Genomic DNA, 162,585 nt, shown 5'->3' with positions numbered 1-162,585 from the left:
ACGTCCCTGCGGCTCCCAGTTTGTATTGGCTCTTCTGTACGCCGCTTCCACTATCCGTTCCTGACGTTAGGGTTGCGGTTACATTCGTACTGGACCAAGCCGTTGTGCTCACGGCTATAGCGGGAAGGGTAGGTATTGTTTTATCCACCTTAGCCACGGCACTCGCTACAGCACTGATATTCCCCACATTGTCCATTGTCCTGGCGTACACAGTTGTCTGACCTTCAGCGCTTATCGCAATAGGAGCGGAGTAATCTGTCCACGTCCCTGCGGCTTCCAGTTTGTATTGGCTCTTCTGTACGCCACTTCCGCTATCCGTTCCTGACGTTAGGGTTGCGGTTACATTCGTACTGGACCAAGCCGTTGTGCTTAAAGCTATCGCGGGAGCAGTAGGTGTTGTTGTATCTACCTTAGCCACCGCACTCGCTTCAGCACTGATATTCCCTTGATTATCCAATGTTCTAGCATATACAGTTGTCTCTCCATTAACACTAACACTTACTGGATATGCATAATCCATCCACGTTCCTGAGGCTCCAAATTTGTATTGACTCTTCCGCACTCCACTGCCATTGTCAATTCCAGGAATAACAGTCATTAATTGATATTGAGACCAGGTGTCTGAGCTCAAATATATTGTAGGCGATGTCGGCGGAAGTGTATCATTTATGGCAGAGTTAATAGGTGTAGTTGAAAAATAGAGTGTTCCCTCTGCTATTTGCCCACTAGTGTTATCCCCCCACGCTTCGGCCGTACCATCTTGTTTAATGGCTAGTGAATGGTTATCTCCTGCAGAAACTGTAATAACATTGGTTAATCCACTTATTTGTATAGGAGTTGCGCTACCATATGATGGTACCCCATTACCCAATTGCCCAAAGTCATTGTTTCCCCACGCCCATACCGTACCATCTTGTTTAACAGCAAGAGAATGGGAATTTCCGGAAGCAACGGTGACAACATTAGTTAATCCACTCACTTGCACAGGAGTTTGTTTATAACCTGTTTTCGTCTCTCCCCATTCCCAGACCGTCCCATCTCCTTTGAGGGCAATAGGATGGTAACTCCTTGCGGCTATGGCTACTACATTGGTTAATCCATTCACTTGTACAGGAGTTATTCTCCGAATCGTTGTTCCGTCTCCCAGTTGTCCAAATCCATTATCCCCCCACGACCAGACTGTTCCGTCTTGTTTTAAGGCTATGGAATATACAGTGCCTGTTGCGACGGTGACGACATCACTTATTCCATTCACCTGTACAGGCGTTTTTCTCTGAATCGTTGTTCCGTCTCCCAATTGTCCATACCCATTGTTCCCCCACGACCAGACTGTTCCGTCTTGCTTTACGGCAAGAGAATGGAGATATCCTGCATTGGCATCGACGACATTGGTTATTCCACTCACTTGTATAGGCGTTGTTCTCTGAATCGTTGTTCCGTCTCCTAATTGTCCAGATCCATTATACCCCCACGACCAGACTGTTCCGTCTTGCTTTACGGCAAGAGAATGGAGAATTCCTGCATTGGCAGCGACGACATTGGTTATTCCACTCACTTGTACAGGCGTTGTTTTCTTAATCGTTGTTCCGTCTCCTAATTGTCCAAATCCGTTATCCCCCCACGCCAAAACTGATCCGTCTTGCTTAACAGCTACAGAAAAGAGCTGTCCACCAGTAATGTTAACAACATTTGCTACTCCAACCAACTGGACAGGAGTATATCTTTTTCCAGGTCTTCCGCCTCCCAATTCCCCATATCCATTACTTCCCCATGCCATGACCGTCCCATCCTCCTTAAAGGCTAAAGAATGGTTATCGCCAACGGCTATGGCTACAACATTGGTTATTTCACTCACTTGTACAGGAGTTTTTCTCTGAATTGTTGTTCCGTCTCCCAGTTGTCCACTATCATTACTCCCCCACGACCAGACTGTTCCCTCCTGTTTTAAGCCTAGAGAATGGTAATATCCTGCGGCAACGGCGACAACATTATTTAAGCCACTTACTTGTACAGGAATTGTTCTCTGATTAGTTGTTCCGTCTCCCAGTTGTCCTCTTTCATTATACCCCCATGACCAGACTGTTCCATCTTGTTTAACGGCTAGAGAATGGAGATATCCTGAATTGATGGTTACGACATTGGTTAATCCACTCACTTGTACAGGCGTTGTTTTCTTAATCGTTGTTCCGTCTCCCAATTGTCCAACTACATTATACCCCCACGACCAGACTGTTCCGTCTTGTTTTAAGCCTAGTGAATGGTCTCTTCCTGCAACGACGGTGACGATATTGGTTAATCCACTCACTTGTACGGGAGTTGTTTTTGGAATCGTTGTACTGTCTCCCAGTTGTCCATTCGAATTCCCCCCCCATGCCCAAACCGTCCCATCTTGTTTAAGGGCTAAAGAATAGTAACCTCCTGCGGCAACGGAGACAACATTGGTTAATCCACTTACTTGTACAGGAATTGTTCTCTGATAAGTTGTTCCATCTCCCAGTTCACCATTTGAATTATTCCCCCAGGACCAGACTGTCCCGTCTTGTTTTACAGCTAGGGAATGGAAATTTCCTGCGGAAACATTGACAACATTAGTTAATCCACTCACTTGAATTGGGACGCTACTAGGTGTATATGTACCAATGCCTAATTGCCCCCACGAGTTATCTCCCCATGCCCACACTGTTCCATTACTTCTTAACTCCAACGAGTGTCTAGATCCACCACCTAGGACAGGCAAGCTGGTTGTTGGGTCGATCACGATCGGGTATTGCAATCCCTTGTCATCCAAGGTCAACTCCAAGAACGTTTTCCCTTTCTTCTGAGTGAGGTCAACTTTCAACTTATCAAACCGTTCCTCATTGCTCGATGAATCTTTGACCCAAGGTCGGGGCATTTGGAAGGCCAAATTGCCATTCTCATTGAAAAAATCAATAGAACCATCTGGATTCACTCTGTGTTCCACATTATCCATGACCATCTCAAATAAAAAGGTTTTAGGAGCCTGTCTATTAGCTAGATGCAACTCCATTTTCAACAAATCATTTTGCACCTGATAAAGGAGATCCGTACTGTGCCAGGCATTAATGTATTTTATCGTGTCTTCACTGACAACCCCTGTTACATTATTCATATTCTGTGCGCGATAAGAAATGGACTGGTCATCGACGAAGAACTTGACATCCTGACTCCTCCCTTTATCGTTCAGCCGTACCTTGAAGTTATTTTTTAACATGCTGTGTGTATAACTGGAATTCGTTCTGTCTGAATCAATTTTGGTGTTAATTTCTTGCCATGCCTGTCCATCGAAATAGTTAAGCGAATGCTCAGAAGTATGGGTTGTCAGGCTTCCGTCGCTATTCACGTAAGTGCTGCTGTTACGACTGCGTTTATCAATTATTTCTCTTATTATTTGTCCTGTATTCTTATCCAATGTTTCAATTACTCTGTCCTTGTTTGTCAAAGCTGTAGTTTGTTCCAACGAATCCAATTGTTTATCTCCGTAAGCCTGTGCTTCTGAAGCACCTGCGAGGGGGAGAAAAACAACTACTAAGATTAACAAACCTATGCTTATCAGAAGCCTTAAAGTAATCTTTAAATATAAATCCATGGATGATCTCCTTTCACAACTCTCATGTAACACCTTGTTTACCAAGGAACTCTTTCACACAAATATGTTATACTTACATCGTGCAGGAAGTGGCCTAACTCCGATCTCGCCAAAGTCCGGGGGTTTTGTGTCGCTTTCTGCTCTATTCATGTCACGCCATTGAGATAGTTCACGATACGTCCAAACAGGTTCGTGAGCGCAGTTCGGAACAGGACGAGTGTCGCGATGATAATAACCGCCACCACTCCAATAATGATGGCATACTCGCTTAATGCCTGCCCACGTTGATCTCTTTTCAATCGCTCTCCCAAATTGCCTAAAGCCAAATATAAACTAACCACATACTTCATTGCCGTTCACCCCCCTTCACGGTTTTTTCATTATGCTTAATCATTGGACTGACAGCTTGTCGGTTCTCTTCAATGTCACTGCTGTCTTGCGGAGAATACCTAACTCTTTATCCCATTCAAATAGTGACTGTGTCTCAATCTCCCCCTCACGAATTCCTATTATTTCACTGATCTCCACTACCTTTCTCTTACCGTCGTGCATTTTATTGAGATGTATGATGATATCGACTGCTGAAGCTATCTGCTGGCGGACGGCTTGAATGGGAAGCTCCAATCCAGCCATTAGCACCATCGTTTCTAACCGAATCAGCATGTCCTTGGCCGAATTGGCATGCCCAGTGCTGAGCGAGCCGTCGTGGCCTGTATTCATAGCCTGCAGCATATCTAGCGCTTCTCCACCTCTGACCTCGCCTACTATGATTCGATCTGGTCTCATCCGAAGAGCGGTTCTCAGCAGCTCACGCATTTTTATTTCGCCTTTTCCCTCGATATTAGGGGGACGTGTTTCCAGTCGAATCAAATTCTCAGCATGTATTAGCTTCAGCTCAGCAGCATCTTCTATTGTAACCAGTCGGGAATCTGCAGGAATGAACATACTCAGAGCATTAAGGAAGGTAGTTTTGCCCGATCCGGTTCCACCTGACACAATAATGTTGTACTTAGCTCGAACCAAACGCTCTAACAAATCCATTGTTTCTTCTGAAACCGTCCCGTAATCCTTTAATTGCTTCATGGTGTAGGGCTTATCTGGAAACTTACGTATCGTGATAGCCGCGCCGTCGAGTGAGATTGGATCGAGGACTACATTGACTCGAAATCCTTGAGGCAATCTGGCATCTACGATGGGATCGCTTTCGTTAATCTTCCGATTAATAGGGGACACAATTTTGTCAATCACATGAAGCAGTTCTTCACTTCTACTAAATTTCAATGGCACGCCCTTACGATCCTTGGCTAACTGCATTTGACCGTCTCTCTCGATAAATATCTTACTTAGTCCGTTCACCATAATTTCCGTTATTGAGGGATCATGTATTAATGGCTCCAGTATGCCGAAACCAAACATCGTGTGCATAATCTGCTCTAGAATCTCGGCTCTCTCATAAGAACTCAATATCCAGCCAGCCCGATTGCTCTGCAGCTCGTCCTCAATAATTTTCCATATATGGTTACGTATGAACTGCTTGTCCTGTTGGTTAATGGTTGCAAACAAATCTCTATTCTCCGATATTCGCTGTCTCACTACTTGATAGACTTGACTCTTGTCATCCGTCCTGTGGGCAGTCTGTTCCGTCCCGGCCGCGATTTCGAGCAGTGCCTGCTGACGCTGCTTAATAATCTCCTCAATGCTCAAGCTTCAGCCCCTCCTTCCTGGAGAGAAGCTCTGCCAGCTGTCGAAAAGGTGCAGCCGCTTTGCGATTCCCGCAATTCTCAAAAGGAATGCCGGAATTAATGAATTTCCTAAGCTTGGGCGACAATTCCGGGATTTCGTACAGGATGGAGTAGCCAATCTCGGTTTCCAGCTCCTTATTATAGAACCCGGAATGCTTAGAGCAGCGATTCACAACAAGCCCCACCTTTTCTTTGGACACACCGAGATTATCGAGAATTTCCTTGAAAAGAATGACTTTCCATCCAGAGGTCACATCTTGCAGAGTAGGCACAATGATGAAATCGGAATGCTCAAAACATGCCAGATTGCGCTCCGATAATTCTGAAGAAGTATCCAATATAATTACATGCTGATGATCGGCTTGAGCTATACGCAGCAAATATTCCGTATTCCTTATCGAAAGCTTCTCCATCTTTAGCGGAGAAGCGCCTAACATAAGATGAAGCATCCTATAATCTTTGTGGGTATATACGGACTCCTGAAATCTCGGAACGAATGAATCCGTCTGGGGGAGCTCCTCTTGCTGCTCAAGCGCAGTTAACAAGCCCGACATTCCAGTTCCGCGAATCGGAATTCTCAGCATCGAAGGCAGACTTCCATAACCAGCAAAATCCATAAGCAGCACCTTCACATTTTGCTTTGCCAGATGGAGCGCCAGATTAACGGCAATGGTCGATTTGCCAGATCCGCCTTGAGGAGAGGCTACAGTAATCGTAATGGTTTGTTTTTTCATATGAGTAGCCTGCTTTCTGTCATCATTTCTTCGGAACCTCCGTGTAAGTTGGCTGTGATACTCGTAATGGACCCGATTTCGAATTGACGGGATTGAGAGACAGATCAATTTTCCCCTTACGTTTGGCTAGAGTGAGATCTTGAGCTTCTTGCGGTGATACTAGTAGAGTCACATTTTGCTGAGAGGTGCTGCCAACGTTATCTTTAGTTACTACTTCCTCTACATCGAATACTTCTATTTGCTGCAAAAGTGTAGTTGCATAGGCACCTCCTGTATCACTACTTATCGATGTGAATATTACATCCACTCTATCGCTTCTCTTCAGATTGAACGCGAGACTACCTTCTGCATCTACCCTTACGGTAATCGCCCGTTTATCTGTTGGTATAAAAAAGGATCTCCCGATCTCACCTTGAACACGAATATTAGAGGTACCCGTTCTCCCGTCTATCAAAAACAACTTGGGGTCATCCTCCATGACTTCACCTGCTTTAAATCCGTTCATGGTAATCAAGCCTACTACATCCCTTGTGGAACTAAACGCATTAGGTGACAGTTGCTTCTGACTCGAAGCGTTCACTCGAATCACTTTGAGCATATCCTCTACGATCGTGGTTTGCTCAGGAATATCTCTGGTAGTTACAACAACTTCAACCTCTTGTTTTAGTGATTTCAGGTAACCATTCACAGAAAGGGCAACTATGGCTGAAAGCATTAAACCAGCAATCGTACGAATCCAAACATACTTTGTCATATTTTGTTCCACCTCTGTTGCATCATTTAAATACGTATGTCGACTATTTTTCGACTAATAAAGTAATTGATTATTATGAATACAAATCCTATGAATAAAAGGCATTTACCCCAAAACGATTCATACATGGGTTGCATATACTCAGGGGATAATAAAGAAAGACATAGAACAATCATAATGGGCATCATAGACAAGATCTTAGCTTCCATTTGCTTGCCTGCTGTCAAGACTTGGATTTCACTGTATATTTCAATTTTCTCAGAGATCGTTTGTGAAATTCGATTCAGGATTTCTGTTAAATCCCCACCTCGTTTCCGAGCAATAAGTGTTGCATTAACGAAATCTGTTACATCTTCTAAATTCACTCTGTCACGGAATGCTGACAGAGTTTCATCGATAGAATACCCCATTCGTAATTCCTCTGCCATACGGTTAAATTCAATGACTATTGGTGCATCTTTTACGGAATGGAAAATACGCTGCAAGTCTCCTACCGAGCGTTCTACAGCGGATTGAAGAGAAGAACCAGCCTTTAATGAAGAAACAATCGAGAACATAGCATCCTTTAATTGATAGTTTAAGAGGGTCCTTCGTTTCTTGATCAGGCTAAGTATAATAAAGCGGGGATACAATAAACCTATTAAACATATTGCTAATGCAAAGCTCCAACTCCTAAAGAAAAAAACCATAAATAAAAAGATCCCCAGACAAACAGGCAGAACAATAGCAAAATACTTCCTTGTATTCAATGCATAGGATCGTTGTTCTTTGTTTAAAAGTAGGATCTTCTCGGCAAACGACCGTTTCTCCACCTCTAATCCCTTAATGTCATTGTAGTATTTGGTAAGGAACTGGTTGTCGTTCTTCCTGCCGAATATAAAGTTCATTAAGGTAACATAACACAAGAAAAACAAAATTCCTGCGCAAATACTGCCTAACTGCAACATTATGATTGTCACATCCGTTCTTTATTTAGGAGCGCCTTCCTAGTATAAGAGAAACTTCAATATTGAGAAGATAGCAGGCGTTATTAAGAAGATCATGAGCGCTGGTAGTACCAGTGAAATGAGAGGTAGAAACAATTTTATGGATGCTTTGCCTGCGAGCTCACGAGCCCTGCTTTTTCGTCTGCCCCACGCGGTGTTGGCTTGATCTCGAAGCATAACGGTTATACCGGCAGAACCTTTCTCCATAGTCTGAAGGAGCACCGACACAAAGACGGTTACCTCTTCTACCCTTATTCGATCCGCCATGTTCTGAAAGGCTTCTTTTTGTGGAATACCAACAGCTATTTCTTGAAGTACCCTGCGAATATGCGCAGTTAAGGGGCCTTCTCTCCGACTGCAAACTTCTTCCATTGCTTGGAGCAAACTGAGCCCAGCATCTGTTGTTACCGCCAATGATAGAAGGATGGGAGGAACTTCTCGCTCTATTTCGGCTCGACGATGCTTCAGCTTAATTTCTAGCAATTGATCGGGGATGAAGTATCCAATCAGGCTAGCAACTGCACCGAGTAATAAAAAAGTAAGTGAGAACTGGGCAGTCATGATGATTATGAAGTAGAGAGCAATGGCTAGTGAACAAAGCTGTTTTAAAGCTACAAACTGGCGAACGGTTACAAATCCGCGTTCATCTGTGGTGCTCATTTTAAGCCGATACCGATTCCAACGAATCGATGTTCCTTCAATATTCATCACATTAGCGTATTGATCAGCCAACCGGGTCAGGATTCGATATAACGCAGTGCCCGCTATTGAATGATGTACAACCTTCTTTGACAGAATAACGTGGGTGCTTTGGCGTAAATACCTGGTCCTCCTAAGTGACGCCCAATCGATAGAAAATAGGGTACATAAAAAGAATACTCCTGCTGAAATAAATATAATCAATTCGTTCACCCTTTAATTATTTGTACTCGGATCATAGCCTCTAGCACTTGCGTTTGCCTTAATGGTGTAAGTATCAACTCCGAATATTCTCATAAAGAATGTGTTCGTTGTGACTTCCGTCTCAATATTGCATTGTTCTCTCGCGGTCGGAGGAATTTCAAATTTCGTTAACCTGGCTGTTGACATATTCCGCTGTAACAACTCCGTAACTACACCATGTGCTCTAGTGGGATCGAGAACTATCCGCCTCTCATTTGCCCAGATCGAAAGATCCAATGAATGAATGGCGCCCCTTGCTGCAACATCCGTAGACATGTCGAGCTTCATTTTATTAAATACATAAAAGGACCCATCGATACAAATGCCAAGAAACCCAATGATAACGGGAAGCATGGCTGCCATGAAGGTTGTCGTAAATCCCCGCTCATTCTTTATTAATCCTCTGATCAGTCGAATATGGAACACACAGCTTTTAGTAGTTAGGCGGGGCATATCTATATATCACCTCGGATTTTAAGGGGATAGAGCTCCTGCCCGTTATTTCTTTTACGAATGGCAGGTTCAGAGAGAAATTATATGTAACCCGGATATGCGCTAGTCCTGTTGCCTCATCCTTTACAATTTGTACATTCGGTGGCTGACCTTCACTTGACAAAGATGAAAGCGTTGTCAAAATCGCATTTCTAACATATTGGTTTTTCTGTTCTTCTGTATTCACTGAATCCGTACGAAAATTTAACGCTTCTCGTCCTCCTTGATGTGCGGCTAACAATACCATACTTTTATTAAAAATAAACACACCTAAAAAAACCATTATCATAATAATTAACAACAAGACAGGCATGATAATGGCGGCTTCAATAACTGACTGACCTCGTTGATCACGGGTCATTTTTTTAAATAATCTCAAATCATCTCCTGCCTTTCCGTAAGTCTCATACCCTAACGCGAATCAACCCAAAGTCCTAAAATATACCGAAATTAGTAATAAAGTAGTATATTTAGCATTTATTTGTGTAGTTAATTGTGTCATAATGTGTATTATATAGGGACATATACCCAATTGTACATACAAAAATATCCATATTATTTTATAATTTATCTTATATTTACTTTTATGTGTTATTTTTCAGGAATCTATTAGATAAATATCTAGATAGAGGGTCAACGATGGTTCAAGAATTAATGATAGGATTGTTCTTTATGATATTTCTTGCAGCAGTCACCATACATGATATTCGCACAAAAACTATTTCGAATCATTTATTAATGATTGCATGCATAGTTGGTCTCATTCTTAGAATCTTACATCCTATTGATAAGTTCCAAACTTCTGTCTATGGCATGCTAACAGGGTTCTTGATCATGTTAATCTTGTATCTACTAAGTAGAGGTGGATTGGGAGCAGGTGATGTGAAATTCGTTGCCGTATGTGGAGTTTATCTAGGAGTAGAGTCCGTACTGATAGCCGTTGTTGTTGCTTCAATCCTTGGTGGAATTTCAGCATCAGTATTATTAATTACTAAAAAGGTTCGAAGAGATCAGTCTATCGCTTACGGTCCATATTTGTCTTTCGGCTCTATGATTGCTTATTTATATTTGGTAGGGTGGAATTAGTTCAAATGCGACTATTATGCAAAGAAAGTATCTATTTGAAGATTTACTTAAATGATAATAAAGTACCCCTATCCGATACTGCTTACTTGGCAAATAATATTGCTAGCCGATTAACGGGGTGGTTGGGTAAACGATGTGTAACGGATAAAGAAGCATTGTTGATCGACCCTTGTAATTCCATTCATACCTTCGGTATGAAGTTTATTATTGATGTATTGTTTCTTGATAAAGAAGGGAGAATTGTTCATCTTATTCCGGATATGAAACCAAATCGATTAAGTACTAAAATACGGAGTGCAGTAAAGGTGGTTGAATTAAGGCAGGGGACCATCGAATTAAATAAGATACAATTATTAGATAAGATAACCATTTGCTGCTGAATCCTAATGAAGACCAAATTCAGATAACAGTTACTGCGCACTTTTTAGATGCTGTTGCGTAATATTCTGGAATGTTGCCCCCTCAGATAAACGTTACAAATTAAAAAAGCAGCCTGCCGACTGACAGACTGCTCGGTTATTCCCTCACCGCTTCACCTTATAAAACTCATGGTACAGCTTCATTAGTGCTCGTTTCTCGATCCGCGACACGTAAGAGCGGCTGATCCCAAGCTCCTTGGCAATCTCCCGCTGCGTCCGCTCCTCCCCGCCATGCTCCAGGCCAAAACGGCCGATGACCACTTCTTTTTCCCGCTCGTCCAGTATATCCAGGTTTTTGTATATTTTCGACTTCTCTATCTTCAGCTGTACCTTGTCGACGACATCGTCGGCTTCCGTGCCGAGGATATCGATTAAAGTAATTTCATTACCTTCCTTGTCCGTTCCGATTGGATCATGCAGTGAAACATCCTTACGCGTCTTTTTCAGCGAACGCAAGTGCATAAGAATCTCGTTCTCAATACAGCGTGCCGCGAATGTGGCCAACTTCGTTCCTTTGTCCGGTGAAAAGGACTCGATCGCTTTAATTAACCCGATCGTTCCAATCGAGATCAGGTCTTCCAAGTCCTCTCCAGTATTGTCAAACTTCTTGACGATGTGCGCCACAAGTCGCAAATTATGCTCGATCAGCAGGTTGCGGGATTTCTGGTCGCCTTCTGCCATTCGACGCAGATGCTTCTCTTCGTCTTCTTCTGCTAATGGTTGAGGAAACGCATTGTTTTTCACATAGGAAACGAGCAGCATTAATTCTTTGATAAAAAAAGCAAATGCAGTAAAGAAACCAGGCACTCCATCATCACCCCATGCGACAGTATTATTAGAGTGTATGTGGGCATTAGCGGATGCGTGCCTGTACGGGTAAATAATCCCTTGTTCATAACAGTGACATTGGTTAAAGGGATCAGTTCGATAGAGGTTCCAAATAAGGTTTATGTCACTTGCATTCCAATTACAAGTCTGTTTGTTATTTGATTATAAGACAATCGATATCTTCTTCCATTGTTCAATTTAAATTTTGCCGCATTATTTGCTGTTAGTTGAAAGGAAATTTCCGGAGTCTCTACTCCACTTTTCAATATTCTAAATGTTTTGCATACTGCACCACGGACGACGATTATCGTTTTTCTGGTACTGAAAATCCCTAAATCATCAATAAATGGACCAACTAGGGTTATGGTATTTTCGTGGAGTCTATTCCGATCAAGAACGAACTGAGCCGTGTCACGGGTCACAGGTGCTCTAAACATTCTCATTACTTTCGTTTTCTCATTGAAGACGAGCAAAAAACGTTGTTCCTCTTTAACTCTGAACAGCCGAGCTGTATTCGTATTTAATGCAGCGGTATGGAAATCGCATTCCGAGGCATCTCCCTTAACAACACGAACCCTTTTCTTAATAGTTCCCCTCTGGAGAATAACAATAGAACCATCTGGAATTCTAAACAAACTGGCCGCGGGTCCTCCCCCGCATTCGTTAATAAAAATAGTATTTGGGTCCAGATCTGACGAGATGTTAATGTCAACAAGGCCTCTCAAAATCATTTTCATCCCACCTAAATATATTGATTATCCACAATATATTTAGAATTAAAATAATTTCTTGTACACTTCAATCATTTTCTCCGCAAAGCTAAAATTAACATCTGTTTGCAGTCATTCGGCGCAAGTTCAAGACCCGCGCGCCTTCCGAATAGACGCAAGTCCGAGCAGCAGTAAAGGATATGCCACACATGCGATTAGTGAGAATGGGACCCAAAACGTAATGGTTGCGTACTGATCATAGACACTGTTCGGATACCCAATGATTGCAAGCGGGACAAGTATAAGTCCGATCGGCATTACCAAGGGACGGTAGTCTTTCAGATTAAAGATTTGACTTAACGCGGTTACGATGACATAAAAGTACAGGGACAATCTGAAGTAGAGCGATATAATCCACAAAAAAGCCATAAATACCTCTATACGTTGAAGAAAGTCCCCAATATTAATCTTCTTGGCTAAGGCATAACTCGGAAATGTATTTCTGATCGTAAGATCCTGTCCCAATACAAATATACTTAGAGTGATTATAGTAAGCAGTACAAGCCCCCCCATAAGATTTCCGATCAAAAGTGCCTTTCGCACCTTATTCTTTTGAATAATTTGAGACGGGCTAATCATCAAGAGCAAAACAATCGGGAAGGTAACATTACCCAGGAACATTAGAGCACCAGTCAGGTTCGGCTTAATACCATACTCAAGAGTAGGGTATAAGTTTTCCACCTCAATCTGAGGCAAGATGAACAGAACCTGAAATATAAATAAGAATAAGAACAACGCAAACAAGATTTCTGCTGTTCGCGCTATAGTTTCCAATCCCAGACGCACTCCCATCACCACAATGATCATAAAAAGAATGTTTATGGATTGCACCGGGGTATCCGGCACGATTTGAGACGTCATAAAATTCCCGATATAAAACACATTAGAGACCGGTGCCGATATAAAAAAAATGCCAAAAAACAGAAAAGCAACCGTTTTGCCTAGCCATTTTCCAAACAATTTTTCATTTAATTGAACCAGGTTCAGAGAGGGAAAGGTGTTGCCCACCTTATAATATAACCAGACTACTCCCAGTCCTATAGCGATCCCAATAATGGTCGACAACCAGGCATCTTGCTTGGCGTAAAACGTTATTGTTGACGGGATAATCAGGATGGCGCTCCCTATTGAGAATAGAGCCACCAGTATCGTAAATTGACGTGCGGAGATCTTCTCTTGTGCCACCATGTCTAAGTCCTTTCTTCATTCCAACATTCCAAATATAATATCGCTTACCGGTTTGAAAATATAACTTAATCCATCTAAAGGGTTCGGAATGGGCAAATGCAAGCTGGCCCCAATGCTTAAGCCTGCTCCAATCAAGATGAGGACTGAGAATAGACCAAGCTCCTTTTTCTGCCCTTTTTTCCTCATAGGAGGGACCTCAATCATAATAATCGCAAGACATACTGCAAGTACTCCAACGACTTCCAGCATGTTTCACTACTCCTTCGTCTTGTTCAAAATGGGATCTCCAATAGTACCTAGACGCCTTATATGTGCGTTTACTTTAATATCAACAGTCATCTCAGCAAAATGACGATTCCATTCTTCCTTCACTTTGCTCCAATAAGCAGGCTCTGCCCTGTGGATCGCTTCTCCAAAGCTGAATATATCCGTTTTAAGCAGCTTCGCTTTTTTGACGGAAGCTTCCCCGTGTCTTTTTATTTCTTTTTCGATTTCCTGTTCCAAAAAAGAGAGCGTCTCTCCCTTGGCCAGATCGATCTTGCATTGCACATCCGATACATTAGCCTCGGTTCTCATCGATACGTCCACTTTTGGTTTTCCATTGACAACCAGTCCTTTGACTTTTGTCTTCGACCTAATGATATCCACCGCTAGATAACCACCCTTTGGACACGCTATATTTAAGACCGACCGTTTTAACTTGTTAGTTAAATCCGAGAAGCCTTTACTTTCCTCTTCATTGAGCCACCCGACCATTCGATCTCCATTGAATACCGCTAACCCCCAAGGTTGCAGAACACCTAATGGTTTAATAGATTCAATGTTCTTTTTTGTTTGACTTGCCTCTAAATCCCCAATAAGACGGATACCGGTCAAGACAGGATTGTTCCCTTTGCTTACAACACTTTTGATAAGATCATCCAATTGGACTGTTGTTACGGGCGACCATTCCTTCTCAGCTATGGCCAAAGCATTATATATTTTATTACTCGGAATTTTCTCCATAGCCGTTACGATAGACAGCATTTCTTGGGCTGACATTCCCCGTGAGATGGCAAAATAGAAATCCGTCCGAAATTCATGATTTCTAGATAAATAATCTAACGCTTCACTTATGCCCTCCCTGGCTAAAGATTCAGACATGATCACCATTCGGACATGGGAAAAATAAGATTCTCTAGGAGTGACGGACGTTAATTTCCGGATTGCCTCTGCAACAGTTTTTCCTTTTGAGCTATACTCCGTGACTGGAGATCGATCACTTCCCCCCCCTCTTTTTGAACTGGAGACTTCCCCCGGGTTAACAATTTGTATGGATACCTCGTACTGTTTGTCGGATTTATCGATCCCAACACCTACTACGATTCCGAGTGAATTTAACTCGCGGCGGCTCCAACAACCGGTTAATAACATAACGAGAACGAGAATGCTGAGGAAAAGAAGCGTTTTTTGTTTCACAGTCAAATTCCTTTCCCGTGTATTTGTTGCCACTCTAGATTGGAGGCGGATTTTTCTTTTCACGGGTTGTGTTTTTTCGGTTCAATAATTTAGGACGTAATACCATTGCCCACCACGGTGCCCGAATAAACACATCCTTTTGATCCGGGAGGTTAAATGGGGCAATTGGACTCATATATGGAATACCGAAGGTGCGCAAACTACATAAATGCAGTAATAAAGCAATGACTCCAACAATAATTCCATATAACCCAAAGGAGGCTGCAAGTCCCATTAAAGGGAAACGAAGAATTCGGAATGAATTCGCTAAACTGTAAGCTGGAAACGAAAAACTGCTGATTGCCGTAATCGCAACCACAATAACCATTGCGGGGGACACAATTCCTGCCTCAACCGCTGCTTGTCCGATAACCAAGGTACCGACTACGGATACCGCTGGTCCAATCGTTTTGGGCATTCGAATACCAGCTTCACGTAGTATTTCGAAAGCCAGTTCCATTAAAAGCGCCTCGATAAAAGCCGGAAAAGGAACACCCTCCCGTTGAGCAGCCAGGCTGATCAGCAGATTCGTATGCAGCATTTCTTGGTGAAACGTGGTCACCGCTATGTATAAGGATGGAGCAACAAAAGAAATGATCATCCCGATATAGCGAAGAATCCGAATCAGACTGCTGATATCCGCTCGGTGGTAATAATCCTCAGGTGCATGCAGAAAGGACACGAAAAAGGCAGGAACCACAAGTACAAACGGGGTCCCATCCACAAGAATAGCTATCTTTCCCTCTAATAGCTCAGCCGCAATAACATCCGGTCGTTCAGAATTGTAGATGGTCGGAAAAGGGGTGTAAGTCTCATCCTGAATCAATTCTTCTATATATCCGCTTTCCAGAATCCCGTCAATGTCAATCCGGTCAAGGCGTCTATGGACCTCCTGTACGATAGCTTCTTCCGCAATCCCTTTTATGTACATAACCGCAACCTGGGTTTGGGTTTCCCGTCCGATTTGCTTCGTCTCCATCCATAGATTGGAGCTTTTTATTTTGCGTCGGATCAAGGCTGTGTTCGTACGGATCGTCTCGGTGAACGCTTCCCGCGGACCGCGGATGACAGACTCGATTGAAGGCTCCGAGACATTGCGGTCCTTAAATCCTTGCGCATTTGCTGCGATCCCTTGAGCATTCCCATCCAGCAAGATTACTGAAAATCCTGATGATAAGGAGCTATACAGGTTATCAAAATCAGTAACATCCTTGACGGTTCTTACCGATAAAACAAAATCTCTCAAGGATTGAAAAAGCATTGGGTTATCGGTATTTCTCTCCTTGCCCGACATTTGGGTATCGAACGTCATGGAATCTTTAATCAAATCGGTAATCGTTTTCTCATCAACCATTCCATCAAGGAAAATAACAGCTATCTGGACACAACCTTCAGGACCAATGCGAAGCTCCTTGATCATAAGATCTGTGCTGCTTCCGAATGCCGTTTGGATCTCTTGGATGTTTTCCTTGAGAGTTGTGTATAAAGGTTTTGATGCAGGATTCATCAGTTGTTGAGTTTGTTGCTGAATCCTTTCTGCTAACCGATTCGTTTTGGTAGATTTCATAATCATTTTACGAGGGATTCGCATCATCATTCCTCTTTCAATATGGACTCTAAGATGCCAATTATACAAACAAGTATTGCCTTTCCGATCGGCATATAAACAACACAAAAAAAATCCCCCGATCTCGAAGAAAGGAGGATTAAAAGGTAAACTTTCCGTTTGTTAGGGTCTAACTAAAGCCATTTGTAAAGGGAAATTAGCATACGCCGCCCAGAACTCCACGAGTAACGATAACCAAAAGGATGAATAGTACCAAGACTACAGCGGTAGATGTTCCTATGCCACCGAAACCTCCAACTAATCCACTCATATTTTTTTCCTCCTCCCCTATACGCTTATATACTATGGGGATCTATGTGATGTTGATTAAACTATACCCCATAAGCAAAAAAATCGTCTCCAGCCTAATTTTTAGAGATCAATCATTGAATTTGGGCGTTTTTTCAGGGCTGATGTCCAATCTAAGTGACAGTAGACTACATATTCTGAACAATCTAGATTTGAAAGGAGGATGCTAATGAGTGCCGGTGGAGCCTTCACATCTGTAGGAGTTATCTTAGTCCTTTATATTCTGTTAGTTATTGTTACTGAGTCTACTTGGTTCTAATCTCACAACTGTCCGAGCATCCTAATGTTATAAGCCTTAATATCCACGGACACCCCGCATCCTATAGTTAATAGGTACGGGGTGTTTGCAATCTTGCTGAAATGGTGAGAACACAAGCCCATATTAAAAATACACTTGTACGACTAAACCATAAGCCTGTTACAATGTATTTAAGAAGCCATTAAACCTACATACTTTTCTAAGGAGGAAGAACCCTTGGATCAACTTACACTTTCCTTGAGTAAAACACCGCTGAAACTAATTGACGATCGTGTATGGCGCACGTATGCGGGTGGAGCAAGTCTGGATAGATGGAAACAGAATCCCGAACCGCAAGACAGTGATTTTCCTGAGCTCTGGGTCGCTTCGACGGTCAAGGCTGTCAATGTTGGCCGTGAGCATCTTCCTGTAGAAGGCTTGAGCAAGGTTGACTTACCTGACAGGCAAGGCGTTACTTTAAAAGAGTTGATCGAGTCGGCCCCGGCTCTGTTCCTAGGCGTACAGCATGCGGAAAAGTATCAAGTCAGTCCAGGCATCCTCGTTAAGCTGCTGGACTCAAGCGAACGCCTAACGATTCAGGTACATCCGGATCGACAATTTGCCCTTAGCGAATTCAACTCCCGCTTTGGGAAAACAGAAGCCTGGTACATATTGGAGGGGAGAACGATCGACGGCGAGGATCCTTATGTATTGTTAGGATTCAAGCCTGAGGTGACACCAGAATCATGGCGTCGAATGTTCGAAGAACAGGATATACCTGGAATGATTAATGCCTTGCACAAAGTGTATGTACAACCGGGAGATGTATTTCTTATTCAGGGAGGACTTCCTCATGCGATCGGCAGCGGGTGTTTCCTCATTGAGATCCAAGAGCCGACTGATCTTACACTGCGCACCGAAAGAACGACTCCAAGGGGAGTACAGCTTAAGGATCAGGCTTGCCATCAGGGGATTGGATTCGATCGAATGCTGCAATGCTTCCACTATGAGGCTACGGATCTTGATGGTGCTTTACGCCGATCTATGGTAGAGCCTGAGCTTGTGCAAGAGAAACAAGGGGGCAAGGAAACAAGTCTCATCCAAGCCAAACATACCGATCGCTTCCGCTTGAGTAGATTAAACATTACAGGAGAATATCCGTTTGAGAAGCAGGATGAATTCGCAGCAGCCATTATTGTAGCTGGTGCGGGTCAGTTGTTATACGGGGATCATTGTGAAGTAGAGTTGAAACAAGGGGAAACATTGTTTTTGCCAGCCGGGTTGGGTAGTATGACTTGGAAAAAGAACATCGCGGAACAAGAACTGGTCATCGTACTTTGTTTTCCCCCATTATAGGAGAGGGACATGGCCTGGGTTATTCGGACTAGTTGTCAGGTCTTTTTACGACCCCCGAAACTAGTCCCTGCTGTTTGCGATACATGCCCGGTGTCATCCCCACGAATCCTTGCATGCTGGACAAAAGAAAATAAAATAATTGCAAAAAAGCAACTAATTCCCGCAACAAGACCACCTAGTCATCTGATTGCCCTCATTTTCAAATTTTATTGCTTTTCCGCAACTAATTTGACCCCCATAACCCGGAACACTCGATTTAATTGCTTTTCTGCAACTAAATCGCCCACGGGTGATTATCATTAAAGGAATCAGAAGTCGTTCTATTCGAGATCCACGTGCTGTCTCCAATATTAGGATTGCCATCTGCACTATCGATCCGCTATATAGACGCGTACAGCTTCAAGAAAAGGTGAGCCGTATTTGATTAACTTAGCTTGGCCTACACCTTTGACAGCCAGCATCTGCACATCTGTCTCGGGAAGCAACTCCGTGATCTCGCGCAGCGTGCTATCGGAGAACACTACATATGGCGGTACTCCATCACGGTCAGCCAACTGCTTGCGAAGCGTTCGCAGACGGTCGAACAGCTCGCCTCCCGCTGCCTGCTTTTGCCGCTTAACCTCTCGCACCTTACGTGTGACCCGCTTCTCCCCGCGCAGAACATCCGCAGCTGGAGCTAACAAGCGCAGCACGGGATACTGACTTTCTGTCAGCCCTACATAACCATCCGCGATCAGCAGTTGAATCATATCTATGATTGTCTTTTCCGGATACTGCCTCATCAGTCCATATGTGGGCAGTTTATCGAACCTGAATTCCATCACTCGTTTATTAGAAGAACCTTTTAATACTTGAGCCACCAAGGTAACCCCGAATCGCTCATTCATCCGGCGAATACAGGAACAAATCTGCTGCGCTTCTACGGTCATATCGACGATCTCACTGTCATCGTTGCAGCTCCCGCAGTTTCCGCAAGTAGTGTCTGCTTGCTGCCAATCTCCAAAATAGTTCAGAATATAAGCTCTTAGACAATTTTGTGTATGGCAATAATCGATCATTAGCTGCAGCTTGCGGTACTCCTGCTGCTTGCGTTCTGGTGAAGAGACAGACTGTTCAATAAGGAACTTCTGCAGCAGAATATCCTGCGGTTGGAACAATAGTATACATTCACCAGGTTCTCCGTCACGTCCTGCACGGCCAGCCTCCTGATAATACGATTCCATGTTCTTAGGCATACTCCAGTGCAGCACATACCTTACGTTAGACTTGTCGATTCCCATTCCGAACGCGTTCGTGGCCACCATGACTCGGACATCATCGCGCAGGAACCGATTCTGCATCTCCTGACGCTCGTTGTCTGTCATTCCAGCATGATACTTCCCGACGGGAATACCTTTACGGGTTAGCTGCTGATGTACCTGATCGACCTCTTTACGTGTCGCAGCATAAATAATACCCGCTTGATCCTCATGCTTGGTTACATACTCTTGGCAATAGTCTTCTCTATTCACACCCTTGAGTACGGAGAAAGATAAGTTCCCTCGATCAAAACCGGTTACATGAACCTTCGCGTTCTTCAGTGCAAGCAATCGTACAATGTCTGTACGAACATTCTCAGTAGCCGTTGCAGTGAATGCAGCGATTCTCGGTCTGCGATCGAACTGACGCAGGAATGGGGCGACAGATAAATAACTCGTACGGAAGTCATGGCCCCATTGGGACACACAGTGCGCTTCATCGATAGCCACGAAAGGAATTTCGATTCGCTGCGCTAACGATAGGAACATATCCGTTTCAAGCCGCTCAGGCGCCACGTAAATCAGCTTATACTCCCCTGAAGCAGCCCCTCTAAGCCTACGGTTCGTTTCCGTTCCCGTTAAGGAGCTGTTAATATAAGTAGCGGGTATGCCTAACCCGTCCAGTGCATCTACTTGATCCTTCATTAACGAGATAAGCGGGGATACAACAATTGTGGTACCAGGCAGAAGCAGGGCTGGAATCTGATAGCAGATCGATTTACCGCCTCCAGTGGGCATGATCCCCAAAGTATCCTCCTGATTCAAAATATCTCTTATGATCGCCTTCTGCCCTTCACGGAAATCCGGGTATCCATAAATGCGTTGCAATACCCTTCTTGCCTGATCCAAGGTGAGCGTTTGTTCATTCATCATTGCATCCATTACCTTCCAATCCTAGACTGCGAATTCCTGTTCTTCTCATAATCGTATAACGGATAGCTGCGGATAGCAACAACAAAAGCCTGCATGCGGTATGCATGCAGGCTCTAATGAGGTACTTCCAGCCTTATATTTGAACTGGCTGTCCGAGCTTAACAGATTGGTAACCGGCAAGAGCAACTTCTGCCGAGCGAAGACCATCCACACCGCTAATGGGTACAGGCACTCCGTTAAGTACGGAATCTACAAAGCTTTTGACCAAATGCTCATCCATTCCATCGCCCCAGAACATATACGTTCCTTTTCCAGTATCATCCGCATATAACTCGTTCTTCTGAGCGAAGGAATCTACAGAGATGACTCCGTTCGTGCCGATAATTTCCATCGTTACATCGCCCCATGTCGGGAAAGATTTGGGACGGGACCAGCTTGTATCAATCACACCGAATACTCCGTTGTCGAACTTCACATGGATCATTCCGGCATCATCTACTTCGACACCTTCGTTGAATAGAGTAGCGGCATATGCATACACTTCTTTTACTCTGGAGCCGCTAAGGAACCAATTCATCAAATCCATCACATGAACGGTATGATCAAATAACGCTCCACCGCCCGACAGCTTCGGATCAAGGAACCATCCGCTTGGAATCGTTCCGCGATTCGTCCCCTTGATGGCCACAATTTCACCAATTTCTCCTTGGTCTACTGCTTTCTTGGCTTGAACTACTGCAGTAATATATCGGCATGGGAATGCGGTCATCAATTGCACCCCATTGGACTCGCAAGCAGCAATCATTTGTTCCATTTCCGTGACAGAAACGCCAAGCGGCTTCTCGCATAATACATGTTTCTTGGCATTTGCCGCATCAATCGTCTGCTGGGCATGATTGGCATTCTCCGAGCAAATGACCACAGCATCGATGTCGCTTTTCAACAATTCACGGTAATCCTCATAATAAGGAATGCCCGACTGCTCCACTACTGCTTCTACTCGACTTTTATCTTCATGAGCAATTCCTGTCACTTCAACATCAGGATTCGCACGCAGAGCGTTCAAGTAGGAGAAAGCATGTCCATGCGCGAAACTGATCATGCCTACCTTTAGTTTGTTTGTCATGATATCTATCCTCCCGAAGAGATCGTATTAGAACAGGACGGCTTTGCCGGTCGTTGCAGATTCCCGTGCTGCGTTAGCGATTTGCAGCGCTTTTAAAGCATCTTGAGGGGTTACAATCGACTCTTTATTCTCCCGAATACAAGTGATGAAATGTTCGAGTTCGATGGAATACGGATCTCGAAGCGACGGGCTCCTAGGAACCTCGGCGAAGCGGGCGCCTTCCGTATTTGTGTTAACCTTGCGGACCTGCAGAGACTTGGCATTGTCACTGTCTCCGCGAATCACACCTTTGGAGCCTGCGAATTCGGCTGCCGTCCGGAATGCGCCCGGATAACCCCAGTACCCTTCCAGATTGGCGACAGCACCGTTCTCGAATAAAAGGGTAACGAGTGCATAATCGTATTCATTTTCATGGCGTCTCATGCAGTATACCGACTTCACTTCCCCAAGCGTCCAGCGCACGAAATCAATATCATGAACCATCAAGTCCACGATCACGCCGCCGCTTTTCTCTTCATCCTTGAACCAAGGACGTGCATCGCCCGGGTGGGAGCCTACACGCTTCAAATGAGCTGTCCCGACTCGGCCAATACGGCCAGCGTCAATCGTTTGCTTCATTTGTACATAATCCGGGAAGAATCGAACAACATGACCGATGAAAAGTCTTACTCCATGCTCCTTGCACGTATCGATAACCGCTTGAGCATCTTCGACTGTAAGTGAAATAGGCTTCTCGCAAATGACATGTATGCCTAAACGGGCCGTCTTTTGCGCGTATTCCTTATGCAAATGACTTGGGAGCGTCAAACTGACTGCATCCGGCTTCACAGCAGCCATCATCTCTTCGAAAGAGGCGAAAGCTTGAGTATTCGTACGCTCCGCAAGCTCTTGTGCAAGCTTAAAATCAATATCACATACTCCGACAAGTTCGACACCGGGCATTTCTACGTAGGCGGATGCATGAATCCGTCCCATTCCCCCGGAACCTACGATGGCAACTTTCATCTACACTTCTCTCCTTCATTCATTGTAGAAAGCGATGTATAATAGTACTAGAGTCAAGATACAATGATTTGATCAAAATAACTATGCCGTCTTTTGTCCCGTTTGTATCCAAATTTGTTCTATCAAGAAAGCGCGGTGCAGCTCCCAGTGGAAGTGTTTAAAGAACCCATTCATTATCAGAACCCGCAGCTCTGCATTAAAGTCCTGCAATATTCGAACACCGAGAAGGAGCGGAAGGAGCTGCCGAGATGGCACTATCACAAGGAAATAGAGTTCGTGTTAGTGCAAAAAGGGATACATGAAATTCATACCGTCAATCATAATTACCGCTTGCTCCCTGGAGATCTGGTCGTAGTCGGTTCTTCTCAGCTGCATCGCGGGCATAAAATCGGTGATGCGATGATGGAATGCATTGTCCTGCATTTTGATCTTCAGCCTTATTTTGATCCTGCTATGATGATGTATTATCGCCATTTCTCTGAGATTCATCTCCCTCTGGAGGAGTTAAACTATATATTTCAGGAGAACCCAATCGTCAAGAAAGACGTTGCTCGGATCATTGTAGACATCAAACAAGAAATAACTAGTCAGACCAAGGGGTATGAAATTGCAGCAAGCATGCACATCAAGCATCTATTGCTGACCTTGCTGAGAGCGGATCGAAGAGGGTTGCTGCAAGCGCATGAATGGGTTGATGCTGAGGTGATGAAGCGAATTATCGAATTCGTGGACGAGCACATGGCCGGCAAAATCAATATGGAGCAAGTTAGCAAGCTAGCCGGAATGAGTTATTCTTACTTTTCGAAATTTTTCAAAAAAGCGATGGGCAGCTCCTTCACCGATTACGTGAACCTTCGCCGCATCCGGAATGCCGAGCGTCTCCTGGTTACGAGTGACAAGAGTGTCACGACCATCGCAGCAGCAGTCGGGATCGAGAACATGGCTCATTTCTATGAGCTGTTCAAGCGCTACAACAGCTGCACGCCGAAGGAATATTTGCGCAGATTGAGTGTGGATCAGACATAGAGGGAGGGAACGAAACCGCACAACCGAAAATTACCTTTTTCAGGTAATAGCCGGCATGTGTGGTTTCGTTGTTGCAACACAGTTTATTATCTATAATGCATTACATACCTGGACTAATCGGAGCCCGTTTCCTTCTCTGTAACAGCAGCATCACACCATTTCTCACAAGGACTATGACTCCGCGAATGACTCTGTCTGCCCCGTATGCAACGACGATCGCAATAAAAGGGATGCTGGGCGCCTTGTATCTGTACATGCCGTCTATAAAGAAAACGATGCAAAAAAGGAATACGGCGAGCACGATCAACCATACAATGGAAGCCTTTCGAAACAACCCGTTCACGAATGCGACAACGGTTCCTATTGCAAACAGAACAGTAGGCAGCATGTGATCGGCGAACTTGACCATGCCTCTTACACTTGTTAAATCCGTCTGCCACACCCATCTGCCGAGAAAGGCAACCATTCGTTTGACGTAAATAATGGAAATGTGATCCCAATTATTGACGATAAAGCTGGCAATTAAGCTATTCATGATATTGATACTGTAATCAGGCTTAAAAAAATGGTCGGCAGCTGATGCCATGTCGTAGACCCTGCCTTTGGCATAAATATTATACAATACCATTTTGGCGTTAAACTGCATGGATGCGATCAAGGGATCCAGCTTGCCGCTTGCTATGAAGTAAATAAAAGCAACGGAAGCAGAGGCCAGAATGCTGCCAAGGACAAGCTTGTGCCGTTTGATGAATAGAACTAACGTTTTTCTATGAATGTTGAGTACGATATACAGCATGATAAAGCTCAGGGTGATGACGCCGGTCGGTCTGAATACAAGCAGGTATATGGCTGAAGCAGCAAACAGAATCTTGTATACTTTTTGTCCGGGTCCGGCTTCCATGCCTTTGAGGAGGAAATATACGCATAACAGCAGCAAACTGATAAAGAAGCTGTCGGAAAGAATATAAACGGACCATAGCGTAATGGGCCAAGTATGATAGCAATACAAGTATGAAGCAATGATGGCGGTTGTTCTGTTAAACAGCATACGCGCGATTATATATACAAGGATGACCGACAGCCCCGCCATTACCGCTTGTATAAAAAGAATGGCAACAGGGCTTTTAAATACGGCGAGCAGCAAAGTAAGCAGGAAGTTGTATCCCAAATACATGATATCGTCCATATGCGTGCCGATTCGATTGCCGGCCAGCAAGGAGCGGGCATAGTTGAGGTACCATTCGGAGTCGGCAGACTTGGGAAAGCTCTGTCCGGGGGACTTCAGGAAGAAGAAAAACTGCAATCTGACCTTCAACGACAGCAGAACAAAAGGAATGAGGATAATAAAGTCCCAATATTTAAATCGGCGAACTTGCTGATATACGGAACGACTGTACTTTTCATATACTCGGAACACTCAGGCCCACCCCGGATCGATTCGCTGTGATAACGTTTTCAATCATTATATACAGCGAAGAACACGGGGCAAATACACAAATCGCAGTTGTTTATGGACGAATAGATGAATTCCATCCCTATCGATGCCGGGAATGTACATACTCTGAAGGGGATTGTCCGGTGAGCTTCTTGAATACTCGGCTAAAGTAAAGCTGATCTGAATACCCCACCTCGCCTGCCACTTGTTTCAGCAGCATTTGGGGCTGTCCGTCCATGATACGCTTAGCCTCTTTGATCCGAAACTCCATCAAGTATTCAATGGGCGTAATTCCTTTTTCCCTTTTAAACAGAACGCTCAGATAATTGGGCACGAGCCCGAACTCCTGAGATAAGTTCTGCAGCGTAATGGACTCACGGAAGTTTCTCTTCAAAAATTGTTCGACTTGTCCGACGATCGTATTTAGCGGGGCCAATTTGTCATCCGTATGCAATATCGACTCAAACAGGTCATGAAATAAAGCCGTTAATCGATCCTTAAGTTCCTTGTAGGCAAGCGAGTTGGAAATTGACATTTCCAAGTCGGACTGTCGCTCAAGACCGCGCTCTCCAAACTCAGCCAGTATGCGAAAAAGGGACTGCTGAATCACATACTGCGTTGCACAATGGCTTTCCCAGCTCGATATTAGAGCACTCAGCTCCTCATCAAACCGTTCAAACCGTTTCTGCCCGACAGCCTCAATCACCTTTGCTGTTTCCGCTGTAAACTTTCGTTCGGCGGCCGTCTTCTTTGCGCCGGAGTCTTTGTGTTGCAGGATGTTCGATTTTGCAAAAACAAGCGAATGCATAAGTTCTCTCCGGAGCTGTTTACAGGTTGCGTACAGCTGATGGAGTGACAGTTCCGATTCCATGACCAATGTCACGGGTATTTGTTGATTCCGAACATTTTGCATGAAACTATCCAAAGCGAATCGCATTCGCGCTTCTGCATCGCCATCATTCGACGCTAAAAGGACAAAACGCTCATTCGGCCTTTCACCGTTTAATATCCACTGCCGAATGCCTAGCTCCTTGCAGCGTGCCGAGTATTCACTAAAGAGCGAAGATTGCCACAATACTTCTCCTGGGCACATATCCATTACTCCGTTGAAATAGGGGCCGGCACATAGGAGCAGCAGCTCGTAATGGGAATATTGCAGCAAAGCAGGGCAGTTGGATAAGGATCCACCCTGCAGAAGCAGTCCCAGAGCCCCCTGCTCCCTGCTCATCATGAGCTGCTCATATTTCAGCTTCAGCTTCTGCAGCAGCTCCTGAATATCCATTACCGTCGCAGGCTTGAGCAAATAGTCGTCCGACTCATGCGTCAATATGGCCTCCCGAATATAATCATAATCGGAATAAGCGCTGATTACGGCTGTCAAGAGCTCCGGTTTACGCTTTTTCGCTTCGCGAAGCAGCTGCAAGCCGTCCATTCTCGGCATTCTCACATCCGTGAGAAGTACATCAGGATTGAACTCATCCATCATGTCAAGAGCTTCTACGCCATCATAGGCCTCCGCAACAAGAAAGCATTCAGGATCAACCTTTGAAATGAGCTTTTTCATACCGCGGCAAATCGCCACTTCATCATCAACCAGCAATATTTTCAACATATACGTCATCTCCTGAATTCACAGCCCATCTTACAGAGGCGCCTCCCGCCTCATTGTTTGAAAGTTCAAATTGCAGGGCGTCCCCGAATGTATGTAACAGTCTGCTGCACGTATTCCGCATTCCCATGCCGCCGCCCTTTGAGAACAGACCGAGCCGTTCGAGTTGATCGCGTTTGCTTGCAAATTCCTGCAAATACGCGGTGCTGAATCCGTCCCCGTCATCATTAATTTGAATGTTCCAGCCTTTGCTCGAAACCGATACACGGAGTTCAATACGCCAAGGATACTTTTTCACGGCAAAGGCGTGCTTCACGCAATTTTCCACAAAGGGCTGCACCGACAGCTTCGGCACGCGAACCGCGGACAAATCCCCTTCCATACGAGCATCAATCACAAGATGCTCCCGGTAACGCGTCTTCATGATGTCGAGATAACGAAGCGTATGATCGACTTCTTCCTTTAAAGTCACGAGCTCTCCGCTGTCATAAGTAATGTATCTCAGCATATGAACAAGTTCGCTTGTAATTTTTGGAATCTCTTCGTTTCCATCCTCCATACCCAGCATGCCGATCAAGGTAAGCGTATTGTAAAGAAAATGAGGATTCATTTGGGCCTGCAGGGCAATAAACTGTGCCTGGAGCTCGCGAGAATGCGCTTCTACGGCATAACGCTTGGATTCCTCCATCCGTCCCAGCATGCTCTTGAAGGAATGATACAAATGAACGATTTCGTTGTGCGTCCCATGGGTATCCATGCCGGCGAACAACCGCTCCAATTGATCTTTCGTACGCGCATCTCCAGGGACCTGAGCCATAGTGTGGCTGAGCTGAGCGAGCGGTCTGGTCGTTCTGGATATGAAGAAAAACGCCATGATCAGTGAAACCAGCGACAAACCCCCGGCGATCGCAGCCATCCAATATCCTGTTTTCCGAACAGACATTAGCATAAGGTCCATGGGCTGAGTCACAACTACCCGCCAGCCGGAGTGGGAAAGCTCGTACTCTGCAGTTACTTCTTTGCCTGAGGGCAACTGCAACTGATCGGTCGGATAAATAACCTGATTATTGTCGCCGTACAGGATGACTTGTTTGCCATTCGCAGCAAAATCCCCTTTTGATAGCTTCGCTTCCAAATAGGAGTAAGGAATCTGAACCTCAATAACCGTCCCAGGTACGGAGCTGCGAATGACGGAAACAACCATTTTTCCCTTTGAGTCCCAGTCGTCCCGATGCGGGGGAAGCACAAGAAGTGGCTTCTGCTTTAGATCGCTGAACCATGACAGTCCGGAAATATTTTTCCGCGCTTGCTCTTTGTTGTAGGAGGACCCAAATGTTAAAAAGGTGCCGGTATCTTTAATAATGGAAATCCGATTCAAGCTGTCCGGATCAATATCCAGGTCCAATCGCATTTTATTGAACACATTAATAACCTTGCTATTGGAATTGGCGTCGGGCGTCTCCTTCATCCAGTTCTCGATCGAAGGATTGGTAAGCGTGTTCACGGCTAGACCGTCCGCCGACACGATGGCATTGTCAAGCTGCTCGGCCAAGGTCGTTACTTCCCAACGAAACGATTCGGAGAGCGTTTGATAAGCCATCGATTTGTAATATTTATAAAAAACTACATACGAAAGTGGAATGACCAAGAACACAATCAGCGAATAAATCGCAAACAAACGGGTCAGCAGGCTCCACTTCTTCAGCATGGCGGCGGCTCCTTCTAGGCAACTAAAGTTAGTTCCATATTATCATCGGCGAGCCGAATCTGTAAATCAGCTCAACACCTCACAAAAAGCCCAGCGTAAAACCGCCAGGCTTCTATGCGAGCATTTACATATCTTTATCTGAACGATTCCAAAGACACGCCAACCGGCATCGGTTGCGGTTTCTCACATACGCTTTCCATAATGTAGTGCTTCCCTTGATCAGAGGAATCATGGAAGGCATGCATCGCTTCCAGTACATGGTACGACAGCTCGCCTGATGCGCGATGAGGCCGATCTTCCTGGATTCCTCGCACCATATCCAATACGCCTAGACCTCGAGCGCCCTCGGCAAAGCCATGCGTTAGAGGAAGCTCTGTCCATTCCTTGGCATCCTTCCTGCGGATGAGAATTGGTCCACCGAAAGTATTCGGATCCGGAACATTCAAAGTCCCTTCACTGCCGTAGATTTCAATACGCGGCAGACTGTTTCCTCCGAAAGCATCGAAGCTCGTAATGATCGTTCCAATTACACCGCTGTGGAAATCCATGACTCCTGAAACGTGAGTAGCTACATCTACTTGGATGTTCTGACCGAACTTAGGCTGGCTTAAGATAGTCCGCTCAGGATAGGAAGTTTTAACGGATCCAGTGATCCGAACAATCGGCCCCAGCATGGAGACCAATGCTGTCAAGTAATACGGTCCCATATCGAACATCGGCCCGCCGCCGGCTTTGTAATAAAACTCCGGATCCGGATGCCAGTGCTCATGACCGCGTCCAATCATGAAAGCGGAAGCCCCAATCGGCTGGCCGATCCAGCCGTCCTCGATCAGCTTGATACAGGTCTGAATGCCTCCGCCGAGGAAAGTATCCGGTGCGCTGCCTACACGAAATCTGGTTGCTGCAGCAGCCTCCAGAAGCTCCTTGCCCTCTTCTCTCGTTACGGCTAATGGTTTCTCCGAGTACACATGCTTACCGGCACGCAGAGCAGCCAGCCCGATAGGAGCATGTGCTTGCGGAATGGTAAGATTAATGACCAGATCAATGTTAGAGTCCATCATGAGTTCATCTACGGTGTAGGCATGAGCGAGTCCGTACTCCGTTGCTTTTGCTTGAGCCCGCGTAATATCCAGGTCGGCGCTAGCCGTTACCTCTAATGATGAGTACTTTTGACATGTTTTGAAGTAAGCATCACTTATTTTACCGCAACCGACAATTCCTACATTCAGCTTTTTCGCCCCGCTCATTTACGTTCATCCCTTCTACTCCCAAATATGCGTTCACGTTCATCGTTACTCATACCGTGCGAGGCTATCTTGTCGCCCAGATCATACCGCGTTTCATTAAGGCTAGTACGGGCGGCATGGCAACAATATTGGCTTGATGACCTAATGAATTGTAATATACTTTCCCTTTGCCGTACTTTTTGGTCCACACTACAGGCATCTGGATATCACGGCCCTGGGGACCGTATCCCTCGAAGGTCGTTGTCGCGAATACATCGATCGCAGGATCGACATGCATATAATATTTCTCCGAGGATACCTCGAAGTCTTCTATGCCCTGGACCAATTCGTGTTCATTCTGTTGGAGATTAACGGTGTACCGCACGCCGTCATTCCCAGGATGGGCTACCCATTGGCCGCCAACCATGAACTGATATTCCACTTCCGTGCGAAACGAATCCGCCATACCGCCGTGACAGCCTGCAATTCCTGTTCCATTTTCTTTGACGGCATGCAAAAGCGGTTTGAGCTGCTCCTTCTCAATCTTCCCCATCGTCCACACAGGTACAATAAGATCGATGGAAGCCAGCTTCTCTTCATCCTTATAGCTGTCCAGCGAATTGGATAATTCCACATCGTAAGCTTCATCCCGCAGCAGTCCTGCGAGGATTTCCGACACCGCTTGAGGCTGATGGCCGTCCCAACCGCCCCAAACGATCAGTGCTTTTTTCACAGACATACAGGACACGTTCCTCTCTTGATTGCCATTCCAACAAACCCGTTCTACAATTCACTCACATGAACCCAACGGCGTTCAGCAATTGACCGATCGACTGCCTCCAACACCTGCTGGCACTTCACACCATCCTGGAAATTCGGGACAGGCTGCCGATCTTCACGAATCGCTTCCATCAACTCCAGAACCTCATGGATAAACGTGTGCTCGTAGCCGATTGTATGACCCGGCGGCCACCAGGCTTCGGAGTAAGCGTGAGCAGGATCTGTTGCGAGAACGCGTCTGAATCCTTGTACGTCCGCATCATCATCGGTGAAATAGACTTGCAGCTCGTTCATCCGTTCGAAGTCAAATTTCACGCTGCCCTTGCTGCCATTGATCTCAAATGAGTTCGTGCTGCGGTGGCCGGGAGCGAAACGTGTTGCTTCAAAACTCCCTAATGCGCCGCACTCGAATTTACTTAAGAACAACGTCGCATCGTCAACGGTAACCGGTCCGCGCGGACTATCCTTACTTCCTTTGGCACTAAGGCCTGTCATGGTGTCCGGCATCGGCCGTTCCTTGATGAACGTATCATTCATCCCGACCACTTCCGTCATATCCCCGACGAGATAATGCGCCAGGTCGATCAGATGCGCACCTAGATCACCATGAGAACCTGATCCGGCCACTTCTTTCTGCAGCCGCCACACCAGTGGAAACTCCGGATCGACGATCCAGTCCTGAAGAAACCAGGAGCGGAAATGATAGATTCGTCCCAGACGGCCATCCTCTACAAGCTTCTTAGCCAATTGTACAGCGGGTGCGAATCGATAGTTGAACCCAACCATATGCTTAACTCCGGCTTTCTGAGCGGCCTGCAGCATCTCTCTGGCACCGGCTAATGTAATGGCTAACGGCTTCTCGCAAAACAGATGTTTCCCTGCTTCCGCAGCGGCTATGGCAATCTCATGATGGGCATTACTTGGAGCGTTTATATCGATTATATCGATATCATCCCGATTGACCAGGTCACGCCAGTCTGTAACGTACTCATTCCAACCGAACTGATCAGCAGCTTGCTGCACGCCTGCTTCATTCCGACCGCAAATGACCTGCATAACAGGGCGAAGAGTGTCTGGGAAGAACATCTGTAAATCCCTATAAGCATGGCTATGCGCCTTACCCATAAACTTGTAACCGATCATCCCTATACGAACTTTCTTTGTCATGGAAACCCCTCCTCAAGAGTTATTTCGTAAGCGTAATCTCAACCATTTGCAGAACAAATGAACGTCGAGTCGGCTCGAGAAAGTATCCTATTACTTAACCTTAGTCAGTCCCGATCGAAACGGAACCAGCCTCTCATTCAGTTCCCGAGTCTGTTCGTAGACGCATCGGTACACTTGAAAAAGCGCCTCATAAGTATGTACGGCTTCCTCTTTGGGAGTGTAGATTGCCGACTTCTTCAAGAATGCGTCTGCGCATGCTTCCAGAGTCTCAAACCAACCGCAGCCAACAGCTGCCAGCATCGCAGCACCCATTCCAGGCCCTTGTTCGCTTCCAAGCTTCACAATCTCAGCCCCGAATATATCGGCTTGCATCTGCAGCCAAGCTGGATTCTTGGCCCCGCCGCCGATCGAGATTAGCCGATCGATACGCTTACCTGTGCCGCGCAGAATGTCTACAGATTCTCTTAGCGAGAATGTGATGCCTTCTAATACAGCGCGGGCCATATGCGGAAGCCGGTGTGAAGCGTCGAGCCCAATAAAGCTGGCCCGGATCGAGGCGTCAGCATGCGGAGTGCGTTCCCCTACAACATAAGGGGTGAACAATAGCCCACCCGAGCCTGCCGCAACCCCGGCTGCAGAGGACAACAATTCGTCGAAGCTGTTATGCGGCGCGACGGATTCCTTGAACCACTGCAAGCTGTAGCCAGCCGCAAGGGTCACACCCATTGCGTAGTAAGCGTCCGGCTTGCCGTGGTTGAACAAGTGCAGCTGGCCGCGATAGTCGGCTCGGCCATCCGGCTCGTACGCGAGTACGACGCCGGATGTGCCGATGCTGACGAGCGTCTCGCCAGCGGACAAGATGCCTGCGCCGATCGCGCCGCAGGCATTGTCCGCGCCGCCCGCGAACACGCGTGTGCGCGGCGAGAGCCCGGCCTGCTGCGCCGCGGCCGGCAGCAGAGCACCGCTCTCCGCCGTAGGCGCGACGAGCGGCGGACACAGCGCCGGGTCGACGCCGACCGCGGCGCAGATGCGCTCGCTCCAACGCTGGCTCGCGACATCGAGCAGCAGCGTCCCCGCTGCGTCAGACAGGTCAAGGGCCAGCTCCCCCGTCAGCCGGTAGCGCAAATAATCCTTAGGCAGCAAGAACACCGCTGCCCGCTTATAAAGCTCAGGCTCGTGCTGCTTCACCCACAGCAGCTTCGGCAGGGTGAAGCCTTCGAGCGCACGATTCTTCGCGATGGCCAGCAGCTCATCGCCAAGCGCCTCCTCAATCTCTCGGCACTGCGCAGTTGTGCGGGTATCGTTCCATAGTATGGCATTACGCAGCACTTGATGGTCGGCGTCCAGCAGCACGAGACCGTGCATCTGCCCCGAGAAGCTCAGGCCTTGCACCGCATCAGCGGGAATCCCGCTCTCCTCCATCAGCCGGCGAAGGGCAGCTAAAGTACCCTTCACCCAATGCTCAGGGTCCTGCTCACTATACCCATGTTGCGGCTGCAGCAGCGGATAACTCTCCGTCGCTTCGGCGCGTACCGTTCCTGCTTCATCTACCAATAGCACTTTAACAGAGCTTGTGCCCAAATCTACCCCAATTACATACCGCATCTTTTCACCTCTTTACCCTTATCCCACAAGTAACCTATATGAAGTCGAATCCCTATTACTCCGTTTCCAGCAAATATTGATTAAGCACAGCCTTCAACCGTTCTTGACGACCCGAAATATTAACAATTGGCTTATTCTGCAGCGCGTACTGCTCCAAGCTTGCAAGCGAAGCACGGCCTTCCACAATTTCCTTCCCGATCCCATCGTGGAAAGTTGCGTAACGGCGATCAACAGCATCCTCGAACACTTTGTCTTCGATTAGCCTGGCCGCTACCTTAAGTCCTTTTGCGTAAGCATCCATTCCGGCAATATGCGCATAGAACAAATCCTCAGGCTCGAATGACGCACGGCGCACCTTCGCATCGAAGTTAATGCCGCCTTTCCCTAGCCCTCCATTCTTAAGCACCTCATACATCGTTAACGTAGTGGCATATAGATCAGTCGGGAATTCATCCGTATCCCAGCCGAGGAGCAAGTCACCCTGATTGGCATCCAGCGATCCCAGCATGCCTTGAATACGCGCTACTCGCAGCTCATGCTCGAACGTATGCCCTGCTAGAGTAGCATGATTGGCTTCCAAGTTAAGCTTGAAATAATCTGTCAGACCATAGGTCTGCAAGAATGAGATCGTTGTAGCGGCGTCGTAGTCATATTGATGCTTGGTGGGCTCTTTGGGCTTCGGTTCAATCAGGAATTGTGCTCCAAAGCCAATCTCATGTGCATACGATACAGCCATTTGGTACAACCGTGCCAAATTGTCCAATTCCAGCTTCAGATCCGTGTTCAGAAGAGTTTCATAGCCTTCACGGCCACCCCAGAACACATAGTTCTCTGCACCAAGCCGCTTGCCGATCTCCAGACTTTTCTTCAGTTGGGCAGCAGAGTAAGCGTATACATCCGCATTACTGGTCGTTCCCGCCCCATGAACGAAACGCGGATGAGTGAACAGACAGGCCGTATTCCACAGCAGCTTAGCTCCGCTTGATTGCATATGTTGTTCAATCATTTCTACTATAACATCCAGATTGCGATTCGTTTCTTGCAAAGTATCGCCTTCCGGTGCAATATCCCGATCATGAAAAGCAAAGTACCGAATACCAAGCTTATCCATCATTTCGAATGCTGCTTCCACTCGTGCCTTGGCCAAATCCATCCCTGTGAACCGATCCCATGGACGAATCGCAGTTGCGCTGCCGAATGGATCAGACCCGCCCCCTGTCAACGAATGCCAATACGCTAAGGAGAACCGCAGGTGCTCCTCCATCTTCTTGCCTGCTACAAGCTGCTCCGGATTATAATGTTGAAATGCAAGCGGAGACGTTGTGCGACTGCCTTCATACAAGATGCGGCCAACCGAACTGAAATATGACATATCGTTCCTCCTCTAGTCTTTACGAAGTTAAATCACTTCGTAAGCACAATGTATCTCGATGAGTTCATAATATCAAAAGGACACCTACTTTGTACATCCATTAAACTAAGTTTATTGCAATAAGAATTGAACTTTGTATAAAACTAATCTAAACTAACGTTATTAAGTTATTGGATGGAATAAGTTGAGGAATGAGGAGAATATGAAGTGCGCACAACTGGTGATCAGTTTCTGGTCAAAAAAATCAATAAATCTATCGTGCTCGAAACGATACGCAAGGAAAGTCCCTTGTCCCGTGTCCAAGTATCCGAGATGACAGGACTGAATAAAGGAACGGTCTCCTCCCTTGTGAACGAACTGATCCAGGATAACCTTGTATATGAGATCGGTCTTGGACAATCTAGCGGCGGACGCAAGCCCATGATGCTTCATTTCAATAAAACGGCCGGGTTTGCTGTGGGCATCGATCTGGGAGTAACCTATATGATTACTGTCTTGACCGATTTGGAAGGTCATATCATCGCGGAGCAGCAAATTCCAATTGAACATCCGTCTCCTGATTCCGTCGTGAATCAGCTTGTGATGCAGGTAAGCACCCTTATAGATCGAGCACCGGCAAGTCCATACGGCATCATAGGGATTGGAATTGGTGTTCCAGGTATCGTGAATGCGAATGGAACGATATTGCTTGCACCCAATCTGCACTGGGAGCAATTTCCTCTTCGGGAGCGGCTGATGAGCGAGTTTGGACTGCCTGTGACGATTGATAATGAGGCGAATGCCGGCGCATTGGGAGAGAAGCAATATGGGGCGGGCCGAGTCCGGGATAATCTGATCTACTTGAGTGTCGGGACTGGAATTGGTTCAGGCATTATTATAGAGGGGCAATTATTCCGTGGGGCGTCCGGGTTCTCTGGCGAGGTAGGCCATACTTCGATCGAATCCAATGGTAAAAGATGCAGCTGCGGTAATCGCGGGTGTCTGGAGTTGTACGCTTCCGAGGGCGCATTGACTGAACAGGGTCGCGGGATAGGGGCTGCTAACTTTGATGAATTGATTGAAATGGCGGAAGCTGGCAGGCCCGAGGCGCTGCAGTTATTTCATCAGACCGGAGAGTATTTGGCCATCGGCATCACGAATATGATCCATATGTTCAATCCACAGCTCATTATTATTGGGAACCAGATGGTCCGCGCCGAAGCATGGGTACGCAATACTATACAGCGCGTCGTGAAACAGCGTTCCTTGCCTTTTCATCGCGAAGCCGTGGAGATCCGCTTTGCTGCCCTCCGGACTCATTCCACTGTGCTTGGCGCCTCCCATTATGCAATCTCTGCGTTTCTCACCAAAGACCGCGTTACCCTCTAGATGCCCGGTATTCAGTAGGGGTAACTCCTGTGTTTTGCTTGAACATACGCGAGTAGTGATGGGTATTCTTGAATCCTGTCCGTTCCGCGATCTCCCCGATACTAAGGCCTGTGCTGCTTAATAGATCTTTGCTTCTGTCCAATCGAACTTTCCACAAATGCTTGATCGGCGAAATATATTCATATAATTGGAACAGGCGAATCAAATGTTCTTTGGTAACATAGGCTTCGACAGCGAGCTCGCCAAGGGTTAGCGACTCCATATAGCGATTACTGATCACCCCTTTGGTTATCGTAACCGCACGGTGCACCCGCTTCCGCTCTGCTTCAAGATGCGTCTCTGCCTCATAAAGATGAAGGGCAGACAATCCGATCGATTTCAAGGCATCCAACGTACCGGAAGAAGTTTGACTGACGCTAATTGCAACGTCTATCAGTTTGTTCATAGATTCTGTCAATCGAATTACGGGCGGAAGGAGCCTGAGTTGCTCCAGCATCCCGGCCGGATAATCTCCTTGAGGACTCAACGTCAACCAACGATGCCAGGAATCCTCCGTTCTGGAAAAGGCGAAGAATTCACTATGACCAGGTAAAAGAAGCACCGTATTGCCCGGTGCCACGTTAACTATTCGCTCGTCGATATGAAGCTCAAGCGAACCGCTATGAAGGGTTACCAGCTGCAGGGCGGCTTGATGGCGGGGGCCGTATGTGCCGCACGGCGGATATACAATCGAACCTGTATGCACATGTCTGATGTGTAGGATCGTCCAACCCGATATTCCGTCTTGTCCCATCTTACCCCCATCCCGCCAGGCCGCAATCTGTCCTGCACACTCAATAGAGCGGAGTTTTCTGCTTCAAATCCTTGCGGTACGTGATCTCTGTATCATGCCTTACATAGTGACATACATAAGAACGCCGCCAACGGTTCAATGAACGATTCTTGGTAGAAGAATGGATCAGCAGCTCATGAAACAACAGGATATCGCCCTTCTCCATGATGACCGGAATTTCCTTCTCGAGCTCGGCTCCCTCGGTCTCATCCGTCCACTCTTCGTGCTCTTCATGATTCCGAACCGCTCCATGCGGCAAAAGCCCAAGCTTATGGCTGCCGGGAATGACCCACAGACATCCATTCTCTTCATCAATGCGATCATGCGCTATATATCCGGCTATCATGCTGCGGGGCTCGTTATTGATATAGTAGTAGTCTTGATGGGCGGCCTGCCCCTTCGAGCCTGGCTCCTTGTAGAAATACATGCTTTGAACGCCGCATGCCTCGTCGCCCATAAGCTGTGCCAACGCGCCTCTCATGATAGGGAGCTTCATCATTTGCAGAGCAAATCCATCATGCTTGTGCGGATTAAACAGTCGGAGTGAGAACCTGTTTTGGTCCGTAAGCTCAACATCTTTTCTCTGCGGCAGTGCCCAATCCGGTATTTGAGCTCCTGATCGGATCGTATGGATATGAGAATTAAAGGCATCAATCAGATCCTCGCTGCATCCTTTGGATATCGTTACAAATCCATTCTCATGATAGAACTCGACCTGCTCCTGCGTAAGCGGAGTCAATATTGCCTGTTGATTCGTCAGGTTCATACTATGCCCTCCAGCACTAGTGTACGAGACATAGAGCATCCCTTATGTCCGCTGCTATCAGCATATTACGTTTGTTAATCTCTAACAATGTCCGGCAATGATCACCTTGTATCTATCATTGATATTTGTTATATTGCGTCTTCCTCTGACGAACACAATCTGCCACTTCCACAGACTGCAGAGCCGTCTCCAGGGAGCCAGCAGCGAGTTTGGCCTCATTGTTCTTAATCAGATCCACTACAAAGGAAGCATTCTCATTATACATCCCGAAGGTCTCGAACCACTCCGTTCCGTCGCCCTCCTCCTTACCGAACCATTGACCAACAAGCTGTCCCTTCACATAATGCAGCAGAGTGCCGCCGTGCTCATCTTGCCCGGACATAGGGATGCGCAGCTCGAACATCTCATTGTGAGCATGAACCGTTATACTCTCAACTAGCTTCCCGGATACCGGGTTAAAATGCAGCAAAGCCTTTATCCCATTCTCGAAGTCAGCATCGAGTCGGAAATGGGCTACATTCACACCAAGATGAGGAAGCTCGTTGTAGTCGAATAGAACCTTCTCATAGTCCGCTCCCGCCAAATACTGTGTCATATCAATCGCATGAATAGCCGTTGTCGAGAAGTCCTCATCCAATCGATTTACGCGGAACATATCATAACAAATACTGTGTATCCCTCCCTCGGAAGAAAGGTTGCTAAGCATCCCCTTCAACCTGCGGCTAAGCGGGGCATAACGGCGATTGAAGGCGACGCGATTGGGCACACCTAGACGTCTCGCTGCCTGAACGAGCCGTATCGTTTCCTCGCGTGTCTTCCCCGGCGGTTTCTCCATAATGATCGGATAGCCTTGCTCCATGACCTGTAGGGCCAAGCCCATTGTTAGATCTACAGGCGCAACCAGACTGACGGCATCAGGACGCTCGGCATCCAGCATCGTATTGATATGTGTATAATAGCGTCTGTATCCGAACTTATCGCGATAATGAATGGCCGTTTGCTCATTCAGGTCACAGCAGGCTGCAAGGACTACATGGTCATTCTCCCGTTGCACCTTGCTCCACGATGGTCCATGAACGGATTCTGCGTGTCTTCCGCATCCAATTGAAACGACTTTGAAGCTCATCGGTCTACATTCTCCTTTAACTTCTAGGATGGTTTGATTCTGTCGTATGCTCCATATGAATCCCCACGATTGCATCGCCCAAGTGGTTCTTCATTTTATGGATGTTAAAGGGCTTGAAACCAAGCTTATGGTAGAATAGTAAAGCGGCTGTATTGGTATGGTGACACACCAGCAGCACCTTCGGAAGGCTAAGCTCCTCTCCGGCTATGCGAAGCATCTCTTCGATAAGCGCCGATGCCGCCCCTTTGCCGCGATAGTCAGCAGCTACGATCACATTGCCTAACCAACCGTGCTTAGCCTCCTCCACTCCGTACATGTTCGCATACCCGACAACCTGATCTCCGTCAAGCACTACAGTCGGCTTCCAACGGGACTCCGCCTTGGCCTGCAGCGCTTCAGGCTGAAGAGGAAAATCCCCTCCCGGGAAACCCATGGAGAATAATTCTTCCGCATTTTGAGGAAACGTGCTTATAATCGCATAATCTTCCTTCACAGAGCCGCGAAACGTATACATCCTATCTCCCCCTATAATTGCGGAACGTCTACTACCTTTTTCTCTGTCATCGCTTGATTGGCTGCAAATCCAATCAAATGGCCATAGATGGAATCTTCAAGTGTGGTTGAGGACAAGGATGGAGCTTCTCCCCTTATGACACGAACGAAATCTTCGACAAGCCGCAAATCTCCGCCCCCGTGCATATCCATCGATACGTTCAGCTCTACTTTCTCTTCCTTATACTCGTGTCCGGCCCTCGGATCCGGATGACGCACAATGAAGTAACCGTCTTCCATAAAACCTTCTATCTCACCTAACGTTCCCAAGAGATGTATTCGCCGCCCTGGCTTGGAGGATCCCCCCATCAAATTATGAGTAGCTGTAGAGCCATCACTGAACTCAACAACAACAGATTGATGGTCCACGACATCATTATCACTATGCCAGACACACTTCCCGTAGGGGTTATCGGTTCGAAGCGACTCGATCTGTTCCTCTTCAGTAGGCACCACTCCAAGATGGTGATGGACCCATACATAAGGTCCCCACAGCTTTTGCTCCAGATAGTGTTTCTTGGCTGAATATGTACAGCTCTCCTCGATTTTGCAATCCAGCAAACAGCGTGTTCCTGCTCCTTCAGGCGCGCGCTCAGGACGGAAGTAGGATAAGCCGCCGAAGCTGCTTACACTAACAGGCGTAGAGCCGCTTTTCATCCAGGTTAGGATATCCAGGTCATGACAACATTTGGACATCAGCATCGGAGACTTGCACTTCTCTACACTATTCCATTTGCCTCTAACGAAGCCCATCGCCATATGGTGATAGCTTACATTCTCCGCCGTCTGAACATTCAAGATGTCCCCAATCTCTCCGGCTTGTACACGCTTGCGAATCTCAGCGTAAAAAGGCGCATATCGAAGCACATGGCAGATCATTACTTTGCGGCCGTGTAGCTTTGCTTGCTCCAGGAGTCCTAATACTTCATCCTGCGAAGTGCCTATTGGTTTCTCTAGCAATACGTCATATCCGGCAGCCAGAAGGGGTAATGTAGTCTCTACATGCTGAGCATCCATCGTACCGTTAATTATCGTGTCTGCTATTTTTCCATGTGAAACAAGCTGCTGTACCGTTTCGAATCGGTGCTCCCGTGATACTCCGAATTTCTCCGCAGTACGATCCCTTCTAATAGGATCCGGATCCACCACACCAACTATTTGTAGTTCATCCGGATGAACCTCCGCGTAAGAGGCATAGATCAGACTGCGATGGCCTGCACCTACGATAATGGCTGTAACAGGACCGGTTCCCATGCTTGTAAGTTGAGCCGTTTCCATTTGAGTTGTATTCACGATAATTCCCCTCCTAAAGCATATGTTCTTCTCAATGAAGCTCCTACCTTAGTGCTTCCTTTTTCCACCTTACTATAACAGAAAACGCGTTCATTTTGGCTCCAGCATCGAGAAATAGACAATTAAAAGACATGTATCTACATATTTAACTCCTACACTGGAAATACTTTCTGAATGGCTGCCTGCATTAGCAATGCAGATAAACGACGAGGGGGGAAGGATCATGATGAGACATTCCATTGGAATGCTGCAAATGACTATGATCATTATGTCTTCCGTTGGTTTGATTAATCATGTGCTTATCATCCCCGTGCTGCTCGATAATGCCGGACGCGACGCATGGATTTCTGTATTGTTCATGACCATTCCCTTTCTGGCATGGACCTGGCTCATTTTCTTCATTATGAAACGCAGCGGGCAGCGGCATCTGATCGATTGGATTCAAGATCGATGCGGGACCATTATTGCTGCAGGCATTGCAATCCTAGCAAGTGCTTATTTATTGTTCTCGGCAGCGATTACCGCCCGTGATACGGCTACTTGGGCCGTTACCTCCTACTTGCCGTACACCCCAAGGGTCATCCTGCTATTCTTGCTTATCCTGCTCTGTTACCTTACAGTAATCCAAGGCTTTCGCGTTATAGCTATCATGGCCGGAATTTTGTTGCCTGGCATCGTTGTGCTTGGATTTTTCGTGATGGGCTCTAACATTCCGAACAAAGATTACTCCCGCTTGTTTCCCGTCCTTGAGCACGGCATGATCCCCGTCTGGAAAGGCATGCTTGTGTGCGGCTCAGGTTTAGTAGAGTTAACGCTTATTTTGTTTATGCAGCAATACTTGACACACAAGATTCGCTTCTGGCAAATTGGTGCGGTCGCCATTATTCTAATAGGCTTGACACTGGGTCCTGTTACCGGGGGGATCGCAGAATTCGGTCCTACTGAATTGACTAAGCTGCGTTATCCGGCATTCGAGGAATGGAAGCTGATCGTTATCTTGAAAAACGTGGAACGGTTAGACTTCTTGTCCATCTATCAGTGGCTGTCAGGCGCTTATTTGCGCATTTGTACGGCAATGCTTCTTATTTGTGAATTGTTGAACCGCTCCTATAAATATTCGGTAGCCAAGTTTATGCTCCCATTCTTTCTTGGGCTATTCGTGGTCACCTTAATTCCGTTCTCCGATGTTGATTTGTACCATTTGATCGGTTTGGTCTACTTGCCTAGCTCCTTGATTGTGTTAGGGATTTTGACGGCTTTCTTTACAATTCTAGCATGGATAAGCAAGCAAAGGAGTCGATCACATGCACGCTAACCATCGTTTTAGAGAGTTGTTCGCTTCCAGTCACGATGTTATGGTCAAAGACATTGGCGAACTTACACTTATATACAGTGAAGGATTATGTGATACCACACAGATCCATCTGGCTTTGTTGCCTGCCATTGCGGAGCTTGGACTCGATGCGTTCAAACAAAATTCCGTTGGGGGATTCATCCTGGATCTTCTTCCAAAGGATTCTAGTGAACAAGCTATTATTAGCGCGGTATTTGCAGGCATCCTTGTGATCCATAATCGTTCGGATGATGCTTTATATGCAGCAGATTTCGCCAATCAGCCTCAACGCAGCACTGAAGATTCCAACTCGGAAACTGGTAATCTGGGACCGCGTGATTCCTTTACAGAGAGCATAGTAACCAATGTAGCCTTAATCCGCAAACGGCTCCGAACGAATAGCTTACACAATGAACAGTTTATTGTTGGCCGCCGAACTCAGACTCGGGTCTCCCTTTTATACATGGATGATATTATTTCGAAGGAATATGTCCACGAAGTACGTGAGCGATTGAATTCTATTGATATTGATGCTCTTTATAGCGCTGAGCAGTTGAAAAGGCTTATCTCGCAATCAACCCTTGCTCTAGTACCAACTTATGGAGTAACCACTCGCCCTGATATGATTCTGGAGAGCTTATTAGCAGGCAGATTCGCTCTCTTTATCGATGGGGTTCCCGTTGCCATTGTGGCACCTGTTAATCTCTCTTATTTACTGATGGCTGCTGAAGATGTGCATACGCCACAGCATCATGTTGCCTTCATCAGTTTGATCCGATTTGCTGCATTGTTTATTACTTACTTTCTTCCAGGGTTCTGGATTTCACTTGTCACTTACCATCAGGATCAAATCCCATTTGGTCTGTTAGCTACCATATCGGTAGCGAGCGATGGAACACCGTTCAGCGAAGCCTTTGAGCTGTTCATTGTTTTATTGATGTTCCAATTGTTCATGGAAGCAGGCAATCGCCTGCCATCATCGATAGGGAGTATGTTGTCTGTTGTGGGAGGATTAATTATCGGGGATGCAGCCATACGCTCGGGTATCAGCTCACCTGCCACCTTATTGATCGCAGGAATATCCAGCACATCTGCCTTCGTCCTTATGCCCAACACATTAGGTCTAGGTTCAGTAATCGTGCGACTGTATGTACTGGTTGTTGCATCTTTTTTGGGGTTGTTCGGGTTCTTCCTCTCCTTCTTCTCCGTTATTTTATATGCGGCAAGTATACGATCCTATGGAGTTCCATTTCTGGTACCGTTCTCTCCCTTACGGTTTCCGGATATTCTCTATACCATCTTCTACTTGCCCTGGAAAAAGCGAAAACAAAGGCCGAAGTTCCTGAATGTTCAGGATAAAGGAAAACAACCTCAAGGAGATGACGCCAAGTGACTCTCTGGATTCGACTTATTCGGTTAACCACTATGTCTTTTCTTGTATTGTTACCTGTTGGAGGCTGCTGGGATGCAGATAGTATAGAACAATTGGATTACGTCAGAGCGCTCGGAATCGATTATATAGATGGACAATACGTGGCTTATCTGCAATTACCTAATCTCGCTAATGTAGCCAAGAAAGAAGCTCCTCCCCAAGAAATACCGTACAAATCCTGGTTAGCCACAGGGAAGGGGAAATCCATTAATCTTGCCGTTAGGGAAATCTTCCAGACATCCTCCAAGAAAATCATAATGGGTCAAACGACTGTTCTCGTGCTAGGAGAACATATTCTTCAGAGAGAAGAGCTGCAGGATATCTTCGAAGATCTCAATCGGTTTCGCGAGCTCCGTTATACGATGTGGGTGTATGGCACAAAGGCAAGCATACCCGAATTGTTCGATGTATCCCCCACATTCTACCAATCACGAAGCTACACCATTCTTCAGAACCCAACGGATAATTACAAGAAGCTTTCACTCATTAGACCAATTCGCTTGCATGATTTCATGAACGATTACCAGGATAAGGCCTGTTACGCCCTGTTACCCTCTCTCGGACTATCCACCAATAATTGGTCAGCAGGAGATAAGCCTTTGGATATGCAACTGTTTGATGGTACATATGTTTTCCATCAAGGCGCTTACACCAGCTTCCTTTCTTTAGAGAAAATAAAAGGACTTCGATTGGTGGACCGACACACCGTTAGTACGGCTATTAATCTTGAACAAGATGGCAAGTCAGTCGCAACATTGGGGTTGCAGCATCCTCGTGCCAAATTTAAGTATGACATTCAAGGGGAGCAAGTGACCTTTACGATTGACGTGAAAATTTCCGCTACCTTGATTGAGCTGCACTCCGCATTTGATTTGGAGCAGTTGGAGCAGCTTGCCAAGAAGCAGATCGAAGAAGAGATACGCTCCACTTATTTGAATGGCGTGAAGAATCAGATTGATATTTATGAACTGGGAGATCGCATCTACAGTAAAGACCCAGCCCTCTTCAATAAGCTAAGTAAGGAGGGAACCCAATTATTCTTGAAGCCGGAATCGCTGGGTGAGATCAAGATCAAGGTCGTACTTGATTATCTCGGAAAGTATAAATTTATTGAATAATAGAAGTCGATTGTGCCTTTAGGCCTTTGACAGCGTCAAGACAGGCCATTCTCCGCATATGGTAGAACAAAAAACGTGAGCAGGTGAACAAGGGATGGCTTCCCCCGTTAGAATCGGCTTAATGACGAATTCAGTTGCATCCGCTGAACGGTTCGGGCGGTATGCTCGAGCCGCTCTGGCTGAAGGGTTCGATGAGGTTGTGCTGTTCGCTCCTAATGAAGTTAACTTGGTGCAGCGTCACATTCATGGATGTGTTTATCGTAGGGACGGAACCTGGCGGAGACAAGTCTCCCCTTTTCCTAACATCAATATAGATATTGGGTACTATACCTCACCTCGGAACGTCCGAAATGCTATTCGTGTCAAAAACATGCGCTCTATGCCATTCACTGGTTACGGCTTGGGAAACAAATGGAAAATCCAGCAGCATCTAATGGAATCGCTGGAGTTGGCGCCTCATCTGCTGCCAACTGCACCTATGAAGGCTATGCCCGATATCCTTGCATTCCTGGAACAGCATAAGGTGATAATGTTAAAGCCCATTAACGGTAAGGGAGGTCAAGGGATCATCCGGCTATCTGCTTCATTGTCTCCCGCGGATGGGAAGCCGGGTAAAGTTGGGTATCATGTAAAGAACAACGATTCGAAGCTGACCTTCTCCACAAGAAATGCCGTTGCAGTATACTTGCGCAGGATTATGATGCGGGGACCGCATCTGATGCAGCAATGGATCGATATTCGCAATACACAAGGTCAAGTGTATGATATTCGAGCGTTGGTACAGAAGGACGGAAAGGGAATTTGGCAGTTGGCCGGGTTGGCGGTCCGTGAGGGCCAACGGAACAAGATCACGTCCAACCTGAAGACCGGAGGTCAAGCTTATGAAGCTTGCGCCTACTTGAAGAGCCAGTTCGGCGAGGAGCGCGGTTCATTCTTGACGGAATCTGCCCGAGCTCTAGCTGCTCACATTCCGCTTCATCTGGAAGCCTCATACGGAATCCGCTTATCAGAGCTCGGTATTGACTTGGCGGTTGACCGCGATGGCCGCCTCTGGCTGTTGGAGGTTAATATCAAACCTGGGAGACAGGTCATCCATCGGGTATATGGCCCCAAAGCTTATCAACAATGCTTCAAAACTCCATTCCTCTATGCGCGATACTTGCTTCGCAGTCGAGATGGTGAAACAGCAAGACCTGGTTAACTGGCCAAATCCATTTGTGAAGAAACAAAGAGGAACCGTCCAAGTGTGGGCGGTTCCTCTTTGTATTGCTTCAATGCGGCCTTGTGTTCACCTCGAAGATCCAGATCATCCCGCTATGATCGATTCCATAATCGAACCCGAACTGTCCAACACCAGGAAACGTACGTTCCAGCATGGCAATGCAGAGCCGGGTCAGATTACGCATCTCCCGCTTCTTGCCTTTAACCGATGAAGCGGACAAGGAAAGGCGTATTCCTTGCGCAGATGTCAGCAATGTCCCCCCTTTACACAAGTTAGTTACGAATAACCCTGGTCTAGCCAACCGTCCTACCATGGCTGTGGTAACCCAGCCTTTCTTCTCACGCACCATCTTTACCCGATAATCGATTGGTCGGCCATTAATGGTTGCAAGTGAAATCCCGCGTTGGATCAAGTATCTGCGTTTGCCTTTAATTCGACGCAGCGCGGCAACCAGCGCATCGAACTTCACAAACCTGCGAATCAATTGGCGATATCGCATTACGTAATGACCCTCGTTCCTGGTGATCATGATCAAACCAGAGCCGCCCGTTCCAACGACAGGCTTCAGCACCACTTTGTTATAAGCGGACAGCATCGAAGACAGGTCGCCAGAACTATATATTCGTGTATCGGGAATATGCCGAGCGACCCGCGGATCTTGACGAAGCACAGAAGTCTTTAGCCATTTACTTGCCACATGACGAGAGATCGTGGCTTGTAATTGGGGATTCAAATTCAAGATAACTGGTTCGCTCAGGGAGCTCAAGGATACCTCTGCTGTATATTCGGTTGGAATGATATCCGTTTCTTGAACAACCGTTTCCATTGACGCAACAGCATCTGTATTTGTTGGCATAGATACTGCAGCGGATGACTCTGCAGTAGAATCATGCGTAGCGATGACACTGTTCGTGCCTTCCTCCATAAGTTCCCCTCCTTGAACATTTGCTAAGCAGTCCTAATGTGCATACACCTTGCTATAGCATATTCGCGGAAAAGGCGCTTTTCTTGTTTGTTTGTCCCGAGACATTCGCTTATATTGGACGTTCTGCCAAAGCATCCATAACATCACGGAACACGGTTACCGCCTTCCCGCCTTCTAGTTCAGTGGCACCCGCAACTACAACGGCTATTGCATATTTGGGCTGCTCCGTCGGACCATATCCGATGAACCATTGATTCACGGCTGCCTTACCTTCGACAGTTACTTCCGCAGTACCTGATTTGCCTGCCAGATTCCACTTGGCTTGCTTCAGCGCTTGACCCGTTCCTTCTTCAACAACGTCTTGCATCCATGCTGTTATTCGCTTAGCGGTACCCGTTGATATTCCATCTTTGCGTGATACTAGCACCTGCTCGGGAAAAGTCCGGGCAGTGGAGCCGTTGTGAAATTGAATGCTCTGTACCGCACGCGGGCTATATACCTCTCCGCTATTAAGCAAGGTGACAACCATATTTGCCGCTTGTAACGGGGAAACCAAGACATCCCTCTGCCCTATGGCCGTCTGCACTCGCACACCCTCGTCCTCAGACGGGATACGTCCAGCGAAGATTTGTCCCCTTTCTTCTGAGTCGAACTGAGTGAATATCGCTTTTCCCCGCTTATCGTCACTCCATCCGATCAGGCGGTCAAAACCGAGCTTATCCGCATAATTCTGCATTTGGCTTCCTGTTAATCGCTCTGCTAAACGAGCAAATGCAACATTGCAGGATACCGCGAAGGCTTCCTGCAGTGTTATGCTCCCATGACCCGTCCTTAGCCAGCAATGGAAGCCGTATTTGCCAAGCGAGCCGTTACACAGAAAATGCTCATGCAGATCAACCACCCCTTCCTCCAAGGCAGCGGCTGCGATTACGGTTTTGAAGATAGAGCCAGGTGCGAATGCTTTCAACGCCAGATTCCCCCAATTTCCTTCAGCCGGATTCACTTGATTGGGGTTATAATCCGGTCTGCTTGCCATTGCCAACACATCGGCATTAGACGTATCCAGTACAACAACTGCTCCTTCACGAACTTGGTGTTTGGCTAGAAGGCGCTCAATCTCTTGCTGCAAAGGCAGATCCAGTGTCGTGATAACCTGCAAGGGATAATATGGGTTGTTCGGAGTAACTTGCCTCGTTTCTAGTCCTGAGAGCGGCCGATTAGCGGCATCGGTGAACTGACTGATGGATGTATGACCAATACCCTGCAGATAGGATTCCAGCGTCTTCTCGAGACCCGCCACCCCGATTTTACTATTCATGGACAGCCGACCTGTCTGAAGCTCTCTGGCATACAATTGCTCCATACGCTCTGGATTCTCACCAACATAGCCAATCAAATGTTTGGCTGATGCATTCGCCGGGTAACGGCGCACGGTGTGTAATACTTTGATACCAGGTAAGGCTAGCTCTGTAATTTTCTTAGTCTGTTCGACGGTCAATGCCTTAGGTTGACCCGATAATCCATCTAACCATATTTGGGGCTGCAGAAGCCCGTTATAGAACACTTGCCAAGCCTCTTCCGTGGACCCCAGCCATTGGATAAGCCTGCGTATATCGCCTTCCCGCCCTGCAAGCTGAGCTTTCATAGGAAAGGCAACGAGCGCCTGGATCGTCTCCCCTGTTATTGAAGCGCCATGGCGATCATAGAATTGCCCACGCCCGCTGTCCAGCTCAACCCCGGTTTCCCTTTGTGCTACTGAATTCTTCACCAGATCTACGTCACGTTCGGAATAACTCGCCGTATCAAGCACTTGAATATGGAATAGCTTCCAAGCTAGAATCGCCATTAATGATACAAGAAACAGTAAGCCAATGAACACTCGTCGTTTTAACAGGGTCTCGGGCTGCATGCTTTTCATTTACGTCTGACCTCCACTTGTACAATACCGTATAGCGTTCAGTATGAACCTAAGGAAGCGAAGACAAACCAACCGTTCCCTGCTAAAATAACAATATATTGAAGCTACCGAAAGTTGGAGGTGGACTGCTGCTGATGCGATCGATTTTTGATGCCAATGAACCTAATTCCTTTCAGGCTTTTTCGACCTCACATTGGATAGCTTTATTAATATTTGTCATTGGGGTCCTATTGTTGTATTTATTGCGGAATTGGTTAAAAGGGGAAAGCAGGAGCAAGGTTGTCCGTTATGGGTTGGCGCTTGTCCTGGTGCTGTCTGAAGTGTCCCTGAACGTATGGTATGTGGCGGAGGGTGTGTATAGGGTCAAGGATACACTGCCGCTTGAGCTATGCAGCATTTCCTTATATTTATGTGTGTTTATGCTGCTTTTCCGCAGCCGATCTCTGTTTCAAATTGTTTATTTCACGGGAATTGGCGGGGCCCTGCAGGCACTGTTGACTCCTGTACTTGGCTATCCTTTTCCTCATTATAGGTTCATTGAATTTTTCATAGCGCATATTACGATTATTATTGCCGTGTTATTCATGGTATGGGTGGAGGGGTATCGTCCGACGCTCAAATCCGTAGCTATTACAATGGGGTTCCTGAATGTAATGTTGGTGATTATCGTAGGGGTGAACTACTTAACGGGCGGGAACTACATGTTTCTCGCACGCAAACCGGATACGGCCTCTCTGCTGGACGTTCTGGGACCGTATCCGTGGTATTTGTTATCGCTAGAAGCTGTTGCGCTTGTACTATTTTTGCTTTTATATGCTCCGTTCTCATGGAGTCGTCGATCCGGCGCTGCTAGTCCTTCCAGAAACAATTAAAGAGTTCTGCTTGCCAAACGGAACGGGTACACATTCTCAAGCGTTAAATGTTCCGGCGGTTTTCAAACGAGCAGCCTCCTGCTCGAGCTCTTCACGAGTCAATGGGGAGAGGAAAGAAATGTCCTTTTCAAGCGCTTGGTTGATTTGTTCCACAGCCGCTTCGTGTTCCCCTCGATCGTTCAGAGTCAGTGCATAGTAATAATAGGGCTCCGCATACCGCGGAGATTTGGGGATCAGCTTCTGATAAATTTCATGCGCCTTGTCAATCTCACCCAACAAATAATAGTTCAAAGCCAAGTTGTCCATAATCGTAATATCATCGGGATTATACGAATAGGCTTCCTGATTAATAGTCAAAGCTTCGTTCAGATCGCCATGCAATATTTTGAGAAAACCCAGATTCCCATAAACCAACGTATTCTTGTATTGTTCGAATACTTCTTCGAGCAAAGCTACCGCTTCGTCTTTTTTCCCTTGCAGCCAATAACATGTAGCTAGATTGCATTTGGCTTGCATGAGGGTCTCTCGGTTGCTAGATTGTTGTAACAGCTTACTGAATACTTCTTCGGCTTGCGAACGCTCACCTGACCTCATCAGCAAATAACCGAAAGCAATTTTGTGCTTGTCCGGACACGGCTTGCATCTGGTCGCTTTTTGGTACCACTGGAGTGCTTGTTCCGTCTCTTTATTCATGAATGCTCTATTGCCGCGAAAGGCATAAATATTAGAGCGGGAGGTGTACAAAGCAAAACCGATTAAAAGCAGGATCACACCCACTCCGAGCAAGACATGGACCCGAAATAAAGTATAAATCACGATAAACAGAATCAAAACAATCAACAGAGGCTTCCAAAGTGCTTTCAACAAAGGTATCATTCGTTCCTCCTAAGCAAATCGATAATAAATCAATACAAATGTAGACAATACGAACAAAAAGTTAAGCGATACAAAGATGATCTGATCCCGCTTCTTGTCATGCATCTCAACAGGAGGTCTGTAAAAGCTTACGCCCTCGATAATGAAAATTAGCAGAATGACATGAATCATGAAGTGACCGACCAGCTCCGTCATTCCGAACAACATCGTAGTAGATACGAATATTCCTGTTAAAACAAAGGACAGCAGTCTATTAAGAATACCCACTACCAGAAGATAACCAACTACGAATTCGATAAAAGCAGCCATCACAACAAAAGCTTCCGGGGCGAAACCAAATGTCGGTACACCATGGTTTTCAATAATATCAAGCGCCATCGAGGGGTATACCCATTTCTCGACCGCAACCCAACATAGTGAAAGTCCAGTGCTTAAATACAAGATCGGAAAACCCCAGCGCTCCACCTTCGTTTTGTCGAGCAGCAATACACAAACGATCCCCAAGTAGAAGCCATAATCCAGCATGTGGAATACGCCCGCCATTGTCGTCAGATTCACCAATAGCCATAACGTAACAAGTGCTGCAGCCTTGGTCGCAATATGATGCGGAATGAGGAGCAGTACAATCGATGCCCATAACAAGGTTTTATCCAGCGCAGTGACTAATTCGAATTCAGGTACGAAGAGAGAGCCTGTGAAAAATTGAATGAGCAATGCAGCAACCATGCCGTATTTTAATAAGTATACCGAATATTTACGCAGCTCATCCAGCTTATGGTCCACCTTCTGAGAGAAATTCCATTTTGATAGAATCGGTAGGATCTGAGTTAATAAAGCGAGCAGTATGGCTGTAAAAATAGCTAGTCCAATAAATAAAGGGGAGATGATCGCTGTAATCGTTTCTTTCTCCGGCTCGAGTTCCGTAAACCATTTCACATGCGCCTCAGCCACCGATTCCGATAATAGGAATCCAATCAGACTCATCAAGAGGAGGGCAAATCCTTTTCTCATAGTAGGTTCCTTTCTGTATCTATTTCTATATCAATTCCACAATAGGCATGAAAACCCTTTTCATCTCAGGTGTGCACTCCCTGTCATGAATGAAAATGTAATCTGTGAAACTAATAATCAAGAAAACTAGTAATCAACGAAACTATAAGTCAATGAAACTAATAATCAAGAAAACTGTAATCAAATTGAAATGTTGTTTTCATCTCTCTATAACATTAATGGTCTATACTAGACCTTGACCCCCTTTTTAATATAGTTTCACCTTAAGACCCATGGCCCGTTGCTGTGGGTCTCTTTGTTTCTGTCGAGAGTCAGACCGGGTCTAGCTGGACCGCTGCTTGTTTCCCGCTAAGTTGGATGCCGGTTTTTCTGCGTCCGAATTGGGACAGGTCCTTAAGTAACGCTTCCAGCAGTTCTTTGGCTCTCGCCCCTTCCTTACCTTGAATTCGCACCACGAATAATACAGCATCGCCGGATTTAAGGATTCGCTCCGCTTGCTGTCTCTTCGTCTCATAATCATGATCTTCAATATTCGGGGTGAGTCGAATTTCTTTCAGTTTAGGCTCGCTTTGTTTCTTTCGCTCTTGCTGAGCTTCCTGCTTGGCGGCGCTTGCTCCGATTAATCGGCATGGCGGAGGGCTGCTCATGAGTGATGTACAGACCAGGTCCACCTTGAGTTTTCGGGCCATAGCAAGAGCTTCGGATGTCGCTACAATCCCTAAGGCTTCACCTTTTAGACCCGTGAGTAGAACCTCGGCTGCCTTGATCTGCTCGTTCTTAATCATTGTAGAACCCCCTATTGTTTCGCTATAATGAACCCATATTACCGCCAATGAGGAGATTATTCAATGAACCGTAAAGAAATCGAAGAACAAGTTATCCGTAATTTTCAGCGAGATGAGCAAATGATGATCATGGTGTTCGCCCAATGGTGTGTCAATCATGGACTCGATCCCGCTCTGATCTATGCCCGCGCTTATCCGCAACAGAACGCTAATGCCGCCCTACAGCAAGCGATTGAGCTGACTGTACCGCCTGAGGAGGCGGGTGAAATAACCGTAGAAACTTTGCTCGGCGTACTGTCGCTCTATGATAATGAGGAGTTAGCTTCTATTGTTACGGAGGAATTAAGAGCTCAATTGAAGGACAAGAAGGCGTGAGCGGGCTTGGGTGAGCGAAGTATGGAAAACAATTGGGTATGGAAATGGGTGTGAATATGGATTTGGAGTCGGATGTGAGGGCGAAGGCGGGGGCCGAGGTGAAGACCGATGCGAAGGCGAAGGCTGAGGCGGAGGTGAAGGCTGAGGCGGAGGTGAAGGCGGGGGCGAAGGCTGATGCGAAGGCGAAGGCTGAGGTGAAGGCTGAGGCGGAGGCGAAGGCTGAGGTGAAGGCGGAGGCGAAGGCGGAGGCGAAGGCGGAGGCGAAGGCTGAGGCGGAGGCGAAGGCTGAGGTGAAGGCTGAGGCGAAGGCTGAGGTGAAGGCTGAGGTGAAGGCGGGGGCGAAGGCGGAGGCGAAGGCGGAGGCGGAGGCGAAGGCCGAGGTGAAGGCTGAGGTGAAGGCTGAGGCTGAGGCGGAGGCGAAGGCTGAGGTGAAGGCTGAGGTGAAGGCTGAGGTGAAGGCAGAGGCGAAGGCTGAGGCGGAGGCGAAGGCTGAGGTGAAGGCTGAGGTGAAGGCGGAGGCGAAGGCAGAGGTGAAGGCGGGGGCGAAGGCGGAGGCGAAGGCGGAGGCGAAGGCGGAGGCGGAGGCGAAGGCGGAGGCGAAGGCGGAGGCGAAGGCGGAGGCGAAGGCGGAGGCGAAGGCGGAGGCGAAGGCGGAGGCGAAGGCTGAGGCGGAGGCGAAGGCTGAGGTGAAGGCTGAGGTGAAGGGCGATGACAATAACAGCCCTGCTGTGTTAAGCCGCAGGGAGCTGAATCGGGCATTGCTTGCGCGACAGCTATTGCTGCGCCGCGCTAAGGTGACCGCCCACGATGCGATCCAGCATCTGGTCGGTCTGCAGGCGCAAGCGCCCAACCCGCCCTATATTGGGTTATGGGCGAGGCTTAAGGACTTTCATCACGAGGAGTTGTCCGAGATGATTCGGGATCGTCGAGCGGTGCGCATCGCGCTGCAGCGTTCGACGATTCATTTGGTGACCGCGCGCGACTGTCTCGCGCTGCGTCCCGTGCTGCAGGCGGTTCATGACCGCAGCCTGCAGAGCAGCTATGGTCGACAACTCGCAGGAGTCGACCTGGAGGCGCTCGGAGCAGCGGGACGAGCGTTGGTTGAGGCGCAGCCGCGAACGTTCAGTGAGCTTGGCAAGCTGCTTGGCGAGCGGTGGCCGGGCCGCGACCCGCAAACGCTGTGCAATGCCGTGCGAAGCCTGGTGCCGCTCGTGCAGGTACCGCCGCGCGGCATCTGGGGCGCCAGCGGGCAAGCGGCGCACACTTCTGCCGAGCACTGGCTCGGCCTGCCGCTCTCCTCCTCCGCCGATACGGAGGAGCTGCTCTTGCGTTACTTGGCCGCGTTCGGGCCGGCCACGGTCAAAGATATGCAGGTGTGGTCAGGACTGACCCGCCTGCGTGATGTTGTTGATCGGCTGCGCCCGCAGCTGCGGACTTTTCGCGATGAGCAGGGCAACGAGCTGTACGATGTGTTTGATGCCCCGCTGGCGAGCAGTGACACTCCTGTGCCGCCGCTTTTTATCAGTGAGTTCGATAATATGCTGCTGTCTTACGATGACCGTACCCGCATCATAGCAGACGAACATCGTCCTCTCGTTTTTACGGAAAACGGCATAATTCGCGCTGCCATTTTGTTGGACGGCTTTGTTAGCGGCATTTGGAAAATTGAAATTAAGCGGGGAACAGCTACACTGAACATTCAACCGTTTGAAACTATTAAAGGGCTAGATCGTGAAGCCTTGATCGAGGAAGGCCATCGTCTTCTGGCTTTCGCCGCGGATAAATCAAAATCGCACGAAATTATTTTTAGTGACACAAATCTTTAATTCAGTTCTTTGCACTGTCAGCAACTAATATGCTCTTTTCCATTTGTGTGGATCTCAAGGTACCGTGCCGCACTTTAACGGATGGCCACTCCACTGCTAAAATGCTGTAGACATATGCATCTTGATATAACCGTCACTTAATATCCGATTTCCCTAACAACCCAACTTAACTAAATTTGGTCACTTGACGGAATTTAACACGGTTTTTCCTTGTTATTTCGCGAGATTGGCCTCATGGACGGAATTTAACACGGTTTTTCCTTGTTAATTTGTAAGTTTGGCCTCATGGATGGAATTTAGCACGGTTTTTCCTTGTTATTTCGCAAGGCTGGCCTCGACGGCTAATTTTAACACGGGTTTCCCGTGTTATTGTGAATGTCTGGCCCAAGTGTTCCGTTGTTCAAGTGTTCGGTTGTTCGGTTGATCGGTTGTTCGGTTGTTCGGTTGTTCCGTTGTTCAAGTGATCGGTTGTTCGGTTGTTCGGTTGTTTGGTTGTTTGGTTGGACGTAGCCCCATAATGGGGCTGCATAAAAAGAAGCGGCTGCAAAGTATAACCTTCGCAACCGCTTCATGTACCTCTATTCGAACTTCACCAGGTAGTAGTTCTTCTTCCCGCGGCGAAGCACGATGTACTTCCCGTGGAGTCGATGTTCTTTGCGAAGCACAGTGTCTATGCCGGTCTGCTTCTCCCCGTTCACATGAACAGCACCGCTCTCGATGTCCTGCCTCGCCTGCCGGCGAGAAGGAGCAGCCTGTGCAGCGAGAAGCAGATCAATCAGACCTGTTTCTTCCGCGTTGTCGAGCACGGTTGTTGGCATATCCTGTAACGCTTCGATCAACTCACCTTCGCTAAGCTGCGTTACATCTCCAGAGAACAAGGCTTGCGTAATTTTCTCCGCACTCTCCACCGCCTCAGGTCCATGCACTAACCGAGTCACCTCTCGTGCAAGCTCCCGTTGAGCGGCGCGCTTCTCTGGACTTTCCTTCAGCTCTACCTCTAACGCTTCGATCTCCGCACGAGTCAAGAACGTGAAGTACTTGAGGAATTTCACTACATCTGCATCATCGGTGTTGATCCAGAACTGGTAGAACTGGTATGCCGACGTCTTGTTGCGATCCAACCAGACAGCTCCCGCTTCGGACTTACCGAACTTCTTCCCATCGCTCTTCGTAACCAGAGGCATTGTCATCCCGTAAGCGTCACCGCCGCCAAGCTTTCCAATCAAATCAAGTCCTGCTGTAATGTTCCCCCATTGATCGCTGCCTCCTACCTGCAAGGAACAGCCATGATCTACATGAAGCTTGTAGAAATCGTAAGCCTGCAGAATCATGTAACTGAATTCCGTGAATGAGATACCGTTCGCAAGCCTGGAATCGACTGAATCTTTACCTAACATGTAATTCACGGTAAAATTCTTGCCCACATCACGCAGGAAGGAAATCGCATCAAGCGGCGCCAGCCACTCGTAATTGCTTACCAGCTTCGCTGGATTATCGTTCGAATCGAAATCAAGGAATCGGGAAAGCTGACCTTTCAGGCTTTCCGTCCATTGAGCCACAGTCTCATCCGTGTTGAGTGAACGTTCCGTTGAGCGGCCGCTTGGGTCCCCTATCAGCCCGGTACCCCCGCCGACCAGAGCAATCGCGGAATGTCCTGCCAGCTGGAAACGGCGCAAACAGAGGATCGGCAGTAAATGGCCGATATGCAAGCTATCCGCTGTCGGATCGAAGCCGCTATACAACACAACACGTTCATTTTGCAGCTTGTGATTAAGCCCATCGCGATTGGTCATCTGATAGACGAATCCACGGTATTCCAAATCCTCCAATAGTTCAGTAGTGGTCGGATTCACAACAGGTTCTGTCATCTCCATCTTCTCCTCCAAATAAGTTATACTTTCTACGCAAAAAAGACCCGCCCCTGTCATTAGACAGGGACGAGTCATCGCGGTACCACCCTAATTGAACATGCGTGCACATAGACATTGTGCGAGCATCTTCCACTCGTATCGGATAACGGCCGATGACCGTCTTGCCCTTCCGCAGCAGCTGCGGTTTCGGAACAACAGGCTCCAGGATGTATTTCGCCTTCGCTCTAGTATCGGCTTGCACCACCGCCGACTCGCTGGGACTTAGATAACGAGTGCTACTTGTTCCCTTCAACGCGTCTTGAAATTTCAATTGCTTTGTTAAACGTTATACCACGTTCAAGGCTTTGTGTCAATTTCTTATGACATGTCTGACGTGTCTGACATGTCAGAGGTGTCTTCCCAGAAGAATTAGGCTATTGCTTATATCTTAGCACTGGCAAGCTTTACACAGAGACATAAAATTTCGATTGCTGTCTTCAATTCGCCAAGAGAAGGCAGCGTAGGCGCAATACGTATGTTACGATCCCGCGGATCGTTCCCGTGCGGATAGGTCGCACCTGCGGATGTCAGCGTCACTCCCGCTTCCGCAGCTAAGCGAACGACCTCCTTAGCACAACCATCAAGCGTATTCAGGCTAATGAAATACCCGCCGTTCGGTTTATTCCATGTGGCCAGCCCACTGCTGCCAAGCTCCGATTCAAGAATCCCCAATACCAGCTCAAACTTGGGATTAATAATGGCAGCATGCTTTTCCATATGCGTCTTCAACACTTCCATATCCTTGAAAAACCGCACATGCCGAAGTTGATTGATTTTATCAGGGCCAATCGTCTGATTCGACAATTGTTTCCGAATAACTGCCAAATTATTCTCACTAGCTGCCATCATAGCAATACCAGAGCCGGGGAAGCTGATTTTCGAAGTGGAACCATAAATAAACACGCGATCCGTATGATCTACTGCTTTGCACGCATCGAGCATATTTTTCAAATGATCTTGATTAGCAGTCAAATGGTGCACCGTGTAAGCGTCATCCCAGAACACTCGGAAATCACTGGCGGCGGTCCGCATACTGGCAAGACGATCCACAACATCATCCGAATACGTGATCCCATCCGGATTGCTGTATTTGGGAACACACCAGATTCCTTTGATCGAATCATCCCCAGCTACTAGCTTTTCAATGGTATCCATATCTGGACCGTTCGTCGTCATGTCCACCGTGATCATCTCAATACCGAATAGCTCACAAATTGCAAAGTGGCGATCATATCCAGGACTCGGACAAATGAACTTGACCGTTGGCAGCTTGCCCCAAGGAATGGTGCTTCCATAAACTCCATGCAGCATAGCTCTTGCAATGGTGTCGTGCATCATGTTCAGGCTTGAATTGCCGCCAATCAGCACTTCTTTTGTACTAACTCCGAATAACTCTGCAGCGAATTTCTTCGCTTCGGGTATCCCGTCTAATCCACCATAGTTGCGAATATCTGTCCCATCCAGCGCCTTCATACTATCCCCTGATTGCACAATATCCAACATCCCCAGGGAAAGGTCCAATTGTTCCTCACAGGGCTTGCCGCGAGACATATCCAGCTTTAATTTTTGACTTTTATACGCATCGTATTGTTCTTGTAATGGATTGTAAGTCATACTCATGATGAAGCCCTCCCTAATAATGGTTGCAGTACAAGTATTCTTCAACTAATCTCTGTTTCCTTCACATTGCAACAATTTAAGCAAGCGAACGCAAAAACAAGCCAACATCTCGAAGGATGCCAGCTTGTTTCTGTTAGACATATTTAGTAACTCAAAGCAAGTATCTATCGACTACTTCTTCTGCCAACTACCAGATTGTAGACCAGTGCAATTAAAGCTATTACTAGCAAAATGTGAATCAAATTCCCAGCGATGTCAAAGGAAAGCCCCAACACCCAGAATAGAAGTAGTATCGCAAATACAGCCCATAACATACAAACACGCCCTTTCTGAATGTAATAATTATTTCATAGTTGTTTGTACCCCATTCCCGATAATCTTAAACATTTGCTAGTTTAGCCTCGCTCAAATCTAACGTCCTGCCCTCCTTCCACAATCGTACCGATGATGTATGATTCGCACCCTCGCTCTGCAAGATGCTCTCTTATCTCCGGAATACGATCTGGCTCCGCGACTAGTGTAATGCCGACTCCCATATTGAAAGTTCGCAACATATCTTCATCAGGGACATTCCCGTAGCGTTGGATAATGGCAAACACTTCTGGAACTATTAATTTACTTAAATTCACAGAAGCAGCAGTGCCCGGAGGCAGGATCCGGTTCAAATTTCCTTCTATTCCTCCCCCCGTAATATGAGCAAGTCCATGCAGACCAGGAAGACGGAATAAATCCTTAAGCGCTTGATAATAGCACTTATGTGGTCGAAGGATGACATCAAGGAATGGTTCACCCTCTACATCTAGCTCCAATAGGTCTGGATATTCCTCTAAAAACCTGCGAACAAGGGAGTATCCATTCGTGTGAAGTCCATTTGAAGCAATGGCCAGAACGGAGTCTCCAACTTGAATCTTGCTCCCGTCAATAATAAATTCATGATCTACAACCCCCAGGATACTTGCATTCAACAGGTAGCTTCCTTCTGGCAGCACCTTAGGCTGCTCTGATGTTTCCCCGCCGACCAGACTGCAATCTTGCTCCCGACATGCTTCAGCCAGATGTCCAACTATCGAGACAACCTTGTCCTTCTCGATTCGCCCGCATACAATAATATCCAACACCGCTTCAGGCTTCGCACCCATCACAGCAATGTCGTTAACAAGGTGATGAATAAGGTCGAAGCATATATTACGTTCCCGATTGTATTGGAAAGCGAGTTGTTGTTTGGAGCCGGGCTCTTCTGCTTTCAATACCAATACAGGTTTTGTATATCCTTGAAAATCAGCAGCAAACAAGGCAGCAAATGCCCCAGGCTTGTTCAGAACACGGTTGTCTGCTGTACTTAACCGTTGTGTCATTTCAAACTTCGCTTGATCCGCGTTAGCAATATTGACGCCAGCGTCTTCATAAGTCATTCTCTTCTTCTTATTCAATATAATCCACCCCTTCACAACAGATATAGTACTGATTATAAAGAGGATTTGTCATTATTGAATGCACAGAATATGATAGATCTTAATGACAGATGAAGGAGGATTTCTCTGTGTTGATTCCGCCATCTTTGCGTGAGCATTCAAGTGAACCGATTTATATGCAAATTTATCATTTTTACAAGAAAGGCTTGCTTAGCGGTCAAATCAAGCCGCATTCCAAGCTCCCCTCGATCCGGCAACTTGCCCAGCATCTGAATACAAGTCGGAATCCCGTAGAAACTGCCTACGCCCAACTAGTTGCTGAAGGGTTCATCGGCGGAAGGCCGAAGAGCGGTTACTATGCTATGGAGTTAGAGCTGTTGCAGCCCCTCGATGCACAAGCAACAACGGATGATTTTCCTATCTCGAAAGATGAAGCTCCCCTAAACGATAAGTGCCCAGTTCCAACCCTTATCGGATTCGATTATGATCAAACCGCAGTTGAATATTTTCCTCTAGCCAAATGGAGAAAGTATACGATGATGACATTACAGCCATCAGACTACAGCTTATTGGAATATGGGGATCGCAAGGGCGAGCCGCGATTGCGAGCGCTTATAGCTCAATACGTACGTCTGAATCGAGGAGTAGCATGCGAGCCGGAGCAAGTTCTAGTAACTGCCGGCACCCAACAGTCCGCTTCCTTACTATGTTCTCTGCTTCAGAAGGACTATCGTGTTATAGGCGTGGAGCAGGCCATGCATCCTGGAGTACTGCAGGTATTCCAACTGCATTTGAACCCAACTCCCCTTACTCTTGAACAGGATGGACTTTGTGTAGATCAGCTGTGCCAGAACAGATCCATTCGTGCCGTTTATGTCACTCCCTCTCACCAATTTCCATACGGGATGACGATGTCTGCTGCCAAACGATTGAAATTGCTGCATTGGGCGAAGCAAACGAACGGAATTATTATCGAGGACGATTATGATTGCGATTTCCTGTATGAAGGTAGACCCATCCCCGCGCTGCAAGCCTTGGATACTGCTGGTTCTGTTATTTACCTTGGCACCTTTTCAAAAGCGCTAGCCCCTGCCCTGCGACTAAGCTATATCATCCTTCCTCCTGGTTTATTGAAAAGATTTGAACATGAATTCCCTTATTACGATCAGCCCGTATCCCGTTTGACTCAGAAGACGATGGAGTTGTTTATGGAGCAAGGCCATTTTGACAAACATGTTCGAAAAATGCGCAAAGTATACAAACACAAAAGGGAAACGTTACTGGATGTTATTCATTCCAATTTGGGTGATCGTGTCGAGCTTTCTGGAACCGCATCCGGATTGCATGTAATAGTTAAGATAAGGAGTGAACGATCCACAGTGGAGTTAATTCGACTTGCCGCTCAATCCGGCGTCCGTGTGCATGCTGTTTCTGACTATGAAGCACGTCTGCATGGAGATCAACTTGAGTCGATTAAGCAAGACGAAGTACACAGCTTCTTACTGGGATTCGGGGGGCTATCATCCGCTCAAATCAAAGAAGGTATCTCCAGAATTGCTATAGCATGGGAGATACATTCCACGCAAGAACGAAACTGACTCACATACTTCCTCCACCCCATATAAAAAGCAAAAAGCACTTTCCCCTTGTACAAGGTGAAAGTTGCTTTCCGTTGTTTCTTACGATTTGAATTTTTTCCAATCAATGCTGCTATTATTGAGCAAATGCTCAAAATCATTCTCAAGCCGTTTCAACTCAGCCTTACGGGCATCTTCTGCTGCTTTTCGGATGTCTTCCTTGCGCTTAACTTCCTCCGCCTTCATCCCATCGGAATGCGCCTTCAGCTTGCTTACCACCTCTGGGCTTAACAGATCCTTCAACGTGGCAGGCTTGTCCTCCTGAGCGTCTTTTCTGTTACTGACAGGGGCTGTTGATTTTCTTTTTTTCATGACTTGCGTAAAGGACACTCGTGACTTCAGTCGCGAGAGGAATTTACGTGCATTTCTGCTCGCATGTTCATATCACGATCCTTTACTGCCTCCCTTTGTATTATTTTCTACAAAAACGATTTTCACCGACTTCCAATACGAACAGATGTTGGTATGATGGAGTCATAAGAACTTTTGCACGCCTTGTTTCCACTATCCTTATTCTAGCGAATCGTGGTGAACCAGTGGATGGAGAAGGTGACAGTTACATGTACCGCCAAAGTGAAACTTAATCCAACTGCCGAGCAGATGGAGCGAATGCTACAGACCTTATGGGCGTATCGGCAGGCATGCAACTCTATCTCTCAGCTTGTGGTTAAGACGAAGATGCTTTCATTGGTATCCCTGCACAAGCAGGTCTATTGTGAATTGCGTGCTGTTTTTAACCTGCGCTCTCAGATGGCTCAGTCCGTCTTGAAGACCGTTACGGCAAGGTACAAAACCTTAATCAGTAACAAGCACCCTTGGACACGTATTGTCTTCAAGAAACCGGAGTACGATCTTGTCTGGCACCGTGATTATTCGCTGAGCAAGCAGATGCTCTCCATCAACACCTTAGAGGGTCGTATCAAGGTGCCCTTTGAAATGAAAGGGATGGAAGCTTACTTTGATGGGTCTTGGACCTTCGGCACGGCGAAACTGATCACCAAACGCGGGAAGTGGTTCCTGCATATTCCGATGACGAAAGAAATTGAAAAAACTCCGCTGCAGTCGATCGATCAAATTGTCGGGATTGATCTGGGCATCAATTTTATCGTAACAAGCTATGATACAGCAGGTAAGACAACGTTCTATCCAGGTAGAAAAGTCAAGGACAAGCGTTCAAGGTATAAGGATTTGCGCAAGCAACTGCAACAAGCGCGTACCCCTTCTGCTCGCAGAAAGCTCAAACGGATCGGAGAACGAGAAAACCGCTGGATGACGGATGTGAATCACCGCATCGCGAAGGCACTCGTAATCCAGTATGATCTAACGACGCTATTTGTTGTAGAAGATTTAACAGGTGTTCGCACAGTCACAGAACGTGTTCGAGTCAGGGATCGCTATGAGACGGTATCATGGTCTTTCTATCAATTGCGAAAGATGATCGAGTACAAAGCCGCCCTCCGAGGAGCAAGAGTGATAGCGGTTGATCCTCGGTACACGTCCCAGGCCTGCCCCAAATGTGAGCATACGGCGAAAGCGAATCGGAATAGGAAGAAACACAGCTTCTGTTGCAGGGAATGCGGCTACCGATCGAATGATGATCGGATTGCAGCCATGAATCTTCAGCTCAAGAGAATGAAGTACCTCGCTGAAGGGATTGTGTAGGTACACCTATACAGTTGGGCAGTTGTCAGCCTGCCTCATGTAACGCCACCCTAAGGAAGGAGGCCTCAGCGCCGTATGCACTTCCGGGCAGTTACAAGCTCGTGACTTCAGTCATGAGTTGTTGACTGTGTACAAGTCACCTCGGTTCCCCTCCATTATAGCATGGCAAGAGTCAGTCAACGCAGCAGTTGATAAAAAAGGACATTTTTTCCCAGTCTGATTTTGATATGATGGAATTGAGAGCACCCACAATAACAGGAAAGCAGGTTGAAATGGAAACCGTACATGCCGTTCAAAGCGCGATTGATTTCATGGAAGACCATATGTATGAGCCCTTAACTTTGGATCAAATTGCGGATGCAGCTTATATGTCACTCCCAAATCTATATCGCAGCTTTTATGCGCTAACCGGACATCCGCTTAAGGAATACATGCGTAAGCGGCGCACCCATCAAGCTGCTGTTACGATCCGCGTATCCGATCTATCGGTTCTCGAGATCGCGTATGCCTGCGGCTTCGAATCCTACGAAGCTTTCATCAAGTGCTTCAAAAAGTATACGGGTCTCACGCCAGGAACATATCGCAAAGCTGCCATTTACTTTAGCTTTGAGCGTATTAATCTGCTTGAAAACGTCGTCTACAAAGAGGATCGCTCTCTCTCCGAGCGTTATCCGGACGTCAAGGTTATTCGAATGGAAAAGACATTTATGCTGACATACTTGCATGCATCGGCAGAGCGAGCGGGACTCGAGGAAGAGGCTTTTCGGCATTTTACGGAGAAATTGAAGCGTATAGGCATCCCTCTGGCCAAAGCACGTGTCTATGGCTCGAATGTGGAGGACATTGCCCATCGAGATCGTTATTTGTATCAAATCATGACTCCTGTGGCGGAGGCGTTCTCTTGCGAAGCTCCTGACCTTCACGTCCTTCCACTAGAAGGAAGCTTGTACGCAGTTGGCCGATCACCCGCCGGGACGCCCGATTCGATCCTCTCAGCCTGGAATCAACTGCTGGCTGAATGGCTTCCCAAGAGCACGTTCGCGTTAGGACCCGCTGCTTTCATGGAGGAGTTCCTGCATGATCACGGAAAGCCGTATCGCATGAAGTTGCTGCTGCCTGTAATCCGTAAAACGCAACAACCGAATATTGAGAGAAAACATCTTCCTTCTTTTAGCTTTCTCTCTTTTCGCACCTACGGACCTACTAGTGTAACGCTCTCAGACGAATGGCTTAATAGGTGGTTACTGGAACGGGGGTTTGCGGGAGATCAGCGGATTCAATTGTTTATGTCATGGAGCTATGGTCTTTTGCCTGGTGAAGAATATTGGTATGAATTAGGAATAAGCTTGCCAACAAACTACATCACGGCACATGAAGATCAGGACCGCATCAAACACTGGCAGGAAGGAGAATATGCTTGCTTAACCGCATATGCTTACGGAGCTATGACTGGTGTACTGGATCAACTCTACAGCTGGATTAGTCATAATGAATTTTACACATGGGATGAGAGCAGACAGTGGTTCGCCAAATATATTCCCGGTGAGACAAGCGACTTAGAGCGGACTACTAAGATTGAATGTTGTATCCCGATCAGAAGATGTGAATGAAGGAAAGGATCGTGACGTATGGGAGAGCAGGCAAGAGAACTCGGGGACATGAGCTCGAATCGGCAACTGGTTAGAGGTTCGGATGGGTATAAACCGGTACTGGTTCCAAAAGCATTACAAACTTTATTCGGAGGGGTACAGATGAGTGATTCCAAACAAGAGGTATTGAAGCTTGCAACAAGCAGTCCAATCAGCAATAAAATAGGCAGTGTGTTTATCCCAGTTAAGGATATTGAGAAATCGCGGGATTGGTATTGTGCGGTTCTGGGCTTAGAGCCTGCAAATTGTCCGATTAGGAGCGGCCACTTATGTCCGTTGCCGATGGAGGGGACAGGCATTATCCTTGATACGATGCCGATGTGGGGCGGTAAAGATGAAGGCGGTCCGCCGAACATCAAGACTCCTGCGTTCATGTTCTTGACGAGCGACTTGCAGGCCTCCTTTGAGTATATGAAGCAAATCCAGGTAGAACTAGTGACAGAAATCGAACACAATCATTGGTTTGTATTCAAAGATCTTGACGAGAACTTGCTAATGGTGTGCCGGGAGTAGATTGTATTTGACCCCAAGCGTGATCATGGTACGATAGCATAAGAAATCACCACATTCGAGGTGTTCCAACTTGTCCATTCGTAAACAGGTCACGCTCAAAACCATAGCCGAAGCGCTTGGTCTTACTGTACAAACCGTCTCCAAAGCGATCAAAGGAAAATCAGGCATGTCGGAGGCAACCCGACAGCTCATTATGCAAACAGCGGAGAGGTTAGGCTATTTCTCCATGGATCAGATTCGCAGCTTGCGTGCCGAGTATATTCTCCCTTATCCAACCGAGAAGAAACGATTCATTCTAGTCCAAACCGAACAATCCGTCTGTTATAATCGTATGCTGTTGGAGGGCCTGCACAATCGATTCGCTTCCTTCGGTCACCTAATAGAGATCAGGATGCTCCCCCGTTCGATCCACGAAGTGGATATGCCTCGGTGGGTTGAGCAGAGCGGGTTAGAGTATATAGACGGATTGTTCATAGCGCCCAGTATTGTTCCGGGAGCTTGGGAACCTGTGTTATTTCAATTACCCGTGCCCAAAATCTTATTAAATTTTCCACCCCCGGGTACTCGAATCGACAGCGTGATCTGGGATATTTATGAGGCGAGCTATCAATCCGTTGCTTACTTGCACAGCATCGGACATCGTAATATTATGTATGTCGGAGATACCGATTCGAAACGAGGCTTCATCTTGCGTTGGCAAGCCTTTCAGCAAGCTATGAAGGTATTCGGCATGGATGTGGATCCTGTCATGCATTCGACGGGAGAACGCAAGGATCGCAAGCTATGGCTTGACCAGTTACAGCGTAAATTAATACATTATGCTCCTAGTGCGCTGCTTTGCGGAATTGACGAAGAAGTAAGCGACGTGTACCAGCTATGCAGTGAACTCCATATACGCATCCCTGACCAGCTATCCTTCGTTGCTTTATTGAATGAACAGCCGGATTCGCTTCCCCTATTCACACGTCCCCATCTCTCTATATGGGAGACTGGTTATCGTGCTGCTGACCGTATGTTATGGCGGATCGCGAACCCAACCCTTCCATATGAGCATACGCGCATTCAAGGGGAATTTATCGTCGGACGCACGACTGCTGCGGTGTTAGGAGAAGCATAGCTGCACTGAAAGCCACTGGCAATTAGAGTAACGGGTTCTGTTTTTGAGCCCCATAGGTCTCAAAGCTTCTGCCCGTTCAGCAGCTGACGCTTCGTCCACTCGTTGGCAACAAGTGCATCTCCGTCGCTTGTCAGCCTATCGTAAAGACGCCGCCGCAGATCGCTAACGACGTCAACTTGCGCGGGGTCGGCGATCCGATTGTTCAATTCGCCGGGATCTTCTCCAAGATCATACAGCTCATCTACATCGGTCGTGTTCCAAATGTATTTCCAATCCCTCGTTCGGATCATCCGTTGGGTGTATAAACCGAATTGCTGTCCATTATACGTGGACACGACGTCCTCACGCCATTCGCCCTGCTTAGCCAGTTCCTCAGCCTCGTTGAGAAGAAGCGGCAACAACGAGCGGCCCTGCAGAAATCCAGGATGCCCGGCGCCAGCTGCTTCGAGCACGGTCGGAGGCAGATCGAGAATATTGTACACAAAATGGTCGTATTTGACGTCCGGTTCGATCCGTCCCGGCCATCGATACATAAGCGGAACATGGACGACATCGTCGTACAGGATGTAATGCTTATCCATCATTCGATGCGAGCCGCACATATCGCCATGGTCCGCGGTAAAGATGACTAGTGTATTCTCAGCTGCCCCTGTCTCCTCGAGTGCCTGAAGCACCTTCCCGATGGCATCGTCCAATTGACTAATCATCCCGTAGTATCGGGCGACGATCGGCGCCCAATCTTCCCACGTATAATCCTGAACGCCCCAGTTGTAGAGCTGTTGCCGTTGAATGTAAGGCTTGCCGGCGAAAGAATCGCGAAAACCATCCCATTCAGGTACATCGGAAGGGTCATACATGTCGGCGAACCGTCCCGAAGGCCGGCATGGAAGATGGGGATCTGACAGATGAAGGGCCAGATGCCAGGGCCTCCCTACTTGCTGCAATCGCTCCATTGCTTCGATTGCTCTCTCGGCGAACCAATGCGTCTTCGCATCATGAACTGGGATCGGATTGGCCTCGCCAAAAAAACCGTTCGTAAACCGGACCTGCGGGTAATGCTGCTGCTGAAACTGCGCATATGCCGTCTCACCCACATAAACATCGTAGCCGTAGGCGATCGCGTCGTGGTCGGGATGGACGCCCCATTTACCGAGAAATGCAGACGTATACCCAAGCTCTCCAAGCTGCTTCGGCCACGTATACGAATCCGGTGGAAGTGCCCCCACCGGGAGCGCTCCGCTAAAGTTCCATAACGCCCCGAACGTTTCAGGACGTCTGCCGTTAAGCAGAGATTGGCGGGCCGGGCAACAAAGCGGGATATGGGAATACGCCTGGGTGAAGAAGGCTCCTTCGCGCGCCAGCTTATCGAGATTCTGCGTCTGCACGGGATATCGGCCGCTTATGCCCACACAATCATAACGGAGCTGGTCCGCTGTAATAAGCAGCACGTTTGGCATTGAATTTGAAACCTGGTTTTCCATGAGTTAACCCCTTTTCGCCCTGCCCTTGGTTATACCCCAGCCTTCTCCGCCGCCTCCAGGATTCGATCGCGCACCATACGGAAATTTTCCTCTTTTACATATTCGAGAATGAACGGAGTTCCTGGTGTATGCTTCCCGTATAAACGCAAAAAAGCGACCCAGTCAATATCGCCGTCCCCCACGATTCGGCCGTAGGTATCGTTAACCTTCCGGTCTTTGCCATGGTAATAAGCAATGTTAGGGGTCAAGTGCGCGAACATCTCTTCTTCCGTATTGTTTGCAATCAGGTTCGCAGGGTCCATCAGCACCTTCACGCGGTCCGAGCCGACTTGACGAATAAAGTCAGCCGTTCGTTTGGCGCTCGGCACAACGTCAAGCACACAAGGCTCAAGCGCTACATGAACACCGTATCGCTCCGCTTTCTCGGCCAACCAGACGAACCCGGCCTTCAGCCGTTCGAATGCCGATTCGTATCGATCCGCCTGTATCCCCCGACGCTCCGGGATGAATCCGCATTCCGTCGATACGACAGGAATGCCGGCAGCGGAAGCAAGCTGAAGATGCCGCTCGAAGTATTCGAGGTTCGCTTGCCATAACGCATCATCCGGCTCCAGCATGTTCGTAAATACCCCAAGCGCCGACACCTCGATGCTGCGCCCGCGGTATTCCGAGACGATCTGGCCGAAACGCTCATCCGACATATCCGACATATCTGATCGGCCGTTATACACCCAATATTTCGAATCGGTCTGGGATAAGCACAACTCCACCCACTTTAGTCCGCTCGATGCGATAAGCTCCGCTGCTTGAGCGTTAGTCAGGTGCGGAAAGCTGCGCGTCACAATTCCTACGTCCATTACCGGTTCCCTCCCTTGTTATATACCGATCCCGATTTACAGGTCCAACTCGAGTCCAGTCCGATATTTGCTAGGTGAGCAGCCAACATGGCGAAGGAATAGCCGGCTAAAGAAGGCCGGGTCTTCGTACCCCACCACCGTGGCGATTACGATCACCTTCATATCTGTATCGGCAAGCAAGTGTTTGGCTCGTTCGATGCGGATCTCATGCAGCAGGTCGATAACGCTTTTATCGTATTCCTGCTTGATCACCCGGTTTAACTGTCGGACACTTATGTTAAATAATTCGCCAAGCGAGGTCAGTGTAATTTTTTGATCGTAGTTTCGCTCCAAATACCCGTATATGCGCCGAGCTGTCAATTCACGGTCGTTCTTTCCCGGAGAGACTCGCTTTTTAGCGATCAAGCTGTAATAACGAGACAGCAAAATGAGCAGCTCGATCAGCTGCAGCTTAATGATCGTCGAATATCCGGTGCCCCGGTTGCCGATCTCCTTGATCATATGATCCAGCAGCGCCTGGACCGCAGCGGCGTCTTGGCCGTGGAGATTAAGCCGATGGTTAAAGCGATCTTCATTACCTAAGAAAGGATGGACGTAGAAATAATCCATCGAGCTCGATATCTCCAGCTCGCGAAGCAGCGTATCGGGAATAAAGGACGGCATAAACAGACAGTTGATGATTTCGATCTGCTGCCCCGGTTCAAGGGAATACGAATGGGTTTCCCCCGGGTTAATAATAAAGACGTCCCCAGGGCGGATCGTATATTCGTCACCTTCAAAAATATGACGGCCTTCCCCGCGTACAACGTACACAAGCTCTACGAAATCATGTCCGTGCGCCGCCACCTTCTGGTCATGACTGGTTCGCGTAATCCAAAAAGGGAACTCTTCTTTCATATTAAGGCTGCTGCTGCTGATATGATGGCTCAAGAAGTCTTCCCCCTTCCGAGACTTTAAACCGTATCTTGACGTGTTGACGATGCAAGTATTGCTTCCTCTACGAATGTCTGATCAAGTGTCCTGCTTCCGCAAATCGTTCGCGACGAGGGTCCTGAATCCATTCCTCCCAAGTTAGACCGGACCCAGCCAGTATGGCATCGATCCGCTTCTTGAACGGAAGTCCGGCTTCGCTTAGCTGCTTCTCCATCGGATCGGTACGACCAGCCAACTTCTCCATGACCCACTGCTCGATTCTCAGCTCGAGTTCGTTCGCTATCTCCGGCAGGTGGTCGGCTAAATTATTTGTTTCCTCTGGATCGTTCTGTAGGTCATAAAGCTCACGGGGCGGCCTATTAAACGGCCCCGGATCGTAAGTGCGGATAAACTTATAGCGGTCCGTCCGAATACCGCGTGCCGCCTGCCATGCGCATTCGCTCAGGTGCACATACTCGTGCGTTCCACTCGCCTTACCCTCTATCGCCGGCCATAGGCTCCGTCCGTCGAGTCCCGTCAAATCGCTAAGCCCGGTCAGGTTAATCCCGGACGGCTCCTCCTTGCGCACAGCTTCAAGAAGCGTCGGCAGTAAATCGACCTGCTGAACGAATCCGGGTATACGTCGTCCTGAGGGAATGCGGCCAGGGTAACGAATAATGATCGGCACATGTACCGTCTGCTCATACAAGCCGCAATGATCCCAGTAAATGTCGTGCTCGGTTAAGCTCTCGCCATGGTCGCCGAACAACACCAGCATCGTATCGTCCTTAATCCCGAGAGCTTCGAGATGGTCGTCCAGTTCCTTAAGGCGATCATCCAAGTATCGGATCTCCGCGTCGTACAGAGCGTCGATATAGGCGGTGTCCGTGACCGGGCCGAGCAGATCGTAATGGTGATGCTTAAAAAACGGATAAGCCGTATGGTTGTATGCGGGTTCCATGCTTTTATTCGCGTTATCGAATGGATCGCGCCCTTCACCGTAAAACGTTGGAATATAGTCTGCCGGCGGCAAATACGGCGTATGTGCATCCCAATAATGCAGGAATAAAAAGAAAGATTCGTCCTTGTGCTGCTCGATCCACGGCATCGCCAGGTCGTTGACCGTACGTCCGTCGATCCACCGGTTGCCGCCTACGCTATTGATATAATATCGGAAGCCGCGGGCGAACCATTCCTTCAGCTGGTATAGATTATCAACCGCCCCCGTCGTAAAGCCAGCGGTTCGAAGCAGCGTTGGCAGCCATGGAGTCGATTTCGGCAAGCTCGTCAGGTCTGAGCCGTGAGATACGATTCCTGTCGTAAGACCGACCTTGCCCGTAAAAATACCGGTATGCGCCACCTCAGTCGGTATATCAGCGGCATATGCGCGTTCGAACAGCACGCCCTCGGAGGCGATCCGATCCATATGTGGGCTCGTTGGCTTCGTATAGCCGTAGCTGCTTAACCGATTGGCTCGCAAAGTGTCTAATGAGATGAATATGATTTTCATATATACATCCCCTCAAGGCACACATTAGTCGAGAAAACGGATTGTTCGTTAAGCCATGACACTATTTTATCACGATTTTGCTGAACTGTGACGTTATGCGTCTCGATCGTGATCTCCGGCGCAACAGGCTCCTCATAAGGGTCGGATACCCCTGTAAACCGGGCGATTTCGCCTCTTCTTGCCTTTGCGTATAAGCCCTTCACATCCCGACGCTCGCATTCCTCAAGCGGGCAGCGGACATAAACCTCGATAAAGCCGGGAACCTCTTGCCTTACGTATTCGCGCATTTCCCGATATGGGGTTATCGCCGATACGAGCACAGTCACACCGTTGCGCGACAGAAGCTTGGCGACGTATGCAATTCGTTTAATATTCTCGAAACGCTCTTCTCGGCTGAAACCGAGCCCCTTGCAGATCGTTTCGCGAAGCTCGTCGCCATCCAGCATTTCCACGCGTCGGCCTAACGACTTCAGCTCCTCCGCCACTTGGCGGGCCGTTGTTGTTTTACCGGAGCCGGATAGACCGGTGAACCAACATACCGCTCCTAGTTCATTCTCCATTGTTGTCCCTCCTGGATGTTGCAGAGATTGAAGGCGATTGCCATACAGCAGCCGCTGCTGTTCGTATTGCGTCATATGATCGAAGGGACTTCTACTGCTGCTCCGCCCAGCTGATGCGAACGAATCGCCGCTTCGATCACTTCCTGCGCCGCTAGTGCGTCTGCCCCGGAGGCATCCATTTCATCAGGCGTCTTCCCTGCTTTGATCTGCGAGATAAAACGCTCGATCCGCAGTCGGAACGTATCGTCAAAGCCCTGCATCCCGCCGAAAATCGGATTGCGCACAACGAGCAGATCCTCAGACTGATGAGGGTAATAGGTCAAGCTTTCATACACATTGTCAATGACGAGACGTCCCTCGGTCCCAGCAGCCTCGCACCATTCAATCGGATGCTTCATCGACATGTCGTAGCTGCCGGTCAAATGGCCTACCGCTCCGGACGCAAACTGCATGTTAATCGATACAGTCGACCAGGAAGCGCGCCCTGGCGCCTTGGTCATGAAGGCTTGCACTCGTTGGACGTCTCCGGCCAAATAACGCATCACATCGATCGAATGAGGATGCAGAGCCCGCATATGGAACCATTCCGATGCGTCAGCGGGATTGCGGATCGTCAGCCGCATATTAAGAAACAGCATCGAGCCTAGCTTTCCTTCCTCGATCAGCTTCTTCGCCCGTTCGGCCGCCGGCGTAAACCGGTGGTTCAGGTTGCACGCAAGTCGCACGCCCTTTTCTCGGGCGAATGCGACCATCTTCCTGGCTTCCCCGATATCATTGGAGATCGGCTTCTCGACGAGTAGGTCTTTACCGGCTTCGAGCGCGATCATCGTCGGCTCATAATGATGGCTGCCCTTCTCGACGCCGGCGGTCGCCACGATTACGGCGTCCACGTCCTCCTTCTCGAGCATAACCCGCAAATCGGTATACGCCGCAACCCCATGCTCCCGGCCGGCCGCCGTCGCCCGCTCCTCCATCAAATCGCAAACGGCGACAAGCTCGGTCTCAGGATGCTGCCGGTAGTAACGGCAATGGATTTTGCCGATGTTGTTGACACCTACAACGGCGACTTTTATCATGGCTGCACTTCCTTTCGGAGCTGAGGGCAATCGTTCACTTCTTCGCATTCTCAGGCACTTTTTTCGCTTGGAGCGCTACTGCTGTTGATATCGAACCGATATATAGCGAGTCATAGGCTTGCTCGGACGACGTAAACGGACCGATACCTTTGCCGTGCCAGTCAAGATTTGTATAGATCGGATTCGGACGCTTCGTCTGCTTTTCGCGTTTCGCGATATGCGCGTTCATCCGTTTCGTCAGCAGCTCGACTACCTCCGGCTCCCGTTCCGCCACGTTGACATTCTCCCCGGGATCCTTAATTAAATTGTACAGCTCGACCTCGGGCTTACCATGGAAGTCCGGCTCAAGTGCGCGAATTAGCTTCCATTCCGGAGTCCGCCAACCGTGCTTGCGCATCCATGTGCACTCCGTAATATAGAACTCGGTGACGACAGGCAGCTCTTCCCCGGTCAAACTTCCGGCCAGGCTTCGTCCGTCAAATTTAATTTTGTTCCTTATGCCAAGAAGATCAAGAACCGTAGGCGTTATGTCTTGAATAAGCGTTACGTCGCTGAAACGCGCGCCCGGTTTCACCTTACCTGGGTACTTAAGGATAAGCGGTACGACGAGCGTGCACTCATACAGACCGTGGTGGTCGAAGTAACAGTCATGCTCATACAGTGTTTCGCCATGGTCCGACGTAATGACGATAAGTGTCTCTTCTTCAATCCCGAGCGCCTCGACTGCCGCAAACAAATTTTGGATGCATGTATCCATATATGCAATAGCGCCGTCGTACAGGTTGGTAACATACTCTTGATCGGTCACGCCCTCTGGAATCCACGATTTCAGGAAATCGCCAAATGGCTTGAAATTGAAAACCGGTTCCATCGAAGTGTTGGACGGATCCTTCTCGTCCTTACCATAGTACATCCGATCGAACGGCTTCGGCGGCAAGTACGGCGAGTGCGGATCCATATGGCGCAAGAACAGGAAGAACGGCTTATCGTCCGCCGCCAGCCGATGCAGCTCAGGAAGAGCGACGTCGTTCATGTTCTGCGCCTTCGGACACTCGCCATTCTCGTTCGGCATCCATGCCTCATAGTTCAAATAGGTCTGAAATCCGCGCGATGACGGATTGCCCGTAAAGCCGATGCAGGTCGTGTTATAGCCGTTCTCCTCCAGCACCTCGCCCAACGTTCTCACATGGCTGCCAAGCGGTCCTTTGTGACGCAGCGCCACGACGTCCGTGCCAAATACGTCCATACCGGTCAGCATGGAGGCGTAGGCGGGTGTCGTCGGAATGCTCGGGCTAAAATGCTGCTCGAACAGCGCCCCTTCCGCCGCCAATTTATCCATATGTGGCGTTGTAAGACGGGAATAGCCGTAAGAGCTCATATGGTCCCGGCGCAGGCTGTCGATTCCAAGGATGATTACGTTCGGTTGTTTTTTACGTGCCATTGGTTTATGCCTCCTTGATTTGAAGGGCGTCTCCCGCTTAGCGAGCCCCGAGCTTTTTCAGACATGCGTTCAAATAGCCGTACGTTTCAGCCGCAACAATCGAAATCTGCGCCAGTGAGTGCTCCGGCTTCGCGCCGATTACCTCTAGGACGACCGGACCGATATAGCCGCCATCGACCATAGCCTTGCAATAGCTGTACAGGTCGATATCGCCACGTCCGCAAGCCTGCATCTCGATGGAACCCGGTCCTTGCTCGCGGCCTCTGCAGTCGCGGATATGAATGTGCTTCACCCGGCTTAGGACAGCGGGGAGCGCTTCTTCTGGATTTTCACCGGCGCGGTGGATGTGGCTCGGGTCCATATCGATGCCGAACGACGGAGAGGTGATATCCTGCATGGCGCGCAGCGTCGTCGGAGTATTGTAGATTGCGTTGCCCACATGTGCCTTGACGCAAAGCATCACACCGAAGTCCGCTGCTTTCTCCGACATGCGGCTCAACATGTCGATCGAGCGTTGAAGATCCTCTTCCACGCCAAGCTTGCCGCCCGGACCGATGTTGACAATCGGGATACCGATCTCAGCGCCCGCCTCGAACGCGCGGACGAGCCGATCCTCGTCACGGACTCCACCGAATTCCATCGACAGCAGCTCTAGGCCGTGTTCTTCCGCTGCTGCTCGAATGCTTGCTTTTTGCTCGCTCCACTTCGTTACATCCAAATGCTCGCACATGCCCTCGATCGCGGATACCTCTACACCGTCATACCCGCAAAGCGCGATATGCTTTGCCGCGGTTGCAAAATCGAACTCTTTATACAGCACCGAATTGACGCCCAACTTAATCAGCTTAGACACTTTGACATCTCTCCTTAATCGGGTTAGTGGATAGTTGTTACAGAGTGACGACCGTTCCTGTTTCGAACGATTTGATTGCTGCCTCTATGATATATTGCGCCCTCAGCGCATCTTCGCCGGAACCATCAATTTTGTCGTATGAAGCCCCTTCTTCCAACTGGTCGACCCATGCATCAATGCGACTTTTGAACGTTTCTCCGAATGAGCGCATACCGCCGAGATAACTGAACGTTTCTGTCTCAATGCTATGACGGGGATAGAACGACAGGTGCTCGCACGCATCTTCAAGGACAAAACGACCTTTCGAGCCAACCACCTCGCAGCATTCCAGGCCGTAGCCCTTGCCCGCATCATAACTGCCAACGAGGTTGCCAATGGCACCGTTCTCAAATTCCATAATGATTTGTGCATTCGACCAGATCGTACGTCCCTCGCCCTTCATCATGAACGCCGCGACTTTCTTCACATCACCGGCAAAGTAGCGAATGACATCAAAGGAATGCGGATGCAGCGCACGCAGGTGAAACCAAGGGGACGTTTCTACCGGGTTGTTGATCCACATTTTCATATTGATCATGTGCAGCTTGCCGAGGCGTCCCGCCGTCATCCATTCTTTGGCCCTTACGGCTGCTGGCGTGAACCGATGGTTCAGGTTAACTGCGTAAGGCAGCTTCTTCTGCTTCGCGAGCTCGACCATCTTCTCGCCCTCGTCGATCCGGTTAGAGATTGGCTTCTCGCCCAACACAGGGATGCCCGCCTTCAGCAGCTCCATCGTAGGGGCGAAATGCTCCCCGCCATTCTCCTCCCCCTTCGTCGCTACGCTGACGCCGTCAAGCTTAATCCCGCTGGCCAGCATTTCCTGTACACTATAGAATGCCTTCACGCCGTATTTGGCCGCCGCTGCATCCGCCTTCTCCTTCACGATGTCACAAACTGCTACCAGTTCGACCTTCGGGTTGTCCTTGTACACGCCCGCATGAATGCTTCCGATGTTCCCTATGCCTACTACCGCGACATTTAATGTCATTATTCGGCCTCCCATGGCTCATTATCGATCGATTTCGTCCAGCTGCTTGAGTTCCATTGATGTTCTCCTTCATTTTACATCCCGCATGATTGCTTTTTCATTGTGGATTCAGCCATCCACATGGTTGATCTGGACAATATTTAAGGGCTGCCCTTGAGAACAGGAGGACGAATAAAAAAAAACCTGGCCGATGGCCAGGTCCTTGGTGTTGGATATCAGTTGGGTGCGTGGAAGGGCAGAAAGGCGGGCTCCAATCGCTGTTGCACTTCAATTCTTTTGAATCATGTTTTTAGTGGTGAGAATTCAAGTGCAAAGGCGACCGCTGACGCTTTTCCGCTCCACCTTCTGCCCTTTTCTGTTCTACCTTGAGCGCATCTAGTTAGGGAAACACGAAAAATGGCCTGTCTGTGTATAAATGATCGTCATCTACTTTATGTCGCTAAAGGACTGTCTACAAAGGACCGAAGCCCATCTATAGATTCTTCGGATTTGTTAATCAAACTTTACTAATATTGAAGGAAAACGAACTAATTTGTCCTTCAACCGAGTCGCAGGGGCGATTCGTTAACCCACCTGCATAAAAAGCTCTTGTGCTCACCTTGCTTTGTGTGTTCGCGACTCTCCATTAACTTTAGCTGCAAAAGCTGCAGTTATTTTTCTAGGATCGTGGCCCTTTACCAAATTACCTGCATTTCCTACCGTTAATTTTATAATATCCGGCTCATCTCGATAAATATCTAATCATTAGCTGCAGGTTTTACAGTTATACTTCATATATGCTGCGTTTAAGAGAAATTAGCTGCAGGTTTTGCAGTTACCTCTTAAGCTGTTTAGCTAGAATAGCTGCATCTGCTCCCTTTTCCTTCCATAGTAAACATCGTCTGATTAGTAATTCCCGCCTAAATTAAAAGTGGAACTTACTGTTCCACACCAACACTCCGCATTCTAAGTAGAGTAGAGAACTGAGGTTTCATTGGAGGGCGAAAACCCTCTTCTTTACTTATCCAGCTCCCCCTGCATCAAACCGGACGTGAGGTTTTCCCTCATCCGGCTTTCCGATGTTCTTCTTTCTTCCGCTTTACGGTACTCTCCTAGCCTACAAGTTTCTTTAATCCAGAATGCTGAGCCACTATGCCCGCTATTCTAGAGTGACTATGCTTCTTCCGACTATTACGTTTCTTGTTCCAAAACAGCATTAACCTTTTTCGAATATACCAATCAATCTTATTCAGAAACAGATCAGCAAAGGTGTCCATCGCGTAGTAGTTTCTCCATCCTTGGATTTTCGGATTGAGTTCTTTGACCATTTGGTTCATTGTCCAGAACAGTCGGTTTCGTGGCTCTGTGACTTCCTTTATCTTCTCTTTCATCTTCTTCATGGCTTTCTTCGAGGGGTAGCTTCGCAGAATGTAACGGTCTACTCCTTTAACCTGCTTTGGGATTTTTCGGTGATGCATGCCTAGAAAATCGAATCCTACCTTGTCATTCCAGAGGTTGACTAGCTTGGATTTGGTCGTATTCATCTGTAACTCGAGTTTGCCAAATACAGCTTTCAATACGTCAATTGCCTTTAGGGCATGCTCTTTGGTTTTGCTAAGGATGACCAGGTCGTCCGCATAGCGAACGAGTGTACCGAGTTCAGTGAATTTCTTTTCCCAGATCGTGTCGAGATAGTTCAGATAAATGTTTGCTAGTAGTGGACTAATGACCCCGCCTTGAGGACTTCCGAGCTCGGTTTCGTAGAACTGATGATCTTTTACGAATCCCGCTTTTAGCCATTTCCGTATGAGCTTGAGCACTCTTTTGTCGCTTATTCGTTGTTCCACTAGCCTCATCAGCTTCTCATGCGGAATATTATCAAAGTACCCGGCGATATCGACATCCACCACCCAGTAGACACCTTTCTTAACGGCACGCCGTATATGACGAATGGCTCCTTTGGCATCCCTCTTGGGACGAAATCCATAGGAGCATTCTTTAAAATCCGCCTCGAATATGGGCTCGATCACCATTTTCGTTACCATCTGTACCGTACGATCGCGTATAGCAGGTATACCTAGCGGGCGAAATTTTCCATCTCCCTTGGGTATCTCTTTACGCCGTGCGGGTAACGGATGGTATGTGCCTGAGAGGAGTTGTTCCCGGATTTCTCCAACGAATCGATCTTCCCCATATTCTGTTACGATGTGGTCAATGGTTATCCCATCGATTCCTCCACTGCCTCTATTGCCTTTAACCCGTCTCCATGCTTCCCAAAGTAGGTCTTCCCGATAAATCTTGTCGTAGAGTGCATGAAACTTCCGTCTTGGATTTTCCTTGGCGGCAAGATATAGCTTGTCTTGAAGTTCTTGAGCTTTTACTTTGGCGTAGTTAGCAGGTTTATCTGCATTCACTCACTCGTACCTCCTTAACTTGCTTGAACAAAGTAGGGATTCTTCCCTCCATGAGGTTTTGTTGTCCTCACTTCATTGGTAGTACAATCCCCTCCGACTCCCTTCCCGCAGCTCACCACTTCACCTTTCGGGCTTATAGGTCTGCTCCTTACGAAAAAAAACATCTCGTGCGGGGGAGGGTCTCCCTAGTTCCAAGCACAACTTTCCCAACATGCCGATCCCCTTACGCCGGAGAGTTCTTCTGCGTTGCACTTCCAAGGGCTTCACGCATTCCATGGTCTTCGCCCAAACACACGAGGCTCGACTCTCTCTTGTCCTTTTCAGGTCTTTTTTGTCGACGCGGCAGGATTCACTTGATGTTACGGCCTGCTGTTTTGCTCGCTCCCCTCAGGGATGCTTTGTCACAGGGCTTCAACCTTAGGATCTCTCCACCAGCTGCCTGTCAGCTACGAGGCGACTTGGCTCTTACCTCGATTGAACTTTCATCAATTAGTTGTACCTAGCTTGGCTAGGCGCGCTATGTTAAGAAAAACCTGGCCGATGGCCAGGTCCGCAGGATCGACTCTGTTATAAGAGCATTAAACACTCAAAGGAGGATCTGTCGAGCAGATCCTCCTTTGTTGCATTCCATATCTTATTTTTTCTCGAACCTCAATTCACTTAATAAATGTTAGACATGGATTTACGGCAAATACGCCTTACACATTCGAACGTAAGCCATACCGCTGCATCGTTCCGCATTTTCAAGTGAAGCTCGTTCTCCTGGTCGACCTTTAGCACAAGCTGAGCTTCAAGGGTCCCTCTCAGCCGTTGCCGGAGCTCTTGAATATAGTTAACGTACTGAATATAATCGCATAATAACTCATCCGCTTTATTGAGGCTTGTGCCAATAACAGAGGCCGCTTCGTGATCTTCCAACTCATAGGTCTCCTTCAGCAAGTCCTTTACACCGTCCAACACTTCCGAATATTCCGCTTCTGTAACAAAGTCTGCCAGTGCCATTAGTCGCCCTCCCAATGATCGACATGATCCCAACACGGTACTATTGTTTAATTGGTTATCCGTATTTTATCAATTATTGGGCGCAGAAAGTTCAATTCTATTGTTGTGTAATAGCACTGTGTTGTTATAATGATCATAAACCAATATAGGGAGAAGGGATCGCGATTGCTGTTCTCAGACGGTGTTCTGCGAAAAAGCCAGCTCAGCTATAAACATAGACATTACACGGATGGCAACTACGCTGGATTTTATCACTATCACAGAGGAATCGAGCTATTATTCGTGCATTGCGGTAAAGGAACTTTGGTAGTGAACCGTAAGGTATATACTTTGGAAGCCGGCTCCATTGTTTTTATCCAGCCCTTTCAGCTCCACAGAGTACAATTCGAGGTTAGCGAACAAATCCCTTATGAGCGTACCGTCCTTACATTTGAGCCGTTCACATACGCTCCTTATTTCAACATGTTCTCCAAAACATACCGATTCTTCGAGCATCTATGGAAGGATGACTTGTCTAATCAAGTGTTTCGAATGGACAGTAACGAACCTTATATTTCTGCGTTATTGAAGCGTCTGGACAACAAGATCAAGGAATCGAAAGGAACAGATGACCTGGAAGGCACGGGAATGATGATTCTCGCTATATTGGAATATATACAGTCCCTTAATGAAATTAAGGGCTTACAGGGAACTCCCCGATCCGAACGTCATGCCGAGAAAATCATGCAATGGGTCGAAGAGAACTACACAAAGCCCTTTGAACTGAATGAGCTAACCGCATCCCTGCACCTATCCAAGCATCATGTCTCCCATCTGTTCCGCAGCGAAACGGGAAGCAGCATTACCGACTATGTAATTGCTCGCAGAATCAGACAAGCTTGTTGGTTGTTGAAAAGTGAAGCTGTCTCCATTGAACAGATTGGGGCTAGAGTAGGGATCCCTCACTTCTCATACTTTTGCCGATTGTTCAAGAAAATTACAGGACTCACTCCCAAGCAATATCGGAATAGCAACCTATAGATAAGTATCATAGCTTAGCTATGTGTTAATTCTGTTTTATCGGTCCATACACCTCCACTGTAACCCTCTCTTGCGGTATGCATTCCCGATCAAATCGATACTTCTCAAGGATCATCTTTTTCTCAGAATGTACTAGCCCATTCTCCTGTCTGTAAGCGGCAAGAGTGCCATAAGGATCGGGATTCATCGGATGCGGCCCATCATAGTAGACGACCGCATATGTAGCTGTTGGAATTGTAAATCCCATCATCCCTTCAGGAACATCCAATAGTTCGTTGACCTGCAAGCAATAAAAATAAGTAAACATATTCTCGCAGCTGTACCAAGGCGCCCAATAAGTCTCGGTGTCGACAGCATGTTTGATTTCGTTCAAGCGGTCCATGAATAATTGTTTCTTCTTGCCGATTTTGCTGAAATCACCGTCCTGGAAGGACACATTTATCGGGAAGCCGACTACCTTCATCTCCTCCAACTTTAAAACTCGTACGGGCTCTGCCTGGATCGTTTGTTCATTTGCCGACTTTTCCTGCATGCTTATTCATCCCCTCTATTTATGGTATCAACTACTATCTAAATCTTTTGAGTCACCGCTACATATAAGTTAGCTTCTGTCGGGTTCGCAAGGTACGGTCTTTTATGAAATTCTAAACGTTGTTCGCCTGGGGTATAACCCTGTTCAACTAAACTGCTAACAAGAGCTTCGAATGTTTGTTGTGTCTGCGCAGAAGAACCGTAGTGCCACTTGAGTCCATAAAATTGAGCAGGAATCCTCATTGTAGTGAGAGCAGCAGGATACTCTTCGTTCGATTGGCAAACATACCCGATGAAGATCACCCTTTGTATGTGCGCCGAGTCACGCACAATAATCATTCGGCTGGTTGATTCCTGCGGTATTTGACGTTCTACCTCTTGGATGCGAGCCAGTATCTCCTCTTGGGTGCTGTTGATATCCATATATAACCCTGCTAAGTTCAACGGGCCCAGCTCCACAACCCTATATGAAAAAAATTGGACAATCCCGATTGAATTGCCTTCCCCATCGATACAATGAAAGCCCGCGTTGTCGGTATTCCAACTAATAGACGTAACCTCGATTCCAGCATCCGTAAGCTCCTTGTGGGTACGAGTAATATCACCAGATTGCAGATGGAAGACCGGCTGCTGTAGCGGAACGGCATCCTTCGCATAAATCAGGTGAAATAGAAATGTATCTTTCGTGAGTAGCTCCGCATAATAAGTGCCGTCAGTCGGACCCAGCGTTAGCCCCAAAATATCCCGATACCATTCAGAAGCACGGCGGACATTCTTCACATGAAGCGTTACGCCAGGACGTTCTCCTACAATGCCAATATCCATCTTCCTGCTCTCCTTCTCATGTCAGACTAAGACTGCCACTTTGGAATAAAGGGTGATACGATTTCCCGATGGATCTATGATTTCGCATGTAAGCCGTTCGCCGCTCGAGCTGATACCGGTAGGTTGACCTTGCCGTGCTTTAAGCTGGCTATGAGCGCTCACTAAATCTTCCGCGACCAGGCCGAAGTATGGGCGATTGGCTATTCCGCTGCTTTCCATATTGGCAGAAGCCTCGTCTCCATGGACTAGAAGGGTGATTAGCGTCCCTCCCTCCTTGAGACCAAGATCAGCACCAGTACCCCAATGGTGGAATAGTGTGAAGCCTAGCATATTCATATACCAGTCTAGCGATTGCTCGAGGTCATGGACAGGAACGAAAATAGCATTCACACCGTCAAGAAGCTTCGGATGGGCAGGGGTATGTCGATGATAGGGAGACGTCTCCCGTTCGTAGCAGAAGCCCAGCCTGTTCCCGTCCAGATCTTTTAGTTGAAAAATCGTTACGTACTTGCCCTCCAACCAGGCAAAAGGATCGCACTTTAACTCCTCGAACTTAAGCTTCGTTTCGTGAGGGTCCAGCGTTCGTAAATTAAATACGGTTGTCCAACCCTCGGCGTCCAGTACACCCAGGGGATGAAAATGCGTTTCTTGCACAAGCGTGAGAGTAGTCTCCCCTCCGTATACATCAAGCTCCGCCTCGCCTGGATGTTCGCGTATCAACTGAAGCCCAAGCTTGTCTTCATACCACACAGCTGCTTTCGACACATCCTGGACAGGAATCCGAACTGTGCCGATGTTAGTAAACATAGTGTTCATTCCAGACACTCCTTTTGTTGTATGATGCTGGCCCCTATATAAACGTCAAATGCTCACGAATACTAACGGTCAATTAGAAGATTATTTTGCGTATACCATAATTTCAATTCCGTTCGGGTCGCTTATGGCAAAATACAGCGTAGTTCCCGTTCGCACAATACGCTTAACTTTCATTCCGTTGCTAGTTAACTAAAGGTAGGCGATTATCATAAATTCCGGATCATGTCGTTCGAATGCGAGCACCAATTGTTTGATTAACTCGGAATTTCGTCCTCCTTCACTGGAAGGTGGAGAGAAGGATACAAGTTCTCCTCCTGCAGCTAATTGTTGTACATTAGTACGCGCACGCTTCAACGCCATCGTCACCGCTCCTTCAGTAGCATCTATCCTGTAAGCCGTTTCTTTGGCCGTGAAGGCATATACATCCATTAGGAGCAAAGTAATGGCCTGCCTTGCGGGCAATCGATGCAAGACGGATTCCAGAGCTTCCTTGATCACTACCTGATCTATAGACGAATCCTGAGGTGTTGGAACCCATTCTTCTTGCAAATTCTGTGTTGGCAACCGTGATTTCCGACAAAAGTCCACCCATGTCCGGCGAGCAATCGTATTCAGATAGGCTAATGTGACGGGTCGCTGACTATCCTGCTGCAAGGAACGGTATACTTTCATAAGCGTTTCCTGAAGAAGATCATCTGCCATCCATTCACTTCCCGACAGCCGGAGGCAGAAAGTACGGAGTTCCGTTATCCGTGTCTCTACTTCTGCTTGAAAGCGTTGTTCCACTCGTAACTTCAGCTGTTGCTCAAGCATTTGATTCCTCCCATGTATGGCAAATCAAATCCTTAATCCCTATTACAAAAAATACCATTGTTAGACGGCTTTCGTAAATCCCTTTTCCCAAACTATCGATCACAACAAACAAACCCATCCAGCTTGCTGCAGGATGGGTTGATTACATATTTCCACGTATTCCATGTTACTTTTTCTTGCCCGTTTGCTTGCGCATCATATCGAATTCCTTCACCGGGTGATCCACGCGGAAGCGCACCATTTGTAGCGGATGACGCGCTGCATCCAGCTCATTGCCAGCCTCATCCCACAATGTACCTACTGTCTGACGGAAGAAGGTTCCTCCCGGTCCAAAGAACTCCACATCTTGTCCAGGCTTGAAATGATTACGCTGCTGCACGGTTGCGATCCCTGATTGTTCATCATAGGCGGTGACGAGTCCTGCAAAGTCAAAATCAACTCGCTTGTCCTCCGGCCCGAAGATATGGTCATCATGCCCCGGTTCGTCAAAGAAAAATCCGGTATTCAGCGGACGATTCGCAGCTTTATAAATCTCCTCCAACCAGGCTGGATTTAACTTATAATTGTCAGGATCCTCATAATAAGCATCAATGGCTTGTCTATATGCATTTACCACGGTTGCCACATAGTGAATACTCTTCATCCGGCCTTCGATCTTGAAGCTCTCCACCCCGGATTCAATCATTTGTGGAACATATTCGATCATGCACAAATCCTTGGCGCTCATCATGAACGGATCTTCATTCGGGAACAGGGCTACTTCCTCCGCGCCTTGCTTGAAACGGCGAAGCGTCTCGTCTGCCATCGCGTGCTCTTCTGACACGAGCGTGCTCACATTCATACCGCCATCCTCAAACAGGTCATACTTCCATCGGCATGATTGGCAGCAGCCCCCACGATTGGAATCACGGTCGGTGAAGTGGTTGGACAATACACAGCGGCCGGAATACGAGCTGCACATTGCTCCATGTATGAATGTCTCGATCTCGATATCGACCTTCTGCTTGATTTCCAAGATCTCATCCATATTTGCTTCTCGCGCCAACACCACACGATGTACGCCCTCATCCTTCCAAAACTGCACAGCTTGCCAGTTCATTGTGGATTGTTGCGTGCTGAGGTGAATTTCGAGCTTCGGTGCTGCTTTCTTACAGGTCTCAATAATCGCAGGATCAGCTACGATAATAGCTGCAATGCCTGCCTCCTGAAGATTGCGAAGATATTGTTCAATCCCTTCAATATCTTCATTATGAGCGTAAATATTCGCAGCAACGAATACTTTGGCTCCATATTTAGCGGCAAACTCTACACCTTCACGCATTTCCTCGAAAGTGAAATTATCCGCACTGGAACGCAGTCCGTATTTCTGTCCGCCAATATATACCGCGTCCGCGCCATAACGAACAGCGAACTTCAGCTTCTCCAGACTTCCGCCAGGTGCAAGCAGTTCAGGTTTAGGTCCTAACCGCCGCTTGCTTGCAACCGCTGAACCTGATTGGGGTTCTTTCGCAACCATGTGATTCGTTTGCATTTCCATCATCGTCTCACCTCTCTTATCCTAACCTTATTAATAGACCTGTTCTTTATAATAAAATCCGAAGGACAATTCACGTTCCGGATGCTGCAAAGCGCGGATCGGCTCCAGCCACTGCTCTTCATTGAATACATAACCAGCTGGATCTGCCATATAGGCATCTATGATCTGTCTGTAACAACGTACCGCGGTTTCATTATATTCAATCGATTTCAGCAAACCTTCAATCTTAAAGCTGTCAACGCCTGCCTCGAGCAATTCATGAAGACTCTCTGCCATACATATATCATCCGAGCTCATAATATGTGTTCCGTTGCGGTCTTCGTATACCGGGAAGCGCTCATCCTGACGCTCCTCTTCGATCAAGAACAGCTTCCGATCCGCTCCCAGCTGCTCATCTGTTGGATCTTGACCTTGGTGGTCATAATAATTGCTCACTAATGCCCGCTTGGAATGATAGATGTTCGTCATGCCATGGACTTGCACCTGGACATCAATCTTCGCCCGTTGTTTGAATTCGACCACTTGCTCCATGTTCAGCTCTCGCGCTAATATAACACGGGTTGCCCCTTTTGTTCCCCAATAATTGGCCGTCACATAGTTGGTTGAGGTCATCTCGGCATTCCAATGCAGCGGTATAGACACCCCAGCCTGTTTCATCGCGATCAGGACAGCAGGATCCCCGAATACAACTGCATCGACACCGGCAGCGTGTAATAGCTTTAAGTAACGGGGCAGCTCTTCCAAGATAGCATTATCCATAATATTGTTGCATACCGCATAGACGCGCGCTCCTGCAGCATGAGCTAATTGTACAGCTTCTGCCGTCTGCTCTGCCGGGAAGTTCCCGGGCAGCCTCATCCCGAAACGAGAGTCCCCGATCTGAACCGCATCCGCGCCAGCTTGGACGAGACGGACCAGCTCTTCCATACTGCCTGCTGTCGCAAGCAGTTCAACATTACGTTTCAACTCTGTCAAAACATTCACCTCTTCTTGTTGCTTAGGTCGATATTATTCAAATGCTGCTGATACGTTTCGGCAAAATAATGCGATTGGGTGCCATCCTTCTTCGTAACATAGAACAAATAGGGGGACTCGGCCGGATATAGGACCGCTTGAATCGACTTTAAGCTTGGACTTGCAATAGGCCCCGGCGGTAAGCCAGTGATGATATAAGTATTGTAAGGACTGTCGACCAATAAATCCTTCTCAAAAAGCCGTTCTTTCGGCTTATCCAGCATATATTGTACAGTTGCATCAATCTGCAGCTTCATGTTCTGTTTCATTCGATTCAAGATTACACCCGCAACCAAGGCACGCTCGTCATCCACTACAACTTCTCGTTCGACCAAAGAAGCTACGGTCATCAGTTGATGGAAGCTCAGACCAAGCGCCTTCTGCCTCTCCTGCCAATCAGGCGGCAAGCTCTTAAGCTTGTTATCAAGCTCCAGCAGCATACGTTCAATGATATCTTGCTCGGTGCTGTCTTTCTTCATCTCATACGTTTCCGGGAACAAGTACCCTTCCAGACGATGCTTCATCGTTGGAATTTCCTGAATGAGTGCAACCGAAGGGTGGCCTTCCATAAAAGCACCTTTGGCATCTACCGCTTGGAGGAATAAGTCACGATTCACAGCCCCTTGCGCGCTGAGCTTGTCCGCAATCTGCAAGATCGTGAACCCTTCTGGAATTGTAAAGCGCAGCATTTCAGTCTTGACGGTATCTCCCTGGTTCAAACGAGCAATGATTCCGTCCGGTGTCTCACCTGGGCGAAATACATATTGACCTGCCTGAAACCTGGAGCCTTCACCCTTATACTTTAAGTATACTTTAAAAACTAGGGCATCGCGAATAAGTCCATTCTGTTCCAACAAATCTGCGATCTCTGACGAACCAGATCCTGGTTCAATCATAAGTGCAATCTCTTTGTCCTGTGCTTCGACAGGTTTCATGGAGGAGGAAGCATATAATCCTACTCCGCCAACCGCTCCGATTCCAAGCAGAATCAGTACAATGATCGTCCATACGATCCATTTGACACGACTTCGTCGATTTTCCATTTTCCTCTCCTCATGATAAGTATACGGACATCTCTTCCTTCAAGCACAAAAAAGAGCGGTTGGTAACCGCTCGCTCGTCCTAATCCTTCGTTGGATACATCCGATCGTCGACGATCTCAGAGATGGTCTCCCACTCGTCATCATCTTCGATTGTCTGCAATTCCGGTTCTTCTCCTGGCTTAACGATCACCTTAAACAAGGCAACCTCGTGTTCTTTCCGAAGCGCTTCGGATTGTAAAGCCGTATAGGTCTGGGACTCGAACGTAAATTCGGTTAGGATGCGATGAACCGTCGACTCGCCTTGTTCATCGAACAACACGATATCTTTCCCATATAGATCCCTGAGGGTTCGAACCTCGATCGCATTCAGAAATCCATTCGCACTCATTTCTCTTGATCCTCTTCCTCAAGCTCGGCGACTAATGTATTGAAAGTTTCTTCAACCATATCCCACTCTGCTTCATCCTCGATCGTGAACAGTTGAAGATCGTCTCCGTCTTCTTCATAACGGAAAGCATACACTTCATCTGTTTCTTCTTCTTCGCCATTGACAGGGACAACCATCATATATTTCTTATCCGAATCGTCTAATTCAAACTTCATAATGACTTCGAATTCTTCTTCATTGCCTTCCTCGTCTGGAATGAAGATGATTTCCGGTTCTTCTAAGTTCTTATTGTCGTTAGACATAGTACACCTCACCTTTTCGATTTGTAGTCCAAAAAGCCTTGCAAAATCAACACAGCGGCCATCTTATCAATAACCAACTTGCGTTTCTTTCGACTCACATCAGCTTCTATTAAAGTACGCTGTGCAGAAACCGTTGTTAGCCTTTCATCCCAAAGGTGTACCGTCAGTTCGAATTTGTTTTGCAAAGTTGCAGCGAATTCCTTGCAAATTTCACCCCTTGGGCCAATGGTGCCATTCATATTCTTCGGCAGCCCAAGGACAATCTCTGTAACGCTATATTGGTTCACAATTTGTTCGAGCCGGTCCAGGTCGTCTTCGGGTTTTTTCCTCCGAACCGTTTCCAGGCCTTGCGCAGTCCAGCCAAACTCATCGCTTACTGCTACACCGATTGTTTTATCTCCGTAATCAAGTCCCATGATTCTTACCATTTACTCTTGTCTCTTCCCTGCCAGCTAGGATCTCTTGGTTTAACCTTCGAGAAACGATAGCGCAGAGTTTGCATAAGTCCCGTAAAGTCCACGTGCCGCCTTTGAAACCGTGTATTCACCACAAATACAATCAAAAATACACGGTTTCAACAGCGGCTGAAGGGACTTATGCAAGGCTCGGAGCTACAAGTTTCTAACGGCTCTTAAAGCACAAGATCCTCGCTCGGCTCCACTCTTATTTGTGTTGCTGTAAATAACTGCGTACCAACTCTTCGATCAATTCATCCCGCTCCCGCTTACGAATCAAGCTGCGCGCATTATTATGACGCGGAATGAAAGCCGGGTCGCCTGAGAGCAAGTAACCTACGATCTGATTGATCGGGTTATAGCCTTTCTCCTGAAGCGCATCATACACGGTTAATAGTACTTCCTTGGACGATGTCTCGATACCTTCAGCCGTTACATCAAACTTCATTGTCTTGTCCATATGGTTCATCGCCAAGCACCCCCGGTTCCTAAACCCATTATAACCTCTATAACTGTATTATTCTCTGCTTAGTGTAAAATTCCTGTTTACTGCAGAAAATTTCACAATTTCGACCTCTTGACAAAGCAACGACAAGGTCTATGCATTTCCTTCTAACAGACGTTCAACCGCTTGAAGGGCTTCCTTCAGCCTAGACGGATCTTTACCGCCGGCTTGAGCCATATCAGGACGTCCTCCGCCTCCGCCTCCGCATATAGCAGCCGCTTCCTTGATCAGCTTGCCGGCATGATAGCCTTTGGCTACCAGATCCGGTGTGACAGCTGCAACAAGGTTCACCTTGTCTTCACTGACCGCGCCAAGTACGATTACCGCTGAGCCGAGCTTCGCCTTCGTCTGATCGACAATGGTGCGCAGTGAATCCATGTCGCTTGCATTGACTTGGGCGGCTAGAAGGGTAACGCCGCCTACAGTTTTCACCTGATCGGTTAGAGACCCGGCTTCCACTGAGCTCAGCTTCCCGCGAAGGGATTCATTCTCGCGGCCCATTTCTTTCAACTGTTGAAGCAAACCTTCAACCCGCTTCGGCACATCGGCTATGCCTGATTTCAGCAATCCTGCCGATTCCTTAAGGAGTTGTAATTGCTGTTCCATATATAAGTAAGCGCCGCGTCCTGTTACCGCTTCAATCCGGCGAACACCGGAGCCAATACCGCTTTCGCTTACAATCTTGAACAAGCCGATTTCTGCTGTATTGCGCACATGGCATCCGCCGCAGAGCTCAAGGCTGTAATCGCCTACCTGCACAACTCGAACTTCATCGCCATATTTCTCGCCGAATAGTGCCATAGCACCCATCGCCTTCGCTTCCGCGATCGCTTTCTGTTCGATCACGACAGAGGTCTGTTTCCATATTTGCTCGTTAACTTTACGCTCGATATCGGCAAGTTCATCTCCGGCAACGCTCCCGAAATGCGAGAAGTCGAAGCGCAGTCGGTCTGGTTCAACTAAAGATCCAGCTTGGTTAACATGCTCGCCCAGAACTTGCTTTAACGCTTTGTGCAGCAAGTGAGTTGCCGTGTGATTTTTCACAGTAGCTTCGCGCAGCGAAGCAGATACTTCTGCTGTAACGGATTCACCTACTCGGATCGTTCCTTTTACAACGGTTACAGACTGCACATGCTGCCCATTAGGAGCTTTGAACACCTCTTCAACCGTTGCTTCAGCGCCAGAGGTGCGAATCGTTCCGTGATCACTCACTTGACCTCCGCTTTCAGCGTAGAAAGGCGTTCGGTCCAATAGGATCTGGCAAGTCTCCCCCGCTCCGATAATGTCAACGAGCTCATTGTTATGAATGATCGCCGTCACTTTAGCAGTAGTTACCAAATCAGTATAACCAACAAACTCGCTTTTAACCGTAAAATCAGCCAAAGCACCACCCTGAACCTTCATGCTGCCAGTATCCTGACGAGCGGAGCGCGCCCGTTTGCGCTGCTCCTCCATCTCGGCCTCGAAGCCTTCGCGATCGACCGTCAAGCCGTTCTCCACCGCAAAATCCTCGGTCAAATCGAGGGGGAAACCGTAGGTGTCATACAGCTTGAATGCGTTAGCTCCGTTGATGAATGTAACTCCAGCTTGACGTGCTTCTGCAATCATTCCGCTCAAAATAGCCAGTCCGTCAGACAGCGTCTCGTGGAACCGCTCTTCCTCGGTGCGGATCACCTTCTCTATGAATTCACGTTTCTCCACAACCTCAGGATAGTACACGCCCATCACTTCACCCACGATAGGAGTTAACTGATACAGAAATGGTTTCTCCATGCCTAGCACTTTGCCATAACGAACAGCACGGCGAAGTAAACGTCTCATTACATAACCGCGTCCTTCATTGGATGGGAGTACTCCGTCGCCAATTGTAAAAGCTACCGTGCGAATATGATCCGCAATAACTTTAAGCGCGATGTCGAACTGCTCATTCTCTCCGTACTTAATGCCTGCCAATTTGCATGTGTACTGAATCATAGGCTGGAATAAGTCGGTATCGAAGTTGGAATCCACATCCTGCAGAATAGAAGCAAAACGCTCTAATCCGGCGCCAGTATCAATGTTCTTGTTCGGCAGCGGCGTGTAGCTTCCATCCTTGTTATGGTTGAACTGCGAGAAGACGAGATTCCATACCTCCAGGAACCGTTCGTTCTCCCCGCCAGGCCAACACTCAGGATCATTCAAATCCCCATATTTGTCGCCGCGATCATAGAAAATTTCCGTACAAGGTCCGCAAGGGCCTTCACCGATATCCCAGAAATTTTCCTGCAGCTTGTAAATGCGTTCCTCGGGAATCCCGATATTCTTATTCCAGAATGCGTAAGCTTCCTCATCCTCTGGATACACCGTAACCGATAGACGGTTCGGATCGAAGCCTATCCACTTCGGATCGGTCAGAAATTCCCAAGCCCAAGTAATAGTTTCTTCTTTGAAATAGTCGCCGATCGAAAAGTTACCTAACATCTCGAAGAACGTATGGTGACGGCGAGTCTTACCCACGTTCTCGATATCAGTGGTACGAATGCATTTCTGCGAATTGGCGATTCGCGGATTCTCGGGCTTTACCCTTCCATCGAAATAAGCCTTGAGCGGAGCCATCCCCGCATTGATCCACAACAACGAAGGATCATTATGAGGGACAAGTGATGCGCTGGGCTCTATTTTATGTCCCTTACTTGCAAAAAACTCCAACCATTTGCTACGAATTTCACTAGCCTTCATACCAGCAGCCTCCAATGGAAATAAATTCATAAACAGCTCTAAAAAAACACAAAAACCCGCCCCTGAAGCAGGGACGAGTTCGACTCGCGGTACCACCCTGGTTATTGCGGGACAACAGTAGTTGTCTTATGTGCAATCGCCTTTGTTCGGATATTAACGGTGTCCAACCGGCAGGTTTGTCCCCGCACTCGGAAATTAGCGTTCGGCCGATCTTCTTATGAAAAGCTCTTTCACCACGAAGCCTTCCCGATCAGGGCGGCCGGAGCTTTCTCTCTTGCGTAAGGTCTTCGGCTTACTCGATTTCGTCCACGTATTCATGATATGGAATCAAGTTATCTAAATTATTATACGGAGATGCAAGACAGGTTGTCAACTTATGCTATCAGGAATGTTTCACACTCAGTAAGCTTATTTGGCAGCTGCTCAATTAAATTCTCAGCCCCTGCTAAATCTCCTTGGTCAAGAAGCTCAATTAATGCTTCACAAATTCGATGCATTGGTTCAAAATGGATAGTAAGCGCAACACCCTTCATCGTGTGGATCTGCAAGAAGATTGCTTCTACTGCATCGGAATCAGGTATTTCTCCTGCTTTCCATTCATCTAGTGTTTGTTGCACAGCGACTATACGCGGAGCAGCATCTTTTAAGTACATTTGTTGCGACGTCTTAATGATGCGATTCATTTTGGATTCATAATCGGGATTCGACATCCGTCAGTCCCTCCTTCACTGATTAGTTGAGAATGTTATATTGTACAGAAAGGAATTACCAGATGAACCCATTATACCGCAGAATTGCTGTCGTTGACGACAGTCCTCCATTCCGATGGTTAGTTAAGCAAGTGCTTGAGTTAAAAGAGTACCAGGTCGACGTCTATGATGATGCAGAACAATTTTTTCTCCAGAAAATGCTGCACCCCCTGTATAACCTCATAATTGTCGATTTGAATTTGCCTGGCATGAATGGTCTAAGCGCGTTGGAGAGCTTGAAAAGCTCGCCCGTTACGAATAAGATCCCTGTCCTGATCGTCACCGGAGACGCCAACTTGGTCAATCTAAGTCAAGCAGTTAAATCAGGGGTGAGTGACTTTATATCCAAACCAATAGATCCAGAAGTATTCCTCGAGCGTGTAATGAAGTTATTGACTGATAAGTAACACTTGTCTGTTGTGTTTGGGTTCCTTAATTCTATTAATGGAGGTAGGAACCCGAACGCGAGAGTATACCCCTCGTTTCTCCGCTTCATCCCACACCCTTTTTGTACTGCACATAACCACCAGCTTGTTCAGTCCGCTCCTGCCAGCTCATTCGCTCTTGTTAATGCCTGCCGTACGGATACTGTTCCTGCCCACGCCATGTTCAGCTCATTCTGATAAAGGATCCATTCCTCGTACCCGAGGGAACAATCGGCTAATGTCTGCATCCCGTCCATCAGCTTCTCAAAGGTGTAGTAACCATTGCGGCCATACGGATTATGGGGGTATTTCCTGCTGGAAGCCACATGTTTGACAACAGGCAGCGAGAAGGAGTCCAGCTTCAAGTAAGCCTGAATCGCATCAGACAAGACAAACCGTACAAAGGACATAGCTGCTTCTTTCTTGTTAGATTGCGCAGCTATAGAAATGCCCGAGGAGATGCCAAGGGTTCTGCAAGCCGGGCTTATGGAAGGAATTGCACAAAACTCCCAGTCGAAGTCGATCTGATTGAATTGACCCATGAAATTGTAGGAGGTAAGAATCATGGCTACTTTCCCGCGGGTAAACATCGTTTCCCCTACATAACCGTTACTGGCTGAGAACAACGGCGCCACCTTATGGGTATACATCATCTCCATCGCATAATTTAACGCCTTATAAGCAGGACTGTTGTCGTCATCGGGGTCCAGCAATTCATCGAATCGGCCTCCATTCGCAAGAATCAAAGCAGGCCAACGATTCAGCGAAGTCGAAAAGGAGAACCCGTATGAGTGAGGCAGCGCATCTCCTTCTCGTTGGGTGAGCCGCTTGGCGGCAGTAAGCAATCTTTCGAGATCCCATGTATCATCCGGGAACGGCTCTACGGCCTGATTGAAAAGAGACTTATTGTAGGCCAACACAATCGGAGTAAAGGTAATGGGGGCGCTGTACAGCTGACCGTTACTTAAATATGCCCTTAGGAATGCCGGATAAATGGAGTCCGGATCTGGCAAAACAATCGGTTGCAAATATTGTTCAATCTCTTCGGGTTTAAGCTCCATGAACGCCGTATTGCCTAATGCGATCAGATCCGGCTTCAGCTCGTTGTTAGAACTCAGAAGATCGAAAGTAGATTCCTGGGAATAAGGGATCACCTCGACTCTAGCTGTTCTGGATATTTGATTGAATCTTTCAACTACATGCTTAATGGGGGCATATTCAAAGGAAGAACCCGGCCAGAACAAGCGGACAGTTTCCATAGCTGTCAGTTGATCATGGACGATGGTTCCTTTACCTCTCTCAATTCGGACCATTCCTTCTTCGGACAGAGCAAGCAGCACCTTGCGAATAGACGGACGGCTCAGCTCGAAGCGCGCAGCCAACTCATTCTCCGACGGCAAATATTCACCTGGCATAATCTCGCCAGATATAATAGCCGACCTGAGATGGTTGTAAACGATTTTGTAGCGCTCATGAAAAGTGGAACGAAGAAATTTGCTTGTCAAAATGTAGCATCCTTCCGGCAACATTGTTTTTAGGCAAACCTAGCATAATGATGGAATATTGTCCATTAAACCATATAAAGCCAAGAGGAATGGGCATTTCCTATGCTATGAATCAGGTTGACAGTTCGATTTTACAGGTGATATGTTGTAATTACAAGTAATTAATATGAATTAACTTGTAATTATCGAGCTTACAGCTGAACTGAAACCCATCCTATACTCGGCAGTTTGTTAGCCGGAAAGAAGGCAACCATGTTAACGATCTATAATACGCGCAGAGATTTCGAGAAAGCCGCTTGTACAACAGCAGTCCTGCCAGTCGGGGCCATTGAGCAGCATGGCAGCCATCTGCCGGTCGGGACAGACACGATTCTTGCTCACGAATTCGCCAGCCGCATTGCAGAGCAACTGGACGCTTATTTGCTCCCCGTCATTCCGATTACGTCTTCGATCGAGCATCGCAAAGGCGGAGGTACGGTCTACATAAAGGCGGATACGTTAGCGCTAGTCCTGCGCGATATAGCAGAATCTCTGCAGTACGCCGGTTATGAGAAGCTGATTATTGTCAATTTTCACGGAGGCAACTGGATTATTAAGCCCACGGTACGCAAGCTGAATCGTGATCTCGACAGCATGCAGACGGTACTGCTTCATGCCGATGTAGCCATGCACAGACATGGAGAAGTGTTCAAACATCTGCGCAACGATGTTCACGGGGGCGAATTCGAAACCTCTATCATGCTTCATACTCACCCGGAGCACGTTCGGGAGATTGCACCGCAGCACAACCCTGAATTTGTTCCGCAAGCATTCATGGATTATTTCGACGTGACTGAGATTACCGAGGATGGATACTGGGGTTTTCCGGAAGAGGCTACATCAGACAAAGGGATGAAAGTGCTGGACATTATGGTGCAATGCGCCTTGGAATATTTGCAGGAAGTAGAGAACGTAACTCAGAAGCTAAAGAATCGCAGCCGTAATCACAAGAGTGAAGACCAATTATAAGTCGAAGCCGGACAGAGGAGATACGTGATGCTACATATAGTTTGGAGTCAGATCGATTGCGAGAGGGTTTGGAGCGAAGGCAGAGACGATTATCGCCCTTATTTATTTGAAATGCTTAACTATCTTGGCTACTCCTTTGATCTGTGGGATCAAGAGCGTTGGATTGAGGAGCAGCCTTCCGGGATTACCATTGTGATCGGGGCACAGGCAAGCGAAGCATGGAGTGAAGCTGCGGCAACATATTGTGAATCAGGCAATGCATTGCTGGCTATCGCGCACATCTATGGGTTGGAACATACACTAGGTATCCATTCAGAGGGAGTGCTGAACGAAGGCTGGATTATCTGGGGTAACGACTTGCTTACGCAGGACCTGCAAAGCTCCTTCCACAGCTTCAATGCAACACTTGCTGTTTTGGATGCGGATGACGTAATAAGTATGGGCAAGTGGAGAAGTCTGAGCGGTGCAGTGACACAACATCCAGCGTATACAAGCCGCAGCTTAGGGAGCGGTATCGCTGCATGGATCGGATTCGATCTAATGAAAACGGTATGTTTGATTCAGCAAGGCGTGTCCGTCGTGCGGGATGGAATCCCTTCACCGGACTCCAGCGGCTTGATCAACGAAGGGTTTCTCAAAACAGACGACGGTACAGTCCTAGACTGGCACTATGACAGAGACACAGCGCCAGATGGGGCTGCTCCCTTCTATCTGCATCCCATTCTAGACGAGATGCGCATCTTGCTCGCACGGGTGTTGTATGACCTACAGCAGCGAGTCGGGTTAAGCGAAGCTCAAACCTGGTTCTGGCCGAACGGATTGACGGCAATCGGACATATCTCGCATGATACAGACGGCAATGTGGTAGAACAGGCCGAAACTATGCTCGACAAGCTCGCCGAAGCCGGTGTGCCCTCTACATGGTGTACGATCGCCCCTGGTTATCCGGACAGCATCTACGATCGGATCCAGGCTGAGGGGCATGAAATTGCTCTTCACTACAATGCTCTCGGTACAGAGATCCCTGAAAGCTCTTGGTCGGAGCGCGATTACCGCTATCAGCTTAATTATTTGCAGGCACAGGTGCCTGGATATGAGATCGTAAGCAACAAGAACCACTACTTGCGTTGGGAGGGCGATACGGCTTTCTATGATTGGTGCGAGCGTTCCGGTGTCCGGGTCGAGCAGAGCAAGGGCGGAACGAAACAAGGCAATAAAGGCTTCCTCTTCGGGACCTGCCACCCGTATGTTCCGGTTGCTTCTCCAGCCGAGCGTAACCGCAGGTATGATGTGATCAGTCTGCCTACTTTGGCCTGGGATCCGCCTATGCCGTTGCGGTGCTCGGCCCAGGAAGCCAAACTGTTGCTTCGCAGAAGCTACGATGTGTACGGGGTGGCTCATTTTCTTTTCCACCCAGGGGTAGTTTCTCTAGGCTCAGCTGCACAGACGGCCGGAGACTTCATGGTCGAGCTATGCCAGTATGGCCGCGAGCTCGGCATGGAGTGGTGGACTAGCGAAGCTATCGATCGTTGGGTGCGTACACGTCGGAATATTCGCGTTCATGCTGCTCCAGATGGCCGCCTTACGGTGGAGACCGCCGAAGCGGTTCAGGGATTGACTCTCTTAATTCCAGACTCTGATCAGAGAGGCTGGACGAATGCAACCGGTGACAGCGCTACGGTGCGAAGCATTACCCCAAGAGAGCGTTTCGGCCGAGCTTTCATTGAGCTAGTGGTCGATGTGCCGAAAGGAAAAAGTATGATCACGATGACCCTGGAACGTTCTGCCGTGTAAGACCGCACGACTTGGTCACTGGCTTCAATTCCTATGCATAAACAACCGTCCGGAACCGGACGGTTGTTTACGCTGCTAGGAAGTAACGTTCCCCACTAATACGATGGCTCCTATTATGACCAACTAATGGTCTGGAACGTATGTGTCTCTGCAGATTCCTTGGCTTTCAAACAGAGCAGCGCACTTAACATGCCATCATCCAGGCTGCTGATTGATTTAGCATTTCCTAAGATTACATCACCAAAGTTACGCACCAAAGTGGAGTCTCCTCCAAAGTGTCCGTCTGATGCAGTGAACTCATAGGTTTCCACTCGAGGGGTGTGGTGCATGTATACTTTGACTTTACCCGTCATGAAATCGAAATCTATTGTTCCTTTATACCCTAGGAAGCGTGCTCCACGAGTACCGGCACCTCTACGGGCGAAGAAATTTTGCGAATAAGAGACATGCATACCGCTCTCATATTGGATTAATGCACTCCCCGAATCTTCGTTGCCGGTATCTTCAGCAAAGCAACAATATTCCCAAGTGGCTTGAGCATCTTTTTTGACTAGCGGACTCTCCAAGCAGGTCCGGTTATCGTCACAATCGACGCATTTCAGTCCGGCAGGCTTCGAGCCTTTGAATATTTGCTTCGATTTCATTGCGCTGATGACTGCAGGCTGTTGTCCGATTACATATTGGATATAGTCAAAATCATGGGTTGCCTTCTGCAGGAATAACCCGCCGGTTTCGGCCTCATCCCTATACCAATTCTGATAATACACGTTCCCATATGGCACATTATTAACGGCTTGAACGTGCTCAATGGTTCCTATTTTTCCAGAATCGGCAATCTCCTTCACAATCTGTACCAGACTTGTGACCCGCAGCGGGAATGAAACCACTACCTGTGTCTGAGATGCTTCATAGCCGGCTTTCAACCGGCGTAAGTCTTCCATCGTCGTGGACACTGGCTTTTCCAGATATAACGGGATTCCGCTCGGCAGTACCTTGAGGGCCATTTCCGTATGCAGGGAGCAGCGAGTACCAATAAGTATTCCGTCTACATTCCCGCCCTCGATCATAGCTTCAGGTGAATCGAAGAAGGTAACTTGGCCATCACGAAATTGCTCATGCTTGTGCTTCAGCTCTTCTTGCCTGACGTCTACAACAGCTGTAATCTTGGCAGAAGGATGCTCTATCTGCAGCTCATTAATCACATGCGCGATCCTGCTCCCGTATCCAATAACGCCTAATTTCAAATGAAACTCCCCCTAATATGCAACTGGAATGAACACCCTCATTATAGGGGAGGATTGTTTGCTTGGCTTTGTCAGGAAAGCCAGATTATTTGTTAAATCAGCCCAAAGAAATCTTCCCTCAATGCTTAGGACAGGTTATGATGAATACAAATCACTTACAGGGGAATCCATGCCTTGGAACATATTAGAACGCGGCTTAAATCGACCATTGTAATCAATAAATTAATTACGATGTATTACTTAGAATTCGGTAAAGGATATGTATTTCGGGGAGAGCAGCATGATTTCTGGGAGTTCTTGTACGTAGATAAAGGCGAGATCGAGGTTGCGGCGGATAACGATCGTTATTGTCTCAAGCAAGGGAGCATCATTTTTCACAAGCCTAACGAATTTCACCGCTTTCATGCCGGGAAAGGCACTGCGCCAAGTGTCATCGTCATGACCTTCGACTGTAATTCCAGAGCGATGAAGCGATTCGAGAATCAAGTTATTGCCCTGCAGGACGATGAACGCAATCTACTAGCTATGCTTGTTGAGGAAGGGATGAATGCTTTTGAATTTCCTTTTACCCATCCCCTTCCCAGAAGAAAAGACGCCTTGCTTGGCAGCGAGCAGCTCATTCAGAGCTATCTCGTCACCTTCCTCATCCGACTGTTGCGCAGGAATGAGTTTCGACCATTCAAGAAGCTGGCTAAGACATCCGACCTGTCTTCGACGGCAAAAGAAAAGAGCAGTCACCTGCTCGTTAAGAATGTACTGAATTATTTGGAAAACCATCAACACGAGAATATTACGCTTGAGCAGATCAGTGAGGCGCTGCACATAGCCAAGACCCGATTAAAGGACCAGTTCAAGAAAGAAACCGGTCAGCCCGTCATGGAGACATTTGCTAGAATGCGGATGGATAGAGCGAAGCAGCTTATTCGCGAGGACAACAGTAACTTTACCGAAATCGCACGATTGCTCGGCTTCAGCAGTGTTCACTATTTCTCCAAAGCATTCAAAAAAGCAACCGGGGCAGCACCTTCTGAGTATGCGAAATCCGTCAAAGCAAGAGTAAATACTGCACGATCCCTAAGACCGACTGAATAGAGCAGTCTAGGGTAAAGTAGACTCTGCTTGTTTCATTAACCCCATCATCAAGATCAGCACAATAACGGTATACGCAAAAATAGGAAGGAACAGCAAGGTTACTAGCGGGCTGGCAAACAAAGAAAACACCATCAGAATGGGCGTAGTTGCAACCAGAATGCGATATAGCTTCCAACGGAACAGAGCCTTTTCTTCCAATACCGATAAGTCGTTATCACGTGCTTGCGCCGCCAGTCCCATACAGATCAAATACACCAGCTTCGCGTTCATAAACCAAATGACCAGGGAGAGCACAGTCAGGATCGAGCTAAACGTGCTTGCCGGCCCGCCCGAATTAAACTGAACGAAATCGAAGATGGACAAAACCGCCAGAATGACCGACATTCGTCTCCCCTTCTGGAAGTAAGAGCCTTGTGCATCCAGATTGGCAAATGCAATAGCCATCAAGACATAACCGATGGAATCCGGTAAAATATCAATCCCGCTCAGCCGAAAGTCGAAGAAAAATAGAAATCCCCAAAATAATCCATTGTATCTCAAAATGTAACTACCTCCACAGTAAATTAAAGACCGGACGTAACTTCTACGTCCGGCTGCTGAATTCCTCTTTTTGACGAGCAGGATTTAGTTTTGCGTCTCGGTAGGTTTGATCGTTGGCGCTGCGTTCAATATCGGAGCAGGAGCTGTTGTTGGTGATTGTGCTGCGCCGAACTTGCCTGTAAGCCCCTGAATCATCTTTTCCACGTCAAGACCAGACACACTCTTCAGCATCTCAGGAGCGGTCGCCATAAGCGAAGTTACATAATTGCTTACCCGTGCTGCACCCTCGCCATGCCCGGTATCAACAATCGTAAGCTTATCAATGCCTCTCATAGGCTCAGCAATCTTACCTGCAAGCTCAGGCAGCATCTTCACGATGATGTCGAGGACCGCTGCTTGACCGAACTTCTCGAACGCTTCCGCCAGCTTCTCCTTGGCTTCTGCTTCCGCAAGACCGCGCAGTCGAATAACTTCCGCCTCGGCAGTACCTTTGGCACGCTCCGCATCAGCTACAGCAAGACCATCCAGTCGTTTCTGCTCCGCATTCGCCCTGGCTTCTGCTTCGATCTTATATTGTGTAGCATCCGCTTCACGAATACGACGCGCTTTGTCCGCTTCTGCAGCTTGCTCAACGGCATAACGATCCGCATCTGCCTTCTTCTTGACCTCAGCGTCATACTGCTTCTCACGGCGTAATATTTCTTTGGATTCCAGATCGATCTCGCGCTCCTTGCGAACGATCTCGACCTTCATCTGCTCCTCAACCACACTTTGCTTGGAGCGCGCTTCCTGAATATGATAAGCCTGATCCGCTTCCGCTTTGGCCATATCCTGGTCCTTCTTAAAGGAAGCTACCTTCAATTCCTTCTCGCGGTTCGCTTCCGCAATATTGGTATCACGCAGAAGCTCCGCCTTCTGTCCGTCCTCTTCAGCACGGGCTTTCTGCACTCTTGCGTCACGAATCGCTTCAGCTTGGGCAATCTCTGCATCCCGCTTAACTGCAGCCACACGCGGTTTACCAAGAGCGTCCAAGTAACCTTGTTTGTCACGCACGTCCTTGATCGTAAAGGATACGATCTGCAGCCCCATCTTCTTAAGATCTCTAGCAGCTACTCCTTGCACCTCTTGAGCGAATTTATCGCGATTACGGTAAACTTCCTCTACCGTCATGGTACCTAGAATGGCGCGGAGATGACCTTCCAGCACTTCCTGTGCTTCCAGTCGGAGCGCCTCAGGAGGTTTCCCCATGTACTGCTCAGCAGCAGTCGCGACGTCTTCAACCGAACCTCCGATCTTGATAATCGCTACTCCGTCCGCCATAACCGGAACGCCCTGCTCCGTGTATACCTCTGGAGTTGACACATCTAATTTGTGGGATAGTAAGGACAGGAATTCGGCTTTTTGGAAAATCGGCAGGATGAACGCTCCGCCGCCCCTTACGATCTTGATCCTGCGGCCAGATTCATCGATTAATGCATTCTTGGTACCTAGAAATGCACCTGTTACAACCATTGCCTCATCCGGACTAACCGTCTTATAACGCGCCCAGAATGCCAATCCCAACACGATAATAACACCAACCACGATAGCTGGAATAATCAAAAACTCGTACTCAGAACTCATATGTATAATTGCTCCTTTCAATAGAAACCTTATTCAATCCGCGACACATACAAAGTGTCTTCTCTTACTTCGACAACTACAACTCTTGCTCCTGATGCAATATCCTCCCCATTGTAACTGGCAGCAATTTGATTCGTATTGGCCGCGCCTGTGCGGATTAGCACTTCACCATACCCGCGAGCAGGGATTGGCACCAATACTTCACCCAACTTCCCTGACAAATCATGAATGGAATACCCGGTGGAATTCTCGCTGTTCTGCATCGGACGCACATAGAACATAAAAACGAGAATGCCGATAAGCACAGCAGCAATGATGGCAATAACAGCATCCAGTAAAGCCGCTAAGGCAGCGTAATGCTCGAGCATAAGCCCTGCTCCGCCGAATACGGTAATGATCGAAACAATCACCATCGGTTGCAGAAAAGGAAGACCATCTACAGATAAGAAGTCTAGCGCCCCATGCACCGCATTACTGATTAAATCGCCAAAAATAACCGTAACCACCGCAAATAGTATTCCTCCGCTAAGACATGCCCAATAAATCGCCTCCATATTCCCTCCTCCGCGTATCCAGTTGTTTACAGCCTTACCTAATGTTATATACGACATGGATCGTCAAAAGTTTCATGTTATAATTAGTACATCCGCTCAGGAAGAAGTACATCCATTATGCAAATATGGAATGAGGTCAAACATGTCAATCATCGTTCGTCCCTATACATTGGAGGATCTGGATGGTTTGCTGCAAGTGCAAAGGGAAGCATTTCCTCCCCCTTTTCCGGCAGAGCTTTTGTGGTCCAAAGATCAGATCGCAGCCCATATTGAAACGTTTCCTCAGGGCGCTATGGTTGCCATATACGATAACGAAATCGCTGGCTCTGCTACATCGCTGCTGATCACCTATACAGGCGAACCGCATACATGGGAAGAAGTTGCAGACCATGGGTACATCCGCGGAAGCCATGAACCGGACGGAGACAGCCTGTACGGGATCGACCTTTGTGTGCGACCGTCTTTTCGCGGCAAAGGTATTGCTCACGCCTTGTACGAAGCCCGCAAGCAGTTGGTCATGCAGGCCGGTTTGCTAAGATTTATTGCCTCTTGCCGTATCCCCGGCTACCATACCGTAGCTGATCAAATGAGTGCCGAGCATTATGTACAGCTTGTCCAAGAAGGCACGTTGAAGGATTTGGTTTTAACTTTTATGTTGAAGCAAGGTATGCTCCCTGTTCAAGTATTAGATCACTATCTAGATGATGCAGAATCTTGCCATAAGGCTGTATTATTGCACTGGAATAATCCCCATAAGCAAACCAAGGAGAGAATGACGAAATGACTACAATTAATAGGACCAACAGCACAATCTCAACTGTGCAATATGCAGTGAGCCCATTGAAGAACGAGAACGCCTTCTGGACCCACGTCCGCCGATATATTGAACGCGCACTGAAGCAGCAAGCCAAGCTCATCGTATTCCCCGAATATATGACGGGACATTTGTTATCCCTTCATCCAGCCGTATCGAACGCAGAGGCTTGCGAAATATTACATAGCTATACCTCAACCTATATGGAGAAATTCAAAGCCTGGAGTGAGCAAACCGGAATAATGATTCAAGCCGGAACTCATATAAATCGTGAAGGCGCACCTGAAGGTTATTATTACAACGAAGCCTTTCTATTCTTCCCTGATGGTCGAATCGAAAGTCATAAGAAGGTGCATTTAACCCCCGAAGAACAGAGAGCCTGGCCTCTGCTCGCAGGAAATCGATTCGATGTATTCGATACCCAGCTTGGGAAAATCGGAATCCAAGTGTGTTATGATATTGAATTCCCAGAAGGCACAAGGCTGATGGCTGAGAAGGGCGCTGAGCTTATTTTGTGTCCTTCTTACACAGACGCCGCCGCTGGTTACTTCCGCGTCCGTAACTGCAGTCAGGCAAGAGCCATAGAGAATCAGCTCTATGTTGCGCTTAGCGGAATTGTAGGCAGCATGCCTGATGTAGCTCAGGTAGATGCAGGGTACAGTCAGGCCGCGATCTTCGCGCCATGCGATCAACCTTTCCCCGCAGACGGAATTTTGGCGCAAGGCGCCGTCAATCGAAGCAGTATGGCAACCGCGTCTGCAGATCTCGAGCTGTTGCGTATCAATCGCACGCAAGGTGGGGTCGCCCCATTCTTCGATCGCAAGCCTGCATTATATGCAGCAGCTCGTCCATAGGAGACTTTCAAGTAGTCGGCTTTCTCGATACATAATAAGCCAAAATGTGCTGACCGATTACTTTCAAAACAGCGAAACAAGGCACAGCAAGGATCAAGCCCACTATACCAGCCAACTCTCCGCCCACCAACAAGGCGAAGATGATCGACATGGGGTGAAGATGCAAGGAACGTCCCACTACTTGCGGAGAGATTACATTTCCCTCGAGAATTTGTACAATCAGATTAACAACCGCAACTAGGATAACCATCTTGAGGGAGATGGTGGATGCCATAATAATGGCAGGCGCAGCTCCAAAAAATGGACCCATATACGGAATGATATTGAATACCGCTACAATACTTGCAAGCAGCAAGGCATACGGCATATCAATGATCCAATAGCCGATATAGGCCAACAGCCCGACCACAACACAGACCAACAATTGACCTCGAACATAGTTGCCCAGTGCGGTATCCATATCTTTAACAAGCTTTATTGCGCTTTTTCGTTTCCCCTTTGGAAGAATGGTTAGAATCGTTTTCTCGATCAGTTGAAAGTCCTTGAGCATATAGAAAGCCAGGAACGGTACGATAAAGGCAACCATCACCATATTAATCGTCGACCCAATGCTGTTCACAAGGTTGGTGATTGTTGCTGTGAGGTTATCTTCCGCTTTGATCATTGCTTTCTCAAGACCGATTCTAACACTCTCCGGTATCATTCGATTATCGTTCAGACCCTCGTATAAGCCTTGTGCACGCATCGTCAGATCGGGCATATGTTCGTTCAATTCCTTGACCTGCTTCATGAACATCGGAATTAGATTCATCAGAACAACAATTGCACTAGTAATAAATACAGCATAGATCAACAATACCGCAATCGTTCGCGGAACTTTGCGTTTATTGAGCATATTGACGATCGGGTTTAGGACATAAGATATAATAACCGCTATAAGAAAAGGCGTAAGCACGGCCTTAATGAACGAGAACGTCGTACCAAGCATAGGTTTGATCTGCTGCAGCATGAACAGGACCAGTAAGCCAAGCAGCACATAGATCAGGATAACAAACAATCGGTTCTTTAACAGCTTTTCCATTCGTTCACACCCCTCCTCCATACAGTATATGTACAACCCTATCCCCTTCATTCATAAGCCAACTGACACGATTTGCTTCACTTGTTCGCTAACGCTATTGCTCGGTGTCGATTCTTTGAAAAAAAAGCATGATGATCAGAGGACCCGGTCCTCGAATTAATAATTCTGCAAGCGGGACATAATAGAAAAGCTAGGCAGCTCAGGTTGGAAGAAGGACGGATCTATGAAATTCATGAGAAGAAAAGCTAACGCTAAACGCTTGCCAGTACATGACTCTGTAAGCCAGCAGCCGGTTCAATCCGAATATCTAACAACCAGCTTGCCGGAAAATATTAAGCAGATTAAGGAAGTACTCGGAAACAGCGGCGATATAGTGATCAGGGAAATTCGAATCGGACCAGGGAGACAGCTTCACGCAGCCATTTTTTATACCGAAGGGCTGGTCGATACCAAATCCGCTCAACAACATATCATGGAATCGCTCATGTCGAGCACCGAATTTACGGGTCCAAATCTATTACAGGACATGAAAGACTGTATCCTTACGGTAGGAGACATTCAGGATGTAAAGGAGTTTGACTCGCTTTTTACTTCCCTCCTGTCCGGCGATGTCATCCTTTTGCTGGATGGATATGCACATGGTTTTATGATCGGCATGGGCGGTTGGGACAGCCGCAACGTGAGCGAGCCCGCCACTGAATCGGTCGTTCGCGGACCGAGAGAAGGCTTTACGGAAAACTTGCTAACGAATACGGCATTAATCCGGAGAAAGATCAAAGATCCGAATTTATGGCTCGAACGAAAACAAATCGGCAGGGTGACAAAAACGAACGTAGCCGTCATGTATATTCACGGCATCGTCAACGACAAAATTGTCGAAGAAGTGCGCCAGCGTCTCGATCGCATCGACATTGATGGCATTCTCGAAAGCGGCTATATCGAGGAACTGATCCAGGATGAAACATACTCGCCGTTTCCGACCATTTACAATTCGGAACGTCCGGATGTGATCGCGGCTGAGCTGCTTGAAGGGAAAATTGCCATTTTGGTGGATGGGACGCCGTTTGTACTCGTTGTCCCTGCGTTGTTCATTTCTTTCTTTCATTCCAGTGAAGATTACTTTCAACGTGCCGACATCAGCAGTTTCATCCGCGTCCTTCGTGTCATCGGCTTCTTAATCGCTCTGCTCGGTCCATCGCTATATATCGCCATCACCACGTTTCATCAGGAAATGCTGCCTACACAGCTCTTGATCGGATTAGCCAGTCAACGGGAAGGCGTGCCCTTCCCCGCTTTTATTGAAGCGCTCATGATGGAAGTGACGTTCGAAATATTGCGGGAGGCCGGATTGCGGATGCCGAGGGCGATCGGGCCAGCGGTATCGGTCGTCGGAACTCTCGTCATCGGGCAAGCAGCGGTTGAAGCAGGCATCGTGTCCGCTGCCATGGTCATCGTCGTCTCGATTACGGCGATTTCGAGCTTTGTTTTCCCCGCAGGCAACATGTCCATGGCGGTTCGCATGCTGCGATTCCCCTTAATGGGTCTCGCCGCTTCCTTCGGCATATTCGGGATTATCATTGGAATCATTGCGCTTGTACTGCACTTGTGCAGCTTGCGTTCGTTCGGCGTCCCTTACATGAGTCCGTTTGCTCCCATTATTGTCGACGATCTGAAGGATACAATCTTTCGGGTACCTCAATGGGCCATGTCATCCCGTCCCAGGCTGATCAGTCAGAAGAACGTCAGACGCGAACGAAATGCGCCCCCGAAGCCGGATACACGGAATTAAGAGCCATTCGATGGTGACTGGCATCCGCGCGACAGCTCAATAAAAGGGGGATATTCATGTTACGAAAGCTATTCTTTTTGTTTCTATCTGCCGTCCTACTCGCAACCGTTACGGGGTGTTGGAACCGCAGGGAATTAAATACGCTCGCGATCGCAGTCGGATATGGCATTGATAAAGCAGGGGACAGCTACGAAGTATCCGTACAAGTGGTCAACCCGGGGGAGGCTGGTTCGAAAAAAGGCACCGGCAATCGTTCACCGGTTGTCTTATATCGGGCTACCGGAGCTTCCGTTTTTGAAGCGCTGCGTAAAATGACGAAGGAAAGTCCGCGGAAAATTTATAGTTCCCATGTACGAGTCCTTGTGATCGGCGAATCAATGGCGAGAAAAGGCATTGGGGACGTGCTCGATTTCATGTCACGGGATCATGAGTTTCGCAAAGATTTCAACGTAGTAGTTGCGAAAGAGGGCGAAGCGGCAAAACTTCTGTCCATTATGACCTCACTGGAAATAATCCCGACTATCGAGCTGTTCGATTCCCTCGAAGCTTCACAGAAAGTCTGGGCGCCCACGGTAAAAGTCACGTTGAACAAGCTGATTTCCGACCTGACCAGCAAAGGCAAACACCTCGTATTAACCGGCGTCAAAGCAACAGGAGACATCGAAACCGGGACAATGATGAAAAACGTCGAAGCCATCGAACAAGAAAGCCGACTGAAGTCTGACGGATTGGCGGTATTTAACGGTGATAAACTTATCGGCTGGTTAAATGAGACCGAAAGCAAGGCATATAACTATATCACAGATAATGTAAAAAATACGGTCGGGTATGAGCTATGCCCGGATGGAGGCGGATTATCCGTAGAGGTCATTCGCTCGAAAACGAACGTCAAAGGAAAGCTCGTGAATGGCACCCCGGCGATCGATGTGAACATTCGAATGGAGGCGAACGTCGGAGAAGTCGCATGCCGCATCGATCTGACCGATACGAAATCGATCGAGGAACTCGAAACAATAGGCGAGGGTGTAGTGAAGGGGTTTATCGAAGCGGCAATCAAAAGGGTACAAAAACAATACAAAGTGGACATTTTCGGATTTGGAGAAGTTCTCCGTCGTACGGAACCGAAAACGTGGAAAAAGTTAGAAAAACAATGGGATAAACAATTCGTCAATCTCCCGGTAAACGTGAATATCGATATCAAGATTCGGCGTCTCGGCACCGTAAACAATTCATATCTGGAAGAATTAAAAAAATAAAGGAGCGGTTCGATGTGGAAAATTAGTGGGATAGTTGCGGTAACCGCCCTTATCGCGATACTTGATGTTCCTCAGCTTTGGAAAAAAAAATTAGTGAAGGAACTGTGGGTATTTGCCATCCTGCTGCTGGCCGGGGCAGGACTCAGCTTCGCGCTTGCCATGAATGCGCCCATCCCGAATCCACTCGATTTGCTAGCATGGATTTACAAGCCGATCAGCGATGCCGCAATGAAACTTTTGAGCTAAGGGAGTCTCGGAACAGATGCTGGAAATAGGCATAATTAACATTCGACAGTTTACGATACTGGTCGCTCTTATAACAATCGGCGATTCGATCCTCATTTTGCCGGCTATCCCCGCATTGGAGGCAAAGCAGGACGCATGGCTGTCCGGCATCGTAGGATTGCTTATCGGACTGCTTGTTGTTTATTTGATCGGAACGGTTGGCCGATTGTATCCTCGTTTAAACCTGGTTGAATACAATACCAAAATATTGGGAGCGTGGATCGGAACAGCGGCCTCTCTCTTCTTTTTGGCTTATATTTTCTTTAACGCTGCGGCACTTGTCAGGGTACTCGGCGATTTTATGGCTACGCAGATCATGCCGGAAACCCCGCTCGACGCCATCCATATATTATTTCTGGGTGTCATCGTCATGGGCGTGCGGCTTGGACTTGAAACCATCGCTAGAGCCGGGGAAATCTTTTTCCCATGGTTTGTACTGCTTTTCCTTGGGCTTGTCCTGTTTCTTCTACCTCTGGCGGAGGCCAAACAATTGCAGCCGATCCTTATGGAAGGAATAAAGCCGGTTATACGAGGGTCCCTTTTCTCCGCAACCAACCCCTATATAGAGTTGGTCGCGTTTTTGATGATTTTTCCCTACGTCAATAAGACGGAAAAGCTTCGAAAATATTTTGTATTGGGGGCTTTGCTTGGCGGAATCGTTCTCGTCGTCATTATCGCATTATGCATCTTAGTGCTTGGCTCCGATTTTACGGCCAGATATATGTATCCCAGCTATGCGCTCGCCACACAAATTAGCATTGGCCGTTTTATTGAAAGACTAGAAGCGATAATGGCCGTCATGTGGATCTTAACGGTATTTATAAAAACATCGGTTTTGGTATATATTCTTCAACTCGGTCTTGCGCAAGTACTCAAACTGAAAGATTTCCGGGCACTCGCTTTGCCATTGGCTTTTATTATTGCCGCTTCCGCCACTTTGTTTTCCCCGAATATTACGCACTTCTTTCAACGCATAACGGCATATTGGCCTTATTTCGATATGACATTTGGCATAGGTTTGCCCCTGTTACTTCTAGGGGTACATGCTCTTCGCCGAAGAGCAGGGATCTGACCTTGGTGATAATGACAGGCAAAAAAAAAAAAAAAAGCCTGGCCGAAGTCAGCCGGGCAAAAATGTGAAGAAGTCCTGGGGTATGGTCGGACAACTTCATATAGGGAGTCCCAGCAATGAATAACCGGGATGGGTGGGGGAACGAATGGATCAGTTGAGCACATCCAAACGCTCCACTCGAACGGCGATTCCAATTATGTGCGGCTCATTTGCGAGAGGAAAAGCCCCTTTCGTCCTTGAACCATTCGCCATCCCAGTGGAACGGACAATCGTGTTGTCGGTATGTACTTCCTTGTTGTTTGATAGGTTTAGTATAATTTATCTCCGCTAACGTGTCAACTTATATAACACATTATTATCAAAATAATAGAGTTTTATCTCAATATCGACAGATATAATACTTTGATGTTATATTATATACTATATTCATGTAATATTATTGAGATTTCAACCTCGATGTTGAAGTTACAGTTGCAGTACCCTCTCAATCATCCAGAACACATACAAGGTTCGGCATTACTTATAAGGAGGGGCATCCAACATGATCGACCTTCTGCAACAGTTCGGAAAAGGAAGAAAGGGACCCAAAGACCTTACATTCGAAGAGGCGGCCAGGGCTGCAAACAACATCTTCGATGGAAAAGCCACCCTTGCCCAGACAGCCGCTTTCCTTATGGCGCAACAATTAAAGACGGAATCATCCGATGAAATTCTCGCTTTCGTTCATTCATTACGCAGTCGAGCAATCCCGTGCCCTGCTCGAGGAGGAATCGAAAGTTCAGGTTCTTCAGTCGGGCTTAAAAAAACATTCATGGCCTCGTTGCCATCCGCATTTGTATTGAGTGCTTGCCGAATGCCTGTTACGATGCATAGCAGTCCCGCTCTCTATCTGCAGCCGCATTCAAGAATGACAGCGACAGACATCCTCATGGAATTGGACATACCAGTTTCAGCTCTATCTCTCGATCAATGGTTCGAAGGTGCATCGTCCAGCGACTTCTTATTCATCCCTACAGAGCTCTGGTGTCCTCCTCTTGCTCGATTGCGTTCTTTACGAGACGAGATCGGCATTCCCTCCCTATTGAATACTGCTGAGCAGCTTCTGCGTCCCTCGGACTCCCCCAATATAGCTTTAGGCATCCAACAAGGGACGGCTTATGCGAAGGCTGCCCAATTGTTACAGCGTCTTAATGTTCAGAGAGCCCTGATCATTCAAGATGCCGAAGGTTCTGGCAATGTCCCGACCGACCGCCGGAGTAGAATTATTGTGTTGAGGGATGAAGTTACAAACGTTCACATCATTGACCCTAAGACATTCGGCTTACATACGGCTATCCAAGTATCCCAATGGACCGCGCATATGCAAGCTCGCACTACAATCGATGTTTTACAATGCCGCGCCTTGCCCGCTTACCGCAACATCGTTCTGCTCAACAGCGCTCTGCGTTTGTGGATCACGGAACGGGCAGAGTCCATCGAGGAAGGTATCCAGCTGGCGGCAGATGCTCTGGATCATGGGCTAGCCTGGAAGCATTACACGAAATGGCGTGAGGGCATAGGCGCTCCTCTCCGTTCGCAATGAGCAATCGAGCGACACACAAATACTCAGGTTCACGGCAAAAAGACACCTAACAGAGCGATTAAGCTCCATGAGGTGTCTTTTAATAACGCAAAGTTTAGTTGGCGTGTACTTCCGGCATTTCTTCTTCAAAGAATAAATCGTCGAGCGAGCTGAGCGTTCCATCCTCTTCCACTTGATACACAGACATCTTCTCGCCGTTCACTGTTAATTCAATGAAACAGCCCCAGCAATAAAATTGATGAGAACCAATTTTACCGATATCTTTCGAATTGCAATTCGGACATTTTATCATAATATTCACCTTATTTCACTGTATTGTTGGAACTTCTTGCAGTTGGACCTCGCATTCGACAGGCACGATAATTGCGTCTTCTCCGATTTTGATACAATCTGGTGTCGGCAACCACTTCCGGCCTTCCTTCAAATCTGACAAAAGTCCTTCCGATAACTCATATCCTACTATCTTTCTACCCCATTGTTCACCAAAATAAACATCCTCTATCATACCAAGTTTATTTCCGTTGACGGTAATGACGGGCAGCCCTTTAATCTTCGTTGTGCCATACTCCAAGTAACACAATTGTTGATCGTCTTCCAGGGTAATTACCGCCGCTTCATTCGGTATGGTCACCGCATCTGTACCAAGAGCTATAATATCCTCCCACTTCACATAACGCGGAGCAGAGAACCAATGCTTCGTCTCCAAAAGAATACCTTGTATATGCCAATCGTGATCGATCAAAAAATCTTTGGCTGTCCCGATCTGCTTCCCTGTCTCAATCTCTATAACAGGTAAGCCCATGATGTCTTGTCCTTTACGCAAAGGTAAATCCTCCTGAAAAACAACATACATTCCTTACCTATATTTTGCACGCCTCACGGAATTATTATCCCGCGATGCTAAAGTCATCCGTTTTTCACTGTTCCTTGCAAACATCAAGTCGAACCTTTCCTTGTTTCTCCTCCTTTCACAGTATTAAATTTAAAAAGCTTTCTATTTATTACGAATCCGCCTTAAAATGGTTCCAATTCGGCGGGAAACTTCCTTCATTTGTTCGACATCATTACCGATTCCTACACTGAACCGAATGGCGGATCTGGTCACTTCGTCCGACAAATGCATAGCTCGCAGCACATGCGACACCTCAAGAGAGCCTGATGTACAGGCCGAACCACTCGCTGCCGCAATGCCGTTCAAATCCAAATTCATTAACATCGTATCGGTATCAGCACCAAGGAAGCTTACATTCAAAATGTGGGGTAACCGATTGATGGGAGAACCATTAAGAACGAAGCCGGTATGACCGAGCTCACTCTCAATACCTATTTGTAAATGATCACGAAGAGTTTCAAGTAACTGAACGTTGGCTTCACGATTAGCGGTTGCCAGCTTGACAGCCTGAGCGAATCCGACGATTCCGGGAACATTCTCCGTTCCAGCGCGGCGTTTCCTCTCTTGTGAGCCTCCGAATAGAAGCGGTTCGATGGAGGTTTTCCTGGAAATATACAGGGCTCCTACCCCTTTGGGGCCATAGAGCTTGTGAGCAGAGAAGCTCATCAAATCAACAGGCATCTGAGACAAGTGGAAGTCTTGATTACCTAGTGCCTGTACAGCGTCTACATGAAACACAATCCCGCGATCACGAGCCAGAGACCCGATTGCGTGAATAGGCTGTACACTGCCGACTTCGTTATTCCCATACATGACACTGATGAGGAACGTGTCAGGCCGAATTGCAGCCTCGACATCGGTTAGCTTTATACAGCCAGTCTGATCAACAGGCAAATAAGTAACATCATAACCCAAATGCTCCAACTGCTGACAAGTATGCAGTACAGCATGGTGCTCGATCTGAGTTGTAATGATATGACGCTTGTTCTGTGACAATCCATAGCGGGCTGCCGTGCCAAAAATAGCTGTATTGTCGCTTTCTGTCCCGCTCCCCGTAAACATCCATTCTGCAGGAGAGCAGCCAAGGCACTGAGCAATCTCGTCTCTTGCGCGGCTTAAAGCAATCTTCGTCTCCCTGCCGAATACGTGAAGACTGGAAGGATTGCCGAAATGATCAGTAAAATAAGGAAGCATCGCTTCCCATACTAGCGGATGAACAGCCGTTGTGGCTGCATGATCCAGATAGATAGCTTGCATATAAGAAATCGAGGCAGCCTATATGTAGAACATATAGTTGCTATTCTTACCTTCGTCTTGAAACGTAATCAAGTTCGCCAAGGTAGTTGAGTCCAGCACTTCGGCGATGCTGTCTTTTATCCGAATCCACAAATCCCGCTTGGCAGGATCGTCTTCTTCGGTGAAATCAACAGGACTGATCGGGCCCTCTAACACGCGGATCACATCTCCTGATGAAATTTCCTCAGGAAGTCTGGACAGGATATATCCTCCGTAGGCTCCGCGAATGCTCTTAACGAGTCCTGCATTACGCAGCGGAGCAATCAATTGCTCGAGATAATGCTCGGATAGCTGATGCTTCTCCGCAATACTTTTCAGAGAGGTCGGACCTTCTCCGTATCTGTGGGCCAGCTCCATCATAATGGTAAGGCCGTATCTACCTTTTGTTGAAATTTTCAAAAAAGCACCTCGTTTACAGAAGTAATGCTATATTTTGCTATATTTGACAGTGAAACCTAATAATTAGGAAGGCTTTGTTCCTATTATGACCAAATAAAGCCTTTTGTAGAAGATTACAAGTATAATAATTTCTATGTTAACATAGTTCTTTTCTTTGTGGTATCCATATCCTTGACAATATCATGAAAAGTTTTTCAAAATTCCTATCTGATAACGGGGAATAGCCCCTCCGTCTATATTACTATAGAGTGAAGGGCTATTTATTAAGCTTTTAGACCAGACAGCGTTGCCAAATTCGCTTCATATTGCCGCCAAAAACCTCCGCTTTCTCCTCTAATGACAAGTTCGCGTAAGCTAGCCAGCCTACCTGAGGACGCGGGTCTCTCATGGGGGAGTCGGTACCGAACAGTACCTTATCCGCCCCTGCCTCGCGAACCAAATACTCAATTGCTCCTAATGTTACCGTTGTGTAAGTGAGTTGGAGATACACATTCGGGTAGGCCTTTGCAGTCTTGGCGTACAATACGGCAATTTCGAAGCTTCTTGCTCCATGATCCATGAATATCGCCACATTCGGATAACATCTTGCCAACTCTTCAATTTGCGATACATACACACTGTCGCTCTGCCCTGCCGGATCGACAAGCGCATACAGGCATAACTCATTACCTAATTTCCACCAAGGCTCATAAATCGGATCGGTATAAGGAATATGAGATAAATAATAATAGGGCTTCATCCCTTTGAACTTCTTTTCCAAATGCCATTTCCGCGCTTCCGACTCGACATCAGACACATAGTTCGGATCAATAACTGCATATCCTTCTACTTCTTCCGGGTACTTGACGATCGCTTCAACCGCTATCTCGTTACCCGCTTCCGAATCGCCGCCGTTGATTCCAGCCCAAGGAGCGATTGACATTCTCCTGATCCCTAACTGCCGATACAGGCTAATCATATGATCTATATCACCGCGAAGCATAGGATAACCGCTTCCCGTTCCTCCCCCATCCTCAATCAGATGAGTATGAGAATCATAGACCGGGATCTCAATTGGTAATCCGAGTGATGCTTGTGCCGTAACCTCGTCTTGATCGGGAACTCGCGCTGTAGGAGGGTTTACTCCGAGCAGCGCAGCGAGATTGCCTCCCGCTATTTGCTGTTTCGCCTCATATGGAATTTGAGCATAATCGATTAATGCCCTGGCTGCTCCCGGACTTTTACGCGGCATCCCGCTGCCGAAGAACAGACGTGACGCTCCGTACCTGTCAAAAGCCGTTTCAATAATAGCATTGCTCTGAAGTGCCGAGAATTCGATACATAGCTTCTCGAACTCATCCATAATCGGGAACAATCGCCGCTCCTGACTCCAACTCAACCCTTGCAACAGCACCGTTAGTTCTGGGTGATCCCGTAATATGCCTGTAAGCTGGCCAAGAGTAGCTTCCGCGCCATCGATTAACAGAGGGATGCGTTCTCCGGCTAGCGCATCGAACAACCTCCCAGTAGTCCGCTTATCAGGATCGAATTGGTGACTGTTGGGGAAAATCTTCAACGCTCGTATTCCGTTCTCCCTCATACCTGCTATCAGCTTCTCAGGCGATTCAAAGTCTCCCAAATGATCAGGCAGTCCAACCCAGCAGCCGAACAGTCTTGAACTCTTGGCAAGCTCTTCGGCCAACAATCTGTTTCCATAAGCCGGAGAGTGCGATTTGGCCATTCCATGATATACAAGCGCTCCTGCTATCCCGCAGCGGTCTAGCTCCTCAGTCAAATCCTCCGTACGCCACATTTGCAATGGATGCTTATAGGCGATCTTCCCCACGTTCGCATTGCAGTCGAAGTATTGCAGTCTATCCAAACTCATGTCCGTTTACCTCCTGTCATTTCTCAGTTGTTCCACTTGCTGATTAGTTATCCTTTAATCGCACCAATCAGCATGCCTTTCATGAAATACTTTTGCAGAAACGGATAAACCAGAAGAATCGGTACGATTGCTACTACAACTGTGGCCATCTTAATGGTCTCCGGTGGAAGCTGGGCAATCAGCATAGGATTGCGAATTTCCAGCTCCTGACTGACATCAGGAGAACGGATCATATTCTGCAGCACAACTTGAAGGGGATACAGGCTCTTGTCATTCAAGTACATAATCCCGGCAAAATAGGCGTTCCAATGAGCCACTCCATAAAACAATCCCATTGTTGCAAAGATCGGCGCAGAAAGCGGAAGCACAATCCGGAACAAGGTTCGCAGATCCCCGCAGCCGTCTACTTTGGCCGCCTCCTCAATCTCATGAGGCAAACCTTCGAAATACGTTTTCATGATGAGCATATTAAACGTGGACACTAAACCCGGTAAAATAAGCGCCCATATAGAATCCAGCAGCCCTACCGATCGCACAACCAAATAAGTCGGAATCATTCCCCCGCTGAACAGCATCGTGAAGACAATAGCAAGAAGAATACCGTTGCGGCCCGGAACTGTCTTTTTGGATAATCCATAAGCCAGTAATGAGGTTACTAACAGATTGAGGAAGGTTCCTACCAGCGTTACTGTTATCGTAATGTTCAAAGCGCGGGGAATGCGCCCGCTCGAGAATATTTCCTTGTAAGCCGCGAATGTGATGTCCTTGGGAAAAATAACGAAACCGCCATTGCGCATAACCTCCGTATAAGGCGTGATCGACATCACAACAACATAATACAAAGGAAAGAGGGTGCTCAATGCGAATAAGGAGAGAAATGCATAAAGTATAAAATCGAATAAACGATTCGATTTGGACTTGATCTGCGTATTCACTACCATATCCCGTCACCCCCGAGCTTTTTGGCTAATTTGTTCGCTCCTAATACAAGTACAAGTCCTATAATGGATTTGAAAAAACCAGTTGCGGCAGCAACACTGTAATCGAGCTGCTCAAGACCGCGGCGAAATACCCAAGTATCAATAATATCGCCAACCTGATACACACGAGAATTCAGGAAAATATAGATTTGCTCGAAGCCTGCATCCAGAATATGACCCAATCGAAGAATCAATAGCAGCAGGAATACCGAACGAATCCCAGGCAGTGAAATATGCCACATCTTCCTCCATCTTCCCGCCCCGTCCGCTTCTGCTGCTTCGTACAGCTCTGTATTAATACTGGCAAGCGCAGCCAAATAGATGATTGCTCCAAATCCGGTGTTTTTCCACAAATCACTAAGCAGGATCATGGGCCTGAACAAGCTTGGATCGGTCAATATATTCAGACTTGTCCCCCATGTGTCCCGCACGAAGATCGTAACAAAGCCAGAACCAGGTGCGAAGAATGCGAAAACAAGACCATACACAATTACCCAGGACAAAAAATGTGGTCCGTAAGTTATTGTCTGAACGAGCCTCTTGAACCACACGACACGAACTTCATTGAAGATCAGTGCCAGCGTAACGTCAGGAAGCATATTGAATACGATTCTGTACAAGCTGATCTGCAGCGTATTGCGAAAAATAACAGGAAAATCCGGCGATTGAAAAATAGTGCGGAAATGATCCAGTCCAACCCAGGGACTATCCCAGATTCCTTTGAACAGATTGTATTCTTTGAAAGCAATCAACAGCCCAAACATCGGTAAATAACAGAAGATGAGGTAATAGAGTAGACCAGGCAGCATCATGCCATAAAACCAGCGGCTGCGTAAGATTCCTCTCCATATCATCGATTTTCGGCTGGTGCTCTTCCGGGCGGGTACATTCAATTTGTTTGTTGTTTGGATTGCCATTTAAACCTGCTCCTTCTGTTACCGCAATCAGAGCGATCTGCGAGACTTGCTAAGTGCAGATGCTCTGATTCCGGCAAGCCGATTTAATTACCGGCGTTGAACGTAATTTTTTTGCCGCGCGCTTCACTGATCTGACTTGCGTATGCTTCGAATATATCCTTTGCTCTATATTTGATCATGATTTCTTCGCGGTATTTCGGCCAGTTGGCGCTCGATTTATCCTCGAACAACATTTTGGCGTGATACTCCGACATTTTGTTACGCATCTCACCCAGATTTACTCCAGCAGGCGGAGTTGTGCTCGCCCCTACACTAGCCACGTATTTATAGCCAGTTGCAATAAAAGCTAGTATTTTCTCATCGCGCGGAGTCTGATCCGGGTCTTTGATAACCAAATTAAACGTTTCCGGCGAAGGTGGAGAAAAGAAATCATAGATAGAGAGAAAATTACCCTTCTGAACAACATCCTTAAGATAAGTTTCCTTGTTCAATGTAATCGCGGAGCCTTGTTTAGTGTAATGTTTATCAGCGATGCCATAACGAGTTAACAGGAACCCTTGTTCACTTGCCAACCAATCGAGAATTTCTACGGTTTTGCGGATTTTATCCGGCTGTTGATCGGCTGTTTTCTTGCTGAACAGGAACGGGTAGCCTGCTTCATTTTGTGTCCAGAACGGTTTATCTGGATACGGGTTGAAAGCGATCCAATCTGCCTTCGGGTTCAAGGCTTTAGTTTTGTTCTGCACACTGTTCGGGCTGCTGTCCAATGCGAAATTGACATCAGCGCTGTACACAATACCCGCTTTACCTTGTACGGCCTTGTCTGTAACCTGCTCCGCCTTGTTCAGGAACCAGTCCGGATCTACCAGGCCTTCCTCAATCATTTTGAGCGTATCGTCCACTACTTTCGCTACACGCGGATCAGTTTGGGAATCAAAGAACTGATCATTCTCCACATAATATCCGGCGTACAGACCATTCTGTCTCCACTGCGGAAAAGCAAGCGCAAGTGACTTGCCGTTCCCGTTGGTTGTGAAGCCGTACGTATCCTTCTTACCGTTACCATCCGGATCATCATTCGTGAACTTGCGCATCGCTGCTAGCATCTGATCGTAGGTATTCGGAACGGACAGTGAGAATTTATCTAACCAGTCTTTGCGAATATAATAAGCCAGTTGCAAATTTTTCTTGTAAGGCAGAGGAGCCCGATAGAAATCTCCTTCTACTTGATAGGACTTCATCTCCAATGCGTTCGTATTCCAGTACTTGTAATAGTTCGGCATCGTTTGGTTCGAGACGAACGGGGCCATCTTGGCAATCAGGCCATCCTGAATCAATTTTTGAGAGAGAGTCCCACTTGTAATGAACATATCCGGACTATTGCCACTGGCTAATGCAACCGTCAACTTGTTGTCGTAGTCTGCTCCAGCCGGGTAGCTCTGTACTTTAAGCTTTACATTGAATTTCTCCTCGATTGCTTTTTTGACGAAATCCTCATCCGCTTTCTCAGGCAGCAAACTGCCTGCGTCTCCATCAATGAACCATGAAAGCTCGATAGGCGGTGTCTTACTCGGTCCGTCCGTGTTCTGAGGCTGGACTGGATCATCGGCCTTGGTACAGCCTCCGATCAGCAGAGCTCCCGTCATTACAGTAGTGATAAGTAGTTTTGATTTGCTTGACATTATAAAAATTCAACCTCCCTTTAATTTGTAAGCCTGAATTTAAGCCGCTCGCGAGCAGGCTGTGTGTTTGAACACGCTTTCATATTAGCCCTATCCGATGGGCATTGCATACTGCAAATAGGAATTCTTGACTGCAAAAAATGCGAAAATGCGACTGTAAAAACGGACTGTAATAATGGATTTCGGGTGGAACCGTCAGTAAAAACGGACTGTAATACACAGCTGCAAAAAAAGCTTGCAAACCGCAATCGCGGGTTACAAGCTCTTCAACCATTCAACCTGTAATGGGCGCTCTTAAATTCGTTCGGAGTCACATTGAAGTGCTGCTTGAACAGCTTGAAGAAATAACTCTGATTCAAGAAGCCCACCTTCTCCATTACAGCATTGACACTGTCATCCGTTTCCTGCAGCAGCTTGGCTGCACGTTCCATCCGAACGGCCGTTATATACTTGGCCACAGACAGGTCCTCTTGATCGCGAAATTGCTTGCCGACATAAGACGAAGATAAATTGACCATATCTGCTATACTCTGCAGGCACAAATCGGCATCGGTGTATTTGGCATCCACAATTTCCTTGATTGTATGGACCAACAGTTGGCGCTTCGTATTCTCCGACATGTGCCGATGTTCCTCCTGCTGCCTTAAGTGGAACAGGGACACAAACAGCTCGTACACGTCCGCCAAAGTTTCTTTCTCAAAAATAAGCCGATACACCGAACGCAAATCGATCGCACCGGATGAATTAGCCATCACCGGAAGAGCATGAGTGGCAGCGGCAACCAGAGACAGCAAGGAATGAATGATCTGATCATAATTGCATCTTCCGATGGTTGCGAACAGCTCGTCCAAATATCGGGGTCCTTCCTCAGCATCGGAGGTGCGGATTGCGGCCAGCCACCTTTTCTCCAGCTCAGGCGGGAAGCCCTGCCATTCATACTCCTCGTTAGCACGTACCCTCTCCGGAACAATAATGGCTTTTTTACCATAGACGAATTTGTATTTGGCGTATTCCTTGGCCTTCATATACTGACTGGATATACACGCATGATCATCCACCGGATCGCTACACACAACCGTCACGGATAAATCGCACTCCCGGGTAACGGCCTCCTGAACGACCGCAGCCAAGCTGCAGATCTGCTCCATCAGCTCGTTGGTTGGAAGCTCACTATGCAGAAGCACGGCCAAATGGCCGCTCCCAACATCAATACAATCGGCCGGGAACGATGCGCTGACGACCTCTTCCACTTTGCTGCCAAAAGAAGACATCACGTGCTGCCGTTCTTCTGCACTGTACTTGCCACCCAAGCTATCGTACTCATCCAGTATAAAGAGACAAACTGCAAAAAGAGTGTTGTCCTTTAAAGGAATTTGCATGTGGGTGAGAGCATCGCTAGACGTGACATGCGGGCTGTCCAATAATAGCTGCCTTACGTAATAACCCCTCAATATTCCACTCTGCGAGTCCTGCTCCTGTCTAAGCGCTTGCATCTCACTCATTGTCTCTTCCAGCACGGTTGAGATAATTCCGAATTCGTCGCGTTTGCCTGCTGCAGGTGCTTCATCCTGAGAAAAGCTTTTGCGAATTTGCTTGAGAACACCTGATATGGGATTGTACAGCCGTGAAGCAAGCACTACTGAGCTGATGGCAGTCAGCAGCAGAACAATCGCTACCACCATAATTGTAAACGTCTTCAACTCACCAATTAGCTGCACTACAGCATCATAAGGCTGCACGCTGACTATTGTCCAATCGGCATTCCCGGAAGACACATACGTAATCAGATGAGGTGTACCTTCGCTTTTATCAATGAATGAATGGGGAGCTCTACCGCTGGACTGCCGTTCCTGCTCGATTCGTGTCCATAATCCGTTCCATGCACCATTGCCGGCCAGATCATTTACAATGCTTCCCTTGCCATCGACGATAAGCAGCTCACTATCCCTGAAATCAGTAAGCTGATTAATTTCCGAGATATTGCTGAATAACCACTCAGGCTTGATGTTGAAAATAAGCGCGCTGCTGTTAGAGCCGAACAAGGAGCCGGATAAGTTGCTATACATAAAATAGGAAAAATGACTGATTCTCCGATCCGTCTCACTATAATAGATCGGGATCAGTTGAAGTCTTGGAACCGTCGACGTATTCCTTACATAATTGTCCATCAACCCGTTCATTCCATCTTCCTTGCAGTTAAGCACCTTGGTCTCGGAATAATAATAGAAGCAGCCGCTCCGGGAATTGTACACCATGATTGAATCCAACATAGGAATCGAGTTGATAATTTTACCGAACGACATGATGCTGGGATACAGTTTATATTCTTCAGGATCGACCGTGTCGAGCAAATAACTCGTTCTCATATCAATAAATGTCGTGGTGATCAGATTGTTCAGCATTCTATCTGTGAAATCAATGTTGTAAGTAACTTGATCGAGCATTTTGCGATTAGACTCGTGCTGAATATCAAGCAGGGTGTTTTGTGATTTGTAGAATAGAACGGCTGATGAGAGGATGACCACAACTATCGAAAGCATGCCAATGGAGATCAGCATCTTGAACCAGTATTTTCGGTTCATATAGGTTCGAAGCCATTTCATTATATTCATTCACCCATTCCGACATTGTTATGAACCATAAGGTTATTATACCGCAACTGAGCTCTGCATAAGAGCATTCCTTTTAGAAAACCAGGCAGAGGAGCGAATGGCTCTAATTTATGATAAAATAAAATAGCAAAATGGAATAGTGCAAACTATATTGAATCCGCACTAACAGGAAAGAGGCGCCATTCAGAATGAAACATATAGATCCGTCACAAACCAGAATAGTCGTAGGCATGTCAGGAGGAGTCGATTCCTCGGTCACAGCTCTTCTGCTTAAGCAGCAAGGTTATGAAGTAATCGGGATATTCATGAAGAATTGGGATGATACCGATGAGTTCGGTCATTGTACGGCCGAGGAAGATGCCGAAGACGTAAGACGCGTATGCAGTCAGATCGGGATTCCATTCTATACCGTCAATTTCGAAAAAGAATATATGGATAAGGTGTTCAACTATTTCCTTGATGAATATAAGAAGGGTCGTACGCCTAATCCTGATGTGATGTGCAACCGCGAGATCAAATTCGGCGAGTTTCTGCAAAAGGCGCTGGCACTCGGCGCAGATTATATCGCTACAGGTCACTATGCCAAGGTTGAGCTGGTCGATGGCGAGTACCGCTTGCTGCGCGGCGTGGATACGGGGAAAGATCAGTCGTATTTCCTGAACGCTCTGAACCAGCAGCAATTATCCAAGGCGATGTTCCCGATCGGTCACCTGCCTAAGCCTGAGGTTCGACGAATCGCTCTTGAAGCAGGGTTGTCGACTGCGAAGAAAAAAGATAGCACGGGTGTTTGTTTTATTGGGGAACGCAACTTTAAGGAATTCCTTAGCAGCTATTTGCCTGCCAAATCCGGCGAGATGCAGACGTTAGACGGCGTAGTGAAGGGCCGGCACGACGGTCTGATGTATTACACACTCGGACAGCGTCAAGGTCTTGGGATCGGCGGAGGTGCTGACGGCAATGGCGAGCCATGGTTCGTTGCGGGGAAGGATCTGGAGCGTAATATTCTGTACGTAGTGCAAGGCGAAAAACATCCTAGCCTGTATTCGGTCGGGCTGTCTGCCACGGATCTTAACTGGATTAGTCCAGTGCGCCCGGAGTCCCCGTTCCGCTGTACAGCCAAATTTCGATATCGTCAACCGGATCAAGGCGTTAGCGTTCGTTTCACAGGGGAGACGACCTGCGAGGTTACTTTCGATAAGCCTCAGAAAGCAGTCACGCCAGGACAAGCGGTTGTGTTCTATGATGGCGATATATGCTTGGGCGGCGCTATTATTGATGTTGTGACCCCTCTGGTCGGTGCATCAGATGCGATGAATGCCGTCAAATTGTAAAAATACAATATAAATAAGTGGTTTCTCTAGCCTGATTTGGAGGTGTTCAATTGCAAAAATGCAGTTGAAATTCCTTGAATCAGGCTTTTTCGGCTTGATTGGAGGAAATCAACTGCACTTTACAATTAGAGTAATAGTAATTTATCGATTAGATTACAATCATGAGAAACACCCTATCGGATTATTAGCTGATCCCTGCGTGGGCCGACTGATACCCAGCTAATTCTCACACCGATCATTTTCTCCAGCTCGAGCACATACTGCTGTGCGGCTTGCGGCAACTGGTCGAATTCTCGGATCGCCGAGATATCAGTCTTCCAGCCTGGCAGTGAGCTCAAGACAGGCTTCGCTTCATCCAGACGAGCGGAGACTGGGAAGTCGTCGGTCTGGACGCCGTCCAACTCGTAGGCGGTGCAGACCGGGATGTCGTCCAAGTACCCGAGGACGTCCAGGTTAGTCAGCGCTACCTCAGTAGCGCCCTGCACTTGGCAGCCGTAGCGGGTCGCCACCGCGTCGAACCAGCCCATCCGCCGCGGCCTGCCGGTCGTGGCGCCGAATTCGCCGGCGTCCCCGCCGCGGCGGCGCAGTTCATCGGCGGCAGCGCCGTAGATCTCGGTGACGAAGGGCCCGGCGCCTACGCAGCTGGAATAGGCCTTCGTCACTGCGACGATGCGCGTGATCGCCGCAGGCGGCAAGCCGGCGCCCACGGTGGCGAAGCCAGCGAGCGTCGATGAAGATGTCGAGAACGGGTATATCCCGTGATCGGGATCGCGCAGCGCGCCAAGCTGTCCTTCGGCGAGGATCAGCTCGCCGCGGTTCAGCGCATCGCGCATCAGCTTGCCCGTGTCGCACACATACGGTGCGATACGCTCGCCTTCTTGCTGCAGCTGCCCGATCAGCTCCTCCGCGGTGAGCGGGGGCTTGCCATACAGGTGCTGCAGCAGCACGTTCTTCGCTTCGAGGGCGGCTGTAAGCCGTTCGCGCAAGCGAGGCTCGTTGTACAGATCGGCGATCTGTACGCCGATCTTCAAATATTTGTCAGAATAGAACGGTGCTATGCCTGTCTTGGTAGAACCGAACTGACGGGCACCCAGGCGTTCCTCTTCTAACGCGTCGAACAATCTATGATAAGGCAGCACGAGCTGAGCACGATCAGAAATGCGAATCTCCGGAGCAGGCACTCCTTTATCTAGCAGCCCCCCAAGCTCCTTCAGGAAATCACCAGGATGAAAAGCTACTCCAGGACCGATCACATTAATAACTCCAGGAGCAAACACCCCGGAAGGTAATAAATGCAAAGCAAATTTACCGAACTCATTAATGATCGTATGTCCCGCATTGCTGCCACCCTGGTACCGGACTACAACCTTTGCTCCTCCGGCTAACACATCCGTCATCTTCCCTTTTCCTTCGTCTCCCCAATTCGCTCCAACAATCGCTGTAACTGGCATGCGCTTGTACCCCTTTCCAAACTTGAACTATCCTTACAATTCCCATTATAATGGGGATATCTTCATAAATAAAATGAATACTTTTAATAGTCTATATTAGTGAGGTTTATACCATGATAGATAATTTAGAAGGATATCGCGTTTTCTATGTAACGGCTAAGACGGGAAGCTTCACCAGAGCTGCGGCCGAATTATATATCACACAGCCAGCGGTTAGCCATGCTATCAAACAATTGGAAAGCAAGCTGGGCGGGCCTTTATTCCTGCGCATCCCAAAGGGAGTAAGGCTGACTTCGGAAGGGGAAGTGTTATACCGGTTCATCGCTCAGGCTTATCATCTCATTGAGGCGGGAGAGAAGAAGCTTGCGGAAATCCATTTGTTACAGGAAGGAGAAATTCGGATCGGTGCCGGGGATACATTGTGCCGCTATTTTCTGCTTCCCTATCTGGAGCAATTCCACAATGAGTACCCTTCCATCCGGTTTCAAGTGACTAACCGCACGACGCAAGAGACGCTCAATCTGTTAAAAGAAGGCCGAATTGACTTCGGCATCGTCAACTTGCCGCTTAAGGTGGAAGATCGCATGTTCGAGGTAAGAGAAAGTATGGAGCTGCAGGATTGCTTTGTGTCCGGCGCCTCGTTCGAGAAATTACCGGATCAACCTATTACTGTGCAACAGCTACAAAAGTATCCCTTATTGATGCTGGAACGGGCGAGCGGAACCCGCAGCTATATCGATCAGTTTGCCCAGAAGCAAGGAGTCACCCTGGAGCCGGAGATTGAACTCGGCAGTATCGAGCTGCTCGTCCAATTTGCCCGCATCGGGCTTGGGTTAGCCTGCGTCATCCGTAATTTTATTGGCGATGAGCTGCAGACAGGGGTGCTGAGGGAAGTGATCCTGGATCCTCCCATTCCGCCGCGTCGAGTAGGATTGATAACCTTGCGGGATGTCCCTCTCTCCTCCGCGGCCCGGCAGTTTCTCAGCATGCTTCCTTGAATGGATAAATGGGACAGATGCAGATACTCTAGCTCTAGATAACGATAGAAGGTAACTGCAAAACCTGCAGCTAAATACTCTCAGCCGTTAGCAATTTGAATGATTACTGCAAAACCTGCATCTAATTTTAGACTTTTACCGAAATGAGTCGGATTTCCAAAAATTAACGGTACGAAATGCAGTTATATTGGTAAAAAACGTCGATCCCAGTATAATAACTGCAGCTTTTGCAGTTAAAAAGTACGCTGCACTCTTTTCTATCTATTACTCTTTTGCAAACCAAAACGTATCGCCAGTATCCTTATCACAGCCCGTTAATACGTAATATTCTCGAGCTTGCTCATTTTTCTTCGTTCCGATCCCTTTGCAGCTCGTATCAGGTCTACCCTTATCTGACCCATAGGCATCCATGGAGTTATCGAATGTATAATGAATCGTCTTGCCATCATAAATGAGCTCGTAAAAGATCGGGTCTCCTTCAATTGTATACTGAGTAATTCGGACTTTACCTGCTTGATTGCTATTAACATTCTCAATAAATTGATGCCATTTATCCATATTCGAATACTTTCCGTGGACGTTTACCACATCACCATTTTGAGCGGCTTGCTCAGCACGGTATGGTTTCGTCACCTTCGGGAAACTGGATTCATTACGATGTCCATTAGAATTAGTGCAAGCGGATAACAATATTGTAGCTAATGCAAACATAATTATACATTTAGTCATTCTATCACCTCATAGCTACAATTCGCCCCGACCCTCACGTCTGCGCAACTGTTGATTCTGCTTCATCTTCTCTTCCATCCCTTGCCCGTCAGCCTCGAAGAACACTTCGTCCCTTATCGGGGTCGGCAAGTACTGTTGAGCGACATAACGGCCAGGATAGTCATGCGGATATTTGTAACCGACATGGCCGAGCTGGGCTGCGCCTTTGTAATGCGCGTCACGCAGATGGAGCGGGACTTCCGGTGACTTCGTCTGTTGGAACGAAGCCATCACCTTGGAGATGGCGAGCGCGGTCGAGTTCGACTTCGGACTCTCGACAGCAAAGAGAATCGCCTGCGCAATGTTGTACTTGGCCTCCGGCCAACCGATCTTATGGTAGGCGTCCATCGCTGTCACAGCTTGTACCATCGCCTGGGGATTGGCCAAGCCAATGTCCTCGCTGCAAGCGACTATGAGCCTCCGCAGGAACACCATCGGGTCCATGCCCAGATTCTCGACGGCATGGAGAAACCAATACAGCGCGGCGTCGCTTGATCCACGCACACTCTTGTGGAAGGCGGACAGGACGTCGTACTGTGTCGACTCGTCCGCCTTCACCGTGGGCCGCCGAATCGATTCCTCGGCGACCTCAAGCGTGATGCGGATCGTGCCGTCCGCATCCGGGCTCGTCGTCACCGCCGCGAGCTCAAGCGCATTGAGCGCCCGGCGAATATCTCCGCCGGCCATCCGGGCAATGTGCTCGAGCGCCGGCTCCTCTGCCGCGAGCGGCATGAACCCCAGGCCGCGCTCGCGATCCGCGATCGCTCGGCGCATCGCTGCCAGCGCATGCTCATGCGTCAGCGGCTGCAGCTCGAAGAGCGTGGAGCGCGACAATAACGCCCCGTTCACATGGTGGAACGGGTTCTCGGTCGTCGCGCCGATGAAGACGATCACCCCCTGCTCCACCGCAGGGAGCAGCGCATCCTGCCTCGAGCTGTTGAATCGATGCACCTCGTCGAGGAACAGAATCGTCTTGCGCCCATACATTGCTTTCGTCTGCTTGGCCTGCTCAATGACTTCCCGCACATCTTTGACGGAAGCATCGACCGCATTCAACCTGACAAAGTCACCTTTTGTATGATTGGAGACGATATGGGCTAGCGTTGTCTTTCCTGTCCCAGGCGGTCCGTACAACAGGATCGAGCTCACTTGATCCGCTTCTATCGCTCTTCGCAGCAGCTTACCTGGTCCCACTATAGACTCCTGACCGAGATATTCGTCTAGCGTCTGCGGCCGCATTCGATCGGCGAGCAGCTTACCAACTGGAGAGGATGCCTCGTGATTTGAGAATAAATCCATATCCATATCAGGTACACCTCTTCCTTATTGATTCCATGCACTTATTTGCCGGAACATTCCTGCATCGTGACTCTCTTCTTCTGTGTATAGAACTACATTGATTTTAACTGTTAAACGAGAAAGCCGCCACCTTTAGAGTGACAGCTATCCGACAAACAGGCTTATTTACTTTGGACTAATGAATCGATTATCCGCTATGGACGCAGCTTTCCCTGCTTCTCCGCGCGCTTCAGCAAATCCTTAACCGCAACACTTACCATAATCAATCCCGCAACTGGAGGAACATAGGAGTTGCTCGCAGGAGGCTGTTGAGCTTTCCGTCTGTCCGGCGCATTCTCGGGAACGATCTGCTTCGTAACGTCCACTCTCGGCTTGATCGGCTGTTCCGTGGAGTAGACGACCTTAACGCCCTTGTGAATCCCTTCCTTGCGCAGCTTTTGACGAATCACCCGCGCTAACGGGTCCATTTCCGTCTTCGAAATGTCCGCAACCTGGAACATCGTCGGATCCATCTTGTTGGCCGCCCCCATGCAGGAGATGATCGGAATTTTACGATGCAAGCATTGTTTGATGATATGAATTTTGAACGTAACCGTATCGGAAGCATCCAGCACGTAATCGATTGGATATTCGAACAGCTTCTCGTACGTCTCCTCCGTGTAAAACATATTCAGAGCAATAGCTTCTATATCAGGGTTGACCTGCTTGACCCTTTGCTCCATCAGATCCGCTTTGGACTGGCCGACCGTGTGGTGGAACGCATGGACTTGCCGATTAATGTTCGTGATGTCGACCACGTCTTTATCAATCAGGATGAGACGGCCTACACCGGAACGAGCCAAAGCTTCTGCCGCTATGGAGCCCACCCCTCCAAGTCCTAATACGGCTACCGTACTGCCGCGCATGACCTCGATGCCTTCCGGACCAATCGCAAGTTCAGTTCTAGAAAATTGATGCAGCATCTGTTGTTATTCTCCTCTTCATTGTTCGTTAGGGAGCTGAACTTATGCCTTTGCAGCAGGCTGCTTCAGAGCGAGGCGGATCGACAAATCCTCAAGCTGCTTCAGATCAACCTCAGACGGCGCACTCATAAGCAGATCGGTTGCGCTCGCGGTTTTAGGGAAGGCAATCGTCTCTCTCAAGTTCGTACGTCCCGACATCAACATAACCAGACGGTCGAACCCATAGGCAAAACCGCCATGCGGAGGTGTACCATATTCAAAAGCATCCAGTAAGAAACCAAACTGTTCGTATGCTTGTTCCTTCGAGAAGCCAAGAGCTGCGAACATTTTTTCTTGCATATCGCGCTGGAATATCCGCATCGAACCGCCGCCTACTTCATATCCGTTCAATACAAGGTCGTACGCTTGTGCGCGGATTTTTCCCGGGTCTGTATCAAAATAATGCCCGTCCTCTTCATGCGGACGCGTGAACGGATGGTGTTCCGCTACATAACGCTTGGATTCCTCATCATAAGCAAGCAGCGGGAAGTCGATCACCCATGCGAACTTGAATTCCTTATCGTTGATTAACCCAAGCTCGCGGCCAATTTTCAGACGAAGGTTGCCTAGAACATCGGCTACCACCTTTTTCGTATCCGCAGAGAACAACAGCAAGTCGCCTTCTTCCGCACCAAGACGCGCTTTCACTGCTTCAATCTCCTCAGCGCTAAAGAACTTCACGATCGGCCCTTTGAACTCGCCGTCTTTTACTTGAATCCAGGCAAGTCCTTTTGCTCCATAGCGGGCAGCAAATGGTGCAAGATCATCGATTTCCTTGCGGCTCCAGGTTCCGCAGCCTTTGGCGTTCAACGCCTTGACCTGTCCGCCTTTCTTGATCACATTGGCAAATACCTGCACACCGGATTCCGCCACAATATCGGAAACATCTTCAAGCTCAAGACCGAATCGAAGATCCGGCTTATCGGAGCCGTATTTGCCCATTGCGTCTGCGTAGCTTAACCGTTGGAATGGACGCGGGATCTCTGTGCCAAGCGTCTCACGGAATAAGCGAACGACCAATTCCTCCATCAAGTCAAGCAGTTGGTCACGGGACAGGAATGATGTCTCGATGTCCACTTGCGTAAACTCAGGCTGACGATCCGCACGCAGATCTTCGTCACGGAAGCAGCGGGCAATCTGATAATAACGCTCCATGCCGCTGACCATAAGCAATTGTTTGTAAATTTGCGGCGATTGCGGGAGGGCGAAAAACTCACCCGGATGAACACGGCTAGGCACCAGGTAATCACGAGCGCCCTCAGGCGTGCTCTTAGTCAATATAGGGGTTTCGATTTCCAGGAAACCATTGTCATCGAGAAAATCACGGAATACCTTGGCCGCTTTGGAACGAAGCTGAAGGGTCTTCTGCATCTCCGGACGACGCAAGTCCAGATAGCGGTATCTCAGACGCAGCTGTTCGTCAATCTCAATGTCATCCTCGATAAAGAAAGGAGGTGTCTTGGCTGCGTTCAAAATTTCAATTTCATTCACTTGAACTTCAATTTCGCCTGTGAGCAGGTTAGCATTGAATGTAGCCGGGTCGCGTTCAACAACTTGGCCCTTTACACCCAGTACATACTCGCTGCGCACTTTATCCGCGATATCCAGAGCCTCTCCGGAGAAATCCGGATTGAATACTACCTGTACAATCCCGCTGCGATCGCGAAGATCGATGAACAATACGCCGCCAAGGTCACGACGAACCTGCACCCAGCCGTTCAATATGACGGTCTGACCGACGTGGGATTTGTCTAACTTACCGCAATGATGGGTTTTCAATAACATAATAGATAGCCTCCTGAGTTTGTATTAGCGATTTGGAAGTATAGGATTGATTGATCCTTTGATGTCGTTCTTTATTAGCTTCTGTTCTTCACCGTTGCTGCTAATTGTCCTAATTCAACCTGTTCCTGCTCGCCTGTTGCCATATTCTTCAGTGAGATAACTCCCTGTTCAAGCTCATTATCGCCTAAAATAGCTACATATCGAGCTTTCATACGATCGGCTGATTTCATCTGAGCTTTCATCTTGCGGCCTTCGTAATCTTTCTCAGCTGTGAGCCCTGCGGACCTCAGTTGGAAAAGCAGCTTCGTCACTTGATCTTCCGCTTGCTCTCCCATGCCGATCATATACACATCCAACGGACGGACCGACGGAATTTCAACACCTTGCGCTTCCAGTACGAGAAGCACACGTTCCAACCCAAGCCCGAAGCCAACTCCCGGCTGATCATCGCCGCCGATCTGTGCAACAAGCCCATTGTATCTTCCGCCGCCGCTTATCGTATCAATCGCACCGATTCCGGCGCACTTGTATTCGAATGCCGTATGCGTGTAATAATCCAGCCCACGCACCATACGAGGATTAACTTCATATTCAATGCCCATATCGGTCAAATGCTGTTTCACCTTGCCAAAATGCACGCTGCACTCCTCATCGAGGAAATCCAATATGGAAGGTGCGCCAACGCCGAATTTCTGATCCTTCTTACAGTCCAGAATCCGCATCGGATTCCTGTCATATCTAGATTGACAATCCTTGCACAGCTGATCCTTAACAGGAGCAAAAAACTTCTGGAGCTCTTCGCGATAAACCGCTCTGCAGGATGGATTACCTACAGAATTAATCTCCACGCGCACACCCGTCAAGCCAATTTCCTTGTAGAACAAGTAGCCCATTGCAATGACTTCCGCGTCCAGGCTAGGATCGGAGGAGCCAATCGCTTCGATCCCGAATTGATGGAACTGACGGTAGCGGCCAGCTTGCGGCTGTTCATAGCGGAACATCGGTCCCATGTAATAAAGCTTGGCGATGTCGGGTTCTCCATAGAGCTTGTTCTCCACATACGCCCGAACGACACCTGCGGTCCCTTCTGGTCTGAGCGACATACTGCGGTCGCCTTTATCCAGGAACGTGTACATTTCTTTCTCGACGATATCGGTCGTCTCTCCAACACCTCGTTGGTACAGCTCCGTATTCTCGAAGATCGGTGAACGAATTTCCTTGTAATTGAATCGTGCACATATATCGCGCGCTTTGTCCTCCAGGTACTGCCATTTCTCAACGATCCCGGGCAGCAAATCCTGTGTCCCTTTAGGTTTCTGAATGCTCATTGCCCCACCTCCGATATTTACCTCATTAGTGACTTACACCTCTCGACAAACTAAAAAGATCCCCCATCCCTGACTAATGTCAGGGACGAGAGATCGTATAATCTACCGTGGTACCACCCAAATTTCGCGCATAGACCTCTTACCATGCACACCCCCGATTCATCAGGGAAGCTAGGTAAGCCTGCATCAGCACGCTCTTCATACGGTTAACGCCCGCTTACGCATTCGGCTAATGAAACGTCTCTGCTCCCAAATGGCGCTTCAGCCTAATAGGACTAGAAAGTCGTTCACCGTCTGTTCTCCAGGATGTCTTTCATTCGGTCATTGCCGGAAAGCTTGCAGCCAAGGCTTCCCTCTCTAGAGTACATGGGGCCGAATTACTTCTTCCTATCAACGAATCCATTTCAATATTATTACCGATTGTAATATTGTCGAGCAATAAAGTCAAGGTTCGACATCAAGTTTTTTGCTTGTTCAGTTTGCTAGCTTTTTGCAAGGCGATCGAACGAATATTTCATAGTCGCAATTCATTCCATAGTAAGAGCTTTCACGATTTTCATTCGAGCCAACTTAAAAGCCATTGGTAATGAAATGAGAACGGAATAAGTCAACACGAGCATGATGAGACTGGCGGGTTGGACCCATGGGATCGTTAAATCACTAAATGCTTTTCCTCCCCCAAGTGCATTATAAAATCCGAAGGTCATGATCGTTCCCGTCAAAAGCCCCAAAAATACGGCAAACACTGCGGAAATAATACTTTGCATCAAAACCATTTGCACCATTTGCATTGGAGTCAGATGGATGGCTCGAAGAACAGCATATTCACGCCGTTTGGCGTGGATACTGGCACTTTGAGCATTGAACATGCCCATCATACTCATGATCAAAACGATGGCGGCAATGATCCAAAGAAATCCCATTCGCTGGTTGAGTATATGCAACATTTCATCCATCTCCGTTTGTTTATCCCCCCATCTCAGATCGGGAAACTGATGCTGCAATCTACTCAAACCCATGTATATTTCGCTACGGTGATTCATGTCTGCTTTGACTAGAACTTTCTCAAAGGTTCCAAAATAGGGGCGAAGTACCATATGGCTTCGATCAACAAGTATAATTCGTTTCAATTGATTATGATTAAGGAATTCGAAATCTTGGATGATCGCACCCACGGTTACAATAGTTTGTTCTTCACCCATAACCAATTTTAAGGGGTCCCCTACTTTTATGCCAAGATGTTCCGCATAGGGTTCAGGAAGGACCACCTGATTAATAGCGATATTGAGTTGAGGGATCAGGCCGAGATCGGACAGTTCATGGATATCTGTAGCAATTACAGAGACTCCCATGTAATCCGGATACTTAGCTCCCGGGTTTTTGACATTGTTAACGGATATCCACTCGGGATCAGCTACAGAGAAATCGTAATCGATCAGACGAGCTGACTCTGAACCCGAAATCGGAATTACCTTTTGCACACCAGACAGGTTATTAATTTCCGATATTAGGCTTGTCGGCAAATGATACCTATTCTGATTCATATAAGCTTCTCTCTCTGTATATATGAGCATGTCAGTTACATATTTACGTTCAACAGATTCGGTTGTTCCGTTTAGTGAAAGTGTCATTATTGTATTTACAGGTATAAATACTGTTAAAGGTAGAGAAATGAGCAGGATAATGAACGCACTTTGCTTTCGATCTGCTGCCATATGCTTCAAAACAATCTGCCATGCCCCACCCCTCAATTGGCCAAAGCAAGAGGCGATAAGTCGCAACACCGGATTTAAAACAACAAAAGTACCCTGCAGTACACCAATCGTCCAGATCAATCCGCCAAGGGAACTCCATAATGCTCTACCATTCGAACCGGTTCGAAAAGACATACTGAGCACTATCATAGCAATTCCGGCAAACACGAGACCAGTAAAAAGTCCGATTCTCCCTCTTGATTCATCTGGATCGTCTTCGACCGCTTGGCGAAAACAGCGGATCGGATCAACGATTGACGCTCTCCAAGCAGGAACAAGTGATACCGCAATGACAGTCAGCCAAGCTAGCATCGCAACCATCGCTAATCCAAGCCCGTTCACAGGTGTTTGAATTATGTCAATTTGCAATAACCCAGAGAGGAATCTTACGCCAACCTTGTTGATTAACAACCCTAAGGCAACCCCACTACTCACTCCGATTAAACCGATAATCGCTGCCTCAACCATTGCCGTTTTTCTTAGTTGCTGTTCACTTCCCCCCAATGATCGTAGAATCGCCATTTCCGTCATTCTTTCTCGGATCGATGTCTGTAGCAATCCAATATATAAGACAATGCTGACGATGCAAACAATTACAGCCAATATATAACTCATAATTTTGAAATTTAGTACGCTGCTCTGCTCTCTCTCCAAACTGTCCAATAAAACAATTCCAAACTCAGAACCCAAGGACAAGTCCATCATAATAGAAGACATGACAATTAGTTTATCCAATCCAGGTTTCACATCTGCTATAACAGGATTAATGTATCCTACCAATCCCATGGTTTGCTGTAAAGATGTCAAATGAAATAACGCTTTGTTCATCGGCTTTCCATCTGAAGCCTGGATATCAGGAATGATCTCCGTCACGGTCCACTCCACCTGCTTCCCGCTTTGAAGAGGGAACACAATCGAATCGGATACACCAGCGCGCAGTTGATTCGCCAACGATGCAGATATCACCACTTCGTTCATTTCCAGTGAATGCTCAAACCGATAATACGCTTTCGTCAAAGGGCTGTTATCGACCCCCGTATAGGATAAACCCTTCATTGTGAAGTCATCCGTTTTCTCTTTGTATCGCTTCGGATCATCGAGTGCCTGACCTATTTCATCTATATTTTCCAAATTAATTATTTTTGTAATTGTTTCCGCGTTGAATGCTTTTACTCCATTAGAACCGATAGTTCCTGAACGAAACTCCATGATTAGATCGGCACGGCCGTATTGTTCGTATAATTGCTGTTCCAAAGTCTGGTTCATCTGTTCTTGCAAGAGCAGCACGGCACATAATAACCCGACAGCTAATACGATTGATACAATAGAAAAAAGCGTTCGCAGCTTTTTCACCCATATGGTCTTGACAGCCAGCCCCCATAGGTTAGAAATCATCCCGCTTCCCCCCTGAACTCCGCAGTTGATCCAGAATGTTATTGCTGCGCTCATGAAAAGGTTTTTCGAGATCATTGACCCACTCTTGCTCTATTGTACCGTCTTGAAAAAAGATCACTCGACTGGCATGCGCTGCTACCGAAGGATCATGCGTTACAAGCAGAATGGATTGGTTGAACTTCAATTGCATGATTGAAAACAATTGCAAAATCCCTATTGTCGTTACGGCGTCAAGATTTCCAGTTGGTTCATCCGCAAGCAGGATTGGGGGACGGTGCACAAGCGCGCGAGCTATGGCCACCCGCTGTTGTTGTCCTCCAGATAGTTGGCCCGGCCGATGCTTGCGGCGTTCATATAAACCGACGAATTGAAGCATTTCTTCGGTCGCATTCAAGATCTCACGTTTCCCCATCCCGGACAAGATCAAGGGGAGAGCAACGTTTTCCTCCGCGGTTAATGCAGCGAGTAGATTGTAACCTTGAAATACGAATCCGATTTTTTCCCGCCGAAATTTGGTTGCTTTCGGTTCGTTGAACAAAGTTTTATTGACTTCTTCTCCGTCCACAAAGATTTTACCGGAGGTCGGTTTTTCCATCCCTCCCAAAATATGCATTAGTGTTGATTTACCAGATCCACTCGAACCCATAATCGCGACAAATTCGCCTTTTTGCAAAGAGAAATGGATCGATTTCAGCGCCTCTACTTTGTTTTCCCCCGATCCAAATTGTTTGCGGAGATCACGCACTTCCAACAAAGCAGCCAAATCCTCACCTCACTGATGTTAGATTCATTTTGATCATTGTAATAAAGACTTTGTGAAATTAGTGTGAATTTTATTTGGATCCTACGTCAGCATCTACTCTAAGGGGTCCTATAAAAAATTGGTGTATTTTCCTAATAAATGACTCAACTTTAGCAGCCCAAATAAAGTACACCAAAGAAGTCAGGAGGTCAGGTCAATCATAGCTCGGACTCTCGCTTATCATAATTAGTTATGTTTGTGCGTTAGTTCTGATCAAATCTGTGATAAAATCCAAATAGAAGTTTTCATTTAAAAGGAGGCGTACTATGGAGTTAGTAGGAGTTTGTGTTACTTGCGGAGCATCGATCTACTGTAAAGACGGATTTCTCGACGGAGTCACTGATCACGGAAGATTATACTGCCACGGATGTTATTCCAAAGCATCTGATGAGGGTTCGGCCTATGACCAGGAAAATCCCCCTGAGCACAACCAGGATAGCGAATGAATTGGTGAATTCCAATTCTTGTTTTCGTAAGTAAACCTCCCTTATTTATTTTTCGCAAGCAGTTAATGACATTATATGTAAGTGGATTGTCCCATAATTGGCCATGACCCTCGCAGCAGGAGTGGGGCTTGGTTTATTTGGTCAAACAGTTTGAACAGTTGAATTACCACCATATGATTCACTTGTTTAAGCAGTGCCACCGTTTATGTATGAAGCTCCGATCGAAAAGGTTGAACTTACCCTTCCGCTTGTTCCCATCCGTGCAGACGAGTTCCCAATAAAGAAAGTGGCCCACAGCAGAAGCTGTAGGCCTTCAAAGAGATATATTTTAAAAAGGGGGTCGAGTTCTATTATATTCCACGATTGTTAAGGGACAATGATAATTAGATTACATTTATATTACAATTTCGAAAGCGTTGTATAACGAAATCTACTTGAATCATTTTTCCACCATTATCATCAAGCCTTCAACTGACGCTCCAACCACGAGAACGCGGCGAATCTGGCTGTATCCGGAAAGCCGTGACCGCCTATGCCCAGTAACGAGACGAACTGTTCACTATCGGCCTCCAAGTACTGGTACAGCTCCCCTATTCGCAAAGCTCCCTCAGCAATCGCTTGCCAATGCGGAAATATATGATCCTGCTGAGTGGACCAATTGAACAGTGCACGCGGGGCAACCAACGCCGCAGCTTCGTGGAATTCGAACGGAGCTTCTCCTCGTTCCAAGTAAGCATTGACTTGCGGCATATGACTGAACCAATCCCGCAGTCCCCAGCGCTCTGGATTAGAATCCCCCGCGAAGGTGCTGAAGCCGCAGCTGCTTACCGCTGCCTGTATTCTGGAGTCAAAGGCAGCAAGCATAAAGGCATTATAGCCGCCAAGCGAGTGGCCGATCGCTCCAATCCGAGCTGCATCCACATTCGGAAGGCTCTGAAGAACGGTTAAGCCCAAGCGATGATCGTAAATCATCTTACCCATCATCGACCATTCGGGATAGCGTTCCTGAAAGGGTGCCGTTCGGTATGCTTCATGTCCCTCGAAGATCCGCTCACCTGCAGATAACACATCAGGAGCAAGTACAATGAACCCGCGCTGAGCAAGCTCTAGGCCGTAATTCATTCCAACTCGCGGAGAGAGACCCGCGACTTCATCCTTACCTTGTGGAGCTGTTTGATGTAGGGCCATTATGCCAGGAGCTCTTGTGTCCTTCTTCCTGGTATCCGGGTGGAACATGACAAGAGCCGGGACAATGTCATTGTCCCAGCTGGTATATTCTATTCTTTGTACAACTATACCTTCACGTTCCAACTCATCCTTGATGGAAAAGCCAGGCTCGATCTGCTCAGGAAACGGGCCTAAAACCGACTCAATATTTGCCTTAATGGAGACGGAGCGATTTGCCCATGCCTCTTGTTTGTCTGCAAGCGTCCCTTCGCTGCCTAGCCCTTCAATCAGCGATGGAATTGTTATAGGCTCCCCTGCTTTGGAGAATACATATGCCATCTTGAAGCCTCCCATAGCTTAATAAGATGTTCATTTATTGCTTGATCTTTTCCACCAGATCCCGAATCATCATGTACGTATCCCCGTTGTTGAGCTTCTGCTTGTCTGCAATGCCGTCAATCGTTTCCTTCTTCAAGTAACCTTTTGTCTGCAGCTCTTGAATCGCTTGACCCGCAGGCGTACTCAATCCAAGCGCTCTTGCCATAGTGAGTCCAGCTTGCTCTAGAGTGAGCGCTGCCTTCGCAGGCTCTTGAATCGAAGCCAGTGCCGCATTCGCATCACCAGTCAGCTTCAGTACTCGCTTCACGCCTGACATGAGATTAGCCATCCGCTGTGGATTAGATACAGGTTCTGTATCGAAGCCTTTGTTATCATAGCCTCCGATCACAAGCCCCATGCTGACTAACGTTTTAAGTCCCTCATAGCCTTTTTGCTGCATATAAGACTTTGGCTTGATCTGGTAAGCTTTCAGCTCCATACCTTGCTTGTTCAGCATATCCTGCAGCTCGGCAATTTGCTCCTTCGAGCCGGATAGCTGGCGGAACGTGACCCCTTTATCGATTGCAAGCTTGGCAGCGGCGCCTGCTGCTTCACCTGTCGCCATCCCGACCGGGATAACACGGGCACTACCATGAGGAAGTGTATCGAAGCTTGCTGAGCGTCCAACTACCAATAATCCGTCTACTTTCTGAGGAACGATGCTGCGGAATGGGATCGCGTATTTGTCAGGGTGGCTCATCACCGCTCCGCTGTCCGTTGGCGAGATCCGTTGAATATCAACGGAATAGGACCCGAATCCGATACGATCCCATTGATCGCGATTCTCCATTACATCAACCATTGTAAGCCGGTATTCTCCGATCATATGCCGTGTCTCCCGCACATAAAGCTCAGGAGCCGTTGCATCCAGTTCCAAACCGGCAAACTCAGGATACAGCTTCTTCATATGCGCCAGAACGAAAGGTAATTCTTTTTTACCGATCTCGAATGCTTCTGCACGAGATTTGGGATCCAGACCATCGATTCCGAATATTTGCAATGCATTGATAAGCATCGTTTCATCGTTCTGTCTGCCAATGTTCAGCCCGCGCATTTTCACGCGTTCCTTATTCTCGGCCGGATACTTCTGCATTTCTCCGAATCCCCAGGCGCTCAGCTCATTCGCATCCGTTCCTGGGTCTCCGTCATCTTTAAGCCTCTTCTGAATTTGTTTCCACACATCCGGTGTCACATTTTTCAAGCGGAACACGAGCGTAACTGCCATCCGAGCTTGCTTGTCACCCAGATCCTCGCGGCCGATTGTGAAAGGAACTCCTGCCGCTGCTGCAAGATCTGCATCCTGTGTAGCATCAATGACAGCTTTTGCTGTTACATTTTGTTTGGTTCCATCCGCTCTTGTAATGGCTATCCCTGTAAGCTTCTTGGTCCCGCTTGTCCCATTCTCAAGGATAGGCTCTATCGCTTTGGCCTTCATGTATAAATCTATGTTCTTCTCATTCCGAACCATTTGATTAAAGGCGTTAGCTGCTGTGGTCACATCGAACGAATCACCCTCAACCTGCTTGTACCATTCGGAGAACAATCCCTTATTCAGGATATCGGTGTTGCCCCCAGGCAGCAATTTCTCAATATCATAGTTGTGATCAAGGCTGTTCAACCAGCCAATCGTCATCAAACCGCCCAGAATTTCGCGATCCCCTGTGTCTATTAATAGCGTTTTCAACCCATTGCGAGATGCTGATATAGCTGTAACAATCCCTTCAGGATCTGTTCCAGTAACAATCACATCATATTGATCTTTGGGCTGCTTGACCCAGTCTACCTTTTGCAGCTCTTGCGGTGCACCTACTTGCTGTGTGTCTACTGTCATTACATAATAGAGCGTCCCTGCTGCGATTAGAAAGGCAATCAAGATTAAGGCGAGAAATAAGAACATATTCCTTCTTTTGATCTGCTTGCTGCTGCGATTCACTGCCATTTCATCCATCCTAACTGTAAAAAGTACGCGACAAAAGTCATTCCATCTTTCTGTCAGCCCTAAAAGTGTACCATACTCCACAATAAAAATTAAGCCAAATCCCGTTAACTCATAGATTCAACGGGATTTGGCTTTTATTTTCATTCCATGGCCATGATGAGCCGCTGTAGTGTGCAGCTGCAGCGGCATATTTGCTTAGGGTAAATAAATACCCAGGTCATCGACCCACAAAGTCCCGTTGTCGTTAGTCGGGTTATCATGGGTGACGATTACCTTCAAGACATGATCGTGGCTTGCAGGAGCACTGAACGTAGTGCTATAAGTAGTCCAATTGGAGTTGTTGACCAGAATATTCGCCAGTACCGCATCACCATTCGATGTATCGATGACCTTCACTCTTCCATTTCCATTCGTCCCATTGGTTTTTCCCTTAACAGTAACCGTATAGGAGCCGTTCGGCTTGTAGCCCTTCCACCAATAAATCAGCTCCTGTGAGGTATTCCCGGCATTGTCCGTCAATAGCTTCAAAGATTGCAAACCGGATACAGAAGTAGTGCTGTTATCCACCACCACGTTGGACATTGATGTAGTGGCTCCCCGCTCCCAGAATCGAGGACGGGTTGTATCCCACATGTCCGTAATCTCAAAGCTGCCATTAGGAATATGGGAATCGTATAAGTATGGCAGAGCGAGCACATTATCGAAATAGGCAATTCCGTTCGTAGGTGTATATGCACTATGATAGAGCCTTATCCGTACGTCATCGCTTGTCGCAGATGGGGTTATAAAGCTGAACGTTTGGTCTGACCAGCTAGTATTGCTAAACGTTGTGGCCCCAAGCTGACTCGAGGTGCTTATATTACGAGCATCTGCATAACCAGATACGTTACCGTTGGTCATCCCCGCAAATTTCACAATATAACTAGTATTGGGTTCAAATTTGGGTATTCTTTGTTCCAGAAGCTGCCAGGAAGTACCATTCGTTTTGACCGTTGCCGAATAGTTCTCACTATATGGAGCAGAATCATCCCGATAGGCAGTTGTTGAGGTGCTTTGCCAGCGAGCCCAATACATCGGGAGGGTAATATCTGACGGACTTCTCACTTCCATACCTGTATTGACCAGCTTATTGCGGTTCCACTTGGCAATCGCACTCGCGGACGTAATCCTGCACGTCTCGAGCTTACATGCAGCATCAATAATATCAATAACTCTCTGATCGATCTCTGCAAAGTTGTACCAGTCATAAGACTCTGAGGTTCTGAGTTTATCTATATTAGTATAAATCGGTCTTCTGTCGTTCGTATAAGAAAGCACTGGATCAGAGAGGCTTTGATTCCACATGACATCTGTAAAAGTTCTTGAGATTTTTTGCATATCAGATAGTGTGAAAACCATGCCGCGACGGTAAGCCTCGTATGCAGCGGAAACAGTCAAACTTGCATGAGAGATGTCTTCATTGGTGAAAACGAAATAATGGCCGTCATCCCAACTCCCCATCGTATCCCAGTAATGCCAAATGCTCGCGTCTATGGAGGTAGAAACACCTCCAACATCCAGCATCGTTCCATTCAACGGATGAGGCGTCACCTTGCTTTTAAACGCACGTGCCATATCGTTGGCCCGACTCAAATATTTCGGACGGTCCACCGCATAAGCAGATATGCCCTCGGTTGCGTCGTAGAGGAGATATAACATCTTTGCTAAGGAAAGGTACTGGTTATGAGGCAAGCTTCGCGAAGGGAACTCCGGATTGCTGTACCCGGATTGGAATGAATACACACCAGTACCGTTATCGCTTCCATCGGTCCCTGTGAGCTGATGCCAGTAGGCATCCCATTTGTAGAAGAGATTGTCTGCTACAAAATCACGATAGGTATCCGCCTTTAACTTGTAAGAATTATCCAGCCACTGATTCGCGTAGACTGCATTCACATAACGAAGCATAGACCAACCTATCATTCCATCATGAACGAGAAATTCGAAGCTTTGTGCAGCTCTTGCAGAAGATACCCACATCTTGTGCCCAGGTGTACTGCCAGTAAGGTAAATATCAGCGCGAAGTGTATGCCCGGCAACAGGTGTATCGAAGTATACCGTATAATCTTGAAAAATAGCAGTGTTAGCTACAGTCGTACTTCCCAGAGTCGATCCAGTCGTCACATCAACAATCCGTATAGCCCCTGAAGCTCCTGGCGACACATTAGCCGTAACTCGGAAGCCATATTTACTAGAAGGCGCATAATTGATTAGCTCCTGGGATAACTGCTGCGGAGTACCCGTCCCATCATGGATCAGTTCGAGTCCCCAATCATCATAAGGATTCACTCCGGATTCATTAGTAGCATGTGCATTAGCTAACGCCAGGCTTCCCCTGCTCCAGCCTGCAGGTTCTTTCTGAACAACAGGCTTTACTGACACCACATCGAAGTAGCTTGTGAAATCATTGATGTTCCATTGAGCCTGATACAATCTTATTTTCACAACTTTCCCCGCAATCGACGGTGCTGTGAACCCGAAACGGAATTGCTCCCACATAGAATTCTTGAATGTATAAGAACCCAATATACTATTATCAGTCGCATTCAGCACTTCAATATAGCCCCCATATCTAGGGTCGGATACGCGGCCGTAGAAACTGAGCAAGTATTTCTGAGAAGGCGTATACGCTATCGTCTGCTCCATGACACGCCATTGAGTACTATCCGTAGTGATGGCCAACCCTTTAGATCCGGTATAGAAATTGTTTATCCCGGTGACCACTCTTGCATTCGTGGAATTGGACTGCCAACGGGTCCAATTGGCAGGCAAGGTTGAATCACCAGCTGCTGTCGCTTCAAAGGTACCGTTTAGAACGACTTCCTGAGGGTGATCAACCACTTCTTTTACGCTGATCCCGTCGAAACGTGCTTTGTAACCTGAGGCATCATATTTTTCCAAAGCCAATCGGATCTGTATCGATCCGCTTGATGGTGCTGTAAAATTGAACAACACGCGCTGGAAGCCTACATGATACACACGCTGGATAGCCAACACTTTATCTGTGGTTGAATTATAAATTTCTATTCGCGATTCCGTTGCTTCTGTCTCTACTCCTGTGTATGCTTCCACAATATAAGTTTTATTCGCTGAATAAGGGAGTGATTGCACCAGCCGATTACTATTCGTACCATCACTCTCCACAATTAACCCCGCAGAACCGATGTATGCATCCCCTGCCCCTGTAGAGCGATAAGTTTTAGCCGAATTCCCTTGCTGTGTCCAGCCATTCAAATTTGTTTCGAAGGAGCCGTTGCTCAGCAGCTCCGTTGCTGAGGATGAAGCGCCTGTAAGCGCGGGTGGGGCGCTATTCTTGAGATGATTGTTCGAGTAGGCAATGTCGCTCCAACCAAGATATCCATCCCCGTCAGGATCAGTTGCATTGCCTATCATTCGGTCTATTTGTTCGACTGACTTATCGAGCCATTCTGTCTTACGAGTCGCTTCGAACATGTTCGCATATCCGTCGAGAAAATACGCCTCCCCCCAGGCTAAAGAACCACTATTCGTTTTTTCAGAAGCTGCCCTTCCGTTATTGGTCTTCTGATCGATTTCTAAGAACCGATCGCTGTTTCTGTCGGCAGCCCATGTACCCTGCGGCAAGGCTAGCATCAATCCTGTAACGAGAATAACCAGTTTGACAACCGAATATTTGCGCATAAGTATAACCTCCTAATTTGCTAATGAATCAATAAGGTAGAATGTAATCGTTTTCACAATTAAGAAAAATTGTTACATGGACTGGATACCACCCCCTTGAAGCAATAATTACACTGTAAATGCAACAGAATACTATTTCTCCATCATGTCCCCTCCCATCAGTGACTAATGTAATAAATAAGTTAATTGTAAATGAATATTTGCTCAATAAAAATGGTAAAACCGGACTGAATGGAGTCATATTTGTCCGTATTTGAGGGTTTTATGTGCGAGTTTGCTGATATTTTGAACGGTGAAAATAATGATATATTTTTTAGGATTTATTCCAATATATGGTTTGACCTCCTTTTATCTTCGATGTTATCTTGGTCCCAGTAAGCGCTATGAAAATTTCAAGCTTACTAATACAAAAACGGAGGGGTCAAACAATGAAACATGTCAATTGGGTCGTGACCACAGCACTGGTCGGTACACTTGTTCTTCCCGGCTGCAGCAGTAAGACTCAGAATAATGAAAGCGCATCCACACCGCAGCCATCGGTATCTACTACCAAACCGAAGCTGGATCTAAGCATCTTTATCGACGGACCGGCGAACTCAAGTTTACCTGCTGACACAAGTAAAGATTTCGTCAAGAAAACAATTGAGGAAAAGTTCAATGTGAATCTCAAGGTAACCTACATGGTCGCAGACACACCAGACTACAACACGAAATTAAACGCCCTGATGGCATCTGGTGAAACTCCTGACATGTGGAAAGATGGTAATGCTGATGGAGGTTTGAAATATAATCTGGATGGACTTCTTGCAGATGTATCCAAGTTCGTCAGTCCATCAACCATGCCAAATTACTATAAATATTGGACGAATGAAGCTGAGATTAAGCGATATAATGGCAACTATCCACACTATCGCAATCCGATTCCGTTTGATCGCAAGGTGTATCGCTCCTATTATGTTCGTAAGGACTGGCTGGATAAGCTGAATCTGAAAATGCCAACCACCTATGAAGAATATTACAATGTGCTAAAGGCATTCCGTAATAACGATCCCGATGGTAACGGAAAGAAAGATACTTATGGCTTTTCTACGGCTGGAAACGGCAGTTCACCGTCTTTAGACTGGCCGGAATGGATCAAGAATGGTCTTACCTATGCTTTATTTATAGAGAACAACAAATTTATCGATATGCAGTCAGACCTGCGATTTGAGCAAGTGGCTAATGACATTGTCCAATTGATCAAGGAAGATTTGGTCGATCCGGATTGGTTTTTGAACAAAGGACCTCAAGTAGAAGATAAAGCCATTCAGGGGAAAGTAGGGGTCGTTCTAAGCAATTCCAAAAATTTCGCATATGATTCCAATCCGCAAAGCATTCAGGTTCGCTCTAAAGCTATCAATCCGAATGCGGAATGGCAACCGTTTGTGCCATTTAAAGATACACCTCTCGCAACTTCCAACCTTCCGGGTTCACCGTTCCTGATTCCAAAAACAACAGCTGATAAGTCACCCGAAAAAGTCGCTCGAATCATTGACATTCTCGATTGGCTGTCAAGCCAGGAAGGCTTCCTGCTCACCCACTATGGCCTGGAAGGAAAGCATTACAAAAAAGACGGGAACAACATATCGCTTTTACAGGATGCAATCACAAACGATATAATAAAACAAGGGGACTTTCTGAAAATCTGGGATTTCTTCACGCCGAATACTCCAGAAACGTTCGGACTTACGGTAATCGATCCCAATGAAACAGAGAGGGACCGTGCGATCAATAAATTCCTGCTGAGCATACCTGTTAGAGCAAATATTGGAACTAATGTAACTCCGCCGACAGGATTTGATCTTGCAGCATTCCGGGGTAAAATGAGAGAGTTTCAAATCAAACTCATCATGGACGAGAAGTCAGGTAAAAACTACCCCAAGTATTACCAAGAATTGATGACCACGTACGGTGGAGAGAAAATGTTTAAGGCTTATGAAGAACAGATGAAAGCCGTTGGCATGATAAAGTAACTAAATATGTGTTCAATTAAAACACCTGCCGACGATGACGGCAGGTGTTGCCTGCAATTACAACCTGATTTACAATTGTAGCTAGAAGTCAAATAGATTTGGGGAGGGAACCGTTTTGATTAACGACGATTCGCTTAACCGAAATACTGCCACAGCTCCGTTAGATATACGAACAACCATCGATTCTTTTCAAATGTTCATTTCGATTATCCCCAACCTCATTCCATCCAACAAATACTCAAGACATAATCATTCGTTGTACGAGATGCATTTCTTTCTGTCTGGAGAAGGAACATTATACATAGACAATAAAAAAATAAATATTGTCCCTGACTCATTCATCCTTATTAGTCCTGGTGTGTATCATTCTTTTCATCCGAACCACGACCTTCATAGATATTCGATGCAGTTAACTGTTAACGAATTGGAGCAAGCAGAAGCATCCAAGCACCAACAATCCCATTATGAGCTACAGTCACTATTCTCCAATATGGGCCCCTATTTGTACTTAGAAACAGGAATAGAACCTATGTTGCGAATCATTGAGGAAATCTGCTACGAATCCGAGATGGCGCTGAAAGGAGCTGACTGGCAGATGCAGAGTCTGTTTGTTCAGTTACTCATTCACATGATGAGGATTTTGACACCGATCCAGCCCTTGAGCAACACCCTTCCTCCTCCTGCTAATACAATCGACAAGGATCAAGGTGATATCATAGACGGCTTTTTTGATCGTTATCGGGAGCCCCTGACCATTAATGATCTGTCGGAACTATTGTATATCAGCGATAAACAGACAAACCGTATTCTGAACAAGTACTATCAGACTTCGTTTAAGCAAAAACAGCTTGATACTCGCGTTCAAGTCGCGCTCGACCTATTACAGTCCACCCAAATGACGATTTCGGAAATAGCAGAGCACGTCGGATATGCTCCTGCCTACAACTTCTCTAAAGTTTTCAAGCAAAAAATGGGCATAACGCCGAAACAGTATCGGAAGCAGATTACATTACACCGTACATAAATATTAAAAAACAATACCAGCGGCTAGCTATCCTTCCTCGACTGAACAGCCCGATACTCTGCAGGAGTAAGGCCTGAACGCTGTTTGAACAACTTACAAAAGGCATATATGGACGTGTATCCGACCCGTTCAGAAATAAACTCTATACTTAGCTCGCTCGTCCTTAATAAATCCATAGCTACCTGGATCCGAGTGGTAAGCAGTTTTTGCTTAAACGAAGTGCCGTAATATTGTTTGATTATTCGATTCGTTTGTTTGGTGCTTAAGTATAATTGACTGGCCAAATCATCTATGGTCAAATCCTCGCCGTAACGATCAAAGAAACCATCAATAAGAGTAGTGCGCATATTATCGTTCATTTTTTGCGGAATTTGTCCAATAGAATGGTTGCTTGAGAGTGATCGGATAAGCCGAATAATCAATTGGGTGATCAAGCTCTGCAGCTGACTGAAGAACCCTGTTAGTGAACTTTCCTTCTCTATGTAAATACTGTCTATAATCCGAAGAGTTTGATCCATATTCTCGTCTACAAAGTACCTGTATTCAATCCCCGACAAAATATGAACAATGTCAATGCCCTCCTGTCTTTGCAAGGAATTCCCACCCATCCCGGACTCCACATATGAAAACTGGATAAAATGTCGGTTAACGGGATGTCCTTGATGCACTCGAATCGAATGATATACATTAGGGCTGATCAGAAGCACAGTCCCCGGTACAATCGTTTCTTCCCTCGAGCCGATCCGCAGCGTACCCGACCCAGACATGAAATAATGCACCTCGAAAGCGGGGTGGTTATGCTGCTCGGAGGGGGTATCTCTCAAAACGTCAGATCGGATCATTACGTCGAACACAAGAGAACCAATCATAACTTTGGTAAATAAACGTCCCGAACTATCTATGCTGAGATCTGAATCGTTCTGGTACAAGCCCTTCCCCTCCTAAATTGTATTTAAAATCAGTATACTACCCTTTGGCGATAGATGACAAAATTGCTTTACACCCTTTTAAAATCAGGACATCTCTCGTGAAATCATGTCTGTTTCTAACATTTATCCTGGTTGGAAGGTTCAGTACGATAGAGAGGTCAGAACAAACTACTATTCCAAGGAGGCGTTAACAATGATTAAACCGTTTGTGAAAAAACTGAAGGATTGCCCTGGATATGCCGAGGGGAACGCGATTTTCCTGCCAGCCGAGAATGCAGAAACGATTATGAGCAATTTCGTCAGAATTAAAGAAGGAGAGGACACACCTTCCGGCTCCATTCACGACGATGAGGAAGAAATCTATTTTGTTCTCAAAGGCAAGGCCCGTATTAAGCTGAATGACACCGAGCACATCATGGAAGCCGGGGACATCGTATACATTCCACGGAATACGTTTCACGAGGCGATCTGTATTTCCAAAGATGAAGATCTGGAATATATTTGCGTGGCCAACTGGCCTGACAAAATGCCAGCGGCTCACAAATAAGCCTCTTCATACTCGACAGAAGGAGGTTGCCTGAATGATTATCGACAGCCACAATCACCCCAACTATCTAGGCTACACGACGGATAAAATCCTGGCCGATATGGAGCAGAACGACATTGATCGGACTTGGCTGCTAACACTTGAAACGCCGGAGCATGAATACTCTACCGCTTACCACAGAATCACAAGAGGTAATGCGGACGGACCGATTCCGTTTGACAGCTGTCTAGCAAGCTACCAGCAAGCGCCGGACAAGTTCGTGTTGGGCTACGCCCCCGATCCTAGGCATCCTCATGCCATCGACAAGCTGGAGGCCGCCATCGAGCTGTACAACGTACGAATATGCGGGGAGATCATGCTGCGCATGATGTATGACAACTGGGATGCCGTGCGCCTGTTCCAGTTCTGCGGTAAGAAGGGGCTGCCCGTGATCGTGGAAGTGAACTATGGCGCGGGTAGCGACGGAAGATATCCGAATCGTCCGGGTTATTGGTATGGCGGAGGAATCGAAGCTTACGAGCGGGCTATCCGGCAATGCCCGGATACGAACTTCCTCGGGCACGGCCCGGGCTTCTGGTCGCATATCTCCAAGGATGAAGGCTATATGTCCTCCGATTATCCGCGAGGGGAAGTAGTGCAGGGCGGCAAGGTAGTAGAGATGATGCGGCAGTACCCGAATCTGTACGGAGACCTGTCTGCGTTCTCAGGGCTCAATGCATTGAAGAGGGATGCCGGGTTCACTAAGGAATTTCTACTAGAATTCCAGGACCGCATCCTGTACGGAAGAGACCAGTACGACAATCACCTGCAGGAGTTTCTTAACTCACTTGGGCTTCCTGCGGAAGTGTTGAATAAAATATACTCAGGAAATTCTTTGAAGCTCGTTCCCTGACCGCTGATCATTGCACAATACCTCATTTACTTTAGTGAGGAAGTAAGGCACGTGACTCATTTTTTATATGTAAAAGCTGCAGTTATTTTTTTAAGATTGAGGCAAATTACCGAAATAAATGCATTTGATACAGTTAATATTTGTCTAGTCTGCTCATTTCGGTATGATCCAGAAAAATAGATGTAGGTTTTACAGTAACTAACTGAAATAGTTATTGTTCATGGAAAATTAGCTGCAGGTTTTGCAGTTACTTCTCACATTGGGCCAAGCTTGATCAGAACAAAAGCTCCCAGAAAACACCTGACTGGTGGTTTCTGAGAGCTTCTTTGCATGTGTCGTTGAAATGGTCAAGCCGTACTTCAACTAAGCACCTTTAACTATTGACGCGTATTGCAGGCTAATCTTTCAAGGATAGAACGTGCTGGTCGATGTTGTGCTAGGGCACCAGCGTGATGTACGGAGGAAGCGTATGAGCGCATCCTTAGCCCTATCTGTGCCGATGTAGTACAACGCTTCAGCGGCATGGGCGCGGACGTAACGATTATCGTCGTCCAAAGCTGTAATTAGCGCAGGCACGGCCGCCTCGGCATTAGCGCCAAGCATTGTCAATGCAAGTCCAGCCATGAACCGGACTTGCACGCTCTCATCCTGCAGGCTGCTCGCCAGCGCGGCTGTGCAAGCTTCGGCCGGCACGCCGATGCGCCCCAGCGCATCGACGGCCTCCGAGCGCACGCGCACCGCCTCGTGCGCCCGCAGGCGCGCAAGCGCGGGCACGGCGGCTGCCGCCGCCTCGCGCAGCTCGCCAAGGGCGAAGGCCGCATGCGCGGCCGCATCCTCCTGGCCGCTGTCGAGTGCGGCCAGCAGCCCTTCCACCGCCGGAGCACCGGCGGCGGTCAAGCCGTACGCGGCCGTTCGCGAAGCGGGCCGCGAGCCGTGCAGCAGCGTGCGATGCAGCGCTGCCAAGCCCGCGCCGCCGAGGCGCGCGAGCCCGTAGGCCGCGTTCAGAGCCGCAGGCTCGAACGCGGACTCGAGCGTGAGCGCGAGGGCGGCCACGGCGTCGTCGTAATGAGGCGACGACTCCTCATTCCACTCCCAGATGGCGAGCCTGTCCGCCGCCTCTGTCCGTACACGCACATCCTCACTTTGCAGCTGCTTGATAACCTCACCTACAGCAGCATCCTCAGCACTTGCTTGCTCTGCACCTATATCCTTTGCAGAGGTCGCTGCGATTTGCTCCAATGCAGGCCCATCAGCGGAATGCTGCGATCGACCAGACAGCCAATTCCAAGTGTCCTGCCAGATCACCTCGTGCGAATAAAGGACCGGGTTTAGATCGGTTGGTGTTGTCCACTCCGCTTCATGATTATCCCAGCTTGGCTGAGTAGGCGCTTGTGTCCGCATGAACTCGAACTTGAGCATAAACCGTTCCGTCCCAAGCTGATTAGCGGTTGAACGATGCCAGATGTCATAGTGGATCAAAGCAAAAGTTCCTGCTTTTCCGGCGGCAGTTGCCTCATCTGTACTATCATCTTCAGAAAATATACGAGTCTCATACAAATGTGTACCGGGAAATACACCCGTCGGTCCAAGCTCAAGCGGTGTGTCCTGCGGAAAATACATAATCATCGCCCACCAAGGTCTGTGATTCCTCAAACGGGAATAGCCCCAATAGCTATCCTTGTGCCACCCGCCGGGCTTCGGAGAGTTATTATAATGTCCATGGCGATGTGCATGCAGCATATAGCCGGAGCCCAATACGCTAGTGAGCGCCCCGTCGATAACCGGATGGTCAAAAACAGTCTGCACCTCTCGAATGCGCGGCAAAAGGTTGTTGCCCGGATTCCCTTCCTTACTGTATACCTCGCTTAGGCTGCCAAGCAGTCGATCATGGAACTCACTGGAGAAATCCGTCTTAAGAATAAGAAATCCGTTAGTAATAAATTGCTTCATTTGCTCATCTGTCAAAAGCTTTATGGGTTTCGTCATTCTTGGTTCCCTCCGCCACCTGTATTCAAGACCCTCAAGGATCTTTATATCCACAGTGTAAAAGAGTCGAGCGTAAAGCAGAATAGAAAATGCTTACATCTATTTGCACAAAACTAACGCATTCCAGACAAAAAAAGCGACTGCTCGGCTCCATACGAAAATAAATACGGAGATGCAATCGCTTGTTCAGGTCGTTTTAATCATTCATGCTTGAAGAAATAGTTGTCTATAATCCGTAGGTGATAACCCTGTATGCTTCTTAAACAGCCTGGAAAAATAATAAAGCTCCATACCAACGGCACTAGCGACATCCGAGACTGATAGCTGCATATCCGCCAATAGCAGTTGCATAGCCTTTTCAATCTTAAGGTGATTGATATATTGTATCGGGGACATCCCTACGAGCTCATGAAAGTGTCGAATGAAATAGTTCGGGTGAAAATGGACCAACTCTGCCAACTCGTTCACGCTGATTGTCTCGCCCAAATGATTCTCGATGTAATGAAGCACCGTCTGAAGATGCTGCATCCGCTGCGTCCCCGCTCCATTCCGGTTCCCGCTATTCTTACCCCAAGCATGTTCCAGAAAATAAGCTATGATCTCTAGCAAAATGGACTTTTGCCGCATTACCGCAGTAAAATGTTCGCTCTCGTACTGAATCGTTAATTGCTCGAACAAACGGGTTACATAATCCGCGTCCTCGACCTCAATGGAAACTGGAAGATTCAGCAGGCCGAATAAATCTCGATCCCCAATCTTGGCAGTGAAATGGCACCAGTGCTTGCCGAATGTATGTTCCTCACTCATCGTGTAGTACGATTGCTTCACATCGGCAGGCATGACGAAGAGCTGCCCTGGCTTAGGATAGTAGGTGATCCCATCAATTTCAAGACCGCCCTCGCCTTCTTTAATATAATAAAATCGGCAAAAATCCGGGACGAAATCCATCTGCCTCCATTTGGAGTTCACCTTCGTATACGCAGCCAGAGAGAGTGAAACATGAATGTTGGCAATAACATTTCGCAGCTGAGACCAGTTCGCGATCGGCTTACTCATGGGAGCTCCCCCTCATTATCCCCGAATCGATAGGTTATAGGCTTCATCCATCAGCTTTAGCTTTTTGGCCAAATATTCCTTGTAGGACTGGTTGTAGATAGCAGGATCCTTCGGATTCGGGAATCGTTCGATTTTCCGATGCTCATTGCCGTCCGGGTCAAGCTCTTGCGGGAACAAAATTTTGCTCACAGCTCCACAGCCGATCCCTACAATGGTCTGACGCTCTTCCATCATGACGATGTTGTATAAGCTCTCACGTCCTTCAAGCGAGTATCCCACGTTCTCGAGATTACCCAATATGTTTTTCTGCCTGTACAGATAATAAGGTACATACTTGTTATCTTGCATGAACTGCATGGCCATATCCATCATCTCGCCAACTTCATCACGCTCCGCCACTTCATACTGGTCGCGATTCTGGGTCATCTTGGAGGCTCTCTTGAAAGATAGCGTATGCACCGTCAGCGATTCAGGCAGCAGCTTGGCCGTCTCATCCAGAGTGTGCCGGAATTCGGCGACACCCTCATTCGGCAATCCGATTATGAGATCCATGTTGATGTTGTCCATCCCCATTTCACGTGACAAAACAAACTTCTCGACGGTCTCTTCCACCGTATGATGACGTCCAATCTTATCAAGTGTGAGCTGTGTGAAGCTCTGTGGATTAATGCTGATCCGATCCACCTTCCACTTAAGCATAACCTGCAGTTTTTCCGGCGTAATCGTATCCGGCCTTCCCGCCTCAACTGTGAGCTCTCGAACCCGATCCATCGCAGGGAATGATTCATGCAAAGTCACGAACAGGGCATCCATCTCTTCCGCTGTAATACTAGTAGGCGTTCCGCCGCCCCAATATATTGTTGTGATGCCCAACCCTGCTTGCGTAAGCCATCTGCCGGTCTCGCGAATCTCATGGTGCAGTCCATCAAGAAAGCTGTTAACCGACCCTTTATTGCTTCTGATATCGTACGCAGGGAACGTACAGTAAGCACATTTGGTCGGGCAGAATGGAATTCCAATGTAAATGCTGACCTCTCGATCCATGTCGAACAGGTCTGGAATGACCTTGAGCTGCCTCTCGGCCACATCGGCAATAAGCGTAGCCTTCTCTTCCGTGAGCAGGTATTCCTCCTGCAGCCAATTCACACTATACTCTCGGCCGTGCTTCATCAGCAAGTTGTGCATCAGCTTGGTTGGGCGAACACCCGTTAAGACGCCCCAAGGCATATCTAGGCCAGTCGCCTCTTCAAGCACTTTCAGCATCGTTTTGCAGATGAGCCGTTTTACTTCACGTCTTTGCGTGTCAGCAGTCGTACTGCGGAGCTCCTGGGAACGATCGTTCACCCATGCAACCGACTCCTGATCAGGATGGAATCGTTCTAATAGAACATGCGCTTTGGCGGTCCCCAGTTTGCTAGAAGCCGCGTTCTCTTCAAGTTGGATCGTCATCCTCCAATGTTCAATGCTTGCCGCTTGGTCAGTGGTCGAACTCGTTAACGATTCTGATTCTTCCCTAGCGTTATCCCCCTGATAAGTTAGCTCAACCTCTTCAAAAAACAGCTTCCATGTATGATAAATGTCAAACCGGTAATCCTGAAACCCGACTTGAACAATTTCGACCTTCACGTACAATCGCCTCTCTTCTTTAACATAGGCCGTCCTAAGCTGGACGATGGTGCAGCCATTACTTGTACCAGTTTACCACAGCCCGAGTCTTTATGAAAAACACTAACCGGTCCCTCCGAGCTAACAATAAGGACGTATTTTCTACGACTGTAGAAAATACGTCCTTATTTATCCTTAATACCTTACACTACCCACACATATAGAACAAGAGAGGGCGGAAAGGTGGAGCGGAAAAGCGTCAGCGTTCGCCTTTGTACTTGAATCCTAACCATAAAAATATAATCAAAAGGAATCAAGTACAACTGCGATTGGAGCCCGCCTTTTTGCCCTCCCTTGCACTCATCCGCCTTTTGCCCTCCCTTGCACTCATCCGCCTTTTGCCCTCCCCTGCACTCATGCCTTTTTGCCCTCCCTTGCACTAATCACCCCTTCAAAGCCCCAGCCTGCAGCCCGCTTATGAAATATCTCTGCAAGAACAAAAACATGATGATGACCGGCGCCAACACAAGGATGAACCCGCCGAAAAGCAAGCTGAGATCGGTCTGCCCAAGATCAGAGAAAAACTTGTATAGGCTTAAGGTGACCGTCGGATATTTATTCGAAGTCAGAAGCACGAGCGGCAGCAGCAGGTCGTCCCATATATGCACGAAATGAAAGATGAATAACGTTGCGCTGATCGGCTTCAACAGCGGGAAAATGATTTGGATGAACAGCCGGAGCGTCGAACAGCCTTCTATCTTGGCGGCCTCCTCTAGTTCAATCGAGATGCCCCGGATAAACCCGACAAACATGAAAATACTGAAAGAGGCCATTACCCCAATATATACAAACGAGATTCCAAACAAGTTATTGTACAGATTTAGCTTCTTGAGGACAAAGATGAGCGGGATGAAAGCGGCTTGAATCGGCATCATGATAAGTGAAACATAGAACCAATAGATCGCTCGGAAGAACCAGTGATTGATTCTGGCGATCGCGTATGCAGCCATGGAAGAGAAAAACAAGACATAGGCTATGCTCATCATCGCAATGGAAAAAGTAACGGCATAGGCTTTGAGAATGTCCATCGCATGGAAAGCCCGAACAAAATTATCAATGCCCACGCTGAAATCTGGAATTGCTAACGGGCGCTGCAAAATCTGCTCATTGGATTTCAACGAATTGACGGCAATCAGATACAGAGGGACACTGTAAAGAAGCGCAAGCAGAAGGATGGATCCTTCGAACAATTTTCTTTTCATTCGCGGATTCATTCGTAAGCCCTCCCTTCATACCGTTTCGTCATCACAACGAACAGAACCGTAATCACTAGTACGAACACAACTAATATGAAAGCGGCTGCCATTCCGTAAGCCAGATCAAGCGATTGGAAAGCATTTCTGTAAATCCGGATGGCAAGCGTCTCGCTCGCTCTTGCTGGGCCTCCTCCGGTCAAGGCGAACGGCAGATCGAATAATTTGAGTCCCGCCGCCAGTCCAATGAGCGTATTAACCGTAATCCCTGGAGCAATCATCGGTAGAATAATGCTGAAAAATTTCCTGACGGGCGAAGCTCCGTCAACAATGGCCGCTTCCTTGATTTCATTGGGAACGAATTGAAGCGATGCCAAGTATACAATCATGATGGGTCCTGTCAGCTGCCATACTGCCACCATAATGATCGTGTAGACGACATAGTCGGGGGAATCAACCCACAGCACTTTGATCGGTGTGCCTAGCAGATCGCTAAGCAATTTATTCATTAATCCGTTGTTCGTGTCGAGAATAAACCCCCAGACGTACGCGCCTAATACGATAGGGAGCAGTTTAGGAAAATAAAACAATGTCCGGATCAGATTTTTCGTCCTAAACGCCTGGTTGACGGCGAGGGCGAGCAGCAAGCCCAGCACATTCGTCAGCAAAGCGATAGTGAGCCCCATCCACAGTGTGCGGTACATGGTCTTGACGAAGGATATGTCCGAGAATATTCGCTCGTAATTTTTCAAGCCGATAAACCGATAGTCTCCCAGCCCGTCCCAATCCGTTAAGCTGTAATACATCGTTTGAAAAACAGGGATGAGCATGAAAGTGAAGATCATGAGGGAAATCGGAACCAGGAACAGGATTCCTGTCCAGAACGTTTTGCTTTTCAGCGTACCTTTGCTTTTCATGCGGGTCCTCCGTACTTAGGAGTAGGTTATGAAATAGGAAGGAGAGAAGCATGAAGCCTGCCCTCCCCCATTTTGGGTCACTTATTTTTTAATTTTATCGTTGTATTCCTTAATGAACTCATTCGATAATTTGTTCACATCATCGCCGAATGTAACGGCCTGCGCTGTCTCGCTAAGCTTGATGAAGACTGGGTTTGTCATCGGCCCCAAGTTAGCGAATGTAGTGACTCTGCCTGATTTAAGCCAATTCTCCGTTTCGGCGAATACTGGAATGATTTCACCAACGCCAGGCATCGCTGACATGTTCTTTTTGGCCTTAATGATCTTGGCGAAATTATCTTTGCTAAAGAACCAGTTCATGAACGTTTTGGTCTCTTCCAAATGCTTGGATTTGGCATTAATGGCCATCCCGTCCTCAATCGTATAGACGTAGCTATTATCCTTATCCGGGGCATAAGGCAAATTCATGAAACCCCATTTGAAGCTCGGGTTTTGCTGATCGATATTAGCCGACGCCCATGTACCTCCAAGCACCATAGCTGCCTGACCTTTGGCAAACGCCTGGTAGCCTTGTTCGATGGAATACGTGAAGCTTCCTGTCAGCACATATTTATTCAGCTTGTTGAAGCGATCATAGCCTTCCAGCAGGACATCCTTGTATTTCGTCCAATCCACTTTATTCGTCAAATAAGCGGTCTGGAAATCCTTATCCTTGAGCCCTTTGTTCCCGAACGTCCAGTGGAACACGTTGCCGATTGCTGTTGCCCACTTGCCTGCGTACACCATGAGCGGAATGTTTTTCGCTTTCAGCTTTTCCCCCGCATCCATTAACTCCTCCCATGTTTGAGGCGGCTTCGAGTAGCCGATGGATTCGAATAGGGGAATATTGTACGCTAACCCTACGAAACCGAGTCCGGTTGGAAATGTCGCCATTTTCCCATCTACCGTAACGCCTTTGCGAATATCCTCCGAGAAGTTTTTGGCAGCTTCCAGCTGGCTCAGATCGTATAGATTCCCGGCTTTATTCGATAGTGCGGTGAGTTCGTGCAGTGCATTAAGCTGATAAATGTCGGGCATTTCTGCCGTCGTGATCATCGTTTGCAGCTTTGCATTTCTTTGATCGGCAGGAAGCGTCTCCAATTCCACTTTGATCTCCGGATGCACTTTGTTGAATTCTGCAATCATGCCTAATACTGTGTCTCTGTTGACAATCAGACCTTCTGCGATCTGCATCTTGAGCGTGACCGGATCCTTCTTCGCTGTCGCTGTGCTTTGTGGCTTGTCCGTGGCTCCTTGGTTCGGCTCATTGCTTGAACAGCCCACCATGACTAGCAATAATGAACAGATGACACCCCATGTAATCGATTTACGGAACAATTGAGTTACCTCCTTCTCTTCACTAGTTTCATTATAAAGCGCTATCATAAATCGTTCTATCACACGAAGTTTGCATCTAGTCGCACAAAATTTGCTTCATGATCACTCGGGTGCCCGCTTCTGGAGCGCTCTGTATATAGATGACCGCATATTCGGTTTGGAGCAGGAACCGCTGGGCTGTCACATACAAGCCAGTGCCCCAATTCTTCAACTCGTCCACGTTCTCGCGGGTCAATTCCAGCTCTACCGGTGAGGAGAAGCCTTTGCCGTTATCAGCAATTTCAAAACAAATCCAGCCCTCTTCGAAGTAAGCTCGAATAAGCAATTCAAATGACTCTTTATTCACCTCAAAGCCATGAATGAACACATTCTCAATCACGGGCTGCAAAATTAGCTTATGTACTTTACAGGTCATGACCCCCTCCCCTATCTCGAGACGGACATTCACTTTCCTGCCTATCAACTGCTGCTGCAGAAAAATATAATCGTTCAACCACTTGATTTCCTCTTCGAACATGACCTTCTCTCCAGGCCGGGTTGTCGTATACCGCATAATAACAGATAGCGACACGATCAGCTCCGATGCTTCATCCGGCTTGGCATCGAACACACGGCTCTGGATGAGATCGAGCATATTATAGATGAAATGGGGGTTGATTTGGGTCTCCAGCGCCTTCATCTGAAAATGAAGCTTCTCCTGATACTCTGTTTTCTGGTTATCAAATAACCGCTGAATCTCCGAAGTCATGTCATTGAAAACTTCGCTTAACATACCTAGTTCATCGCTCGAATATTTTCCGATTTTCACATAGAAATGGCCTTCTTTGGCTTTCTTCATTTTGTCAGCCAGTATGTATAAAGGTTTGAGCTGACGGGTCATGAACCCGATGATAGCAGCGAGCATTATCATATTCCCGATAACGAACAGTCCGTTGTTCTGGATCATGGGCACGATGTAGCTTTGCGAGAGCTGCTCGTTGGACAAGTAAGCCTTGATTTCCCAGTTGTAAGGCTTCATAGTATTTTTGTAAATGTGGGAGGAATCACTTGATATAGGCTCGCTCGGATCGTTAGTAAACATCAGATTGCCATGCTGGTCGGTAACGATCGTCTTGATCCATTTTTGATCGGAAGGTGATTTGAGCAGCTTTTCGAACACAGAAGCATTAACCGTAAGCAAGCTGACGCCTACTGGCTGCAAATCGACCGGACTCCGGATTACCTGACCGAAGGAGAAATAAATCGACTCATAATCCGCCTGAAACAAAGATCGATGAGCCGACAAAACGGTATTGACCGGTCCGTTCTCATCTATTTGCTGGAACCATGTTTCCTCGTCATACTGTGACAAAAAACTAAGAAAATGAACTTTTCCCGCACGGTTGGAGCGTTGATAGATCAAGTCCCCCCCTATGGTCAAATAGCTGAAGATCATTTCTTCATTGTTTTGGCCAAAAAACTGATTGCTAAGCTGTGAAAAGACCGCATTTAAGTACGGATCATTTCGCAGGGAGGAACCGTCAGAGTACGCTTTCAACTTGTCATAGAACACCGTATCCTGCTGGTAATCGCGATAGATGTAATCGTTCATCTTTTCCATCGTTGTAATATTGTGCTGCAGCCCCTGCGTTGAATCATTCAAAATCGTCTCATATTGATGTACGACAATATCACGGGTTGTCCCAAGCCAGGAGCGAAACAAGACGAATTCGAAAAAAAGGAGGGGTATGCTCACAAAAACGATAAAACCAATTACCATTTTTCTGCGCAGGGAGGACTTAATGGGGTATAGGGTGTTTCTCATCCCGATCTCTCTTTCGTATCCATCGAGTGCTGTTTGTATTCCGAGGCGGACAGACCTGTATGCTTTTTGAAGAGTCTGCCGAAATAGTTAATGTTGTAGAAACCAGTCATTTTGGCAATATCGCCAATTCTCAATTCCGGATAACACATTAGAATTTTCGCGAGTTCGATCCGAAAGGTATTCAGAAATTGGATCAAATTCATTTCCGCCTTTTTGGAAAAAACACGGCAGAGGTGACTCTCATTCACATGAAGTCTCTCGGCCAGATTATTCAGAGTAATCGGGTGCATGTATTCCGCTTGGATGATGTGAATGACTTTCAACACCAGTTCATCTTTTATTTTCTTGTCCTGTACCCAATCGTTCAGGTGTTTCGCGACATGTTGGTCAAGGGCATAATCGATTGAACCCGCATTATTAACTTTACGCGCCTCCAGGCTCCGTACGACTCTGTCCATCACCTGTTCCAGCATACCCGTAGATACCGGTTTCAATAAATAATCAAATGCGCCGCTGCGAATAGATGCCTGTGTATAGGGAAAATCGGAGTAGGCGGTCAGGACGATGCATTTGGTCCGATGGTTCCCGTCCTTATTTAATTGCTCCATCACTTGAAGTCCATCCATGAAAGGCATTCGAATATCAATAAAGGCTGCATCGGGCTCGGTTGCTTGAATCATCTTGAGGCCATCCAGACCGTTATATGCCTTTCCGACGATCTCGTATTTATCATGAAGCTGTGAGATCCGTTTGGCTAATACGTTGCAAAGCTCCTGTTGATCTTCCACTACCACAACCCGCATTTTCAACATCCTTCCGCTAATTAATCACCTTATGCGACCCTCAGTAGATGGTTTTCTCATTAAAAGTAAGCGCAATCAATATGTCATGTCAATGCTTCAGTATGGCCTTTTTGGACTGAAAAAAGTGCTTGGGAGGCGGTCGAACCTCATATGGCGCGTGGGAGGGTAGAAAGATGGGCTACAATCGCTCTTGAACTTCAGCTGTAAGCGGCGTGCCACTAATGAAAAAATCCCCTCCGATAACGAAGGGGATTCATGAATGGCTGCCGATTTCATCTTATAGGTCTTCGCGGGGATTGCCTGACTGACATCGTTCCAACCGCCCACTCCTGGGCGCTCTCTATCGCGAACGAAGCGGCTTCCATGCCTAACGATTGTTGCATATCATTATGCAATAGACGGTTAGCCGCCTGCTGCACAACCATTTCTTTACTGGATTGACGCATGACGGTATACTCCTTGGGATCATATGGAATAGATCAATCATCGTCTAGTTTGTCCTAGAAAGGGTATGATTATGCTTATTTACTATCGATCACAAGTGTAACGGGACCCCAGTTCACCAATTCGACATCCATCATTGCACCGAATTTGCCTGTTTGTACATCCAGTCCCTGCTCTCTCAGCATATCGTTGAAGCGCTCATATAGAGGCTCGGCTTGTTCAGGTCGAGCAGCTGCCATGAAATTAGGCCGTTTCCCTTTGCGGACATCGCCATATAGAGTGAACTGGGACACGGACAGGATTTGCCCTCCTGTCTCGAGCACAGATAAATTCATTTTTCCTTGCTCATCTTCAAAAATACGCAGCCCTGCCAGCTTTTCCGCCAAATATTGGGCATCCTTCTCCGTATCTTCATGGGTTATGCCCACCAGCAGAACGAGTCCTTGTCTGATTTGCCCCACTGTTATACCTTCGACGACTACCCGGGCTTCCTTACTTCTCTGAACGACTATTCTCATCTCTTACACTCCCCCTATCCGGCTCAAAAAAACTTGTGGAAACCGACCGCGGAGCATGAGCCGCCGAACTCACCCCTGCATAATACGTTGAACTGAATAGACGTCCTTCACCCGCTTGATCTTCTCAACAACGGATTGAAGGTGGTCAATGTGTTTGATCAGAATCGTCATATGCACGATGGCCATTTTATTCTTATCGGAACGACCGGATACGGCGGATATAACCGTTTTACTCTCCGAAACAGCTTGCAGCACCTCGTTCAGGAAACCGCGGCGGTCATGTCCTGTAATCTCGATCTCAACGTGATAGTTCGATTCCACAGAAACTTCCCACTCTACATCGATCATCCGGTTGAGGTCATCCTCTTCTCCCGTTGGGATGTTCGTGCAGTTGCTGCGATGGACGGATACTCCGCGACCACGGGTAATATAACCGATAATATCGTCCCCGGGTACAGGGTTACAGCAACGGGCGAAGCGAACAAGTACATTGTCCACGCCTTTGACTCTTACGCCATGTGTAGGACGCGTTTTGCGCTCCCCAGATGGAGCCTTTACTTCTCTAACTTCCGAAGTAAGCTCCAGCGAATGCTGCTGCTGTTCCTCAGCCTCTCGGCGTATCTTCTCTGTCAGCTTCGTGCAGATTTGAGCGGCCGTAATCCCGCCGAAGCCCACAGCAGACATCATATCTTCTATGTCATTGAAGTTAAACTTCTTACAAGCTTCTTGAAGATTCTCCTCCGTCATCAGCTTCGGAGGCTCTATTCCCAGACGTTTTAACTCACGCTCAATCAGCTCTTTGCCTTTTTGCTCGTTCTCCTCACGCTTTTCTTTCTTGAACCATTGTTTGATTTTACTGCGTGCATGCGAAGATTGAGCTATCTTGATCCAGTCTTGACTCGGACCGTATGAATGCTTGGAGGTAAGAATCTCTACAATGTCACCCGTGTTCAGCTTATAATCAAGCGGCACAATACGACCATTTACTTTGGAGCCTACAGTGCGATTCCCAATCTCCGTATGAATCCGATAAGCGAAATCCAACGGGACCGAGCCTGAAGGAAGCTCGATTACTTCTCCTTTTGGCGTAAAAACAAACACTAGATCAGAGAAAAAGTCCATCTTGAGCGATTCCATGAATTCGGAAGCGTTGCTCGTCTCCTGCTGGAGCTCAAGAATCTCCCTGAACCAGCTCATCTTATCCTCAAAGCTGCCGACAGGTACGAGGGTTCCTTCTTTGTATGCCCAGTGCGCCGCGATCCCGAACTCCGACGTCCGATGCATGTCCCATGTACGAATCTGCACCTCAAGCGGCTCCCCGCTTGGACCGACAACTGTCGTATGCAGCGACTGGTACATATTCGCCTTCGGCATAGCGATATAATCTTTGAACCTTCCCGGCATAGGCTTCCATAACGTATGAATAATGCCGAGTGTGGCGTAGCAATCTTTTATGTTATCTACAATAACCCGAATGGCAAGCAGGTCCAAAATTTCGTTGAACTGTTTGTTTCGGGTTGTCATTTTTTTATAGATGCTATAAATGTGCTTCGGTCTGCCCGAAATATCGCCCTCGATTCCCATCTCGCTCAGCTTATGGGTGATGTTCTCGATAATATCGGCGATATACTGCTCACGCTCGGTACGCTTCTTCTGCATCAAATTGACGATCCGGTAATACTGCTGAGGATTCAAGAAGCGAAGCGCGATGTCTTCCATCTCCCACTTTATAGCCGATATCCCGAGTCTGTGAGCAATGGGACAAAATATTTCGAGCGTCTCATGTGCGATGCGGCGTTGACTTTCCTCCGATTGAAACTTCAAAGTTCGCATATTATGCAGACGATCGGCAAGTTTAATAAGAATGACACGAATATCCTGCGCCATCGCAACGAACATTTTACGATAATTCTCGTTTTGCTGCTCTTCCTTGGACTTAAACTGAATTTTCTCCAGCTTCGTTAAGCCGTCGACTAGCATCGCGCAAGTTTTGCCGAAATGCTGTTCAACAGCCTCCAAGGATACCGTTGTATCTTCTACTACATCATGCAGCAAAGAAGCTATAATAGAGGTGACATCCATCTGCATATTAACCAGGATGTCAGCTACTGCCAACGGATGAAGAATATAGGGCTCCCCCGATTTGCGCACCTGCCCATGATGAGCCTTATCTGCGAATTCGTAAGCAACTTCAATTCGTTTGAGGTCGCTCTCCTTGAGGTATGCGGCGGCCCGTTCAAGTAACTGCTCAATGCCCATCGTTAAACCCTTTCCATTACTAGAATTGCTGCCCATAGTCACGTATCGTTTCTATTATTATGCCTGTCTGCAAGCATCGCGTCAACTATCGGACCTATCGGCAATAAATGGGGAGAGAATTCAACATCCTCTGTATAAGGATCACCAGTCTTCACTCTATTAGACATACAAAAGAGCCCCTGGAGGCTCGTTTGTATGTTAATCATTTTTACTTGTCATTCATAAGAGCAAGCTTAATCTTTATGTTCCTGCTGTTTATCCATAACTACTACGGCATATGTGCTGTTAGTAACATGATCGATGCTAATGGTGGTCAATTCTTTGTCCTTATTGAAATGAACCGGGACAAAGTCGATATCACCTGTTTCCTGATCATATTCAATGGCTTTGTTGTGTTTCGAATAGATGTTTGGCGATGTGAAAGAAATCGAAACATCCTTTTTACTTTTCTTACCGAAATCAAGCTCCACAGTTTTGTCGCCAGCTATGGCAGATACCTGTACACTGTATGCGTCACCGATCATTGAGCCGCCTTTTGCTTCAACAGCTGCTTGGATCGCTTCCGCTTCTGCACCGGTCTTCTTCTCGAGTGTGACCGCTAATTGAACGTTTGCTGCATGTGCACCTAATTCCTTGGAAATATCATCCAAATGAATCGAATCAGTCGGCATCTGATATGTAGCTGCCCCTGTT

At 47.5% G+C, this 162,585-nt stretch carries 143 protein-coding genes and 1 other annotated feature (1 of these 144 running past the window's edge); of the genes, 37 read left to right on the top strand and 106 right to left on the bottom strand.

The genetic code is table 11. The annotated features are described in order from the left end of the window. From AC58QD_RS10675 to AC58QD_RS10635, 9 genes are all read right to left on the bottom strand, one after another. On the bottom strand, positions 1–3,607 hold a 3,607-nt coding region (locus tag AC58QD_RS10675), incomplete at its 3' end, for an RCC1 domain-containing protein (RefSeq protein ID WP_497332869.1). A gap of 146 nt (positions 3,608–3,753) precedes the next feature. Then, positions 3,754–3,957 carry a hypothetical protein gene (locus AC58QD_RS10670; RefSeq protein WP_497332867.1) on the bottom strand — a complete coding sequence of 68 codons (204 nt, stop codon included), beginning with the start codon at positions 3,955–3,957 and terminating at the stop codon, positions 3,754–3,756. A 40-nt stretch (positions 3,958–3,997) separates the two neighbouring features. Further along, on the bottom strand, positions 3,998–5,311 hold the full coding sequence (locus tag AC58QD_RS10665) for a TadA family conjugal transfer-associated ATPase (RefSeq protein WP_497332865.1): 1,314 nt from the start codon (positions 5,309–5,311) through the stop codon (positions 3,998–4,000). Further along, positions 5,301–6,083 (bottom strand): CpaE/TadZ family protein, encoded by a 783-nt coding sequence (locus tag AC58QD_RS10660; RefSeq protein WP_497332863.1) that lies wholly within the window; start codon positions 6,081–6,083, stop codon positions 5,301–5,303. Before AC58QD_RS10660 ends, AC58QD_RS10665 begins: the two co-directional genes overlap by 11 nt. Positions 6,084–6,105: 22 nt before the next feature. After that, the gene (gene cpaB, locus AC58QD_RS10655) at positions 6,106–6,837 is read right to left on the bottom strand and encodes a Flp pilus assembly protein CpaB (RefSeq protein ID WP_497332861.1); all 732 of its coding nucleotides are present in this window, start codon (positions 6,835–6,837) and stop codon (positions 6,106–6,108) included. 26 nt (positions 6,838–6,863) lie between these two features. Next, positions 6,864–7,784, bottom strand: a complete 921-nt coding sequence (locus tag AC58QD_RS10650) for a type II secretion system F family protein (RefSeq protein WP_497332859.1) — start codon at positions 7,782–7,784, stop codon at positions 6,864–6,866. Positions 7,785–7,823: 39 nt separating this feature from the next. Continuing rightward, complete coding sequence (locus tag AC58QD_RS10645) at positions 7,824–8,726, bottom strand: type II secretion system F family protein (RefSeq protein WP_497332857.1); 903 nt, start codon at positions 8,724–8,726, stop codon at positions 7,824–7,826. 12 nt (positions 8,727–8,738) lie between these two features. Then, positions 8,739–9,218, bottom strand: coding sequence for a TadE/TadG family type IV pilus assembly protein (locus tag AC58QD_RS10640; protein WP_497332855.1), 480 nt, complete (start codon positions 9,216–9,218; stop codon positions 8,739–8,741). Further along, positions 9,199–9,636, bottom strand: a complete 438-nt coding sequence (locus AC58QD_RS10635; protein ID WP_497332853.1) for a TadE/TadG family type IV pilus assembly protein — start codon at positions 9,634–9,636, stop codon at positions 9,199–9,201. The genes AC58QD_RS10640 and AC58QD_RS10635 overlap by 20 nt, the downstream gene beginning before the upstream one ends. A gap of 260 nt (positions 9,637–9,896) precedes the next feature. Here AC58QD_RS10635 and AC58QD_RS10630 point away from each other — a divergent pair, with 260 nt between their 5' ends. Then, positions 9,897–10,343, top strand: a complete 447-nt coding sequence (locus AC58QD_RS10630) for a prepilin peptidase (protein ID WP_497332851.1) — start codon at positions 9,897–9,899, stop codon at positions 10,341–10,343. Between the two features lie 35 nt (positions 10,344–10,378). Then, positions 10,379–10,723, top strand: a complete 345-nt coding sequence (locus AC58QD_RS10625; protein ID WP_497332849.1) for a DUF192 domain-containing protein — start codon at positions 10,379–10,381, stop codon at positions 10,721–10,723. A gap of 144 nt (positions 10,724–10,867) precedes the next feature. Here AC58QD_RS10625 and sigK read toward each other — a convergent pair whose 3' ends face one another. The 7 genes from sigK to AC58QD_RS10590 all read right to left on the bottom strand — a co-directional run bounded on the left by sigK (position 10,868) and on the right by AC58QD_RS10590 (position 16,922). Then, the gene (gene sigK, locus AC58QD_RS10620) at positions 10,868–11,569 is read right to left on the bottom strand and encodes an RNA polymerase sporulation sigma factor SigK (RefSeq protein ID WP_497332847.1); all 702 of its coding nucleotides are present in this window, start codon (positions 11,567–11,569) and stop codon (positions 10,868–10,870) included. A 140-nt stretch (positions 11,570–11,709) separates the two neighbouring features. Further along, on the bottom strand, positions 11,710–12,321 hold the full coding sequence (locus AC58QD_RS10615; RefSeq protein ID WP_497332845.1) for a hypothetical protein: 612 nt from the start codon (positions 12,319–12,321) through the stop codon (positions 11,710–11,712). A 126-nt stretch (positions 12,322–12,447) separates the two neighbouring features. Further along, on the bottom strand, positions 12,448–13,548 hold the full coding sequence (locus AC58QD_RS10610) for a GerAB/ArcD/ProY family transporter (protein ID WP_497332843.1): 1,101 nt from the start codon (positions 13,546–13,548) through the stop codon (positions 12,448–12,450). A 15-nt stretch (positions 13,549–13,563) separates the two neighbouring features. After that, positions 13,564–13,797, bottom strand: a complete 234-nt coding sequence (locus tag AC58QD_RS10605) for a hypothetical protein (RefSeq protein WP_497332841.1) — start codon at positions 13,795–13,797, stop codon at positions 13,564–13,566. A gap of 6 nt (positions 13,798–13,803) precedes the next feature. Continuing rightward, entirely contained in the window at positions 13,804–15,006 is a 1,203-nt protein-coding gene (locus tag AC58QD_RS10600; protein ID WP_497332839.1) for a Ger(x)C family spore germination protein, read from the bottom strand. A 34-nt stretch (positions 15,007–15,040) separates the two neighbouring features. Beyond that, complete coding sequence (locus AC58QD_RS10595) at positions 15,041–16,636, bottom strand: spore germination protein (protein WP_497332899.1); 1,596 nt, start codon at positions 16,634–16,636, stop codon at positions 15,041–15,043. Positions 16,637–16,808: 172 nt separating this feature from the next. Then, positions 16,809–16,922, bottom strand: a complete 114-nt coding sequence (locus tag AC58QD_RS10590) for a sporulation protein YjcZ (RefSeq protein ID WP_497332837.1) — start codon at positions 16,920–16,922, stop codon at positions 16,809–16,811. Positions 16,923–17,123: 201 nt separating this feature from the next. Here AC58QD_RS10590 and AC58QD_RS10585 point away from each other — a divergent pair, with 201 nt between their 5' ends. Both AC58QD_RS10585 and AC58QD_RS10580 read left to right on the top strand, forming a co-directional pair. Next, positions 17,124–17,219 carry a YjcZ family sporulation protein gene (locus AC58QD_RS10585; RefSeq protein ID WP_497332835.1) on the top strand — a complete coding sequence of 32 codons (96 nt, stop codon included), beginning with the start codon at positions 17,124–17,126 and terminating at the stop codon, positions 17,217–17,219. Positions 17,220–17,435: 216 nt separating this feature from the next. After that, on the top strand, positions 17,436–18,554 hold the full coding sequence (locus AC58QD_RS10580) for a class I mannose-6-phosphate isomerase (protein ID WP_497332833.1): 1,119 nt from the start codon (positions 17,436–17,438) through the stop codon (positions 18,552–18,554). A gap of 368 nt (positions 18,555–18,922) precedes the next feature. Here the strand turns inward: AC58QD_RS10580 and recQ are convergent, their stop codons facing one another. From recQ to AC58QD_RS10565, 3 genes are all read right to left on the bottom strand, one after another. Next, the gene (gene recQ, locus AC58QD_RS10575) at positions 18,923–20,722 is read right to left on the bottom strand and encodes a DNA helicase RecQ (RefSeq protein ID WP_497332897.1); all 1,800 of its coding nucleotides are present in this window, start codon (positions 20,720–20,722) and stop codon (positions 18,923–18,925) included. A 136-nt stretch (positions 20,723–20,858) separates the two neighbouring features. After that, positions 20,859–21,851 (bottom strand): Gfo/Idh/MocA family protein, encoded by a 993-nt coding sequence (locus tag AC58QD_RS10570; protein ID WP_497332831.1) that lies wholly within the window; start codon positions 21,849–21,851, stop codon positions 20,859–20,861. Between the two features lie 27 nt (positions 21,852–21,878). Further along, positions 21,879–22,856 (bottom strand): Gfo/Idh/MocA family protein, encoded by a 978-nt coding sequence (locus tag AC58QD_RS10565; protein WP_497332829.1) that lies wholly within the window; start codon positions 22,854–22,856, stop codon positions 21,879–21,881. Between the two features lie 147 nt (positions 22,857–23,003). Here AC58QD_RS10565 and AC58QD_RS10560 point away from each other — a divergent pair, with 147 nt between their 5' ends. Further along, positions 23,004–23,882 carry a helix-turn-helix transcriptional regulator gene (locus tag AC58QD_RS10560; RefSeq protein ID WP_497332827.1) on the top strand — a complete coding sequence of 293 codons (879 nt, stop codon included), beginning with the start codon at positions 23,004–23,006 and terminating at the stop codon, positions 23,880–23,882. 100 nt (positions 23,883–23,982) lie between these two features. On the opposite strand, the gene AC58QD_RS10555 is transcribed toward AC58QD_RS10560, so the two are convergent. The 8 genes from AC58QD_RS10555 to xylA form a co-directional block, all read right to left on the bottom strand. Then, the gene (locus AC58QD_RS10555; RefSeq protein WP_497332825.1) at positions 23,983–25,299 is read right to left on the bottom strand and encodes a glycosyltransferase family 39 protein; all 1,317 of its coding nucleotides are present in this window, start codon (positions 25,297–25,299) and stop codon (positions 23,983–23,985) included. Between the two features lie 118 nt (positions 25,300–25,417). Continuing rightward, complete coding sequence (locus AC58QD_RS10550; RefSeq protein ID WP_497332823.1) at positions 25,418–26,929, bottom strand: response regulator transcription factor; 1,512 nt, start codon at positions 26,927–26,929, stop codon at positions 25,418–25,420. Next, complete coding sequence (locus tag AC58QD_RS10545; RefSeq protein WP_497332821.1) at positions 26,907–28,634, bottom strand: histidine kinase; 1,728 nt, start codon at positions 28,632–28,634, stop codon at positions 26,907–26,909. Before AC58QD_RS10545 ends, AC58QD_RS10550 begins: the two co-directional genes overlap by 23 nt. Positions 28,635–28,768: 134 nt before the next feature. Next, complete coding sequence (locus tag AC58QD_RS10540) at positions 28,769–29,881, bottom strand: Gfo/Idh/MocA family protein (protein ID WP_497332819.1); 1,113 nt, start codon at positions 29,879–29,881, stop codon at positions 28,769–28,771. A gap of 64 nt (positions 29,882–29,945) precedes the next feature. Continuing rightward, entirely contained in the window at positions 29,946–30,599 is a 654-nt protein-coding gene (locus AC58QD_RS10535; RefSeq protein WP_497332817.1) for a ThuA domain-containing protein, read from the bottom strand. Positions 30,600–30,643: 44 nt separating this feature from the next. After that, positions 30,644–31,807: a Gfo/Idh/MocA family protein gene (locus tag AC58QD_RS10530; protein ID WP_497332815.1), complete on the bottom strand. Its 1,164-nt coding sequence runs from the start codon at positions 31,805–31,807 to the stop codon at positions 30,644–30,646. 90 nt (positions 31,808–31,897) lie between these two features. Beyond that, the gene (gene xylB / locus AC58QD_RS10525; protein ID WP_497332813.1) at positions 31,898–33,412 is read right to left on the bottom strand and encodes a xylulokinase; all 1,515 of its coding nucleotides are present in this window, start codon (positions 33,410–33,412) and stop codon (positions 31,898–31,900) included. A 55-nt stretch (positions 33,413–33,467) separates the two neighbouring features. Continuing rightward, entirely contained in the window at positions 33,468–34,784 is a 1,317-nt protein-coding gene (gene xylA / locus AC58QD_RS10520) for a xylose isomerase (protein ID WP_497332811.1), read from the bottom strand. Between the two features lie 207 nt (positions 34,785–34,991). On the opposite strand from xylA, the gene AC58QD_RS10515 reads away from it, so the two are divergent. After that, the gene (locus AC58QD_RS10515) at positions 34,992–36,152 is read left to right on the top strand and encodes an ROK family protein (RefSeq protein ID WP_497332809.1); all 1,161 of its coding nucleotides are present in this window, start codon (positions 34,992–34,994) and stop codon (positions 36,150–36,152) included. Here the strand turns inward: AC58QD_RS10515 and AC58QD_RS10510 are convergent. The 5 genes from AC58QD_RS10510 to AC58QD_RS10490 all read right to left on the bottom strand — a co-directional run bounded on the left by AC58QD_RS10510 (position 36,142) and on the right by AC58QD_RS10490 (position 40,721). After that, positions 36,142–36,945, bottom strand: a complete 804-nt coding sequence (locus AC58QD_RS10510) for a helix-turn-helix transcriptional regulator (protein WP_497332807.1) — start codon at positions 36,943–36,945, stop codon at positions 36,142–36,144. The two genes, AC58QD_RS10515 and AC58QD_RS10510, sit on opposite strands and share 11 nt — an antisense overlap. A gap of 40 nt (positions 36,946–36,985) precedes the next feature. After that, positions 36,986–37,750, bottom strand: a complete 765-nt coding sequence (locus AC58QD_RS10505; RefSeq protein ID WP_497332805.1) for a phytanoyl-CoA dioxygenase family protein — start codon at positions 37,748–37,750, stop codon at positions 36,986–36,988. A 115-nt stretch (positions 37,751–37,865) separates the two neighbouring features. Beyond that, positions 37,866–38,876 (bottom strand): Gfo/Idh/MocA family protein, encoded by a 1,011-nt coding sequence (locus tag AC58QD_RS10500; RefSeq protein ID WP_497332803.1) that lies wholly within the window; start codon positions 38,874–38,876, stop codon positions 37,866–37,868. Between the two features lie 16 nt (positions 38,877–38,892). Next, the gene (locus AC58QD_RS10495) at positions 38,893–39,390 is read right to left on the bottom strand and encodes a GNAT family N-acetyltransferase (RefSeq protein ID WP_497332801.1); all 498 of its coding nucleotides are present in this window, start codon (positions 39,388–39,390) and stop codon (positions 38,893–38,895) included. 11 nt (positions 39,391–39,401) lie between these two features. Continuing rightward, entirely contained in the window at positions 39,402–40,721 is a 1,320-nt protein-coding gene (locus tag AC58QD_RS10490) for a Gfo/Idh/MocA family protein (protein WP_497332799.1), read from the bottom strand. Between the two features lie 223 nt (positions 40,722–40,944). Between AC58QD_RS10490 and AC58QD_RS10485 the strand changes: the two genes are divergently transcribed. The 4 genes from AC58QD_RS10485 (at position 40,945) to AC58QD_RS10470 (ending at position 45,805) form a co-directional block, all read left to right on the top strand. Further along, positions 40,945–42,036 (top strand): GerAB/ArcD/ProY family transporter, encoded by a 1,092-nt coding sequence (locus AC58QD_RS10485; RefSeq protein WP_497332797.1) that lies wholly within the window; start codon positions 40,945–40,947, stop codon positions 42,034–42,036. Then, positions 42,026–43,447, top strand: coding sequence for a spore germination protein (locus tag AC58QD_RS10480; RefSeq protein WP_497332795.1), 1,422 nt, complete (start codon positions 42,026–42,028; stop codon positions 43,445–43,447). The genes AC58QD_RS10485 and AC58QD_RS10480 overlap by 11 nt, the downstream gene beginning before the upstream one ends. Then, on the top strand, positions 43,444–44,604 hold the full coding sequence (locus AC58QD_RS10475) for a Ger(x)C family spore germination protein (protein WP_497332793.1): 1,161 nt from the start codon (positions 43,444–43,446) through the stop codon (positions 44,602–44,604). Before AC58QD_RS10480 ends, AC58QD_RS10475 begins: the two co-directional genes overlap by 4 nt. A 94-nt stretch (positions 44,605–44,698) precedes the next feature. Further along, positions 44,699–45,805 carry a YheC/YheD family endospore coat-associated protein gene (locus AC58QD_RS10470; RefSeq protein ID WP_497332791.1) on the top strand — a complete coding sequence of 369 codons (1,107 nt, stop codon included), beginning with the start codon at positions 44,699–44,701 and terminating at the stop codon, positions 45,803–45,805. A gap of 70 nt (positions 45,806–45,875) precedes the next feature. On the opposite strand, the gene AC58QD_RS10465 is transcribed toward AC58QD_RS10470, so the two are convergent. Together AC58QD_RS10465 and AC58QD_RS10460 are read right to left on the bottom strand one after the other, a co-directional pair. After that, the gene (locus AC58QD_RS10465; RefSeq protein WP_497332789.1) at positions 45,876–46,751 is read right to left on the bottom strand and encodes a YheC/YheD family protein; all 876 of its coding nucleotides are present in this window, start codon (positions 46,749–46,751) and stop codon (positions 45,876–45,878) included. Between the two features lie 109 nt (positions 46,752–46,860). After that, positions 46,861–48,669, bottom strand: coding sequence for a peptidoglycan D,D-transpeptidase FtsI family protein (locus tag AC58QD_RS10460; protein ID WP_497332787.1), 1,809 nt, complete (start codon positions 48,667–48,669; stop codon positions 46,861–46,863). A 134-nt stretch (positions 48,670–48,803) separates the two neighbouring features. Between AC58QD_RS10460 and AC58QD_RS10455 the strand changes: the two genes are divergently transcribed. Further along, complete coding sequence (locus tag AC58QD_RS10455; RefSeq protein WP_497332785.1) at positions 48,804–49,541, top strand: YwaF family protein; 738 nt, start codon at positions 48,804–48,806, stop codon at positions 49,539–49,541. 36 nt (positions 49,542–49,577) lie between these two features. Here the strand turns inward: AC58QD_RS10455 and AC58QD_RS10450 are convergent, their stop codons facing one another. The 3 genes from AC58QD_RS10450 to infC form a co-directional block, all read right to left on the bottom strand. Then, positions 49,578–50,417, bottom strand: coding sequence for a tetratricopeptide repeat protein (locus tag AC58QD_RS10450; RefSeq protein ID WP_497332783.1), 840 nt, complete (start codon positions 50,415–50,417; stop codon positions 49,578–49,580). A gap of 9 nt (positions 50,418–50,426) precedes the next feature. Then, positions 50,427–51,428 (bottom strand): DoxX family membrane protein, encoded by a 1,002-nt coding sequence (locus AC58QD_RS10445; protein ID WP_497332781.1) that lies wholly within the window; start codon positions 51,426–51,428, stop codon positions 50,427–50,429. A gap of 311 nt (positions 51,429–51,739) precedes the next feature. Continuing rightward, positions 51,740–52,213 (bottom strand): translation initiation factor IF-3, encoded by a 474-nt coding sequence (gene infC / locus AC58QD_RS10440; protein WP_497332779.1) that lies wholly within the window; start codon positions 52,211–52,213, stop codon positions 51,740–51,742. Between the two features lie 63 nt (positions 52,214–52,276). Between infC and yxiS the strand changes: the two genes are divergently transcribed. After that, positions 52,277–52,588 carry a protein YxiS gene (yxiS, locus tag AC58QD_RS10435; protein ID WP_497332777.1) on the top strand — a complete coding sequence of 104 codons (312 nt, stop codon included), beginning with the start codon at positions 52,277–52,279 and terminating at the stop codon, positions 52,586–52,588. Positions 52,589–52,626: 38 nt separating this feature from the next. Next, positions 52,627–54,414 carry a winged helix DNA-binding domain-containing protein gene (locus tag AC58QD_RS10430; RefSeq protein WP_497332775.1) on the top strand — a complete coding sequence of 596 codons (1,788 nt, stop codon included), beginning with the start codon at positions 52,627–52,629 and terminating at the stop codon, positions 54,412–54,414. A gap of 578 nt (positions 54,415–54,992) precedes the next feature. Here the strand turns inward: AC58QD_RS10430 and tyrS are convergent. From tyrS to purM, 4 genes are all read right to left on the bottom strand, one after another. Beyond that, positions 54,993–56,282, bottom strand: a complete 1,290-nt coding sequence (tyrS, locus tag AC58QD_RS10425) for a tyrosine--tRNA ligase (protein ID WP_497332773.1) — start codon at positions 56,280–56,282, stop codon at positions 54,993–54,995. A gap of 62 nt (positions 56,283–56,344) precedes the next feature. After that, positions 56,345–56,586 (bottom strand) — a binding site (T-box leader). Positions 56,587–56,705: 119 nt separating this feature from the next. Then, complete coding sequence (locus tag AC58QD_RS10420) at positions 56,706–57,944, bottom strand: aspartate aminotransferase type Ic (protein ID WP_497332771.1); 1,239 nt, start codon at positions 57,942–57,944, stop codon at positions 56,706–56,708. Positions 57,945–58,108: 164 nt separating this feature from the next. Beyond that, positions 58,109–58,258 carry a lmo0937 family membrane protein gene (locus AC58QD_RS10415; RefSeq protein WP_497332769.1) on the bottom strand — a complete coding sequence of 50 codons (150 nt, stop codon included), beginning with the start codon at positions 58,256–58,258 and terminating at the stop codon, positions 58,109–58,111. An 81-nt stretch (positions 58,259–58,339) separates the two neighbouring features. Continuing rightward, entirely contained in the window at positions 58,340–59,374 is a 1,035-nt protein-coding gene (gene purM, locus AC58QD_RS10410) for a phosphoribosylformylglycinamidine cyclo-ligase (RefSeq protein ID WP_497332767.1), read from the bottom strand. Positions 59,375–59,484: 110 nt separating this feature from the next. Between purM and pdxR the strand changes: the two genes are divergently transcribed. Continuing rightward, positions 59,485–60,954 (top strand): MocR-like pyridoxine biosynthesis transcription factor PdxR, encoded by a 1,470-nt coding sequence (gene pdxR / locus AC58QD_RS10405; RefSeq protein ID WP_497332765.1) that lies wholly within the window; start codon positions 59,485–59,487, stop codon positions 60,952–60,954. Positions 60,955–61,035: 81 nt separating this feature from the next. Here pdxR and AC58QD_RS10400 read toward each other — a convergent pair whose 3' ends face one another. Next, positions 61,036–61,305, bottom strand: coding sequence for a YqkE family protein (locus AC58QD_RS10400; RefSeq protein WP_497332763.1), 270 nt, complete (start codon positions 61,303–61,305; stop codon positions 61,036–61,038). Between the two features lie 237 nt (positions 61,306–61,542). Here AC58QD_RS10400 and AC58QD_RS10395 point away from each other — a divergent pair, with 237 nt between their 5' ends. The 4 genes from AC58QD_RS10395 to AC58QD_RS10380 all read left to right on the top strand — a co-directional run bounded on the left by AC58QD_RS10395 (position 61,543) and on the right by AC58QD_RS10380 (position 65,934). Next, positions 61,543–62,655, top strand: coding sequence for an RNA-guided endonuclease InsQ/TnpB family protein (locus AC58QD_RS10395; RefSeq protein WP_497332895.1), 1,113 nt, complete (start codon positions 61,543–61,545; stop codon positions 62,653–62,655). 272 nt (positions 62,656–62,927) lie between these two features. Continuing rightward, positions 62,928–64,265: a helix-turn-helix domain-containing protein gene (locus tag AC58QD_RS10390; protein ID WP_497332761.1), complete on the top strand. Its 1,338-nt coding sequence runs from the start codon at positions 62,928–62,930 to the stop codon at positions 64,263–64,265. Between the two features lie 48 nt (positions 64,266–64,313). Continuing rightward, entirely contained in the window at positions 64,314–64,817 is a 504-nt protein-coding gene (locus tag AC58QD_RS10385; RefSeq protein ID WP_497332759.1) for a VOC family protein, read from the top strand. A gap of 70 nt (positions 64,818–64,887) precedes the next feature. Beyond that, a complete protein-coding gene (locus AC58QD_RS10380; protein WP_497332757.1) occupies positions 64,888–65,934 on the top strand; it encodes a LacI family DNA-binding transcriptional regulator in 1,047 nt (348 codons plus the stop codon). Between the two features lie 59 nt (positions 65,935–65,993). Here AC58QD_RS10380 and AC58QD_RS10375 read toward each other — a convergent pair whose 3' ends face one another. The 11 genes from AC58QD_RS10375 to AC58QD_RS10325 form a co-directional block, all read right to left on the bottom strand. After that, positions 65,994–67,415: a sulfatase family protein gene (locus tag AC58QD_RS10375; protein WP_497332755.1), complete on the bottom strand. Its 1,422-nt coding sequence runs from the start codon at positions 67,413–67,415 to the stop codon at positions 65,994–65,996. A gap of 29 nt (positions 67,416–67,444) precedes the next feature. Next, complete coding sequence (locus tag AC58QD_RS10370; protein WP_497332753.1) at positions 67,445–68,272, bottom strand: sugar phosphate isomerase/epimerase family protein; 828 nt, start codon at positions 68,270–68,272, stop codon at positions 67,445–67,447. 36 nt (positions 68,273–68,308) lie between these two features. Continuing rightward, complete coding sequence (locus AC58QD_RS10365) at positions 68,309–69,202, bottom strand: AraC family transcriptional regulator (RefSeq protein WP_497332751.1); 894 nt, start codon at positions 69,200–69,202, stop codon at positions 68,309–68,311. A 67-nt stretch (positions 69,203–69,269) separates the two neighbouring features. Next, positions 69,270–70,694, bottom strand: coding sequence for a sulfatase family protein (locus tag AC58QD_RS10360; RefSeq protein WP_497332749.1), 1,425 nt, complete (start codon positions 70,692–70,694; stop codon positions 69,270–69,272). After that, complete coding sequence (gene cysC / locus AC58QD_RS10355; protein WP_497332747.1) at positions 70,691–71,254, bottom strand: adenylyl-sulfate kinase; 564 nt, start codon at positions 71,252–71,254, stop codon at positions 70,691–70,693. The genes AC58QD_RS10360 and cysC overlap by 4 nt, the downstream gene beginning before the upstream one ends. Before the next feature lie 71 nt (positions 71,255–71,325). Next, the gene (locus tag AC58QD_RS10350; protein WP_497332745.1) at positions 71,326–72,330 is read right to left on the bottom strand and encodes a Gfo/Idh/MocA family protein; all 1,005 of its coding nucleotides are present in this window, start codon (positions 72,328–72,330) and stop codon (positions 71,326–71,328) included. 34 nt (positions 72,331–72,364) lie between these two features. Beyond that, the gene (locus tag AC58QD_RS10345) at positions 72,365–73,771 is read right to left on the bottom strand and encodes a sulfatase family protein (RefSeq protein WP_497332744.1); all 1,407 of its coding nucleotides are present in this window, start codon (positions 73,769–73,771) and stop codon (positions 72,365–72,367) included. A 37-nt stretch (positions 73,772–73,808) separates the two neighbouring features. Then, positions 73,809–74,624: a sugar phosphate isomerase/epimerase family protein gene (locus tag AC58QD_RS10340; protein ID WP_497332742.1), complete on the bottom strand. Its 816-nt coding sequence runs from the start codon at positions 74,622–74,624 to the stop codon at positions 73,809–73,811. A gap of 37 nt (positions 74,625–74,661) precedes the next feature. Continuing rightward, on the bottom strand, positions 74,662–75,651 hold the full coding sequence (locus tag AC58QD_RS10335) for a Gfo/Idh/MocA family protein (protein WP_497332740.1): 990 nt from the start codon (positions 75,649–75,651) through the stop codon (positions 74,662–74,664). A gap of 1,091 nt (positions 75,652–76,742) precedes the next feature. After that, positions 76,743–78,044, bottom strand: a complete 1,302-nt coding sequence (gene ltrA / locus AC58QD_RS10330; RefSeq protein WP_497332738.1) for a group II intron reverse transcriptase/maturase — start codon at positions 78,042–78,044, stop codon at positions 76,743–76,745. Between the two features lie 660 nt (positions 78,045–78,704). Beyond that, positions 78,705–79,046 carry a hypothetical protein gene (locus AC58QD_RS10325; protein WP_497332736.1) on the bottom strand — a complete coding sequence of 114 codons (342 nt, stop codon included), beginning with the start codon at positions 79,044–79,046 and terminating at the stop codon, positions 78,705–78,707. Positions 79,047–79,211: 165 nt separating this feature from the next. Between AC58QD_RS10325 and AC58QD_RS10320 the strand changes: the two genes are divergently transcribed. Continuing rightward, positions 79,212–80,066, top strand: a complete 855-nt coding sequence (locus tag AC58QD_RS10320) for a helix-turn-helix domain-containing protein (RefSeq protein ID WP_497332734.1) — start codon at positions 79,212–79,214, stop codon at positions 80,064–80,066. A 25-nt stretch (positions 80,067–80,091) separates the two neighbouring features. Here the strand turns inward: AC58QD_RS10320 and AC58QD_RS10315 are convergent, their stop codons facing one another. The 13 genes from AC58QD_RS10315 to AC58QD_RS10255 form a co-directional block, all read right to left on the bottom strand. Next, entirely contained in the window at positions 80,092–80,598 is a 507-nt protein-coding gene (locus tag AC58QD_RS10315; RefSeq protein ID WP_497332732.1) for a GyrI-like domain-containing protein, read from the bottom strand. A 38-nt stretch (positions 80,599–80,636) separates the two neighbouring features. Beyond that, complete coding sequence (locus tag AC58QD_RS10310; RefSeq protein ID WP_497332730.1) at positions 80,637–81,422, bottom strand: hypothetical protein; 786 nt, start codon at positions 81,420–81,422, stop codon at positions 80,637–80,639. A gap of 21 nt (positions 81,423–81,443) precedes the next feature. Beyond that, entirely contained in the window at positions 81,444–82,238 is a 795-nt protein-coding gene (locus AC58QD_RS10305) for a VOC family protein (RefSeq protein ID WP_497332728.1), read from the bottom strand. 189 nt (positions 82,239–82,427) lie between these two features. Beyond that, positions 82,428–83,051 (bottom strand): RNA polymerase sigma factor, encoded by a 624-nt coding sequence (locus AC58QD_RS10300; protein ID WP_497332726.1) that lies wholly within the window; start codon positions 83,049–83,051, stop codon positions 82,428–82,430. A 166-nt stretch (positions 83,052–83,217) separates the two neighbouring features. Next, positions 83,218–84,567, bottom strand: coding sequence for a peptidase U32 family protein (locus tag AC58QD_RS10295; RefSeq protein WP_497332893.1), 1,350 nt, complete (start codon positions 84,565–84,567; stop codon positions 83,218–83,220). Positions 84,568–84,618: 51 nt separating this feature from the next. Continuing rightward, entirely contained in the window at positions 84,619–85,554 is a 936-nt protein-coding gene (locus AC58QD_RS10290; RefSeq protein WP_497332891.1) for a peptidase U32 family protein, read from the bottom strand. 14 nt (positions 85,555–85,568) lie between these two features. Further along, positions 85,569–86,645 (bottom strand): endolytic transglycosylase MltG, encoded by a 1,077-nt coding sequence (gene mltG, locus AC58QD_RS10285; RefSeq protein ID WP_497332724.1) that lies wholly within the window; start codon positions 86,643–86,645, stop codon positions 85,569–85,571. A 79-nt stretch (positions 86,646–86,724) separates the two neighbouring features. After that, complete coding sequence (locus AC58QD_RS10280) at positions 86,725–87,033, bottom strand: DUF1292 domain-containing protein (RefSeq protein WP_497332722.1); 309 nt, start codon at positions 87,031–87,033, stop codon at positions 86,725–86,727. After that, the gene (locus AC58QD_RS10275; protein WP_497332720.1) at positions 87,030–87,335 is read right to left on the bottom strand and encodes a DUF1292 domain-containing protein; all 306 of its coding nucleotides are present in this window, start codon (positions 87,333–87,335) and stop codon (positions 87,030–87,032) included. Before AC58QD_RS10275 ends, AC58QD_RS10280 begins: the two co-directional genes overlap by 4 nt. An 8-nt stretch (positions 87,336–87,343) precedes the next feature. Then, positions 87,344–87,763 (bottom strand): Holliday junction resolvase RuvX, encoded by a 420-nt coding sequence (gene ruvX / locus AC58QD_RS10270; RefSeq protein ID WP_497332718.1) that lies wholly within the window; start codon positions 87,761–87,763, stop codon positions 87,344–87,346. A 235-nt stretch (positions 87,764–87,998) separates the two neighbouring features. Next, positions 87,999–88,259: an IreB family regulatory phosphoprotein gene (locus AC58QD_RS10265; RefSeq protein ID WP_497332716.1), complete on the bottom strand. Its 261-nt coding sequence runs from the start codon at positions 88,257–88,259 to the stop codon at positions 87,999–88,001. Between the two features lie 129 nt (positions 88,260–88,388). After that, the gene (gene alaS / locus AC58QD_RS10260) at positions 88,389–91,013 is read right to left on the bottom strand and encodes an alanine--tRNA ligase (RefSeq protein ID WP_497332714.1); all 2,625 of its coding nucleotides are present in this window, start codon (positions 91,011–91,013) and stop codon (positions 88,389–88,391) included. A gap of 374 nt (positions 91,014–91,387) precedes the next feature. After that, positions 91,388–91,723: an Hpt domain-containing protein gene (locus tag AC58QD_RS10255; protein WP_497332713.1), complete on the bottom strand. Its 336-nt coding sequence runs from the start codon at positions 91,721–91,723 to the stop codon at positions 91,388–91,390. A 62-nt stretch (positions 91,724–91,785) separates the two neighbouring features. Here AC58QD_RS10255 and AC58QD_RS10250 point away from each other — a divergent pair, with 62 nt between their 5' ends. Then, complete coding sequence (locus AC58QD_RS10250) at positions 91,786–92,169, top strand: response regulator (RefSeq protein ID WP_497332711.1); 384 nt, start codon at positions 91,786–91,788, stop codon at positions 92,167–92,169. 128 nt (positions 92,170–92,297) lie between these two features. Here AC58QD_RS10250 and AC58QD_RS10245 read toward each other — a convergent pair whose 3' ends face one another. Next, positions 92,298–93,692, bottom strand: coding sequence for an extracellular solute-binding protein (locus tag AC58QD_RS10245; protein WP_497332709.1), 1,395 nt, complete (start codon positions 93,690–93,692; stop codon positions 92,298–92,300). A 252-nt stretch (positions 93,693–93,944) separates the two neighbouring features. Between AC58QD_RS10245 and AC58QD_RS10240 the strand changes: the two genes are divergently transcribed. Then, entirely contained in the window at positions 93,945–94,700 is a 756-nt protein-coding gene (locus tag AC58QD_RS10240) for a creatininase family protein (protein ID WP_497332707.1), read from the top strand. 27 nt (positions 94,701–94,727) lie between these two features. After that, entirely contained in the window at positions 94,728–96,494 is a 1,767-nt protein-coding gene (locus AC58QD_RS10235) for a polysaccharide deacetylase family protein (RefSeq protein ID WP_497332705.1), read from the top strand. A gap of 113 nt (positions 96,495–96,607) precedes the next feature. Here AC58QD_RS10235 and AC58QD_RS10230 read toward each other — a convergent pair whose 3' ends face one another. Beyond that, positions 96,608–97,738, bottom strand: coding sequence for a Gfo/Idh/MocA family protein (locus tag AC58QD_RS10230; RefSeq protein WP_497332703.1), 1,131 nt, complete (start codon positions 97,736–97,738; stop codon positions 96,608–96,610). 174 nt (positions 97,739–97,912) lie between these two features. Here AC58QD_RS10230 and AC58QD_RS10225 point away from each other — a divergent pair, with 174 nt between their 5' ends. Next, on the top strand, positions 97,913–98,830 hold the full coding sequence (locus AC58QD_RS10225) for an AraC family transcriptional regulator (protein ID WP_497332701.1): 918 nt from the start codon (positions 97,913–97,915) through the stop codon (positions 98,828–98,830). A gap of 6 nt (positions 98,831–98,836) precedes the next feature. Here AC58QD_RS10225 and AC58QD_RS10220 read toward each other — a convergent pair whose 3' ends face one another. The 3 genes from AC58QD_RS10220 to AC58QD_RS10210 form a co-directional block, all read right to left on the bottom strand. Further along, the gene (locus tag AC58QD_RS10220; protein WP_497332699.1) at positions 98,837–99,370 is read right to left on the bottom strand and encodes a hypothetical protein; all 534 of its coding nucleotides are present in this window, start codon (positions 99,368–99,370) and stop codon (positions 98,837–98,839) included. Between the two features lie 84 nt (positions 99,371–99,454). After that, positions 99,455–100,993, bottom strand: coding sequence for a flotillin lipid rafts scaffold protein FloT (gene floT / locus AC58QD_RS10215; protein ID WP_497332697.1), 1,539 nt, complete (start codon positions 100,991–100,993; stop codon positions 99,455–99,457). A gap of 29 nt (positions 100,994–101,022) precedes the next feature. After that, positions 101,023–101,547 carry an NfeD family membrane protein gene (locus tag AC58QD_RS10210; protein ID WP_497332695.1) on the bottom strand — a complete coding sequence of 175 codons (525 nt, stop codon included), beginning with the start codon at positions 101,545–101,547 and terminating at the stop codon, positions 101,023–101,025. A 142-nt stretch (positions 101,548–101,689) separates the two neighbouring features. Here AC58QD_RS10210 and AC58QD_RS10205 point away from each other — a divergent pair, with 142 nt between their 5' ends. Further along, positions 101,690–102,331, top strand: a complete 642-nt coding sequence (locus tag AC58QD_RS10205; protein ID WP_497332693.1) for a GNAT family N-acetyltransferase — start codon at positions 101,690–101,692, stop codon at positions 102,329–102,331. Then, complete coding sequence (locus AC58QD_RS10200) at positions 102,328–103,215, top strand: carbon-nitrogen hydrolase family protein (RefSeq protein ID WP_497332691.1); 888 nt, start codon at positions 102,328–102,330, stop codon at positions 103,213–103,215. Before AC58QD_RS10205 ends, AC58QD_RS10200 begins: the two co-directional genes overlap by 4 nt. A 7-nt stretch (positions 103,216–103,222) precedes the next feature. Here the strand turns inward: AC58QD_RS10200 and AC58QD_RS10195 are convergent, their stop codons facing one another. Beyond that, entirely contained in the window at positions 103,223–104,296 is a 1,074-nt protein-coding gene (locus AC58QD_RS10195; RefSeq protein WP_497332689.1) for an AI-2E family transporter, read from the bottom strand. A gap of 223 nt (positions 104,297–104,519) precedes the next feature. Between AC58QD_RS10195 and AC58QD_RS10190 the strand changes: the two genes are divergently transcribed. The 5 genes from AC58QD_RS10190 (at position 104,520) to AC58QD_RS10170 (ending at position 110,280) form a co-directional block, all read left to right on the top strand. Then, entirely contained in the window at positions 104,520–106,085 is a 1,566-nt protein-coding gene (locus tag AC58QD_RS10190) for a spore germination protein (RefSeq protein WP_497332687.1), read from the top strand. Between the two features lie 56 nt (positions 106,086–106,141). Continuing rightward, on the top strand, positions 106,142–107,341 hold the full coding sequence (locus tag AC58QD_RS10185; protein WP_497332685.1) for a Ger(x)C family spore germination protein: 1,200 nt from the start codon (positions 106,142–106,144) through the stop codon (positions 107,339–107,341). Between the two features lie 12 nt (positions 107,342–107,353). Next, entirely contained in the window at positions 107,354–107,587 is a 234-nt protein-coding gene (locus tag AC58QD_RS10180; protein ID WP_497332683.1) for a hypothetical protein, read from the top strand. A 16-nt stretch (positions 107,588–107,603) separates the two neighbouring features. Further along, complete coding sequence (locus tag AC58QD_RS10175) at positions 107,604–108,698, top strand: GerAB/ArcD/ProY family transporter (protein ID WP_497332681.1); 1,095 nt, start codon at positions 107,604–107,606, stop codon at positions 108,696–108,698. A 541-nt stretch (positions 108,699–109,239) separates the two neighbouring features. After that, entirely contained in the window at positions 109,240–110,280 is a 1,041-nt protein-coding gene (locus AC58QD_RS10170) for an anthranilate phosphoribosyltransferase (RefSeq protein ID WP_497332679.1), read from the top strand. A 94-nt stretch (positions 110,281–110,374) separates the two neighbouring features. Here the strand turns inward: AC58QD_RS10170 and AC58QD_RS10165 are convergent, their stop codons facing one another. The 9 genes from AC58QD_RS10165 to AC58QD_RS10125 all read right to left on the bottom strand — a co-directional run bounded on the left by AC58QD_RS10165 (position 110,375) and on the right by AC58QD_RS10125 (position 120,916). Beyond that, entirely contained in the window at positions 110,375–110,572 is a 198-nt protein-coding gene (locus tag AC58QD_RS10165; protein ID WP_497332677.1) for a YrzR-like zinc ribbon domain, read from the bottom strand. A gap of 15 nt (positions 110,573–110,587) precedes the next feature. After that, positions 110,588–111,103, bottom strand: a complete 516-nt coding sequence (locus AC58QD_RS10160; RefSeq protein WP_497332675.1) for a PRC-barrel domain-containing protein — start codon at positions 111,101–111,103, stop codon at positions 110,588–110,590. Positions 111,104–111,274: 171 nt separating this feature from the next. Beyond that, on the bottom strand, positions 111,275–112,429 hold the full coding sequence (locus tag AC58QD_RS10155; protein ID WP_497332673.1) for a cysteine desulfurase family protein: 1,155 nt from the start codon (positions 112,427–112,429) through the stop codon (positions 111,275–111,277). A gap of 18 nt (positions 112,430–112,447) precedes the next feature. Beyond that, positions 112,448–112,867, bottom strand: coding sequence for a cysteine metabolism transcriptional regulator CymR (cymR, locus tag AC58QD_RS10150; RefSeq protein ID WP_497332671.1), 420 nt, complete (start codon positions 112,865–112,867; stop codon positions 112,448–112,450). Between the two features lie 271 nt (positions 112,868–113,138). Continuing rightward, positions 113,139–114,734: an amidohydrolase family protein gene (locus AC58QD_RS10145; protein ID WP_497332670.1), complete on the bottom strand. Its 1,596-nt coding sequence runs from the start codon at positions 114,732–114,734 to the stop codon at positions 113,139–113,141. 47 nt (positions 114,735–114,781) lie between these two features. After that, positions 114,782–115,675 (bottom strand): carbohydrate ABC transporter permease, encoded by an 894-nt coding sequence (locus AC58QD_RS10140; protein WP_497332668.1) that lies wholly within the window; start codon positions 115,673–115,675, stop codon positions 114,782–114,784. Beyond that, positions 115,669–116,631, bottom strand: a complete 963-nt coding sequence (locus AC58QD_RS10135) for an ABC transporter permease (RefSeq protein WP_497332666.1) — start codon at positions 116,629–116,631, stop codon at positions 115,669–115,671. Before AC58QD_RS10135 ends, AC58QD_RS10140 begins: the two co-directional genes overlap by 7 nt. Positions 116,632–116,714: 83 nt before the next feature. Continuing rightward, positions 116,715–118,313, bottom strand: a complete 1,599-nt coding sequence (locus AC58QD_RS10130) for a type 2 periplasmic-binding domain-containing protein (protein ID WP_497332664.1) — start codon at positions 118,311–118,313, stop codon at positions 116,715–116,717. Positions 118,314–118,579: 266 nt separating this feature from the next. After that, positions 118,580–120,916 carry an AraC family transcriptional regulator gene (locus AC58QD_RS10125; RefSeq protein WP_497332662.1) on the bottom strand — a complete coding sequence of 779 codons (2,337 nt, stop codon included), beginning with the start codon at positions 120,914–120,916 and terminating at the stop codon, positions 118,580–118,582. A gap of 197 nt (positions 120,917–121,113) precedes the next feature. Here AC58QD_RS10125 and mnmA point away from each other — a divergent pair, with 197 nt between their 5' ends. Continuing rightward, a complete protein-coding gene (gene mnmA / locus AC58QD_RS10120; protein ID WP_497332660.1) occupies positions 121,114–122,256 on the top strand; it encodes a tRNA 2-thiouridine(34) synthase MnmA in 1,143 nt (380 codons plus the stop codon). A gap of 173 nt (positions 122,257–122,429) precedes the next feature. Here mnmA and AC58QD_RS10115 read toward each other — a convergent pair whose 3' ends face one another. After that, positions 122,430–123,707 carry an adenylosuccinate synthase gene (locus tag AC58QD_RS10115; protein WP_497332658.1) on the bottom strand — a complete coding sequence of 426 codons (1,278 nt, stop codon included), beginning with the start codon at positions 123,705–123,707 and terminating at the stop codon, positions 122,430–122,432. A 113-nt stretch (positions 123,708–123,820) separates the two neighbouring features. On the opposite strand from AC58QD_RS10115, the gene AC58QD_RS10110 reads away from it, so the two are divergent. Next, positions 123,821–124,705 (top strand): LysR family transcriptional regulator, encoded by an 885-nt coding sequence (locus AC58QD_RS10110; RefSeq protein ID WP_497332656.1) that lies wholly within the window; start codon positions 123,821–123,823, stop codon positions 124,703–124,705. A 264-nt stretch (positions 124,706–124,969) separates the two neighbouring features. Here AC58QD_RS10110 and AC58QD_RS10105 read toward each other — a convergent pair whose 3' ends face one another. The 7 genes from AC58QD_RS10105 to AC58QD_RS10075 all read right to left on the bottom strand — a co-directional run bounded on the left by AC58QD_RS10105 (position 124,970) and on the right by AC58QD_RS10075 (position 134,789). Further along, positions 124,970–125,434: a DUF4362 domain-containing protein gene (locus AC58QD_RS10105; RefSeq protein WP_497332654.1), complete on the bottom strand. Its 465-nt coding sequence runs from the start codon at positions 125,432–125,434 to the stop codon at positions 124,970–124,972. A 15-nt stretch (positions 125,435–125,449) separates the two neighbouring features. Beyond that, positions 125,450–126,772 (bottom strand): replication-associated recombination protein A, encoded by a 1,323-nt coding sequence (locus AC58QD_RS10100; protein ID WP_497332889.1) that lies wholly within the window; start codon positions 126,770–126,772, stop codon positions 125,450–125,452. A 194-nt stretch (positions 126,773–126,966) separates the two neighbouring features. Then, the gene (locus tag AC58QD_RS10095) at positions 126,967–127,734 is read right to left on the bottom strand and encodes a tRNA threonylcarbamoyladenosine dehydratase (RefSeq protein WP_497332652.1); all 768 of its coding nucleotides are present in this window, start codon (positions 127,732–127,734) and stop codon (positions 126,967–126,969) included. A gap of 42 nt (positions 127,735–127,776) precedes the next feature. Continuing rightward, positions 127,777–129,558: an aspartate--tRNA ligase gene (gene aspS, locus AC58QD_RS10090; protein ID WP_497332650.1), complete on the bottom strand. Its 1,782-nt coding sequence runs from the start codon at positions 129,556–129,558 to the stop codon at positions 127,777–127,779. Positions 129,559–129,632: 74 nt separating this feature from the next. Then, entirely contained in the window at positions 129,633–130,886 is a 1,254-nt protein-coding gene (hisS, locus tag AC58QD_RS10085) for a histidine--tRNA ligase (protein WP_497332648.1), read from the bottom strand. A 527-nt stretch (positions 130,887–131,413) separates the two neighbouring features. Then, positions 131,414–134,035, bottom strand: a complete 2,622-nt coding sequence (locus AC58QD_RS10080; RefSeq protein ID WP_497332646.1) for an ABC transporter permease — start codon at positions 134,033–134,035, stop codon at positions 131,414–131,416. Then, positions 134,025–134,789: an ABC transporter ATP-binding protein gene (locus AC58QD_RS10075; RefSeq protein WP_497332887.1), complete on the bottom strand. Its 765-nt coding sequence runs from the start codon at positions 134,787–134,789 to the stop codon at positions 134,025–134,027. Before AC58QD_RS10075 ends, AC58QD_RS10080 begins: the two co-directional genes overlap by 11 nt. A gap of 314 nt (positions 134,790–135,103) precedes the next feature. Between AC58QD_RS10075 and AC58QD_RS10070 the strand changes: the two genes are divergently transcribed. Beyond that, a complete protein-coding gene (locus tag AC58QD_RS10070) occupies positions 135,104–135,283 on the top strand; it encodes a hypothetical protein (protein ID WP_497332644.1) in 180 nt (59 codons plus the stop codon). 459 nt (positions 135,284–135,742) lie between these two features. Here AC58QD_RS10070 and AC58QD_RS10065 read toward each other — a convergent pair whose 3' ends face one another. From AC58QD_RS10065 to AC58QD_RS10055, 3 genes are all read right to left on the bottom strand, one after another. Further along, the gene (locus tag AC58QD_RS10065) at positions 135,743–136,789 is read right to left on the bottom strand and encodes a dienelactone hydrolase family protein (protein WP_497332642.1); all 1,047 of its coding nucleotides are present in this window, start codon (positions 136,787–136,789) and stop codon (positions 135,743–135,745) included. Between the two features lie 34 nt (positions 136,790–136,823). Beyond that, a complete protein-coding gene (locus AC58QD_RS10060) occupies positions 136,824–138,767 on the bottom strand; it encodes an FAD-dependent oxidoreductase (RefSeq protein WP_497332640.1) in 1,944 nt (647 codons plus the stop codon). Positions 138,768–138,962: 195 nt separating this feature from the next. Continuing rightward, entirely contained in the window at positions 138,963–142,466 is a 3,504-nt protein-coding gene (locus AC58QD_RS10055) for a hypothetical protein (protein ID WP_497332638.1), read from the bottom strand. A 428-nt stretch (positions 142,467–142,894) separates the two neighbouring features. Here AC58QD_RS10055 and AC58QD_RS10050 point away from each other — a divergent pair, with 428 nt between their 5' ends. Next, positions 142,895–144,478 (top strand): extracellular solute-binding protein, encoded by a 1,584-nt coding sequence (locus AC58QD_RS10050; RefSeq protein WP_497332636.1) that lies wholly within the window; start codon positions 142,895–142,897, stop codon positions 144,476–144,478. A gap of 115 nt (positions 144,479–144,593) precedes the next feature. Next, complete coding sequence (locus tag AC58QD_RS10045) at positions 144,594–145,502, top strand: helix-turn-helix transcriptional regulator (RefSeq protein WP_497332634.1); 909 nt, start codon at positions 144,594–144,596, stop codon at positions 145,500–145,502. A 23-nt stretch (positions 145,503–145,525) separates the two neighbouring features. On the opposite strand, the gene AC58QD_RS10040 is transcribed toward AC58QD_RS10045, so the two are convergent. Further along, positions 145,526–146,431, bottom strand: a complete 906-nt coding sequence (locus tag AC58QD_RS10040; protein ID WP_497332632.1) for an AraC family transcriptional regulator — start codon at positions 146,429–146,431, stop codon at positions 145,526–145,528. A 193-nt stretch (positions 146,432–146,624) separates the two neighbouring features. On the opposite strand from AC58QD_RS10040, the gene AC58QD_RS10035 reads away from it, so the two are divergent. Next, positions 146,625–146,978 (top strand): cupin domain-containing protein, encoded by a 354-nt coding sequence (locus AC58QD_RS10035; protein ID WP_497332630.1) that lies wholly within the window; start codon positions 146,625–146,627, stop codon positions 146,976–146,978. 34 nt (positions 146,979–147,012) lie between these two features. Then, on the top strand, positions 147,013–147,870 hold the full coding sequence (locus tag AC58QD_RS10030) for an amidohydrolase family protein (RefSeq protein ID WP_497332629.1): 858 nt from the start codon (positions 147,013–147,015) through the stop codon (positions 147,868–147,870). Positions 147,871–148,275: 405 nt separating this feature from the next. On the opposite strand, the gene AC58QD_RS10025 is transcribed toward AC58QD_RS10030, so the two are convergent. The 13 genes from AC58QD_RS10025 to AC58QD_RS09965 form a co-directional block, all read right to left on the bottom strand. Beyond that, complete coding sequence (locus AC58QD_RS10025) at positions 148,276–149,856, bottom strand: HEAT repeat domain-containing protein (RefSeq protein ID WP_497332627.1); 1,581 nt, start codon at positions 149,854–149,856, stop codon at positions 148,276–148,278. Between the two features lie 204 nt (positions 149,857–150,060). Next, a complete protein-coding gene (locus AC58QD_RS10020; protein WP_497332625.1) occupies positions 150,061–150,912 on the bottom strand; it encodes an AraC family transcriptional regulator in 852 nt (283 codons plus the stop codon). A 15-nt stretch (positions 150,913–150,927) separates the two neighbouring features. Next, on the bottom strand, positions 150,928–152,538 hold the full coding sequence (locus AC58QD_RS10015) for a coproporphyrinogen III oxidase (protein WP_497332623.1): 1,611 nt from the start codon (positions 152,536–152,538) through the stop codon (positions 150,928–150,930). A 422-nt stretch (positions 152,539–152,960) separates the two neighbouring features. Next, on the bottom strand, positions 152,961–153,791 hold the full coding sequence (locus AC58QD_RS10010; RefSeq protein WP_497332621.1) for a carbohydrate ABC transporter permease: 831 nt from the start codon (positions 153,789–153,791) through the stop codon (positions 152,961–152,963). Next, positions 153,788–154,687, bottom strand: coding sequence for a carbohydrate ABC transporter permease (locus AC58QD_RS10005; protein ID WP_497332619.1), 900 nt, complete (start codon positions 154,685–154,687; stop codon positions 153,788–153,790). The genes AC58QD_RS10010 and AC58QD_RS10005 overlap by 4 nt, the downstream gene beginning before the upstream one ends. A gap of 81 nt (positions 154,688–154,768) precedes the next feature. Continuing rightward, positions 154,769–156,064: an ABC transporter substrate-binding protein gene (locus tag AC58QD_RS10000; protein ID WP_497332617.1), complete on the bottom strand. Its 1,296-nt coding sequence runs from the start codon at positions 156,062–156,064 to the stop codon at positions 154,769–154,771. Positions 156,065–156,140: 76 nt separating this feature from the next. Continuing rightward, entirely contained in the window at positions 156,141–157,868 is a 1,728-nt protein-coding gene (locus AC58QD_RS09995; protein ID WP_497332615.1) for a sensor histidine kinase, read from the bottom strand. Further along, positions 157,865–158,671: a response regulator transcription factor gene (locus AC58QD_RS09990; protein ID WP_497332613.1), complete on the bottom strand. Its 807-nt coding sequence runs from the start codon at positions 158,669–158,671 to the stop codon at positions 157,865–157,867. Before AC58QD_RS09990 ends, AC58QD_RS09995 begins: the two co-directional genes overlap by 4 nt. A 272-nt stretch (positions 158,672–158,943) precedes the next feature. Further along, positions 158,944–159,117, bottom strand: a complete 174-nt coding sequence (locus AC58QD_RS09985) for a hypothetical protein (RefSeq protein ID WP_497332611.1) — start codon at positions 159,115–159,117, stop codon at positions 158,944–158,946. 75 nt (positions 159,118–159,192) lie between these two features. Next, entirely contained in the window at positions 159,193–159,633 is a 441-nt protein-coding gene (dtd, locus tag AC58QD_RS09980) for a D-aminoacyl-tRNA deacylase (RefSeq protein WP_497332609.1), read from the bottom strand. 69 nt (positions 159,634–159,702) lie between these two features. Then, positions 159,703–161,892 carry a RelA/SpoT family protein gene (locus AC58QD_RS09975; protein WP_497332607.1) on the bottom strand — a complete coding sequence of 730 codons (2,190 nt, stop codon included), beginning with the start codon at positions 161,890–161,892 and terminating at the stop codon, positions 159,703–159,705. Positions 161,893–161,930: 38 nt separating this feature from the next. Further along, the gene (locus AC58QD_RS09970) at positions 161,931–162,059 is read right to left on the bottom strand and encodes a hypothetical protein (protein ID WP_497332605.1); all 129 of its coding nucleotides are present in this window, start codon (positions 162,057–162,059) and stop codon (positions 161,931–161,933) included. A 66-nt stretch (positions 162,060–162,125) separates the two neighbouring features. Next, positions 162,126–162,585, bottom strand: partial view of a family 10 glycosylhydrolase gene (locus AC58QD_RS09965; protein WP_497332603.1) — the 3' portion only. 3,827 nt of this gene lie beyond the right edge of the window; only the last 460 of its 4,287 coding nucleotides appear in the window; its start codon lies off the right edge, out of view — the gene reads right to left on this strand; it ends in the stop codon at positions 162,126–162,128.

This window comes from Paenibacillus sp. J2R1T-4 (genome assembly GCF_059692235.1).
This window is presented reverse-complemented; position numbering and strand designations above follow the sequence as displayed.

What these genes read in the sequence shown, in the direction of transcription:
- AC58QD_RS10670 (WP_497332867.1), bottom strand. Translation starts at nt 3,957, where the DNA reads ATGAAGTATGTGGTTAGTTTATATTTGGCTTTAGGCAATTTGGGAGAG.
- AC58QD_RS10660 (WP_497332863.1), bottom strand. Translation starts at nt 6,083, where the DNA reads ATGAAAAAACAAACCATTACGATTACTGTAGCCTCTCCTCAAGGCGGA.
- cpaB (WP_497332861.1), bottom strand. Translation starts at nt 6,837, where the DNA reads ATGACAAAGTATGTTTGGATTCGTACGATTGCTGGTTTAATGCTTTCA.
- AC58QD_RS10650 (WP_497332859.1), bottom strand. Translation starts at nt 7,784, where the DNA reads ATGTTGCAGTTAGGCAGTATTTGCGCAGGAATTTTGTTTTTCTTGTGT.
- AC58QD_RS10640 (WP_497332855.1), bottom strand. Translation starts at nt 9,218, where the DNA reads ATGCCCCGCCTAACTACTAAAAGCTGTGTGTTCCATATTCGACTGATC.
- AC58QD_RS10630 (WP_497332851.1), top strand. Translation starts at nt 9,897, where the DNA reads ATGGTTCAAGAATTAATGATAGGATTGTTCTTTATGATATTTCTTGCA.
- AC58QD_RS10615 (WP_497332845.1), bottom strand. Translation starts at nt 12,321, where the DNA reads ATGATTTTGAGAGGCCTTGTTGACATTAACATCTCGTCAGATCTGGAC.
- AC58QD_RS10610 (WP_497332843.1), bottom strand. Translation starts at nt 13,548, where the DNA reads ATGGTGGCACAAGAGAAGATCTCCGCACGTCAATTTACGATACTGGTG.
- AC58QD_RS10605 (WP_497332841.1), bottom strand. Translation starts at nt 13,797, where the DNA reads ATGCTGGAAGTCGTTGGAGTACTTGCAGTATGTCTTGCGATTATTATG.
- AC58QD_RS10595 (WP_497332899.1), bottom strand. Translation starts at nt 16,636, where the DNA reads ATGCGAATCCCTCGTAAAATGATTATGAAATCTACCAAAACGAATCGG.
- AC58QD_RS10590 (WP_497332837.1), bottom strand. Translation starts at nt 16,922, where the DNA reads ATGAGTGGATTAGTTGGAGGTTTCGGTGGCATAGGAACATCTACCGCT.
- AC58QD_RS10585 (WP_497332835.1), top strand. Translation starts at nt 17,124, where the DNA reads ATGCTAATGAGTGCCGGTGGAGCCTTCACATCTGTAGGAGTTATCTTA.
- recQ (WP_497332897.1), bottom strand. Translation starts at nt 20,722, where the DNA reads ATGAATGAACAAACGCTCACCTTGGATCAGGCAAGAAGGGTATTGCAA.
- AC58QD_RS10570 (WP_497332831.1), bottom strand. Translation starts at nt 21,851, where the DNA reads ATGACAAACAAACTAAAGGTAGGCATGATCAGTTTCGCGCATGGACAT.
- AC58QD_RS10565 (WP_497332829.1), bottom strand. Translation starts at nt 22,856, where the DNA reads ATGAAAGTTGCCATCGTAGGTTCCGGGGGAATGGGACGGATTCATGCA.
- AC58QD_RS10550 (WP_497332823.1), bottom strand. Translation starts at nt 26,929, where the DNA reads ATGTTGAAAATATTGCTGGTTGATGATGAAGTGGCGATTTGCCGCGGT.
- AC58QD_RS10545 (WP_497332821.1), bottom strand. Translation starts at nt 28,634, where the DNA reads ATGCTGAAGAAGTGGAGCCTGCTGACCCGTTTGTTTGCGATTTATTCG.
- AC58QD_RS10540 (WP_497332819.1), bottom strand. Translation starts at nt 29,881, where the DNA reads ATGAGCGGGGCGAAAAAGCTGAATGTAGGAATTGTCGGTTGCGGTAAA.
- AC58QD_RS10535 (WP_497332817.1), bottom strand. Translation starts at nt 30,599, where the DNA reads ATGTCTGTGAAAAAAGCACTGATCGTTTGGGGCGGTTGGGACGGCCAT.
- AC58QD_RS10530 (WP_497332815.1), bottom strand. Translation starts at nt 31,807, where the DNA reads ATGACAAAGAAAGTTCGTATAGGGATGATCGGTTACAAGTTTATGGGT.
- xylB (WP_497332813.1), bottom strand. Translation starts at nt 33,412, where the DNA reads ATGCGGTATGTAATTGGGGTAGATTTGGGCACAAGCTCTGTTAAAGTG.
- xylA (WP_497332811.1), bottom strand. Translation starts at nt 34,784, where the DNA reads ATGTCATATTTCAGTTCGGTTGGCCGCATCTTGTATGAAGGCAGTCGC.
- AC58QD_RS10510 (WP_497332807.1), bottom strand. Translation starts at nt 36,945, where the DNA reads ATGGGACAAGACGGAATATCGGGTTGGACGATCCTACACATCAGACAT.
- AC58QD_RS10505 (WP_497332805.1), bottom strand. Translation starts at nt 37,750, where the DNA reads ATGAACCTGACGAATCAACAGGCAATATTGACTCCGCTTACGCAGGAG.
- AC58QD_RS10500 (WP_497332803.1), bottom strand. Translation starts at nt 38,876, where the DNA reads ATGAGCTTCAAAGTCGTTTCAATTGGATGCGGAAGACACGCAGAATCC.
- AC58QD_RS10495 (WP_497332801.1), bottom strand. Translation starts at nt 39,390, where the DNA reads ATGTATACGTTTCGCGGCTCTGTGAAGGAAGATTATGCGATTATAAGC.
- AC58QD_RS10485 (WP_497332797.1), top strand. Translation starts at nt 40,945, where the DNA reads ATGATGAGACATTCCATTGGAATGCTGCAAATGACTATGATCATTATG.
- AC58QD_RS10480 (WP_497332795.1), top strand. Translation starts at nt 42,026, where the DNA reads ATGCACGCTAACCATCGTTTTAGAGAGTTGTTCGCTTCCAGTCACGAT.
- AC58QD_RS10470 (WP_497332791.1), top strand. Translation starts at nt 44,699, where the DNA reads ATGGCTTCCCCCGTTAGAATCGGCTTAATGACGAATTCAGTTGCATCC.
- AC58QD_RS10465 (WP_497332789.1), bottom strand. Translation starts at nt 46,751, where the DNA reads ATGGAGGAAGGCACGAACAGTGTCATCGCTACGCATGATTCTACTGCA.
- AC58QD_RS10460 (WP_497332787.1), bottom strand. Translation starts at nt 48,669, where the DNA reads ATGAAAAGCATGCAGCCCGAGACCCTGTTAAAACGACGAGTGTTCATT.
- AC58QD_RS10455 (WP_497332785.1), top strand. Translation starts at nt 48,804, where the DNA reads ATGCGATCGATTTTTGATGCCAATGAACCTAATTCCTTTCAGGCTTTT.
- AC58QD_RS10450 (WP_497332783.1), bottom strand. Translation starts at nt 50,417, where the DNA reads ATGATACCTTTGTTGAAAGCACTTTGGAAGCCTCTGTTGATTGTTTTG.
- AC58QD_RS10445 (WP_497332781.1), bottom strand. Translation starts at nt 51,428, where the DNA reads ATGAGAAAAGGATTTGCCCTCCTCTTGATGAGTCTGATTGGATTCCTA.
- infC (WP_497332779.1), bottom strand. Translation starts at nt 52,213, where the DNA reads ATGATTAAGAACGAGCAGATCAAGGCAGCCGAGGTTCTACTCACGGGT.
- yxiS (WP_497332777.1), top strand. Translation starts at nt 52,277, where the DNA reads ATGAACCGTAAAGAAATCGAAGAACAAGTTATCCGTAATTTTCAGCGA.
- AC58QD_RS10430 (WP_497332775.1), top strand. Translation starts at nt 52,627, where the DNA reads ATGGAAATGGGTGTGAATATGGATTTGGAGTCGGATGTGAGGGCGAAG.
- tyrS (WP_497332773.1), bottom strand. Translation starts at nt 56,282, where the DNA reads ATGACAGAACCTGTTGTGAATCCGACCACTACTGAACTATTGGAGGAT.
- AC58QD_RS10420 (WP_497332771.1), bottom strand. Translation starts at nt 57,944, where the DNA reads ATGAGTATGACTTACAATCCATTACAAGAACAATACGATGCGTATAAA.
- AC58QD_RS10415 (WP_497332769.1), bottom strand. Translation starts at nt 58,258, where the DNA reads ATGTTATGGGCTGTATTTGCGATACTACTTCTATTCTGGGTGTTGGGG.
- AC58QD_RS10400 (WP_497332763.1), bottom strand. Translation starts at nt 61,305, where the DNA reads ATGAAAAAAAGAAAATCAACAGCCCCTGTCAGTAACAGAAAAGACGCT.
- AC58QD_RS10390 (WP_497332761.1), top strand. Translation starts at nt 62,928, where the DNA reads ATGGAAACCGTACATGCCGTTCAAAGCGCGATTGATTTCATGGAAGAC.
- AC58QD_RS10385 (WP_497332759.1), top strand. Translation starts at nt 64,314, where the DNA reads ATGAGCTCGAATCGGCAACTGGTTAGAGGTTCGGATGGGTATAAACCG.
- AC58QD_RS10375 (WP_497332755.1), bottom strand. Translation starts at nt 67,415, where the DNA reads ATGGAAAACCAGGTTTCAAATTCAATGCCAAACGTGCTGCTTATTACA.
- AC58QD_RS10370 (WP_497332753.1), bottom strand. Translation starts at nt 68,272, where the DNA reads ATGGACGTAGGAATTGTGACGCGCAGCTTTCCGCACCTGACTAACGCT.
- AC58QD_RS10360 (WP_497332749.1), bottom strand. Translation starts at nt 70,694, where the DNA reads ATGAAAATCATATTCATCTCATTAGACACTTTGCGAGCCAATCGGTTA.
- cysC (WP_497332747.1), bottom strand. Translation starts at nt 71,254, where the DNA reads ATGGAGAATGAACTAGGAGCGGTATGTTGGTTCACCGGTCTATCCGGC.
- AC58QD_RS10350 (WP_497332745.1), bottom strand. Translation starts at nt 72,330, where the DNA reads ATGATAAAAGTCGCCGTTGTAGGTGTCAACAACATCGGCAAAATCCAT.
- AC58QD_RS10345 (WP_497332744.1), bottom strand. Translation starts at nt 73,771, where the DNA reads ATGGCACGTAAAAAACAACCGAACGTAATCATCCTTGGAATCGACAGC.
- AC58QD_RS10335 (WP_497332740.1), bottom strand. Translation starts at nt 75,651, where the DNA reads ATGACATTAAATGTCGCGGTAGTAGGCATAGGGAACATCGGAAGCATT.
- AC58QD_RS10325 (WP_497332736.1), bottom strand. Translation starts at nt 79,046, where the DNA reads ATGGCACTGGCAGACTTTGTTACAGAAGCGGAATATTCGGAAGTGTTG.
- AC58QD_RS10315 (WP_497332732.1), bottom strand. Translation starts at nt 80,598, where the DNA reads ATGCAGGAAAAGTCGGCAAATGAACAAACGATCCAGGCAGAGCCCGTA.
- AC58QD_RS10310 (WP_497332730.1), bottom strand. Translation starts at nt 81,422, where the DNA reads ATGGATATTGGCATTGTAGGAGAACGTCCTGGCGTAACGCTTCATGTG.
- AC58QD_RS10305 (WP_497332728.1), bottom strand. Translation starts at nt 82,238, where the DNA reads ATGAACACTATGTTTACTAACATCGGCACAGTTCGGATTCCTGTCCAG.
- AC58QD_RS10300 (WP_497332726.1), bottom strand. Translation starts at nt 83,051, where the DNA reads ATGCTTGAGCAACAGCTGAAGTTACGAGTGGAACAACGCTTTCAAGCA.
- AC58QD_RS10295 (WP_497332893.1), bottom strand. Translation starts at nt 84,567, where the DNA reads ATGGTTGCGAAAGAACCCCAATCAGGTTCAGCGGTTGCAAGCAAGCGG.
- mltG (WP_497332724.1), bottom strand. Translation starts at nt 86,645, where the DNA reads ATGGAAAATCGACGAAGTCGTGTCAAATGGATCGTATGGACGATCATT.
- AC58QD_RS10280 (WP_497332722.1), bottom strand. Translation starts at nt 87,033, where the DNA reads ATGAGTGCGAATGGATTTCTGAATGCGATCGAGGTTCGAACCCTCAGG.
- AC58QD_RS10275 (WP_497332720.1), bottom strand. Translation starts at nt 87,335, where the DNA reads ATGTCTAACGACAATAAGAACTTAGAAGAACCGGAAATCATCTTCATT.
- ruvX (WP_497332718.1), bottom strand. Translation starts at nt 87,763, where the DNA reads ATGGTAAGAATCATGGGACTTGATTACGGAGATAAAACAATCGGTGTA.
- AC58QD_RS10265 (WP_497332716.1), bottom strand. Translation starts at nt 88,259, where the DNA reads ATGAACCATATGGACAAGACAATGAAGTTTGATGTAACGGCTGAAGGT.
- alaS (WP_497332714.1), bottom strand. Translation starts at nt 91,013, where the DNA reads ATGAAGGCTAGTGAAATTCGTAGCAAATGGTTGGAGTTTTTTGCAAGT.
- AC58QD_RS10255 (WP_497332713.1), bottom strand. Translation starts at nt 91,723, where the DNA reads ATGTCGAATCCCGATTATGAATCCAAAATGAATCGCATCATTAAGACG.
- AC58QD_RS10250 (WP_497332711.1), top strand. Translation starts at nt 91,786, where the DNA reads ATGAACCCATTATACCGCAGAATTGCTGTCGTTGACGACAGTCCTCCA.
- AC58QD_RS10240 (WP_497332707.1), top strand. Translation starts at nt 93,945, where the DNA reads ATGTTAACGATCTATAATACGCGCAGAGATTTCGAGAAAGCCGCTTGT.
- AC58QD_RS10235 (WP_497332705.1), top strand. Translation starts at nt 94,728, where the DNA reads ATGCTACATATAGTTTGGAGTCAGATCGATTGCGAGAGGGTTTGGAGC.
- floT (WP_497332697.1), bottom strand. Translation starts at nt 100,993, where the DNA reads ATGAGTTCTGAGTACGAGTTTTTGATTATTCCAGCTATCGTGGTTGGT.
- AC58QD_RS10210 (WP_497332695.1), bottom strand. Translation starts at nt 101,547, where the DNA reads ATGGAGGCGATTTATTGGGCATGTCTTAGCGGAGGAATACTATTTGCG.
- AC58QD_RS10205 (WP_497332693.1), top strand. Translation starts at nt 101,690, where the DNA reads ATGTCAATCATCGTTCGTCCCTATACATTGGAGGATCTGGATGGTTTG.
- AC58QD_RS10200 (WP_497332691.1), top strand. Translation starts at nt 102,328, where the DNA reads ATGACTACAATTAATAGGACCAACAGCACAATCTCAACTGTGCAATAT.
- AC58QD_RS10195 (WP_497332689.1), bottom strand. Translation starts at nt 104,296, where the DNA reads ATGGAAAAGCTGTTAAAGAACCGATTGTTTGTTATCCTGATCTATGTG.
- AC58QD_RS10190 (WP_497332687.1), top strand. Translation starts at nt 104,520, where the DNA reads ATGAAATTCATGAGAAGAAAAGCTAACGCTAAACGCTTGCCAGTACAT.
- AC58QD_RS10185 (WP_497332685.1), top strand. Translation starts at nt 106,142, where the DNA reads ATGTTACGAAAGCTATTCTTTTTGTTTCTATCTGCCGTCCTACTCGCA.
- AC58QD_RS10180 (WP_497332683.1), top strand. Translation starts at nt 107,354, where the DNA reads ATGTGGAAAATTAGTGGGATAGTTGCGGTAACCGCCCTTATCGCGATA.
- AC58QD_RS10175 (WP_497332681.1), top strand. Translation starts at nt 107,604, where the DNA reads ATGCTGGAAATAGGCATAATTAACATTCGACAGTTTACGATACTGGTC.
- AC58QD_RS10170 (WP_497332679.1), top strand. Translation starts at nt 109,240, where the DNA reads ATGATCGACCTTCTGCAACAGTTCGGAAAAGGAAGAAAGGGACCCAAA.
- AC58QD_RS10165 (WP_497332677.1), bottom strand. Translation starts at nt 110,572, where the DNA reads ATGATAAAATGTCCGAATTGCAATTCGAAAGATATCGGTAAAATTGGT.
- AC58QD_RS10155 (WP_497332673.1), bottom strand. Translation starts at nt 112,429, where the DNA reads ATGCAAGCTATCTATCTGGATCATGCAGCCACAACGGCTGTTCATCCG.
- AC58QD_RS10145 (WP_497332670.1), bottom strand. Translation starts at nt 114,734, where the DNA reads ATGAGTTTGGATAGACTGCAATACTTCGACTGCAATGCGAACGTGGGG.
- AC58QD_RS10140 (WP_497332668.1), bottom strand. Translation starts at nt 115,675, where the DNA reads ATGGTAGTGAATACGCAGATCAAGTCCAAATCGAATCGTTTATTCGAT.
- AC58QD_RS10135 (WP_497332666.1), bottom strand. Translation starts at nt 116,631, where the DNA reads ATGGCAATCCAAACAACAAACAAATTGAATGTACCCGCCCGGAAGAGC.
- AC58QD_RS10130 (WP_497332664.1), bottom strand. Translation starts at nt 118,313, where the DNA reads ATGTCAAGCAAATCAAAACTACTTATCACTACTGTAATGACGGGAGCT.
- AC58QD_RS10125 (WP_497332662.1), bottom strand. Translation starts at nt 120,916, where the DNA reads ATGAAATGGCTTCGAACCTATATGAACCGAAAATACTGGTTCAAGATG.
- mnmA (WP_497332660.1), top strand. Translation starts at nt 121,114, where the DNA reads ATGAAACATATAGATCCGTCACAAACCAGAATAGTCGTAGGCATGTCA.
- AC58QD_RS10115 (WP_497332658.1), bottom strand. Translation starts at nt 123,707, where the DNA reads ATGCCAGTTACAGCGATTGTTGGAGCGAATTGGGGAGACGAAGGAAAA.
- AC58QD_RS10110 (WP_497332656.1), top strand. Translation starts at nt 123,821, where the DNA reads ATGATAGATAATTTAGAAGGATATCGCGTTTTCTATGTAACGGCTAAG.
- AC58QD_RS10105 (WP_497332654.1), bottom strand. Translation starts at nt 125,434, where the DNA reads ATGACTAAATGTATAATTATGTTTGCATTAGCTACAATATTGTTATCC.
- AC58QD_RS10100 (WP_497332889.1), bottom strand. Translation starts at nt 126,772, where the DNA reads ATGGATTTATTCTCAAATCACGAGGCATCCTCTCCAGTTGGTAAGCTG.
- AC58QD_RS10095 (WP_497332652.1), bottom strand. Translation starts at nt 127,734, where the DNA reads ATGCTGCATCAATTTTCTAGAACTGAACTTGCGATTGGTCCGGAAGGC.
- aspS (WP_497332650.1), bottom strand. Translation starts at nt 129,558, where the DNA reads ATGTTATTGAAAACCCATCATTGCGGTAAGTTAGACAAATCCCACGTC.
- hisS (WP_497332648.1), bottom strand. Translation starts at nt 130,886, where the DNA reads ATGAGCATTCAGAAACCTAAAGGGACACAGGATTTGCTGCCCGGGATC.
- AC58QD_RS10080 (WP_497332646.1), bottom strand. Translation starts at nt 134,035, where the DNA reads ATGATTTCTAACCTATGGGGGCTGGCTGTCAAGACCATATGGGTGAAA.
- AC58QD_RS10070 (WP_497332644.1), top strand. Translation starts at nt 135,104, where the DNA reads ATGGAGTTAGTAGGAGTTTGTGTTACTTGCGGAGCATCGATCTACTGT.
- AC58QD_RS10065 (WP_497332642.1), bottom strand. Translation starts at nt 136,789, where the DNA reads ATGGCATATGTATTCTCCAAAGCAGGGGAGCCTATAACAATTCCATCG.
- AC58QD_RS10060 (WP_497332640.1), bottom strand. Translation starts at nt 138,767, where the DNA reads ATGGCAGTGAATCGCAGCAGCAAGCAGATCAAAAGAAGGAATATGTTC.
- AC58QD_RS10055 (WP_497332638.1), bottom strand. Translation starts at nt 142,466, where the DNA reads ATGCGCAAATATTCGGTTGTCAAACTGGTTATTCTCGTTACAGGATTG.
- AC58QD_RS10050 (WP_497332636.1), top strand. Translation starts at nt 142,895, where the DNA reads ATGAAACATGTCAATTGGGTCGTGACCACAGCACTGGTCGGTACACTT.
- AC58QD_RS10035 (WP_497332630.1), top strand. Translation starts at nt 146,625, where the DNA reads ATGATTAAACCGTTTGTGAAAAAACTGAAGGATTGCCCTGGATATGCC.
- AC58QD_RS10030 (WP_497332629.1), top strand. Translation starts at nt 147,013, where the DNA reads ATGATTATCGACAGCCACAATCACCCCAACTATCTAGGCTACACGACG.
- AC58QD_RS10025 (WP_497332627.1), bottom strand. Translation starts at nt 149,856, where the DNA reads ATGACGAAACCCATAAAGCTTTTGACAGATGAGCAAATGAAGCAATTT.
- AC58QD_RS10020 (WP_497332625.1), bottom strand. Translation starts at nt 150,912, where the DNA reads ATGAGTAAGCCGATCGCGAACTGGTCTCAGCTGCGAAATGTTATTGCC.
- AC58QD_RS10010 (WP_497332621.1), bottom strand. Translation starts at nt 153,791, where the DNA reads ATGAATCCGCGAATGAAAAGAAAATTGTTCGAAGGATCCATCCTTCTG.
- AC58QD_RS10005 (WP_497332619.1), bottom strand. Translation starts at nt 154,687, where the DNA reads ATGAAAAGCAAAGGTACGCTGAAAAGCAAAACGTTCTGGACAGGAATC.
- AC58QD_RS09995 (WP_497332615.1), bottom strand. Translation starts at nt 157,868, where the DNA reads ATGAGAAACACCCTATACCCCATTAAGTCCTCCCTGCGCAGAAAAATG.
- AC58QD_RS09990 (WP_497332613.1), bottom strand. Translation starts at nt 158,671, where the DNA reads ATGCGGGTTGTGGTAGTGGAAGATCAACAGGAGCTTTGCAACGTATTA.
- AC58QD_RS09985 (WP_497332611.1), bottom strand. Translation starts at nt 159,117, where the DNA reads ATGCGTCAATCCAGTAAAGAAATGGTTGTGCAGCAGGCGGCTAACCGT.
- dtd (WP_497332609.1), bottom strand. Translation starts at nt 159,633, where the DNA reads ATGAGAATAGTCGTTCAGAGAAGTAAGGAAGCCCGGGTAGTCGTCGAA.
- AC58QD_RS09975 (WP_497332607.1), bottom strand. Translation starts at nt 161,892, where the DNA reads ATGGGCATTGAGCAGTTACTTGAACGGGCCGCCGCATACCTCAAGGAG.
- AC58QD_RS09970 (WP_497332605.1), bottom strand. Translation starts at nt 162,059, where the DNA reads ATGTCTAATAGAGTGAAGACTGGTGATCCTTATACAGAGGATGTTGAA.